The organism is Stenotrophomonas sp. DR822, assembly GCF_019793815.1.
In the GTDB taxonomy this organism is placed as follows: Bacteria; Pseudomonadota; Gammaproteobacteria; order Xanthomonadales; family Xanthomonadaceae; genus Stenotrophomonas; species Stenotrophomonas indicatrix.
Genome location: NZ_CP081826.1, coordinates 2,444,562 through 2,669,122 on the forward strand (window position 1 = coordinate 2,444,562; position 224,561 = coordinate 2,669,122).

208 protein-coding genes, 1 tRNA gene and 2 riboswitches (2 of these 211 cut by a window edge) are annotated in these 224,561 nt (G+C 67.2%); of the genes, 85 read left to right on the plus strand and 124 right to left on the minus strand.

Going from position 1 to position 224,561, the window contains the following annotated elements:
- The 6 genes from K5K93_RS11295 to K5K93_RS11320 all read left to right on the plus strand — a co-directional run.
- Positions 1–255, plus strand: the final stretch of a protein-coding gene (locus K5K93_RS11295; protein WP_222387926.1) for a HEAT repeat domain-containing protein. 681 nt of this gene lie to the left of the window's left edge; 255 of the gene's 936 nt are visible here — the last part of the coding sequence; its start codon lies beyond the left edge, outside the window; it ends in the stop codon at positions 253–255.
- The gene (locus tag K5K93_RS11300; RefSeq protein WP_261311835.1) at positions 237–1,190 is read left to right on the plus strand and encodes a transposase; all 954 of its coding nucleotides are present in this window, start codon (positions 237–239) and stop codon (positions 1,188–1,190) included. The genes K5K93_RS11295 and K5K93_RS11300 overlap by 19 nt, the downstream gene beginning before the upstream one ends.
- Positions 1,177–1,896, plus strand: coding sequence for an ATP-binding cassette domain-containing protein (locus tag K5K93_RS11305; RefSeq protein ID WP_222387927.1), 720 nt, complete (start codon positions 1,177–1,179; stop codon positions 1,894–1,896). Before K5K93_RS11300 ends, K5K93_RS11305 begins: the two co-directional genes overlap by 14 nt.
- Positions 1,897–1,957: 61 nt before the next feature.
- Positions 1,958–3,028: an ABC transporter permease gene (locus K5K93_RS11310; protein WP_261311836.1), complete on the plus strand. Its 1,071-nt coding sequence runs from the start codon at positions 1,958–1,960 to the stop codon at positions 3,026–3,028.
- 222 nt (positions 3,029–3,250) lie between these two features.
- Positions 3,251–4,585: an MFS transporter gene (locus tag K5K93_RS11315; protein ID WP_093820724.1), complete on the plus strand. Its 1,335-nt coding sequence runs from the start codon at positions 3,251–3,253 to the stop codon at positions 4,583–4,585.
- A gap of 37 nt (positions 4,586–4,622) precedes the next feature.
- Positions 4,623–4,952: a hypothetical protein gene (locus K5K93_RS11320; RefSeq protein WP_093820726.1), complete on the plus strand. Its 330-nt coding sequence runs from the start codon at positions 4,623–4,625 to the stop codon at positions 4,950–4,952.
- Between the two features lie 127 nt (positions 4,953–5,079).
- Here the strand turns inward: K5K93_RS11320 and K5K93_RS11325 are convergent, their stop codons facing one another.
- The 4 genes from K5K93_RS11325 to K5K93_RS11340 form a co-directional block, all read right to left on the minus strand.
- Positions 5,080–6,732 (minus strand): M28 family metallopeptidase, encoded by a 1,653-nt coding sequence (locus tag K5K93_RS11325; RefSeq protein ID WP_222391049.1) that lies wholly within the window; start codon positions 6,730–6,732, stop codon positions 5,080–5,082.
- A gap of 149 nt (positions 6,733–6,881) precedes the next feature.
- Positions 6,882–7,814 carry an MBL fold metallo-hydrolase gene (locus tag K5K93_RS11330; protein WP_222387928.1) on the minus strand — a complete coding sequence of 311 codons (933 nt, stop codon included), beginning with the start codon at positions 7,812–7,814 and terminating at the stop codon, positions 6,882–6,884.
- 156 nt (positions 7,815–7,970) lie between these two features.
- Positions 7,971–8,273, minus strand: coding sequence for a hypothetical protein (locus K5K93_RS11335; protein ID WP_222387929.1), 303 nt, complete (start codon positions 8,271–8,273; stop codon positions 7,971–7,973).
- 125 nt (positions 8,274–8,398) lie between these two features.
- Entirely contained in the window at positions 8,399–9,691 is a 1,293-nt protein-coding gene (locus K5K93_RS11340) for a tryptophan--tRNA ligase (RefSeq protein ID WP_222387930.1), read from the minus strand.
- 108 nt (positions 9,692–9,799) lie between these two features.
- Between K5K93_RS11340 and K5K93_RS11345 the strand changes: the two genes are divergently transcribed.
- The gene (locus K5K93_RS11345) at positions 9,800–10,606 is read left to right on the plus strand and encodes a hypothetical protein (RefSeq protein ID WP_140227886.1); all 807 of its coding nucleotides are present in this window, start codon (positions 9,800–9,802) and stop codon (positions 10,604–10,606) included.
- Between the two features lie 78 nt (positions 10,607–10,684).
- Here the strand turns inward: K5K93_RS11345 and K5K93_RS11350 are convergent, their stop codons facing one another.
- The 3 genes from K5K93_RS11350 to rocF form a co-directional block, all read right to left on the minus strand.
- The gene (locus tag K5K93_RS11350; RefSeq protein ID WP_025878332.1) at positions 10,685–10,906 is read right to left on the minus strand and encodes a CsbD family protein; all 222 of its coding nucleotides are present in this window, start codon (positions 10,904–10,906) and stop codon (positions 10,685–10,687) included.
- Positions 10,907–11,117: 211 nt separating this feature from the next.
- Positions 11,118–11,255 (minus strand): entericidin A/B family lipoprotein, encoded by a 138-nt coding sequence (locus K5K93_RS11355; protein WP_019661832.1) that lies wholly within the window; start codon positions 11,253–11,255, stop codon positions 11,118–11,120.
- Positions 11,256–11,422: 167 nt separating this feature from the next.
- Positions 11,423–12,343, minus strand: coding sequence for an arginase (gene rocF, locus K5K93_RS11360; protein WP_080150399.1), 921 nt, complete (start codon positions 12,341–12,343; stop codon positions 11,423–11,425).
- A gap of 130 nt (positions 12,344–12,473) precedes the next feature.
- On the opposite strand from rocF, the gene K5K93_RS11365 reads away from it, so the two are divergent.
- On the plus strand, positions 12,474–12,821 hold the full coding sequence (locus K5K93_RS11365) for a hypothetical protein (RefSeq protein ID WP_093820738.1): 348 nt from the start codon (positions 12,474–12,476) through the stop codon (positions 12,819–12,821).
- An 18-nt stretch (positions 12,822–12,839) separates the two neighbouring features.
- Here K5K93_RS11365 and K5K93_RS11370 read toward each other — a convergent pair whose 3' ends face one another.
- Both K5K93_RS11370 and K5K93_RS11375 read right to left on the minus strand, forming a co-directional pair.
- Positions 12,840–13,784, minus strand: a complete 945-nt coding sequence (locus K5K93_RS11370; protein ID WP_222387931.1) for an ankyrin repeat domain-containing protein — start codon at positions 13,782–13,784, stop codon at positions 12,840–12,842.
- A 58-nt stretch (positions 13,785–13,842) separates the two neighbouring features.
- Positions 13,843–14,619 carry a DUF3011 domain-containing protein gene (locus tag K5K93_RS11375; protein WP_222387932.1) on the minus strand — a complete coding sequence of 259 codons (777 nt, stop codon included), beginning with the start codon at positions 14,617–14,619 and terminating at the stop codon, positions 13,843–13,845.
- 161 nt (positions 14,620–14,780) lie between these two features.
- On the opposite strand from K5K93_RS11375, the gene K5K93_RS11380 reads away from it, so the two are divergent.
- Both K5K93_RS11380 and K5K93_RS11385 read left to right on the plus strand, forming a co-directional pair.
- Positions 14,781–14,948, plus strand: coding sequence for a hypothetical protein (locus tag K5K93_RS11380; protein ID WP_222387933.1), 168 nt, complete (start codon positions 14,781–14,783; stop codon positions 14,946–14,948).
- Between the two features lie 161 nt (positions 14,949–15,109).
- The gene (locus K5K93_RS11385; RefSeq protein WP_261311837.1) at positions 15,110–15,475 is read left to right on the plus strand and encodes a S24 family peptidase; all 366 of its coding nucleotides are present in this window, start codon (positions 15,110–15,112) and stop codon (positions 15,473–15,475) included.
- Between the two features lie 77 nt (positions 15,476–15,552).
- Here K5K93_RS11385 and K5K93_RS11390 read toward each other — a convergent pair whose 3' ends face one another.
- Positions 15,553–16,101: a hypothetical protein gene (locus K5K93_RS11390; protein ID WP_222387934.1), complete on the minus strand. Its 549-nt coding sequence runs from the start codon at positions 16,099–16,101 to the stop codon at positions 15,553–15,555.
- A gap of 3 nt (positions 16,102–16,104) precedes the next feature.
- Positions 16,105–16,737, minus strand: a complete 633-nt coding sequence (locus tag K5K93_RS11395; RefSeq protein ID WP_222387935.1) for a hypothetical protein — start codon at positions 16,735–16,737, stop codon at positions 16,105–16,107.
- A 250-nt stretch (positions 16,738–16,987) separates the two neighbouring features.
- Here K5K93_RS11395 and K5K93_RS11400 point away from each other — a divergent pair, with 250 nt between their 5' ends.
- On the plus strand, positions 16,988–17,290 hold the full coding sequence (locus tag K5K93_RS11400) for a hypothetical protein (RefSeq protein WP_222387936.1): 303 nt from the start codon (positions 16,988–16,990) through the stop codon (positions 17,288–17,290).
- 89 nt (positions 17,291–17,379) lie between these two features.
- On the opposite strand, the gene K5K93_RS11405 is transcribed toward K5K93_RS11400, so the two are convergent.
- The 4 genes from K5K93_RS11405 to birA all read right to left on the minus strand — a co-directional run bounded on the left by K5K93_RS11405 (position 17,380) and on the right by birA (position 20,033).
- Positions 17,380–17,455 (minus strand) — tRNA-Thr (locus tag K5K93_RS11405).
- Positions 17,456–17,496: 41 nt separating this feature from the next.
- Complete coding sequence (locus K5K93_RS11410) at positions 17,497–18,330, minus strand: SPOR domain-containing protein (protein WP_222387937.1); 834 nt, start codon at positions 18,328–18,330, stop codon at positions 17,497–17,499.
- 9 nt (positions 18,331–18,339) lie between these two features.
- A complete protein-coding gene (locus K5K93_RS11415) occupies positions 18,340–19,071 on the minus strand; it encodes a type III pantothenate kinase (protein ID WP_222387938.1) in 732 nt (243 codons plus the stop codon).
- Entirely contained in the window at positions 19,068–20,033 is a 966-nt protein-coding gene (birA, locus tag K5K93_RS11420; RefSeq protein WP_222387939.1) for a bifunctional biotin--[acetyl-CoA-carboxylase] ligase/biotin operon repressor BirA, read from the minus strand. Before birA ends, K5K93_RS11415 begins: the two co-directional genes overlap by 4 nt.
- Positions 20,034–20,176: 143 nt before the next feature.
- Between birA and K5K93_RS11425 the strand changes: the two genes are divergently transcribed.
- Positions 20,177–20,452, plus strand: coding sequence for a hypothetical protein (locus K5K93_RS11425; RefSeq protein ID WP_093820751.1), 276 nt, complete (start codon positions 20,177–20,179; stop codon positions 20,450–20,452).
- Positions 20,419–21,207, plus strand: coding sequence for a M90 family metallopeptidase (locus tag K5K93_RS11430; RefSeq protein ID WP_193600430.1), 789 nt, complete (start codon positions 20,419–20,421; stop codon positions 21,205–21,207). The genes K5K93_RS11425 and K5K93_RS11430 overlap by 34 nt, the downstream gene beginning before the upstream one ends.
- Positions 21,208–21,280: 73 nt before the next feature.
- On the opposite strand, the gene K5K93_RS11435 is transcribed toward K5K93_RS11430, so the two are convergent.
- The 5 genes from K5K93_RS11435 to dusA all read right to left on the minus strand — a co-directional run bounded on the left by K5K93_RS11435 (position 21,281) and on the right by dusA (position 25,096).
- Complete coding sequence (locus tag K5K93_RS11435) at positions 21,281–22,705, minus strand: sensor histidine kinase (RefSeq protein WP_032978238.1); 1,425 nt, start codon at positions 22,703–22,705, stop codon at positions 21,281–21,283.
- Positions 22,706–22,727: 22 nt separating this feature from the next.
- Positions 22,728–23,411 (minus strand): response regulator transcription factor, encoded by a 684-nt coding sequence (locus tag K5K93_RS11440; protein WP_004136763.1) that lies wholly within the window; start codon positions 23,409–23,411, stop codon positions 22,728–22,730.
- A 72-nt stretch (positions 23,412–23,483) separates the two neighbouring features.
- The gene (locus tag K5K93_RS11445) at positions 23,484–23,852 is read right to left on the minus strand and encodes a hypothetical protein (RefSeq protein WP_025878314.1); all 369 of its coding nucleotides are present in this window, start codon (positions 23,850–23,852) and stop codon (positions 23,484–23,486) included.
- Positions 23,853–23,862: 10 nt separating this feature from the next.
- Positions 23,863–24,006: a hypothetical protein gene (locus tag K5K93_RS11450; protein WP_222387940.1), complete on the minus strand. Its 144-nt coding sequence runs from the start codon at positions 24,004–24,006 to the stop codon at positions 23,863–23,865.
- A gap of 58 nt (positions 24,007–24,064) precedes the next feature.
- Complete coding sequence (gene dusA / locus K5K93_RS11455; protein WP_222387941.1) at positions 24,065–25,096, minus strand: tRNA dihydrouridine(20/20a) synthase DusA; 1,032 nt, start codon at positions 25,094–25,096, stop codon at positions 24,065–24,067.
- A 146-nt stretch (positions 25,097–25,242) separates the two neighbouring features.
- Between dusA and K5K93_RS11460 the strand changes: the two genes are divergently transcribed.
- Entirely contained in the window at positions 25,243–25,821 is a 579-nt protein-coding gene (locus tag K5K93_RS11460) for a hypothetical protein (RefSeq protein WP_222387942.1), read from the plus strand.
- A gap of 57 nt (positions 25,822–25,878) precedes the next feature.
- On the opposite strand, the gene K5K93_RS11465 is transcribed toward K5K93_RS11460, so the two are convergent.
- From K5K93_RS11465 to K5K93_RS11490, 6 genes are all read right to left on the minus strand, one after another.
- Positions 25,879–28,281 (minus strand): peptidoglycan-binding protein, encoded by a 2,403-nt coding sequence (locus tag K5K93_RS11465; protein ID WP_222387943.1) that lies wholly within the window; start codon positions 28,279–28,281, stop codon positions 25,879–25,881.
- A gap of 41 nt (positions 28,282–28,322) precedes the next feature.
- The gene (locus K5K93_RS11470; protein ID WP_099844663.1) at positions 28,323–28,913 is read right to left on the minus strand and encodes a lysozyme inhibitor LprI family protein; all 591 of its coding nucleotides are present in this window, start codon (positions 28,911–28,913) and stop codon (positions 28,323–28,325) included.
- A 129-nt stretch (positions 28,914–29,042) separates the two neighbouring features.
- Entirely contained in the window at positions 29,043–29,660 is a 618-nt protein-coding gene (locus K5K93_RS11475; RefSeq protein ID WP_222387944.1) for a lysozyme inhibitor LprI family protein, read from the minus strand.
- A gap of 64 nt (positions 29,661–29,724) precedes the next feature.
- Positions 29,725–29,910 carry a hypothetical protein gene (locus tag K5K93_RS11480; protein WP_222387945.1) on the minus strand — a complete coding sequence of 62 codons (186 nt, stop codon included), beginning with the start codon at positions 29,908–29,910 and terminating at the stop codon, positions 29,725–29,727.
- A 209-nt stretch (positions 29,911–30,119) separates the two neighbouring features.
- On the minus strand, positions 30,120–30,575 hold the full coding sequence (locus tag K5K93_RS11485; protein WP_222387946.1) for a hypothetical protein: 456 nt from the start codon (positions 30,573–30,575) through the stop codon (positions 30,120–30,122).
- 103 nt (positions 30,576–30,678) lie between these two features.
- Positions 30,679–32,139 carry a SulP family inorganic anion transporter gene (locus K5K93_RS11490; protein WP_222387947.1) on the minus strand — a complete coding sequence of 487 codons (1,461 nt, stop codon included), beginning with the start codon at positions 32,137–32,139 and terminating at the stop codon, positions 30,679–30,681.
- A 209-nt stretch (positions 32,140–32,348) separates the two neighbouring features.
- Here K5K93_RS11490 and K5K93_RS11495 point away from each other — a divergent pair, with 209 nt between their 5' ends.
- Positions 32,349–33,329 (plus strand): cation transporter, encoded by a 981-nt coding sequence (locus tag K5K93_RS11495; protein WP_222387948.1) that lies wholly within the window; start codon positions 32,349–32,351, stop codon positions 33,327–33,329.
- A gap of 111 nt (positions 33,330–33,440) precedes the next feature.
- On the plus strand, positions 33,441–33,866 hold the full coding sequence (locus K5K93_RS11500) for an organic hydroperoxide resistance protein (RefSeq protein WP_004153735.1): 426 nt from the start codon (positions 33,441–33,443) through the stop codon (positions 33,864–33,866).
- 268 nt (positions 33,867–34,134) lie between these two features.
- On the opposite strand, the gene mmsB is transcribed toward K5K93_RS11500, so the two are convergent.
- Genes mmsB through K5K93_RS11525 form a run of 5 tightly spaced genes read right to left on the minus strand, consistent with a single transcriptional unit; the run spans position 34,135 to position 39,678 of the window.
- A complete protein-coding gene (gene mmsB / locus K5K93_RS11505; RefSeq protein ID WP_093820763.1) occupies positions 34,135–35,025 on the minus strand; it encodes a 3-hydroxyisobutyrate dehydrogenase in 891 nt (296 codons plus the stop codon).
- A complete protein-coding gene (locus K5K93_RS11510) occupies positions 35,022–36,200 on the minus strand; it encodes an enoyl-CoA hydratase/isomerase family protein (protein ID WP_222387949.1) in 1,179 nt (392 codons plus the stop codon). The genes mmsB and K5K93_RS11510 overlap by 4 nt, the downstream gene beginning before the upstream one ends.
- Positions 36,197–36,994, minus strand: a complete 798-nt coding sequence (locus tag K5K93_RS11515) for an enoyl-CoA hydratase (protein WP_222387950.1) — start codon at positions 36,992–36,994, stop codon at positions 36,197–36,199. Before K5K93_RS11515 ends, K5K93_RS11510 begins: the two co-directional genes overlap by 4 nt.
- Complete coding sequence (locus K5K93_RS11520; protein ID WP_222387951.1) at positions 36,991–38,157, minus strand: acyl-CoA dehydrogenase family protein; 1,167 nt, start codon at positions 38,155–38,157, stop codon at positions 36,991–36,993. The genes K5K93_RS11515 and K5K93_RS11520 overlap by 4 nt, the downstream gene beginning before the upstream one ends.
- Before the next feature lie 15 nt (positions 38,158–38,172).
- Positions 38,173–39,678: a CoA-acylating methylmalonate-semialdehyde dehydrogenase gene (locus K5K93_RS11525; protein WP_025875748.1), complete on the minus strand. Its 1,506-nt coding sequence runs from the start codon at positions 39,676–39,678 to the stop codon at positions 38,173–38,175.
- Positions 39,679–39,765: 87 nt separating this feature from the next.
- On the opposite strand from K5K93_RS11525, the gene K5K93_RS11530 reads away from it, so the two are divergent.
- Together K5K93_RS11530 and K5K93_RS11535 are read left to right on the plus strand one after the other, a co-directional pair.
- Positions 39,766–41,160 (plus strand): short-chain fatty acyl-CoA regulator family protein, encoded by a 1,395-nt coding sequence (locus K5K93_RS11530; protein WP_222387952.1) that lies wholly within the window; start codon positions 39,766–39,768, stop codon positions 41,158–41,160.
- Between the two features lie 276 nt (positions 41,161–41,436).
- Positions 41,437–42,390 carry a DUF1028 domain-containing protein gene (locus K5K93_RS11535; protein ID WP_222387953.1) on the plus strand — a complete coding sequence of 318 codons (954 nt, stop codon included), beginning with the start codon at positions 41,437–41,439 and terminating at the stop codon, positions 42,388–42,390.
- Between the two features lie 49 nt (positions 42,391–42,439).
- Here the strand turns inward: K5K93_RS11535 and K5K93_RS11540 are convergent, their stop codons facing one another.
- Entirely contained in the window at positions 42,440–44,290 is a 1,851-nt protein-coding gene (locus K5K93_RS11540; RefSeq protein WP_222387954.1) for a patatin-like phospholipase family protein, read from the minus strand.
- A gap of 154 nt (positions 44,291–44,444) precedes the next feature.
- Positions 44,445–44,662, plus strand: a riboswitch (cobalamin riboswitch).
- Between the two features lie 141 nt (positions 44,663–44,803).
- Here K5K93_RS11540 and K5K93_RS11545 point away from each other — a divergent pair.
- Complete coding sequence (locus K5K93_RS11545) at positions 44,804–45,475, plus strand: epoxyqueuosine reductase QueH (protein WP_093820775.1); 672 nt, start codon at positions 44,804–44,806, stop codon at positions 45,473–45,475.
- 57 nt (positions 45,476–45,532) lie between these two features.
- On the plus strand, positions 45,533–46,159 hold the full coding sequence (pncA, locus tag K5K93_RS11550) for a bifunctional nicotinamidase/pyrazinamidase (protein WP_093820777.1): 627 nt from the start codon (positions 45,533–45,535) through the stop codon (positions 46,157–46,159).
- A gap of 87 nt (positions 46,160–46,246) precedes the next feature.
- Here the strand turns inward: pncA and purU are convergent, their stop codons facing one another.
- From purU to K5K93_RS11565, 3 genes are read right to left on the minus strand one after another with little or no spacing between them, the layout of a single operon-like run.
- Positions 46,247–47,098: a formyltetrahydrofolate deformylase gene (gene purU, locus K5K93_RS11555; protein WP_222391051.1), complete on the minus strand. Its 852-nt coding sequence runs from the start codon at positions 47,096–47,098 to the stop codon at positions 46,247–46,249.
- Between the two features lie 56 nt (positions 47,099–47,154).
- Entirely contained in the window at positions 47,155–48,027 is an 873-nt protein-coding gene (locus K5K93_RS11560) for a hypothetical protein (protein ID WP_222387955.1), read from the minus strand.
- 6 nt (positions 48,028–48,033) lie between these two features.
- Positions 48,034–48,549 (minus strand): hypothetical protein, encoded by a 516-nt coding sequence (locus K5K93_RS11565; protein ID WP_222387956.1) that lies wholly within the window; start codon positions 48,547–48,549, stop codon positions 48,034–48,036.
- 195 nt (positions 48,550–48,744) lie between these two features.
- Between K5K93_RS11565 and K5K93_RS11570 the strand changes: the two genes are divergently transcribed.
- Positions 48,745–49,656 carry a LysR family transcriptional regulator gene (locus K5K93_RS11570; RefSeq protein ID WP_222387957.1) on the plus strand — a complete coding sequence of 304 codons (912 nt, stop codon included), beginning with the start codon at positions 48,745–48,747 and terminating at the stop codon, positions 49,654–49,656.
- A 3-nt stretch (positions 49,657–49,659) separates the two neighbouring features.
- On the opposite strand, the gene K5K93_RS11575 is transcribed toward K5K93_RS11570, so the two are convergent.
- The 3 genes from K5K93_RS11575 to K5K93_RS11585 all read right to left on the minus strand — a co-directional run bounded on the left by K5K93_RS11575 (position 49,660) and on the right by K5K93_RS11585 (position 52,191).
- On the minus strand, positions 49,660–50,763 hold the full coding sequence (locus tag K5K93_RS11575; RefSeq protein ID WP_105163262.1) for an NADH:flavin oxidoreductase/NADH oxidase: 1,104 nt from the start codon (positions 50,761–50,763) through the stop codon (positions 49,660–49,662).
- 167 nt (positions 50,764–50,930) lie between these two features.
- Positions 50,931–51,737 carry an NAD-dependent protein deacetylase gene (locus K5K93_RS11580; RefSeq protein WP_093820783.1) on the minus strand — a complete coding sequence of 269 codons (807 nt, stop codon included), beginning with the start codon at positions 51,735–51,737 and terminating at the stop codon, positions 50,931–50,933.
- A 43-nt stretch (positions 51,738–51,780) separates the two neighbouring features.
- Positions 51,781–52,191 carry an acyl-CoA thioesterase gene (locus K5K93_RS11585; protein ID WP_025875773.1) on the minus strand — a complete coding sequence of 137 codons (411 nt, stop codon included), beginning with the start codon at positions 52,189–52,191 and terminating at the stop codon, positions 51,781–51,783.
- A gap of 92 nt (positions 52,192–52,283) precedes the next feature.
- Between K5K93_RS11585 and K5K93_RS11590 the strand changes: the two genes are divergently transcribed.
- Positions 52,284–52,919: a LysE family translocator gene (locus tag K5K93_RS11590; RefSeq protein ID WP_222387958.1), complete on the plus strand. Its 636-nt coding sequence runs from the start codon at positions 52,284–52,286 to the stop codon at positions 52,917–52,919.
- 143 nt (positions 52,920–53,062) lie between these two features.
- Here the strand turns inward: K5K93_RS11590 and K5K93_RS11595 are convergent, their stop codons facing one another.
- The 4 genes from K5K93_RS11595 to K5K93_RS11610 form a co-directional block, all read right to left on the minus strand.
- Positions 53,063–54,082, minus strand: coding sequence for a ribonucleotide-diphosphate reductase subunit beta (locus K5K93_RS11595; RefSeq protein ID WP_025875781.1), 1,020 nt, complete (start codon positions 54,080–54,082; stop codon positions 53,063–53,065).
- A 127-nt stretch (positions 54,083–54,209) separates the two neighbouring features.
- Positions 54,210–56,621: a ribonucleoside-diphosphate reductase subunit alpha gene (locus tag K5K93_RS11600; protein ID WP_222387959.1), complete on the minus strand. Its 2,412-nt coding sequence runs from the start codon at positions 56,619–56,621 to the stop codon at positions 54,210–54,212.
- 594 nt (positions 56,622–57,215) lie between these two features.
- A complete protein-coding gene (gene zapE, locus K5K93_RS11605; RefSeq protein ID WP_025875783.1) occupies positions 57,216–58,316 on the minus strand; it encodes a cell division protein ZapE in 1,101 nt (366 codons plus the stop codon).
- On the minus strand, positions 58,313–58,984 hold the full coding sequence (locus K5K93_RS11610; protein ID WP_093820789.1) for a CocE/NonD family hydrolase: 672 nt from the start codon (positions 58,982–58,984) through the stop codon (positions 58,313–58,315). Before K5K93_RS11610 ends, zapE begins: the two co-directional genes overlap by 4 nt.
- Before the next feature lie 43 nt (positions 58,985–59,027).
- On the opposite strand from K5K93_RS11610, the gene K5K93_RS11615 reads away from it, so the two are divergent.
- A complete protein-coding gene (locus tag K5K93_RS11615; protein ID WP_222387960.1) occupies positions 59,028–59,885 on the plus strand; it encodes an EamA/RhaT family transporter in 858 nt (285 codons plus the stop codon).
- A 58-nt stretch (positions 59,886–59,943) separates the two neighbouring features.
- Here the strand turns inward: K5K93_RS11615 and K5K93_RS11620 are convergent, their stop codons facing one another.
- From K5K93_RS11620 to K5K93_RS11630, 3 genes are all read right to left on the minus strand, one after another.
- On the minus strand, positions 59,944–61,383 hold the full coding sequence (locus K5K93_RS11620; protein ID WP_222387961.1) for an ExeM/NucH family extracellular endonuclease: 1,440 nt from the start codon (positions 61,381–61,383) through the stop codon (positions 59,944–59,946).
- A 201-nt stretch (positions 61,384–61,584) separates the two neighbouring features.
- The gene (locus K5K93_RS11625) at positions 61,585–62,103 is read right to left on the minus strand and encodes a c-type cytochrome (RefSeq protein ID WP_025875793.1); all 519 of its coding nucleotides are present in this window, start codon (positions 62,101–62,103) and stop codon (positions 61,585–61,587) included.
- A gap of 205 nt (positions 62,104–62,308) precedes the next feature.
- Complete coding sequence (locus K5K93_RS11630; protein WP_025875794.1) at positions 62,309–62,917, minus strand: TetR/AcrR family transcriptional regulator; 609 nt, start codon at positions 62,915–62,917, stop codon at positions 62,309–62,311.
- 159 nt (positions 62,918–63,076) lie between these two features.
- Here K5K93_RS11630 and K5K93_RS11635 point away from each other — a divergent pair, with 159 nt between their 5' ends.
- The 3 genes from K5K93_RS11635 to K5K93_RS11645 are packed head-to-tail and all read left to right on the plus strand — an operon-like array spanning position 63,077 to position 67,868.
- Positions 63,077–64,240 carry an isovaleryl-CoA dehydrogenase gene (locus K5K93_RS11635; RefSeq protein ID WP_222387962.1) on the plus strand — a complete coding sequence of 388 codons (1,164 nt, stop codon included), beginning with the start codon at positions 63,077–63,079 and terminating at the stop codon, positions 64,238–64,240.
- Between the two features lie 8 nt (positions 64,241–64,248).
- Positions 64,249–65,859, plus strand: a complete 1,611-nt coding sequence (locus K5K93_RS11640) for a carboxyl transferase domain-containing protein (RefSeq protein WP_032978141.1) — start codon at positions 64,249–64,251, stop codon at positions 65,857–65,859.
- Positions 65,860–65,885: 26 nt separating this feature from the next.
- Positions 65,886–67,868 (plus strand): acetyl/propionyl/methylcrotonyl-CoA carboxylase subunit alpha, encoded by a 1,983-nt coding sequence (locus K5K93_RS11645; protein WP_222387963.1) that lies wholly within the window; start codon positions 65,886–65,888, stop codon positions 67,866–67,868.
- A gap of 24 nt (positions 67,869–67,892) precedes the next feature.
- Here the strand turns inward: K5K93_RS11645 and K5K93_RS11650 are convergent, their stop codons facing one another.
- Positions 67,893–69,056 carry a putative peptide maturation dehydrogenase gene (locus tag K5K93_RS11650; RefSeq protein WP_177177080.1) on the minus strand — a complete coding sequence of 388 codons (1,164 nt, stop codon included), beginning with the start codon at positions 69,054–69,056 and terminating at the stop codon, positions 67,893–67,895.
- A gap of 120 nt (positions 69,057–69,176) precedes the next feature.
- On the opposite strand from K5K93_RS11650, the gene K5K93_RS11655 reads away from it, so the two are divergent.
- The gene (locus K5K93_RS11655; RefSeq protein ID WP_093820800.1) at positions 69,177–69,461 is read left to right on the plus strand and encodes an NHLP-related RiPP peptide; all 285 of its coding nucleotides are present in this window, start codon (positions 69,177–69,179) and stop codon (positions 69,459–69,461) included.
- 7 nt (positions 69,462–69,468) lie between these two features.
- Here the strand turns inward: K5K93_RS11655 and K5K93_RS11660 are convergent, their stop codons facing one another.
- The 4 genes from K5K93_RS11660 to aceB form a co-directional block, all read right to left on the minus strand.
- Positions 69,469–71,967, minus strand: coding sequence for a putative peptide modification system cyclase (locus K5K93_RS11660; RefSeq protein WP_222387964.1), 2,499 nt, complete (start codon positions 71,965–71,967; stop codon positions 69,469–69,471).
- Between the two features lie 15 nt (positions 71,968–71,982).
- On the minus strand, positions 71,983–73,023 hold the full coding sequence (locus K5K93_RS11665; protein WP_080150337.1) for a GGDEF domain-containing protein: 1,041 nt from the start codon (positions 73,021–73,023) through the stop codon (positions 71,983–71,985).
- A 365-nt stretch (positions 73,024–73,388) separates the two neighbouring features.
- Positions 73,389–74,690, minus strand: a complete 1,302-nt coding sequence (aceA, locus tag K5K93_RS11670) for an isocitrate lyase (RefSeq protein WP_025875808.1) — start codon at positions 74,688–74,690, stop codon at positions 73,389–73,391.
- A 69-nt stretch (positions 74,691–74,759) separates the two neighbouring features.
- Complete coding sequence (gene aceB, locus K5K93_RS11675; protein WP_117309266.1) at positions 74,760–76,382, minus strand: malate synthase A; 1,623 nt, start codon at positions 76,380–76,382, stop codon at positions 74,760–74,762.
- A 109-nt stretch (positions 76,383–76,491) separates the two neighbouring features.
- On the opposite strand from aceB, the gene K5K93_RS11680 reads away from it, so the two are divergent.
- Both K5K93_RS11680 and K5K93_RS11685 read left to right on the plus strand, forming a co-directional pair.
- Positions 76,492–77,460 (plus strand): LysR substrate-binding domain-containing protein, encoded by a 969-nt coding sequence (locus K5K93_RS11680; RefSeq protein WP_033832747.1) that lies wholly within the window; start codon positions 76,492–76,494, stop codon positions 77,458–77,460.
- Between the two features lie 330 nt (positions 77,461–77,790).
- Positions 77,791–78,699, plus strand: a complete 909-nt coding sequence (locus K5K93_RS11685) for a LysR family transcriptional regulator (protein WP_032978127.1) — start codon at positions 77,791–77,793, stop codon at positions 78,697–78,699.
- Positions 78,700–78,783: 84 nt separating this feature from the next.
- Here the strand turns inward: K5K93_RS11685 and K5K93_RS11690 are convergent, their stop codons facing one another.
- Both K5K93_RS11690 and lepB read right to left on the minus strand, forming a co-directional pair.
- Complete coding sequence (locus K5K93_RS11690; RefSeq protein ID WP_222387965.1) at positions 78,784–80,040, minus strand: MFS transporter; 1,257 nt, start codon at positions 80,038–80,040, stop codon at positions 78,784–78,786.
- Positions 80,041–80,160: 120 nt separating this feature from the next.
- Positions 80,161–80,787, minus strand: a complete 627-nt coding sequence (gene lepB / locus K5K93_RS11695; protein WP_025875818.1) for a signal peptidase I — start codon at positions 80,785–80,787, stop codon at positions 80,161–80,163.
- A gap of 233 nt (positions 80,788–81,020) precedes the next feature.
- On the opposite strand from lepB, the gene K5K93_RS11700 reads away from it, so the two are divergent.
- Both K5K93_RS11700 and K5K93_RS11705 read left to right on the plus strand, forming a co-directional pair.
- Positions 81,021–81,422 carry a hypothetical protein gene (locus K5K93_RS11700; RefSeq protein ID WP_032978120.1) on the plus strand — a complete coding sequence of 134 codons (402 nt, stop codon included), beginning with the start codon at positions 81,021–81,023 and terminating at the stop codon, positions 81,420–81,422.
- Between the two features lie 3 nt (positions 81,423–81,425).
- Positions 81,426–81,872, plus strand: coding sequence for a hypothetical protein (locus K5K93_RS11705; RefSeq protein ID WP_025875822.1), 447 nt, complete (start codon positions 81,426–81,428; stop codon positions 81,870–81,872).
- A gap of 166 nt (positions 81,873–82,038) precedes the next feature.
- Here K5K93_RS11705 and dcp read toward each other — a convergent pair whose 3' ends face one another.
- The 3 genes from dcp to arfB all read right to left on the minus strand — a co-directional run bounded on the left by dcp (position 82,039) and on the right by arfB (position 85,345).
- Positions 82,039–84,195, minus strand: a complete 2,157-nt coding sequence (gene dcp, locus K5K93_RS11710) for a peptidyl-dipeptidase Dcp (RefSeq protein ID WP_222387966.1) — start codon at positions 84,193–84,195, stop codon at positions 82,039–82,041.
- A 111-nt stretch (positions 84,196–84,306) separates the two neighbouring features.
- Positions 84,307–84,909 carry a lysophospholipid acyltransferase family protein gene (locus tag K5K93_RS11715; RefSeq protein ID WP_222387967.1) on the minus strand — a complete coding sequence of 201 codons (603 nt, stop codon included), beginning with the start codon at positions 84,907–84,909 and terminating at the stop codon, positions 84,307–84,309.
- Between the two features lie 4 nt (positions 84,910–84,913).
- Positions 84,914–85,345 carry an alternative ribosome rescue aminoacyl-tRNA hydrolase ArfB gene (gene arfB / locus K5K93_RS11720; RefSeq protein WP_025875829.1) on the minus strand — a complete coding sequence of 144 codons (432 nt, stop codon included), beginning with the start codon at positions 85,343–85,345 and terminating at the stop codon, positions 84,914–84,916.
- Positions 85,346–85,479: 134 nt separating this feature from the next.
- Here arfB and K5K93_RS11725 point away from each other — a divergent pair, with 134 nt between their 5' ends.
- Complete coding sequence (locus tag K5K93_RS11725; RefSeq protein WP_032978115.1) at positions 85,480–85,998, plus strand: DUF2059 domain-containing protein; 519 nt, start codon at positions 85,480–85,482, stop codon at positions 85,996–85,998.
- Between the two features lie 307 nt (positions 85,999–86,305).
- Here the strand turns inward: K5K93_RS11725 and K5K93_RS11730 are convergent, their stop codons facing one another.
- Both K5K93_RS11730 and K5K93_RS11735 read right to left on the minus strand, forming a co-directional pair.
- Positions 86,306–87,043, minus strand: a complete 738-nt coding sequence (locus K5K93_RS11730) for a pseudouridine synthase (RefSeq protein ID WP_093820814.1) — start codon at positions 87,041–87,043, stop codon at positions 86,306–86,308.
- Between the two features lie 146 nt (positions 87,044–87,189).
- On the minus strand, positions 87,190–87,771 hold the full coding sequence (locus tag K5K93_RS11735) for a class I SAM-dependent methyltransferase (RefSeq protein ID WP_222391052.1): 582 nt from the start codon (positions 87,769–87,771) through the stop codon (positions 87,190–87,192).
- A 309-nt stretch (positions 87,772–88,080) separates the two neighbouring features.
- Between K5K93_RS11735 and K5K93_RS11740 the strand changes: the two genes are divergently transcribed.
- The 4 genes from K5K93_RS11740 to K5K93_RS11755 are packed head-to-tail and all read left to right on the plus strand — an operon-like array spanning position 88,081 to position 91,214.
- Positions 88,081–88,692, plus strand: a complete 612-nt coding sequence (locus K5K93_RS11740; RefSeq protein WP_093820905.1) for a PIG-L deacetylase family protein — start codon at positions 88,081–88,083, stop codon at positions 88,690–88,692.
- Positions 88,692–89,831, plus strand: a complete 1,140-nt coding sequence (locus tag K5K93_RS11745) for a glycosyltransferase family 2 protein (RefSeq protein ID WP_093820816.1) — start codon at positions 88,692–88,694, stop codon at positions 89,829–89,831. The genes K5K93_RS11740 and K5K93_RS11745 overlap by 1 nt, the downstream gene beginning before the upstream one ends.
- Positions 89,818–90,423, plus strand: a complete 606-nt coding sequence (locus tag K5K93_RS11750) for an acetyltransferase (RefSeq protein ID WP_222387968.1) — start codon at positions 89,818–89,820, stop codon at positions 90,421–90,423. The genes K5K93_RS11745 and K5K93_RS11750 overlap by 14 nt, the downstream gene beginning before the upstream one ends.
- Positions 90,424–90,428: 5 nt before the next feature.
- Positions 90,429–91,214 (plus strand): YaiO family outer membrane beta-barrel protein, encoded by a 786-nt coding sequence (locus tag K5K93_RS11755; RefSeq protein ID WP_222387969.1) that lies wholly within the window; start codon positions 90,429–90,431, stop codon positions 91,212–91,214.
- A gap of 50 nt (positions 91,215–91,264) precedes the next feature.
- On the opposite strand, the gene ubiB is transcribed toward K5K93_RS11755, so the two are convergent.
- Positions 91,265–92,920: a ubiquinone biosynthesis regulatory protein kinase UbiB gene (gene ubiB, locus K5K93_RS11760; protein ID WP_222387970.1), complete on the minus strand. Its 1,656-nt coding sequence runs from the start codon at positions 92,918–92,920 to the stop codon at positions 91,265–91,267.
- Positions 92,917–93,552 carry an SCP2 sterol-binding domain-containing protein gene (locus K5K93_RS11765; protein WP_025875838.1) on the minus strand — a complete coding sequence of 212 codons (636 nt, stop codon included), beginning with the start codon at positions 93,550–93,552 and terminating at the stop codon, positions 92,917–92,919. The genes ubiB and K5K93_RS11765 overlap by 4 nt, the downstream gene beginning before the upstream one ends.
- Positions 93,553–93,886: 334 nt before the next feature.
- On the opposite strand from K5K93_RS11765, the gene ddlA reads away from it, so the two are divergent.
- Positions 93,887–94,984: a D-alanine--D-alanine ligase gene (ddlA, locus tag K5K93_RS11770; protein ID WP_222387971.1), complete on the plus strand. Its 1,098-nt coding sequence runs from the start codon at positions 93,887–93,889 to the stop codon at positions 94,982–94,984.
- Positions 94,985–95,069: 85 nt separating this feature from the next.
- Here the strand turns inward: ddlA and K5K93_RS11775 are convergent, their stop codons facing one another.
- From K5K93_RS11775 to oleC, 3 genes are all read right to left on the minus strand, one after another.
- On the minus strand, positions 95,070–95,225 hold the full coding sequence (locus K5K93_RS11775) for a DUF1328 domain-containing protein (protein ID WP_025875842.1): 156 nt from the start codon (positions 95,223–95,225) through the stop codon (positions 95,070–95,072).
- 121 nt (positions 95,226–95,346) lie between these two features.
- Positions 95,347–96,333, minus strand: coding sequence for a 2-alkyl-3-oxoalkanoate reductase (oleD, locus tag K5K93_RS11780; RefSeq protein ID WP_025875844.1), 987 nt, complete (start codon positions 96,331–96,333; stop codon positions 95,347–95,349).
- The gene (gene oleC, locus K5K93_RS11785) at positions 96,330–97,988 is read right to left on the minus strand and encodes an olefin beta-lactone synthetase (RefSeq protein ID WP_222387972.1); all 1,659 of its coding nucleotides are present in this window, start codon (positions 97,986–97,988) and stop codon (positions 96,330–96,332) included. The genes oleD and oleC overlap by 4 nt, the downstream gene beginning before the upstream one ends.
- Before the next feature lie 102 nt (positions 97,989–98,090).
- On the opposite strand from oleC, the gene K5K93_RS11790 reads away from it, so the two are divergent.
- Entirely contained in the window at positions 98,091–98,516 is a 426-nt protein-coding gene (locus K5K93_RS11790; RefSeq protein ID WP_025875849.1) for a YkgJ family cysteine cluster protein, read from the plus strand.
- 117 nt (positions 98,517–98,633) lie between these two features.
- Here the strand turns inward: K5K93_RS11790 and K5K93_RS11795 are convergent, their stop codons facing one another.
- From K5K93_RS11795 to K5K93_RS11810, 4 genes are all read right to left on the minus strand, one after another.
- On the minus strand, positions 98,634–99,524 hold the full coding sequence (locus K5K93_RS11795) for an alpha/beta fold hydrolase (RefSeq protein ID WP_222387973.1): 891 nt from the start codon (positions 99,522–99,524) through the stop codon (positions 98,634–98,636).
- A gap of 124 nt (positions 99,525–99,648) precedes the next feature.
- On the minus strand, positions 99,649–100,665 hold the full coding sequence (locus K5K93_RS11800; RefSeq protein ID WP_093820830.1) for a 3-oxoacyl-ACP synthase III: 1,017 nt from the start codon (positions 100,663–100,665) through the stop codon (positions 99,649–99,651).
- Between the two features lie 102 nt (positions 100,666–100,767).
- Complete coding sequence (locus K5K93_RS11805; RefSeq protein WP_025875855.1) at positions 100,768–101,085, minus strand: DUF4156 domain-containing protein; 318 nt, start codon at positions 101,083–101,085, stop codon at positions 100,768–100,770.
- Positions 101,086–101,280: 195 nt separating this feature from the next.
- On the minus strand, positions 101,281–104,130 hold the full coding sequence (locus tag K5K93_RS11810) for a pitrilysin family protein (RefSeq protein ID WP_222391054.1): 2,850 nt from the start codon (positions 104,128–104,130) through the stop codon (positions 101,281–101,283).
- Between the two features lie 405 nt (positions 104,131–104,535).
- Here K5K93_RS11810 and K5K93_RS11815 point away from each other — a divergent pair, with 405 nt between their 5' ends.
- Positions 104,536–105,012 (plus strand): hypothetical protein, encoded by a 477-nt coding sequence (locus K5K93_RS11815; protein ID WP_222387974.1) that lies wholly within the window; start codon positions 104,536–104,538, stop codon positions 105,010–105,012.
- Between the two features lie 70 nt (positions 105,013–105,082).
- Positions 105,083–105,562 carry a tRNA (cytidine(34)-2'-O)-methyltransferase gene (locus K5K93_RS11820; protein ID WP_032978095.1) on the plus strand — a complete coding sequence of 160 codons (480 nt, stop codon included), beginning with the start codon at positions 105,083–105,085 and terminating at the stop codon, positions 105,560–105,562.
- 302 nt (positions 105,563–105,864) lie between these two features.
- Here K5K93_RS11820 and K5K93_RS11825 read toward each other — a convergent pair whose 3' ends face one another.
- A complete protein-coding gene (locus K5K93_RS11825; RefSeq protein WP_093820839.1) occupies positions 105,865–107,028 on the minus strand; it encodes an acyl-CoA dehydrogenase family protein in 1,164 nt (387 codons plus the stop codon).
- Between the two features lie 307 nt (positions 107,029–107,335).
- On the opposite strand from K5K93_RS11825, the gene K5K93_RS11830 reads away from it, so the two are divergent.
- Entirely contained in the window at positions 107,336–109,012 is a 1,677-nt protein-coding gene (locus K5K93_RS11830; protein WP_222387975.1) for an electron transfer flavoprotein-ubiquinone oxidoreductase, read from the plus strand.
- A gap of 66 nt (positions 109,013–109,078) precedes the next feature.
- The gene (locus K5K93_RS11835; RefSeq protein ID WP_033832730.1) at positions 109,079–109,480 is read left to right on the plus strand and encodes a c-type cytochrome; all 402 of its coding nucleotides are present in this window, start codon (positions 109,079–109,081) and stop codon (positions 109,478–109,480) included.
- On the opposite strand, the gene K5K93_RS11840 is transcribed toward K5K93_RS11835, so the two are convergent.
- Complete coding sequence (locus K5K93_RS11840; protein WP_222387976.1) at positions 109,474–113,082, minus strand: transporter substrate-binding domain-containing protein; 3,609 nt, start codon at positions 113,080–113,082, stop codon at positions 109,474–109,476. The two genes, K5K93_RS11835 and K5K93_RS11840, sit on opposite strands and share 7 nt — an antisense overlap.
- Positions 113,083–113,157: 75 nt before the next feature.
- Between K5K93_RS11840 and K5K93_RS11845 the strand changes: the two genes are divergently transcribed.
- The 7 genes from K5K93_RS11845 to pnuC all read left to right on the plus strand — a co-directional run bounded on the left by K5K93_RS11845 (position 113,158) and on the right by pnuC (position 122,055).
- Entirely contained in the window at positions 113,158–113,796 is a 639-nt protein-coding gene (locus tag K5K93_RS11845; protein ID WP_025875871.1) for a response regulator transcription factor, read from the plus strand.
- A 204-nt stretch (positions 113,797–114,000) separates the two neighbouring features.
- Positions 114,001–114,936 carry a hypothetical protein gene (locus K5K93_RS11850; protein WP_261311838.1) on the plus strand — a complete coding sequence of 312 codons (936 nt, stop codon included), beginning with the start codon at positions 114,001–114,003 and terminating at the stop codon, positions 114,934–114,936.
- A gap of 107 nt (positions 114,937–115,043) precedes the next feature.
- The gene (locus K5K93_RS11855; protein WP_222387977.1) at positions 115,044–117,068 is read left to right on the plus strand and encodes a peptidoglycan-binding protein; all 2,025 of its coding nucleotides are present in this window, start codon (positions 115,044–115,046) and stop codon (positions 117,066–117,068) included.
- Between the two features lie 248 nt (positions 117,069–117,316).
- Positions 117,317–117,715: a glycine zipper 2TM domain-containing protein gene (locus tag K5K93_RS11860; protein WP_025875877.1), complete on the plus strand. Its 399-nt coding sequence runs from the start codon at positions 117,317–117,319 to the stop codon at positions 117,713–117,715.
- Positions 117,716–117,844: 129 nt separating this feature from the next.
- On the plus strand, positions 117,845–118,972 hold the full coding sequence (locus K5K93_RS11865; RefSeq protein ID WP_222387978.1) for a phosphotransferase: 1,128 nt from the start codon (positions 117,845–117,847) through the stop codon (positions 118,970–118,972).
- Positions 118,973–119,127: 155 nt separating this feature from the next.
- Positions 119,128–119,223, plus strand: a riboswitch (TPP riboswitch).
- Between the two features lie 70 nt (positions 119,224–119,293).
- Complete coding sequence (locus tag K5K93_RS11870; protein WP_222387979.1) at positions 119,294–121,474, plus strand: TonB-dependent siderophore receptor; 2,181 nt, start codon at positions 119,294–119,296, stop codon at positions 121,472–121,474.
- Positions 121,475–121,530: 56 nt separating this feature from the next.
- The gene (gene pnuC / locus K5K93_RS11875; RefSeq protein ID WP_261311839.1) at positions 121,531–122,055 is read left to right on the plus strand and encodes a nicotinamide riboside transporter PnuC; all 525 of its coding nucleotides are present in this window, start codon (positions 121,531–121,533) and stop codon (positions 122,053–122,055) included.
- Between the two features lie 107 nt (positions 122,056–122,162).
- Here pnuC and K5K93_RS11880 read toward each other — a convergent pair whose 3' ends face one another.
- From K5K93_RS11880 to K5K93_RS11910, 7 genes are all read right to left on the minus strand, one after another.
- A complete protein-coding gene (locus tag K5K93_RS11880; RefSeq protein WP_222387981.1) occupies positions 122,163–122,579 on the minus strand; it encodes a TonB C-terminal domain-containing protein in 417 nt (138 codons plus the stop codon).
- 160 nt (positions 122,580–122,739) lie between these two features.
- The gene (locus tag K5K93_RS11885) at positions 122,740–123,714 is read right to left on the minus strand and encodes a Dyp-type peroxidase (RefSeq protein WP_222387982.1); all 975 of its coding nucleotides are present in this window, start codon (positions 123,712–123,714) and stop codon (positions 122,740–122,742) included.
- 105 nt (positions 123,715–123,819) lie between these two features.
- Positions 123,820–124,083, minus strand: coding sequence for a hypothetical protein (locus K5K93_RS11890; protein WP_222387983.1), 264 nt, complete (start codon positions 124,081–124,083; stop codon positions 123,820–123,822).
- A 13-nt stretch (positions 124,084–124,096) separates the two neighbouring features.
- The gene (locus K5K93_RS11895; protein ID WP_222387984.1) at positions 124,097–124,423 is read right to left on the minus strand and encodes a hypothetical protein; all 327 of its coding nucleotides are present in this window, start codon (positions 124,421–124,423) and stop codon (positions 124,097–124,099) included.
- A 24-nt stretch (positions 124,424–124,447) separates the two neighbouring features.
- Positions 124,448–124,816 carry a VOC family protein gene (locus tag K5K93_RS11900; protein WP_093820857.1) on the minus strand — a complete coding sequence of 123 codons (369 nt, stop codon included), beginning with the start codon at positions 124,814–124,816 and terminating at the stop codon, positions 124,448–124,450.
- Positions 124,817–124,885: 69 nt separating this feature from the next.
- The gene (locus K5K93_RS11905; RefSeq protein WP_222387985.1) at positions 124,886–125,653 is read right to left on the minus strand and encodes a helix-turn-helix domain-containing protein; all 768 of its coding nucleotides are present in this window, start codon (positions 125,651–125,653) and stop codon (positions 124,886–124,888) included.
- Positions 125,654–125,768: 115 nt separating this feature from the next.
- The gene (locus K5K93_RS11910; RefSeq protein ID WP_025875896.1) at positions 125,769–126,341 is read right to left on the minus strand and encodes an Ax21 family protein; all 573 of its coding nucleotides are present in this window, start codon (positions 126,339–126,341) and stop codon (positions 125,769–125,771) included.
- Between the two features lie 525 nt (positions 126,342–126,866).
- On the opposite strand from K5K93_RS11910, the gene K5K93_RS11915 reads away from it, so the two are divergent.
- Both K5K93_RS11915 and K5K93_RS11920 read left to right on the plus strand, forming a co-directional pair.
- Entirely contained in the window at positions 126,867–127,136 is a 270-nt protein-coding gene (locus tag K5K93_RS11915; protein WP_025875897.1) for a hypothetical protein, read from the plus strand.
- Between the two features lie 156 nt (positions 127,137–127,292).
- Complete coding sequence (locus K5K93_RS11920) at positions 127,293–127,991, plus strand: hypothetical protein (RefSeq protein ID WP_222391059.1); 699 nt, start codon at positions 127,293–127,295, stop codon at positions 127,989–127,991.
- 39 nt (positions 127,992–128,030) lie between these two features.
- Here K5K93_RS11920 and K5K93_RS11925 read toward each other — a convergent pair whose 3' ends face one another.
- Positions 128,031–129,227: an ATP-binding protein gene (locus K5K93_RS11925; protein ID WP_222387986.1), complete on the minus strand. Its 1,197-nt coding sequence runs from the start codon at positions 129,225–129,227 to the stop codon at positions 128,031–128,033.
- 261 nt (positions 129,228–129,488) lie between these two features.
- Positions 129,489–130,127, minus strand: a complete 639-nt coding sequence (locus tag K5K93_RS11930) for a hypothetical protein (protein WP_222387987.1) — start codon at positions 130,125–130,127, stop codon at positions 129,489–129,491.
- A 270-nt stretch (positions 130,128–130,397) separates the two neighbouring features.
- On the opposite strand from K5K93_RS11930, the gene K5K93_RS20325 reads away from it, so the two are divergent.
- Both K5K93_RS20325 and K5K93_RS11940 read left to right on the plus strand, forming a co-directional pair.
- Complete coding sequence (locus K5K93_RS20325) at positions 130,398–130,757, plus strand: helix-turn-helix domain-containing protein (protein WP_314819830.1); 360 nt, start codon at positions 130,398–130,400, stop codon at positions 130,755–130,757.
- Positions 130,758–131,224: 467 nt separating this feature from the next.
- The gene (locus tag K5K93_RS11940; RefSeq protein WP_099844613.1) at positions 131,225–131,593 is read left to right on the plus strand and encodes a hypothetical protein; all 369 of its coding nucleotides are present in this window, start codon (positions 131,225–131,227) and stop codon (positions 131,591–131,593) included.
- Positions 131,594–131,623: 30 nt separating this feature from the next.
- Here the strand turns inward: K5K93_RS11940 and K5K93_RS11945 are convergent, their stop codons facing one another.
- Positions 131,624–132,301, minus strand: coding sequence for an Ivy family c-type lysozyme inhibitor (locus tag K5K93_RS11945; RefSeq protein ID WP_222387989.1), 678 nt, complete (start codon positions 132,299–132,301; stop codon positions 131,624–131,626).
- 129 nt (positions 132,302–132,430) lie between these two features.
- On the opposite strand from K5K93_RS11945, the gene K5K93_RS11950 reads away from it, so the two are divergent.
- Positions 132,431–132,886: a nuclear transport factor 2 family protein gene (locus tag K5K93_RS11950; RefSeq protein ID WP_261311841.1), complete on the plus strand. Its 456-nt coding sequence runs from the start codon at positions 132,431–132,433 to the stop codon at positions 132,884–132,886.
- Positions 132,887–132,982: 96 nt separating this feature from the next.
- On the opposite strand, the gene K5K93_RS11955 is transcribed toward K5K93_RS11950, so the two are convergent.
- The 5 genes from K5K93_RS11955 to K5K93_RS11975 form a co-directional block, all read right to left on the minus strand.
- A complete protein-coding gene (locus K5K93_RS11955) occupies positions 132,983–134,008 on the minus strand; it encodes an NAD(P)H-dependent glycerol-3-phosphate dehydrogenase (RefSeq protein ID WP_032978039.1) in 1,026 nt (341 codons plus the stop codon).
- Positions 134,009–134,028: 20 nt separating this feature from the next.
- Complete coding sequence (gene secB, locus K5K93_RS11960) at positions 134,029–134,547, minus strand: protein-export chaperone SecB (protein ID WP_025875931.1); 519 nt, start codon at positions 134,545–134,547, stop codon at positions 134,029–134,031.
- A gap of 99 nt (positions 134,548–134,646) precedes the next feature.
- Positions 134,647–135,084, minus strand: a complete 438-nt coding sequence (locus K5K93_RS11965) for a rhodanese-like domain-containing protein (protein WP_025875933.1) — start codon at positions 135,082–135,084, stop codon at positions 134,647–134,649.
- Between the two features lie 57 nt (positions 135,085–135,141).
- A complete protein-coding gene (locus K5K93_RS11970) occupies positions 135,142–135,573 on the minus strand; it encodes a hypothetical protein (RefSeq protein ID WP_222387991.1) in 432 nt (143 codons plus the stop codon).
- Between the two features lie 32 nt (positions 135,574–135,605).
- Positions 135,606–136,073: a YiiD C-terminal domain-containing protein gene (locus tag K5K93_RS11975; protein ID WP_032951885.1), complete on the minus strand. Its 468-nt coding sequence runs from the start codon at positions 136,071–136,073 to the stop codon at positions 135,606–135,608.
- Positions 136,074–136,106: 33 nt separating this feature from the next.
- On the opposite strand from K5K93_RS11975, the gene K5K93_RS11980 reads away from it, so the two are divergent.
- The 3 genes from K5K93_RS11980 (at position 136,107) to K5K93_RS11990 (ending at position 139,294) form a co-directional block, all read left to right on the plus strand.
- A complete protein-coding gene (locus K5K93_RS11980) occupies positions 136,107–136,895 on the plus strand; it encodes a uroporphyrinogen-III synthase (protein ID WP_222387992.1) in 789 nt (262 codons plus the stop codon).
- Between the two features lie 104 nt (positions 136,896–136,999).
- On the plus strand, positions 137,000–137,980 hold the full coding sequence (locus K5K93_RS11985; RefSeq protein WP_059063155.1) for a uroporphyrinogen-III C-methyltransferase: 981 nt from the start codon (positions 137,000–137,002) through the stop codon (positions 137,978–137,980).
- A 6-nt stretch (positions 137,981–137,986) separates the two neighbouring features.
- Positions 137,987–139,294: a heme biosynthesis HemY N-terminal domain-containing protein gene (locus K5K93_RS11990; RefSeq protein WP_222387993.1), complete on the plus strand. Its 1,308-nt coding sequence runs from the start codon at positions 137,987–137,989 to the stop codon at positions 139,292–139,294.
- 152 nt (positions 139,295–139,446) lie between these two features.
- Here K5K93_RS11990 and K5K93_RS11995 read toward each other — a convergent pair whose 3' ends face one another.
- Positions 139,447–140,742, minus strand: coding sequence for an acetyl-CoA C-acetyltransferase (locus tag K5K93_RS11995; RefSeq protein ID WP_222387994.1), 1,296 nt, complete (start codon positions 140,740–140,742; stop codon positions 139,447–139,449).
- A 93-nt stretch (positions 140,743–140,835) separates the two neighbouring features.
- Between K5K93_RS11995 and K5K93_RS12000 the strand changes: the two genes are divergently transcribed.
- The gene (locus tag K5K93_RS12000) at positions 140,836–141,723 is read left to right on the plus strand and encodes a hypothetical protein (RefSeq protein WP_222387995.1); all 888 of its coding nucleotides are present in this window, start codon (positions 140,836–140,838) and stop codon (positions 141,721–141,723) included.
- A gap of 115 nt (positions 141,724–141,838) precedes the next feature.
- Here the strand turns inward: K5K93_RS12000 and K5K93_RS12005 are convergent, their stop codons facing one another.
- From K5K93_RS12005 to K5K93_RS12040, 8 genes are all read right to left on the minus strand, one after another.
- Positions 141,839–142,471, minus strand: a complete 633-nt coding sequence (locus tag K5K93_RS12005; RefSeq protein WP_208081703.1) for a superoxide dismutase family protein — start codon at positions 142,469–142,471, stop codon at positions 141,839–141,841.
- A gap of 33 nt (positions 142,472–142,504) precedes the next feature.
- Entirely contained in the window at positions 142,505–143,074 is a 570-nt protein-coding gene (locus K5K93_RS12010) for a superoxide dismutase family protein (protein ID WP_025875951.1), read from the minus strand.
- Between the two features lie 93 nt (positions 143,075–143,167).
- On the minus strand, positions 143,168–144,616 hold the full coding sequence (ntrC, locus tag K5K93_RS12015) for a nitrogen regulation protein NR(I) (RefSeq protein WP_222387996.1): 1,449 nt from the start codon (positions 144,614–144,616) through the stop codon (positions 143,168–143,170).
- On the minus strand, positions 144,609–145,670 hold the full coding sequence (locus K5K93_RS12020) for an ATP-binding protein (protein ID WP_033832857.1): 1,062 nt from the start codon (positions 145,668–145,670) through the stop codon (positions 144,609–144,611). Before K5K93_RS12020 ends, ntrC begins: the two co-directional genes overlap by 8 nt.
- 107 nt (positions 145,671–145,777) lie before the next feature.
- Positions 145,778–147,823, minus strand: coding sequence for a TonB-dependent receptor (locus K5K93_RS12025; RefSeq protein ID WP_222387997.1), 2,046 nt, complete (start codon positions 147,821–147,823; stop codon positions 145,778–145,780).
- 80 nt (positions 147,824–147,903) lie between these two features.
- Positions 147,904–148,206, minus strand: a complete 303-nt coding sequence (locus tag K5K93_RS12030; protein ID WP_222387998.1) for a hypothetical protein — start codon at positions 148,204–148,206, stop codon at positions 147,904–147,906.
- Between the two features lie 109 nt (positions 148,207–148,315).
- A complete protein-coding gene (locus K5K93_RS12035; RefSeq protein WP_222387999.1) occupies positions 148,316–149,473 on the minus strand; it encodes an MltA domain-containing protein in 1,158 nt (385 codons plus the stop codon).
- Between the two features lie 67 nt (positions 149,474–149,540).
- The gene (locus tag K5K93_RS12040) at positions 149,541–151,049 is read right to left on the minus strand and encodes an alpha/beta hydrolase (protein WP_222388000.1); all 1,509 of its coding nucleotides are present in this window, start codon (positions 151,047–151,049) and stop codon (positions 149,541–149,543) included.
- 127 nt (positions 151,050–151,176) lie between these two features.
- Between K5K93_RS12040 and K5K93_RS12045 the strand changes: the two genes are divergently transcribed.
- Both K5K93_RS12045 and K5K93_RS12050 read left to right on the plus strand, forming a co-directional pair.
- Positions 151,177–152,886 carry a sensor histidine kinase gene (locus K5K93_RS12045; RefSeq protein ID WP_222388001.1) on the plus strand — a complete coding sequence of 570 codons (1,710 nt, stop codon included), beginning with the start codon at positions 151,177–151,179 and terminating at the stop codon, positions 152,884–152,886.
- On the plus strand, positions 152,874–153,581 hold the full coding sequence (locus K5K93_RS12050; protein WP_093820895.1) for a LytTR family DNA-binding domain-containing protein: 708 nt from the start codon (positions 152,874–152,876) through the stop codon (positions 153,579–153,581). The genes K5K93_RS12045 and K5K93_RS12050 overlap by 13 nt, the downstream gene beginning before the upstream one ends.
- A 70-nt stretch (positions 153,582–153,651) precedes the next feature.
- Here the strand turns inward: K5K93_RS12050 and K5K93_RS12055 are convergent, their stop codons facing one another.
- The 4 genes from K5K93_RS12055 to glnA all read right to left on the minus strand — a co-directional run bounded on the left by K5K93_RS12055 (position 153,652) and on the right by glnA (position 158,494).
- A complete protein-coding gene (locus K5K93_RS12055; protein WP_093820897.1) occupies positions 153,652–154,398 on the minus strand; it encodes an N-acetylmuramoyl-L-alanine amidase in 747 nt (248 codons plus the stop codon).
- A gap of 547 nt (positions 154,399–154,945) precedes the next feature.
- The gene (gene amt, locus K5K93_RS12060; protein ID WP_093820204.1) at positions 154,946–156,376 is read right to left on the minus strand and encodes an ammonium transporter; all 1,431 of its coding nucleotides are present in this window, start codon (positions 156,374–156,376) and stop codon (positions 154,946–154,948) included.
- 22 nt (positions 156,377–156,398) lie between these two features.
- On the minus strand, positions 156,399–156,737 hold the full coding sequence (locus tag K5K93_RS12065) for a P-II family nitrogen regulator (protein WP_004134334.1): 339 nt from the start codon (positions 156,735–156,737) through the stop codon (positions 156,399–156,401).
- A gap of 347 nt (positions 156,738–157,084) precedes the next feature.
- The gene (glnA, locus tag K5K93_RS12070; protein WP_010487206.1) at positions 157,085–158,494 is read right to left on the minus strand and encodes a type I glutamate--ammonia ligase; all 1,410 of its coding nucleotides are present in this window, start codon (positions 158,492–158,494) and stop codon (positions 157,085–157,087) included.
- A 219-nt stretch (positions 158,495–158,713) separates the two neighbouring features.
- On the opposite strand from glnA, the gene K5K93_RS12075 reads away from it, so the two are divergent.
- The 3 genes from K5K93_RS12075 to K5K93_RS12085 all read left to right on the plus strand — a co-directional run bounded on the left by K5K93_RS12075 (position 158,714) and on the right by K5K93_RS12085 (position 161,014).
- A complete protein-coding gene (locus tag K5K93_RS12075) occupies positions 158,714–159,508 on the plus strand; it encodes an undecaprenyl-diphosphate phosphatase (protein WP_032978010.1) in 795 nt (264 codons plus the stop codon).
- 73 nt (positions 159,509–159,581) lie between these two features.
- Complete coding sequence (locus K5K93_RS12080; RefSeq protein ID WP_093820206.1) at positions 159,582–160,409, plus strand: META and DUF4377 domain-containing protein; 828 nt, start codon at positions 159,582–159,584, stop codon at positions 160,407–160,409.
- 140 nt (positions 160,410–160,549) lie between these two features.
- Entirely contained in the window at positions 160,550–161,014 is a 465-nt protein-coding gene (locus K5K93_RS12085; RefSeq protein WP_222388002.1) for an META domain-containing protein, read from the plus strand.
- Between the two features lie 110 nt (positions 161,015–161,124).
- Here the strand turns inward: K5K93_RS12085 and K5K93_RS12090 are convergent, their stop codons facing one another.
- The 9 genes from K5K93_RS12090 to K5K93_RS12130 all read right to left on the minus strand — a co-directional run bounded on the left by K5K93_RS12090 (position 161,125) and on the right by K5K93_RS12130 (position 170,099).
- Complete coding sequence (locus tag K5K93_RS12090) at positions 161,125–161,736, minus strand: YbhB/YbcL family Raf kinase inhibitor-like protein (RefSeq protein WP_222388003.1); 612 nt, start codon at positions 161,734–161,736, stop codon at positions 161,125–161,127.
- Between the two features lie 10 nt (positions 161,737–161,746).
- Positions 161,747–163,825 (minus strand): tetratricopeptide repeat protein, encoded by a 2,079-nt coding sequence (locus tag K5K93_RS12095; protein ID WP_222388004.1) that lies wholly within the window; start codon positions 163,823–163,825, stop codon positions 161,747–161,749.
- A 56-nt stretch (positions 163,826–163,881) separates the two neighbouring features.
- A complete protein-coding gene (locus tag K5K93_RS12100; protein ID WP_025875982.1) occupies positions 163,882–164,916 on the minus strand; it encodes an alpha/beta fold hydrolase in 1,035 nt (344 codons plus the stop codon).
- 7 nt (positions 164,917–164,923) lie between these two features.
- Positions 164,924–165,715: a lysophospholipid acyltransferase family protein gene (locus K5K93_RS12105; RefSeq protein ID WP_093820216.1), complete on the minus strand. Its 792-nt coding sequence runs from the start codon at positions 165,713–165,715 to the stop codon at positions 164,924–164,926.
- Between the two features lie 119 nt (positions 165,716–165,834).
- Positions 165,835–166,269 carry a hotdog fold thioesterase gene (locus K5K93_RS12110; protein WP_222388005.1) on the minus strand — a complete coding sequence of 145 codons (435 nt, stop codon included), beginning with the start codon at positions 166,267–166,269 and terminating at the stop codon, positions 165,835–165,837.
- 10 nt (positions 166,270–166,279) lie between these two features.
- Complete coding sequence (locus K5K93_RS12115; RefSeq protein ID WP_222388006.1) at positions 166,280–168,337, minus strand: phospholipase D family protein; 2,058 nt, start codon at positions 168,335–168,337, stop codon at positions 166,280–166,282.
- Entirely contained in the window at positions 168,334–168,951 is a 618-nt protein-coding gene (locus K5K93_RS12120; RefSeq protein WP_093820220.1) for a YceI family protein, read from the minus strand. The genes K5K93_RS12115 and K5K93_RS12120 overlap by 4 nt, the downstream gene beginning before the upstream one ends.
- 4 nt (positions 168,952–168,955) lie before the next feature.
- Positions 168,956–169,432 (minus strand): histidine phosphatase family protein, encoded by a 477-nt coding sequence (locus tag K5K93_RS12125; protein WP_093820222.1) that lies wholly within the window; start codon positions 169,430–169,432, stop codon positions 168,956–168,958.
- Between the two features lie 37 nt (positions 169,433–169,469).
- Complete coding sequence (locus K5K93_RS12130; RefSeq protein ID WP_025875994.1) at positions 169,470–170,099, minus strand: ParA family protein; 630 nt, start codon at positions 170,097–170,099, stop codon at positions 169,470–169,472.
- A gap of 123 nt (positions 170,100–170,222) precedes the next feature.
- Here K5K93_RS12130 and K5K93_RS12135 point away from each other — a divergent pair, with 123 nt between their 5' ends.
- On the plus strand, positions 170,223–171,707 hold the full coding sequence (locus tag K5K93_RS12135) for an AAA family ATPase (RefSeq protein WP_093820224.1): 1,485 nt from the start codon (positions 170,223–170,225) through the stop codon (positions 171,705–171,707).
- Positions 171,708–171,756: 49 nt separating this feature from the next.
- On the opposite strand, the gene K5K93_RS12140 is transcribed toward K5K93_RS12135, so the two are convergent.
- Positions 171,757–172,743, minus strand: a complete 987-nt coding sequence (locus K5K93_RS12140) for a hypothetical protein (protein WP_222388007.1) — start codon at positions 172,741–172,743, stop codon at positions 171,757–171,759.
- Positions 172,744–172,812: 69 nt separating this feature from the next.
- Positions 172,813–173,448, minus strand: coding sequence for a tetratricopeptide repeat protein (locus tag K5K93_RS12145; protein WP_222388008.1), 636 nt, complete (start codon positions 173,446–173,448; stop codon positions 172,813–172,815).
- A gap of 171 nt (positions 173,449–173,619) precedes the next feature.
- Here K5K93_RS12145 and K5K93_RS12150 point away from each other — a divergent pair, with 171 nt between their 5' ends.
- The gene (locus tag K5K93_RS12150; RefSeq protein ID WP_222388009.1) at positions 173,620–177,306 is read left to right on the plus strand and encodes an indolepyruvate ferredoxin oxidoreductase family protein; all 3,687 of its coding nucleotides are present in this window, start codon (positions 173,620–173,622) and stop codon (positions 177,304–177,306) included.
- 79 nt (positions 177,307–177,385) lie between these two features.
- Here the strand turns inward: K5K93_RS12150 and K5K93_RS12155 are convergent, their stop codons facing one another.
- Positions 177,386–178,000, minus strand: coding sequence for a DUF938 domain-containing protein (locus K5K93_RS12155; RefSeq protein ID WP_117309178.1), 615 nt, complete (start codon positions 177,998–178,000; stop codon positions 177,386–177,388).
- A 695-nt stretch (positions 178,001–178,695) separates the two neighbouring features.
- Here K5K93_RS12155 and K5K93_RS12160 point away from each other — a divergent pair.
- From K5K93_RS12160 to K5K93_RS12200, 9 genes are read left to right on the plus strand one after another with little or no spacing between them, the layout of a single operon-like run.
- Positions 178,696–180,327 carry a TldD/PmbA family protein gene (locus K5K93_RS12160; protein WP_222388010.1) on the plus strand — a complete coding sequence of 544 codons (1,632 nt, stop codon included), beginning with the start codon at positions 178,696–178,698 and terminating at the stop codon, positions 180,325–180,327.
- Positions 180,328–180,354: 27 nt separating this feature from the next.
- Positions 180,355–181,989: a TldD/PmbA family protein gene (locus K5K93_RS12165; RefSeq protein WP_222388011.1), complete on the plus strand. Its 1,635-nt coding sequence runs from the start codon at positions 180,355–180,357 to the stop codon at positions 181,987–181,989.
- Positions 181,990–182,010: 21 nt separating this feature from the next.
- Entirely contained in the window at positions 182,011–183,345 is a 1,335-nt protein-coding gene (locus tag K5K93_RS12170; protein ID WP_033832693.1) for a TldD/PmbA family protein, read from the plus strand.
- Positions 183,345–184,052 (plus strand): DUF4159 domain-containing protein, encoded by a 708-nt coding sequence (locus K5K93_RS12175; protein ID WP_025876014.1) that lies wholly within the window; start codon positions 183,345–183,347, stop codon positions 184,050–184,052. The genes K5K93_RS12170 and K5K93_RS12175 overlap by 1 nt, the downstream gene beginning before the upstream one ends.
- Positions 184,053–184,065: 13 nt before the next feature.
- Positions 184,066–185,049 (plus strand): MoxR family ATPase, encoded by a 984-nt coding sequence (locus K5K93_RS12180; RefSeq protein WP_025876016.1) that lies wholly within the window; start codon positions 184,066–184,068, stop codon positions 185,047–185,049.
- A gap of 7 nt (positions 185,050–185,056) precedes the next feature.
- Entirely contained in the window at positions 185,057–185,953 is an 897-nt protein-coding gene (locus K5K93_RS12185) for a DUF58 domain-containing protein (protein ID WP_222388012.1), read from the plus strand.
- Complete coding sequence (locus tag K5K93_RS12190; RefSeq protein WP_222388013.1) at positions 185,950–187,071, plus strand: BatA domain-containing protein; 1,122 nt, start codon at positions 185,950–185,952, stop codon at positions 187,069–187,071. Before K5K93_RS12185 ends, K5K93_RS12190 begins: the two co-directional genes overlap by 4 nt.
- Positions 187,068–189,233: a DUF4175 domain-containing protein gene (locus K5K93_RS12195; RefSeq protein WP_222388014.1), complete on the plus strand. Its 2,166-nt coding sequence runs from the start codon at positions 187,068–187,070 to the stop codon at positions 189,231–189,233. The genes K5K93_RS12190 and K5K93_RS12195 overlap by 4 nt, the downstream gene beginning before the upstream one ends.
- On the plus strand, positions 189,230–191,035 hold the full coding sequence (locus K5K93_RS12200) for a hypothetical protein (RefSeq protein WP_222388015.1): 1,806 nt from the start codon (positions 189,230–189,232) through the stop codon (positions 191,033–191,035). Before K5K93_RS12195 ends, K5K93_RS12200 begins: the two co-directional genes overlap by 4 nt.
- A 164-nt stretch (positions 191,036–191,199) precedes the next feature.
- On the opposite strand, the gene K5K93_RS12205 is transcribed toward K5K93_RS12200, so the two are convergent.
- Positions 191,200–191,865, minus strand: a complete 666-nt coding sequence (locus tag K5K93_RS12205; RefSeq protein ID WP_222388016.1) for a hypothetical protein — start codon at positions 191,863–191,865, stop codon at positions 191,200–191,202.
- 37 nt (positions 191,866–191,902) lie between these two features.
- A complete protein-coding gene (locus tag K5K93_RS12210; protein ID WP_222388017.1) occupies positions 191,903–192,427 on the minus strand; it encodes a hypothetical protein in 525 nt (174 codons plus the stop codon).
- A gap of 240 nt (positions 192,428–192,667) precedes the next feature.
- Here K5K93_RS12210 and K5K93_RS12215 point away from each other — a divergent pair, with 240 nt between their 5' ends.
- The 4 genes from K5K93_RS12215 (at position 192,668) to K5K93_RS12230 (ending at position 197,777) form a co-directional block, all read left to right on the plus strand.
- Positions 192,668–193,771 (plus strand): hypothetical protein, encoded by a 1,104-nt coding sequence (locus K5K93_RS12215; RefSeq protein WP_222388018.1) that lies wholly within the window; start codon positions 192,668–192,670, stop codon positions 193,769–193,771.
- A gap of 93 nt (positions 193,772–193,864) precedes the next feature.
- On the plus strand, positions 193,865–196,354 hold the full coding sequence (locus tag K5K93_RS12220) for a DEAD/DEAH box helicase (protein ID WP_222388019.1): 2,490 nt from the start codon (positions 193,865–193,867) through the stop codon (positions 196,352–196,354).
- Positions 196,351–197,364: a ribonuclease H-like domain-containing protein gene (locus tag K5K93_RS12225; RefSeq protein WP_222388020.1), complete on the plus strand. Its 1,014-nt coding sequence runs from the start codon at positions 196,351–196,353 to the stop codon at positions 197,362–197,364. The genes K5K93_RS12220 and K5K93_RS12225 overlap by 4 nt, the downstream gene beginning before the upstream one ends.
- An 89-nt stretch (positions 197,365–197,453) precedes the next feature.
- The gene (locus K5K93_RS12230) at positions 197,454–197,777 is read left to right on the plus strand and encodes an I78 family peptidase inhibitor (protein ID WP_222388021.1); all 324 of its coding nucleotides are present in this window, start codon (positions 197,454–197,456) and stop codon (positions 197,775–197,777) included.
- An 85-nt stretch (positions 197,778–197,862) separates the two neighbouring features.
- Here K5K93_RS12230 and K5K93_RS12235 read toward each other — a convergent pair whose 3' ends face one another.
- A complete protein-coding gene (locus tag K5K93_RS12235) occupies positions 197,863–199,797 on the minus strand; it encodes a M56 family metallopeptidase (protein WP_222388022.1) in 1,935 nt (644 codons plus the stop codon).
- 3 nt (positions 199,798–199,800) lie between these two features.
- A complete protein-coding gene (locus tag K5K93_RS12240) occupies positions 199,801–200,187 on the minus strand; it encodes a BlaI/MecI/CopY family transcriptional regulator (protein WP_025876036.1) in 387 nt (128 codons plus the stop codon).
- Positions 200,188–200,416: 229 nt separating this feature from the next.
- On the opposite strand from K5K93_RS12240, the gene K5K93_RS12245 reads away from it, so the two are divergent.
- Positions 200,417–201,496, plus strand: a complete 1,080-nt coding sequence (locus K5K93_RS12245) for a serine hydrolase domain-containing protein (RefSeq protein WP_222388023.1) — start codon at positions 200,417–200,419, stop codon at positions 201,494–201,496.
- Here the strand turns inward: K5K93_RS12245 and K5K93_RS12250 are convergent.
- Positions 201,493–202,608, minus strand: a complete 1,116-nt coding sequence (locus K5K93_RS12250) for an SDR family oxidoreductase (RefSeq protein WP_222388024.1) — start codon at positions 202,606–202,608, stop codon at positions 201,493–201,495. The genes K5K93_RS12245 and K5K93_RS12250 overlap by 4 nt on opposite strands.
- Before the next feature lie 216 nt (positions 202,609–202,824).
- Between K5K93_RS12250 and K5K93_RS12255 the strand changes: the two genes are divergently transcribed.
- Positions 202,825–203,169: a hypothetical protein gene (locus K5K93_RS12255; RefSeq protein WP_222388025.1), complete on the plus strand. Its 345-nt coding sequence runs from the start codon at positions 202,825–202,827 to the stop codon at positions 203,167–203,169.
- On the opposite strand, the gene K5K93_RS12260 is transcribed toward K5K93_RS12255, so the two are convergent.
- A complete protein-coding gene (locus K5K93_RS12260; protein ID WP_222388026.1) occupies positions 203,157–204,218 on the minus strand; it encodes a DNA topoisomerase IB in 1,062 nt (353 codons plus the stop codon). The two genes, K5K93_RS12255 and K5K93_RS12260, sit on opposite strands and share 13 nt — an antisense overlap.
- A gap of 116 nt (positions 204,219–204,334) precedes the next feature.
- Here K5K93_RS12260 and K5K93_RS12265 point away from each other — a divergent pair, with 116 nt between their 5' ends.
- From K5K93_RS12265 to K5K93_RS12275, 3 genes are all read left to right on the plus strand, one after another.
- Positions 204,335–204,724, plus strand: coding sequence for an I78 family peptidase inhibitor (locus K5K93_RS12265; RefSeq protein ID WP_222388027.1), 390 nt, complete (start codon positions 204,335–204,337; stop codon positions 204,722–204,724).
- A gap of 357 nt (positions 204,725–205,081) precedes the next feature.
- Entirely contained in the window at positions 205,082–209,536 is a 4,455-nt protein-coding gene (gene gltB / locus K5K93_RS12270; protein ID WP_222388028.1) for a glutamate synthase large subunit, read from the plus strand.
- A 103-nt stretch (positions 209,537–209,639) separates the two neighbouring features.
- The gene (locus K5K93_RS12275) at positions 209,640–211,085 is read left to right on the plus strand and encodes an FAD-dependent oxidoreductase (RefSeq protein WP_222388029.1); all 1,446 of its coding nucleotides are present in this window, start codon (positions 209,640–209,642) and stop codon (positions 211,083–211,085) included.
- Here K5K93_RS12275 and K5K93_RS12280 read toward each other — a convergent pair.
- Positions 211,071–213,494: a response regulator gene (locus K5K93_RS12280; RefSeq protein ID WP_222388030.1), complete on the minus strand. Its 2,424-nt coding sequence runs from the start codon at positions 213,492–213,494 to the stop codon at positions 211,071–211,073. The genes K5K93_RS12275 and K5K93_RS12280 overlap by 15 nt on opposite strands.
- A 163-nt stretch (positions 213,495–213,657) precedes the next feature.
- On the opposite strand from K5K93_RS12280, the gene K5K93_RS12285 reads away from it, so the two are divergent.
- On the plus strand, positions 213,658–214,527 hold the full coding sequence (locus K5K93_RS12285; RefSeq protein WP_222388031.1) for a methylglyoxal synthase: 870 nt from the start codon (positions 213,658–213,660) through the stop codon (positions 214,525–214,527).
- Between the two features lie 363 nt (positions 214,528–214,890).
- On the opposite strand, the gene K5K93_RS12290 is transcribed toward K5K93_RS12285, so the two are convergent.
- Genes K5K93_RS12290 through ttcA form a run of 3 tightly spaced genes read right to left on the minus strand, consistent with a single transcriptional unit; the run spans position 214,891 to position 217,568 of the window.
- Entirely contained in the window at positions 214,891–215,670 is a 780-nt protein-coding gene (locus K5K93_RS12290; RefSeq protein WP_059063103.1) for a SprT family zinc-dependent metalloprotease, read from the minus strand.
- A 59-nt stretch (positions 215,671–215,729) separates the two neighbouring features.
- Positions 215,730–216,635 (minus strand): recombination-associated protein RdgC, encoded by a 906-nt coding sequence (locus K5K93_RS12295; protein WP_025875418.1) that lies wholly within the window; start codon positions 216,633–216,635, stop codon positions 215,730–215,732.
- A gap of 36 nt (positions 216,636–216,671) precedes the next feature.
- The gene (gene ttcA, locus K5K93_RS12300) at positions 216,672–217,568 is read right to left on the minus strand and encodes a tRNA 2-thiocytidine(32) synthetase TtcA (RefSeq protein ID WP_222388032.1); all 897 of its coding nucleotides are present in this window, start codon (positions 217,566–217,568) and stop codon (positions 216,672–216,674) included.
- A gap of 90 nt (positions 217,569–217,658) precedes the next feature.
- On the opposite strand from ttcA, the gene K5K93_RS12305 reads away from it, so the two are divergent.
- Positions 217,659–217,862, plus strand: a complete 204-nt coding sequence (locus tag K5K93_RS12305; RefSeq protein ID WP_093820272.1) for a DUF465 domain-containing protein — start codon at positions 217,659–217,661, stop codon at positions 217,860–217,862.
- Between the two features lie 140 nt (positions 217,863–218,002).
- On the opposite strand, the gene K5K93_RS12310 is transcribed toward K5K93_RS12305, so the two are convergent.
- From K5K93_RS12310 to K5K93_RS12335, 6 genes are all read right to left on the minus strand, one after another.
- On the minus strand, positions 218,003–218,359 hold the full coding sequence (locus tag K5K93_RS12310) for a hypothetical protein (RefSeq protein WP_222388033.1): 357 nt from the start codon (positions 218,357–218,359) through the stop codon (positions 218,003–218,005).
- The gene (gene plsB / locus K5K93_RS12315) at positions 218,356–220,992 is read right to left on the minus strand and encodes a glycerol-3-phosphate 1-O-acyltransferase PlsB (RefSeq protein WP_222388034.1); all 2,637 of its coding nucleotides are present in this window, start codon (positions 220,990–220,992) and stop codon (positions 218,356–218,358) included. The genes K5K93_RS12310 and plsB overlap by 4 nt, the downstream gene beginning before the upstream one ends.
- Entirely contained in the window at positions 220,992–221,945 is a 954-nt protein-coding gene (locus K5K93_RS12320) for a hypothetical protein (protein WP_222388035.1), read from the minus strand. The genes plsB and K5K93_RS12320 overlap by 1 nt, the downstream gene beginning before the upstream one ends.
- 316 nt (positions 221,946–222,261) lie before the next feature.
- A complete protein-coding gene (locus K5K93_RS12325) occupies positions 222,262–223,086 on the minus strand; it encodes a serine protease (protein WP_222388036.1) in 825 nt (274 codons plus the stop codon).
- Positions 223,087–223,305: 219 nt separating this feature from the next.
- Positions 223,306–224,031, minus strand: coding sequence for an orotidine-5'-phosphate decarboxylase (gene pyrF / locus K5K93_RS12330; RefSeq protein WP_025875430.1), 726 nt, complete (start codon positions 224,029–224,031; stop codon positions 223,306–223,308).
- Positions 224,028–224,561, minus strand: the 3' portion of a protein-coding gene (locus K5K93_RS12335; RefSeq protein WP_025875432.1) for a 5'-nucleotidase, lipoprotein e(P4) family. Its footprint extends 387 nt past the window's final position; 534 of the gene's 921 nt are visible here — the last part of the coding sequence; the start codon falls outside the window, past its right edge; the stop codon is at positions 224,028–224,030. The genes pyrF and K5K93_RS12335 overlap by 4 nt, the downstream gene beginning before the upstream one ends.

Genomic DNA, 224,561 nt, shown 5'->3' on the forward strand with positions numbered 1-224,561 from the left:
CATACGGCAGCCAATGTAGAGGAGTCACGACTTCACCTCCTCGCCAGCGTTCTCGCCGAGATTCCGGGCCAACGGAATGTGCAGATGCTGTTGCACATCTCAACGCATCCGACACCATTCATACGCTGGCATGCGATTCGATCGCTCCACCGGTTGGATCCGGAGGCGGCACGTCGGAGGCTCCACGAAATGTCGAGGTCGGATTCCGACGACGAGATCCGGATGCTTGCCGCGCAATGTACGAACAATGGATGAAATCAACCATGCCCGTTCATATTCAATATGAATCACCTGAAGTCATCGAACTTTCCGACTTGGTCGAACACCTGCGACAGTCTTCGCTCGACCCCCGAGATCATGACTCAATGATCTCTGTCGCCCCTGCACTCAAGCAGCTGGCGAACAATCGCGACTTCCTTTCGGAGATGATCTGTGGGGAGCTCAAAGACAATCAAGACATTCAGGCCGACAATGACTATACGCCTCAGGTGTTCATGCTCCATGCGCCTCAGGTGGCTGGCCAGAGTTATTTCCTGCGGGCCTGCTTCTGGCCGGGGGAGAACGATGAAATCCTGCTCTCCAGCGGAAAGGGAGCCTTCTTCTATGGCGTCCCTCACGATCACAACTTCAATTTCCTCACCGTTGGCTATCAGGGCCCTGGATACAGCAGCGACTACTTTGAGTACGACTACGCCAAAGTGCCTGGCGTTCCTGGCGAGCAGGTCGACCTGAAGTTCATCGAGAGATCCGCTTTGTCAGAGGGAAAGATCCTGCTGTACAGAGCTTTCACGGACATCCATCGACAGATCGCACCAGAGCGATTCTCCGTAAGCATCAACATCATGGAACACTCTCTGCGCAGCGTCACAATGGACCAATACGAATTTCATCCAGAGAACTGGACGATCTCGAATGTGATCAACAGATCCAGCGCACTCCCGATGTTCATGATTGCCGCAGGGTCCGGAAATGGCGAGGCGCAACATGTTCTTCGCGACATCTTCCGCAGCCACGCCGTGGAACGGGTCAGAATGGCTGCACTGGAAGCATTGGTTGCAAGCAGTCCGACACCCGACGCCGCACTTGAGTTGGTCAGGCTTGTCCATTCCAGACACAGCCGTTTCATGAGGGGAAGGGCACTCCAGCTCGCGGCCCGGATCGAGCAGGGGGCCGGTCATGCTGACAATTGATCGCATCTGCAAGCGCTTTGGTGAGAAGGCTGTTCTGCACGAACTCGACCTCGAGGTCTGCGCTGGCGAAATTGTGGGTCTCATTGGCGCGAACGGCGCAGGAAAGACGACGCTCTTCCGCATCATCTGCAATCTCATTCCCGCCGATTCTGGTCATGTAAGTCACTGGGATGGGATGCACTCGTCTCCGCTTTCGCATACAGAAATCGGCTACCTCCCCGAATCCAGGAGTCTCTTTGGAGAAGTTACGGTGGGACGGTCGCTTGAATTCTGGGCTCAGCTCAGAGGCATGAGTGGAGCGCGGACCAAACAGGCGCGACAACACTGGCTTCAGGAAGTGGGTCTCCTCGACCGGGAATCACACCGGGTTTCCAGCCTTTCCAAGGGAAATCTGCAAAAACTGCAGCTGGCATCGTGCATGCTCCATCACCCTAAAGTCCTGATACTGGATGAACCATTTTCCGGCCTTGATCCCCTCAATCAGGTCGCAGCTGCAACTCTCATCACCCGGGCAGCCCAGCAGGGGGCAGCCGTCCTTCTCTCGGCCCATCACCTCGAACTGCTGCAGCGTCTTGCAACGCGGGTACTGGTACTGAAGGAGCGTCGCTTGGTTCCCGCAACAGCGTTTGATCTTTGCCCTGTAACCATGAAGGCGACCAGCGGTGACGGCGCTTCGACCATTCCGGGTTGTCCCTATGGAAAATGAAAGCATGCGGATGAGAAGATTCGCTGTCATATGCGGGTTTGAGTTCCGAAGGCATCTGGATATGAAAGGGGAACTCCTGGGGATGCTTCTGCTAATCGTGATCGCCTTGGTGAAGCTCGCCGGCGATGCCGTTGTCACCCGCGAAGCCGCTTCTGTCGTGTATCTACACGCTGCTGATACGCCAGTGGCGGGTCTGACGCACGATCGCTTCCGGTTTCTGGACACAGGAGAGATCACTGCAAGCGACAGCTATCCCATTCTGAAATCCCGCGAAGACGGCTACTCACTTGAGATCGCACGCTCTCCCAGCTGGGCGGGTGATCTTCAGCAGAGCCTCAACGTGCTGCAACGTCGCCATATTCTGTCTTCCCTTGACGTATCCACTGAGGAACTGCAGAAAGCCGATACCCCGGTCCTGCTGCAGGTCATGGATCAGAACGGCGTGATGATTAGGGGTCAAGCGCCACTGGCTGCCGTCTCCATCGCGATGGTCGTGCTGACAATGCTGTCAATCCTGGGCTGTCTTGGAATGTTGTTCCATGGATTGTTGGCAGAGCGGTTTGCTTCGGCCACTGAGATGATCCTGAGCGCGACGCCGCCAGGCTTCTGGCTTGACTGCAAGGTGAGCGCTGCAATCCTCCATGGCCTCAAGACGGTCACGGTGTATGGCACCTATGCACTGGTTGGATGGGTACTTGTTTCCGGTAGCACGATGGGGCCCATCCACCTTCCAGACAATTCCTGGGCAATCGCATCAAGTCTTTTGGCCTTCTGCCTGTTCGGGCTGCTGCTCTGGAACTGGTTCTTCGCCGCTTGCGCCACAATGATCCGCTCCCCCCATTCAGCATTCCGGAACAGTCTGGCTGCCTTTCCGGTGACCATGATCATGATCGGCTTCGGCGGATTGCGCGCCCCGGATGGCACGTTCATCCAGCTGCTCTCCTGGTTTCCATTTACCTCGATGGCCGCCATGCCGGTGCGCCTGCTGTATGTCGACGTCCCTGCGTGGGAAGTTGCAGCGTCGCTAATGCTTCTGGCCGCCACCGCCGCACTTTGTCGCATTTGGGCCCGAAACAGCTTCAGAACCGCCATTGTGTCCCCGGTCGAAACTTCGCGTCCCCACAAGTCCTGAAGATGTCGCCAGACGCGCGGCTCAGGCATCCGGCCTAGGACGTATTGGTTATGGCCTGACCTTCCGCCCGCTGGCACGCTATAGGGTCACATCCCCCGCCCGCCCGTTCGGCACCCGGCGTTGACGTGGGATGCAGTACCAAGGAGGCTGGCCGGCAGCGCACCGCGCGCCTGGCAGCGCAATTTCCCGCATGGACGCACCGCATCGAGGATCCCCACCCGGATGAGCACCACGTCCCAATCCGCTGTCCCCAGCACCGACGGCGCCGCCCTGCGGCGTTCCATCTCCAACACCCTCAAAGGCTCCGCCGGCAACCTGGTGGAGTGGTACGACGTCTACGTGTACTCGGTGTTTGCCGTGTACTTCGAATCGCAGTTCTTCTCACCGGATGACAAGAACTCCACGATGTATGTGTGGGCGATCTTCGCGGCGACCTTCCTGATGCGCCCGATCGGCGCCTGGTTCTTCGGCCGCTTCGCCGACCGCCATGGCCGTCGGCTGGCGCTGACCGTGTCGGTCACGCTGATGGCGCTCTGCTCGTTCCTCATCGCCATCACCCCCACCGCCGCCAGCATCGGCATCTGGGCGGCGGTCATCCTGCTGCTGGCGCGCCTGCTGCAGGGCTTTGCCACCGGTGGTGAATACGGTGCCAGCGCCACCTACATGTCCGAAGCCGCCATCCCCGGTCGCCGCGGCTTCCTGTCCTCCTTCCATTACGTCACCCTGGTCGGTGGCCACGTGCTGGCGCAGCTGACCCTGCTGCTGATGCTGACCTTCTGGGGCAAGCCGGAAATCTCCGAATGGGGCTGGCGCATCGCGTTCGGCATCGGTGGCATTGCCGCCGTGGTCGTGTTCTGGCTGCGCCGTGGCATGGACGAGTCGCTGTCGGAGTCGTCGATCGAAGCGGCCCGCGAGGGCAAGGACAGGAAGTCCGGCTCGATGTACGAACTGTTCGTGCACCAGTGGCGTCCGCTGCTGCTGTGCTTCCTGATCACCGCCGGTGGCACCGTGGCCTTCTACACATACTCGGTGAACGGCCCGAAGATGATCCAGAGCGCCTTCGCCGGCAACGACCCGATGACTGGCACGCTGATCAATCTGGGCGTGCTGGCGTTCCTGATGGTGCTGCAGCCGGTCGGCGGCTGGCTGTCGGACATCATCGGCCGCAAGACCCTGCTGGTGTTCTTCGGCGTGGGCGGCGTGCTCTACAGCTGGTACCTGATCACCGCATTGCCGCACCAGCATGATGCGACGCTGGCGTTCCTGACCTTGGCACTGGGCTTTGTCATCCTCACCGGCTACACCTCGATCAACGCTGTGGTGAAGGCCGAACTGTTCCCAACCCACGTGCGTGCACTGGGCGTGGGCCTGGGTTATGCATTGGCCAATTCGCTGTTCGGCGGCACCGCACCGCTGCTGTACCAGGGCGCATTGAAGACCGGCCACGTGGACTGGTTCGCCATCTACGTCACCGCAACGATCGCGGTATCGTTGGTGGTCTATGTGTTCTTCCTCACCAACAAGGGCCCCAACTGGCTCGACGGCACCCGCAAGTAAGCGCGCCGTAGCGATCGCGGCCACCGGTGCAGTGCCGGTGGCCGCCGCATCTCCTGCCACGCCGCTGGTGTGGATCGCACTGGGTCTGGGCGCGGCAACCCTGCTGGCATGGCTGATCCTCAGGCCCGGCGCCCAGGCGAGTTGGCCACGCATCGGCTTCGGTATTGCCCTGCTGGCGTTCTGCGCGGCCCTGGTGCTGCAGCTGGCAGCGGATCTGGGCAGCGGTGCCAGCACCCTGCATCTGCGTCTGAGCCGGGGCATCAACCCCGCACCGGTGGCCAGCCTGCGTACGATGGTGGCCTGCTACCTGGCCGCGCTCGCCGCCGCCGGTTGGGGCGCTTGGAAGCTGCTGCGGCCACGCGGCTGAGAAGGGTAGTGCCGGCCGCTGGCCGGCAACTGCACATCCTTTCGGAAGGTTCATGAGGTTGCCGGCCAGCGGCCGGCACTACCATGCGTTTGGAGGTTGCCGGCAAGCGGCCGGCATTGCCGTGCGTTTACCGGCGGGCGGCTTCGCTCTTCTCGCGGGCGCCGTGGAATTCCGATTCCTTCTCCCACTGCGGCCAGCGACGGCTGTTGGCCAGTTCGGCGCCCAGGTCGTAGACCAGCAGGGTGTCGGCCGCGTGGCCCGCCGGATCCCAGCTCGGCGTCCATGCATCGCAGGCTTGGTGGTAGCAGTCGGCGAAGTACTTCTCGCGCAGCGAGCGACCGGCCTGGACGCCGCCCTCAAGCTTGTCCAGCCCCGGGCCGATGGTGATCGCCGGCACGCCCAGGCGGGCGAAGGCGAAGTGGTCGGCACGGTAGAAGAAGCCGGCTTCCAGGTTCGGATCCGGGCTGTAGCTGCGTCCACGGGCCTTGGCCACGCGTTCCAGGTCGCCTTCCAGCGACACCCGGCCCTTGCCCCACGAGGCGATGTCACGGGTGGCACCATCGGGGCTGAACATCTCGATGTTCAGCACCGCAGCCGTCTTGTCCAGCGGCGCCAGCGGGTGCGCGGCGTAGTAGCTGGCGCCCAGCAGGCCCTTCTCTTCGGCGGTCAGGGCGACGAAGTACAGGGTGCGCTGCGGCTGCGGGCCGGCGGCGAACACCCGGCCCAGTTCCAGCACGGTGGCCACGCCGGTGGCGTTGTCAATCGCACCACGGCGGATGCGATCACCCCTGGCGTCGGCCTGGCCGATGCCGAAGGCATCCCAGTGCGCCGAGAAGATCACCGCCTCATCAGCGTGCTCGCCACCGGGCAGCTTGGCCACCACGTTGCGGGTCACCACCTGCTCGCGCTTGAGTGCGAAATCGACGCTCAGCTTCGCGTTGTCCAGCGCAACCGGGCGGAAGTCCGCACTCATCGCCTTGCGCTTCTCGGTGTCGAAATCCAGGCCGGCGTCGGCGAAGATCTGTTCGGCCAGCTCACGCTGCATCCAGCCACGCAGCGGCGTGTGCTGGGCCATCGCCTCGGCCTGGCCGCGCTCGATGTCGAACAGCGGCGAGGTGCCCGAACTCTTCACCGTGGCCCAGCCATAGGCGGCCGGTGCGGTCTCGTGCACGATCAGCACGCCTTCGGCACCCCGGCGCGCGGCTTCCTCGAACTTGTAGGTCCAGCGGCCGTAGTAGGTCACCGCCTTGCCATCGAACGCACCTGGCGCGTCGGCTTCAAAATCGGCATCGTTGATCAATACCACGGCGATCTTGCCGTGCAGGTCCACGTCCTTGTAGTCATTCCAGTGGCGCTCGGGCGCGTCGATGCCGTAGCCGACGAACACCAGCGGCGCCTCCTTGATCTGCACGCGCTTGCGCGGCTGCAGGCTCTGCAGGGTCACGTCCACGCCATTGGCCAGCGCGCGCTTGCCGCCCTTCAGGGCAAGACTGGCCTTGGCCTGGCCGTCCAGCTGCGCGCGCACCAGCGGTACCGGCTGTACCCAGCTGCCGTCCACGCCACCCGGCTGCAGGCCGTAGCTGCGGAACTGCTCGATCAGGTACTGCACGGTGCGTTCTTCGCCTTCGGTGGCCGGTGCACGGCCTTCGAATTCGTCCGAGGCGAGCACACGCACATGACGCGACAGCGCCTGCGGATCGATGCCGCCGCCGGGCAGGTCATTGGCCGCATGGGCCAGGCCACCGACGAACAGGCAGGACGACAGCAGCAATACGCGCATCGGGTTCACGGCAACACCACGGCTAGCTTGAAAGTCACCAGAGTGTAACGTGGTCGTGACATCGCGGCGCGGCCCGGAACCGTGTCATCCACGCATGGCGTGGATCTACCAGGGGCGCAGCGGATCTACGCCGCCAGGGAGTGCGCAGGTCAGCGCGATACACGGTCCAGCCAGCAGGCCAGGCCCTGCGCGTTGAGTTCGATATCCATCGCCAGTACTTCGCTCACTGCAGCCTGGTCCAGCGCGCAGCCATGCTGCTGTGCACGCTCCAGGTACAGCGCCTGCAACGCGGCCAACAGGCAGCGATGACGATCGGGGCGACCGTCGCACTGGCGGCCGATTGCCGCCATCGCGTCAATCTGTTCGAACAGATCCCCAGCCAGCTTTTCGACCTGTTCCACACGACCGTAATGGGTCAGGTACATCGCCTGCGGTGCGTAACCGAGCATGCGCTGGATCGACGCCTTCATCGCTTCCGGGTCGAACTGCACCGGCGATGAGGTGGGGAAGATGAAAGCGCCCTGCGCGCTGTCCAGCTCGCGGTAGGAGATACCGAAGGTATCGCCGGTGAACCAGCTGCGGCTGCGCGCATCCCACACGCAGTAGTGGTGCAGCGCGTGGCCCGGGGTATGCAGCAGCACCAGCTCGCGGCCGGCGAGGTCGATGCGCTGGCCGTCGTCAGCCACCACCACGCGCTGCTCGGGAATCGCTTCGATACGGCCATAGCTGCGGGCGATTTCCTTAGCGCCATAAACGGCCGTGGCACCGGCGATCAGCCGGGTCGGATCGATCATGTGCGGCGCGCCGCGCGGATGCAGCACCGCGCGCGCATTGGGCAACTGCTGCATCAGCAGGCCAGCGCCACCGGCATGATCCAGGTGCACGTGGGTCAGCAGCAGCCAGTCCACCGCCTCCACGCCCAGCCCGTTGTCGGCCAGGGCCTGCAGCATCGCTGGCACCGACAGGCCGGTACCGCAGTCGACGAACGCAGCACGACCGTTTTCGATGATCAGGTAGGCGGCATCGAAGTCAGGCCGTTGGAAACCGGTATCGATGGTGTGGATGCTGGGATCGGCGGTCATCGACGCGCACCTGGCAGGATCGGGAACAGACACCCATGGTAGGCGCGCCGGCATGGCGTGATCGATGCGGCTTTGGTCGGATGGTGCCGGCCGCTGGCCGGCAATCCCGGGTTGGCCAGTTGAATGCAGTTGCCGGCCAGTGGCCGGCACTACCAATCAGCTGCAGCGCAATGCAAACCGCGGCCTCAGCAGCAGCGCCAGTACCAGCACCGCCAGGAACGCGCCATAGGCATACAGCACCGCCAGCACCTGCGGCCAGATCGGCCCGGCGCCCGGCTGTACCAGACCGATGTGGTGACCCCACAGCATCGCCACGATGCTCAGCGACAGCGCCAGTGCCAGCGTGGCGCCATCGAACAGGCGTCGCCGCGCGGTACGCGGCTGGCGCGGAAACAGCCAGTACAGGCTGCCCAGCAGAATGAACCAGGGCAGGAACAGCAGCAGCGACAACCAGGCCATTGCAGACTCCATGTCATCGCGCCGAAGGCGCGCGCACATCATGCCATGGGTGCAATGCCGTGGTAGTGCCGGCCGCTGGCCGGCATCCACCATCCAACAGCGCCGACCAAGGTCGGCACTACCGATCAGTTGGCTCGCAACACGGCCAACGCCGCCAGCACCGCATCCACCTCGGCTTCCAGCTTGAACAGATCGCTCTGTAGCTGGTCACCCTGCTCGGCCTGCTTCAGCACGGCGATCAGCTGTCCGGCATCGCGCGGCGAGTCGAAGCCTTCGCTCTGGATCAGCAGCGTGCCGTCACCGGCGGTGAGCTTGAAGTAGAAACGGCCGTCCTTCTCGCGGTACTGCTTGAACAGCGGCGGAGCGGCGCGGGCTTCACCGGCATCTTCACTGGCGATGTCGCCGGCATCGGACAGATCACGCAGGCCCACCGCGTGGCGCAGTTCTTCCAGCAGCGGTGCTGCCAGCTGCTCACGCAACTGCTGGCCACGGCGCTTGAGCAGTGCTTCGATCTTCTCCGGCTCGGCCATCAGCGCGTTGTAGCGCTCGCGCAGCGGCGACAGTTCGCTGTCGATGCGCTCGAACAGCTGCTGCTTGGCATCGCCCCAGCTGATGCCATCGGCGAAGGCCTTGGCGAAGGCTGCGGTCTGCTCCGGGGTGGCGAACGCCTGGTACATCTGGAACAGCGCCGAACCTTCGGTGTCCTTCGGCTCACCCGGGGCACGCGAGTCGGTCAGGATCGAGAACACCAGCTTCTTCAGCTCCTCGCGCGGCACGAACAGCGGAATGGTGTTGTGGTAGCTCTTGCTCATCTTGCGGCCATCCAGGCCCGCCAGGGTTGCCACCTGCTCGTCGATCACCACGTCCGGCAGCGGGAAATATTCCTTGCCGTACACATGGTTGAAGCGCTGGGCGAAGTCGCGCGCCATCTCGATGTGCTGGATCTGGTCACGGCCCACCGGTACCTGGTTGGCCTTGAAGATCAGGATGTCGGCCGCCATCAGCACCGGGTACATGAACAGGCCGGCGCTGACACCTGCGTCCTCGTCCTGGCCTTCCTCCCGGTTCTTGTCCACCGCCGCCTTGTAGGCATGGGCGCGGTTGAGGATGCCCTTGCTGGCGATGGCGGTCAGGAACCACATCAGCTCGGTGGTCTCGCGGATGTCACTCTGGCGGTAGAACCACACGTGTTCCGGGTCCAGGCCACAGGCCAGCCAGCTGGCAGCGATCTCCAGGGTAGCGCGCTGGGTGCGCTGCGGGTCCTGCGACTTGATCAGGCTGTGCAGATCGGCCAGGAAGAAGAAGCTCTCGATGTCCGGCGCGCGGCTGGCCGCAATGGCCGGGCGGATGGCGCCAACGTAGTTGCCCAGGTGGGGCGTGCCGGAGGGGGTGATGCCGGTAAGGACTCGGGTCGTCATGACTGCGTGCGGAAACCTTCTATGAACGCGGCCAGTTTACCGTGCACACGGTCAACCCCGTCAGGGCCTCCGGCGCGTTCATTCACCCAACCCCGCTGGAGACGCCCGATGAAACGCCTGCTGCCCCTGCTGCTGATCCTGCCCCTGGCCGGCTTCCGCCCGGCTCCGCTGCCCCCGCCGATGCCGCAGGACGGCCCGGTGCGCGTGGCCCTGGTCGACCGCGACCGCGGCACCGAGCTGCGCAGCTACCCGGCCGACGGCCAGCGCTGGGTGGCCGGTGAGCGCGGCCACCGCTATGCCGTGCGCCTGTACAACGACAGCCCGCGACGGGTGCTGGTGGTGCTGTCGGTGGACGGGGTCAACGCCATCTCCGGTGAAGACGCCGATCCCTCGCAGACCGGTTACGTGCTCAACCCTGGCCAGCGCGCCGATATCACCGGCTGGCGCAAGACGCAGGACGAAGTGGCCCAGTTCGTCTTCAGCAGCCCCAGCGGCAGCTATGCCAGCCGCACCGGCCGCCCGGACAACGTCGGCGTGGTCGGCGTGGCGGTGTTCGAGGAAGCGCGTCGCTGGTACCCGCGTCCGCAGCCGATCCTGCGCGGTCGCGCCGGGCCGGCACCGGCGGCGGCCGAAGCCTCGGCGGCGGCCGACGCCAGCGCCAGCCGCATTGAAGGCTATTCGGCCAAGTCGCAGGCACCCGCGCTGGGCACCGGGCATGGTGCGCGGGAAAGTTCTTCGGTGCGCGATACCGATTTCGAACGCGCCACCCGCAGCCCGGCACAGGTGCTGCAGCTGCGCTACGACAGCGCCCGAAACCTGCGTGCACGCGGCATCCTGCTCGATTCGCCCTCGCGCCTGGATCGCCAGCCACAGGCCTTCCCCAACCGCTACGTGCCCGATCCGCCGGCGCGCTGATCTGCGCACAGCACAACGCCCGCACCTTCCGGCGCGGGCGTTGTCGGTGGGGGCATAACGCGGGCGTTCGACGCCCGGTTACTTGTAGTCCGGGTAATCCTTGTGCATCGCTTTCTCGAAATCGCGCACTTCGGTTTCTGCGCGGTCCTTGGCCCAGCCATAGCGCTCCTGCAGGCGGCCCGCCAGATATTCGGCATTGCCCTCGGCCACATCGAAATCGTCATTGGTCAGATCGCCCCACTTCGCCTGGGCCTTGCCCTTGAGCTGGGACCACTTGCCGGAAATGATGTCTTTGTTCATTGCTGAGGCTTCCTTGGAATGCAACGGCGTTGTTACCGTGGCTGCAGCATCGCGCAGTGCACGTTGAATCACGGTCAACCGGCCATGAAAGCCCTGCTCACCTGCTTGAATGGTTCACTACCGGTCGACACGCGGCGTCCACACGCAGCAAGCGCGCATGAAAAAGGCCGGGAAGATCCCGGCCTTTTCCGTAGTGCGCACCACCTCAGGCTCAGTTGCCCTTGGCGGCATCCTCAACCTTTTCACCAGCCTTCTGCACGTCCTTGCCGGCACCGGCAACGGTGTTGCAACCGGCCAGCAGGGCCACCGAGAACATCGACAACAGCATCAGGGCAACTACGCGCTTCATGGGCTTCTCCTTGGGTTTGCCGCTACACCGCTCAATCACGGGGTTCGGTTGTATTGATCGGGGCGGCAGGCTGGCTCGAAGCCAACACTGCCGCGTGAGGTGCAATCTGGCGGCAGGGGCGTGGAGCGCGTGTGAACGGCTCGTCCAACCGTTCAGGCTGGATCCTCTCAGTCGCGCATCAGGGTCGATTTCCCGAACAGGCTTTCGACCAGGTCCACGGCCAGTTCGGCGGTGCTGTTGTGGTTGTCCAGCAGCGGATTGAGTTCGACGATATCCAGTGAGCCCATGCGGCCACTGTCGGCGATCATCTCCATCACCAGCTGCGCTTCGCGGTAATTCACCCCGCCCGGCACGGTGGTGCCCACGCCCGGGGCAATGCTCGGGTCGAGGAAATCGACGTCGAAGCTGACGTGCAGGTGGGTGTTCTCGTCGATGCCGGCCAGCGCCGCTTCCACGGTGCGCTTCATGCCGTTCTCGTCGATGTAACGCATGTCGTAGACATCGACCTTGTGGGTCTTGATCAGGCGCTTTTCTTCCGGGTCCACCGAACGGATGCCGATCTGGTGCACCTGTGAAGGCTTGATTGCCGGCGAAGTGCCGCCCAGCCTGGTCAGCGCATCCGGGCCGAGGCCGCACAGGCAGGCCACCGGCATGCCGTGGATGTTGCCCGACGGGGTCACCTCACTGGTGTTGAAATCCGAATGTGCATCCAGCCACAGCACGCGCAGGTCCTTGCCCTGCTCGCGGCACCAACGCGCGACGGCAGTAATCGAACCGATGCCCAGGCAGTGGTCGCCGCCCAGCATGATCGGCATGCGGCCGGCCTGCAGTTCGGCGTAGCTGGCTTCCATCAGCGCGTGGTTCCACGCCACCACCTCGTCCAGGTGACGGTAGCCCTGCACCGGCGCGGTCCACGGGTTGCGCGGGCCGTCCAGGTTGCCGAGGTCGCGCACGTCCACGCCACGCGCTTCCAGTGCTTCAGGCAGGCCGGCCACGCGCAGCGCTTCCGGCCCCAGCCGGGCGCCGCGATGGCCCGCCCCGATGTCGGTGGGGACGCCGATCAGGGTAACGGCGGGATGATGGGCCATGGGTGCCTCCTGCGAACGAAAAAGAAGCACAGTCTAGCCAGACGCATGTGACACCACTCGCGGCGGTGCAGCAGGGCCATGGCATGGCATGATGCCGCGCGGACCCGACCGCCCCTCATGGAAGATTGCGATGTCGCCCTTCATCAACACCGCCTGGCCGCGCTTTTTCATCGGGGCGCTGCCCATCGCCGTTTTTGCGATTCTGCTGAGCAGCTCGATGGATGCGTCGCCGAATGGCTGGCTGATGCAGGCGACGCTCCTGCTGGTGCCGTTCTCGACCCTGGTATTCCTCGGGTTGGGTTGGCAGCGTCTGCGCAAGGCACACGCCGAATATCCGATCCTGAAGAGCGAGCCGCAGCGGATGCTGGCAGCGTTGATCGGCAACGTGAAGGTGGCGGCGCTGTGGTTTGGCCTGACGTTCGCCGGCATGTTCGCCCTGATGCTGGCGTGGGTAGTGCTGTACAACGCCGCCGGCTGACGGCACTTCGGGCCGTGCTCAGAGAATCGCCGACGACCACGCTTCGGTGCGGAACAGGCGCTTCTTCAGCAGGTCGATCCGCCACTGCCCAGCCACGCGCTTGAGCACGAACAGGCGCTCGTAACGCAGCGCGCGGGATTTCTGTGCATGGTCACGTACCAGGACTTCGGCCTTGGAGGCCGTCGGCTGACCGACCGCGGCCAGCAGGTCCTCCGGCACGTGCACCGGCGGATTGCCCACCGACATGCCCGTGGAATACACCCGCTTCCGGTCGGTACACCAGGCCGCGAGGATGTCCGAGCGCTCCTGTTGGAATGCTGCACTACCGAGCAGGACTCCACCGACCTTGGCATCACGGTAACCACGCGTTTCCCACTCATTGCAGGCCAGCATATAGCCACGCACCACTGATGCCGGTTCCCCCTCTGCGGCCGGTTCAGGCCACGCAAGCGGCGGCGCCTCCTCCAACATCGGTGGCATCTGCGCGCCCGCTGCCTGCAGGCACTGCACCACAGCCGCATGCCCGCGCGCTTCGGCCAGCGACAGCGCATTACGTCCTTCGAAATCCACGCGTGCGACATCAGCACCGCCAGCCAGCAGCAGCTCGACTATCGGCAGATGACCGCCCTGCGCCGCCACCATCAGCGGTGTGCGATGCAGTTCTGGGGAGGCCGCGTCCAGCGAGGCGCCGCGTGCGATCAGCAGGCGTCCGATGTCTGCGTCGTTGCGCTCGGCCGCCCATCCCATTGCGGTAAAGCCCACCGCCGTGCAGGCGTGCTGGATGTTGGCGCCACGGTCCAAAAGCCGCAACACCGAGTCAGTCTTTCCGGCGATCACAGCCGAAAGCAGCGGAGTACGTCCGGTGCCCTTGTGCTGCCACTCGATATCGGCACCCGCATCCAGCAATGCGTCGATTCGGTCAAGATCCTGTTTCTCGGCTGCCTTGGCCAGAAGATGGGACATGGTGGTGCCGCCAGACGGGTGTAAGGGTGGTCACCTTAGGGCTGCAGGCACGATGAGCTCAACCCCCGCGGCGGCGAATCGGCGTCACGCTCTGCACCCGGCCGTCGTTGCGCATCATGCACAGGAAACGGCCATCGGGATAATCGATGATCAGTTCCTGGTAATCGGTGCCGACCGGCACCTGGGTCACCAGCGTGCCCTGTGCGCCTTTGCTTGCGTTGCACGAACCGAGCGCGGTATCGCCCGCTGGCGCGTTGGCTGCAGCCTTGGACATGTTGCGGAACGTCGCGCGGCAGCCGCCGTTGACCCAGACCGAATGCCGCGACAGGCCCCAGTTGCTGCCCTGCTCGCAACGGGTACGGCTGAGCTGGCGCACGATCTCCACATTGCCACGCGTGTCCATGTCACAGGACACCTGGCGCTGGTCGGTGGATTCGCAGGTCACCTCGCGTGGCAGTGCTGCATCGTCATCGCGCTCCTGATCACGATGGTGCCTGCCACCTTCCACGGCAGCCGCCGGCGTGCCGTTGTTGCTGACCTGGCAGATGCCGTTGGCACCGCCGCGTCCGGTGTAGCTGACCTGCGGCGTACCGTCGTCACCGGTGCTGATTGAAAGCGTGGTGCCGCTGTTGGCATCGCGCGCTTCGAAATAGCGATCGTTGAAGCGCTTGAGGGTGGTCTCGCGGCCCTGCACATAGACCGGCCCGCCCTCGTCTGCATGGACATCCAGCCCACCGGGGCAGCTGGCATTGAAGAACGGCACGGCGGCCATCGCCGGTGCGGTGAAGGCGCTGGCGAGCAGCGCGACGGTCAAGGGCAAGCGGTGGCGGCGCATGGTCGGCTTCCTCGTGAGGATTGAGTGGAGGGCGCCAGTATGGGGGCTGCCGGAGTTGCTCGACCGTGAGGAATATCAAGCAACCGATCACGGGCCGCAGACCACCGCCATCAGGCCAGCGCTATCATCGGGCGCATCACACGGACGTCCGGTATGCACACATGACAGCTCCTCCCATCGACCACGCGCAGCAGCAACTGCTGGCGCTGCAGCAACGCATCCATGCCTTCAATCTGGACAGTGCCGCCGAGCATGAGCTGGATATCCAGGACCCGGCCGGCCCGCTGTGGGCAGCGCTGCAGGAACGGGTGACCGTGGCGCCGTTGTAGGGCGGCCTGCACGTGGAGTTCTTCGGCAACCCATGGGAAGAGCCATTCGCACGGACGCTGGCCTGCCTGTCCGATCAGCGCGTGGGCGATGCAGTCATGTCGCTGTCGTTCACTGGCCCGGACGAAGGGGCCAATGGCACGCGTGAGTGGGAGTGGGTGTGGTGAATGAGGAGTTCCCGGAAGTGATCCGGAGCATGGACTATGCAGAGTGGGATACCCGGCAACGCCTTGGATTCCTGCCCCAGCTTGGTCGTCTCAAACTCATCACTGGTCGAGGCCCGTCCATGGCACCCGTCATCAACAATGGTGACGTGGTGATGGTCGATACCGCCGTCGATTACTTCGATGGTGACGCCATCTACGTGATCAACATTGGCGGCGAAACGCAGATCAAGGGCCTGCAGCGCCGGTCCGATGGGGTCTACATCGTCAGCGCCGACCTGCTGTTCCCGCCATATGCTGCCCCCGATGACCTGTTCATTGCCGGCAAGGCTGTTGTTCAGTACAGCGCCCGCCAGATCGCGTAAGGCGTCTGGCTTCAATTCCGCACAAATTGCTTGCGTTAGGCGCCGCCGACGTGCAACTGCCGGCGGCGCGTTTTACCTCAGCGCAGCAGAAGCTGCGCCTTGGCCATTTCAATGGTCTGGACGGTCACACCGATCGCGCAAGGTCCTGGTCCTGGGGCCATTCGGAATGTTGCCAGTGCACCTCCAATGGTGGTGCCGACCAGCGAATTGGCCCGCGGGTCATGCGGAACCTGAAGAACCAGTAGATTGGGATACTGCGACAGAAGAGTTCGCGTCGAAATGCAGCCTCCGCGAAGGTCGAATGAAAGCTCTTCCAGCTTTCCCGCAGGATCGAGCTGTAGCGCAACATTTGTGCCAGTGAGTCGATCACCAATAGCCAGATCAGATACTTCTCCGCCAGGCAGACGGCCGCGCTCCAGCGCTAAAGCACGCTTGACGCTGTCCGCACCGGCCACGGCGGCAAATGAGAGTTGTTCCACCCTCTTCCACAGAGCTTTTTGGTCTTCACGAGAAGCTGGCTCTGAGGCTTTCGGAATGGGTAGATCCGTGCCTGCCCCTCGCACGTGCAAAGGCGCTACATAAAGTATTACCAATGCCGACATGGCGGCGAAAATTTTGGTCTTCATAGTTCAGACCTCCGTGCCATAAAGGGATTGTGGGCCCACGTTCTCGTCGTACCATTTTCCATAGAAGGTGCGATAGTTTTCGCCTGTCAATGAGTTGGTGTTGTTGTCGCAGAAGCTGCTTCCAACCCTTTCGTCAAGCTTCTCGCCGCCGGCCAATATGATTGCCTGTAGCTGTGAGGAATTCGAAGCGATAAGTGGAATTTCTGCCGTCCCCTCTGATGTATCCAAGATCTCTGATCGGGCTTTCCAATTGTTCAGGACAGCACGCCCCTCATCCGTGCACATGCGCTTGACGAATGCATCCTTGGGTCCTGCCAAGGATGCCGGCGCATCAAAAAATGCATGCCCCATCTCATGTGAGACCTGGCCCACGGCTCCATAGAGGCCATGAAGATTTTCCGAAGAACAGGTGTAGTTCATCACGTAAACCACCTTGTTGTCCTTATCGATCCATGAAGAGCTTGAGTATGCAAAGGTGTAGGGAGCCGTGTTCACCTGATTTGTCAATGTGGGCGAAGCGTAGATTATGAAATCTACGCAGTCACCCAATCCTGTCTGCGGGGGCAGCTGCTGCGCTTTTGTTGGCGCGCTTACTACTAAAGCCAATAGCAGTGTCCCAGATATGACCAACTTCATGCATGCTCCTTTGCGAGAAAGTGGTATCCCCCCCTGCAACGCCACAGCGCTGCGGTTCCGATCCTAGTGGGGCATTTCTCAGTAAGCAAAGCGTGACGCACGTTTCATGAGCGCATCCGCGAGCGATGAGAGCGGAGAGGCTGGCCATGGCCTGAAGCATGAGACAAGCGTTTCCCGCGACATCGTCACGAAGTGGACGTAAGAACTGCACGACGCCGTCAGCTGGCTTCAGGCGTACAGGAAAGAGCGGATGGACGCCCATCGCCGGCCCACGCCGATCAACCCGGAACAGCGGCGCCTGATCGTCACAGAGTCGGACCCCCTGAGCAAGTCGGCTCTGGACAGCGCCTGGCAGGGGTTGATCCGACGTGCCATATCCGAGGGAATCATCGACAGGGAGAGCCGCTTCGCGCCTCACAGCCTGAAACATCGGGGCATCACCGACAGCGGGGACAAGGCATCCGGTGGCCACATGACCGAGGCCATGCGACAGCTCTACGACCATTCTGTACCAGTGGTGAGCGCGGCCGTGAAACCAAAAAAGAAGGGCTAATTTTACCGGCGGATGCCAAAAGGCCAGCGCAATGCGCTGACCTTCTTCGTTGAAACGCCTGAATTCAAGGCGCTTCGGCGATTCCTCTGTGGTGCCGCTTATCCGAATCGAACGGATGACCTACTGTTTACAAGACAGTTGCTCTACCAACTGAGCTAAAGCGGCACGGGGTGAAACGCCGACGGCAGCGCCGTGGTTTGGGAATTCTAGCGCAGTCGCGTGCATTCCAGCGACCGTTGCTGCGCGGCACCGCTGCGCTGCTGCGCCTGGGCCGGTTCGCTGCCGGTGGCCAGCTGCCCTTCCAGCCACCATTGGCCGGCATCACCACTGGCCACCAGGCGCGGCTGGAAGCCGGCGGCCTGCACCGCGGCCATGCGCCGTTCGGCGCCCTCGCGGTTGCGGTACTGGCCCAGCGCAATGGCGTTGGCCTCGTCGCCCTGGCTGATGATGTAGTAGTCGCTCAGCCCAGCAGCGACGATGCGCTTGACCGTGGCCTGCGCGTCATCGCGGCTGGCGGCGGCGGGCAACAGCACGCGGTAACGGGCACTGCCGCTGGCGGCGGGCTGCTCGCGCAGGCGCACCTGGCTCAACAGGTTGCCCGCACGGCTCTGCGCAGCGGTGGCAGCGGCGCGGTCGGCGAACGGGCCCAGCGCCAGGCAGCGCGGCGGTACGGCCGGGGCTGCGGGTTTCTCAGCCACCGGTTCGGGCGCTGGCTTGGCGACGGCGGCCATCGGCTCAGGCGCCTTCACTGGTTCGGCGGGCTTGCCGGGTGCTGCAGGTGTCGCCGCTGCCGGTGCGGGGGCAGCGGCCACGGCGGTAGCCGGCGCTGCCTCACGCTCCACCAGTGCTTCAGTGGGTGCCGCGGCCGAGGCCTGCGCGGCCACGGCCGCATCGGTGCCACCGGGCAACCAGCGCAGCTCGGCCACGCCGGTCGGGGGCGGTGGCAACGGCGCGCGCGCGGGTTCATCGCGCAACAGCCACCAGGTGGCAACACCAAGATTGAGGATCGCCAGCACGACGATCAGGGCACGGGTCAGCATGCGCCGATACTAGCCTGCGGGCTGGTGCACCGCCCAGCGGGCGAGGCCATCCAGCACCAGCGAGGGGTGATAGTCGGCGCCGTCCAGCAGCGGCATCAGCGCGGGTGCGCCCCCGCCATGCACCAGCAGCGACGGCATGACGCCCAGCAGCGCCTGTGCCTGGCGGGCGCTGCGTTCAACCAGCGCCACGGCGGCACCATCGCAGCCGGAGGCCAGCGCATCGGCGGTGTCGTTGGCGAATTCGCTGTAGTCACCGCCGCTGGCCGGCAGCTGCACCGCGCGCGCATGCAGCGCCTCGCGCATGGTGGTCGGCGAGGCGGAAATGCGTCCACCGTGGTGCTGGCCGTTGGCATCGAGCAGGTCGATGGTCAACGCGGTGCCGACACCGACCACCAGCACCGGCCGCTGTGCCTTGGCGGCAGCCAGCAGCGCCAGGAAGCGGTCGACACCGAATTTTTCCGGCTTGGCGTAGGCAATGCGTACGCCTGCACACTGGGCACTGGTGCGCACCACATGCACGTGCTCGAAGCGGCGCTGCAGCTGATCCAGCATCGCGCTGGTCAGCGACGGCGCGGCGACGCTGGCCACAAACGCGGTGCCGCCACTGGGCAGGCTGTGCGGCGGTTGCCCGGCCAGGCCTTCGGCGCCATGCGCCCAGGCCTGCACATCACCGGCACGGTCTCCCTGCAACGGCGCGAACTTGAAGCGCGAATTGCCCAGATCGAACAACCAGTCGCTCATGCTTTTCTCACACTGACTTCGCCGGCATGCAGCAGGCGCTCGCGGCCATCGATACGCACGCGCAGCGCGCCATCGTCAGCCAGGCCGAGCGCGGTACCGTGCTGCCATTCGCCATCCAGCTGCACGCGCACTTCGCGCCCGGCCAGCATGTCGAACGCTGCGTAACGCGGCAGGAACGGCGCCAGCCCTTCCCGGTCGAATTCCTCCAGCGCCGGCAGCAGGCGTGCCAGCACCGCGGCCACCACCGTGTTGCGATCCACCGATGCGCCGGCCAGTGTGTCCAGGTCCACCCACGGCTGGTTGATCTGTTCGGCGAAGGCCGGCGGCATGTGCACGTTGATGCCGATGCCGATCACTGCACGCGCCGGGCCGGCGTATTCGCCACCACCCTCGGCCAGCAGGCCCACCAGCTTGCGGCCATCGACCAGCACATCGTTCGGCCACTTCAGCTGCGCCTGCGTGTAGCCCAGGTCGTGCAGGGCTTCGGCCACGGCGACGCCGGCGACCAGGCTCAGCCCGGCCAAGCGGCCGAGGCCACCCTCGAACAGGCGCAGCACCGACAGATACACATGCGCGGCCAGCGGCGACGCCCAGGTGCGCCCTCGACGGCCACGGCCGCCAGTCTGGCGCTCGGCCAACAGGACGCTGACACCGCGCTGGGGCGCGCTGCATCGCAGCAATTCGGCGTTGGTGGAGTCCACCGTCCAGGCCACCTGCAGGTCGTGCAGCAGTGCTGCGGCCTCCTTGGGCAGGCCGGCGCGGATGGCCCCGGCGTCCAGCAGGTCGACCGGCCGGGTCAGCCCGTAGCCCTCGCCTGCGCGCCCTTCAACCTCGACGCCGGCGGCCCTAAGCCCTTGAATTCGCTTCCAAATGGCGGCCCGGGTCTGGCCCAGCTCACGGGCCAGGGCGTCGCCGGACAGGCGACCGGCAGCGAGTTTGGCCAGCAATTGGCGATCGTCCACGGCAGCTTCCACAAGGTCAGGACGGAATTATGCGGGAAACCCGCCAGCGGCGCCCGCCGGCCCCGGTTCCGCCGGGCTTCCAATCTGGCGCCGGGTTCGGGCTAGAATCGGGAACTCACCTTCCCTTAACGTGGATGTCGTCAATGCGCCGTTATGCCCATTGCCTGATCCTGCTGACGATGCCCTTCGCGGCGTCTGCCACAGCAGCGCTTGATGACAACCGTGGCGCCTGCGTCTATTCCGCCAGCGATGCAGCCTCGCAGCGCACACCGACAAACGCGCCGACAGCGACGGCCGCAAAGCCGGCACCGGTACGTCCGGCCGCCGCGACCAGCAGCGGTGGTGGCGGTGACGACGATGTACTGCAGCGCATCCGTGCGCCGAAGTGGCACAGCTACCTGCCGGGTATGTTCCGCTGATCAAGTCGTTGCTGCAGTGGCTGCGGCCCGCGCCGCGGCCGATCGAAGACGCACACTGGAACGATGCCTGCCACCGCGCAGCGTGGTTGCGCGGCCTGGACGACGAACGGCATGCACGCCTGCGCGCGCTGACCACGCGCTTCCTGCATGAGAAGACCATCTCCCCCATCGGCGACCTGCAGCTGCAGCCGGCCGATGGCGTGCTGCTGGCCGCACTGTGCTGCCTGCCGCTGCTGGAGTTCGGCGAGGTGGGGCTGGAAGGCTGGTCGCAGCTGATCGTCTACCCCGATGCGTTCCGCGTGCATCGCAGCCACATGGATGCCGCCGGCGTACTGCACGAGTGGGATGACGAGCTGATCGGCGAGTCGTGGGACAGCGGTCCGTTGATTCTTTCGTGGGCCGATGTGCAGGCCGATTTGGCGGCACCGCATGAGGGTTACTGCGTGGCCGTGCATGAAATGGTGCACAAGCTGGATGCACTCGACGGTGCGATGGACGGCACGCCGCCGTTGCCGCGTGCATGGCAACGCGAGTGGGCTGCCGACTTCCAGAGATCGTACGACGCGTTCTGTGCGCAGGTGGATGCCGGCGTGGAAACACGGATCGATCCGTATGCGGCCGAGGCGCCGGAAGAGTTCTTCGCGGTCGCCAGCGAGTACCACTTCTCTGCGCCGGACCTGCTGGCCGAAGCGTTGCCGGAGGTGGCTGCGCATCTGCGGCGGTTCTATGGTGAGCCGCCGGCAATGGTCGGGTGATTCATCCGTCCGCCGGGCATGGCCCGGCGCTACCCGAGGGTCTACGTCGACCGGATCGGGTTGCAACGGATCGTTACGGCCCCGGCGGCAGCCGCACTTCGAAACGGGCGCCGCCCAGTTCGCTGGAACGGGACACCTGCAGCTCGCCGCGGTAGTCCTTGATCAGGTCCTGCACGATCGACAGGCCGATGCCGTGGCCCTGTACGCGCTCATCGCCGCGCACGCCTCGCTGCAGCACCTTGCCGATGTCCTCCGGAGCAATGCCCGGGCCATCGTCATCCACCGCCAGCAGCAGACCGGCGCGACGCGCATTCGGCGCCGGCAACGGTTGCGCGGTCAGCAGCACGCGGCGCTTGGCCCACTTGAACGCGTTCTCCAGCAGGTTGCCCAGCAGCTCCTGCAGGTCACCTGGTTCGCCGTGGAAGCGCGCGGCCGGGTCGATGTCGAATTCGCACAGCACGCCCTTGGACGCGTAGACCTTCTCCAGGCCGCGCACGATTTCCTCGGCGTTGGATTCGATCGGCAGCGGTGCCGAGAACAGCTTGTGCCCCGACGAGGCCGCGCGTGCCAGCTGGTAGGACACCAGGTTGTTCATGCGCTGCAGCTGCACGTCCAGCTCTTCGCGCAGGGCGCCATCGCCGGCGCCGCTGTCCATCTGCGTACGCAGCACCGCAATCGGCGTCTTCAGGCTGTGCGCCAGGTCGGCCAGGGTGTTGCGCTGGCGTTCCAGGTTCTCACGCTCGCCCTCGATGAAGGCATTGATGCTGTCGGTCAACGGCTCAAGCTCGCGCGGGTGGCGCTCGCTCATGCGCTCGGTCTCGCCGCGCTGGACCTTGGTCAGTTCGGTGATCACCCGCCGCAACGGGCGCAGGCTCCACTGCAGGATGACCGTCTGCAGCAGCAGCAGGATCAGGCCGATGCCGCCCAGGTAGAACCAGACCCGGCTGCGGAACACGCGCAGCTGCGCACCCAGCGCGCGCGAGTCTTCCATCACGTAGATGGTGTATGGGAATTCGGTGGCGGGGTCGGCGTCGGCATCCCACACCAGGCCCAAGCCGTAGCGGTACACCGAGCCCTGGCTGCCGTCGATCTGGATCATCGGCAGCGGGCCTTCGAACACTTCCTGGCGCGGGGCCAGCAGGCCACCGCCGACGGTGGGCAGCATCGGGCCTTCGGCGGACATCGAATTGCCCTTGCCGTCGGGCATGACGACCTGCAGGTACAGGCCGCTGCCGGGCACGTCGAAACGCGGATCCGGCGGCTGCTCGCGGATGTACAGCGAGCGGTCGCGGGTGAAGTCGATGCCGGCCGCATAGGCGGTGGCATAGTTCTTCAGGCGCTCGCGCAGGTTCGCCTTCGCCGTATCGGCGAAGGCGGCATCAAGCGCGTAACCGGCCAGGGCCAGGAACGCGACCAGACCCACGGACGCGGCGAACATCTGGCGCGCCTGCAGAGAGCGCGGCCGCCAGCGTCGGAAGAACCACAGACGGCCGGACATCGTTTATCGCCTGCTGAAGGCCTCAGCCCTCGTTGCGCGGAATCGCGAAACGGTAGCCACGACCGCGCACGGTCTCGATCGGCTTCAGTTCGCCATCCGGGTCCAGCTTCTTGCGCAGGCGGCCGATGAACACTTCCAGCACGTTCGAGTCACGATCGAAGTCCTGCTGGTAGATGTGCTCGGTGAGGTCGGCCTTGGAGACCAGTTCACCGGCATGCATCATCAGGTACTCCAGCACCTTGTACTCGTAGCTGGTGAGGTCGACATTGCTGCCGGCCACGCTGACGGTCTGCGCGGCCAGATCCAAAGCAACCGGACCGCATTCCAGGGTCGGCTTGCTCCAGCCGGCGGCGCGGCGCAGCAGCGCGTTGACGCGGGCCAGCAGCTCTTCCACATGGAACGGCTTGACCAGGTAATCGTCGGCGCCCTGCTTCAGGCCCTCGACCTTGTCCTGCCAGCTCGAACGCGCGGTCAGGATCAGCACCGGGAACTTCTTGCCTTCGTCGCGCAGGGCCTTGATCAGCTCCATGCCCGACATCTTGGGCAGGCCAAGGTCGATGATGCCGACGTCGAACGGCACTTCGCGGCCCATGTACAGGCCTTCTTCGCCGTCCTGCGCTGCATCGACGGCAAAACCTTCGCGCTTGAGCCGGGCTGCCAGGGTCTCACGCAGCGGGGCTTCGTCTTCGACCAGAAGGATACGCATGAACTCTCCCTAGTGTGCTGGGTGCGGCCCGGAGGCCTGTGGGTACGGGTTGATAGCGACAACTATCCCTGTTCAGGGGTTATCGCCGCGTAGTGATGACATATCCGACCGCGGCGTGCGCGGCTGTGAACGTGCCGGGGCGGGGTCGTCCATGTAGCGGACCCGACCGCGGTCGTCCATGTATTTGACCCGGTTGATGTCACGACCATCGAACGGCACACGCTCGGCGCCCAGGATGTGGCCACCGGTGGTGCGCTGCACGCGGCGCACGGCATCGGACAGCGAGCGCTCGTTGCTGGCGCCACGGCCTCCACGCTCCATCATTTCTGCGCGCCCCTGTTCCCGCTGCGGGTCCTGCGCCAGCGCCGAAGACAGCGGGGCAGCCGCCAGGACCACGCAGGTGGCCAGGGCAATACAGCGGTGGAAGGGAGCGGAAGACATCGATGCGATCCTAGCCGAGCACGGCGATTCGTTCAAAAGTCGTAAATCCGGGCACCGGAATGAAACCCGGCGTTTTACAAATCTTTTGCAAATTCTTGGTTTCGGGCAGTGAATCCGGTCTGAACTTTTCCAGATGCTCCAGACCGCTGTTCATCTAAGTGAACATTCGGGACGAAACGGCCGCCCTTGTCAAGTCAGGAATGTGACTGACGTCACGCAGCGGCGCGGTCGGCTTCGCGTTCGGTGACTGCCAGCGCCTGCTCGACCAACATCCAGTCGGCACCGGGGCGATGGGCGCCCTCGCTCAGCACCTGGCGGAATGCGCGGCCGCCGGGCTGGCCGTGGAACAGGCCGAGGATGTGGCGGGTGATGTGCTTGAGGGCCAGGCCCTCGCCCAGGCGGGCTTCGATGTACGGGCGCAGGGCGCGCAGCAGCTCGCCGCGCGGACGCAGCGGCGCGCCGGTCTGCAGCGCTTCCAGCTGATGCAGCAGGTAGGGGTCGTGGTACGCCGCGCGACCGAGCATGACGCCATCGACGTGCGCGGCCTGCGCCTGCACCGCCTCGATGCTGGCCAGGCCACCATTGAGCACCACCGGCAGTGCCGGGCGCTCCTGCTTCAGCCGGTAGGCCCAGTCGTACTTCAACGGCGGAACCTCGCGGTTCTCCTTCGGCGACAGGCCCTTCAGCCAGGCATTGCGGGCGTGCACCACCACCATCGCGGCGCCGGCCTCGACCTGGCGGTCGACGAAACTGGCGAATACCTCGTAGTTGTCGTCCTCGTCCACGCCCAGGCGGCATTTCACCGTCACCGGGATGTCCACTGCCTCGACCATGGCCGACACGCATTCGGCCACCAGCACCGGCTCGCGCATCAGGCAGGCGCCGAAACGCCCGGCCTGCACGCGGTCGGACGGGCAGCCGCAGTTGAGGTTGACCTCGTCGTAGCCCCAGTCGGCGGCGATGCGCGCGGCCTGCGCCAACAGGGCCGGATCGCTGCCACCGAGCTGCAGTGCCAGCGGCTGTTCGCTGGCATCGAAACCGAGCAGGCGCGGGCGATCGCCATGGATGACCGCATTGGCGTGCACCATTTCGGTGTACAGCCGCGCACCCGGCGCCAGCAGGCGGTGGAACACCCGGCAATGGCGGTCGGTCCAGTCCATCATCGGGGCGACGGACAGGCGCAGGGAATCGGCGTAACGGGCGGTGGCGGACGTCATCGGGCGGTTGATCGTGGAGACTGGCATTGCCAGTGAGATCAATAGTTTACACCGGGCGGATGAATGGCGGCGGGCAGCCGGGGATGCAGGCCGGGTTGCCGCTGCCGCCCTTGCGTGGGGATACTCGGTACGCGAGTTCCTGTTGCACCGCATCTGTTGGAAGGGAAGCCACAATGAAACCGACTGCATCCTCGCTGGCGGGCTCTGGCCTCGCCTGCCTCACCCTGCTGACGGTGCTGGCCTTGGGCAGTGGTTGCAGCAGCGTCCGCGACACGCGCCTCGCGGAGATCAAGCTCGGCCCACGATGCGACTTCACCGAAGGCGCCACCTTCGACAACCGGCCGTCCTACCTGTCGGCAGGACAGGAAAATGCGCCCATCGGCGCGCTTTCCAGGCTCTTTGGCGTCTACAACAAGGACATCCACCAGGTCACGATCCGCCAGGAGGCGAGCCGGCTGGTGGCCCGCTTCCATGCCGCCGACGGCACCGGCATCGAGGCTGCAGGCAGCGCTTCCAGCAAGAGCTACAGCGCCGAAGGAGAACAGCTGGTCATCAACCGGTGGTCATCGTGCAAACCGGGCGAGGCCGGCGCCGGCTGCGTCTGGTCGCGCGTGGAACTGTCCTGCACGGTGGAAAACGACCTGGTGGTGAAGCAGGTGGACGGAGGCGCAGTCCTGCTGGCCCTGATCATCCCGATGGGCCAGCGCAGGACCCAGTTCGGGGTGTACCGGCGGGTCGACCCTGCAGAATGAATCGACAGAAGGCCCCGGGGCGTTGGGCCCGGAGACTTCGGCCACAGTGCAGCAGGCTTACAGGCCGCGGTTGCGCACCTGCTCCTGCTGCTGTTCCTGCACGCGTTGGTTGAACTGGACATCCAGTTCCTCGGTCTGGCGGGTGCTGGCCTCGACCGACTGCGACACGGCCTGTCGGCTGTCGACGAAGGTGCGCTGCGCAGCCGGGTCGCCGACATTGCCCTGCACGGCGAACAAGCCGCTGCCATCGGGGCGTGCGACCACATGGTCGATCTGGCGCATGCCGGCGACCTTGCTCTCGTAGGCCAGCTGGCCGGCGGCGCGTTCGGTTTCCTGTGCATTGGCGAACAGCGGGCACAGGCCAGCCTGCACGCGCTGCTGCTGCAGCTCCTGTAGTTTCTCCAGGGCCTGGTTGAAGCGCGGATTCTCGGCATGCGAAGGATCGCGCATGCTGGGCGCTGCCGGTGCGGTCGGTTCGGCGCGTGCCGGGGCGGCGGCGGTCTGCGCGCCGGCTTTCACTGCGGCCGGGTCGTCCAGGCGCGCCAGGGTCTGGCGGCCGGCCTTGCCATCCTGCTCCAGGCCGTTGTTGGCCTGGAATTGCTTGACCGCTGCCAGCGTGTCCTTGCCGAAGATGCCATCGGTACCCAGCGCCTTGCCGTCGGCGGCGGTGTAACCCAGCGCGGCCAGCTTGCCCTGCAGCGCCTTGACCTCATCGCCGCGTTCGCCCTTCACCAGCATGCCGTCGGCCATCGGCGCCTGCTGCGTGGCGCGTGCGGCCTGCGCTGCTTCCGGCCCCTGCGCGAGTACCTTGCCGCCGAGGGTGATGCGGTCGTTGAGCATGTCGCCGAGGTAGCGGCGGAACTGCGCTGGCTCCACTTCGATATGCGCGTGCACCGGTTTGCTGCCGGCGTTCGACTGCTGGATCAGCGGGGCGCCGTACTCGACGAAGTCACCGTTCTTGTAGGGCGACGTGCCGGCGGCGCCGTGCAGCACCTGGCCTACCAGCTCACGGCGCGGATCGCCGGCCGGGTGGCTGTAGAGGCTGATCGAATTGGTCGCGTCCTTGTTGAACTGCGCGTAGCCGGCCACCGGGTTCGGAATCATCACATCGCGACTGCCCAGGCGATCGGTGAGGATCAGGTCCTTGCGCACCAGCGGAATGTCATTCTTGTCCTCACGTGTACGGATGTTCTCCATCTCGCCTTCGACCATGCCCGATTGGCGGTCGGCCTTGCGGGCATCGCCGGTGCGCACGGCTTCGGCATTGGTGTTGGGGTGATGGATCTTCAGTTCGCGATAGGCCGTTTCGCCACTGATGCCGTGGGCCAGCGTGCGGTTGCTGGTGACATTGCCGTAGGGCTCGATCACCGTGATGCGGCCGCCACCGGGGGCGGCCGCCAGCGGCGCACCATCCGTAGAGGGCGCCTTCGGCTCGTGGCGTTCTGGCGAGGGTACCGATGGCGGTGCCGGTGTCTGTGCGGGTGGGCGAACCCCGGCGTTCAGTGCAGACAGCGTGTCACGCCCCGCCTTGCCGTCTTCTTCCAGCCCATGCGCCTTCTGGAACTGACGCACCGCGTGGTAGGTATCGCTGCCGAAATCGCCGTCGGGCTTCAGCACCTTGCCATCCACACCGGTGTAGCCGGCCTGCGCCAGCTTCTGCTGCAGCGCGAGCACTTCATTGCCGCGTTCGCCCTGCACCAGCACACCGTCGGCCATCGGTGCACGTGCCGGGCGCGCGGCGGACTGACGATGCGCCGGCTCGCCGAACGCCTGTTCGTAGGTCTTGCCCCGGTACGGCTGCGGGTCGTGGTTGATTTTGTCGTAGCGCGCCAGCGCAACCCGCTCGGACTTTTCATTGAGCGTGCGCTCGCGCAGCGAATCCCACTGCTTGGGCGAGCTCTCGAAATGGCGCTGGACGTTGGCGTGCTTGTAATCCTGCACGGCCCGGACAATCTGCTCGTCACTCAGATCGGACAGCTTGTAATCATCACCATAGGCTTGTTTCAGGCCATTCTGGAATACACCACGGGTCATGTTGCGATACTGCACCGACGTGCTCCACAGCGCGTCCTGCACGGCAGGGCCGCGACCTTGCAGGTCCACGCCGACCTTCTTCAGGCGATCCATCTGCACGTCGTAATACTGGTGCTGGATGAAATCGTGCTGTTCCTGGGCGAAGCCCTTTTCGTCGCGTGCGGCCACCGCTTTCCAGCGCTCGCTGAAGGCCTCCGTCGCAGGCTTCAGGCCGTGGAACTGGTCCGCATAGCGGGACGACTTCAGGTACTCGTCCACCCCGCCAACGGCGCTGGCGAACTGGTAGCTACCATAGGACACGCCGCCATGGTCACCCTTGCCCGAGGAAATCCAGCCTGGACCACGGTTGTCGGTTTCAAAACGGGCGGAGGTCTGGCCGCGATGCCAGTGTTCCATCGCCTTCCTTGCGTCGGTCACTACATCCATGTCGAAGGACTCCTCTCAGTTGGCAATGCGGTGGATTGAGGTCACTTGCTCCGTGCAGCGGCCTGCAGCTGGTCAACGCGGTTGGCCACGCGGTTGATGCGGCACGACTGCGCGTCCAGCCTCTGGCCCTGGCCATCGGTTTTGGGATCCCAGCGGCAATGGCGATTGGTGTCCGACCACCAGGCAGCCTGCGCATCCATCCAGTCATCCTTGGCCTTGCTGTCGGGACTTGCCACGACACCGGCAACGATCTCGGCCAAGCGGTCTTCCTGGTAACTCAACTCCTCGTCGCCACATGCCTGCAGGCGTGCTGTCACCGCTTCGCTGGCGTCCACGCAACGGGTGTACGCAGGACGCAGGTTGGCCTGGGTGTAGGAGGCATCGGGCAGCGGCGCGGGAAAGTCATCGGCATCCGCGTCGGCATCTGCGGCTGTAGTTGCAGGCGTCGCGCTGGCCGGTGTCGATGTGGCTGCCGGTGTGGGCTCATCTGCGCTGGCGGCAGCGGCAACCGTGGCGCTGTCGGCCGAAGGGGCCTGGCAGGCGCCCAGCAACAGGCACAGCACCAGCGCAATTCCGCGTCGGATTTCAAAGGCGGATCGATCAATGCGCGCAGGCGCGCTCAAGGCTTGCATTGCTTGCTTCTCCCTGGTGAGTCGCCGGGTGGGTCGGCAAAGAGGAGCCGTCCATCGGACCCATCACGGTGAGGATGCTACGCCAGCGAAGAATGCCGATGCCTGACTGAATTCAGGTTTCAGCTGACATCAACGGCGCTCGCGCGCCTGCAGTTCCACCGCGCGGTTGGCGTAGCGGTTGATGAGGCACGACTGCGCGTCCAGCGCCTGGCCCACGCTCTCTGTAGCCGGGCTGCAGCGCTTGTCGGTGTCCTCGGCCCAAGTGGCCTGTTCGTCCATCCAGCGGTCCTTGGCCGGACTGTCGGGGCCGTTCATCAGGCGCGCCACTTCGGCCTGCAGCTGCGTCTGGTGGTAGGCCAGCTCGGTATCGCCGCAGGCCTGGATATGGTCGTTCATGCCACGGGCCTGCTGCACACAGCGGATGAATTCCGGTCGAAGCGTTGCCTGGGTGTAGGAGGTATCGGGCGGGGCGCTCTGCGCCATCAATGCGTCGGCACGGTTGGCCACGCGGAACAGGCGGCACTCCTGTGCCTTCTGCAGGTCATCCACACCGGCATTGGTCGGAGCGGCGCAATGACGGTCGGTATCGCTGCGCCAGGTCACCTGGGTGGCAAGGAACGCCTGCTTCGCAGCAGCGTCGAGCCCGGTAACAGTCTTGCTGGCACCCTCCTGCAGGCGCCCTTCCTGATAGGCCAGTTCATCCTTGCCGCAGGCCTGCAGCTTGCCCGCATCCTCCACGCCATCCACGCACCAGCCATAAGCAGGGCGCAGGCGACCGTCCGTGTAGGACGCATCGGGGTACCCGGAGGAATCACCAGACGCTGGGTTGGGGGTCGCTGCCGGCGCTGCCGCGGCGAGCGGAACCGGCAGCGGCCGCCGCTTCGGCCGATGCCGGGGTAGAAGGCGCCTGGCACGCGGTGAGCGCCAGGCACAGGGCCAGCACCTTCCAGTACCGACGGCCGGAGGCGATCTGTTCATTGCCCCCATGGGCATCCATTGCCTGCATTGCTTGCATCTGCCTTGCGTGTGGCCAGCGGGTGCCGGCCGGGAGGGTCCGTCCATCGGCCCCGATCACGGTGCAGATCCTACGACAGCGGCGGTTTCAGATGGCTGACTGGATTCAGCCTGCGCGGGCGGCGTCGCAAAAGCTTGACGCGACCAACTTTGGCGGGCGGTGGCCTGCTGCGACCGGCCACCACCGCTCCATCACAGTTCGTTGGGCCGATCAGGCTGCACGATCGGCGCGTGCGTTTCGTAATCGGTCTGCTTCCAACCGCCCCCAGCCTCCCCCGCACCCCACTGGAATGTCCAGGTTTCCACGAAGCCACCGGGAAGCTCATTGGTGATGGTGATCTTCTCACCGGCAGCACCCGAGGCCGGAAGCGGAACGGGAGGGGCCACTGCGACAGAGGCCCGCGCATCGGAGGGGAGCCGGCGCTGCTGCACCGTAATCGTGCCCAGCTCCATCGTCCGCCGATCCGCATCCGGGATGCTGTCCAGCCACCGTGCGATCGCCGCCGCCTCAGCGGTTCCTGCGCGGTGGTGGGACACATGTTCGATGATGACGCGGGGCGAGGTCGCAACCGCAATGGGCGATAGCGCCGTCAAGCCAAGCCCCAGTGCGGAGTACAGAAGTGCCGGAAACACACGTACTTCGATCATCTCTCGTCCTTTTCCGATCTGTGCCGAATGCACGAAATCACAGTGCATCCGGTGAAGGCGGGCCTCAATCAGAAAACTTGCAGACGAAAACAGCAAGCGTCCATCAGTGCGCGCTGCTCCTGCCCCCCACCTGTTCGATCAGCGTCTGGCTGGCGGCATTGAGGCCGACAACACTGACCTCGGCACCATGCGCGGCCAGCTTTTCCTGCGCGCGTTGCAGCGCAGCCACGGCAGTCAGGTCCCACAGATGGGCATCACGCAGGTCGATCTGCACTTTCGACGTCACGTGCTGGTAATCGAACGCCGCACCCAGCTGCCCGGCGGAGGCGAAGAATACCTGGCCGCGCACGCGGTAAACCTGCATGTCCATGTCCGCAACGTCTTCGCGTTGCACGTCGAGCATGCGGCCCACCTTGCGGGCGAAGAACAGGGCAGACAACAGCACGCCGCTGAGCACACCCTTGGCCAGATCGTGGGTGGCCACAGTGACGACCACGGTCAACAGCATCACGGCCGACGAGCTGCGCGGATGCGTGCGCAGGTCGCGCAGCGAGCGCCAGCTGAAGGTGCCGATGCTGACCATGATCATCACCGCCACCAGTGCGGCCATCGGGATCTGCCGCACCAGGTCGCTGCCGTATACCACCAGCACCAGCAGCAGCACGCCAGCCACCAGGCAGGACAGGCGGCCTCGCCCACCGGAGGTCACGTTGATCACCGACTGGCCGATCATCGCGCAGCCGGCCATGCCACCGAGGAAACCGGTGACCGTGTTGGCCAGGCCCTGGCCGACGCACTCGCGGTTGCGCTCACTGGGCGTCTCGGTGATGTCCTCGACGATCTGCAGGGTCATCATCGATTCGAGCAGGCCGACCACCGCCAGGGTGGCTGACACCGGCAGCAGGATGCGCAGCGTTTCCCAGGTGAAGGGCACATCGGGGATGAGGAAGTACGGCAGGCTGTCGGGCAGCTGGCCCATGTCGCCCACGCTGCGTACATCGATGCCGAAGCCGATGACCACGGCGGTGAGCACGATGATCGCCACCAGCGGCGAAGGCACTGCGCGGGTGATGCGCGGCAGCAGGTAGATGATCGCCAACGCGGCAGCGCACAGCACGTACACGGTGGGGCCGCGGCCGATCAGCTCGGGCATCTGGGCCAAGAAGATCAGGATCGCCAACGCATTGACGAAGCCGGTGATGACCGAGCGCGAGACGAAGCGCATCAGCGAGCCCAGCTTGAACACGCCGGCCAGCACCTGCAGCAGGCCGGCCAGGATGCTGGCGGCAAACAGGTACTGCAGGCCGTGGTCACGGACCAGGTCGACCATCACCAGCGCCATCGCGCCGGTGGCGGCGGAGATCATGCCGGGGCGGCCGCCTGCCATCGCGGTGATGACGGCAATGGAAAAAGCAGCGTACAGGCCGACCTTGGGGTCGACGCCGGCGATCAACGAGAACGCGATGGCTTCGGGAATCAGCGCCAGGGCGACGACGGTGCCGGACAGCAGATCACCACGAAGGTTGCCGAGCCATTGCTGGCGCAGGGGATAGGACGTTTGCATGGGAAAACTCCGCACACACGCGGGCGAAGCCACGTGGCGCTGCAGTGGAAGGACGCGGGTTCCTGAGCCGGTTGGGCCGGCTGCCAAGGGGCGGCAAGGGTCAGGGTGGCGTGGTCACTGCAGTGCGTCGTCGGGGAGCGTGGAAGGGGCGCAGTCTACGGGAACATCCGCCGCCGGGGTAGCGAGGCGCCTTCTGGAAGCAGCGGAGCATGGCTGCGCTCTACAATCGCGGCATGACCACTGACCGACCGCACTTCTTCAACCCGGCAACCGAGCAGGGTGTGCTGCGGCTGTCCATTGCCGCTTCGCTGCTGCTGGCGGCTGCCGCAGTGGTATTCGGCCTGCTGGCCAATTCATCGCTGATCATCTTCGATGGCATCTACGGCCTGATCGACGTGGTGATGACATGGCTGTCACTGCTGGTCGCGCGGCTGATCGCGCTGTCCACGCAGACCGATGCGTTGCAGTCACGACTCAACCAGCGCTTCACCATGGGCTTCTGGCACCTGGAGCCGATCGTGCTGGGCGTGAGCGGTACGTTGATGATCGGTGCGGCGTTGTACGCACTGGTCAATGCAGTCGATGCGCTGATGTCGGGTGGGCGACAGATCGCGCTTGGCCCGGCAATCATCTTCGCGGCACTGTCGATCGTGGCTGAAAGCGCGCTGGCGTGGTTCGTGCTGCGTGCGAACCGTCGCATCGGTTCGGAGTTCATCGCACTGGATGCGAAGAACTGGGTGATCGCCGCGAGCATGTCGGCCTGCTACCTGGCTGCTTTCCTAGGCGGTGTGCTGGTGCACGACACGTCGTGGGCATGGGTGGGGCCGTACATCGATCCGGCCATCCTCGCCTTCGTCTGCGTGCTGGTGATGATCGCGCCATTGGGCACCGTGCGGCGCGCGCTGGCCGGGATCCTGCTGGTCACTCCGCCCGAACTGCAGGCGCATGTGGATGCGGTGGCGCGGGCAATCGTTGCAAAGCATGGCTTCGTCGAGCACCGCAGCTACGTGGCGCAGGTGGGCCGGGGCGAGCAGATCGAGCTGTTCTTCGTGGTGCGTGAGGATGATCCGCCGCGGCCCCTGCTGGAGTGGGATCACCTGCGTGACGAGATCGGCGATGCGCTGGGCGAATCGTCGCCGGACCGCTGGCTGACCATCATGTTCACTACCGACCGGGAATGGACGATCTAGGCCCGGCGGACGATCCGTCAAGTTTTGCAGACGAACTGTCACCCACCGTCTGCAAAATCCGGGCAAAGTAGGCTCCAACGCACCACCCACCCACTGACCAGGAGCATCCCGATGTCCATCGAAAAGGTTCTGTACACCGCCCAGGCCACCTCCACCGGCGGCCGCGAAGGCCGTTCCGTGTCCTCTGACAACGTGCTGGACATCCAGCTGTCGACCCCGCGCGAGCTGGGCGGCGCTGGCGGCCCGGGCACCAACCCGGAACAGCTGTTTGCGGCCGGCTATTCGGCCTGCTTCCTGGGCGCACTGAAGTTCGTCGCCGGCCAGGCCAAGGTCGCGCTGCCGGCCGACACCACCGTGACCGGCAAGGTGGGTATCGGCCAGATCCCGACCGGTTTCGGCATCGAAGCCGAGCTGACCATCAACGTGCCGGGCGTGCCGCGCGAGCAGGTGGAAGAACTGGTGCAGAAGGCACACATCGTCTGCCCGTACTCCAACGCGACCCGCGGCAACATCGACGTGACGCTGATCGTTGCCTGATGCGCTGATGCCGGCCAGCGGCCGGCACTACCAAGCGGCTGGGCAAAAAAATGGGCGGATGCCGGTCGCAACCGGGCATCCGCCCATCCCACCTCGGGTGGGGCCCCGGCACGTGGCCGGGGACGCATTCGCTTTCTGTAGTGCCGAGCATGGGCTCGGCACTACACGGTCGGCGCGCATCCATCCTTCTGGAGGAGAACCCCCTTGTTGTTCAAGGGGGTGCGCCAACGGCGCGGGGATAAGGTGGAATGCGCGGACCGGCGACCGGTTACCGGTCGCTGGTGATGAGCTGCACGACGCTGGAGAAATCCAGCTTGCCGCGGCCGGCCTGGTGGTTCATCGAGTACAGGTTGCGGGCCATTTCGCCCAGCGGGATCGAGGCGCCGACGCTCATCGCCGCCTCCACCGCCAAGCCCATGTCCTTCAGCATCAGATCGCTGCCGAAGCCGCCGCTGTAACCGCGCGACGCCGGCGCGTTTTCCAGCACGCCCGGCCACGGGTTGCACACTTCGGTGGCCCAGCTGCGGCCGGTGCTGACCGCCATCATCTGCGACAGCACCTTCGGGTCCAGCCCGTGCGCCACGCCCAAGGCGATGGCTTCGCCGGTGACAGCCATGATCACGCCCAGTGCCATGTTGTTGCACAGCTTGGCGACCTGGCCGGCGCCACTGGCACCCACATGGAAGATGTTCTTGCCCATCGCCTGCAGTACCGGGCGGGCGCGTTCAAGCGCGTCCTCTTCGCCACCGACGATGAAGGTCAGCGTGCCGGCCTGTGCGCCGGCAGTGCCACCGGACACCGGCGCGTCGATCATCTGCAGGCCGCGTGCGGCGGCCGCTTCGGATACCTTGCGCGCGCTGGCCGGGGCAATCGTGCTGCAGTCGATGACCAGCGCACCGGCGGGAATCGCGGCAAGGATGCCGTCGTCGCCCAGGTATACGCCTTCGACGTGGCGGCTGGCCGGCAGCATCGAGATCACCACCTCGGCATCGGCCAGGGTCTCGCGTGCCGATGCCGCTGCGCTGGCACCCGCGTCGACCGCCGCCTGCACCGCGGCAGGCACCAGATCGAACACACGTACGGTGTGGCCGTTCTTGACCAGATTGGCGGCCATCGGGCCACCCATGTTGCCCAACCCAATGAATGCAATGCGGCTCATGCCAGGCTCCTTTCAGCGAGAGAGGTACCCAGGTCGGCCAGCGGATGCGCAGCATCGGCCCAGGGAGAAGCGAAGAATGTATCGGCCCATGCGCGGTCGGCATCGGCCAGCGTGGCCGGATTCCACGAGGGATTGCGGTCCTTGTCGATCAGCAGCGCGCGGATGCCCTCAGCAAAATCACCATGCGCGGCGCAATGCAGGGCGGTGATGTATTCCAGCCGGTAAACGCTGGCCAGGTCCTGGCCGGCGCTGCGGCGCTGCAGTTCGAAGGCCAACCGTGCCGAACCCGGTGCACCGGCGGCAAGGGTCTTCTGTGCGGCCTGCAGCCACGCGTCATCGGTCTGCAGGGTACTGATGCGTTCGACGATGGCGGCCAGGTCATCGCCTGCGCACAGCGCATCGACCTGCGCGGCATTGGCCAGCAGCGGGCCGGTAGCCGCATCGCTGGCAAACGACAGCAGCAGCTGTGACAGGCGCTCGTGGTTGCGTGCGGCATCGGCCGACCACGCGACCTGCAGCAGCGCGTCGAACACCGCACTGCGGCGTTCCTCGGCCACATGCACGTCGGCCAGGCCGGCATAGATCGCATCGCCCGGGTTGAGCAGCGCACCGGTCAGGGCCAGGAACAGGCCACCGTTGCCCGGCACGCGCGGCAGCAGCCAGCTGCCACCTACGTCAGGGAACAGGCCCACGGTGATTTCCGGGAAGGCCAGCTTGGAGCGTTCGCTGACCACGCGATGGCTGGCACCGGACATCAGGCCAATGCCGCCGCCCATCACGATGCCGTGGCCCCAGCACAGGATCGGCTTGGCGTAGGTATGGATCAGGTAGTCGACGCGGTACTCGACGTCGAAGAACTCGGCGGCGTAGTCGTTCCCGCGGATATCGCTTTGGCCGGCGTCGCGGTAGGCACGCATGCTCTGGTACAGGCTGTGCAGGTCACCGCCGGCGCAGAACGCCTTCTCACCGGCGCCCTGCAGCACCACCATGGCGATGCCCTCGTCGTCGGCCCAGGCATTCAACTGCTTCAGCAGCAGGTGTGCCATCGGCAGCGAGAAGCCATTGAGCGTGCGCGGTGCGTTCAGCGTGGCGATGCCGATGCGCGTGCCGTTGCCGGCCACGCGCTCTTCGAACAGCACCGGTGCTTCGGCAGCGTTTGTGTCGACCTCGGTCATGCGTTCTTCCACTGCGCGGCGCGCTTTTCAAGGAATGCACTCACGCCCTCGACCTGATCGGCGGTGTCGAACAGATCGACGAAGGCCTCGCGCTCGGCCACCAGCGCCGACGCATGGCTGCCGGTGCGGGTGGACTGCACCAGGGTCTTGCAGGCGGCAATGCTGGTCGGGCTCTGCTTGCCGGCCTTCTTCGCCCATTCCAGTGCCAGCGCCTTGGCTTCGCCCTTGCCGACCTTTTCTTCGGCAAGACCAATCCGCACGGCGGTTTCGGCGTTGATGCGCTCGCCGAGCAGGATCATGCGCTTGGCCCAGCCCTCGCCGACCAGGCGCGGCAGGTTCTGGGTGCCACCGGCGCACGGCAGCAGGCCGACGGTCGCTTCGGGCAATGCCACCTGGGCGTGCTCTTCGATGATGCGCAGGTCGCAGGCCAGCGCGCATTCCAGGCCGCCGCCCATGGCGTAGCCGTTGATTGCAGCAATCGACACGCCACGGAACGCGGACAGCGCCTCGAAGGCTTCGCCGAAACGGCGTGCCGCTTCGCGTGCGGCAGCCTTGTCGCCGGAAGCGAACTGGTTGAGGTCGGCACCCGCGGAGAAGAACTTCTCGCCATCACCGGTGATCACCAGCGCGTAGATGTCGCGGTCTGCATTGAGCGCGCCCACCAGGTCGCGCAGCGCCGACAGGCTGTGCACGGTCCAGGTATGCGCCGGCGGGTTGTTCAGGGTGACCACGGCGGTGTGGCCCTCGGCCTCGACCTTCAGGCCAACGTGCTCCTGGGTACGCCAATCCTTCATCGCAGTTCCTCTTCGGTGTTGAGCAGGTGACGGGCAACGATCACCCGCATGATCTCGTTGGTGCCTTCCAGGATCTGGTGCACGCGCGAATCGCGCAGCAGGCGCTCGATCGGATATTCACGGATGTAGCCGTAGCCTCCGTGGATCTGCAGGGCTTCGTTGCAGATGGTGAAGCCGGCATCGGTGGCGAAACGCTTGGCCATCGCGCACCACACGTTGGCATCGCTGGCGCCGGCATCGAGCTTGCGCGCGGCGGTATGCACCATCTGCCGCGCGGCAACCAGGTCGATGGCCATGTCGGCCAGCTTGAACTGCAGCGCCTGGAATTCGGACAACGCCTTGCCGAACTGGCGGCGCTCGCCCATGTAGCGGCGTGCGGCATCCAGCGCGCCCTGTGCAGCACCCAACGAGCACGCGGCGATGTTGATGCGGCCACCATCGAGCCCCTTCATGGCCAGCTTGAAGCCGCCGCCTTCCTCTCCCAGAAGGTGGCTGACCGGTACGCGGACGTTTTCGAAGGTGATGCCGCGGGTGGGCTGGCTGTTCCAGCCCATCTTCTCTTCCTTGCGGCCATAGCTGATGCCCGGCAGGTCGGCCGGCACCGCGATCGCGCTGACCCCGCCTGCACCGGCACCGCCGGTACGTGCCATCACCACGAGCAGCTCGGTGGCGCCTGCGCCGGAGATGAAGGCCTTGGCGCCATTCAACACGTAGAAATCGCCATCGCGCACGGCGGTGGTCTTCAGCGAGGCCGCGTCCGAACCGGCGCCCGGCTCGGTCAAGCAGTACGAGGCCAGTTTGCTGCCAGAAGACAGGTCATTGCCCCACGCATCGCGCAGCGCCGGCTGGCCCCACGTGGACACCATCCACGAGGCCATGTTGTGGATGCTGATATAGGCCGCAGTCGACGGGTCGACGTTGGCGAGCTCCTCGATGACGACGGCGGCGTCCAGTCGGCTCAGGCCGCTGCCGCCCACTTCCGGGTCCATGTACAGACCGCAGAAGCCCAGTTCACCGGCCTTGGCGATCGCCTCGCGCGGAAAGATGCCCTCCGCATCCCATCGCGCGGCGTGCGGCGCCAGTTCGGCCTGTGCGAAGTCACGCGCCGCTTCGCGGTACGCCTGCTGCGCTTCTTCCTGTTCCGTCGTCATCGAGTGGCTCATGGCTGCTCCCTGCGGTTACTTCAGGCTGATCGTGGTGTTGACGCCGTGGCTCAGCGTCTCGTCGTCGAACCAGCGCGCGGTGACGGTCTTGGTCTGCGTGTAGAACAGCACCACCTGCTTGCCGTACGGACCCAGGTCGCCCAGCTTGGAAGCACGCGAACCGGTGAACGAGAACAGCGGCACCGGCACCGGGATCGGCACGTTGATGCCGACCTGGCCGACGTCGATGTCTTCCTGGAAGCGGCGTGCAGCGGCGCCGGACTGGGTGAACAGCGCGGTGCCATTGCCGTTCGGGTTGCTGTTGACCATGGCGATGGCCTCATCCAGCGTTTCCGCTTCGAGGATGACCAGCACCGGCCCGAAGATTTCTTCCTGGTAGATGCGCATGTCGGTGGTGACACCGGCAAAGATGGTCGGGCCAACGAAATTGCCCTTCTCGAAACCATCGACCTGCGGCTTGCGGCCATCCAGCACCAGCTTGGCACCCTGCTCCACGCCCGAAGCGATCAGGCCTTCGACGCGATCACGGGCGCTGCAGGAAATGACCGGGCCGACGTCGGTGCCGGCGACCGTGCCACCGCTGACCTTCAGGGTCTTGGCCTTTTCGACCAGGTCCTGCACCCAACCGCGTGCTTCACCGACCAGCACCAGGGTGGAGGCGGCCATGCAGCGCTGGCCCGCCGCACCGAAGGCCGCGCCGACCATCGCATTGAGGGTCTGCTCCTTGTTGGCGTCCGGCAGCACCACGGCGTGGTTCTTGGCGCCCATCATGCACTGCACGCGCTTGCCGGCCAGCGAGGCGCGGTTGTACACGTGGGTACCGACGCGGGTGGAACCGACGAACGACACCGCCTTGATGTCCGGGTGGTCGCAGATGGCGTTGACCACTTCCTCGCCACCGTGCACGACGTTCAGCACGCCCTTGGGAATGCCCGCTTCCAGCGCCAGTTCGACCAGGCGCATGGTGACCATCGGGTCCTGCTCGGACGGCTTGAGGATGAAGGTGTTGCCGGTGGCAATGGCCATCGGGAACATCCACAGCGGAATCATCGCCGGGAAGTTGAACGGGGTGATGCCTGCGCACACGCCCAGCGGCTGCATGATCGAGTAGGTGTCCACGCCGTTGGCCACGTTGTTGGCCAGTTCGCCCAGCTGCAGGTTGCCGATGGCGGCCGCGTGCTCGACTACTTCCAGGCCGCGGAACACATCGCCTTCGGCGTCTGGCAGGGTCTTGCCCTGTTCGGCGGTGAGGATGTGCGCCAGCTCGCTCATGTTTTCGCGGATCAGCTGCTGATACTTCAGGAAGATGCGCGCGCGGGTACCGATCGGGGTCTTGCGCCAGGTCTTGAAGGCTTCCTTGGCGGCAGCCACGGCGGCATCGACTTCGCCCGTGGTGGCGAACGGCACCTGGGCCAGCACGTCCTGGGTGGCCGGGTTGATCACGTCCTGCCAGTGGGAGGTGGCCGATTCAACGAACTGGCCATCGATCAGCATGCGGATACGGGGCGCTGCAACAGTCATGACGACAATCCACGAGGTGCGAAAGATGCTTGGCATTATTCACAGGCAACGCCTCGATTTCCGGCCTGAATCCGCTTAATCTGGCCAATGTCCGCCACGATTCCTGTTAATCCTGTGAATTATTCAGCTCCCCAGCGCCAGCTCGGCCTGCGCCTGTTGCGCCTGCGCGAGCAGCGCGGCTACAGCCAGGCCGACCTCGCCCGCGCCCTGGGGCTGTCGGCCAGCTACCTGAACCAGATCGAGCGCAACAAGCGCCCGCTGACGCCTGCGGTGCAGAAGAAGCTGGGCGAGGTGTTGGGCGATGTTTCCGCCCTGTTCGACGACGATGAGCCCGCCGCGCTGCAGGAGTCGCTGGGCGAGACCCTGCGCGATCTGGGCCTGGCCGACGTCAGCGCCACCGAACTGCGCGCGCTGGCCGGCAACCTGCCGCAGGTCAGCCGCGCGCTGCTGGACCTGCATCGCCGCCACCTGGCATTGCGCGAGCATGCCGCCGCGCTGGAGTTCCAGTTGGGCGAGCCGGGCGCGGGCAGCACGTTGCCGGCCGGCGACCAGGTGCGCGAGTTCTTCAACCGCATGCACAACCACATCCCCGAGCTGGACGAACTGGCCGAGCAGTTGTTCGCCGAATGGGGGCTGGCGCCGGGACACGTGGCGCCACGGCTGCGCCAGCTGCTGGCCGACCGTCACGGGGTGCTGGTGGAAGTGGCTGCGCTGCAGGCCGGGCGCGAGAAGCGCCAGTACGATGCCGGCAGCCGTACGCTGTGGCTGCCCGACTACCTGGAGCCGGGGCAGCAGGCGTTCCAGATGGCGGTCGAGCTGGCGCTGCGCGGCTACCTGCCGCAGATCGATGCGGTGATCGCGCGCACCGGCTTCACCGACGAGGCCCGCATCGCACAGGCGCGTATCGGCCTGTCCAACTATTTCGCCGGTGCGCTGGTGATGCCGTACATGCGTTTCCTGCGCGCGGCCGAGGCCAGCGGTTATGACATCGAGCTGCTGGCGCATCAGTTCGGTGTGGGATTCGAGGCGGTCTGCCATCGATTGAGTACGCTGGCACGCCGCAGTGCGCCGGGGCTGCCGTTCTTCTTCATCCGCGTGGACCGCGCCGGCAACGTGTCCAAGCGCCACTCGGCCACCGATTTCCACTTCTCGCAGGTGGGCGGTTCCTGCCCTTTGTGGATCGTCTATGAGGCGTTCAACCAGCCCGGACGCATCCTCACCCAGACCGCGCGCATGCCCGATGGCCGCCGCCATTTCTGGCTGGCACGGCAGGTCAGCAGCGGCCCGGTCGGCCACGGCCAGCCACGCAAGACCTTCGCGGTGGCACTGGGGTGTGACCTGCAGCATGCGGATCGGCTGGTGTATTCACTGGGGCTGGACGTGCAGAGCCCGGGCAACTCGGTGTCGATCGGGCCGGGCTGCCGGGTGTGCCCGCGCGAGGACTGCATGCAGCGCGCGTTTACCCAGTTGCCGGGGCGGTAGGGGGCGGTCCGGCAGGGCTGCGCCCTGCACCTGCTTCAATCCAAGGCAACAGCAAAAGCAACAGCGGGCATTCCGTGGGATGGCGGGGTGGCATGGCCTGCTTTTGGTGGGTGTCGACCTTGGTCGACACGGTAGATCCACGCCATGCGTGGATGCTCTTCGACGAATTGTCGAAATATTCGATTTCGATGGGGATTCATCCACGCATGGCGTGGATCTACTAAACCTTCCGCGCATCCGTTGCATCCCAGTTCAACGCCTTCACCGGAGACGACCATGTTCATGCTGCGCCCCTGCCTGGCCTTGCTGCTCGCTGCTGTCGCTGCGCCGGCATGGGCGACCTTTTCCATTGCCGCCTGCAACGAAGCCGGCGACTGCGGGGTGGCTGTCGCCACCCACAATCTCGCCGTCGGCGGTGTCGGCGTGCCGTGGGCGCAGGCGAAGGTCGGCGCGGTCGCCAGCCAGTTCGAAACCAACCCGACCTACGGCTCGAAGGGGCTGGCGCTGCTGGCCGAAGGTCGCACGCCGGCACAGGTGCTCAAGCAGTTGCTGGATGAGGATGGCGACTTCGATGGCACCACCATCGCCGAGCGCCAGGTCGGGCTGGTCAGTGCGCGAGGCGGCAATGCGCAGTACACCGGCGCCACTGCACAGCGGGCCGATTGGGCCGGTGCCGTTGGCGAGGGCAAGGTGAGCGTGCAAGGCAATGGACTGGCTGGGCCGGACGTGCTGGCGGCGACGCAACGCGCGTTTACGACCACCCACGGTGCGCTTGCCGCGCGCCTGTTGGCAGCGCTGGAAGCGGGACAAGCGGCGGGTGGGCAACGTAGCGGGCAATGGTCGGCGGCACTGTTGGTGCGCACGCCTGGCGGCGACTGGCAGGACACCGACCTGCGCGTGGATGCCGATCCGCGTGCCGTGGCGCGCCTGCGCGAGCTGTACGACATGCGGCTTTCAAATGAAGCGATCATCCGCGCCGAGCAGCAGTGGGAACAGGGCGACGTGGCCGGCGCACGTGCGTCGCTGGCCACCTCGCTGGCGCTGGCGCATGGCTGGGACCGGACGTGGGCACGCGCGGCGCGGCTGGCGATGTCGGAGGGTGAAACCGCATTGGCCCGCGAATTCCTGGCGGGATTGCGCGCGCTCAACCCGGGATGGGTGAAGCAGGAATTGGCCTTGCCGTTGTATGCGCCATTGCGCGGCGATGCGGTGGTCGAGGCGTGGCGATAGCCAACGGTAGGGCCGGACCATGCCCGGCGAGCGCAGCAGCGCACCGCGATCAATAGATCGGCGTCACCTTCATCTGCGGCAACGGCCGTGGCGAGCCGTCGGTAAGGTCCGGGCCAAGGTCATCCCAGCTGCGGCCCTGTTCCACCATCAGCCCCCACAGCTGCTGCGACGCCAGCCGCTTGTCTTCCGAACCCAGCTTGTACGACGGCGGTGGCGGCGTGCCGGTGGCCACCATCGCATAGGCCGCGCGATAGGCCAGCACCTGCTGCGCCGGATCATCGGTGCGCGATATTTCCAGCGTGTAGCGCTGGTAAGCCGAGGCCAGGTTGCGCCAACGGATCCAGTAATGGTTCTCGAACGAGAACGAACAGAAGCGTGCACCGGCGAGGCTGCCCTTGTCGGCGATGCGGGTCAGCACCTCCTGTGGCATGTCCAGGTTCATGCCACCCTCGTCGCCCTGCAGGCTCACATGCACGATGCGGTCGCGATACCCAGGCGCACGCGCCTGCAGCAGGTCGCGCCAGTTCTGCATGGTGGCCACCACCGCGAACAGGAAACGGCCCAGCTCACCGGCCGCCAGCGGCGTGGCGATGGACTGGTAGTGCCGCTGCCATCCATGCCGGTTCTCGGTAGGCAGGAACACCGCGCGTTCCAGCGTCTGTCGGCTGTCGCTCTCGCGCACCACCGGCTCGGGACGTTGCGGATAGACCAGGTTGATGGCGAAGGTCGGCCAGCGCGGCAGTGCGGCATCGAACAGGTGAATCGGGAAGTTGCTGCTGATCCCGCCATCGGAGAACCAGCACACCCGGAACGCGGTGATCACCGGACCGCAGGCCTGGCCCGCGCTGGTCAGCCCTTCCATGCTGTCGGCCACGTTCTGCCCGCCCTCATCTGCCGCCGTCGACGTCGGCTCGCAGCGACGTTCGCGACGCGAGGGCTCATGCAGCGGCACCGCGCTGATCAGCAGCGGGAAGCTGAGGCTCATGCGCGTGGCCACCAGTACCGGCAGCGACGCACCCTGCGGCAGATGGAAGTAGTTGCGGCCTTCAACCTCGCGCGGTGGTCCGGCGCGGTCGACCATCCACTGCACCACACTGGCCGGGAACAGCTGCTCGAACTCCTCGCGCAGGAACCAGAACTGCGCCCCGCCCAACGGCAGCGTGCGTGGTTCGTTGTGCGATACGCAGGTGGTGATCATCTGCAGGGTGATCGCATGCGGGCTGTCCGGTTCGCCTGCATAGCGCGGCGCGTCGTGCAGGTCGGCGAAGGTCAGCGGTGCATCCATCGGCTTGCCCGACAGCTGCTGCAGGTTTTCATGCAGCCACTCGGTCAGCGCCGGCCTGCCTGCACTGCGGCTAAGCCCGCTGCACAGGCCCAGCAGGTTGCGCCGCGCCACCCGGGCCACGCGCAGCGCAGCGGCGGCCACGCCCGCGCCGTAGGCACACAGCAGCGACGGCAGCAGGGTCGCGGCCACGCCGCTCCAGCCACCACCCCACCAGCCCAGGCCGAGCAGCAGTGCCAGCGACACCAGCACTTCCAACGGCGCGATCTGGAACACCGCGATGGCCAGGCACAGCAGCTTGCGTGGCCAGCCGGCGTTGCCGGTCAGCACCACCAGCAGTCGATATGCCGCGCGCGCGCCGGCGGCGGGCTGGAACAGGCTGTAGATGAATCCGCGCCGCGACAGCTGCGCCGACACTGCCGACAGACCGCCATAGCCGGCGTCGCCAGGCAGCTGTTCGCCCCGTTGCTGGCGCCGGTCGCCGTACGCCGCCGCGGCCGCCACGGCTGCGGCGATCGCACCGGCCGAAGTGCCGCCGATGCTCTTGAAACGGTATTCGCGAGCCAATGCGAGCACCGCGTTGGGATACACGATGCCGCTGGTGATGCCGCCTTTCATGACCAGATCGCAGTACTTCGCCGCCACGAGCCACCTCCCGTCTGTCGGTGCCCAGTATGGCAAGAGGCACTCTCACAGCCTGAGAAACGCGCCACAGCCCTGCGTTTTCATCGACCCTTGACCATTGCCGCCAACGCGTCCACCGTGAGCACGTCGAAGGTATCCCTGCCGTGGCATCGATGGCGGCAGGGATTTAAACGGGAATCCGGTGAAGGCGCCTTGCGCGCCCATTCCGGAGCTGCCCCGCAGCGGTGAATGGAGACGAATCCTGCCAACAGCACTGGGCTCGCGCCTGGGAAGCGGCAGGTAGTAGGTGGGCCAGCCGGCCCGTGTCCATCAGCCCGAATACCGGCCCCGGCCGGGGGACACGACCGTCCCCCTGACTCGACCTGGAATCTCCGCGGGGAGGTTGCCGGGGCCGTCGTCGTCCTGCGCGTGCAGGCGATGTGGCCGCGCGCGTCCTGTTCACGGTTTCCGTCCAGACCTGCTGCCAACGCCCAGATGCACCCGACGATGACCGAGCTCCAACGCCCCACCCTGACCCTTCCCGACAACGGCCAGCGCCTGTTGCTGCACTCATGCTGTGCGCCCTGCTCGGGTGAGGTGATGGAGGCGATCACTGCCTCCGGGATCGACTACGCGATCTTCTTCTACAACCCCAACATCCATCCGGTGAAGGAATACGAGCTGCGCAAGCAGGAGAACATTCGCTTCGCCGAACAGCACGGCATCCCCTTCATCGACTGCGACTACGACACCGACAACTGGTTCAGCCGTGCACGTGGCATGGAGAACGAACCCGAGCGTGGCATCCGCTGCACCATGTGCTTCGACATGCGTTTCGAGCGCACCGCGCTGTACGCGCACGAGCATGGCTACGACACCATCAGCTCTTCGCTGGGCATCTCGCGCTGGAAGAACATGGCACAGATCAACGACTGTGGTATTCGCGCCGCCTCGCGCTACGAAGGCCTGCAGTACTGGGACTACAACTGGCGCAAGGGCGGCGGTGCCAGCCGCATGATCGAGATCAGCAAGCGCGAGCAGTTCTACCAGCAGGAATACTGCGGCTGCGTCTACTCGCTGCGCGATGCCAACCGTCATCGTCGCGAGAACGGCCGCGAGCGCATCAGGATCGGTCTGCTGTATTACGGGCAGGACAACGACGACGCCAGCGGCGATTGACGTGCACGCGAGGGGCGGCCACGCTGGTCGCCCCTCCTGCGTTGTACCGGACCTGCCATGACCACCCTGCCCGCTGATGTCGCCCTGCTGGTGATCGACCTGCAGCCGGACTTCATGCCCGGTGGCGCCCTCGCCTGCGAACAGGGCGATGCGCTGGTGGCACCGATCAACGCGCTGTTGGCCGAGCGCCGCTACCGCACCGTGGTGGCCACCCAGGACTGGCACCCGGCCAACCACGCCTCGTTCGCCAGCCAGCACCCGGGCCACCTGCCTTTTGAAGCCATCCTGCTGCATGCACAGCCACAGACCCTGTGGCCGGACCACTGCGTGCAGGGCAGCACCGGCGCCGCCCTGCACCCCGGCGTGGACTGGACCGTGGCCGACCTGATCCTGCGCAAGGGCAGCCGCCAGCAGGTGGATTCCTACAGTGCCTTCCGCGAGAACCACGGCCCCGACGGCACGCGCCCGGCCACCGGGCTGGCCGGCTGGCTGCACGAACGCGGCATCCGCGAGGTGCACCTGTGCGGGCTGGCCCGCGACTACTGCGTGCTGTGGAGCGCGCAGGACGCGGTGAAGTCGGGTTTCCGGGTGAAATTCCTGTGGGAGCTGACCCGGCCGGTGACCGAGGCCAATGACGGCATGGTGCGCGAAGCCCTGGCGAAGGCGAGGATCGCGATCCTCTGACCCGCTTCCGCCGGGCATGGCCCGGCGCTACCCGTCGTCCGATCCTGGTAGCGCCGGGCCATGCCCGGCGAGCGGGCGACGCGGCCGTTACCTGAACACCACCGTGCGGTGCCCGTTGAGCAGGATGCGGTGCTCCACGTGCCGGCGCACCGCCCGCGCCAACACCTGCGATTCGGTATCGCTGCCCAGCCGTACCAGTTCGCGCGGGGTCATCGCGTGGTCCACGCGGGCCACGTCCTGTTCGATGATCGGGCCTTCGTCCAGGTCTTCGGTGACGTAGTGCGCGGTGGCGCCGATGATCTTGACCCCGCGCGCGTGCGCCTGGTGGTACGGCTGCGCGCCCTTGAAGCTGGGCAGGAAACTGTGGTGGATGTTGATCGCCCTGCCCGCCAGCGCACGGCACAGCGTGGGCGAGAGAATCTGCATGTAGCGCGCCAGCACCACCAGGTCGATGCGCTCGCGCTCGACCAGATCGATGATCTGCTGTTCCTGCGCCGCGCGCGTGTCGGCGTTCACCGGCAGGTGGTGGAACGGCACCTGGTAGGACGCTGCCAGTGCTGCGAAGTCGGCATGGTTGGAGGCCACCGCAGCGATGTCCACCTTCAACTGGCCGCTGTGCGCACGGAACAGCAGATCGTTCAGGCAATGGCCCTGCTTGCTGACCAGCACCAGCAGGTGCGGCCGGCGGCGGCCATCATGCAGCTGCCAGTCCATGCCGAAGTCTGCGGCCAGTGCGGCCATCGCGGCGTGCACGGTGTCCAGCGGCAGACCCGCATCGCGGTCGAAGTGCACGCGCAGGAAGAAGCGACCGCTCTCCTCGTCGCCGAACTGCTGGGCGTCGAGGATGTTGCAGCCGTGGTCGAACAACAGGCCCGACACGCGGTAGACGATGCCGGTGCGGTCGGGACAGGAGAGAGTGAGGATGGAATCGGGGCGCATCGCCGGAGTGTAGGGCAGCACCGCTGCGCGGTGCACGATGCTGTCAAATGCAACCATCAATCAGAGGCAAGGCGCAGAGCGCGAATGATTGGGGCAACTTCTTCCCCCGCACCTCGCCAACCGGTTCCAGTTTCAATGACCCGACCCTCGCGAACAAGGTGAAAGACCGGAGTCTGCTGACGGTCGAAATCCGCCCACCTCTTGTCCATGTACATCACGCTCATCGGCAGCTCAGGATGAAGTCCATTCCATTCGGCGATGCTATCGCCGGCCCAGTGCGGGCCATTGGGCACTACCAACACCAGCTTATCGCGGAGCCCCTGGTAGGCAGGTTGGGCGACAATGTTCTGCAGGGCTCTTCGTGAGTGACCACAACGCGGATGAACGATGGCGACAACCTGGTCTCCGCTCAGCCGTATCGAATCACGAACGAGGGAACCGTCAGCCTGGACAGCGTACACGGGCAGGCCGGGCGGGAAGCGGCCCGGAAAAACCCGCGGAAACGCCGGGACATTGCTGAGCCACTGGCGACGCAGCCGTTCTGCTTGGGCAAAATCTCCCCTTGCCACATGTAGCCCTATCAGCCTGCGATGATGCTCAGCGCCGGCGGTGCCGCGCTCGACCAACAGGCCGTACTGTGCCAACGCATTGCGCAGTGGTTCGGCATCCGGTACGTAGTTGGCGAACAGCGAAGCAGCCTTGAACTGGTCCTCGATGACGCGGTCCTTGTTTCTGCAGCCGACCGCACGTGATGCCCTTCGACCCGCAACGTAGATGTGCGACAGCGCCTCGATGCGATCACGTGCAGATGCATTCAGCGTTGTCGCCTCCGCCTTCAACAGCTGTGTGTAGGTATCGGCCTTGCATATGGATACAGGGCTGATACTGGACGCAGCTCCTAGAACAAGCATCCATTCGAGGAGCAGCATGCGCGCTCAGCAACCCGACATGCAGACGAACTCTGTGGACTCTCTGCACGTGGCACGGGCGACACATCGATATCCCATGTGATCCTCCACGAGCTCACCGGATTGGACATACGAGCGGCGGATATCGCGATCAACTTCAGTATCGACACGCAACCCTGGCATCAGCCGAAGTGTGCGTTCGGCACCGAACAGCGACAGCAGCCGGCGGGCTTGACTGTAGCTCAGCTCGCTGGCGATGGCGTCCGTCGAGTAACCAACCAGGCCGTTCTCGTTGAATGACAGCGAGGTCAGGAACTGCTCCAGCCCGTCGGCGGACAGGAGCGTCAGCGGCGAATCCACGGGAATGGCGGCGAGGTAGCTGTCCAGGCGCGCTGCGCTGGATATCTGCGCGTTCTTCTGCGCGACGAGCATCTGCTCACGTAGTGACTCCCGCACACCATCGCCCGTCTGGGCGGCAGCGGAAGCGGAAGCGGAGTAGGCAAGCACCAGTGCAAGCAAAGAGACGCGCGTGCAGTTCTGCATGATGAACTCCTGTATGCGGCGAACGTGCCGTGGTCAGCGTAGTGCGGGGCGTTGCGGCAGGATTGTGCGTCCGGTCTCGCAACGCTTGCATTGCAACAATTCCTATGCCACCGGCCGCCGGGGTTCGCGGGCAAAGCGACTGCTTGGGACAGACCCAAGCGATACTTGGCCTTCCGCATGGCAAGCTGGTCGGTCATGAACCTGTTGCAGCTCATCCGCAGCTTCACCCGCACCGCAGAGACCGGCAGCATTGCCGCTGCGGCGCGCACCCTTGGCATCAGCGCCACCGCCGTGGGCCAGAACATCAACCGGCTGGAAGCCCACCTGGGCGTCCGCCTGCTGAACCGCAGCACGCGTCAGCTGGCGCTGAGCGAAGCCGGCACGGTGTACCTGGCGCAGGTGCGGCATATCGAAGCCGACCTGGCGCGCGCGCAGGCGATGGTGACCGCCGGCGACGTGGAGCCGGCCGGGCCCCTGCGCATCGCCAGCAGCAGCGCGTTCGGCCGGCACGTGCTGGCACCGCTGCTGCCCTCATTGCAGCATCGGTACCCGCAGCTGCAGCTGGAGCTGCGCCTGACCGATCGCGCCGTGCAGCACGGTGCCGAGGCGGTGGATGCCAGCATCCGCATCGGCGCGCAGCTGGAGGACGGGCTGGTGGCACGTCCACTGGCGCGCATCCCGTTCGTGTTCTGCGCCTCGCCGGCGTATCTGCAGGCGCACGGCACGCCGCTGCAACCGGCGCAGCTGGCCGCCCATCGCGGCCTGCTGCATCGCTTTCCCACCGATGGCCGGCCACTGCGCTGGGGCCTGCTTAAGGACGGCGAGCGGGTGGATGCCGCGCTGCCGCCGAGCATGGTCTGCGATGACATCGATGCGCTGGCCGAGCTGGCCGCCGCCGGTGCCGGCATCACCCGGCTGGCGGCGTTCGTGGCCGAGCCCTACCTGCGCGATGGTCGCCTGCAGTGCGTGTTCGGTTGCGGCACCGACTGGCAGCCGGAACCGATGGACATCTACTTCTGCGTGAGCGACCGCCGCGATTTCACCGCCAAGATCCGCGCGCTGTTCGAGCACCTTCAGGCCGGCCTGCCGCCGGCCTGGCAGGTGTAGTGCTCAGCGCGGGCTGAACACGCCGCGTGCGTCGCGCGGTTCGCAGCGCAGGTACTGCGGTGCCGGCACCACGCTGTCGCCCAGTGCAGCAGCGGCGTGCCACGGCCAGCGCGGGTCGTACAGGATGCCCCGGGCCAGCGCGATGGCATCGGCCTGGTTGTGGCGCAGGATCGATTCGGCCTGCTCCGGCTCGGTGATCATGCCCACCGCGATCACCGGCATGCGCACCTTCTTGGCCTTGATCGCCGCCGCGAACGGCACCTGGTAGCCCGGGCCGACACTGATCTTCTGGCGCTCGTGCAGGCCGCCGCTGGACACATGCAGGAAATTGCAGCCGCGCGCGTCCAGCACCTGTGCCAGCGCCTCGCTCTGCACGATGTCCCACCCCCCCTCGACCCAGTCGCTGGCGGAGATGCGTACGCCTACGGCGACCTTGTCCGACACTGCAGCACGCACTGCGTCAAACACTTCCACCAGCATCCGCAGGCGGTTCGGCAGCGAGCCACCGTAGCCATCGGTGCGGCGGTTGCTCAGCGGTGACAGGAACTGATGCAGCAGATAACCGTGCGCGGCGTGGATCTCGATCAGCTCGAAGCCCAGGCGCTCGGCGCGCACCGCACTGGCGGCGAAGGCGGCAACGACTTCGGCGATACCGGCCTCGTCCAGTTCCTGCGGTGCCGGATCGGCGGCATGGAACGGCAGCGGCGAGGGGGCCACGGTCGCCCAGCCGCGGGCATCATCGGCCGGCAGCTGGCCACCGCCGTCCCAGGGACGATTCACCGACGCCTTGCGGCCCGCATGGCCCAGCTGCACGCCCAGCGGCATCGGCGACCAGCGGCGCACGCTGGCCAGCACCTGCGCCAGGGCCGCTTCGGTGCCGTCATCCCACAGGCCCAGATCGGCCCAGCTGATGCGGCCGCGCGCTTCGACCGCGGTGGCCTCCAGGATCAGCAGGCCCGCGCCGGACTGCGCCAGGTTGCCCAGATGCATGGCGTGCCAGTCGCTGGCGCGGCCGTCTTCGGCGGAGTACTGGCACATCGGCGCGACGACGATGCGGTTGGACAGGGTCAGGGGGCCGAAGGAGATCGGCGAAAACAGCTGGCTCACGGCAGTGGGGGGTGTACCAAAGGGGGGGCGTATTGCACCGCTGTGCGGCCGATAGATCAACCGTGTGGGTGGATCGCTGTTTCGTGGGGGCGCGTTGTGGGTAGCGCCGGGCCACGCCCGGCGAGCGCACAGCGCGGCAGCCCGTTTCCGCCGGGCATGGCCCGGCGCTACCCGATGACGAACCCAGCCAGCGCCTCGGCGCAGTCGCGCTCGTCCTTGAACTGCAGCAGGTCGTCGGCACGGGTGCGGCCACGGTTCAGCGCGGCCACCGGCAGGCCAGCCTTTGCCGCCGCCTGCACGAAGCGGAAGCCGGAATAGACCATCAGCGAGGAGCCGACCACCAGCACCGCATCCGCCTGCTGCAGGTGCTCATGCACCGCAGCCACGCGTTCACGCGGCACGTTTTCGCCGAAGAACACCACGTCCGGCTTCAGCAGGCCACCGCAGTGCGGGCAGTCGGGCACCGCAAATGCGGAGAAGTCGGTTTCCAGATCGGCGTCACCGTCGGGCGCGATACCGGCCTGCAGCAGTTCCCAGCCGGGGTTGGCCTGCAGCAGCCGCTGCTGGAACGCCTCACGCTCACTGCGGCGTTCGCAGCCCATGCAGCGCACCAGGTCCAGGCGGCCATGCAGGTCGATCACGTTCTGGCTGCCCGCGCGCTGGTGCAGGCCATCCACGTTCTGGGTCAGCAGCACCTGCAGCTTGCCGCTGTCCTCCAGTGCGGCCAGCGCCTGGTGGGTGCCGTTGGGCCGGGCATGGCCGAAGCGCGGCCAGCCCAGCAGGCTGCGCGCCCAGTAACGCTGGCGGGTGGCGGCCTCGCCCATGAAGGCCTGGTAGGTCACCGGCGGCGTGCGCTTCCACTGGCCATCGGCATCGCGGTAATCGGGGATGCCCGAGGCGGTGCTGCAGCCGGCGCCGGTCAGCACGAACAGGCGCTGGGCGCGGTCGATGAAGTCGGTGAGCGGCGGGGTCATGGCAGCCAGATGGGGGCGCCTGGGCGCCCCCGCAAGCATCGGCTCAGGCCGCCGGCGCGCCGGGCAGCTGCGGCACGGTCACCGGGTGGCCATCGTCGCCCAGGGCGATCATCACGAAGTGGCCGCGGGTGCACAGCTTGCGCTCGCCGCTGTGCAGGTCCTCGGCGATCAGCTCCACCTCGACCTTCATCGAGCTGCGGCCGACCTCGACGATGCGGCCGATCGTTTCCACCATCTGGCCGATGCGGATCGGCAGCTTGAAATCGACCTGGTCGCTGCGCGCGGTCACCACGGTGCGGCGCGAATAGCGGGCGGCGGCGAGGAAGGCGGCCTTGTCCATCCATGCCAGTGCCTGGCCACCGAACAGGGTGCCCATGTGGTTGGTGTGGTTGGGAAAGACGATTTCGGCCATGCGCACTTCGGTCGGCGGCACGGTCTCGGGGATGGGGGTCATCGGGGCGGTTCGGGTGTGGGGTGAGACGGATTTTAAGGCAGGTGGTGTGCAGGCGGCGCTACACTTCGGCACCCCCACTGCGTGAACCCACCATGCCCGCCACGTCCGACCTGCTGGCCTTCGCCCTTGTCTCGCTGGCCATGGTGCTGACGCCCGGGCCGAACATGATCTACGTGATCTCGCGCTCGATCTGCCAGGGCCGCATGGCCGGGCTGATCTCGCTGGGCGGGGTGGCGCTGGGCTTCGTGTTCTACATGCTGTGCGCGGCGCTGGGCATCACCGCGCTGCTGATGACCGTGCCGTTTGCCTACGACGCGCTGCGCATCGGCGGCGCGCTGTACCTGCTGTACCTGGCGTGGCAGGCGCTGAAGCCCGGCGGCCGCTCGCCGTTTGCGGTGCGTGACCTGCCGGTGGACGGCCCACGCAAGCTGTTCGCGATGGGTTTCCTGACCAACGTGCTGAACCCCAAGGTCGCGGTGATGTACCTGTCCCTGCTGCCGCAGTTCCTGCACCCGGACAGCGAGGGCAGCGTGCTGATGCAGTCGCTGGTGCTGGGCTCCACCCAGCTGCTGGTCAGCGTGAGCGTGAACGCGGTGATCGCAATAATGGCCGGCAGCATCGCCGGCTTCCTGGCGGCCCGCCCCACCTGGCAGGCGGTGCAACGGTGGTTGATGGGCACGGTGCTGGCCGGGTTGGCCGTGCGCATGGCGGTGGATGGGCGGCGATAGCGCCGGGCTATGCCCGGCCGATTGCGCACGGCGCCCTGAAAAACTTCCGCGCTGCGCGCTCGCCGGGCGTGGCCCGGCGCTACCGTAAAAACGAAAAACCCCGGCGTTGGCCGGGGTTTTCGCGACAGACCTGATCGGATCGATCAGAAGTTCATGTCGAAGGCGACTTCGCCCTTCACGCCCACCTGGTAGGCCGAGGCGCGGCGTTCGAAGAAGTTGGTCAGTTCCTGCACGTCCTGCAGTTCCATGAAGCTCAGCGGGTTGCGCACGTTGTACTTGCGCTCCATGCCCAGGCGATGGAAATGGTTGTCGGCGCAGTGCTGCAGGTACTGGCGCATGTCACGGGTGGAAATGCCTGCCACGCCACCGGACAGCACGTCCTCGGCGAACTGCACTTCGCACTCGATGGCCTCGGCCAGCATGTCGTAGACATCCTGCTTCATCTTGTCGTCGAACAGGTCCGGCTCTTCCTCGCGGATCACGTCCACGCACTCGAAGGCGAACTCCATGTGCGCGCTTTCGTCGCGGAACACCCAGTTGGTGCCCGAAGCCAGGCCATTGAGCAGGCCGCGCGAACGGAAGTAGTACACGTAGGCGAAGGCGGCGAAGAAGAACAGGCCTTCGATGCACGCCGCGAAGCAGATCTGGTTGAGCAGGAACTGGCGACGCTCTTCGCGGGTCTCGATGCGCTTCAGGTCCTGGATCGAATCGATCCACTTGAAGCAGAAATCGGCCTTCTTCTTGATCGAGTCGATGTTCTCCACCGCGGCGAAGGCTTTGACGCGCTCGTCCGGATCCGGCAGGTAGTTGTCCAGCAGGGTCAGGTAGAACTGCACGTGCAGCGCTTCTTCATACAGCTGGCGCGACAGGTACATGCGCGCTTCGGGCGCGTTCAAGTGCTGGTACAGGTTCAGCACCAGGTTGTTGGACACGATCGAATCGCCGGTGGCGAAGAAGGCGACCAGGCGGTGGATCAGGTGGCGCTCGCCCGGCGACATCTTGCTGTGCAGGTCGCTGATGTCGATCTGGAAGTTGATCTCTTCCACCGTCCAGGTGTTCTTGATCGCATTCCGGTACATGTCATAGAACTGCGGGTAGCGCATCGGGCGCAGGGTCAGTTCAAAACCGGGATCGAGCAGCATCTGCTTGGGCTTGTCGGCCATGGGTGTTTCCTTGTCTTCTCGGGTCAAAACGCCGGGCATGGCCCGGCGCTACCTTGTTGTTTCCGTAGTCGATCAGCAGTGCCGACCAACGGTCGGCACCCACCGCGCGTTAATCCACCGCGCGATGTTACTGGCAGGCTTCGCAGGCTTCCGGGTTCTCCAGCGAGCAGGCGATGGCCTCCTCCGGGCTGAACACCTTTTCCGGCGCAGCGCTGGCCGTGTGGCTGACGGTGGTCTTGGCGATCTTGGTGGCAGGACGCGAACGCAGGTAGTAGGTGGTCTTGATGCCCTGCTTCCAGGCGTACATGTACATGGAGGACATCGCGCCGATGCTCGGGCTTTCCATGAACAGGTTGAGCGAGGCGGACTGGTCGATGAAGGCACCACGGTCGGCGGCCATGTCGATCAGCGAACGCATCGGCAGTTCCCATGCGGTGCGGTAGACGTGGCGCAGCGTTTCCGGAATCTGGGTGATGGCCTGGATCGAACCGTCGGCCAGCTTGATTGCATCGCGCATTTCCGGGGTCCAGTGGCCCAGCTTCTTCAGCTCGTTCACCAGGTAACGGTTCACCTGCAGGAAGTCACCGGACAGGGTCTCGCGCTTGAACAGGTTGGACACCTGCGGTTCCACGCACTCGTAGCAGCCGGCGATGGAGGCGATGGTGGCGGTCGGGGCGATCGCGATCATCAGCGAGTTGCGCAGGCCGTGTTCCTTGATGCGCTCACGCAGGGCATCCCAGCGCGCGGCATCTTCCGGCACCACGTTCCAGGCGTCGAACTGCAGCTCGCCGCTGGCCGCACGGGTGTCGGCGAAGGACGGGTGCTTGCCGCGTTCCTGGGCCAGTTCGACCGAGGTTTCCAGCGCGTGGAAGTAGATGGTCTCGGCAATCTTCTTCGACAGCGCGCGGGCTTCGGCGCTATCGAACGGCAGGCGCTTGCGGAAGAACACGTCCTGCAGGCCCATGCAGCCCAGGCCGACCGGACGCCAGCGCAGGTTGCCGCGGCGCGCCGATTCGATCGGGTAGAAGTTCAGGTCGATCACGCGGTCCAGCTGGCGCACGGCCAGGCGCACGGTGTCGGCCAGCTTGTCGAAATCGAACTCGCCGTTGCCGTCGAAGTGGTTGCCCAGGTTGATCGAACCCAGGTTGCACACCGCGGTTTCTTCAGCCGAGGTGACTTCCAGGATCTCGGTGCACAGGTTGGACAGGTGGATCACGTTGCCGGCGCGCAGGGTCTGGTTGCTGGCGCGGTTGCACTTGTCCTTGAAGGTCATCCAGCCGTTGCCGGTCTCGGCCAGGGTGCGCATCATCCGCGAGTACAGCTTGCGCGCGGAGATGGTGCGGTTGGCCTTGCCCTGTGCTTCGGCCTGCAGGTAGGCGGCCTCGAAGGCTTCGCCGAACAGGTCGGTGAACTCGGGCACCACGCGCGGATCGAACAGCGACCATTCCTGGTCCGACTCGACACGCTTCATGAACAGGTCCGGGATCCAGTTGGCCAGGTTCAGGTTGTGCGCACGGCGCGATTCGTCGCCGGTGTTGTCACGCAGCTCGAGGAAGTCCTCGATGTCGGCGTGCCAGGTTTCCAGGTACACACAGGCCGCGCCCTTGCGCTTGCCCCCCTGGTTCACCGCAGCCACCGACGAATCCATGGTCTTCAGCCACGGCACGATGCCGTTGGAATGGCCGTTGGTCGACTTGATGAGCGAGCCACGCGAACGCACGCGGGTGTAGCTGACGCCGATGCCGCCGGAGAACTTCGACAGCTGGGCGATGTCGCCGTACTTGGAGTAGATCGATTCCAGCGAATCCTGCGGCGAGTCCAGCAGGAAGCACGAGGACAGCTGCTCGTGGGTGGTGCCGGAGTTGAACAGGGTCGGGCTGGACGGCAGGTAGTCCAGGTTGCCCATGCGCTTGTACAGCGCCAGGGTTTCCGGCACATCCTCGCTCAGCGCGCTGGCGATGCGCAGGAAGAACTGCTGCGGGGTCTCGATCACCTTGCGGGTGTGCGGGTGGCGCAGCAGGTAGCGGTCGTACAGGGTACGCAGGCCGAAGTAATCGAAGTTCAGGTCCAGCGAGATGTCGATGGCATCGTTGAGCTTGCGTGCGTTGGTCTGCACGAAGTTCAGCAGGCGGTCGTTGATCAGGCCCACTTCGTGGCCACGACCCACCGACTGCGAGAACGCGTGGATTTCCTGGTTGGACACTTCCTTGGCGATGAAGTTGGCCAGCAGGCGCGCGGCCAGGCGGCCGTATTCGGGTTCTTCGCCGATCAGCAGCGCCGCGGTGCGGATGGACAGTTCGTCCAGCTCCTGGGTGGTGGCGCCGTTGTACAGGCCGGAAATGGTGCGGGTGGCCACGCGCATCGGATCGACGGCGTGCAGGCCCTCGGAGGAACGCTGCACCGCGCGGACGATCTTGTTCAGATCCACCAGCTCGGTCGTGCCATTGCGCTTGGTCACACTCATCGCGTTGGACGTCGGCGGCGACGTCAACAGGAATTCGCTTTCCTTCTCGATGGTGGCGCTGGTCTCGGTGGTCACGGCGTGTGTCCTCTTGGCGTGATGGATGGTGGCTCGGAGCATCGGGTGACGCGGCCCGGGACGTGACAGCCCACGGTGGCAGACCGGTGTCGCAGGAATTGAGACCCTGCGCCTGTGGCTGCCGCTGGCAGTGCTGACCGGTGCCGCTGCGGGCATGGAGGGCGTATCACCGGAGGGTCCGGCGATCCATTCCATGGACCCGGCGGCTTGGGGTCCCCACAACCGACAGCCACAAGATAGTGGGGGTAGTTGGGTCCGTCAACGCCAAATGTAGTGAAATTCGGCAATCCCTTGCGCCGCAAGGATCGTGCCATCGGCGCCCGGTTTGGACGCTTTGGACCTGCTGGAACGGGCTGCGCAGTCAAGCCCGAAACACGTCATCGCGGTGGCAATCAGCGCCCCACCAGCGGAACGATGACAGCTTCACATGACAGGACCACGCAGGCGAGGGACAAGTCTGTGGATAGGTGGTGGGCAGACAGTGGGCAGCCGGTGGACGGGGCGGCATCAGGTAGTGCCGGCCGCTGGCCGGCAGCCGATGACCTGCGGAAGCACCAGGCGGATGCCGGCCAGCGGCCGGCACCGCCCCGGTCGTCACGCCCGGTGCGGGGTACCCAGGTACTCGGCGCTCTGCATTTCGATCAGGCGCGAGGCCGTACGCTCGAACGCGCCCTGCAACCGGGTACCGGTGTACAGCTCGACCGGCGAGGTGCTGGCGGTGCAGACCAGGTTGACGTGGCGGTCGTACAGCTCGTCGATCAGGTTGACGAAGCGGCGCGCGGCATCCTCGTTCAGGCGATCGAAGGCCGGAATGCCCCCCAGCAGCACGGTGTTGAACTCGTGCGCGATCTCGATGTAGTCCGACGGCCCGCGCGGGCCTTCGCACAGGGCGGCGAAGTCGAACCAGGCAATGCTCTTGCCGCGCGCGCGCACCGGAATCTTGCGGCTCTCGATTTCGATGTTGCCCGCCTTGGCCGGCTGGCCACCGCTCAACTCGCCCCAGCGCGTAGCCAGCCAGGTGTCACTGTCGGCGGCCAGCGGCGCGCGGTACACCGGCGAACGGGTCAGCGCGCGCATGCGGTAGTCCTCGGTGCCTTCGGCGTAAAGCTCCACGCAGTAGCGCTGCAGCAGGCCGATGGCCGGCATGAAGCTCTCGCGCTGCAGGCCGTTGAGGTACAGGTTTTCCACCGCCGTGTTGGAGGTGGTGACCAGGGTCACGCCCTCGGCGAACATCCGCTCCAGCAGGCGCGCCAGCAGCATGGCATCGCCGATGTCGGTGACGAAGAATTCGTCCAGCACCAGCACGCGCAGGTTGCTGCGCCATTCCTGGGCGATCTTCGCCAGCGGATCGCTCTGGCCCTGGTGCTCGCGCAGGCGCTCGTGCACGCTGCGCATGAAGCGATGGAAGTGGGTGCGGTACTTCTGCTTGATCGGCAGGCCGTCGTAGAACAGGTCGACCAGGAAGGTCTTGCCGCGGCCGACGCCGCCCCAGAAGTACAGGCCTTTGACCGGCTCGGGTTTCTTCCAGAACGAGGACAGGCGGTCCAGCCAGCCGTCCTCGGCGCTGTCCACCAGGGCCAGGTGGATCCGGTCCAGCTCGGCCAGCGCCGCATGCTGGGCCGGGTCGTTCTGCCAATCGCCGCGTTCCACCCCGGCCGCGTAGCGCTGCGTCGGGGTCAGTTCCACCTCGCTCATGCCGCCGTGCCCAGCCAATGCTTGACGCCGTGGGTGAGCGCGCCGCGCAGGTCGATCAGCTTGCGGTGGAAGAAGTGACTTGTGTCCGGCATGCGCACCAGCTCATGCGGCGCATCGAGAGTGTCCAACCACTGATAGACGGCCTGCGGGTCGACAATTTCATCCTGCTCGCCCTGGATCACCAGCCAGCGGGCCGGCGGCGCAATGCCGCCGAAGTCCCACCGGCCCGCCGGCGGCGCGATCGAGATCAGCGCTTCGGGCTGCAGCTCGGCGGCGGCCTTCAGTGAAACGAACGCACCGAAGCTGAAGCCGGCCAGCCACAGTCGGTCGTCGGGACGCTGCTGGCGGACCCAGGCGGTAACAGCCTTCAAATCCTCCTGCTCACCCACGCCATGGTCGAATTCACCGGCAGAGCCGCCGACGCTGCGGAAGTTGAAGCGCACCGTGGCAATGCCCAGCTCGCGCAGGGTGGTGGCGGTCATGGTGACCACCTTGTTGTGCAGGGTGCCGCCTTCGGTGGACAGCGGATGGCAGATGACGGCCACGATCGGCTGCATCGGCACATCGGCCTTGGGCAGGTCGACGACCACTTCCAGCGGACCAACCGGGCCATCCAGCACCAGGCATGCGGTTTCGCCAGCGGCGACAGGGAACGAGGGCTTGTGCATGGCACCATGATAGCGTCCCCCGCCGCTGCCCTGTGCCCGCCCCATGCTCTACCTGTCCCTGGCCGTGATCTGCAGTGTGCTGGTTTCGGTGTTGCTGAAGCTGGCTGGCCGTCGCCAGCTGGATGTTGCACAGATGGTGACCTGGAACTATCTGGTCGCCGCGACGATGACGGCGGTGGTGTTGCAGCCGCCGCTGGACGCCTTGCGCGCCCCGCATGCGCCGTGGGTTTCGCTGCTGGCACTGGCGGTGGTGCTGCCCTCGATCTTCCTGGTGCTGGGCCGCGCGGTGGCGGTGGCCGGCATCGTCCGCAGTGATGTGGCGCAGCGGTTGTCGCTGCTGCTGTCGCTGGCGGCGGCGTTCCTGTTCTTTGGCCAGAGCGCCAGCACGTGGAAGCTGGTGGGGCTGGGCCTGGGCCTGCTGGCGATGGTGGCCATCAGCCTGCGTCCGCGCGGCCCGGCAGTGGCCGCTTCCGCCGGCGGCTGGGGCTGGCTGCTGGGTGTGTGGGCCGGGTTCGCGGTGGTCGACGTGCTGCTCAAGCAGGTGGCGCTGTCGGGCACGCCGTCGATGGCGGCGGTGCTGGCCAGTTTCAGCGTGGCCTTCATGCTGATGCTGGCGCTGCAGTTGTGGCGGCATTTCAGTGGGCGCAGCCGCCTGGCCTGGCGCAACCTGGGTGCGGGTGCGCTGCTGGGCCTGCTCAACGGCGGCAACATTCTTTTTTATGTGCATGCACACCAGTCGATGCCGGACAGCCCGGCCACCGTGTTTGCCGGCATGAACATCGGCGTGGTGGTGCTGGGTGCGCTGGTGGGTGTGTTCGCCTTCGGCGAGGCCACTACGCGCTGGAACCGGGCCGGTCTGGCGCTGGCGGTGCTGGCGATCGGGTTGATCGCCTGGGGGTAAGTGATGACCGGGGTCAGAGCCCATTCCTACGGGATGGGCTCTGACCCCCGGCGAGGGCTTACTTGTCGAAGCCCAGCAGCAGCGGGTCGTGGTCGGAGCTGCGCCACGGGCCCTGCACGTTGCGGCCCTGGTAACCGCTGGCGTCCTGCTCGTCGGCATTGCTGTGCCACTCGGCGGCGCCGGCGAGGCGCTTGGCCATGGTCGGGCTGAGCAGCGCGTGATCGAGGCGGCCGGTGTAGCCGTTGTAGACGTAGCTGTAGGGCTGTTCGACCTTGGCCACCTTGAAGGCATCCTGCCAGCCCAGGTCGTGCAGGGTGCGGATCGGATCTTCCATGGCGTAGGCGTTGAAGTCGCCCATCAGCACCACGTCCTTCACCTTAAGGCGCGCGGCTTCGGCCTGCACCCAGGAGTTGAGCTGCCTGGCCGATTCCACGCGGGTGGCGTTCCAGCAGCCCTGCCCGTCATTGCGGTCGGCGTCGGCGCCGCTGGCATCGCGGCAGCCCTTGGACTTGAAGTGGTTGGCAACCACCATGAACGGCCCGCCCTTGCCCTGGAAGGCCTGTGCCAGCGGCGCACGGCTGTGTTCGACGAAGGGGCCGTCGAGCTTGGTCAGCGGCGTGCCGAGCGGCTTGAATTCGCTCTTGCGGTAGATGATGCCGACGCGGATCGGATTGCTGCCGGGGCCTTGGCCGGCATCGACGAACGCCCACTGTCTGTCTGCGGCGAGGCCGGCATTGAGCGCATCCACCAGTTCGGCGATGGCCGACTGCGGGCCGTAACCGTCGTTCTCCAGTTCCATCAGCGCGGCGATGTCGGCGCCCAGCGCGTTGACGGTGGCGACCAGCTTGCCGACCTGCGCCTTGTGCTCGTCCAGCGTGCGCGCGCCGCGCAGGGTCGGGAACCCACCGCCCTTGCCGTCACCATTGAAGAAATTCTCCAGGTTGAACGCGGCGATGTGCAGGCGGCCGGGCACGCTCGGCACGGCCGGGCGCTGCAGGTCCGGCAGCTTCAGTACACCGTCCACCTGCAGGCTGGGCCGGCCCTGCGCGTCCACGCGCACGGTACCTTCCACGTTGCGCAGCTGCATGCCGGTACGCAGCACCGGGTTGCCCGGCAGGTAGGCGACGCTGTCCGGATCACGCACATCGCTGCCATCGTCCAGCAGCAGGCGGCGGCGCTGGTTGTCGGCCATCACCTGATCGATCCCGGCACTGCCGGGCGCGGCCACTTCGGTCGGCTGCCACAGGCGGCCATCGAAGGCGACGGTGAGCTGGCCGAAGCGTTCCAGGCCATCGGTGCCGGCCAGGGTGAGCGGCGCGGCGATGCGCACGTGCTGCCCATCCAGTGCACGCCAGTCGGCCGGCGCGGCGGCCAGGGTGACGGTGGCTGGGCTGCGTGGCGCAGGCGCCGAGGTCGGCGCAACCTGTGGCTGGGCCTGGGCGAAAGCGGATGCCGGCATCATCAGGGACAGGGCGAGGGCGAGGGAACGGCGACGCATCGACAGACGACTCCACGGAAGAGGCGCACAGACTAACCCTGAAATGCGAAACCCCGCCTGCGCAGCGGGGGCATAGGGGCGATCAGGCCTCGGTGGGCAAAGCCGGGCAGTGCCGGCCGCTGGCCGGCAACCTCATGACCTTCATGCGATGCATGGCTGCCGGCCAGCGGCCGGCACTACCAGCGGACGCGGCGGCGTCCGCTACTTCAGATTGCCCAGCATCCAGTCCACGGTGGCGTGGATCTGCTCCTCGGTGAGCGCCGGGTTGCCGCCCTTGGGCGGCATGATGCCGCCGTCGGGGCCGGTGTAGCCCTCGATGGCGTGCTTGTAGAGCGTGTCCTTGCCCTGCGCCAGGCGCTTGTCCCAGTGCGAGTGGTCCAGCGTCGGCGCCATGCCCACGCCAGTGGTGTGGCAGGCGGTGCACAGGTTGTCGAAGATCACCTTGCCGTCCTTGGTACCGCCGTAGGCCACCTGCGAGGCGGCCTTGGCCAGCGCGGCGGCCTTGGCCGCGGCCTGCGCGGCGGCGCCGGTGCTGCCGGCGTATACCGCGCCAGTGGGCGAGATGCGCTGTTCAGTACGTTTGGCGGCGGTGGGCGACACCTCGGGCGGAATCCGGGTGTGGATGAACGCGGCCAGCAGGATCAGACCGAGGGTGATGGCCATCAACAGCGCGATCACCATGGAGAAGCGTTTCAGGAACTCCAGATCGTAATTCCGCACTCTTCGTTACCCCTGGCTGATAGTCGTTGGACCACGGCTGAGCGACTGCGTGATGGGCCGAGTATAGAACGCACGCCACGCACGACAACAGGCATCACGGCTGGTGCGGCGCAGCATGCGGCCGTGGCCGCGTGCGGGTGGCGCCGGACCGCGCCCGGCGAGCGCGAAGCGCGGCAGAAGCCGCCCGGCACGCGCAACGGCGGCATCACCCTGCGCCAACAGCCCGCAGGCAGAAACTGCAGATGGCCTCTACAAGTGCGTCCTCGTCGCGGTGCGCTTCGCGGCTGGGTGCGGTCGGGCCCACCATCGCTTCGGTGAAGGCACCCACCAGGCAGGCGGCGGCAGCGTGCGCGTCCTGTGCCGGCAGTTCACCGGCCGCCACGCCCTCTTCCACCAGGCGCAGGAACACGTCACCGAAGGCACGGCGGCCGCGCATGCGCTCGGCTTCCACGTCCGGGTCCACCGGTTCGACGATGAAGGCATGGGCCAGGCCCGGGCCGGCCAGGGCACGGCGGACGAAGGCGGTGATGGCCTGGCGCAGGCGCACGCTGGCCGGCTGCGGCGCACTGGCGATGCGCTCCATGATCGCCACCTCATGGGCCACGGCAGCGTTGAGCACTTCCACGAACAGCTCGGCCTTGGACGGGAAGTGGCGGTAGATCAGGCCGGTGGAGACCCCGGCCTGGGTGGCCACGGCGGTTACCGGCGCGTTGCGCCAGCCGCCGGTGGCGACCAGTTCGCGGGTGGCCAGCAGGATCCGTTCACGGGCCCCGGCCAGGCGTTCTTCCATCAATGCTGAGCGTTTGTAGGCCATGTTCTGAGTCTGGTTTCAATTTTTGAATTTGTATTCACTTCTTACCCGAACCCCGCTACGCTGGGGTCCAATCGCCCGCGCGGGCTGCTGCTGTGAACAGCCGCCCGCTTCCCCTTCCGGGTGCGTCCATTCCCCACCTTCCCTCGTGGAGCCATCGCAATGCACGTGCCATCCCTGAACTTCGACCTCGGCGAAGATATCGACCTGCTGCGCCAGAGCGTGGCCCATTTTGCCGCTGCCGAGATCGCGCCGCTCGCGGCCGAGGCCGATGCGACCAACCAGTTCCCGTTGGCACTATGGCCCAAGTTGGGCGAACAGGGCCTGCTGGGCCTGACCGTGGAAGAAGAATACGGCGGCACCGGCATGGGCTACCTGGCCCACGTGGTGGCGATGGAAGAAATCTCCCGCGCCTCCGGCGGCATCGCCCTGTCCTACGGCGCGCACTCGAACCTGTGCGTGAACCAGCTGCGCAAGAACGGCACCGAAGCGCAGAAGCAGCGCTTCCTGCCGGACCTGTGCAGCGGCGCCAAGGTCGGCGCGCTGGCGATGAGCGAACCGGGTGCGGGTTCGGACGTGGTGTCGATGAAGCTGCGCGCGGACAAGCGCGGCGACCGCTACGTGCTCAACGGCAGCAAGATGTGGATCACCAACGGCCCCGACGCCGACGTGCTGGTGGTGTACGCCAAGACCGATGTCGAAGCCGGCGCCAAGGGCATCACCGCGTTCCTGGTCGAGAAGGGCATGAAGGGTTTCTCCACCGCGCAGAAGCTGGACAAGCTGGGCATGCGCTCCTCGCCCACCTGCGAACTGGTGTTCCAGGACTGCGAGATTCCCGAAGAAAACGTGCTGGGCGCGGTCGGCGGCGGCGTGCGCGTGCTGATGTCCGGCCTGGACTACGAGCGCGTGGTGCTGTCCGGCGGCCCGCTGGGCCTGATGGCTGCAGCCATGGACGTGGTCATGCCGTACGTGCACGAACGCCACCAGTTCGGTGAGCCGATCGGCAGCTTCCAGCTGATCCAGGCCAAGATCGCCGACATGTACGTGGGCCTGGGTGCCTGCCGCGCCTATGTGTATGCCGTGGCGCGCGCCTGCGACCAGGGCCGTACCACCCGCCAGGATGCGGCCGGCGCGATCCTGTACGCCGCCGAGAAGGCCACGTGGCTGACCGGCCAGGCGATCCAGATCCTCGGCGGCAACGGCTACATCAATGAATACCCGACCGGCCGCTTGTGGCGCGACGCCAAGCTGTATGAAATCGGCGCCGGCACCTCGGAGATCCGCCGCATGCTGATCGGCCGCGAACTGTTCCAGCGCACCCTGTAAGGCACCCCATGAGCATCCTAGGCAGCCAGCTGCAACCGGGCAGCGAAACATTTGAAAGCAACCGCGCGGCGATGCAGGCCGTAGTCGACGACCTGCACGCCACCCTCGCCCGCACCGCCTTGGGTGGAAGCGAGGCGGCGCGGGCCAAGCACACCGCACGCGGCAAGCTGCTGGTGCGTGACCGCATCGATGCGCTGCTCGACCCGGGCAGCGCGTTCCTGGAGATCGCACCGCTGGCCGCACACGGCATGTATGACGATGCCGTGCCCGCCGCCGGCGTGGTCGCAGGCATTGGCCGGGTGAGCGGCGTGGAGTGCGTGATCGTGGCCAACGATGCCACGGTCAAGGGCGGCACCTATTACCCGGTGACAGTGAAGAAACACCTGCGCGCGCAGGAGATCGCCGAGCAGAACCACCTGCCGTGCATCTACCTGGTCGATTCCGGTGGCGCCTTCCTGCCGCTGCAGGACGAGGTGTTCCCGGACCGCGACCATTTCGGCCGCATCTTCTACAACCAAGCCAATCTCTCCGCGCAGGGCATCCCGCAGATCGCCTGCGTGATGGGCAGCTGCACCGCCGGTGGTGCCTACGTGCCGGCGATGAGCGACGAGACGGTGATCGTGCGCGAGCAGGGCACCATCTTCCTCGGCGGCCCGCCGCTGGTGAAGGCGGCCACCGGTGAAGTGGTGACGGCCGAAGAACTGGGCGGTGCCGACGTGCACACGCGCATTTCCGGCGTGGCCGACCACATGGCCGACAACGACCTGCAGGCGTTGGCACGGGTGCGCGCGATCATCGCCCAGCTCAACTGGCGCAAGCCCGAAGCGGCGATGGCGCTGCAGCCGGTGGAAGAACCGCTGCTGCCGGCACACGAACTGTACGGGGTGATCCCGGCTGATACGCGCAAGCCCTATGACGTGCGCGAAGTGATCGCGCGACTGGTCGACGGCTCGCGCTTTGACGAGTTCAAGCCGCGCTATGGCGCAACGCTGGTCACCGGCTTCGCCCATCTGCACGGCTATCCGATCGGCATCATCGCCAACAACGGCATCCTGTTCTCCGAGTCCGCGCTGAAGGGCGCGCACTTCATCGAGCTGTGCACCCAGCGCAACATTCCGCTGGTGTTCCTGCAGAACATCACCGGCTTCATGGTCGGCCGCAAATACGAACAGGGTGGCATCGCCAAGGACGGGGCCAAGCTGGTGATGGCGGTGGCCTGCGCCAAGGTACCCAAGTTCACCGTGGTGATCGGTGGTTCGTTCGGTGCCGGCAACTACGGCATGTGCGGCCGCGCGTACTCGCCCAATTTCCTGTGGATGTGGCCCAACGCACGCATCGGCGTGATGGGCGGAGAACAGGCCGCCAGCGTGCTGGCCACGGTCAAGCGTGATGGCATCGAAGCCAAGGGCGGGCAGTGGCCGGGCGAGGAAGAGGATGCGTTCAAGGCGCCGATCCGCGACCAGTTCGAGCAGCAGGGCCACCCGTACTACGCCAGTGCGCGCCTGTGGGACGACGGCGTGATCGATCCGGTCGATACCCGCCGGGTACTGGCCCTGGCCCTGTCGGCCAGCCTCAACGCTCCCCCGCAGCAGACGCGCTTCGGCGTGTTCCGCATGTGACCTGTGCCATGACCGAGTCTGTTGCCATGTTCAGCAAAGTCCTGATCGCCAACCGCGGCGAGATCGCCTGCCGCGTCATCGCCACCTGCCGCCGCCTCGGCATCGCCACCGTGGCGGTGTATTCCGATGCCGACCGCAATGCGCGCCACGTGCGGCTGGCCGACGAAGCCGTCCACATCGGCCCGGCGGCCGCACGCGAGAGCTACCTGCGCAGCGATGCCATCCTCGACGCCGCACGCCGCAGCGGCGCGCAGGCCATCCATCCCGGCTACGGCTTCCTGTCCGAGAACGCCGACTTCGCCGACGCCTGCGTGGCGGCCGGCATCGCCTTCATCGGTCCGCCGGCCAGTGCGATCCGCGCGATGGGCGACAAGAGTGCAGCCAAGGCCCTGATGGCCAAGGCTGGCGTGCCGTTGACGCCGGGCTACCACGGCGACCAGCAGGCGCCGGAGTTCCTGCGCGCCCAGGCCGACGGCATCGGCTATCCGGTGCTGATCAAGGCCAGCGCCGGCGGCGGCGGCAAGGGCATGCGCAAGGTCGAGCGCAGCGAGGACTTCGTCGATGCGCTGGCCAGCTGCCAGCGCGAGGCGGCCTCGGCGTTCGGCAACGACCACGTGCTGGTCGAGAAGTATGTCGAGCGCCCGCGCCATATCGAAATCCAGGTATTCGGCGGTGGCCAGGGCGAGGCGGTGTATCTGTTCGAGCGCGACTGCTCGGTGCAGCGCCGCCACCAGAAGGTGCTGGAAGAAGCGCCGGCCCCGGGCATGAGCGCCGACCGCCGCGCCGCGATGGGCAAGGCCGCCGTCGATGCCGCGCGCGCTGTGGGCTACGTCGGTGCCGGCACGGTGGAGTTCATCGCCGGCCCGGACGGCGATTTCTACTTCATGGAAATGAACACCCGCCTGCAGGTCGAACACCCGGTCACCGAGTTCATCACCGGCACCGACCTGGTGGAGTGGCAGCTGCGCGTGGCCGCTGGCCAGCCGCTGCCCAAGCGCCAGGACGAACTGGCCATCCACGGCCATGCCCTCGAAGCGCGCCTGTATGCCGAAGATGCCGACCGCGGCTTCCTGCCCTCCACCGGCACCCTGCGCCGCCTGCGCCTGCCGACCCCGTCGGCCAACGTGCGGGTGGACACTGGTGTGGAAGAAGGCGACAGCATCACCCCGTACTACGACCCGATGATCGCCAAGCTGATCGTCTGGGACGTGGACCGCGACGCCGCGCTGCGGCGCATGCGCCAGGCCCTGGCCGACTGCCAGGTGGTGGGCGTAACCACCAATGCCGGTTTCCTGCGGCGCCTGGTGCAGACCGACTCGTTCGCCAACGCCAAGCTGGATACCGCGCTGATCGAGCGCGAGCAGGCCGCACTGGCGGTCACCGGTGACGGTGAGCAGGCGCTGTGGGAACTGGCGGCGATCGCCGCCGTAGCAAGCACACCTGCCGCTGCCGCCGATGCACGCGACCCGCATTCACCGTGGCAGGCACAGGATGGCTGGCGGCTGGGCGTGCCTGCCGCGCGCTCGGTGCCGCTGCAGCAGGCAGAGCGGGCACACACGCTGAAGGTGTGGACCACTGCCGATGGCTGGCGCGTGCAGTGCGGTGACGCAGCGCCGAAACAGGTGGTCGGCCATGCCGATGGCCAGACCCTGTCGGTGCAGATGGACGAGCGTCGTTGGCGGCTGCAGCTGCAGCGCGACGGCGATCAGCTGTACCTGTTCGCCAGCGATGGCCAGCACCGCTTCACCCTGCACGACCCGGTGGGCGAATCCGAGCAGGCCAGCGCCGATGCCGGCAGCCTGCTGGCACCGATGCCCGGCAGGATCGTCGCAACGCTGGTGGCGGCGGGCACGCAGGTCAAGCGCGGCACGCCGCTGGTGGTGCTGGAAGCGATGAAGATGGAGCACACCCTGCAGGCACCGGCCGATGGCACGGTGAAGGGCTATCGGGCCAAGGCCGGCGACCAGGTGGGCGACGGAGCGGTGCTGGTGGATTTCGAAGCAGCGTGATGGGGGTGGGCCGCGCGTTGTCGATCAACGCGCGGCCGGCCACACCTGGCCAAGCGGATCAAGTTCGGCCGTCACCCGCTCGGCTGCACGCCAGCCAAAGCCACAGACCGCCAGTACGCCTTCGGCCATCGGCTGCAGACCCAGTGCCCGCTCGGCCTCGGCCTCGTTGATCGCTGCGGTGACGAATGCGCCCAACCCCTGCGCGGTTGCCGCGCTGTAGATCGCTTGCGATACATGGCCGGCATCCAGGGTGATCGCGCGGTAGGCCTTGGCGTGGCCGCGATACTTCCAGAACATGCGCTCGAAGCGGCACGCCAGGATCAGCTGCACCGGTGCGTTGGCGAACCAATGCTGCCCGGCCAGCAGGCGCTGGCAGAAGCTGTCCAGGTCGCCGGGCTGCACTGGCATGGGGCCCAGTTCGTGTGCGGTGGCATGGTAGTGGTAGAGGCCCGACGGCAATCCCTCCACATTGCGCGCCACCACATACGCTTCCACTGGATGCAGACTGCCGGCAGACGGAATGTTCTTCTTCAGGAAGCGCACACCGGGTTCGGTTTCCACCTGCGCCTGTGCCATCAGCACCTGCTGCAGCAGCCGGGCCAGCGTCGGCAACGGCACGGCGCGTGCAGCGTCGAAATTGCGGCAAGTTGCACGTGCCTGCAGCTGCGCCTGCATCGGGTCCTCGTCATAGCGTGGCAAGGACCGTGCGCCGGGCCGGCGGACCGGTGCTTCGGCGGGCGGCGGGCCGAAGCTGCGCACCAGGTCCTGCGCGGTCATCAGCTGGCTGCGTTCCATGTCGCCGACACTGTCCACACCGTCCCAGCGCGAGTGCTGGTAGTGCAACGCCGACAGCGGCCACCACTGGCTGTCTCGTACCTGCTGTTCGACTGCTGCTGCCTCGGCATGCACCGGATCGTCGCTGACCAGCAGCCCCTGCTCCAGCAGCGCCAGCACGCGTTGCCGTGCCTTCGGCTCTGCCGGTAGCGGCTGCCACTGCTCCGCGCTGCACTGGAGCAGCCACAGGCAGCTGACCGCATCAATCGTGCGCGGCGTCGGCAGATGCGCTGCCCGCACCTGCAGGGATCGTTCGAAGCCCACGCCACTGCCGCCGGCAAGCAGCGCATCCAGGTCGAAATGCGCCCGCTCCAGCGGTTCGACGATCATCGTCCTGCAGCGACGGAAGTTCATTCGATGCGCATCCGGGAGCATGGTAGGCCGGCGATCATAGCGTGGTGCCGGATACTCACCATCAATTCCCCCTGCGCGCAGCCGATACTGTTTTTTTCCCCTCCCTGCCGGTAGTGAACCATGTCCCGTTCTCCTCTCTCCCCCGAAGTGATCCAGACCCTGCTCAAGCAGCTGTCCAGCGACGATGCCTTCCGCAGCGCCTTCGCTGCCGACCCGGCCAAGGCACTGATTGCGCTGGGCGCAGATGCTGACAGCGTGGGTGCGTGCAACACGCCGCTGGACTCGCTGGGCGGCAAGGAAGAGTTTGCCCGGGCGGCGACGCTGTTGAGCGAGCGCCTGGCCGTGACCGGACCGTTCAAGGTGCCTTTCATGTTCGAAAGCGGCCTGAAGGGGCTGCAGGACTGACCCGCCCTCAGGGTATTCCTGCCTGCTGCGCGCTGGCCGCATCGGCCAGCCGGCGCGCATCGGCCACATTCAATGGCAGCAGGACCAGAGCACCGGCGTCTTCGGCGAAGGCCAGGCCGGTGCGCTGGCGCAACCAGCGTTCCCGGCGCTGCACCGCCTGATCGCGGCCGAGGGCGCGATCGATATCCAGCTGCAGCACATGCCACTGGTACAGCGTGCCGTTGGCCAGGGGCTTCAGCAGTGCCGAAGCGGCCTCCGCATTCCCGGCATCCAGCTCGCCGCGCGCGCGAAGCAGCAACCACAGTTCCTGCAGTCGCGGGTCGGTACTGCGTTCAACCAACGCCTGCAGTGCCGGCCGGCGCGAGCGCAGCTCGGCGTCCAGCCCGGCGCGCTGCAGGTGGTAGGCCACCGACAGCGCAATGAAAGCGCGATGACGCGGCGCAGCGCCGACACCCTCATCGACCGCCGCCAAGGTGCGGTCCAGCAACCGTGCGTACTGCAGCCGGGACCCGCTGCCGCCGGCTTGTGCAGTCCATGCCAGCGACTGCAGGGCCAGGATGTCGCACAGCTCCGGCACTTCGCCACACTGCGCTACGGCCTGGGTCATCTCAGCGGCCGCATCGTTGGCCCGACCCTGCAGGGCGAGCAGGCCGCTGTACTCCATCCGCGCGCCGAGCCCGCGCGAGGTGATGGCTTCACTGCGCTCGTGCGCCTTCTGTGCCTCGCCATCCAGCAGCAGCGCGACCGCCTCCAGCATGTCGCCGTGCCAGTTCGGCAGCGCGCCTGCTTCCTTGAACGCAGCGACGGCGGCCTTGACCTCGCCACGCGCAAGCTGGGTGCGGCCAACAAAGGACAGCACCAGCGCACGGTGTGTCTGGTGGCGTTCCAGCAGCGGCATCATGTCGGCAAGCGCGCCGTCATAGTCGCCATAGGCAAACAGGGCCATGGCGTGATTCATCCAGCCGGCCGGATCATCTGGATACAGCTGGGTCAGCATCCGCCACTTTTCCGCACTGCGCTGCGGGGGAGCGCCACTGAAGTCTGCCCCCCAGGCGTCCAGATACAGCTGGTCGCGCGCACTCAACCGCGTGCGCCCCGACACCGCCTGGCGGTACAGTTCGCCGGCCGCCGACACGTTGCCCATGGCGTACTGCAGCCGCATCTGCCCGATGTAGGCAAAGGTGAACTGGGGATCCAGGCGGGTCGCCTGCTGGAAGAACAGCAGCGCTTCATCGAAACGCTCCTGCGCCAGCGCATCGCTGCCTTTGGCGTAGGCATGCAACGCATCGAGATTGGCGGTAGCCACCGTGGGCAGGGGTTTCTGCTCGCGGCTGACATCGTGCAGCGCCTCACCCAGGTCGCTGCGCAGCGCCTTCACCACGGTGTCGGTGGAGGCCAGGATCGAATCCAGGCCATTGCCATCGGCGAAATGCGTGTACACCGTCTGCCCAGTGCGTGGGTCCACGACCTCCACGCCCACCCGTACCTTGCCGTTGAGCTCAAGCACGGTGGGCATCAGCACCGCACGCGCGCCATCGCGCAGCGCAACCTCGATCGCCAGTGCGCGGTCCAGCCGTGCATTGGCCGGGCGCTGCATCAGCTGCAGGGTGTCACGCACCTTCAGTTCACTGAGGATGTTGACGAAGCGCGACTGGCCCAGGCTGATGTAGAGCGCCTGTTCCAGGCTGGAATCCAGCTGCGGGTAGCCCGTGCTGTTGCTGACCGCCGCCAGGATCACCCAGTCGCGCTCGGCGAACGCGATCGCCGGCGCAGGCCGCAACAGCGTCCACATCACCACGGCCAGCACCACCGCCAGTGTCGCCTCGGTGAACAACGCGGCGGGGCGACGCCACAGCGGCAGATCACGCCAGGCCTTGTCCCCCGAACGCGGCCGGCGCAGCGGCGCGCGGCCGCGGATGCCGACTTCGAACACCTGCTGGCGTTCGCCGATGCCCTTGAATCGCCAGAGCCCATGGTCCTTCCAACGCAGTTCGTCCGCAGTCCAGGGCAGCTCGCTGCCGGCCCGCCGCGCCATCTGTTCGGCCGCTGAGGACAGCAGCACCTGCCCAGGCCACGCCAGCTGCATCAAACGCGCGGCCATCGGCTTGGCCAGACCCTCGACCTCCACCGGCTTTGCGCCGTGGGCAACGGCCTCGGCACTGTTGTCCCACAACAGCACGTCGCCCACGTGCAGGCCGGCGCGCGCACGCAGCACGATGCCGCGCTCGTGGCCCATCGCGTCGACCGCGTTCTGGTAGGAAATGGCGAAACCGATGCCATCGATGGGGCGCTCGAACAGAACGAACAATCCATCGGACCGGTCGATCAGCTGGCCGTTCCAGTGCTGCTGCAGCCCCAGCACCAGGCGGTCATGCTGCTGGAAGAATTCGGCTGCGGCGACATCGCCGATACGCTCCACCAGTTGCAGCGAATCACACAGGTCGGTGAACAGCAGCGCCCGCAGCTGGGCGTTATGCGGGGCCGACGTTCCGTTGTCGCCATTCATCGCCAGGATCTCCGCTCAGTGTCCATCCGGACCATCGGTCCACCGCAGGCAGTTGCCGCCTGCGCGCTTGGCTTGGTACAGCGCACGATCGGCGCGAGCGTACCACTCGCTCCAGTCCGCGTCAGGGGCCAGCAGGCTGGCACCGATGCTGGCCAGGCTGACGTGCGGGGTGCCATGGCTGCGCTCCAGCAGGCCGTGCACCGCGCTGAGGATGAATTCAGCGGCGTGCTGCACGATCTCGACATTGGCCCGGCGCAGGATCAGGCAGAACTCGTCGCCGCCCAGGCGGCAGGCCAGGTCATGTTCGCCGGCCATCGAGCGCAGGATGTTGCCCATGCTCTGCAGCACCCGGTCGCCGGCCTGGTGGCCGTGGCGGTCGTTGATCTGCTTGAAGCGGTCGCAATCGATCAGCAGCAGCGCCTGCGGCGGCCCCTCTTCCTGCGTGCGGCATTCCTGCAGGAACAGGGCCAGGCCACGGCGGTTGTGCAGGCCGGTCAGTTCGTCGGTGCGCACCAGCTCACGCGTGTGGGTCAGCTGGTGGGTGGTGATGTACAGGTTGTCCAGCGCGGCTTCCAGGTCATGGTTGCGCCGCCGCAGCTGGCTGATCAGGGCCTGCTCGTTGGTCAGCACACGCAGGATCGTGCGCCGCAGGAAGTAGGCCACCAGCCCCGGGTCGGACTCGACCAGGCGATGGAAATCAGCCGGTCCCAGCTCCAGCACGTGGCAGTCGGCCATCACCCGCGCGCTGGCGCTGCGCGGATGGTCGCCCATCAACAGGCCGAGCTCACCGAAGAACTCATGCCGGCCGAGTGTCTTGAGCACCAGGTCCTCGCCGAAATCCAGCTCGATCAGGCCTTCCAGGATGATGTACATGCACTCGCCGCGATGGCCGCGGTGGAACAGCCACTGGCCCGCCTGCAGCCGGCAGGGCTGGGCAAACCGGGCAAACAGGGCGACCTCTTCGTCGGAAAGCAGCGCATGCACGATCTCGGCCATCGCCACCTTGGCGATACCGGTTGTCGTGTCGATGTTCTCGGCCGCACCCCTGCCGGTCATTCCCTGCACCCGCCGCCAGCGTCCCCTGGTGAGCCGCGGAGCATATCAGTGAATCAAACTGTGCGCCGCTTCTCAGTTTTGTGAAGATGCGTTGCCCCGCCCTGCATGACTCATCCGTGCCCATTCACACGCGTTGGGCGCAGGAAGAAAGAAAGCCATATCAATAGCTTGCAGTGACCGCGACGCCGATTGTCGCAGCAGCCGCAGATACAACAACGCCGGCAGATCCCCCGATCTGCCGGCGTCGTCTGGCCCTTCCCTGGCCACCCTGATCAGCCCGAGCCCTGGTCGCGCCGGCCGCTGGCCGACAGCATCAAGGACGGCGGGAACACAAAGGGGTGCCGGCCAGCGGCCGGCACACCGGATCACGCAGCCCGTTCGCTGCGCTCGCCATGGAACTGCTCTTCCTCGGTCGAACCGGTCAGCGCCGTGGTCGAGGACTGCCCCTGCTGGATCGCCTGGGTCACCGCATCGAAGTAGCCGGTGCCGACTTCGCGCTGGTGCTTGACCGCGGTGAAGCCGCGCTCGGCCGCTTCGAACTCGGCTTCCTGCAGCTCCACGAAGGCGCTCATCTGCCGGCGCGCATAGCCGTGGGCCAGATTGAACATGCCGTAGTTCAGCGCGTGGAAACCGGCCAGGGTGATGAACTGGAACTTGTAGCCGTAGCTGCCCAGTTCCTTCTGGAACCTGGCAATGGTGGCGTCGTCCAGGTTCTTCTTCCAGTTGAAGCTGGGCGAGCAGTTGTAGGCCAGCAGCTTGCCGGGGAACTTCGCATGGATCGCCTCGGCGAACTTCCGCGCGAATTCCAGGTCCGGCTTGCCGGTCTCGCACCACACCAGGTCGGCATACGGTGCGTAGGCCAGGCCGCGGCTGATGGCTTGGTCCAGGCCGTTGCGGGTCTTGTAGAAGCCCTCCACGGTGCGCTCGCCGGTGGCGAACGGCTTGTCGTTGCCATCGATGTCGCTGGTCAGCAGATCAGCCGCCTCGGCGTCGGTACGCGCCACCAGCAGGGTCGGCACGCCCAGCACGTCGGCGGCCAGGCGCGCGGCGTTGAGCTTCTCGATCGCCTCGCGGGTCGGCACCAGCACCTTGCCCCCCATGTGCCCGCACTTCTTCACCGAGGCCAGCTGGTCTTCGAAGTGCACGCCGGCAGCACCGGCTTCGATCATCGCCTTCATCAGCTCGAAGGCGTTGAGCACGCCGCCGAAACCGGCTTCGGCGTCGGCCACGATCGGCTGCAGGAAGTCGATGTCATCCTTGCCTTCGGCGTGGTGCAGCTGGTCGGCACGCAGCAGCGTGTTGTTGATGCGCTTGACCACCGCTGGCACCGAATCGGCCGGGTACAACGACTGGTCCGGGTACATCTGCCCGGCCAGGTTGGCATCGGCCGCCACCTGCCAGCCGGACAGGTAGATCGCCTTCAGCCCGGCCTTCACCTGCTGCATGGCCTGGTTGCCGGTCAGCGCGCCGAGCGCGTTGACGAAGTCGCGCTCATGCAGCGACTTCCACAGCTTTTCCGCGCCCAGCCGGGCCAGCGAATGCTCGATATGGACGGTGCCGCGCAGGCGCACCACGTCGGCGGCGCTGTAGTTGCGCTGGATGCCTTCCCAGCGCGGATTGGTGTCCCAGTCGTGCTGGATCTGTTCGGCAGTGGGCAGCGTGCTCATGTCTATCTCCAGTTCGGTTCGTGCGGATGCAGCGGGGAAGGAAGCGGCGGGAAAACCGGCATGCAGCGGTCAGTCGATGCGCGCGTACGCCGGCAGGGTCAGGAAGTCGGTCAGTTCGTTGCTGCGGCTCAACTCGGCCAGCAGGGTGATGGCTTCTTCGATGCGGCCGCCACCGGGCAGCGCCGAGGTGTCGCCGAGGCGCGCCGGCAGCTGCGCCAGGGTGGTATCGAGCAGCGCCAGATCGATGGCAGTGCCGTCGTCCAGCTGCTGGCCCGGGGTATGCAGCCACTGCCACAGCTGGCTGCGACTGATCTCGGCGGTGGCCGCGTCCTCCATCAGGTGGTGGATCGGCACGCAGCCGTTGCCATCCAGCCATGCGGCCAGGTAGCGCACGCAGACTTCGACATTGCCTTCGAAGCCAGCGCGGGTGATCGTGCCCGGCGGCCGCGCGATCAGTTCATCGCGACCCACGCGCACATCCTGGCGCAGCACGTGGTGCTGGTTGGGCGTGGGCATGTGCTCGTCGAAGATCGCCATCGCCACCGGAATCAGCGCCGGATGGGCGACCCACGTGCCATCGTGGCCAGCGCTCACTTCGCGCAGCTTGTCGGCACGCACCCGCGCCATCGCCTGCTCGTTGGCGGCGGCATCATTGTTGATCGGAATCTGCGCGGCCATGCCGCCCATCGCATGTGCGCCGCGGCGATGGCAGGTCTGGATCAGCAGTTCCGAATACGCCTTCAGGAACGGCTGGGTCATGGTCACCTGGCCACGCTCGGGCAGCACGCGGTCAGCGTGGCGGCGGAAGGTCTTCAGGTACGAGAAGATGTAATCCCAACGCCCGCAGTTGAGGCCGACGATGCGATCGCGCAGGGCGTGCAGGATCTCATCCATCTCGAACACGGCCGGCAGCGTCTCGATCAGCACGGTCACCTTGATCTGTCCGTGCGGCAGGCCGAGCATGCCTTCGATGTGCGACAGCGCGGTTTCCCACAGCGCCGCCTCTTCCATGCTCTGCAGCTTGGGCAGGTAGAAATACGGACCACGGTCCCTGGACTGCAGCGCGCGCGCATTGTGGAAGGCAAACACCGCCGCATCGAACAGGCCGCCGGCGAGGAACTGGCCATCCACGCGCACGTGCTTTTCGTCCAGGTGCCAGCCGCGCGGACGCACGATCAGCACCGCCTGCTCATCGTAGGGGCGCAGTGCGTAATGCTTGCCATTGGGTGCGGTGTACTGCAGGTCGCCGCGCACCGCAGCGGCCAGCGACTGCTGACCGGCCAGCAGGTTGCGCCAGGTCGGCGAGGTCGAATCCTCGAAGTCGGCCATGAACACCTTGGCGCCGGAGTTCAGCGCGTTGATGACCATCTTCGGGTCGGTCGGGCCGGTGATCTCGACGCGACGGTCCTGCAGCGCGGCCGGCAGCGGCGCCACGGTCCAGTCACCGCTGCGGATCGCGGTGGTGTCCTGGCGGAAGTCCGGCAGGCCGCCCTGGTCGAAGAACGCCTGGCGCTCGCGACGGGCCTGCAGCCGCGCCTGCCGGCCGGGTTCCACTGCCCGGTGCAGGGACACCAGCAGGGCCAGCAACGGCGCCGGCAGCACGGTGGCCTGGCCCGCCACCTGGGTCGCCAGGGCGATGCCCGGCGTGGCCTTGGCAGCGGTGGAGGGAACAGCGGAAGCGACGGCGGACATGGCAGAACTCCAGCGTGGGGGAACGACTCCACCGTGCGGCCGCAACCCCGTATTTGGCAAAACAGTTTTTGCAATGCTTTACATAATTTGTGCTAATACTTGTAACGCCATGACCACACGCACCCCGCCAAGTCCGCGTTTTTCCTACAAATCCGATCGGCTGAAGCCGCTGCGCGCGTTCTGCCAGACGGTGCGTCTGGGCTCAGTCTCACGGGCAGCTGAGGCACTTTTCGTCAGCCAACCGGCCATCAGCCTGCAGTTGCAGGCGCTGGAGCGTGAGCTGGGGGTACCGCTGTTCGAGCGCAGCGGCCGGCGCCTGGTACCCAGCCGCGAGGGCCAGCTGCTGTATGAAATGGCGCAGCCGCTGGTGGAGAGCCTGGACGGCCTGGAAGCGCGCTTCCGCGACAAGGTGCGCGGGCTGGACGCGGGCGAACTGAACATCGCTGCCAACAGCTCGACCATCCTGTACCTGCTGCCGAAGATCGTCGAACGCTTCCGCCAGCATTACCCCGACGTACGCCTGACCCTGCACAACGCCATCAGCGCCGACGGCACCGACCTGCTGCGCGAGGATGCCGCCGACCTGGCGATCGGCTCGATGACCGATGTGCCGGCCGACCTCAGCTATGCGCCGGCCTACCGTTTCGAACAGGTGCTGATCGCCCCGCATGACCATCCGCTGGCCAGCGGTGGCGAGCTGGAACTGGCCGACATCGCCCGTTACCCGCTGGTGCTGCCGCCAAAACGGCAGATCACCTACCGGCTGGTGGACCAGGTGTTCCAGCGCCACCGCATCGCCTACACCGTTGCGCTGGAAGTGGGCGGCTGGGAGGTGATCAAGCAGTACGTGGCGATGGGCATGGGCATTTCCATCGTGCCGGCGCTGTGCCTGAACGATGCTGACCGCGAACGGTTGGCCGCACGGTCGATGAAGCGCTGGTTCCCGGAGCGGAGTTACGGGGTGATCGTGCGGCGTGGCAAGGCGCTGTCGGCGCAGGCGCGGGCGTTCATCGAGCTGATCCAGCCAGAGTTGTTCAGCCCGCGCGATTACGACCAGAGCGGGCATTCGGAGCGGTGAGGGGTTGTCGGCAGGGCTGCGCCCTGCACCTGCCGAATCGACGGCAACGTCAAAGGCAACGGCAACGTCAAAGGCAACAGCGGGATTCCGTGGGATGGCGGGGCGGTGTGGGTGGGCAGGACACGCCCTAAACCCGTCCTTGGGGGCTCGATGGCGCCATCCATGGCGCCAACGGTCCTGCCCACCCACAACGCCCCACCTCTGACAGATTTCCGCGATCCGTCGGAACGGCATGGCCTGCTCTTGGTGGGTGTCGACCTTGGTCGACACGGTTGATCCACGCCATGCGTGGATGACGATTCCCGGCGTCGGGCTGGATAGACTGCATCCATGTCCATCGAACTTCGCCACCTGCGCTACTTCCTTGCCGTTGCCGATACCCTGCACTTCGGCCAGGCGGCCGAGCGGTTGGGGATGTCGCAGCCGCCGCTCAGCCAGCAGATCCGGCAGCTGGAGGAACTGATCGGTGCGCGCCTGTTCGTGCGCAGCCATCGCCGTGTGCAGCTGACCGCTGCAGGGGAACTGCTGCAGGAACGTGCGCGCAGCATCGTGCAGCAGGTGGAATCGGCGGTGGATGAAGTGCAGCGCGCGCAGCGTGGCGAGCAGGGTGAGCTGCGTATCGGCCTGACCCGGGCCACGCCGCTGTCACCGCAGATTCCGCGTTCGATCCTGCAGTACCGCCAGCAGTATCCGCAGGTGCGACTGCAGCTGAGCGAGATGAACACCCTGCAGCAGATCGATGCGCTGCTCGATGGCAGCCTGGATGTGGGCATCATCCGCAAGCGCACGCTGCCGGCCGAGCTGGTGGCGCACAGCCTGTTCGTCGACCCGCTGGCGTTGATCGTGCATGCCGACCACCCTGCCCTGCGTCGACTGTCCAAAGGCGGCACGCTGGCGTTGCGTGATCTGGCGCAGGAACCGTTCGTGGCGTTCCGCCGCAGCGCCGGAGCAGGCATCCATGACCACATGATCGCGCTGTGCGCGGCAGCGGGTTTCACCCCGCGCATCGTGCAGGAAGCCGGTGAGGCTTCGACGCTGATCAGCCTGGCCGCTGCGGGACTGGGTGCCGCGATCCTGCCTTCGTCGTGCGACCACATCCGGGTGGAAGGGGCGCGCTTCGTGCCGCTGGCCGATGCCGGCGCGCATTCGGAAGTGCAGTTGGCGTGGCGCCGCGAGGGGGTGACACCGTTGATCCGCAATTTCGCCGGGCTGCTGCGCGAGGCGTTTGCCGAAGCGTGAAGTGCCGCGCTGCGCGCTCGCCGGGCACGGCCCGGCGCTACCGCTGGCCCACCCAGGTAGCGCCGGGACCATGCCCGGCGGGCGTCAGGCGGTCACCGGCTGCGGCGCGCGCTGCTGCAGCGCCCACACGATGCCACCACCGATGAGGGTCAGCAGCGCGGCGAACGCGCACACGCCCAGCCAGTCCCATGCGGCATAGGCCAGCCCCCCCACGCCGCCCAGCACGCTCGAGCCCAGGTAGTAGGCAAACAGGTACAGCGCCGACGCTTCCGCACGCATCGAACCAGCACGGCTGCCGACCCAGCTGCTGGCCACCGAATGGCCACCGAAGAAACCGAAGGTCACCAGCGCGATGCCCACTGCCATCGCCGGCAGCCACGGCATCGCCAGCAGCACGATGCCGGCGGCGATCAGGCCGAAGGAGATCGCCAGGATGCGACCGCGTCCATGGCGCGTGGCCTGCTGGCCCATCCACGCCGAACTGAAGGTGCCGACCAGATACACGCTGAAGATCAACCCGACCACGGTCTGGCTGAGGTGGTACGGCGGCGCCAACAGGTGGTAACCGAGGTAGTTGTAAAGGGTGACGAACACACCCATCAGCACGAACGAGGTGGCGAACAGCCACGGCAGGCCGGGATCGGCGAACAGCGTGCGCCAGCGCGCGGGCAGCTGGCGCAGGCCACTGCGACTGGCCTGGAAGTGGCGCGAAGGCGGCAGCTGCAGCCACAGCAGCACGGTGCTGGCCATGGCGATGATCGAGACCACGCCGATGCCCCAGCGCCAGCCCCAGTGGTCGGCGATGATGCCGGCCAGCAGGCGCCCGCTCATGCCACCGATGGCGTTGCCGCCGATGTACAGGCCCATCGCCAGGCCCAGCGCGCGGCTGTCCATCTCTTCAACCAGGTAGGTCATCGCCACCGCCGGCACGCCGCTCAATGCCAGCCCCAACAGGGTGCGCAGCACCAGCAGGGTGGCCCAGTCGTCGACCAGTGCGGTGCACAGCGACAGCGTGGCCGAGGCCAGCAACGCAACGATCATCAGCGGGCGCCGGCCGACCGCATCGGACAGCAGGCCCGCCAGCAGCATGGCCACGGCCAGGGTGCCGGTGGTCAGCGACAGCGACATCGCGCTGCCGGCAGCAGACACACCGAAGTGGCGACTGAACTCGGGCAGCAGTGGCTGCACCGTGTACAGCAGGCCAAAGGTCGAAAAGCCAGCCAGGAACAGCGCCAGCGCGGTGCGGCGGAAGGCCGGCGTCGCCTGCTGGATGCGGGTGTCGACGGGAGCGTGGTCAGTACGGGGACGGTCGGCGAGGGCCGCCGGGGTATCGCCAGTCATGGGAGCGGTGGGCCGTGGGGGCGGCCGGATTGGAGGGGACGGGCCCCAGACTAGGCCCGTCCATCCAGTCGATCCATAACCTGATAGGTCATGATTGATACTTCTGGCATATCGATAAGCTTACAGCCGCTGCCACTCGAAGCCGTCGCCACGGCGGTAGTACACCGCCACTGCGCGACCATAGATCTTGTCCGCATCGACAAAGCCGAAGAAGCGACCGTCGAAGCTGTTGCCACGATGGTCGCCCAGCACCAGCACCTTGCCGGCGGGCACCTGTAGGTCCGCGATGTCCGGGCCACCGCCGCTGTCCAGATCGAGGCTGGCGCGGCGCTCACCGAAAGCTTCGGTGTCGGCCAGGTCGGCGATCTGCAGCGGCTGGCCGTTGATGCTCAGGTGGCCATCGCGCAGCTGCACGTGGTCGCCGGCCACGGCGGCGACGCGCTTGATCAGGCGGGTGCCGTCGGCCGGTGAATCGAACACGGCCACCTCACCCCGCTGCGGCGTGCCGGTAGCCAGCAGTTCCTGGCTGGTGAACGGCAGGCGCAGGCCGTAGGCGCGCATGTCCACCACCACCCGGTCACCCGGTTGCAGCGTCGGCTGCATCGAACCGCTGGGCACGACGTAGTGGTTGGCGAGGGTGTCGCGGGCGGCAGCGAGCAGGCCCAGCATCACCAGCAGCGGCAGTGCCTCCTTCTTCAGCCAGGTGAGCGCGCGCTCTGGGAACGGCGGACGGGCTACAGCATCCATGTCAGGCTCCGGGTGGTGGGTGGGCGTCAGACCGCAAGGGCAGGCGTGAGGTTCCCGCGCATCATGCCGGTCTCCATGCCCGTGCCGATCAACGGTCGGCAGCCACCGGGTGCATTCCGGCCCGACGTTATGAAGGTTTTACGCCCGGGCCGGGAACTGGGCATCGCACCTTTACGGCCCCCACGCGCATCGTGTGCCTACCGCGCCGCAGGGCGCTTTGCGCAAGGTGTTGTATGACCCTCCTGGTGATCCGGCATGCGTCGCCGTCGGTGCCGCGTCCGCTGCTGCCGGCCGAGTTGTCCGGCCATCCGGTGCTGTGCACCGACTGCGCCAGCCTGGCCGATGTGCGCCAGTGCCTGTGCCAGCCGCAGGCGCGCACCGCGGACTGGGTGCTGCTTGATGTCGGCGTCGCCGACGAGGCGCAATGGTGTGCCGAGGGCGGTGCGCTGCAGGCGGCGCTGGACGGTCTGCCGGCGGAGTACATCGAACTGCAGTCGCCACACCAGCCCGGCCTGGAAGCGCGCCTGCGCCTGCAGCACGGCCCGGCCGCCGTGGTGGTCGACCAGCGCAGCCAGCAGGCGGGTTATCCGCTGTCATTGGCCATCGTCAGCCGTCGCCTGGCACGGGAGGGCTGAGCCATGTCGATCTTCATCATCCGTGGCCCGGAAGCGGCTGGCGCGTTGATCCGCACCGCCGCGCCGCTGCCGGCGCCGGTACTGAAATCACTGGTGCACCGTGCGATCGATGCGGGCACCAGCGTGGCGATCCGCGCCTGCGGTTCGGAGCAGGAACTGCTGGACGCGCTGCGCGTGGCCGACCACAGCCGTGGCGAGGTGACGCTGCTGGATCCGGGCGCATGTGCCGACAGCCTGCGCCTGCAGCGGCTGCTGCCCTACCTGCACAACGCGTACGTGGAAGTGCATGACGATGGCGCGGTGGCCGAGCCGTGCCTGCCGGCCGGCGTGGGCCAGCGCCTGGGGATCGCAGCCGGCTATGGCGCGCAGAGCTATGTGCTGGCGCTGGATATCGCGCTGGATCACCTGGGGTTGGCCGAGCAGGCGAACCGGGTGCATGTAGGGACGTGATGGCCGGGCTGCGCCCGGCACCCGGGGGTAGTGCCGGCCGCTGGCCGGCAACCTCAACAACAGCAACAGCGGAGGCGGGCATTGCGTGGGATGGCGTGGATGAGCGACACAATGAAAAACGGCGGGGTTGCCCCCGCCGTTTTGTTTTTCGTACTTCAGGCCGCGCTTACTTCAGGCCGCGGAACTTCAGCAGCGGCTCCACCGACGGATCCTTGCCGCGGAAATCGCGGTACAGGGTCGACAGCTCCACGCTGTTGCCGCGCGAGAGGATCTTGTCGCGGAATTCCTGGCCGTTGGCGGCGGTCAGGCCACCGTGTTCGGTGAACCACTGGTAGGCGTCATGGTCCAGCACTTCCGCCCAGAAGTAGGCGTAGTAGCCGGCCGAGTAACCGCCACCCCAGATGTGGTCGAAGTAGGTGGTGCGGTAACGCGGCGGCACCTGCGGCAGGTCGACCTTGAACTTCTTCAGCGCGCTCGCTTCGAAGGCGCCCACATCCTGCAGCGGGGCATCGGCCTTCTGCGTGTGCCAGGCCAGGTCGAGCAGTGCCGCCGACAGGTACTCGGTGGTCGCATAGCCCTGGTTGAAGCTGCGCGCCTTGAGGATCTTGTCGACCAGCTCCTGCGGCATCGCTTCGCCGGTCTTGTAGTGCTTGGCGTAGTTGGCGAACACCTTCGGGTCCAGCGCCCAGTGTTCGTTGAACTGCGACGGGAACTCGACGAAATCGCGCGAGGTGGCGGTACCGGCGATCGACGGGTACTTCACGTTCGAGAACATGCCGTGCAGTGCATGGCCGAACTCATGGAACATCGTGGTGACGTCGTCGAAGCTGATCAGCGCAGGCTGGCCAGCGGCCGGCTTGGTGAAGTTGCAGACGTTGTAGACCACCGGCTTGGCACCGGTCAGGCCGTCCTGTTCGACGAACACGTCCATCCAGGCGCCACCGGACTTGCTGTCACGCTTGAAGTAGTCGGTGTAGAACAGGGCCAGCGAGGTGCCGTCCTTGTCGAACACTTCGTACACCTTCATGTCCGGGTTGTAGGTCGGAATGTCGGTGCGCGGCTTGAAGGTGATGCCGTACAGCTGGGTGGCGGCGTAGAAGACGCCGTTCTGCAGCACGTTGTCCAGCTCGAAGTACGGCTTGATCTGCGACTCGTCCAGATCGTACTTGGCCTTGCGCACCTGCTCGGCGTAGAAATCCCAATCCGAGGCGGCCACCTGGAAACCACCCTTCTGGGCGTCGATCACCTTCTGGATCTCACCGGCTTCGGCACGCGCCTTGGCGGTGGCGGCAGGCACGGTGTCGGTCAGCAGCTTCAGTGCGGCCGCCGGGGTCTTGGCCATCTGGTCGCCCAGCTGGTAGTCGGCGAAGGTGTCAAAGCCGAGCAGCTTGGCCTTCTGCGCACGCAGCTGGGCCAGGCGCTGCACGGTCTGCCGGGTGTCGTTGGCATCGCCACGCTCGGCACGGGTTTCCGAAGCCTTCAGCACGGCGGCGCGCTGGTCGCGGTCGGTCAGCGAACCGAGTACCGGCTGCTGGGTGGTGTTCTGCAGCGGCAGCAGGTACTTGCCCTCCAGCTTGCGGTCCTTGGCGGCGGCGGCGGCATTGTTGACCGCGCCCTCGTCCAGGCCGGCCAGCTTGGCCTTGTCGTCCACCACGACCGCAGCAGCGGCGGTTGCAGCCACCAAGCGGGTGTGGAACTGGGTGGACAGCGTGGTTTCTTCCACGTTGAGCTTGCGCAGGCTCGCCTTGTCGGCGTCGGACAGCTGCGCGCCGGCGCGCACCAGGCCGTCGTAGTAATGCTCGACCAGGCGCTTCTGCACCGGATCCAGGCCCAGCGTCTCGCGCTGGTCGTACAGCGACTTCACGCGCGCGAACAGCTTCGGATCGAGGTTGATCTCGTCCTGGTGCGCGGCCAGCTTCGGCGCCACTTCTTCCTGGATCTTCTGGCGGGCATCGTTGGTGTCGGCCTGGACCAGGCCGAAGAAGATGCGCGACACGCGGGTCAGGGTCTCGCCGCTGCGCTCCATCGCCACGATGGTGTTGTCGAAGGTGGCCAGCTCGGCGCTGTCGGCGATCTTGCGCACGTCGGCCAGATGCTGGCGCATGCCTTCTTCGAAGGCCGGCAGGTAATCGCTGTCCTTGATCTTGTCGAACGGCGGTGCCTGGAACGGCAGGCTGCTGGCGGTCAGCAGCGGATTGGTGGAGGCTTCGGCCGGCTGCTGGGCCGGTGCATTCTGGGCTTCGGACACGGGGGTGGACTCCTTGCCGGAACAAGCCGCCAGCGCCAGGCTGATGGCGGCGGCCAGGACTACGGTACGCGACATGTAAAACGCTCCTTGGGCAGACGGTACGGGATGGCAGCCGTCCACCCTACTCCTGTCACGGGCGCCCGGCATGTGCCGGACGTGGCGTCTACGCTGCCGGCGGCGGCTGGCTCAGACCGTGCCGCGGGTCTTGCCGATCCAGGGCCGGTAGAACTCGCGGATGGTCGCCATGTCTGCGGCGTCATCGCCGGTCGGCGTGAACAGCGGGCCGATGCCGATGATCTTTTCCGGGTAGTGGAAATACGCGGCCAGGATCGGCACGTCGGCCATCCTCGCAATCTTCAGGAAGCCGGCCTTCCAGTCCTTCACCGCCTTGCGGGTGCCCTCGGGGGTGATGGCGAACCACATCTTCTCGTTGTTGCGCAGCAGGTCCACGGCCTGGCCGACAGTGCCCTGCGGCGAACTGCGATCCAGCGGGATCACGCCCAGCTTGTGCAGCAGCGGGCCCAGTGGCCACCAGAACAGCGAGGCCTTGCCCAGCACCTTCACTTTCATGCCCAGTGCGATCTTGGCGGCCATGCCCCACAGCCCGTCCCAGTTGGACGAATGCGGGGCGATGATGAAGACCAGCCTGGGAACGTTCGGCAGCGTACCGGTCACTTTCCAGCCGCCCATGCGCAGCGTGCAGCGCGCCAGCCAGCGCAGGAATCGGTTGGGCTTGACCTGCGGCATGTTCGGCGGAATGGCCGGCAGCAACGGCGTCGGGTTGTTCAAGCAATCACTCCCAGTCACGTGATGAGCGCCCGCGCTTGATCTGCGCACGCCCGCGTTTGGCGTCCAGACGACGCAGTTTCGACCCGAAGGTCGGCTTGGTGGCCTTGCGTGGTTTGGGCACGCTCAGCCCGGCCTGGATGAAGGCCGCCAGCCGCTCGCGCGCATCCTCGCGATTGCGATCCTGGGTGCGGAAACGTTGCGCGTCGATGACCAGCACGCCTTCGCCGGTCATGCGCCGGTCACGCCGCGCCAACAGGCGCTCGCGCAGCGGCTCGGGCAACGAGGGCGAGCCGGCCACGTCGAAACGCAGTTCCACCGCGGTGGAGACCTTGTTGACGTTCTGGCCGCCGGCACCACTGGCACGCACGAAACGCTCGACGATCTCGCCGTCGGGGATTTCAAGCTGCGCGCTGATGATGACCGGTCCACTGCCCATCCGCGCATTGTAGCGGCAGCCGCGTTGCCGTGGCTGCCATCACGCCCCGTATGCCGCCGATCAGGCACCGAACACGCCGCCTTCGCCTTTGCCGGGGGTATGCTTGCCATCCCGTGTACTGCAGGACGCTCCGCATGATCCGCTTCGTTCCCTCCCTGCTGCGCCGCGCGACCCTGCTGCTGGTGCTGGCCGCAGCAAGCGCGCCGGTGCTGGCCGCAGCCCCCACCGATGGCGACATCAACCGCCTGCTGTCGGCCTCGCGTGCGCAGAGCATGATCGACACCATGTTGCCGCAGATCGAAGCGATGCAGCAGCAGCAGTTCCAGCAGGTCGCCGCACAGCGCAAGCTCAACGCCCAGCAGCAGGAACAGCTGCAGCGCATCCAGGCCCGTACCAGCCAGACCCTGCGCCAGGCACTGTCGTGGCAGCAGCTGCGGCCGATGTACGTGGACCTGTACAAGAAGACCTTCAGCAAGGAAGACGTGCTGGCCATGGCCGAGTTCTACGAGAGCCCGGCCGGCCAGAGCCTGCTCGACAAGACCCCGGCGCTGATGCAGAACGTGATGGTGGCGATCCAGACGCGCATGCAGCCGCTGTTCGCCGATCTGCAGAAGGATCTGGAAGCGATCGTCAACGAGCCGGAAAAGAAGTAAGGCGGTAGCGCCGGGCCATGCCCGGCGAGCGCGAAGCGCGGCCGTTTCATCGCCGAAGCCGCCGGGCATGGCCCGGCGCTACCGCTACGGGACCTGCCAGCCGAACAGGTCCAGCGCCTTGATGCAGAATGTGATGGTGGCGATCCAGACGCGCATGCAGCCGCTGTTCGCCGATCTGCAGAAGGATCTGGAAGCGATCGTCAACGAGCCGGAAAAGAAGTGAGGCGGTAGCGCCGGGCCATGCCCGGCGAGCGCGAAGCGCGGCCGTTTCATCGCAGAAGCCGCCGGGCAGGGCCCGGCGCTACCGCTACGGCACCTGCCAACCGAACAGATCCAGCGCCTTCTGGAATTCACCGTCGACCGGCGCGCGCACGTCCACCGTGCCGCCATCCGGATGCGGAAAGCGCAGGCGCTCGGCGTGCAGCAGCATGCGGTGCACACCCTGCATGCGGAAGTTGCGGTTGTGCCGGCCATCACCATGGCTGGTATCGCCGATCAGGTGATGTGACAGGTGCTTGAGATGGCGACGGATCTGCCGGAAGCGCCCGGTCAGCGGCTGGCAACGCAGCAGCGCATAGCGCGAGCTGGTGAACTCGCCCACCGGTACCGACAGTTCGCCGGTAGCCAGGCGCTGGAAGTCGGTGACCGCCGGCTTCTTCACCGGCTTGCCGGGACCACCGTCCAGATCGTGGTCGACCTGCCAGGCCTCCTCGGCCGGCCAGCCACGGCAGATGGCCAGGTAATCCTTGCTCACCTCGCCGCCCATCAACGACTTGCCCAGCGCACTGGCCGCATCACGGTCGAAGGCCAGCAACAGGCAGCCGCTGGTGGCGCGATCCAGGCGGTGGACCAGGAAGATCGGCCGGCCCAGCTGCTCGCGCAGGCGATCGGCGAGGAAATCATCTTCGCCACGGGCCAGCTTGCTGTCATGGACCATCAGCCCGGCCGGCTTGTTGACCACGGCCAGCCGTTCATCCAGGTGCAGCAGCTGCAGGGGCGCGGTTTCAGTCTCGACCGCAGCGAGGGTGTCAGGTTCGGTACTCACCGCGCGATTATCCGGATGACGCGCTGAACAGGGTAGTGCCGGCCGCTGGCCGGCAACGTCGAGGTCGCCCGATGACTGCGGTTGCCGGCCAGCGGCAGGCACTACCGCACCAGGCCAGCGACCCGCGCTACCGGGATGGCGCCCGGTCAGGTATTGCGCAGCGCCAGCAGTTCGCCATTGCCCACCGGCACCAGGCTGGTGGTGAACGCCGCGTCGGCGGCCAGCAGGGCGCGCAGCGGCGCCATCTCATCGGCATGCGTGGTGGCGTTGTCGACCACCAGCAGGCCGCCGGGGCGCAGTACCCGACGCAGCTGCGGCCACCAGCCCGCGTACTGCCCGCGATCCGAATCCAGGAACAGCAGGTCGATGCAGCCCTGCGCGGCCTGCGCCAGCCACTGCCCGGCATCACCGTGGACCAGGTTGATGCGCTCGCCCAATCCACTGCGGGCGAAATTCGCGCGGGCCATCGCCACCTTGTCGGCAGCGAACTCCAGCGTGGTCACCTGGCCATCGATCGCGGCCGCTGCTTCGGCCAGCCACAGCGTGGAATAACCGTTGGACGTACCGATCTCCAGCACGCGGCGGGCGTTGCCGAAACGCACCAGCACCGACAGCAGTTCACCGGTGTCGGCGGTGATGTTGAGCATGCGCCGGCCGCGCTCGGTTTCGTTCGCATCGTTGTGGGCGCCGAAGCGGGCCAGTTCATCCTTCAGTGCATCCAGGTCCATCGGCTCGCTCTCCGCGCTGTGGGCAAACACCGGATGGCGATGCACCAGCACCATTCTCGCTGCTTCCACGGCGCGCGTCCGCATCGACGTACTGACGTCATCGGCCTGCCCGGACGCCTTCGCCAATCAACGGCGGCCAATCCCGCTGCCCGCCACGTTGTTGCGCGGCAAGGCCTGCGCCGCGCGTCGGCCGGTTTTCGTAATGTTCCTAGGCCCTGTTCCATCTGGCCATTGCGATAGTCCGCGCCCGCAGCAGTGCGTTCAACACCTCTGCCGCGCTCCCCCTGGATTTCCCGCAAGGACATGGCCATGGCCCACGACATCCTGGCAATCGGCGCCCACCCTGATGACATCGAACTGGGCTGTGGCGGCAGCCTGGCCAAGCTCGCCTTCGCCGGCGCCCGCATCCATGCCCTGGTGCTGAGCCGGGGTGGCCGCGGCTGCCACGATGGTGCCGACCGCAGCGACGAATCACATCGCGCGCTGCGGCAGCTTGGTGTCCGGCAGGTGCTGCAGCACGATTTCCCGGACACCTGTTTTCCCTCCTGCCGCAACGCCATCATCGGTTCGCTGGAGCAGGCGTGCGCGGCCATTCGGCCACAGCGCGTCTACACGATGTGCGGCGAAGACCATCATCAGGACCATCGCACCGTCCATGAAGCTTCGATCGTCGCCTGTCGCAGCGTCCCGCAGATCCTGTGCTACGAAAGCCCGAGCACGCTGCCGCAGTTCGCGCCCCAGGTGTTTGAAGACATCAGCGTGCAGCTGGAACTGAAGATCCGTGCGCTGCGCGAACACGCCAGCCAGGGTGATCGCCATTACATGCAGGAAAGCCATCTGCGCTGCCATGCCCAGTTCCGCGGCCAACAGGTGGGCATCGGCCCCAGCGAGGGCTTCCTGCCCCATCGGCTGGTGCTGTGATGAAGACCCTGCTGTTCCTGGCGATGTGTGCCTTCATCGTCGTGCGCCTGCTGGTCCACGCAACGCGCAGGCCCAGCGGGCAGCTGCGCAGCATCGATGCGATCGTGCCGGCCTACAACGAAGCACCGTGCCTGCAGCGTTCGCTCACCGATCTGCTGCACAACCCGTACATCGCACGGGTTATCTGCGTGAACGATGGTTCCACCGATTCCACCGCGCAGGTACTGGACACGCTGCAGCTGCAGTGGCCAGGCCGCCTGCTTGCCGTGCACCAGGCCAACACCGGCAAGGGCGGGGCGCTGATGCACGGGCTGCAGCATGTGACCACCGCCCAGGTGTTCCTGACCGATGCTGACACCCGCGTCGATCCACGCAGTACCGGCCTGGGGCACCTGCTGGCGGAAATCGAACGGGGCGCCGACGCAGTGGGTGGCGTGCCATCGTCCTGCCTGCAGGGCGCCGGCTTTCTTCCACACGTGCGGGCCAGCCTGAAGCTGCCGATGATCGTCATCAAGCGCAGCTTCCAGCAGTGGCTGGGCGGAGCGCCGTTCATCGTCTCCGGTTCCTGTGGGCTGTTCCGCACCAGCGTGCTGCGGAAGGTGGGTTTTTCCGACCGCACCCGCGTCGAAGACCTGGACATGTCCTGGTCTCTGGTGGCCCAGGGCTACCGGGTACGGCAAAGCATCCGCTGCGTGGTGTACCCGCAGGAATGCAGCACGTTGGTGGAGGAATGGCGCCGCTGGCGGCGCTGGATCGTCGGCTACGCGGTGTGCATGCGCCTGCATCGGCGGTTGCTGCTGACCCGCTTCGGGCTCTTCAGCATCCTGCCGATGATCCTGCTGGCGCTGGTGGGGATCGCCGCTGGGCTGCAGGTGGGATTTGGCGCCGCCAGGGTGCACGGCCCGGCTGGCCTGGTGGTGGCGGTGGTGCCGCTGGTGTGGATCTGCATCGTGATGGCGCTGGGGCTGGTCAGTGCCGTGCACCACCGACGTCCCTGGCTGGTACCGGCCGCAGCGTTCTCGGTGCTGTATGTGCTGCTGGCCTATGCGGTCTGGCTGGTCCATGGACTGAAGGGACTGTTCACCGGCCGCGAGCCCGCGCGCGACAAGCCGACGAGGTATCCGCATGTGGTGGAATGACCTGGAGGCAATGGCGGGCGCACTGGCACTGCTGCAACCCGACCTCGATCCGCGCGCGGACATCTCACCACGGGCCACGATGCGTGGCGCGGTGCATGTCGGCGCCGGCAGCCGCATCTGTGATGGCGCCCATATCCAGGGTCCGGTGTCGATCGGGCGCGACTGCCTGATCGGCAACCACGTGCTGCTGCGCGGCCCGCTGTGCATCGGTGACGACACCCGTATCGGCTTCTGCAGCGAGCTCAAGAATACCGTGGTCGGCCGTCGGGTCAGCATCGGTCCGCAGTGCTTCATCGGCGACAGCCGCATCGACGACGACGCCTATCTTGGCGCCCTCGTGCGCACCAGCAACCACCGCCTCGACGGTGCTTCGATCGACGTGCATGTCGACGGCCAGGTCATCAACAGCCAGCGCGACAAGCTTGGCGCGTGGATCGGCGCAGGTGCGGCGCTGGGTGTCGGCGTGATCATCCTGCCCGGTCGCATCATCGCGCCGGGCAGCCAGTTCGGTCCGCGGATCACCGTGGAACGGAATCTGCCCGCAGGCCGCTATCGCCTGCTGCAACACCTGCATTCCCAACCCCTGGAGTAATCACCATGCGATTCATCACCCATGGCGCACTACCGTGCGTCCTGCTGCTGGCCGCCGCCAGCGCCCACGCCGGCGTCGACCGCGTTTCCCTGCAGCTGGACCACACCGAATACAACGAAGGCTTCGGCAAGCGCGACGTGCAGACGATGGATGTAGCCGGTCGCGCGGGCACCAGTCGCTGGCACCTGGGCCTGGCCCACGGCGAGCGCGACTACGGCACCGCCCGCTACAGCGGAAACCGCGCACAGGGTTCACTGCACCACGACTGGTCGGCCTCCTTCGCCACCCGTACATCGCTGATGGCTTCCAACGACGATCCGGTCTTCGTCAACCGCCAGATCAAGCAGGACATTCTGTGGACGGTGGCCAGCAGGACGGTGCTGAGCGTGGGCGGCAAGTACGCCGAATACCACGGCAGCAGTTACGTCAGCGGTTGGTCGATCGGTGCTTCCCACTACTTCCCGCGAGTGACGGCATCGGTCAAGCATGAGCGCCATCGCCAATCCAATGGTCCTGATGGCCACGGCAGCACCATCTCACTTCGCCTGAAGGACAGCCATGGCCATGGCTCGACCCAGCTGTGGCTGGGCACCGGCACCTCGGGCTACACCGCCGAGGCCGACCCGCTGCTGCTGCGCGAGCACGATGCCAAGCGCGTGTTCCTGCGCCGCAGCCAGCCGCTGGGAGAGCACCTGGTGCTCGACGTCGGGCTGGGCAAGACCTGGCACAAGACGCGCCTGGATCGTTTCCAGAGCCTGCATTCGCAGGTGGGGCTGGGCTACCGCTGGTAAGCCGGTCGGCGACGACGGTCCGCTGTCGTCGCTGCTTCAGCAGGTGGCCGTCATCGCCACCACGCACGCGCCAATGCGAACGCTCCGACCGCACCGGACACCCAGCTCCACGCCGGCAGGTCGCCCCAGTACCAGCCCGGCGGCTGCAGCACGTACATCAACGCGGCGATCGCCAGCAGGCCGACGCCGGTGATCGCACCGACCGCATGCTTCTGCAGGCGCTGCACGCTGGCGTCCAGCGCAACCAGATCGCGCGAGCGCATCGCCAGTTCATGGCGACCTTCCACCTGCTGGGTCAGCCAGGCGTGCACCAGGCGCGGCATGTCCGGCGCATGGGTCATGATTTCCGGCAGGCGCTTGCCGATCTCGCGCACTACGCGGCGCGGGCTGTAGCGCTCGCGCAGGATCTTCGCCAGCACCGGCTTGGCCACGGCCCAGATGTCGATCTGCGGGTCCAGCTGGCGGCCGACGCCTTCGATGTTGAGCAGGGTCTTCTGCAGCAGGATCAACTGCGGCTGCAGGGTCAGCTGGTAGCGCTGGGCCACGCGGAACAGCTTCATCAGCACTTCGGCCAGCGAGATCTGCGACAGCGGGCGGGTGAAGTACGGCTCGCACACCGAACGCACCGCCGCTTCCAGATCATCAATGCGCACGTTGTCGGGCATCCAGCGCGCCTGCACGTGCAGTTCGGCGATGCGGCGGTAGTCGCGGTTGAAGATGGCCATGAAGTTCTCGGCCAGGTAGTACTGATCTTCCTGCGAGAGCTGGCCCATGATGCCGAAGTCCAGCGCGATGAAACGCGGGTTGTCGCGGCGCATCGGATCGATGTCGACCCAGATGTTGCCGGCGTGCGCGTCGGCATGGAAGAAGTTGTCGCGGAACACCTGGGTGTAGAACACCCGCACGCCCTTGGCGGCCAGCGCCTTGCGGTCGATGCCGGCCTTGTCCAGCGCGGCGATGTCGTCGGAAGGAATGCCCCATACCCGCTCCAGGGTCAGCGCGCGTTCGGCGGTATGGCTCCAGATCACTTCCGGTACGTACAGGTCGTCGGAGTTCTCCCAGAAACGGCGCAGCACGCTGGCATTGGCGCCTTCGCGCTGCAGGTCCAGCTCGGCCGCCAGGGTGTTCTCCACCTCGGCCACCACTTCGCGCGGGCGGATCTTGTCGGCGCGCGGATGGGTGCGCTCGACCAGCGTCGCCAGCGAGTTGAGCAGGGCGATGTCGGCGTCGATCTGCTTTTCGATGCCCGGGCGCAGCACCTTGACCACCACCTGGCGGCCGTCGGCCAGGGTGGCCGCGTGCACCTGTGCGATCGACGCCGAGGCCAGTGGCTCGGTATCGAAACTGGCGAAGGCTTCGCTGACCGGCAGGCCCAGCGCTTCCTCGACGATGCGGCGTGCGGTCTCGCCGTCGAAGGGCTTGACCCGGTCCTGCAGCAGGGTCAGCTCATTGGCCACGTCCGGCGGCACCAGGTCGCGGCGGGTGGACAGGATCTGCCCGAACTTGACGAAGATCGGCCCCAGGTCCTGCAGCGCCAGGCGCAGGCGTGCACCCCGCGACTGTGCCGCGATGGCGGCCGATGCGCGCGGAACGAACGGCTTGGCCAGGCGCAGCCAGCGCTCGGCCGGGGTGCCCTGCAGCAGGTCGTCGAGGCGGTAACGCAGGATCACCCGGCCGATGCGGCTGGCCCGCAGCAGCGCCTTCATGCGGCACCCCGCAGGCGCTGCACGCGTGCGCCGAGGCGCTCGACATCGTCGCGCAGCACGTCCACGTCATCGTGGAAGGCATCCAGTTCGGCACGTGGTACCACGTCGCGCGATTCCTCGGTGATGAATTCAGCGGCGCTGTGGGCGAGGTCGATCGCGCCCTGGCGGGCATGCTGCAGGGCGCTGCGCAGGGTGTTGGCCACCTGCACGCCCAGCACGTCGCCGAACACGCTGACGAACGGCTGCTGCCAGTCCGGATCGAAGCCCTTGGCCAGCTGCTGCAGGCGCCGCGCCAGCTCGGCATCGCCGGCCACGCGCACGCGGCCCTTGCCGTTGTCAGCGCCCTGGCGGGCACGCGCCAGCAGCGGCAGCTGTGCCAGCACGCCGGCCAGGCTGCTGCGCACGGCCAGGTCGGCTTCCTGCGCATCCACCGGGCCGACACGCAACTGGTCGCCGTCGACGCTGATGCGCATTGCCAGCGGTGGCGCGTCCAGGGTCAGGTCGATATGGCGACCGTCGAGGCTGGCCAGGGCGTGGCGGGTATCCGGATCCAGCGCCAGCGCGCGGTTCAGGGCGATCTGCAGGGCACGGCCAGCGACCGGCTTGAGGGACTTGAGCAGGGAAAGAGCCATGTGCGCATTCTACCTGCGTGGGTGGGGGGCTTGGGCCGGGCTGCCGCCCGGCACCCGCAGAAGCAACGGCAACATCAAAAGCCGGAGCAACAGCAACAGCGGGCATTCCGTGGGGAGGCGGGGTGGGTCCGGTAGCCATGGTGCTTGCGGTAGTGCCGGCCGCTGGCCGGCAACCTCAGTCGGTTGGTAGGTGTCGACCTTGGTCGACACGGTAGATCAGGGGCATGCGCAATTGACGCGTGCGAAGGGATTCCTGGTTCATCTGTGCCTCACGCGGAAGGCCGATGAAGGTTCATGCTATGGAGCCACGCAACGCACAGGACATCGCATTTCCATGGCACGGACACGGGTTGGCATCATCTTCGGTGGCAGGTCTTCCGAACACGAAGTTTCGCTGCAGTCGGCGAAGAACATTCTCGACGCACTCGACCGCGAGCGCTTCGAACCGGTGTTGATCGGCATCGACAAGCAGGGCCAGTGGCACCTGAGCCAGCCGGACACCTTCCTGCTCAATGCCGAGGACCCGGCGCGCATCGCCCTGCATCCCTCCGGCACCGCGCTGGCGGTTCTGCCCGGCACCGAGCAGGCTCAGCTGCAGCCGACCGATGCGGGCAGCGCGCTGGGGCAGATCGATGTGGTGCTGCCCATCGTGCACGGCCCGCTGGGCGAGGACGGTGCGCTGCAGGGCCTGCTGCGCATGGCCAACCTGCCCTTCGTCGGCTCGCCGATACTGGGTTCGGCGGTAGCCATGGACAAGGATGTAACCAAGCGCCTGCTGCGCGATGCCGGCCTGCAGGTGGCGCCGTGGGTCTGCATCCGCCGCCATGAAGCCGATACGATCGATGTCGATGCCCTGATCGCGGCACTCGGCCTGCCGCTGTTCGTGAAGCCGGCCAACCAGGGCTCATCGGTGGGCGTGAGCAAGGTCAAGGACGCCGACGGTTTCGCCGAGGCATTGCAGACTGCGCTGCGCTACGACCACAAGGTTCTGGTGGAATCGGCCGTGGTCGGCCGCGAGATCGAATGCGCGGTGCTCGGCAACGAGCGGCCGCAGGCCAGCATCTGTGGCGAGGTGGTGCTGCACGACGAGTTCTACGCCTACGACACCAAGTACATCAACGAAGATGGCGCCGACGTGGTGGTGCCGGCCGCGATCGACGCGGCGACGCAGGCGCGTATCCAGGACATCGCGCTTCAGGCGTATCAGGTGCTGGAATGCGCCGGCATGGCGCGCGTGGATGTGTTCCTGACCGCGGATGGCCGGATCGTCATCAACGAGGTCAACACGCTGCCCGGCTTCACCCGCATCAGCATGTATCCGAAGCTGTGGGGCGCCAGTGGCGTGGACTACACGGCGCTGATCACGCGCCTGATCGAACTGGCGATGGAACGGCACGACGCCGATCGCCGATTGCACAGCGCGGTGCGCTGACCGCGCTTCGGCAGTACCGGCCGCCGGTCGGCAACCCCGGGTAATCGAGGTTGCCGGCCAGCGGCCGGCACGACTGTTCAAGCGGTCATGTGCGCTTGCGGAACATCGAGATCACAGCCAGCACCAGGAACACCACGAACAGGATCCAGGCGATGTTGCTGGCGGCACCGGCGATGCCGGAGAAACCGAGCACGGCGGCGATGATGGCGATGACAAAGAAGATGACGGCGTAATGCAGCATGGTGCTCCTCGCAGGTGGTCGGCCGTGGGTGGCGTTGTGTCCATCCTGCGCATCTGCCGGTGTGCAACCGGTGATGGCGATCTCTGCGCGTAATGAAGGCTTCAGCGCGGTGATGCCGCCGTCATGATGCGGCCTTCAGTCGTCGCAGCCCTTCTTCGATGCTGACCTGCGGCACGTAGCCGAAATCGCGGCGCGCCGGCTCCATGCTGTACCAGTGCGGCGTGCACAGCTGCTCGGCCAGGAAGCGCGTCAGCGGCGGCTCGCCACGCAGGCGCAGCAGCGGCCACAGCCGCTCGCAGATCGCGCCGATCCGATACGCCGTCTTGAAGCTGATCGCCTTGTCCACGGTTGGAGCGCCAACCGCCTGCAGCAGCTTGTTGACCAGCTCGCGCATCGGCAGCGGCTCGCCATTGGAAATGAAGTACGCCTTGCCGGCGCACGCAGCGCCCGGTGCCAGCGCCTCGAAGGCGAGGAAATGGGCCAGCGCGGCGTTGTCGATGTACGTGGTATCGACCTTGTTGTTGCCGTCGCCCACCAGGCGCAAACGGCCAGCGCGTGCACGATCGGCCAGGCGTGGCACCAGCTGCTGGTCGCCCGGGCCCCAGATCAACCGCGGACGCAACGCCACGGTTGCCAGGGTCGCGTCATTGGCCGCCAGCACGCGCTGTTCGGCAATCGCCTTGGTCGCCGCGTACGGCGCCTGGAAATCCTCGCCATACGGCACTTCGTCCGCACCCAGGCCTTCCACCGGGTGCGTGGCGCGGTGGGTCACGCTGGGCGTGGAGGTGTAGACCAGCCTGCCGATGCCATGCGCGCGGCAGGCGGCGATGACGTTGTCGGTGCCGACCACGTTGGCCTGGTGGTAGCTGTCATAGCTGCCCCACGCGCCCGCCTTGGCACCGTTGTGGAACACCGCATCGACGCCGGCCACCGCATGCAGCACCGCCTGCGGATCAGCCAGGTCACCGCGGATCTGGCCCACGCCCAGCGCCTGCAGTTGCGGGTAGTGGCTGCGGTTGAATGCCAGCACCTGGTGGCCACGTTCGACCAGGCCACGGCACAGCGCCTGGCCAAGGAAACCACCACCACCGGTGACCAGGATCTTCATGCGCGCTTCTCCAGTTCGGCGCGGGCCCAGACGGCGAGCTTCTCGCGGCCGATCTTGGCGTTGTGACGGATATCGACGGGGAACGCCGGATGCATCAGCACGTGGTCCAGCTTCATCTCGGGCAGACGCGCAGCGGCCGTGGCATGCAGCGCCTCGCGCAGAGCAGGGCTGTCGGACTGGCCACGCTGCAGCTCCACGCACAGCACCGGCACCTGCGCACCGGCCGCGCCGACGCCCACCAGCGCCGTGCGTGCCACGCCGGGTACGGTGTTGAACACCGGCTCGACCTGTTCGGTGTACAGCGGTCCGTGGGCGGTTTCCACGCGATGGGTCTTGCGGCCACAGAACCACAGCCGTCCCTGCGCATCGAAGTAGCCGACATCGCCCATGCGATGCACGATGCGGACGCTGCCATCGGACAGGGTTTCGCTGATCTTCGCCGCCGCCGTCGCCTGCGGACGGTTGAAATAACTGTCGGTGGCGGTCGGTCCGGCCACGGTGATCTCACCGATCTCGCCCACGGCCAGTACGCGCGCCTGCGACCAGTCCGGCAGCGGCGCATCATCGATGGCGATGATGCGCACCTCGTTCGGTGCAACCACGCTGCCGACGCAGGTGCCAGCACCGGCCTCGGTGGCCGCGCGCGTACGCTCCAGCTCGCGACCCTCGACCACCGCCACCGGCAGGCACTCGGTGGCGCCATACGGTGTCCAGAACTGGGCATCGGCCGGCAGCAGGCTGCGGATGGTAGCGACAACGTCCGGCGGCACCGGCGCACCGGCCGAGGTCACCCGGGTCACCGTCGGCAACGGCCGCCCGTGCCGCGCCAGCACCCGCATCAGCGCGGGCGAGCCGAACAGCTGGGTCACGCCAAAACGCTGGATGGCGTCATGCAGGCGCGCCGGGTCGGCCTGGGCCGGCCGGGTCGGGTCCATGTCCGGAATCACCGAGGTCAGGCCCAGTGCCGGATCGAACAGCGCAAACGGCGGGAAGGTCGGCAGGTCCACCCCACCCGCCTCCATGCCGAAGGCGCTGCCCAGCAGCTCGATCTGGCCGACGAAGTGGCGGTGGCGGTAGACCACGCCCTTGGGCACGCCGGTGGAGCCGCTGGTGAACAGGATCGCCGCCGTGTCCTCGCCATCGGTGTCGGCCAGCATCGGGCCGCTGTTGGCGCCGGCAAGCTCCAGCGCGGCCAGCGTGGTACCACCCCAGCCCAGGCGGCGGCCGACCGTGACCAGACGGGTCGCCGAAGGCGCCCAGCGCAGCGCCAGCCGCGCCACGTGGGCCAGCGGGATGCCGATGAAGGCCTGTGGCCGTGCCTCGTCCAGGCATTGTTTCAGCGCGCGCTTGTCGATGCCCGGATCGACCAGCACCGGCACCGCGCCCAGCTTGAACAGGGCGAACATCAACAGGAAGAACTCCGGCGACGGCCGCACCATCACCACCGTGCGCACCCCGCGGCCGATGCCGTAACCGGCCAGGCCGGCCGCCATCGCATCGCTGCGGGCGTCCAGCTGACGGTAGTCCAGGGTCACGTCGTAGGCGGCCATGCCGTTGCCGGCGCCGCGGCGCCCGGGGCAGCGGATGGCGATCTGGTCGGGGCGTTCACGCGCCAGCTCGGGCAGCCGCGCGGCGATGTTGCAGGATCGGTTCATCCGTTCATTGTCGCCGCTTACGGAATTTCTTGCGCGGCGGCCGCCAGCGTGGAAAATCCGCATCCTCGTCCCTTTCCCGATGCCGCCCGAGGCGGCTTGCCCATGCAACATCCCTGCATGACCTGCGGCGCCTGCTGCACCCAGTACCGCGTGGCCTTCCACTGGATGGAATCGGACGAGGTCACCCCCGGCGGCGTGCCACACCAGCTCACCGAGGTGCTCGACCCGCACCGCCTGTGCATGCGCGGCACCCATTCCAAGCCGGTGCGCTGCGTGGCTCTGGACGCGCAGATCGGCGTCTATTCGCGCTGCACGATCCACCCCAACCGCCCCAGCGTGTGCCGCGAGGTGGATGCATCGTGGGAATACGGCAAGGCCAGCCCGCAGTGCGACAAGGCCCGCATCGCCTATGGGCTGGATCCGCTGACCCTGGCCGACTGGCGCTGGCGCGACGGTGCGGACAACGACGACGACCACCCGGACGACAACGGCAACAGCCCCTCGCCACAGGCGCCGATCGCGGCATGACATGCGTGCCGACCAACGGTCGGCACCCACCCATCCCTTCCCCGGGCGTGCCGACCAACGGTCGGCACCCACCCGTTCACTCTCCCGGTGGGTGCCGACCGTTGGTCGGCACACTCTTCAGATCGGGTTCTTGTCCAGGAACGCCCGGATCTCCGGCACCAGCACTTCATGCTTGTCTTCCAGCACGTAGTGGCCGGCATCCTCGAAGGCATGCACCTGCGCCTTCGGCAACGCTGCCTGGAAGCCCTTCAGGAAGTGGTGGTCGAACACGAAATCACGCAGGCCCCAGCCGAGGAAGGCCGGACGATCGGCGAACGACGGCAGCGCCTTGCCGGCGCGCTCCAGCAATGACCACGCCTTGTCGGCCGGCGACAGCGGAATATCCTGCATGAAGCGGATGGTGCTGATGCGGTTGGCGTAGCTGTTGTACGGCGACACGTAGGCGCGGCGCACATCGGCCGGCATCTTCCGCTCCACGCCCAGCCACGACGCACCGGAGGAGAACGCATTGAAGGTGCGGATGATCCACTCGCCGATCTTCCAGTGCCGGCCCAGCGCGATCTGCCACGGCATCTTCTTGGCCGCCGGCATCGGGAACGCGGCGGTGTTGAGCACCACCAGGCGCTTGACCTGGTCGTGGTGCGACAGCGCCCAGCCGAAGCCGATCATGCCGCCCCAGTCGTGCACGGCCAGCGTCACCGGGCCGGTGATGCCCAGATGCTTCAGCAGCGCATCCAGATCATCCACCCGCGACTGCAGCGTGTACGCGTAGCGGCTGTCGTCGGGCTTGTCCGACAGGCCCATGCCGATATGGTCGGGCACGATGCAGCGGTACCTGTCCGACAGGCCGGCCACCAGCGTGCGCCAGTAATAGCTCCACGACGGGTTGCCGTGCACCATCACCACCACTTCGCCGTCGCGCGGGCCTTCGTCGAGATAGTTCATCGACAGGCCGGGGCGGACCTCGAAACGCTGCGGGTGGGTGGGGTAACCGGGAAGCTGGGACATCGGATCGCACCTGAAGAAAGGGCCGGTAGAACCGGCCCTTGGACACTTGGAAACATCATCGCTGTCCGTCGCGAGCGGTTGGCTGGCAGGTGCGGACGGCGCGCAGCAGGTCAACGGTGACTTTTTACCAGACCACTTCGGCCATCGAGCAGTTCAGGCCCGAGCCGATGCCCAGAAGCGCGATGCGGTCGCCCTTCTTCAGCTTGCCCAGCTGCTTGAGCTTGCTCAGCACGATCGGCACCGAGGCCGGACCGATGTTGCCGTGCTCGCCGAAGATGGTCATGACCTTCTTCGGGTCGATGCCGAAATTCTTGATGAACGCCGCGGTGTGCGGCTGGCTGACCTGGTGGATGACGAACTGGTCCAGCTCTTCCACGGCCCAGCCCAGCGCGATCTTGGCGGCGGTGAAGGTCTTCTGGGCCAGCTTGATGCCCTCGATCAGCAGCATGCGGGTGTCGGTGACCATGCGGTCCAGGTTGCCCAGGCACAGCTGGTTCCACTCGGTGGCCGAGCGGGTCACACCACCCTTGTAGCGCGGCGCGTCGGGCACCAGCTCCGAACGGGCCATCACCATCGCGGCTGCACCGGAACCGGTGGTCAGCGCCGCCAGTTCGTTGCGGAAGTCGTCGGCGGTGACGTCCGGCGCGGTCATCCGCTCCAGGGTCTTTTCGTACACCAGGTTGGCGGTCTCGCCATCCACCACCAGCGCATAGTCGATCTCTCCGCGCTCAAGCATGCGCGCAGCGATGTCCATGCCGTTGATGAAGGCCAGGCAGGCATTGGCGACGTCGAAGGTCATGCACTCGTCGCTGACACCGAGGTTGCCGGACACGATGGAAGCGGTGGACGGCTCCAGGTAGTCACGGCTGACCGAGGTGTTGACCAGCAGGCCCACCTGCGTCGCATCGATGCCTGCGTCTTCCAGCGCCTTGCGGCCAGCCATGGTGGCCGCATCGGACGCCAGGACACCGTTGTCCCACAGGCGGCGCGCGTGGATGCCGGCGATGTCGCCGAGGACGTCGGTACGGATACCAAGGCGATCCAGGGTCGGCTGCAGGCGTTCGTTGATTTCCTTGGTCGTCAGCGTGTGCGGCGCATCAACGTGAGCCAGGCCGGCAATCGAGACATTCTTGAAGAGCATCGAGGTTAGCGCCAAGGCTCAGGCAAAGGGGGCGCTATTCTATAACCCCCCGGGCCTTCACCGCATCTTTACGAATTCAGCCTTGGCCGTATGGTGAAGGATTCAGCGCGGCGGGCACTGGAAGGCGGCGAAGCGCTGGCTGCCATCGGCAGGGGCCGCAGCAGCCTGCACGGCATTGGCGCCGGTGGTCGGGGCCTCGTTGCGGGCCAGGGTTTCCAGCTCTTCCTGCACGCGCAGCGGGTTGCGGTTGTAGAAGCCGACCTTGCTCTTCACGGTCACCACCACTTCGCCCTTGGAGATGCAGCCGGCCGGTACCGGGCCTGCCGGCAGCACGCGGGTCGCCTTGCCGGCCGGTTCGATCGGCACCCAGGTGCAGGCGGTGACGGTGAGCAACAGGGACGACAGCAGCAGAACGCGCATGGGCAGGATCCTGGAAGGGAATGTCAGGAGTGTGCCTGAACCGTCTGAATCAGGGATAGCCGAAGAAGGCTGCGGTGGCGCCGGGCCATGTCCAGCGGTTCTTCGAAGGCGTCCAGATGCCGCGCTGCGCGCTCGCCGGGCACGGCCCGGCGCTACCGGCAGGTGCCTGCCCGCCGGAGCGGGCAGGCACATCCCTTACTTCTTGACCGGGTTGCCTTCGGCATCGATCACGGTCACTTCGCCCAGGTTCAAGGCGCGCACGGCCGCTTCGGTCTGCTTGAGGTCACCCACCACCACCCAGGTCAGCGCCTGCGGCTTGATCTCCGCAGCCGCCTGCTGCACCTGTGCCGGGGTCATCGCTTCGATCTCGGCCTTGCGGCGCAGCACGTAGTCGTCCGGACGCTTGAACTGCACGATCGTGCCGATGGTCGAGGCCACCGCGCTGGCGGTCTCGTAGGCGCCGGGCAGGCTCAGCGTCTGGATGTTGCGGATGCGCGCCACTTCCGCGTCGGTCGCCGGCTTGCTGCCGTTGGCGAACTCGGCGATCTCCTTGCGCATTTCCGCCATGGCCGGGCCGGTCTTGTCGATCTGCACCGGTGCCATCGCCATCCACGGGCGCTGGCCCACGGTGTTGCTGGCGCTGGTGCGGGCGCCGTAGGACCAGTGCTTGTCCTCGCGCAGGTTCATGTTCAGGCGCGAAGTGAAGTCACCACCGATCACGCCGTTGGCGATGTCGAAGCGGGTCGAGCTGGCGTCGCTGGACGGCGGCACGACCTGGCCGGCGAACAGGTTGGCCTGCACCGCGCCCGGCTGGTCGATCAGGAACACGCGCGGGCTCTTCGGCAGCGCCACCGCAGTGGTGGCCTTGATCGTCGGCGCATCACCGGTGGCCTTCCAGTCGCCCAGCTGCTTGTCCAGCAGCGGCACGATCTCGGCCAGGGTGGTATCGCCAACCACGATCAGGGTGCCGTCCTGCGGGCGCAGCCAGTCGCGGTGGAAGTCGACCAGGTCCTCGCGGCCCAGGGTGCGGATCGCCGCCTCGTCACCGCTGCCGGTGAACGGGATCGCGTACGGGTGGCCCTTGCCGTACAGCAGCGGCGGCAGCACGCGCATGGCCACTGCGTTCGGGTTGACCTTCTCCTGCTGGATGCCTGCGATCCAGGTCGCCTTGACCCGGTCGATCTCGCTCTGCTCGAAGCGCGGCTCGCGCAGCAGATCGCGGTACAGGGCCAGCGATGGCACCAGGTTCTCCTTCAGGGCCGACATGTCGACGGTCACCGAATCCAGGCCGGCACCGGCGTCCAGGCTGGCACCCAGCGCATCGGCTGCATCGGCGAAGGCCAGCGAGCCGAGCTTGCCGGCGCCTTCGGTCATCAGGTTCATGGTGAAGTTGGCGGTGCCCGGCTTACGGCCCTGGTCGGCGGTGAAGCCACCCGGGAACTGGTAGCTGAACTGCACCACCGGAATCTCGTGGCGCTCGGCCAGCACCACCTGGGTGCCGTTCTTCAGCGTGGCGCGCTGCAGGGCCGGGAACTTCAGCTGCGGGAACTCGCGGGTCTGCGGCACGCCTGCCTTGCGGTCCACCTGCTCGGGCAGGGTGCTGTACCGGCTGTCGACCGCCGGCACGGTGAACGGCTTCGGCGCCTGCGTGGGATCTTCCTTCAGCGCCACGCGTTCACCCGGCTCGACCACCAGGGTGTGGCTGCCCTTGTCCAGCCACTGCGCGCCCAGGCGCTTGAGGTCGGCAGCGGTGGCCTTGTCGATGTTGGCCAGCGAGGTGCGGAAGCAGCCCGGGTCGCCGGTGTAGACCGTGCACTCGGCCAGCGCATCGGCCTTGCCACCGAAGCCACCGATGCGCTCGATGCCGCGGATGAACGCCGCGCGCGAGCCGGTCTTGGCGCGTGCCAGTTCTTCGGCGGTCGGGCCCTCCTTGAGCAGGCGCTCGATTTCCTCATCGATGATCTTTTCGACCTTGGCCGGATCCTGGCCCTGCTTCACCGTGGCCATCACCATGAAGTTGGAACCCAGCTGCGAGGCGTAGGCGCCGGCGCTGATGTTGTCCACCAGCTTGTCCTGGTGCTGCAGGCGCTGGCTCAGGCGCGAAGACTTGGCGCCGCCGAGCACATAGGCCAGCAGCTGCAGCTGGTCGACGTCGGTGGTGCCGACCTGCGCCACGTTCCAGGCGCGGTAGATGCGTGCCTGCGGCACCTTGTCGGTCATCACCTCGCGGGTGTCGGCCGGCCGCTTGGCCACGTCCACCTTCGGCTGCGCCATGGTCGGGCCGGCCGGGATGCTGCCGAAGTACCTGGCGGCTTTTTCCTTGGCGGTGGCCAGATCAATGTCACCGGCCAGCACCAGTACCGCGTTGTTCGGGCCGTACCAGGTGCGGAACCAGGTCTTGACGTCGTCCAGCGAGGCGGCGTTGAGATCGTTCATCGAGCCGATCACGCTGTGGTGGTACGGGTGGCCCACCGGATACAGCGCGCGGTTGAGCTGTTCCCACACCTGGCCATAGGGCTGGTTTTCGCCCTGGCGCTTCTCGTTCTGCACCACGCCACGCTGTTCGTCGAGCGCAGCCTGGTCGATCGCACCCACCAGATGGCCCATGCGGTCCGATTCCATCCACAAGGCCATGTCCAGCGCGGTGGTCGGCACGTTCTCGAAATAGTTGGTGCGGTCGGTATTGGTGGTGCCGTTCTGGCCGGTCGCACCCACCTGCTTGAAGGGTTCGAAGTACTCGCCGTCGTGGTTCTCGCTGCTCTGGAACATCAGGTGTTCAAACAGATGCGCGAAGCCGGTGCGACCGGCGGGCTCGTCCTTGCTGCCGACGTGGTACCAGATGTTGACCGCAACGATCGGTGCCTTGCGATCGGTATGCACCACCACGCGAAGGCCGTTGGGCAGGGTGAACTGCTCGAACGGGATATCGACCTTGCTGGTCGCGGCCGGCTTGGCCGCCAGCGCGTAGGTCGGCGCGAGCGTGCCGAGGGCAGTACTGAGGGCAACAGCGAGCAGCGCGGCGCGCGGGCGCAGGGTGAGCGACATATCCAGGTCCTTGGTCACGAAGGTGAATCCCGATCCTAGCGCGGGCGTGCAGCCACCGGTATCGGCCACCAGTCACTGGGGGTGATCGGCCCCCTCGGCCTTCGTGATTGGCCGTTCCCGGGTCACGAACGGCGCTGATTCACGTCCGGACAGTGTCCGCAGCCCCCCGAATGGACAGGTGTCCGCCCTGCGGACACTTTCGGAGAGCCATAAAACCCTTATAGATCAACGACTAAAAGTTGGCACGGGGATTGCTTTGTACTTCCTGCGCCAGGAAGGGCTTCAGACAAAAGCTGACTGAAGACTGAACAACAGCAGGAAATCGAAAATTCTGCTTGCATCCCCAGAACTGGTGTTCTACCTTACTACCACACCACTGCTCACCAACACTAAACAGGCCCCGTCATGAACGCCAAGACCATTGCCATCGCCATCGCCCTGATCGCCGGCACCGCGGTTGTTTCGTCGGTGCAGGCCTCCGAATCCATCAAGACCCTGTCCACCGTGCAGGTCCGCCCGGCCGCCGACCAGCTGGTCCAGCAGGCCTGGGAACAGGCCAGCGGCATCCCGACCCTGGCCACTGTCGAAGTGCGCCCCAGCGTCGACCAGCTGGCCGAGCGCGACGGCTTCGTCGCCAGCCCGGTCGCCGCCGCGCTGCCGATCACCACCCTGGCCTCGGTTGAAGTGCGCCCGAGCCTGGAGCAGCGTGTCGCCCTGGCTGCCGAGCAGGAAGCCCAGCGCTACGCCGCCACCCTGGCAGCGGCCGCCACCAGCGTCGCCAACCAGGTGATCGTCAACCTGCCGGCCCTGCAGGTGCGTCCGAGCGCCGCCCAGCTGCAGGCCTTCGCTGCCGAAACCGCCCAGGTCCTGCTGCGCCCGTAAGCGACGTCCGCCCTGCCCCGCGCGGGGCGTGCGTCGTAAAGGCGGCCGCCGTCGCAGGTACACTGCGCCGATGAATGCCGCGCCCCAGTTCCACGTGATCCTGTTCCAACCGGAAATCCCGCCCAACACCGGCAATGTGATCCGGCTCTGCGCCAACACCGGCGCGCAGCTGCACCTGGTCGAGCCGCTCGGCTTCGCACTGGAAGACAAGCAGCTCAAGCGCGCCGGCCTGGACTACCACGAGTACTCGCGCCTGCAGGTGCATCCGGACCTGGACACTGCGCTGGCGCGGATCGCACCGAAGCGGTTGTTCGCCCTGAGTACGCGTGCCAGCGTCCGCTATGACAGCGTGGCGTTCGACGACGGTGATGCATTCCTGTTCGGCCCGGAAAGTCGTGGCCTGCCGCAGGACGTACTGGATGCCCTGCCCGATGGTCGCCGGCTGCGCCTGCCGATGCGGCCGGACAACCGTAGCCTCAACCTGTCCAACACCGTTGCGGTGGTGATGTACGAGGCGTGGCGCCAGCATGGGTTTGCCGGCGGGGCGTAACGCCACGCGTCTCTCTTCCGCCTGATTGCTGTGGCGGGCGCATGCGTTCATGGGCGTTACTTTTCTTTCCGCGCGGAAAGAAAAGTAACCAAAAGAAACGCGCCGCCATCCGCGAGCCGGTGCTGCGCACCGGTACCCTGCGCTCCTCGGCCCGCCGGGGGACGGCGCGGAACTCGCTGCGCTCAGACACCCGCGCCTCTTCGCCCCCGCCGGACCTGCGGTCCTCGGCTCGCTTCAAGACGGACCCAACAGCCGCTCAGTAGATCCACGCCATGCGTGGATGGCTGTGTTCCCCGCCCCGCTCAGAACGCGTTGATGCCGGTCAGTTCGCGGCCGATCACCAGCTGGTGCACGGTCTCGGTGCCTTCATAGGTGATCACCGATTCCAGGTTCAGCGCATGGCGGATCGCCACGTGCTCGGTGGTGATACCGGCCCCACCCAGCAGATCGCGACACTCGCGGGCGATGTCGATGGCCATGCGGCAGTTGTTCCACTTGGCCAGGCTGACCTGCTGCGGTTGCACCTGCCCGGCTTCCTTCAGTCGGCCCAGCTGCAACGCCAGCAGCTGCGCCATGGTGATGCGCCGGGCCATGTCGGCCAGCTTGATCTGCGCGCTCTGCGTGGCCGCCAGCGGACGGCCGAACAGCACGCGCTCCTTGGCATAGCCCAGCGCTTCATCCAGGCAGGCGATGGCCGAGCCGATCGGGCCCCAGCTGATGCCGAAACGCGCCTGGGTCAGGCAGCCCAGCGGCCCCTTCAGCCCCTTCACGTTCGGCAGGCGGTGGCTGTCGGGCACGCGTACGTCGTCGAAGAACAGCGCGCCGGTCAGCGACGCGCGCAGGCTCATCTTGTGCTTGATCTCCTGCGTGGTGAAGCCGGGCATGCCCTTCTCCAGCACGAAGCCCTGGATGCCGTCTTCGGTCTGTGCCCAGACGATGGCCAGGTCGGCCACCGGTCCGCTGGTGATCCACATCTTGCTGCCGTTGATGCGCCAGTCGCTGCCATCGCGCACCGCGCGGGTCTTCATGCTGGCCGGGTCGGAACCGCCATGTGCCTCGGTCAGGCCAAAGCAGCCGATCAATTCGCCGCGGGCCATCGCCGGCAGCCATTGCCGCCGCTGTTCTTCGCTGCCGTAGGCAAAGATCGGGTACATGCACAGCGAGCTCTGCACCGACACGAAGCTGCGCAGGCCCGAATCGCCGCGCTCCAGCTCCTGGCAGATCAGCCCGTAACTGACCGCGCCAAGGTCGCCGCCGCCGTACTCGGCCGGCAGCGTGGCGCCGAGCAGCCCAAGCGCGGCGATCTCCGGCACCAGTTCCGACGGGAACCGTGCCTGGTCGAAGGCATCACCGATGATCGGCAGCACGCGCTCGTTGGTGAAGCGGGCCACGCTCTCCTGTACCGCGCGCTCTTCCTCGCTGAGCAGGGAACGGACATCGAACAGGTCGTACGGATCCAAAGCCATGGCACTCACACGCAGTCGGGACTGCCGCCATTGTCGGCCATCCGGGCGGCGTTGGTGTGCGGGTAGAGGCCGACCCTGGTCGGCGCTGGTGTTTCCGCTCACGCCAACCAAGCTTGGCACCTGCCAGACCACGCGCATTACGCTGCATTGCAGCAATTGCGATGTGAACATCGGCGATCTAGCTCGATCACGCCCGTCCCGGTACCCTGACACATTCAAACAACCGTTTCGCCCGTGGCTGCACGCGCGATTCCCAGGCAACCGCCGGTGGCCCCGATGCCGGCACTACCCACGAGTCATGCAATCGATGAGTGCTGAAGCCAACGCCCTGCCCCCGCGTGAAGTCATGGAATTCGACGTGGTCGTCGTCGGTGCCGGCCCGGCCGGCCTGGCCACCGCGATCCGCCTGCGCCAACGTGCGATCGACGCCGGCCGCGAACTGTCGGTATGCGTGCTGGAGAAGGGCTCCGAACCCGGCGCGCACGTGCTGTCCGGCGCGGTGATGGACCCGCGCGCGCTGACCGAACTGTTCCCGGACTGGGCCGAGCGCGGCGCACCGCTGAAGCAGAAGGTCACCCGCGACGAGTTCCTGTTCCTCAGCGAGACCGGCGCGCGCACCACCCCGCACGCGCTGTTGCCCGAGTGCTTCCACAACGAAGGCAACTACATCATCAGCCTGGGCGAAGTCACCCGCTGGCTGGCGCAGCAGGCCGAGGCGCTGGAAGTGGCGATCTTCCCCGGCTTCGCCGCCGCCGAAGTGCTGTACGGCGATGACGGCGCGGTGATCGGCGTGGCTACCGGCGACATGGGCATCGAAAAGGACGGCACGATCGGTCCGGCCTTCGAACGCGGCATGGCCCTGCATGCGAAGTACACGGTGTTCGCCGAAGGCGCGCGCGGCCACCTCGGCCGCCAGCTGATCAGCCGTTTCAAGCTGGACGAAGGCAAGGATCCGCAGGCCTACGGCATCGGCATCAAGGAACTGTGGCAGATCGACCCGGCCAAGCATGAGCCGGGCCTGGTGGTGCACGCCGCCGGCTGGCCGCTGGATACCGACACCTACGGCGGTGCCTTCCTGTACCACGCCGACGGCGGCAAGGTCGCCATCGGCTACGTGGTCGGCCTGGACTACAAGAACCCCTGGCTGAGCCCGTTCGAGGAATTCCAGCGCTTCAAGACCCATCCGTCGATCCGCAGGCATCTGGAAGGCGGCACCCGCATCGGCTACGGCGCGCGTGCGATCACTGCAGGCGGCCTGATGTCGCTGCCCAGGACCGTGTTCCCCGGCGGTGCACTGGTCGGCTGCGAAGCCGGCTACCTCAACGTCAGCCGCATCAAGGGCAGCCACGCCGCGATCAAGACCGGCATGCTGTGCGCCGATGCCGCCTTCGACGCGCTGGTGGCCGATCGCCAGCACGATGAGCTCAGCGCCTACCCGGCCGCCTTTGAAACCAGCTGGCTGCACGACGAACTGAAGCTGTCCAAGAACTTCAAGCAGTGGTTCAAGAAGGGCCAGACCGTGGCCACGCTGATGACCGGCATCGAGCAGTGGCTGCTGCCGAAGCTGGGCGTGCGCAACCCGCCGTGGACCCTGCGCCACAGCATCCCGGACCACGCCTGCCTGGAGCCGGCATCCAAGCACGCGCGCATTGCCTATCCCAAGCCCGATGGCGTGCTGACCTTCGACCGCCTCAGCTCGGTGTTCCTCAGCAGCACCAACCACGACGAGAACCAGCCCAGCCACCTGACGCTGAAGGATGCGAGCATCCCGGTGAAGGTGAACCTGGCCGAGTACGCCGGTCCGGAAGCGCGCTACTGCCCGGCGGGCGTGTACGAGTTCGTCGGCGACGGCAACGATGCGCGGCTGCAGATCAACGCGCAGAACTGCGTGCACTGCAAGACCTGCGACATCAAGGATCCGACCCAGAACATCGTCTGGGTGACCCCGCAGGGCGGCGGCGGACCGAACTACTCCGGCATGTGACCGGCCATGGGGCTGCGACGGCCGGTCGCAGCCCCACGGCGCGTGCGCCCGTTATCCTGCTCGCCCATGCGTGCCCTTCGCCTGCTTCCCGCTGTTGCCACGATCCTGGTCGCCAGTGCGTGCCAACGACCGCCCGCTGCGCCCAGCACGCCCGAACAGGCGCGCCAGCAGGCGATGCAGCGCGCGTTCGAACTGTGCGCGGGCTGTCATACCGTCAATGCAGGCGGCATCCACCGCTTCGGTCCCAACCTGCATGGGGTGATCGGCCGTCGTGCGGGCAGCCTGCCCGACTACGGCTACTCGCAGGGCATGCGCCGCGCCGACTTCGTGTGGAGTGCGCAGACCCTGGACACCTTCCTGCAGTCGCCCACCCATCTGGTACCCGGCACGCGCATGTACAACGCCTTCCCGAGCGCCGAGCGTCGCGCGCTGGTGATCGCTTACCTGCAGGAGCACGCGGCTCAGTGAGCCAGGCGCTGCAGCTGGTGCTGCAGATGCGCCACGAACTGCCCGGCGTCGGCAACCGCCGATGCGACCTCTGCATCGCCCGCGGCCTGCAACCGTTCCACCAGCGCGTTGGCGCGATCGGCCAGGCCGCGTGCCCCCACCGCCCCCAGCGCACCGGCCTGCCGATGCAGGTGCAGCGCGGCCGTCACCCGGTCGCCTTCGTGCAGCGCGCGCTGCAGGGCCGCGATGTCCTCGTTGCTGGCCTTCACCAGGCTGTCGTGCAGCTGCCGGGCGATCTCGCGCGAACCGAAGCGCCGTTGCAGGGTCGCCAGGTCGGGTAGCCCCTCGTCGCCCTCGGGCTCATCGTCGCTGTCCACCGCGGCCTGGTCATCTTCAGCACCCTCGGCGCGCGGCAACCAGCGCAGCAGTGCCTGCCGCAGCGTCGCCAGCGACAACGGCTTGGCCAGCACGTCGTCCATGCCGGCTTCGCGGCAGCGGCGTGCGTCATCGTCAAGCACGCTGGCGGTCAGCGCCAGCACCGGCATCCGCGGCTGGCCGTTGCGCCCCTCGCGCTCGCGCAGCAGGCGGGTGAAACCAAATCCATCCAGCACCGGCATGCGGCAGTCGGTAATGACCAGATCGAAGGATTCCTCCGCCAGCCGGTCCAGTGCCTGCTGCCCGTCATCGACCAGCACATGCGGCACGCCCAGCTGCTGCAGGCGCCAGGCCATCATCGCCTGGTTGGTGGGATGGTCTTCAATGATCATCACCCGGGCCTGGCGCAGATCTGGGGGCAGCAGCGCGATCTGCTGGTGCTCGGCCTGCAGCGCGATCACATCCTCGCTGCGCGCTTCCACCAGCGACAGCAGCACCTCCACCCGCGTCCCTTCGCCCAGCGTGCTTTCCAGCTTCAGTTCGCCGTCCATCTTCTGCACCAGGCGCCGGCAGATGCTCAGGCCCAGCCCGGTGCCCCCATGGTCGCGCTGGATGTAAGCACCGGCCTGGGTGAAGGGTTCGAACAGGGTCGGCAGCTGCTCCGGCGCGATGCCGATGCCGGTGTCGGTGACGCTCAGGCGCAGCGGCTGGCTGCCATCCTCGGCAGTAGGGCCCAACACTTCCAGCTGCAGCCGCACCGAGCCCTTCACGGTGAACTTGATGGCATTGCTGAGCAGGTTGAACACGATCTGGCGCAGGCGCACGCCATCCACTTCATGGGCCTGTGCCAGCTGTTCGTCGATGTCCAGCTGCAGGTCCAGGCCCCGCGCCGTGGCCTGCGGCAACAACAATCGATGCACACCCTCCAGCAGTGGCCGCACCGGCAGCGGCACCGGCTCCAGGCGCAGCGCACCCGCTTCCATCCGCGAATAGTCGAGGATGTCGTCCAGGATCTGCCGCAGCATCTGCGCCGAGTCTTCGATCACGCCGAGGATGCGTTGCTGTTCAGCGTCCAGCGGCGAATGCGCCAGCACTTCCAGCATGCCCAGCACACCGCTCATCGGCGTGCGGATTTCATGGCTCATGGTGGCCAGGAAGCGCGATTTCGCTGCTGCAGCCTGCTCGGCTTCGACCATCGCCGCGGCCAGCGCGTCGGCCTGCGCACGCGCCTGGCTCACGTCCACCCAGTAACCACTCCAGGTTACCGCGCCGGCTTCGGTTGAGTACGGGTGCGCCTGGCTGCGCACCCAGCAGGGCGCACTTCCGTCGCGATGGATACGGAACTCGAAGGACAGCGGGGCGAAATTGCGCGCCGCCAGCTCCATCGCACGCAGCACCTTTGCGCGGTCGTCGGCATCGATGCATGCCAGCAGCGCCTGCCCGTCCGACTCCGCCTGCTGCCGGCTGATGCCGAACATCGACTGCACATCGCCGGCAATGAAGGGGAAGCTCAAGGTGCCGTCCGCTTCGCGGCGGGCCTGGTAGACGATGGCAGGCAGGTTGTCGGTCACCTCGGCCAGACGCTGCTCCAGCTCGCGACGGCCGGCCACTTCGCGGCGCAACCGCCAGTGCCCCAGCCCATGCACTGCCACAGCAGTGGTCAGCACCAGCATCAGCGGAAGGCCCCAGCGCAGCAGGGTGCGCCAGTCCACCCCATCGTGGTATTCCACCGACAGCCAATCGCCGCGCAGGGCCTCGCGCCGCCGCGGCCCCATCTGCAGCAGCAGGCGGTCGAAGGTGGTGGCCAATGCCGCATGGCGGCGCTCCACCGCCAGCGCCAGCTGGTCGTTGAACCCGGCAGGCGCGGCCAGTTGCAGGCGCCCAGGGAAACGGTTGCGCAGCAGCTGGTCGACCAGCGCCAGGTTGCCCACGTAGGCATCGGCCTCGCCATCAGCCAGGCGTTGCAGGGCCTGCTCGGCGCTGCGCGCGGCGACGATCTTCGCCGACGGTGCCTGATGCTGCACGTAGCCACGGATGCGCTCCGGATCGGACAACAGCACGCGCTTGCCGTCCAGGTCCGACAGCCCCAGCATCGACGGGCTGTCAGTGCGGGTGACGATCACGTTGGGCACGGTGATGAAGGGTTGGCTGAACACCCATTCCGGCCCGAGATAGCTCGAATCGGCAGGAATGCCGATCACCGCCTGCAGTTCCCCACGACGCGCCTTCTCGCGCACCTCGTACCAGTCATGGCTGTTTTCCACCTGCAGGTTGGCGCCGGCCTGCAGCAGGCGCTGCAGGTACTCGTTGGTCAGGCCACTGGGCTTGCCATTCCTGTCGGCGAACGACAGGGGAGCCGCGTTGGGCGCAAAGCCGATCTTCAATGGCTGCTGCAGCACCCGTTTCTCTGCCTGGCTCAGCGCCAACTGCGCCGATGCCGACCATTGCGGCGCCCGCAGCCAGCGCTGCACGAGGGCGTCGCGCTGGGTCTCGTTGACAGCGGCAAGCGCCAGATCCAGTGCTTCGGACAACGGCTGTTTGCTGTTGGGCACACCGAAATGCAACTGCTCCGGCGGCAGATCGCTGGGCCGCAGCAACGCCACACCCTTCAACCCGTTGGCGGCGATCAGTTCCGTTGCCACGTAGGCATTGCCGATGAAAATGTCGGCTTTGTCGTCTCTGACCATACGCAAGGCCGTCAGCGTGTTGTCTGCGACAAGTTGTCGTGCCCGGGGGAACCGCGCACGCACCTGCGGTCCGGTCATGAAGTCCTGTTCGACGACCACGCGCAGCCCGTCCAGGTCAGGTGCCTCCGAGGCACGCAGGTCCTGTGGACGCCCGACCAGGGCCAATGGTGCTTCGGCATAGGCAGCGGTGTAGACCATGCAACGGGTACGCTCGGCGCTGAGGGCGATGTTCATCACCACGTCAATCTCGCCACGACATGCCGCATCCAGCACAGAGGGCCAGTCCGCAAAACGGCGCGTTTCCACCTTCAGGCCCAGCTGCCGGGCCAGAAGCGTCAGGTAGTCCGGGCCGAGCCCCATCTGCTTCCCGTCCTGGATCGACTCAAAAGGAGGCCAGCCACTGTCATACTGTCCAACAACGACAACAGGATGTGCGGCCAGGTACTCGCGCTGTGGCGGGCTGAGCGGCAACGGTCCCGGCGTGGACGTCGGCTGGGCCAGCGCCGGCAGCGCCAGCAAGGCGGTCAACAGGATCAGTCCACGAGCCGCCCAGCTGCGCATCTGCAACGATCTCCTGGAAGTCCTGCCAGGGACCGCGACGGTCGCGGTCCGGCGTGCCAGTGGCCATACTAGAGCATGACCTTGCGCATCATCATCGCAGACGATCACCCCGTGGTCCGCATCGGTACCCGCGCCGTCATCGAGTCCAGCGGCGTTGGCCGAGTCGTTGGCGAGGCCGACAACGCCCAGGCCCTGATGACCCTGCTGACCACCCAACCCTGTGACCTGCTGGTCACCGACTATTCGATGCCCGGCAGTCCCCAGGCCGATGGCTTCGCCATGATCGGCATGATCCGCCGCCGCCATCCCGACCTGCCGGTACTCATGCTCAGTGTCTCCAACAACCTGGCGATCCTGCGCATGGTGCTCGACAGCGGCGTGCTCGGCCTGGTCGACAAGAGTTCGTCGATGGATGAACTGCCGCAGGCCATCCAGGCGGTCTATCGCGGCCAGTCCTACATCAGCCGCAGCCTGCGCGAGCGGGTGGAGGAAGCGGGCAGCTGGCGCATGCGCGAGGGTGACGGCAAGCCGTTGTCGCCGCGCGAAGTGGAGGTGCTGCGGCTGCTCGGCACCGGCATGACGGTCAAGGAAATATCGCTGCAGCTGCACAAGAGCGTCAGCACCATCAGCCGCCAGAAGGGTGACGCCATGCTCAAACTCGGGCTGAAGGGCGACGCGGAGCTGTTCGACTACCTGCGCGACGGCAGGATCTGAGACACCGTTCGTAGTTCCCTGGCGGGAGGCGACTCCCTGCCCCCTGTGATCGCCGTCGCAACTGTGCCATCATCCGCGTCGATGGGTTCTCCTATGCGAGGTCGAAGGAATCGACCGGCTCATCACGACGTTCCCCCTCCTCGAGGGCGGGGCGTGTTCTGCGTTGGCCTTCCTGCCCGACGCCCGCAAACCATGGAGAGGTGCATGAAGATCCTTCCGGAATCCCGCTTGGCCCGTGTCCGCCCACGCCTGTGTGCGACGTTCGCCGGCCTGCTCGTTGCGCTGCTTGCCGGCGCCTGCACCCCCTCGCCTTCGACCGCGTCACCACAGGGCGCCACCGCGCCACGACAGGATGTTGCCCCGATGCAGAGCTCCGCCACACCCGCCACCACGGCCACCGCCACGCCCCCCGATGCCGGCAGCGTGCTGTATTTCATCTACGACGTCGACGGCGATGGCGCCGTTTCGTATGAAGTAGCCAATGGCAGTGTCGCCACCTTCTGGTTCGGCCATGCCTTCGAACTGGCCGGCACCCGCTATTACACCGGCTTTGCCTGGAACACACCGCAGAAGTACGGCAAGCCCGGCGAAGACGAAGCCGGTCCGGACAGCCAGGTCACCCTGACCGAGGCCACCTTCACCCTGACCGGCGACAAGCCGGATCGCCCCTGGGTGTTCAAGGGCGCCGAACCGTGGGTCGGCACCGTCGGCGCCTATGGCACCGCGCCGGACATCGACAGCAAGCGCAAGCCGCTGGAGTACCGCACTCCGGCCGGCAAGCTGGTGCTGGCGGTGCCGACCAGCACCTTCGCCACCGGTACCAGCATCGAAGGCTACACCGTGCTGGTATTCAACCCGGACTACGAGAAGTCCGAGGACGGCCAGGTCTGGGCCAGCGCGGGCACGGTGATCACCGGCGAAGACAATTCGGCCGCCTGCGACGAGGGCCAGGTGATGCCGTGCGTCAGCAACCGGGGCGTACTGGCCTTCAGCGCCGTCGCCGGCAGCGACCTGCCCACCATCACCGTCACAGCCACCGGCACCACCATTTCCGGCCCGGGCCAGACCCGTGCGCTGGGTGCGGCCGATGCACGCCAGTACCACTACGACGCCGCCCGCAAGGCCTACGTAGAGAAGTAAGACGCACCACCCCGCAGCACCTGTTGACCGACATGTTGAAGACTCACGGATGAGTCCGGTTGGCGTATCGCGGCAAAGGCCGCTCCATCAACCCCAGAGGAAGTGTCATGGCACAACGTGACTACAGCAAAAAGGAAGTTCTCGACATCATCGAGCAGGTGGCACAGCGCAAGGGCATCGCCAGCGAGGACTTCCTGCGCTTTGCCCACATCGAGACCGGTGGCCGCTTCAACGAGCGCGCGCACAACGACAAGACCGATGCCAAGGGCCTGTTCCAGTTCCTGCCATCGTCGGCCAGGCAGTACGGCCTGACCGGCCACGAGTACGACCCGACCCGCAACACCGAAGCGGCAGCGGAGATGTTCAAGCGCAACCTGGTGGACATGGAAAAGCGCCATGAGCGCACCGGCCATCCCTACCTGTCCGGTGATGACAAGCCGAGCGGCCTTGACCTGTATCTGGCACACCAGCAGGGTGCGGCCGGCTACGGTTCGATCCAGACCGCGATCGCCACCGGCACGTTCGGCGTGGTGCGCGACGGCCACGGCGATCCGATCAACATGCGCCCGCGCATCATGGGCCAGATCGGCAGTGACGTGGAAGCGCTGACCGGGCATACGCGCGCCGAGATGCGCACGATGAATGATCGTGACCTGGCCAGCACCTTCGCCCAGTACTACGACCGCAAGTACGACGCGATCAGCATCCCGGAAAAGAACATCGCGCCGATCACCGAGGCCCAGGCGCGTCCGGCACCGGTGCAGGCCGCACCGGCACAGACCGTGGCCCCCGCCGCGCAGGCCGCTGCCGCCGCCGGTGCCGCAACCATCGCCGCTACCGCCACGGCTGCTGCCGCCAAGCCCGATGCACCCGGCATTTCGCTGGATGCGGCCTACAACGCCGGCGTGAAGTACGACCACGTCAAGTACGCGATCAACATCGAAGGGCATCGCCTGCAGGTTCCCGGCGTGTCCGGCAAGAACGTCGCCCAGGGTTACATCGACTGCTCGGGCTGGGTGGGCACGCTGCTCAACAAGACCCAGGATGAGATCAACCAGAAGGCCGGCCACGCGGTGTTCGCCGATGCCGACAAGATCAAGCTGGGCTTCGCCGGTTCGGGCAGCATCGTGGAGCAGGCCTACAAGTACTCGGGCGTGCTGCTCAAGCGCGACGACATCCTCAAGCCGGGTGCGCTGAAGGAAGGCATGGTGATCGGCCTGGACACGGCCAATACCAAGCACGAGTACTGGAAAGGCATCGACCACATCGTGATGGTGGTGCGTGACCCGAACACCGACAAGCTGCTGATCAGCCAGTCCACCGGCAAGCTGGGCGTGCATACCATGCCGGTGGAGGATTACCTCAAGCAGGTAAAGGACCACCCGAACTGGAAGCTGTTCGCCTCCGATCCGCTGCACCAGGCACGCGATCTGCTGGAAAACCGCAGCCAGGCGCACGAGCAGGCGCAGGCCAAGGGCGCCGCCGAACCGAAGCCGTCCCCGCAGGAAAAGCCGCAGGCCAGCAACGAACTGCATAAACAGGGTGCGCACGGCGAGGATGTGCGCAGGGCGCAGGAACAGCTGGGCCACCTGGGGTATGTGGGTGCCGACGGCAAGCCGCTGGTCGAGGATGGAAAGTTCGGTCGCAACACCGAGGCTGCCGTGCGCCAGCTGCAGAAGGACAACGGTCTGGCAGTGGACGGCATCATCGGCCCGAAGACGCTGGATGCGATCAAGGACGCGCGCGAGCGCCCACTGCTCAATGACGAGCGCCATCCGCAGAACCCGATGTACAACCAGGCCGTGAAGGGCATGGAAGGCCTGCCGGCAGGCACCTTCAAGGACCGCCATGCACTGGAGGCCGCCGCCGCTGCGCTGACCAAGGAAGCACAGGCCAGCGGCATGCAGCGCATCGATTCGGTGGTGCCCAGCACCAACGGCGAGCGCATGTTTGCCGTACAGGGCACCGCCGGTGACCCGGCTGCCTGCCGCGCGGCGGTGGACACCCGTGCGGCCAGCGAGCAGAGCATGGCACTCAGCAGTGGTGCGGTGCACGGTGCACCGAATGTCCTGCAGCAGCAGGACGCCCAGCAGGAGCAGGTGAAGCAGGCCCAGCGCGCCATGGGCCACTGAGCCAGGCCAGGCAGGGGAAGCCAGGGGAAGGGCCGCGTACTGCGGCCCTTTTCCTTTCTGGCAGCTGAGCGGCCGCCGCGCTTTCAGCCTCGCTTCATGCCGCCTGACGCTAGATGAATGCGCAAGCCGCACGGGGATCGCGCGCAATGTTCCGGCAATGTCCGGGCACCAGCGTGGTCCCTACGGCAGCCGGGGCGCCCAGCGCCCTCCCTGCCCACCGTGGCATGCACCTCACAGGAGAACCCAACATGCTCAGCACTTCCGCACTCAGCTTCCGTGGTCTGGCGATGGCCCTGGCACTTCTTGCCGGCGTGGCCGTGGTCAGTGATGCCAGCGCGATGTCGAGGAAGGACAAGCGCACCGTGGTCGGTGCCGTCGTCGGCGGCGTGGCGGGTCACCTGATCTCCAACGGCGACCCGGCTGCCACCGTCGGCGGCGCGGTTGCCGGCGGCGCCATCGGCAACCTGACCACCTCCGACCGCCATGATCGACGCTACGACGGGCGCTATGACCGTCGCTACGATCGCCGTTATGACCGGGGCTACAACCGCGGTTATGGCTACGACCGCCGCGATGACCGTCGCTGGCAGCGTGAGCGCCATGACAACCGTTACTACCACGACCGCGGCCGCCATCGCGGCTGGTAAGCGCGCCGGCCACAGGCCGCACGTGGCGTCCCTGACGGGCGGGTCGATGACCCGCCTGTTTGCGTCTGTGGCGTCCATGGCATTGAATGCGCAGCCTTGGATGTTCCATTACTCACCAGCGGCCGTGGCATGACTTCTTCTCCCCATCGCGTGCAGGGCCTCAACAACGACGAGGTCGCCGCCGACTGGCCGGTGATCGACGCGCAGGAGATCACTTGGCTGCGTGGCCACTATCCGCAGCTGGGCGCGGACAGCACGCTGCGCTGGCACAGCCCGCGTCCATTGTCGGCCGCGGCCATCGTCGACGGCACCGGCGGTCCGGTCTTCATCAAGCGCCACCACCACAGTGTGCGCAGCGCTGGAAGCCTGGAAGAAGAACACCGTTTCATCGCGCATCTGGCAACTGCCGGCATGCCGGTGGTGCAGGTGCTGGCCAGCAACGACGGCCGCACCGCACTCGAACACGGCCCGTGGACCTACGAACTGCATGCGGTGGGCGCGGGCAAGGACCTGTATCGCGAGCTGCCGTCATGGTCACCACTGACCGACATCGCCCAGGCCCACCAGGCAGGAAGAATGCTGGCCACGCTGCACCGCGCGGCCACCAGCTACCACGCCCCGCAGCGCGGCACCCATCTGCTGGTGGCACGCGACGACCTGATCCGCGCCGATGACCCGATCGCCGCGCTGAAGGCCGACCTCGGCAATCGCCCCGGGTTGGCCCGCTACCTGGCGCGCATTCCCTGGGAAGAACAGCTGCGCCGCGATGTGCTGCCGTGGCACCACGGCCTGGCCGCGCGCCTGCAGGACGAACCGCGGCTGTGGGCGCACAACGACTGGCACGTTTCCAACCTGCTGTGGAACGACGACGGCACGATTGCCACGGTGCTCGATTTCGGCCTGGCCTCGCCCACCAGCGCGCTGTTCGACCTGGCCACCGCGATCGAACGCAACGCGGTGGCCTGGCTGCAACTGGAGCGCGGCACCGATGCTGCTCGCATCGACATCGCCCTGGCCCTGCTGGACGGCTATCGGCAGGAGCTGCCGCTGTCGCCCACGCGCGTGCACCTGCTGGCCGACCTGCTGCCGATGGTGCATTTCGACTTCGCTCTGTCCGAAGTGGAGTATTTCGAGGGCGTCACCGGATCGACCGCGAACGCCGATGTGGCCTGGCAGCCGTTCATGCTCGGGCATCCGGCGTGGTTCGCCACGGCCCCCGGCCAGGCCCTGCTGGCGGCCCTGCACGCCGCCGCGTGAGCCGCGAGCCACCAAACACCCGGGGGGCTCAGTAGATCGACGCCATGCGTCGATGATGCGCTCGGCCGGGGTCAGATCCCTTTCCGCTGGAAAGGGATCTGACCCCGGCTGAAGGGCGGTAGCTCGCAAATCCGTACCATTTGTAGTGAAATGGTCACCTGAAGCGGGGGTGCCTGGATCTGCCAGGCTGAGAGAGTCCCTTGGAACCTGATCCGGTTTGCACCGGCGTAGGGAGCTTTGAGCCGCAGCCACACCCCCGTCATGGGCCGGTGCACCTGCGCGCCGTCGCTTCGTCTCCCTTGTTGTCTGAAGACGAATCGAATGAACCGCTGCCTGCGCCCCACCCTGCTCGCCCTTGCCCTCTGCGCCGCCCTGCCGCTGTACGCCAGCGAGGCAGGCACCGACGCCGTCGATGCTCCGCCGTCCTCTCCTACCGAGCTGGCGGCAGTACGCGTGCAGGCCGGCAAACCGAAGGCCGACACCTCGCGCGTCAACGCCTTCGGCGGCGGCTCGTGGAAGGACACCCCCGCCTCGGTGAATGTGCTGGAGCGCGACTACCTCGACCGCCGCCAGGTGCGTTCGCTGTCCGAGCTGGCCAGCAATGATGCCTCGCTGGGCGATGCCTATGCGCCGGTGGGCTACTACCAGAACATCGCCATCCGCGGCTTCGCGCTGGATGCGGCCACCGGCTACCGCTTCAACGGCATGTCCATCGCCGGCGAGCAGCGCCTGGCGCTGGAGAACATCCAGGAAGTGCAGATCCTCAAGGGCGAAGCCGGCCTGGCGGCTGGCGTGATGGCACCCGGCGGCATCATCAACTACGTGGGCAAGCGCCCGGCGGAAGTGCGCACGGTCACCCTGGGCACCGATTCGGAAGGCTCGCGCTATGCCGCCGTGGATGTCGGCCACTGGCTGACCCCGCGCTTCGGCGTGCGCCTGAACGCCGCCTGGGATGCCAGTGATTCCTACGTCGAGCATGCCGACGGTCGCCGCAACTTCTATTCGCTGGCCACCGACTGGCTGATCGGCGAACACGGCAAGCTGGAAGTGGATGCCAACTACCAGACCAGCGCGCAGCGCTCGGTGTCCGGCTTCCAGCTGCTGGGCGCGCGCGAGCTGCCGCGCGGCGTCGACCGCGAACGGCTGCTCGGCTACCAGCCGTGGCAGCGGCCGGTGGACATTGCCAGCACCAACATCACCGCGCTGCACACCTATGACTTCAACGATGCGTGGCAGTCGCGCGTCTCGGTCGGCCACAGCCGCTCGGTGATCGATGACAACGTCGCCTTCGCCTACGGCTGCTACTACACCGCAGGGTGTGCAGACGGCAGCGTGCCGGGCAACTACTTCGCCCCCAACGGCGACTACGACATCTACGACTACCGCAGCCCGGATGACACCCGCCGCAACCAGCAGGCCCGTGCCGAACTGCGCGGCAGTTTCGAGACCGGCAGCGTCGGCCACCAGCTGAGCATCGGCGCCGACTACTTCCGCCGCACCATCGACAAGCGCCCGAGCGTCAACGAGTACGTCGGCACCAGCAACATCCACGACGTGCAGGTGCCGGTGTTCGAGCGCTCGCCGAAGATGCCGGGTGCATCGGCACGGCGCCTGGACAGCCGGCAGACCGCGTTCTTCGCGCTGGACCGGATGAGCTTCGGCGATGACTGGCAGTGGCTGGCCGGCGGCCGCTTCGTGCGCCTGGACGAGCGCGCCTACGACAAGCGCGGCACGCCGCAGCGCCACAGCCGCCTCTCGCGCTTCCTGCCGCAGACCGCGCTGGTGTGGAAGGCCAGCGACCAGCTCAACGCCTACGCCAGCTACGTGCGCGGCATTTCGCTGGGCCAGGAAGCACCGTTCTGGACGTCCAACGCCGATGCCTTCCTGCCGTCGATGCAATCGCGGCAGCTGGAAGTGGGCGTGAAGTACGTGCCGGTGGACGCCCTCACCCTGGGCGCGGCCGTGTTCCGCACCTCCCAGCCCTACCAGTACGCAAAGCCCGACGGCAGCGACGTCGGCTACACCTTCGTCGAAGAAGGCCAGCAGACCCATACCGGCCTGGAACTGACCGCCAACGGCCAGCTGACCGACGCGCTGCAGATCGTCGCCAGCGCCAGCGTGCTGCAGGCGCGCGCACGCGACACCGGCACCCCGGCCTATGAAGGCCATCAGCTGGTGAACGTGCCCAAGGTGCGCGCCAGCGTGCACCTGGCCTACGCGCTGCCGTTCGTTGAAGGCCTGGATGTGACCGGTGGCTGGCGCTATGCCTCCTCCAACGTGGCCCGCGCCGACGGCGGTGTGCGCGCACCGGACTACTCGGTGTTCGACGCCGGCCTGCGCTTCCAGCACCGCCTGCACGACCGTGCGGTCAGCTGGAACCTGTCGGTGGACAACCTGTTCAATCGCTTCTACTGGCGCGACACCGGCAGCAGCGGCGGTGACTACTACCTGTTCCCGGGTGCGCCGCGACAGGCGCGCCTGTCGGTGACGTTCGCGCTGTGAGCGGCGTCGCGCTCGAGTGGACTGCCGCGCTCTTCAGCATCCTCGGGGTGTGGCTGATGGCAAAGCGACGGTTGGCCGCGTGGCCGGTCGGCCTGCTGTCGGTCGCGCTGTACGGCGCGGTGTTCGCCGAAGCCAAGCTGTACTCGGACACGCTGCTGCAGGTCGCCTTTGGTGGATTCCTGGTCTACGGCTGGATCAACTGGCGCCAGCACGCCGCCGATGAAGGCAGCATCCGCATCGTGCCGCTGGCGCGCGGCACGCTGCTGCGCGACCTGGCCATCGGCCTGTGTGGCGGCGTGGCGCTTGGCGCCGGCATGCACACCTTCACCGATGCAGCGTTGCCGTGGCTGGACGCGATGCTGACCGCACTGAGCCTGGTCGGGCAATGGTGGCAGGCGCGCCGGCACACGGCCTGCTGGTGGGTGTGGATCGTGGTGGACGTGGTCTACGTGGGCGCCTATCTGTTCAAATCGCTGCACGTGACTGCTGCGTTGTACGTGTTCTTCCTGGGCCTGGCACTGTTCGGGCTGCGGGCGTGGCGCGCCGCCGCGCGCGAGCCGCAGGCAGTACCTGCGCAGTAGAGCCACGCCATGCGTGGCTGCGTTGGTAGATGCCGACCTTGCTCGGCAGGTGAGCGCCAACCAAGGTTGGCGTCTACCGATGCCCGGCAGCCAGGCATGGCGTGGCTCTACTGGGTAAGGGTCAGCCCCAATCGCAGTGGCTGTCGCATGTCCTTCGGCGGCGCCGCCGGCAACGGCGTGGCCTGCAGCGCCGCACGCAGATCGGCATCGACCTGTGCATCACCCAGGCTGTCGAATTCCAGTTTCGAGATGGCGCCATCGCCGGCGATCCACACACTCACCACCAACGGCGCCGGCGCTTCGGGATGCTCCTGCAGCCAAGCCAGCAGGCGCTGCGCGTGCGGATCCTGCTCCTGCTGCAGACGCTGCTGCAACTCGCCGCTGACGGAGGCGGCATAGGCCATCCAATGCGCAGGTGCGTCCTGTGCGGACACGCTGGCGCTGCCCAGCGCCAACAGGCCCAGCAACCATGCCAACGGGCGCCAGCCACGGCGCGAGGTGCGCTTGTTTCCTGCAGAAGCCATCACCCACGTCTCCACGTCCATCCCAACGCGCCATGGTCGGCGCCGTAGATGACAGGCAGATGGCGGCGCAGTAGAGCCACGCCATGCGTGGCTGTTCCGGGCAACCGGTTGATCCATCCACGCATGGCGTGGATCCACCTGGCTGCCCCACCCGGCGTGATCAGTCGCCCAGGTCGGCCAGCACTTTGCGCGAGGGCGCAAAGAAGGTGACGCCGGTGGTCGCGGTGGAGAAATCGAGGATGCGGTCATGCAGCGGCGCGGGGTTGCCGATGAACATCCGCTCCAGCATCTTCTCGATCACCCACAGCCGGCGCGTGTAGCCGATGAAGTAGGTGCCGTACTCGCCACGCCCCGGATTGGCGAAGGGCATGTTGTCGCGCAGGATCTCGTGCTCGCCGTCGGCATCCTCGATGGTGCACAGCGTCTTGTGCGACTTCTGCGCGTCGGCCGGTGCGTCGTCCAGCTCGATGTTGTCGTGCTTGGTGCGGCCGATGATCGCCTCCTGCGCCTCGGTCTTCTGCGCACGCCAGGCATCGAGGTTGTGCAGGTACTTCTGCACCACCACGTAGCTGCCACCGGCATGGTCGGGGTCCTCGTCGCCGACGATGGTCGCCTCCGGCAGTGACAGGCCTTCGGGGTTGGCCGTGCCGTCGACGAAATCGAGCAGGTCGCGGCCGTCGAAGTAGCGGAAACCGGCCACATCATCCGCCGCGTCCACCGCATCGCCGAAGGCCATCATCAGGTTGCGCTCGAAGGCCACGATCAGATCCATCGTGCGTGCACGGACGTGGTACAGCAGGTCGCCCGGCGTGGAGACCGCCGTGTGGGTCGCACCCTTCACTTCCTGGAACGGCTTCAACTCGCGCGGCGGCGTACTGCCCACCAGCGGCTCCCACACGCGGTGGCCGATGGCCACGTTGCAGGTGAAGGTGCGCTCGATCTCGCGGATGGCGGTGTTCTTGATCAGGTCATCGGTGCTGGCCAGCACCTCGCGCACTTTCGCCAGCGACGCCGCATCGTCCTTCACCGTCAGCACCAGGAACGCGGCCGAATGGGTCAGCGGCGCGGTGATCTGCTGCGGCTCGTTGTCGAGCGTGTGGTTGAGGGCGGTGATGGGTGCGGGCTGGGCGTTCACGATGGTTCCTGCTGGCTTGAGGCGGGCACATCGCCTGCGGCAATGTGCGGGCGATCATAGCGGAACGACCTTGCCGGCGACGGAGCGGTTCTCAGTTCGCGGAGGTCAGCCGGCCGGCGCCAGCCACTCATCGGCAAGCACCTGTGCCTGCAGCCCGCTGTCGGTGATCGAGTGCTGCGGCTGTTGCACCCACCACTCCCCGTGCCACTGCGGCCGCATGTGTCCGCGCAGGAACCGCTCGACGCGAAAGCGCTGCCCGACACGAAGGATGCAGGCCAGCCGCGTGCCGTCCTGCGAGACCACGGACGCCTGCAGCTGCCAGCCGTCCGCAGCATCGCGCAGCAGATTCGCTCCATCGATCTCGATCATGTCCATGCTGTGGCTACGCCGTGGTCACAGTGAACTGCCGAGGCGTGCGCCACGCAACCCGCAGGTAGGGTCCCTCCAGCACACCGCCCTCGCGGAGATGCTCGAACACGTCGGCCGGACACCACTCCCTGCCCGCCGAGAAGGCAACGCCGAGATCACGCAGGCGGAGGAAGACGGCGGCCTTCGCTGCATCGTCGGGGACCGGCAGGGTGAGGGTGTTCTCATCGCCAGCACTGAAGCCCAGCGCCTGCAGCGAGGCCCGCGAGCGGCCATTGAACAGCATCACCTTGATGCAGTTGCCGTCGGCCTGCCTCACATAGGCATCGATGTGCGTTTCCATTGGCGGATTGTAGAGGCAGACGGATCAGCTGGCGTCGCTCCACACCGCCAGCACGTAGCCGTCCAGATCGCGGAAATGGAAGCGACGGCCGCCGGGAAAGGCAAACACCGCCTGCACGATCTCGCCGCCAGCGGCGAGGATGCGCTGCTGCGCGTCGGCAAGGTCCACGCAGTACACGATGACCAGCGCGCCGCCTGAGGACGTCACCGCCTCGTCGGCGACAAATCCACCTTTGAGGCGGCCGTCATCGAACTCGGTATAGGCCGGGCCGTAGTCGGTGAAGGACCAGCCGAAGACCTGCCCATAGAACTGCTTGCTGCGGGCGATGTCGGCGACGTTGAATTCGATGTTGTCGATGCGGCGTTCGGCAGCGGTGGTGTCTGCGTGGCTCATGGTGCGGCTCCGTGGTTGGAGCGGCCAGCATCGGTCAGGGTCGGGCCCGGGTCTTGAACGAAACGGCCATCAACGTCCCCACTGCTGGCGCAGCGCACTGGCGGTCAGGCCGGCAAGCTCGCGGGCGTCGCGGCTGAGGTGGGCCTGGTCGGCATAGCCGGCCTCCACGGCCAGCATCGCCAGACTGTGCGCGGGTTGGGTCTGGCTGCAGCGCAGGAACCGCTGCAGGCGCAGGATCCGCTCCAGCGACTTTGCCCCGTAACCGAACTGCGTCTGGCTGAAGCGACGCAGGGTGCGCGGGCTCATGGCCAGTTGTGCGGCGAGTGCGTCGATGCTGGCATCGCCTCTGGCAGCGTGCGCGAACAGCGCATGCGCGCGGCGTGTGTGTTCGTCCAGCACGGCCGCCGGCATGTTCCGCTGCAGGCTGTCAGCCAGGCGCTGCAGGCGCTGGTCGGGCGCGGCGTCACCAATCCAGGCCGCAGCCTGAGCCGCCCAGCGGGCATTGAATTCGATCAGGGGCACGGCTTGGCCGACGATGCCGGACAAGTCGATGCCGAGCGCAGCCGATGCTTGGCCGGGCCGGAACCGCGCGCCCAGCACCTGTGCACCGGGGGCCAGTTGCCGGTGTGCGGCGGTACGGTCCGGCCCCACCACGAACAGCGCACCATCACGCCAGAGAATGTCCACGCAGCCATCGGGCAGCACGGTGATGCTGCCACTGGCGTCGGCAGGCAACTGGCTCTGCCAGAGCTGGCCGAACTGGCCACGCAGCGGCGCAGGCGCCAGGTGTTCCTGATAGGCCGAGCCGGTGCCAGCGGGAGTGGAGGGATCGCCCATGCCCCATTGTGGCAAAGCGATGCCGGAAAAAGAGAAGCCCGGCACGAGGCCGGGCTTCGCTGGCGTGTGGGAGAGAGATCACACGCCAGTTACACGCACTAACGACAGGCGTTTGTTACCAGCTGAAGCGCGGGCCCACGAACCACTCGCGGTCGCCGGCCTTGGCCAGCTTCACTTCACCACTCAGGCCCCAGTTCTGGTTGAACTTGGCGGTGGCGCCGACGCGGCCGTAGAACTCGCCGTCCGGGTTGATGCCGTGCTTCTTGCTGTAATCCTCGTAACCGGCCAGCGCATAGCCTTCCAGGTACGGGTTGAACGCGGTGCGCACGCCCACTTCAGTGGAGTAGCCGTTGAAGTCCAGGCCGTGCTTCATGTCGAACTTCTGGTATGCAACACGAGCCACCAGGTCGGTGTTCGGTGCGATGCCGTAGTTGTAGCCGGCACCGATGCGCCACTGGTCGACATCGTTCTTGAAGGTGTCGGTTTCCTGCTTGCTGTAATCACCGAAGATGTGGAAGTTCGGGTGCACGGCAACCGAGCCCTTCACGCCCCAGCCATCAGCGTCGCCGCCCTTGGCATCGGTGTTCACGTAGCCGCCTTCAACGTAGTTGTACGACAGGCCATCGGCAGCCGATGCGGCGAACGGCAGCGCGGCCAACAGACCCAGGGCAAGCAGCGAATTCTTGATCATCGGGATACACCTTTCATTATTTTGGTTTCGTCGAACGCCCCTCGGGAGGGGAGGGAGGAGAGGCGTTCGACAGGTGTGAATTATCCGTTTGTTGATGAAATCGGCCCTGAATATTGAACTGACCGGTACATGAATGAGGTTGCTGTTCAGGGAACTCTCGATGCGCCGTGTAGTAGCTCGCTGGATGCACGCCGCCCTGCCAAGCCGCTTCGGTCATTGATCGCACGGGAGGACTGCACTCACGGAAGCGCGGTGCGTGCGTCGATGGTGTGCGCCCCGCCCATCTGCGCCCATTGAGAGGAACAGCATGAGTCGGCTTCAGGCTGATGAATTGGAGAGATCGAAGTGGCACAACGACATCAACCGATGCAGCAGAGCTCGCTTGTTCCCGCTTGTTAAGGATTGCTGATTGCGCGACCTTCACAGGCCATCCACGTCTTCCAACTGCAGCTGAAAGCACTTCGCAGCGGCGGGAACAAACGCCGCTATATTCCAGACTCCCCAGACGAAGGAGGGAGTGGAATGTTCCTGACCAAGCAGCAAATCAACGCGGCACGTGCCGTCACCGTAGCCATCGTTGCTACCGTAAGCCTCGGGGCTTGCGCCACCTACAAAGACGAATTTGCAACGATCAACTCGCGTCTCGACCAGCTCGACGTGAAGGTGCAGGGCGCGGCGCAGAGCGCCGAATCGGCCAACCAGTCTGCACAGCAGGCCAACCAGCGTCTGGATCAGATCGAAGGCCGCGTGCAGCAGCTCGAAAGGGTCCCCGGCCGCAAGCCGCGCGGGTAACCGCTCTCCCACCCACTTTGATGAACGCTTGAACCAGACACCAGTGGCCTTCACCGGCCACTGGTGTCTTTCAGCCTCTCGGTCGTCATCCGAAGGAGCCGTCCCATTCGTACGTACTCACTCCCTGCACGCCGGGCCGTATCGGCCACGCTGGCCATCGCGCTGGCACTGGCAGGAACCGGCGCAGCCAGCGCCAGGAACGCCAAGGAAGCCAAGGACGCGCCCACGGAAACGGCGACCGCCGCCGATGAACTTCCGCAGGGCCAGGAAGTGTCCGATACGGTGATTGAACTGGCCGGCTGGGTCGTGGCCAGCAAGGACAACCAGGGCTATCCGTTCGCGATCATGGACAAGGCGGCTGCGCAGGTCCTGGTCTTCGGCGGTGACGGCAAGCTGCGCGGCGCAGCGCCAGCGCTGTTTGGTTCGGCCATCGGCGATCACTCGGCACCCGGCGTCGCCAAGCTCGCATTGAGCGCGATTCCCGGCCACGACCGCACCACCCCGGCGGGTCGTTTCATTGGCGCCTATGGCCCGTCCGAGGACGCCGGACGCGTGCTGTGGGTGGACTACGATTCCGCCGTTTCAATGCACCCGCTTCCCCCGGGCACCCCGAAAGAGAAGCGCAGCGAACGACTGGCATCGGCCACGCCGGACGACAACCGTGTCACCCACGGCTGCATCAATGTCTCGCCCGGGTTCTACGAGCAGATCGTGCATCCCACGTTCGAGAAAGGCGGCGTGTTCTACGTGCTGCCGGACAAGGATTCGATCGAAGAAACGTTCCCGGAGTTCGCGCGCAGTCGTGCGGCTGCGAAGGACGTGGATGAAAAAGACGCGCGACACGCCCGCAAATGAAACCCGGTTGAAGGCTGCGGACGTGGTCGCGGCAGACCGCTACGGAAGCTCCAGCCTGCGCATCCTGAACGTGAACAAGGTGCCGGCGGCCGCACTGGACTCCACCTCCAACGTGCCGCCATGGGACCGCGCGATCTCCGACGCAATGTAGATGCCGAGGCCGAGACCCGGCCGCGGACGCTCACTCTTCTCACGTGAGAATGGGCTGAAAATCGCGTCCAACCTCGCTGATGGAATGTGTCCCTCGTTGTGTACGTCGAGCGCGAGCATTTCCGGCCCAGAGTGAACGGTCAGCGTAATCGGGGACGAGCGCTCTCCGTGTACCGCTGCATTGGTGAGCAGATTGGCCAGGAGCTGCGCCAATCTGCTCGGGTCGCAGACCACGCCGCCTTCTACCATTATATGGACCTTGATGTCCTGGCGGCCGGTGGCGATTGCCACCTCCTCCACAACCCGCTTCAGGTCTTCTTCCAGCGTGCCTGTCAGCTGCAGCGCGATGGGAATGCCGCCGCCCAGACGCCCCCTGGCGAAATCAAGCACGTCGTTGATCAGTCCGTCCATTCTGGCAACGCCGGAAGTGATGTGCGCGAGCATCCGTTGCTGACGCTCAGTGCCCGCCTCACCTGCCAGCGAATCTGCGGCGATGCTGATGGCCTGCAGCGGACTGCGCAGGTCATGACCCAGCACGGCAATGAACTGGTCGCGCAGGTCGGCGACACGATGCGCGTCGGAGAGCGCCGTTTCCGCTCGCTCAAGGCGATCTTCCTTGTCGAGGTAACTTCCTACCAGGTCGGCCAGCAGCTCCATGGAGCGTTGGACGTGGGCTACGTCGAAATTGGCCGGTGTCGAATCAATCGCGCAGAGCGTGCCGAAGAAGCTGCCGTCTGGCCGATGGATGGGAACGGACGCGTAGCTCTCAAGCCCGTAGATCCGTGGCGTGTGATGCCGGGAGTAGACCGGGTGCTCGCTTGCATGCGCAAATACAACTGACGTCGCCGACTGCCTGATCTCGTCACAGATGGTGGTCTCAAGCACCAGTTGGCCACCGGGAACCAGCCCGAACCCCAGGGTGTCGAATGTGGCGCACGCGGTCCAGGTTGTCTGGGTCACGCGGGCAATAGCCGTGAATCGTGAGCCCGTGATGTGGGCGACGGTCTCCAGGATTCGCGGCACGGCCTGGATTCGACCAATCTCGGCGATATCGTCCAGCAGATTGGGGTCCGTCAGCTTCTGCATGGTCGGTCGTCCGGTGGGCACCGCATCATCCCATGGAACCGCTGTTTAGGTTGATGCGAGGGAAGCGGGCACTTCGGGCTGGGCAGATCGGCCAGCAGTGTTTACAGCTCGCTTTCGACCCGAGGCGGAACTTGGCAGAAGCAGATATGGATCTATTTCCAAGGGTTGAAGAGTGTTTCGATCTCGACGGCCATGGGCCCCGTCGTCGGCGTCGGCGCCAACTGGAAGGCGGGCATCAGGCACGCCTGCCGCGCCCGGGTCCTATTTTCTACACCTCATCCGCTCAATCTCATTCAGGACTTGCTTGTCTAATGAACCGAAGTCGCCCGGAATTTCCTGCTCTGTGAAGAAGGAATAAGTGACACCAAAGTCTTCCCCATGGAGCACACGACTGCAGGAAACACTGCCCAACGTGTCGCAGGATGCCATTAGCTCATCGTCATCCATGGGGCGTGTGGCGCCACGTGCGCTCGAGCGCCATACGAAAATGTGGCTCTTGTCGCCACCGTCGGGAACGGCAAGCAATCCCTTCTCCAGCATCCTCGCTTCTTGCCAGCCTTCAATAGCGCTCGTACGCAGATGGGATCCTTGGGGAAGATCGCCAAACCTTCTCCCGGGAAAGTACGATTTGGCTACCACCGCTACCGAGATCAAGCTATCGGGGCCGATACAAGCCTCGCTGTGGGTGGAGTAACAGCCATGCAGCGCAAAGCCGCCAGCCACAGGTTCCTGATGACCCCGCCGGGAAGGCGTCGCATCTAGATCGCCAGGAATGCAAAAGTCGGTCTTCGCACCATCGACACGATATGAAGTGGGCGAATCCATACACCCGGACCCAAGAGCTGCCACGACACATACAAAGAATCTAGTTTCTGCAACTCGGTTGAGGGCAATAGTCATATACGCCTCGCGTCGTTGAGCCAAGAACGTTGATTACAGTCTCCAGAGCATCCGTCTTGTATCCACCAAACGCCCTTGAGCCAGCTCCATTTTTCTCAAAGTCTGGCTCGTGGAACGCTCCGATGATACTTGCTGGATTCTTCTCCGTTGCGGCCGCCCGGTCCAGCACCTGCACACAGACCTCCAGGCGCGCCATCCATGCGCCGTTTGTTCAATCCAACGCGTGCTCGGCCAGACATGATCTATCGGTCCCAATGCAATCCCGCACCGATGACAGATTCCGATACGTGCCGTTCGCCAGTCCAAAGTACCTTCCGACGTTGTGTCATCGGCGGAGAACGAAAGGACAGATCGGCACCGCCGCAGGTTGCGGAGGGGGCGATAGCCTTCTCCACCCTGTCTTCCCTGGCCGCAGTATTGAGCGATGAGAACCGCCGGCTGTTGCGACTGCTGCGCGAACTTCAACCCAGGTCGCTCACCGAACTGTCCGAGCACTGCGGGCGCAAGGTTCCAAGCCTTTCTCGTACCCTTCGGATGATGGAAGGCTATGGGCTGGTTGAACTGAGGCGGGTCGGGGCGTCTGTGGTGCCATCTGCCATGGCCACGCGCTTTCTCATAGAGCTCGACTAGCACCACGTTGTATCGCCGCATCGCGGAGTTCTGTCGTTATTGCCTCGTTGACGTGTCAGCCCACTACGCTGGCAATCACGACCCATGTCGCATATTCCTCTATCGCTGAGGGCCCTTGCGCCATCGGCGTCTGGGGTGGCTTAACAGCGTGGGAGAATGCCGAAAGCGTCTTGCATCAAGCGTTGAATGCAATTTGTCTGATTGGCGTTGCGCAGCCATAGAGGTACAGATGACGGGCCATCGAAAAAGGATGGCCGGGCCTCGAAGACCCGTGCGCTTGTTTGATTACGCTTGCCAGCCGGCGTCACCCCGCGTGACGCCGGCTGGCAATCCGTCTGCCGGCTATGGCGGGCGGAGCGTGGAGGCCCTGTGCCTGCCGGCTTCAACAAGCGCCCGGTTTTCGAGCCACGTCTCCGCCCGCCACCTTTGTGTGGCGGCTACCGTCTGTCCTGCACGGAGCCCCAGCCATGACTGCACCGGAATTCCCCCGTCCCCATCCCTATCGCGCAGCTGGCGATGCGTCATCAGAGCAAGCATCTGCGATCGATCCCAGAGCTTTCATCGCCACGCTGACGCGTATCGGCAACGGCGCAGCCGCCGACGGCCAGCCGTGGCCGGAGCGTCATCAGATGCCCGGCCGCCGCATGGCGCTGGCCGATGCGGACTGCGCACTGGCGGGCCTGCGCATCGCGCTGGAAATGCTGCTGGCGGCCGAGCGCGTCCGCCAGAACGGACCGGACGACGAATACGTGGGCGATCGGGTGATGGAGGGTTTGATGATGGCGTGCCTGGCGCTGACCGCGCAGGTCAGCGCGCGGATGCGGCCTGAGGCGTAACGCCGGAGAATCTTCCGGCGTTACCGCCCATCATTCGCAGGAATCGCCTTCTTCCTTCAGCATCGCTTCGTCCACCGGCCGCTCGCGCTCGATCAGCGCACGCTGCTCTGCGTTCGGCTCGCCCAGCCACCACACGTTGCAGCGGGTGGTAAGGCGGCCGACCATCTTCGAGTGCGTCGGCGAATACAGCATCGCCAGCGCGGTGGTCGAGCACTGGTGCGCCTGACAGGCGGTGTAGAGCCACCACGGCTCGCCCTGCAGCACCATCAGTTCGCCAGGCCCGCTGGGACCGCTCAGCAGGCGTTCGCGCAGCGAGGGGATGTTCTTGTCGGGCGATTCGGCCGCTGCAGTGTTCTTCAGCAGGGCGTCGAACGCGGCCAGCACCTTCGGGTCCTTGCGGCCGCAGTCGTCCACGGTGTTGCCGCCGACCAGGGTGAAGAAATAAGTCGCCAGCGGATTGTCCGCGCAGGTGAGTTCGGCGCCGGGGGTCTCACCTTCCGGCTCGCCTTCGTTGTCCCACACCGACGGGTCCACGCCGTCTTCGACGGAAGGCGCGTTCTCGACCACCGTGGCCGTGGCGGCTGGGGCTTCCGTCGGCGCAGCAGTAGCGGCGGGTGCAGCTGCGGTGCCTGCTTCCTGTGCCGGTGCCTGCGTGCACGCGGCCAGCAACGCGACCAGCCCTGCCATTCCCATCATTCGAGACGTCATTCCCTGTCCTGTGTCCATTCGCCCAGCCGGCGACCGCGTGATTCTACCCGCCAGCCAAGGTGGATACTCTGGCAATCACGCCTCCCATCACCGCCAGGATGCAGACGTATGTGCCATTCAAGACTTGCCGTGATTCTTCTCAGTGGCCTGTTGCTGACCGGGCCTGTTGTTGCGCAGGAGCCCGCCGCACCCTCGCCCGCCGCACGCCTTGCCGATGTGGCCCTGCCCGCCGCGCTGGATCGCGTGCTGCGCGATTACGAACAGGCGTGGCGCACCGGTGATGCGAAGGCGTTGGCGGGATTGTTCGCCGAGGATGGTTTCATCCTGCAGAGCAACCAGCCGCCCGTGCGCGGGCGCGCGGCGATCGAGGCGGCGTATGCCGGCCAGGGAAGCAGCCCGTTGCGGCTGCGTGCGCTGGCCTATGCCGCAGAGGAATCCACCGGTTACATCATTGGTGCCTACACCTACGGCAACAACGCAGGCGATACCGGGAAGTTCACGCTGACGTTGAAGCGCGTGGCGGGTGGGCCATGGATGATTTTTTCGGACATGGACAACACCAACACGCCGCCGCAGTCGCGGTGATGGGCGGTACGGGTTCCACGGTAGATCCACGCCATGCGTGGATGGGTTTCGCGCATGCACAAAAAAAACCCCGGCGCTGGGCCGGGGTTTTTCGGTTCACTTGAACAGCGTGTCCGGATATTCCGGCTTCTGTTCGCGTGCCAACAGCGCACGCAATCCTTCTTCCGGGGTCTGCTCGCCATGCAGCACGGCGCGCACGCGGTCGGAGATGGGCAGGTCGATGCCATGACGGCGCGCCTGTCGCATCACTTCGTCGGCGGTCTGCACCGACTCGACCACCTGGCCGATTTCGCGGATGGCGTCCTGCAGCGTCTGCCCGCGGCCCAGGGCCAGGCCCAGGCGGCGGTTGCGCGACAGGTCACCGGTGCAGGTCAGCACCAGGTCGCCCAGCCCCGCCAGGCCCATCAGCGTTTCCGGCTTGGCGCCGATCGCTGCCGCCAGGCGCAGCATCTCGTTGAGGCCACGGGTGATCAGGCCGGCACGGGCGTTCAGGCCCAGCTGCATGCCATCGGCCACGCCGGTGGCCACGGCCAGCACGTTCTTCATCGCACCGCCCAGCTCGGCACCGACCATGTCGTCGCCGGTGTAGGCGCGGAACGCCGGACCGTGCATCGCCTCGGCCACCGTCTGCGCGAACTCGGGCACGTCGCCGTGCACGGTGATCGCGGTCGGCAGGCCCAGGGTGACTTCCTTGGCGAACGACGGCCCGGTGACAACGGCCAGCGGCACGTCCTCGCCCAGCACTTCGCGCGCCACTTCATGCAGGAAGCGGCCAGAGCCGGGCTCGAAGCCCTTGGTGGCCCAGGCCACACCGGCACCGGCCGGACGCAGCGGTGCCAGCGCGCGCACGGTTTCACCGAATGCATGCGACGGGGTCACCACCAGGATCCAGGCGGCACCTTCCACCGCCGACGCGAGGTCGGTGGTGGCGCGCAGCGATTCCGGCAACGGAATGCCCGGCAGGTAACGCGGATTCTCGTGGCGCTGGTCGATGGCCTCGACCACGGCGGCATCGCGCCCCCACAGCACGGTCTGGCGACCGTGGCGGGCGAGCAGCGTCGCCAGCGCGGTTCCCCAGGAACCGGCGCCGAGTACGGCAACCTTGTCAGCGGTAGTGCTCATCCGTGACGTCGCGGCCGGGATCAGGCGTTGCCGGCCGGCTCGGAGTCAGCCAGCGACGGTGCGTCGCCCTGCTCCTGGCGCTGGCGCAGGGTTTCTGCGTACAGGCCTTCGAAGTTGATCGGCTGCAGGAAGAACGGCGGGAAGCCGCCGGCCTGGATCAGGTCGCTGACCAGCTGGCGCACGTACGGGAACAGGATGTTCGGGCACTGGGTGCCGAGCAGCACGTCGATCGACTGCGGGTCCAGGCCGACCAGGCCGAACACGCCCGCCTGCTTCACTTCGGCCACGTACGCGGTGCGCTCGCCGGCCTGGCAGGTCAGGGTCACGGCCAGCACGACTTCAAAGGCATTCTCGCCCAGACGCTGGACCTGCTGGTTCAGGTTGAGCTGCAGTTCCGGCTGCACCTGGTCGTTGAAGATCGACGGGGCATTCGGCGACTCGAAGGAAACGTCCTTGACGTAGATCTTCTCGACGGTGAACGCGGGGCCGGTGGCGGCATCGACCGGCGCGACAGCGCCGTTGGTGGTCTCTTCGGACATTTCCAGTAACTCCAGTGAATGCAATGAAAACGATGGTCGAATTACTGCGATGGGGGCGGCGGAGGGCGCAAACAAGGCCACATCCGCCACCGCCTGCTATCAGTTGCGGCCCTTGACCAGCGGCAGTTCTGCCTGCTGCCACGCGGGGATGCCGCCGTCGAGCACGAAGACCTTCTCGAAGCCGGCCTTCTTCAGCGCCTTGGCGGCGGTCTCGGACGCGTTGCCGCTGCGGCACACCAGCACCACCGGGGCCTGCTTGGCGTTGGCCACCAGCTTGTGCTCGGGGCCGAACGCGCTGGCCTGGGCACTGCGGCTGCCGGCGATGTGGCCCTTTTCGAAATCAGCGCTGGGCGACAGATCAACCACCACCGTGCCGCCGGCGTTGATCAGCTGGGTCAGTTCGGCGGGCTTGATGCCCTTGAAGCCCCGGAACAGGCGGCGGATTTCGGTGACGATGAGGGCCACGGTCAGGCCGACCAGGGCCGCGGACAGCATCGGGTTTCGGCCTGCGAAGGCCAGCAACTCTTCGTAATTCACTCAGGTCACGGGTCGATTAAGCGGGCGCCGATTGTCGCACAAGCCGGACGCGCCCCGTCACTGCCCCTGCCAGAGGTCCGGCAGGCCCGCACTCTGCCACCAGCGCTTGGCTTCCGGATCCCAGCGCCAGCGCTCGGTCACCACCACGGTGCGCTCGGCCTGGGTGTTCTGGTTGATCACCCCGATTTCGACCCGGCGCTCGACCTGGCCGCCGTCCAGCGATGCGCTGCTGCGCTCGCGGTAGGACGACACGCGCAGCTGCGCATAGCGGTTGAGCTCGAACTCGGTCGGCGGCTTGGACTTGCGCAGCCGCGGGTCCAGATAGGCGATGGCGTCGTCCATGCTGCCCCAGCGGATGGTGGCACCGTAGGCGATCTGGGTCTCTTCCAGCAGCTTGCGCTGCTTGCGGCTGAGGTCGTCGGCAGCGGCGCCGGCGGCGGCGCTGAGCAGCAGCAGGGAACACAGGAGGATCTGGATGAGGCGGCGCATCGGTGGGTTCCGCAGGGCGTCAGCCTGCCATCCTACCCTTTGGCGAAGGCAACGAAGCGACCGCTGAATTCAGCCGCGGCCTTGCCGTCGGCACCGGGCTGGGTGGCGACAATGCTGATGCGGGCCTTGCCGCGCTGGCGGAAGGTGGCCAGGAAGGTCTCCCAGGCGCCGCTTCCGGCCGCTTCGGCATGGGCGTGCAGGTCTTCATAGACCGGTGCCAGGTAGCGCAGGTTGCTGTCGGCCACGTAGACCTCGGCGTCGTGGCCAGCCAGGCGCAGGCGCAGGCTGACCAGCGCCCAGCCGGACAGGGTCAGCACCGAGGCCAGGCTGCCACCGAACGCATTGCCCTTGTCGTTTACGTTGGCCACCAGCGGCGCGGTGATGCGCAGCACGCCGTCGGCATAGCCATCCAGGCGGATCTGCATCGCGCGGACCGCCGGCATGCAGTCCAGCACGTCCTGCAGGGCAGCCAGCGAAGAGGTCAGGGCATCAACAGCCATCAGCAGCAACCACGACAACGAAGGGCCCGCATAATGACGGTAATGGCCAACCATACGATACCCACTGGCTGGACCCTGATCTCGCTGCGCCCGCAGGGCCAGCAGGCGGCGCTGCGCCACGCCGCAGCAGGGCTGGGAGGCCGTACCGTCGCGCTTTCGCCCTGGCGGCTGCAGCGTCTGCAGGGCAGCGCCGCGCGCCAGCAACTGCAACGGGCGCTGACCAGCGATCGGGTGGTGTTCACCAGCCCGGCAGCCGTGGCCGCAGCGGCCAGCCTGCTACCGCTGGCGACGGCGCAGCGCACTCCGTGGCTGACGGTGGGCGAAGGCACCGCGCGTGCCCTGCTGGCCCATGGCGTCGCTGACGTCCATGCGCCCCAGCGGATGGACAGCGAGGGCCTGCTGGCGATGCCGGTGCTGGGCGATGTGCGTGGCATGCAGATCGGGCTGGTGACCGCACCGGGAGGCCGGGGCCTGATTGCCGCTGAGTTGCAGGCAGCGGGCGCACAGATCACCCGCGCCGATGTCTACCGACGGCTGCCGCTGCGCTTGTCACGGCGCATGCTGGCGCGTTTGGCCCGTTCTCCGACGCCTTGGCTGCTGGCCATCAGCAGTGGCGAGGCATTGCAGCGTTTCTGGCAGCAGCTGCCTGGGCACTGGCAGCAGCGGCTGCGGGCAAACGCGATCGCGCTGGTGGCCAGCGATCGGCTGGGCGCACAGGCGCAGGCCCTGGGGCTGACCCGGGTGGTGCGCAGCGAGGGCCCTACCAGCGTTCAGTTGATGGCCGCTGCACACACTGCGCTCACCGGCCCGGCAGCGACCTGAACAGGCACCCGGCAGCGGCTTGCCGGTGTCGTCGGCAACAGTGATGCTGTGCACAACGCTGCCTGCCGGATCTGTTCCGGCATTGCCGCCGACAAGGAAGCCCGATGAACGACACTCTGCCGCCCGCCCCATCGCCCCATCGCCCCATGCGCTGGCTGCTGCCGCTTGCCGTGCTGGCGGTGCTGGGCGCGGGCGGCTATGCCGGCTACCACTATTGGCAGAAGCAGCAGAGCGACCAGCTGGCGCAGGCGCAGACCACCGCCGTGCAGCTGAAGGGGCTGGAGGCTACGGTCGAGGCCCTGCGCCGCGACCAGCGTGCTGCCAGCCAGCGCTTGCAGGATGCGGCCACCACCAACCGGGTGCTGCGCGACGAAGTGCTGGGCCTGTCGCAACGCAGTGCCCTGCTGGAAGAAAACCTGGCCAAGCTGGCCGACAGCGCCAACCAGGGCCGCCAGGCCGTGCAGCGCGATGAGGCCGAACTGCTGCTGACCCAGGCCGCACAGCGGCTGGCCTTTGCCGATGACGTGGAAGGCTCACGCCGACTGTATGCGCTGGCCGCCACCGCATTGGCCGATCTGCCCGACAGCGACGGCCTGAACCTGCGCCAGGCACTGGTGCAGGAACGCAACGCGCTGGATGCGCTGGGCGCTGGCCCGCGCGTGCTGTCACTGCAACGCCTGGACGCGCTGGGCAAGGCCCTGCAGGGCCTGCCTTCGCAGATCGCGCAGACGCCGGCCAACAACACCGCAAAACCGTGGTGGCAGGCCGCGCTGGCGCCCTTCGTGGATATCACCCCGAGCCGCCTGAACGGCCCGCTGACGTCGGCCGAGCGCGCCACCATCGATACGGCGCTGCAGCTGGAACTGACCCTGGCCCGTGCAGCGATCGAGCGGGGCGACGGCAAAGGCCGCGATGCCGCGCTGAACAGAATCGATCTCTGGGCGCAGCGGCGCTGGCCGGATTCACCGGACCTGCGCGCGCAACGTGCTGAACTCCATGCCCTGCGCTCGCTGCCATTGCAGGCCGATGACACCGTGCTTGGCAGCACCCTGCAACAACTGCGTACCCAGACCGACCGGAGGTAAGCCCGTATGAAACCCCTGCAATCACTGGTCGTGCTGTTGCTGGCAGTGGCCATTGGCGTCGTTGCCGCGCAATGGCTCGGCACCGATGACCTGAACCGCTACGGCGAAGTGACCCTGCGCTATGGCGGCTACGACTACCACAGCAACCTGCCGAAGGTAGCGCTGCTGTCGGTGATCGGCGTGCTGGTGCTGTGGCTGCTGTGGAGCCTGATCGCCGCGCCGTTCCGTGCCTGGGGCCGCTACCGCCGCAAGCAGGGCCGAGTGCGTCTGATCGATGGTCTGCTGGCCTATGAGCATGGCCAGTGGCAGCGCGCCGAGAAGCTGCTGGATGGCGCCGCCAAGGATCCGGAAGTTAGTGGGGTTGCCCTGGCCAATGCCGTGCGCAGCGCGCAGGTGCGGGCCGATGCCCCCGCTGCCGAGGCGCTGCTGCAGCGCTTGGGCGAAAGCGATGCGACCTTGCAGGCACTGCTGCGTGCCGAGCAGCTGTTGGCCAACGATCTGCCGGTGGATGCGATCAAAGCATTGGATGTGGCAGCGATCCAGCCGCTGCCGCCGCGTGGCCTGTGGCTGCGTACCGAAGCGCTGGCACGTGCTGGCCGCGCGCACGAGGCTTACGGCCAGCTGGGCGCGCTGCGTCAGACCAAGGTGCTGCCGGCCGAGGCCAGCAGCGAGCTGGAAGCACGCCTGGCCGCGCAGGCACTGCTGGAAGCGGGCGACGTCAACGCCCTGGCTGCGCAGTGGGAAGCCACGCCGAAGGCGCTGCGACCGACCCCGGACGTGGTTGCCGCCTACGCCACCCGTGCAGTTGCACTGGACTGGGACGAACCGGCACTGCTGGCGCTTGAGCAGGCGCTGGACCACCGCTGGGATGACGAACTGGTGGCCGTGTATGGCCGTCTGCCGGCCGAACGTCTGGCCACGCGCCAGGCCAACCTGCAGCGCTGGCGCAACGTGCATGACGACTCGGCGGCCCTGCGCCTGGCCCAGGGCCGCATCGCGCTGGCGCAGCAACAGTGGGACGCGGCCGATGCGTTCCTGCATGAAGCCATCGCCGCGGGTGCCGGTGCCCCTGCGTGGGAAGCGCTGGGCGAAGCCTTCGCGCAACGTGGCGAACACGTGCTGGCCGCGCAGTGCCTGGCCAACGCGCTGCGCCTGCAGCGTGGCGAAGACAGCGTGGCGCTGGTGCGTGCACCGGCAGCGGTGGTTGACCCGCCGCTGCATGCGACCGTCGAGGAGCAGTCGATTGCACCGCTGCCGCCGGTGTACGACGCCAATGAAGAGCGCGACGCGTTCGGCAACCCGCGGATGCCGTGACCCTGGCTGAAGGTGTGCCGACCAACGGTCGGCACCCACCTGAGGATGCAATTTCGGTACCCACCGGAGGATGCAATCAACGAAAACGCCGCCCATCGGGCGGCGTTTTCAATTCCAACGCTGCCGGCCAGCGGCCGGCACTACCGTGGCGTTCAACGTTCGACGATCGCCACCACGCCCATGCCGCCGGCGGTGCAGATCGACACCAGCGCACGGCCACCGCCGCGCTCGGCCAGCTGCTTGGCCGCCGTGGCGATCACGCGTGCACCGGTGGCGGCGAACGGGTGGCCGGTGGCCAGCGACGAACCCAGCAGGTTGATCTTGTCCGGGTCGATGCGGCCCATCGGCGCATCCAGGCCGAGGCGGTTGCGGCAGTAATCCTCGCTCTCCCACGCACGCAGGGTGCACAGCACCTGTGCGGCGAAGGCTTCGTGGATCTCGTAGATATCGAAGTCCTGCAGGGTCAGGCCGTTGCGCTTGAGCATCTCCGGCACGGCCACGGTCGGTGCCATCAACAGGCCTTCGCCGTGCACGAAATCGACGGCCGACACGTGTGCGTCGCGCAGGTAGGCCTGCGGCTCGTGGCCATGCGCGCGTGCCCACTCTTCGCTGGCCAGCAGCACGGCGGCGGCGCCATCGGTCAGCGGGGTGGAATTGGCTGCGGTCAGGGTGCCACGGCCGGATACCTTGTCGAAGGCCGGCTTCAGCGTGGCCAGCTTCTCCAGCGAGGTGTCGGCACGCAGGATGTTGTCGCGCTCGACGCCGCGGAACGGTGCGATCAGGTCATTGAAGAAGCCGCGCTCATAGGCTGCGGCCAGCTTCTTGTGCGAGGACACCGCCCACGCGTCCTGCGAGTCGCGCGAGATGTTCCACTCCTTGGCCATGTCCTCGCAGTGGTCGCCCATGCTCTTGCCGGTACGTGGCTCGGCCACGCCGGGAAACTCCGGCTTGAGCTCGGCCAACTTGAAGCCGGAGGTCAGTGCGCGGATCTTGTCGCCGGTGCTCTTGGCACGGTTGGCCGCCAGCAGACGCGCACGCAGCTTCTTGCCGTACACGATCGGCACGTCGGAGGTGGTGTCCGAACCACCGCCGATACCGGACTCGATCTGGCCCAGGGCGATCTTGTTGGCAACGGTGATGATGCTGTCCAGCGAGGTGCCGCAGGCGCGCTGCAGGGTGATGCCGGGGGTCAACGGCGACAGGCCCGAGGACAGCGTGGCTTCGCGGCCCAGGTTCCAGTCGCTGGAGTGCTTGATGACCGCACCCATCGCCACTTCGCCCAGCTGCTGGCCGTGCAGGCCGAAGCGCTCGACCAGCGCTCCCAGCGTACGCACCGACATGCCGAGGTTGCCGACATCCGAATACGCGGTGTTCTGCCGGCAGAACGGAATGCGGACGCCACCGAGGATGGCGACGGGACGAGCGTTGGGCATGGAGATACCTGGCATGGATGAGGGTGTCTGCAACATGGCCTGCACGACAGAGCAGGCATAATGGGGCCAAGTGTAGCTGCCGCCCTGTGATGGGCCAACCGTGGAACCATGAGCAAACCCGACCCTGCGATGAATGCCCTTGGCGTGCTGGCCCTGGAACTGGCCGGCGGCGAAATCCCCCGCCAGGCGGTGCTCAGCGCTGAACAGGCCGGTGAACTGGCCGAACGCGTCGGCCGTGACCTGTCCAAGCTGGTGCCACAGGTGGCCGAGCTGGACCTGGTGTTCGCCGCCGCCCATTTCGATCCGGCCGAAGTGCTTCGCCCCGGCTGGCCGGTCCATCGCCGCCTGGAAGAACTGCAGATGCGCGCGCCCGGTAGCAACCAGGGCCCGCGCGTGCTGGCCTTCGGCGCCGATGCCAGCGGTGATGTGCCGCTGCCTTTCCAGGCCGACGCAAGCCTGGTTGGCGGTGGCCTGCGGGTGGTGCCGTTCCTGCTGACCGGTACCGACGTGGCCACCACGACAGCCGTGGCCGATGCGCTGGAAGAGGTGCTGCTGGCCAATGGCATGGCCCATGCCGATACCGCGCTGATGGCGCAGAACACGTTCGGTGCGCGCGTGGAGCACGCACGCTATTTCACCGTGAACGACCTGGCCGCGATGATGTCGATGCAGTACGACAACCAGGGCCTGGCCGCGCTGTGGCCGCTGATTGAAACCGCGATCATGGCCCCGGGCCAGGACGAGTGGCTGAGTGACGCGCCCGAGCCGCTGCTGCGCTATACGCAGGGCGAAGCGCGCATGGCGCTGTTCGACCCGGCCGGCTGGTGCGCGCATTACAACCACGGCAAGGGCGACTGCGAGCGCCTGCAGGGCATCTACGAGCAGTTCCTGATGCGCCAGCGGCAGATGGCCGCGGTGCTGGAAGCGCACGGTGTGCCGGTGCTGTTCGTGCATTGCGAAGCCGGCCAGGACGCACGCGAGCTGCTGGCGCGCTGACGTCCAGGTAATGCCGCCGGGCATGGCCCGGCGCTACCCACGCAATACGGTAGCGCCGGGCCATGCCCGGCGGCGCAACCGAAAAACGCCGGCTTGCGCCGGCGTTTTCGTTTTCTTACGGGGCCTTCTTGATTACCGCGCACGCCAGTCGCGCACCGGCGTTGCCGGTCGGCTGGGTCTTGTAGTCGTCCGCGTCGGCGTGGACGATCAGGCCGCGGCCGATGATGTCGAAATCATCACCCTTGCCGATGTTGACGTTGCTCGACACCGGGCCGTCGATGGTGGCTACGCCCTTGTCGTCGGCCTTGATGTTGGGCATGTCGCCACCGTGGTGCGGATCGGTGGCCACGTTGCCGTGGTCCTGCTTGCCCGGATTGAAGTGGCCGCCGGCGCTCATGCCGTCGGGCGCGCTGCAGTCACCCTTCTCGTGGATGTGGAAGCCGTGCTCGCTGCCCGGCTTCAGGCCACTGATCTGGCCGGACGCGTGCACCTTGCCGTCGACCAGCTTGAAGGTGATCGAGCCCTTGGTTTCATTGCCCTGGGTCGGTGCCAGTTCGGCAGTGGCCGAGGCATCGGCTGCCGGGGCCGCTGCGGTAGCCGGTGCAGTGGCCGGATCGGCCGGTGCTGCAGAGCCTTCGGCCGGGGTGGTGGCCGGGGCTTCAGCTGCCGGTGCTGCCGGCTGCTGGTTGCAGGCGGCAAGGCCCAGTGCAGCGATGGCCGCGAACAGCGAGGTGTGGATCAGACGCATGGAAACTCTCCTTGGGTAATGCCGGTGGTGTGATCAGCGGGTTACCCGGATCACGCCGCAGGCGATGCGGACGCCGGCATTGCCGGCGGGCTGGCTGCGATAGTCGTCGGCCCGGGCATGCACGACCAGTGCACGCCCGGCGATATCCGTGGCGGCGCCTCCGCCCAGGGTAACGCCCTTCAGATGCACATCGATGTTGGCACGGCCCTGCGCGTCGGCCTGCAGGTTGTCGATGTCACCGAGGTGGTGCTTGCCGCTGCCGGCACGACCGTGCGCGACACCGGCGGGATTGAAGTGGTTGCCGGCGCTGCTGGCGTCCACCGCGCTGCAGTCGCCGCGCTCGTGGATGTGGAAGCCGGCCTGCTGCATCGGCTGCAGGCCGCCGACCAGGCCGGTCAAGTGCACCCCGCCGCTTTCGGTCTTCAGCACCAGGCGGCCGCTGACGATGCTGGCCGAGGCTGGCGCCAGGTTGGCTTCGGCCAGCTGGGCCACGGGCGTGGTGACCACCGGCGGCGGTGTGGGCTGCGGCTTCTTCGGTGCGCTGCCACAGGCAGACAGGAGCACGGCAGCGGACAGCGGCAGAAGGGCGAAGGACAAACGCATCGAGGACTCCTTGCAGGTAACACTACGGACGGCATCGTCCATGGAGGATCAACAGTTCGGCAAGCGGGTGCGAGGATCGCGTGCAGGCATCGTTCAATGGCCGCCGCGGCGGCGACCGGCGCCCAGCTTGCGGGTAAGCGTATTGCGGCCGAGGCCCAAGCGCGCGGCGGCTTCGGCGCGACGACCGTGGGTGATCTGCAGGGCGGCCTCCAACAGGGCGTGGTCGACCCGTTCGCGCACCTGCGCGTGCAGGCCCTCGGTGCCCTCGGCCAGCTGCCGGCGTGCCCATTCGGACAGCAGCGCTTCCCATTGGCCCGGGTCACCGGCGGCCGTGCTGCTGCGCCGGCTGCGGGCGCGGTTGAGCGCGGTATCGACATCGGCCACGCCAATGGTATCGGCGGCAGCCAGTGCGGCCATGCGCCAGCATACGTTTTCCAGTTCGCGGACATTGCCCGGCCAGTCGTGCTCGCGCAGCGCCTGCAGGGCGGCGGCAGTCAGCCGCTTGGGCGGCGTATCGAGCCTGCGCGCGGCAGCGGCCAGGAAGGTGGTGGCCAGTTGCGCGATGTCCTCGCGGCGCTCGCGCAGCGGCGGCAGCTGCAAGCGCACCACGTCCAGGCGGTGCAGCAGGTCGGCTCGGAATTTTCCCTGCGCGACCAGCCCTTCCAGATCCTGGTGGGTGGCGGCGACCACGCGCACGTCGACGCGGATCAGTTCGCGTCCACCCACGCGGAAGAATTCGCCCTGGGCGAGCACGCGCAGCAGGCGCGTCTGCAACGGCAACGGCATGTCGCCGATTTCATCGAGGAACAGGGTGCCGCCGTTGGCCTGCTCGAAGCGGCCGATGTGGCGCCGCTGCGCGCCGGTGAACGCACCCGCTTCATGACCGAACAGCTCGCTTTCCAGCAGCTCGGCGGGAATGGCGGCGGTGTTCAGCGCGACGAACGGATGCTGCGCACGCGGTGATTCGCGGTGCAGCGCATTGGCCACCAGCTCCTTGCCGGTACCGGTTTCGCCGATGATCAGCACCGCCAATGGCGCCTGCGCGAGGCGGCCGATGGCGCGGAACAGCGCGCGCATCGGTGGCGTATCGCCCACCAGTTGCGGCGGCTGGTCGCTGGCGGCTTCTGCGGCGGGCGTCGGCGCGGCCATGGCCGGCGGCACCGCAGGCAGTACGCGCTGGGCCAGTGCCACCGCGTCGTCCAGATCGAACGGCTTGGACAGGAACTCGTGCGCACCGCCGCGGAACGCACCGGCGGTACTGGCGACGTCGGTGTAGGCCGACATCACCACCACCGGCAGCTGCGGCAGCGCGGCCTTCAGCTTGTCCAGCAGCACCAGGCCATCGTCGCCGGGCATGCGCACGTCGGTGAACAGCAGCGCAGGCGGCGGGCTGTCAGCCAGCGCCTGCAGTGCGGGGGCGGCGCTGTCGAAGTCGACCACCTGGTAGCCGGCCTCGCGCAGCGCGGTACACAGCACGAAGCGCACGGCGCGGTCATCGTCGACCACCCAGATGCATGGCGGGGACGCGGAAGACTCAGACATCGCGCGGGGCCTCCTCGGCGGCGGCGGTGCCGTTGCCGATCGGCAGCAGCAGGGTGAATACGGTATGGCCCGGACGCGACCGGTAGGTCAGCGTGCCGCGATGCTCGCGCGCGACCTGCTGGGCCAGCGCCAGGCCCAGGCCGGTGCCTTCGGCGCGACCACTGACCAGGGGCAGGAACAGGTGTTCGGCCAGTTCTTCGGGCACGCCGCGGCCGTCGTCGGCGATTTCCAGCCGCAACGCCAGGGTGTGCAGCTGCTCGGCGATGCGCACGCCGTGTTCAACGCGGGTGCGCAGGGTGATGTTGCCGGCACCGGCCTGGATGGCATTGCGCACCAGGTTCCATACCGCCTGGGTGAGGCGGTCGGCGTCGCCATCGAATTCGGGGATGCTGGGGTCGTAGTCGCGCTGCAGGCGCACCGCCCAGCCGGCCTCGTTCTCGGCCAGGCGCAGCACCCGCTCCAAGGCGGCGTGGATGTTCAGCGCCGCATGTGGCGCGGCGGGTGCCGGCGACAGCAGCTGCTCCAGCAGGCCATTGAGCCGCTCGATCTCCGAGCCGATCAGGTCGATCAGTTCGCGTTCGCTGGCATCGCGCTGCGCCGCGCGGCGGGCCAGCAGCTGTGCGGCGCCCTTCAACCCGGCCAGCGGATTGCGCAGTTCGTGCGCCAGGCCCTTCAGCGCTGCGCTGAGCGCGCTGGGCAGGGCCTGGGTCGGGTCGAGCCCGGGGAACTCATCGACCGGATGCGCCTCCAGCAGCCAGCCGCCATCGTCGCGGCGGCTCATCCAGCCTTCGGCAAACCGCGCGGCTTCGCCCGGCAGCGCCAACGCCAGCCGGTTCAGGCGCAGGCTGTCGCGCTCATCGCGGGCCAGGAAATGGGCCAGCGCCTCGCCCTGCACTTCCAGCGCGGCCAACGGCTGGCCGAGCAGGCGCCGGCCGCTGACGCCCAGCCAGCGCGCGAAGGCCGGGTTGCAGCCGGCGATGCGGCCATCGGGCCCGGCCCAGGCCAGCGGCGTGCCGAGGGCATCGAGGGACGGCGGGGGCGCGGGGTCGGACATTGCACCAATGTAGTGCAAAACGTGGGTGTGGGGTCAGAGCCCTTTCCTCGCGGAAAGGGCTCTGACCCCTGCAGGTCGAGCAAGCTCGACCACTACCGGCTTTGCGGTTACAGCTTCATGTTGAGCCCAACGAAGACCGCGCGGCCCGGGGCGGGCGAGAACATCGGGCGGGCGCTGTCCCAGAAGAAGCTGTCGTACCACGCGTAGGCATACTCGCGGCCGGTCACGTTCTTCAGCTGCAGGTCCACGCTCCAGGCCGGGGTGATCTGGTACTTCGCGCTGAGGTCGAGCACGGCGAAGCCGCCGAACGTGCCGGTGACGTTGCGCTCTTCCAGGTAGTAATCGCCCTGCGCGCGTGCCTGCAGGCCCAGCTGCAGGGCATCGCTGGCCTGGTAGTCCAGGCCGAGGTTGCTGATGTGACGCGGGGTGGCGGCCACTTCGCGTCCCTGCAGGGTCACGCCGGCGGCGCGGTCGTCGCGGGTGATCTTCGCCTCCTGATAGGCATGCGAAGCCCACAGCGTCCACGCGTCACCGAGCTGCGCGCTGATCTGCGCATCCACGCCGCGGCGGCGGGTCTTGCCCAGCGTGACCGTGGTGCCGGTGGCCGGCATGTTGGACACTTCGTTTTCCGCGTCCTGCTGCCATACCGCCAGCCGGGCCTGGCTGCCGGCGAAGGGCTGGAATTTCAGGCCCAGCTCCATGCCGGTGTTGGTGGAAGGCTGCATCGGTGCCTGCCCCGGGATGAGGTAGGCCGGCGCGGTGGAACCGGTCAGCACCTGGAAGGTACGGCCCCAGTTGGCGTAGACGTGGGTGTGCTCACCCAGACTGTGGATGACACTCAGCTTGGGCTGGCCGATGCTGCCGTAGTCCTGCAGGCGGCCGGTGGCGCCGCTCATCAGCCGGGTGTGGCCGCTGAAACGGTCCACGCGGTAGGCCGGCACGATCTTCCATGCGTCTGCTGGCTGGTAGATCGCCTGCACGTAAGCGCCCCAGTTGTCGAAGCTGTGGCGGTCGTTGTTCTGCATGCGTGCCGGTGCCTGGCTGAAATCGGTGGGCTCGGCGTAGGCGTAGCGCTCGCGACGGTAGCCGTTGTCCTGCTGCTCGTAGTTCAGCCCGCCTTCCACGGTAAGCATGGGGCTGGCCTGCCAGGTGAGCGTGCCGAGCAGGCCCGTCTGGCGCTCGTCCCAGACACGACGCTGGCGCGGCAGGTTACCGCTGGGCAGGTCACTGAAGGTCACCCGGCGGTCGTCTTCATAGCGGTTGTAGTACAGCCGCGTGCCGAAGGTCACCGCGTCGGACAGCTTCATGTCCAGGTGCGCGGCGAACTGGCGCATGTCGCGGTCATCGCCGTCATTGGCGTTGCGCAGGTCGCTGCGGCGGCGGCCCGCATCCAGCTCTTCCGCGGTCATGAAACCGGGTTCGTCGGCTTCATGGTGATAAGCGCGCGCCGTCAGGCCTACGCGCATCCCTTCGTCCAGCGAGCCGAAGAACCACTTGCCGCCCAGCGCGTATTTCTTCGAGGTGTCGTGGTCGCGGTAACCATCGCTGGCCTGGGTACCGACGAAGTAGTTCTGCGCGAAGCCGTCGGCTTCGCGGCCCACCGCCAGCTGCACATCGCGGGTGTTGTAGCTGCCATAGGCCAGTCGCCCGTCGGTGTAGGTGCCGCCTTGGCGCGTGCCGAAGTTCACGTTGCCGCCGATGTTGTGCAGGCCGTAGCGCGGATCGTTGGTACCGCGCACCACTTCGATGTAGCTGATTTCCAGCGGGAACAGCATGTCGATGAAGCGCTGGTTGCCGCTGTTGACGTTGCTGGGGATGCCGTCGATCAGCGTCTTGATGGCATTGAGGTAGCCCTCGCCGTTGAAGGCGCGGAAGCTGACCTTGCCCGACTCGGCGCCCTGCCGGGTTTCGGTCAGCTGGATGCCGGGCATCTGCCCGAGCAGTTCCCAGCTGTGCGACACGTTGCGGTTTTCGATCTGGTCCGCGCCCAGCACGTCCACCGAGGTCAGCACCTGGTGTGCGCTCAGCTGCCCCTCGCTGTGCTGGTGCACATCGACCTTGCCCAGGGTGAGCGCGGCGTCGGCGGACTGGGCGAATGCTTCAGGGGCGAACGGGGCGGCCGCGAGCGCGGCCACCAGCGTGGGAGTCTTCATCGGGAGGCCAGGGGGATGGAAATGAAACTTTATAACATTTCGATTCCGCCAGCCATCCGATGACTGCAGCTCCCTCGACCTTAGACGGGGTAGCCGGTGGCTTCCCGGGCCTTCTTCCAGGCAATTTCGAACTCGCGCGCGCTGATCTCGTCGTCTTCGTCGAAATCCATGAACGACAGCGGCTGGTCGGCCAGCACGAAGCGGTCATCGCTCTGGCCGGTTTCATCGGCCCACACGACCTTGGTCCCGTAGATTTCCACCTGGCGCACGATCTTCTCGCCACGGGCTTCCATCAGCACGTTGCCCTTGCCCAGGCCCGATTCGGCCCAGTGCTTGTAGTACTTCTTCGTGTTGGATTTTGCGTTGTTCTTTGCGTATTTCATTGCATGGGTCCTGGCCGCATGCGCGACCGGAAAGTTCGGAATGGCGCCATTATCAGGCATATGGGGGTCAGATCCCTGTCCTGCGGAGGGGGATCTGACCCCTGCTCACCTACTGCGGCAACGCCACACCCTTCGGCCACAGCAGCCACAGGTTGCCCTGCTGCTTCATGTCGCCGGCCAGCTTGCCGGCGGCATCGCCGCTGCCCCAGTACAGATCGGCACGTACCTCGCCGGCAATGGCGCCACCGGTGTCCTGCGCGGCCACCGGGCGTACCACCGGCGTGCCGTCCGGGCGCGTGGTGGACAGCCACAGCAGGCTGCCCAGCGGCACCACGGTGCGATCCACCGCCACGCTGTAGCCGGCGGTCAGCGGCACGTTCAACGAACCGCGCGGACCTTCCGGGCTGTCTGGGCTGCGCACGAAGAACACGTAGCTGGGATTGCTGCGCAGCAGTTCCGGTACGCGTGCCGGATGTGCCTTCGCCCACGCGCGGATCGCGTCCATGGTGACGTCTTCCTTCTTCAGCTCGCCCTGCTCCACCAGCCAGCGGCCGATCGCGCGATAGGGGTGGCCGTTCTGTTCGGCATAGGCCAACCGCACCTGCTTGCCATCGGCCAAGCGCACGCGGCCCGAGCCCTGGATCTGCAGCAGCTGCAGGTCCATCGGATCGGTCAGCCAGGCCAGCACCGGCGCCTTGGCCCCCTTGCTGGCGATGCTGCCGGCATCGTCGTAGGGCTTGAGCACCTTGCCCTCCACGCGACCGCGCAGGCGCTTGCCCTTCAGTTCGGGATAGACGCTGTCCAGCTGCACCACCACCAGATCATCGGGGGTGCCGTACACCGGCACGGTGGCGGTGTCGGTACGGGTGAGGCTGCCCGGATAGATGGGTTCGTAGTAGCCGGTGATCAGGCCGTCGGCGCGATGGCCGCCGGCGCGCAGGGAATAGACATCGAGATCGCGCTGCAGGAATGCGCGGATCGCGCTGGCGTCCTTGTCGGACACGGTGCTGGCGGTCGCGCAGGGCTTGGCCCAGGTCGCATCGTTCTTCAGGCGGGTGCAGCTGCTGCGCCAAGCGGCGAAGCCGGCCTGCAGGTCGGTATCCGTCACGGCCGGGAGAGCCTTCCAGTCGACCTTGGCGTAGGTGGCGGCAGGCGTTGCTGCGGCAGGCGCTTGCGGACGGGTGCCGGTGCTGGAACAGCCAGCAAGCACGGCAAGCGCGAGAAGGCTCCAGCACGTGCGGTTGAAGGGGGCGATGAGGTCAGTCATGACCCCAATGTAGTGCAATCGGGCGTGGCGCAGGACCGGAGGCGCGTCCTGCACCACAGGATGCGCCTTATCGCCTGCCGCCCAGCAGCTCACTGCTGCGGGTGGCGAACACCGGCGGCGGCACGTCCAGCACGGTATCGCTCACGACGCGGCCGGCGAGGAAGTCGATGATGTTGCGGGCGATGGCCGGGTTGCCTGTCCACAACTCGTTGTGATGGCTGGCATTGCGCACCAGCAGCGAGTGACCGTTGCTGAAGCCCGGCCGCAGCGCATCGGCATTGGCCGGGGGCGTACGCCCATCCAGCGTGCCGCTGATGAACAGAACCGGCACTTCACTGTGCAGCGGGCCGCGGAAGCCCTCACCCAGATCGGCCAGGCCGAGGCCCTCGCCGATGGCCGGGAACGGGAAGTTCAGCCCGTCGCCGAACAGGCTCTGGCGTGCCTGGGCTTCGGCCAGCGCCCGGCGCTGCGGGCTCTGCCCGGAGGCGACGTCCATTGCCAGGCCCATGGCCGGGAACTGTGCGAACTGGGCGCGCCCGATCAGCACCAGATCGGCCAGCGGGTCGTAGTTGCCCCTATCGGCCTCGCGCAGCACCAACGGCAGCCACTGCTGGGTGATGCGCTGCCCCAGCATGTTGGCGATGACGATCTGCGCGTCGTACAGGCCGATGGTGACCTGGCGACCCTCGTGCATGTGGCTGTGGCCTTGTCGCGGCTGCTCACGCAGTGCCTGCAGCACGCGGGTGACCGATCCGGCGAGATCGTCGAAGCCGTCTTTGCGCGCAAGCACCGCCAGCTCCTGCAGCAGCGCGTCGCTGCTCAGGGGCAGTTTCAGCGTATCGTCGGGACCTTCGGATCCCATCAGCACCACGCGATCAATACCGGCACCGTGCAGGCGCACCGTGGCCAAGGCCAGATGGGTGCCATAGCTCATGCCCCACAGGCTGATCTTCGGCACGTCCAGCGCGCGCCGCAGGTCGTCAAGGTCGCCGGCACTCTCGGCCGTGGTGTAAGCGCCGAGATCGACACCAGCCTGGCGCCAGAACGCTACACACTTCGCCGCCGTGGCCTGCACTGCGGCCAGGGCCGTATCGCGCTGCAGCGGTTGGGCGTCGTCGAAACGTGTTTCATGCGGACATTCCGGCGGCGGCTCGGACAAGCCGGCGCCGCGCTGGTCGAGCAGGAGCACGTCGGATTCGCGCCGCACCTGGTCGAACACCGGCCAGCGCGGACCACGTGCGGTATCGATGCCAGAACCACCCGGACCACCGGCCAGGTAGACCACCGGTGCGCCGCGGCCAGTGCCGGCCGTCGCACGCAGGCGCACCACCTTCAGGTGCAGGCGCGGACCATCCGGCTCGCTGTGCCGGCGCGGGACCTCCAGCGTGGCGATCTCGGCGGCAATATCGCCATGGTTCCTGGTCTGCAGCGTGTAGGGTTCGAAGGCCAGCGCTGCCGGACCGGCCTGCGCGGGAAGGGCGGTGGCGAGGGCCAGGCAGAGCGCGGCGAGGGTGACGGCCACGACAGGGCGACGAGCCTGGAAACTGCCGGAAGACGTACAGGGGCTGCGGGTCATGTTGAACTCCGATGGAAGGATGTGCGCCGCCAGCATCTGCTCCCTCGCAGTGCTGCGGACGCGTCCATCCGCCGAACGTCTCCAGACGCCGGTCCAATGTCTCCACACAACCGATACGATGGCCGCCATGCAGATCACACGAACCCTGGCTGTCCTTGCTGCGCTGCTTGCGGCAGTGGCTGCGTGGCTGATCGTGTCGATGCCGCCGCCGGAAATGAGGGTTGTGCAGGGTGCGCAGATGGCACCTGCGATTGCCGGTGCATCCGGCGGCCTGCCAACGCACCCACCGCAGAACCTGGCGTGGCGGCCGCTGGACCAGCAACAGCTGGCGCAGTGGCGTGGCCCCTACTGGCTGCGCTGGCAGGTGCCAGCGCCGGAAAGCGGCGCCGATCATGGACGTACAGTAAGGCTGTCGTTGCGCGCTGCCAGCCAGTTGTACTGGAACGGGATGCCATGGATCAGCAATGGCGTTGTCGGTCGCACGCCGGAAGAGGAGACGCCGGGGCGCGTAGACCTCGTGCGCGTGCTGCCACCGGCGTCGGGCAACGCCACCGATGAGCTGCTGGTGCTTGCATCCAGCCAGCAGCAGCGCTTCACCCTGCATGGCGCCGATGCGATGGTGCTGATCGCGCCGGCCCCCGTGCTTTACGGCCAGATCATCCTGCCATGGCTGATCGCGGCCTTCGCCACCGGTGCGCTGGCAGCCGCCTGTCTGTATTTCCTGGCGGTGCTGCGTGGGCAGACACGCACGCCCGGCGCGCGCCTGCTGCTGGCACTGGGTGTGGTGGGGCTGGCACTGCCCGCGGTCGAGGCGTGGCGATCATTGCTGGGCTACTCCTATCCCTGGCATGGCGTTCGCCTGGTCGCGCTGCTGGCCCTGCATGTGATCGCGGCGCTGCTGCTGCCGGCCTATCTTGCGCGTCGCTTCGAGGTAGCCGTGCCCAGAGCCGGTTGTTTCAGCTATCTGGCGCTGATCGCGGTCGCCACCATCGCGCTGCCCGGTTTCGACACCCGCTCTGCGGCGGTGCTGCTGTTGAGCCTGCTCGCTTCGACCTGGGTGCTGTTGCGGGCGCCTGCCGACCAGGAAGACCGATGGCCGATCCTGGCGTTGCTGTCTGCAGGCCTGCTGGCGCTGCTGGTCGCACGCGGTGCCTTCCTGGATGGCCCCTACTTCCTGCTGCTGGCGGTGCTGATGGTGTTCCTGCTGCTGCGCCACGCCGCCCAGTTGCAGGCGCTGGACCGGCACAACGGCTGGCTGCGCGAAGAACGCGCGCGACTTTCGTTGCAGTTGCTGCAACGGGGCATCCAGCCGCACTGGCTGATGAACACGCTGACCTGCCTGCAGGAGCTGATCGAGCAGTCGCCGATGCGCGCCAGCCGCCTGGTGGAGTCGCTGGCCGATCAGTTCGACCGCCTGCGCGACAGCAGCAGCCGCCAGAGCGTTCCCCTGCAGGATGAGTTGGCCTTGTGCCGTAGCCACCTGGATATCGTCGGCCTTGCCCTGGACCAGCGCATGGTGCTGGAGGTCGATGGCGAGGATGCGGCGATTTCGCTGCCGCCCGGCATCCTGCATGCGCAGGTGGAGAACGCGTTGACCCATGCCGGCGCTGTTGCCTGCGCACGGCACCCTTTCCGCCTGCACGTGCAGCGCGACAACGCGCGCTGGATACTGGAACTGCGCAGTGCGCGAGGCTCGGCCCCGCACCGCGGCCGTGGCACGGGTACCCGTTACATCGAGGCCAGCCTGGCGGCGGCCAGCCCCGCCGGCTGGAGCTTCGTGCAGGGCATCGACGGCGACTGCTGGTGCGGCCGGATCGAGCTGACATGCGCATCCTGATCGTCGAGGACGAGCCCCTGGTGCGACAGCGCCTGCTGCGCATGTGCGGCGAGTTGGCCGGCGCACGGGCGCGTTTGGATGCGGTGGCCGATCTGGAAGCGGCCGGAGACCGGTTGCAGCGCAGTGTCTACGACGGCCTGCTGCTGGACCTCAACCTTGGCGGCGACGATGGCTTCGAACTGCTGCGCCGCGCGGTGGCCGGGCGCTACCAGTGCGTGGTGGTGTCGGCACACCGCGAGCGCGCATTGCAGGCATTCGAACACGGCGTACTCGACTTCGTGCCCAAGCCCTTCTCACGCGAGCGCCTCGCCCAGGCGCTGGAACGGCTGCTCGACACCGGGGGTGTCCGCGCCGGTCGCGCGCGTTATCTGGGTATCTGGCGCGCGCAGGGCACAGCGACCGTCGAACTGGCGGACGTGCTCTGGATCCGCGCCGACGGCGACTACAGCCAGGTGCGTCTGCGCGATGGCCGCAGTGAACTGCATGACAAATCCCTGGCCGCGCTGGCCAGCGTGCTGCCGGCGGATTTCGTCCGCTGCCACCGTTCCTACCTGGTCAACCTGCGCCAGGTCCGCACGCTGCATGCGGCCTCGGGCAGTCGCTACTGGCTGGTGTTGAGTGACGGCAGCGAGCTGCCGGTTGGGCGCGCGCATGTGGCCACGCTTCGCGAAGCGCTGGGCATGGAAGGCGGGTAGCGCCGGACCATGCCCGGCGAGAAGCGGATCCCGCGCGGTGCGCTCGCCGGGCATGGCCCGGCGCTACCGGCTACGGGGTCTGCAGCAACAGCGAATGCAGGATGCGCGCGTCTTCGGCGTCGAGGGCTTTCGGCAGGGTGTCGCTGCCACGGAAACGGCGGTGGAACGCGGCGACGGCGGCCTCGCGGTTGTCCAGCGGATAACCAAAGCGCGCCAGCGCGGCCCATGCATCGAAGCCTTCCGGCGCAGCCCCATCGGCAGCGCGCGGCCACACGCCGAAACCGGCCTGCGCCAGCTGCTGCCACGGGAAGAAGCGGCTGGGATCTTCCTTGCGCGTCGGTGCCAGGTCGGCGTGGCCGATCACCTGCCGCGGCGGAATGTTCAGCCTTTCAGTGAGGTCGCGCAGCAGCACGACCAGCGATTCGATCTGCGCGGGGCTGAAAGGCGTACGGCCGTCGTTGTCCAGTTCGATGCCGATGGACGCAGAGTTGAGGTCGGTGATGGTGCCCCAGCGCCCGGAACCGGCATGCCAGGCGCGGCGTTCATCGGCCACCAGCTGGTAGCGATGGCCATCGGCGCCGATCAGATAATGCGCACTGACCGGCCCGCCGCTGTTGGCGGTACGCAGCGTGTGCAGGCTCTGCTGCACCGATTTCTGCTCGGTGTGGTGGATGACGATGATGACCGGCGTGCGCGCGTTCTGGTTCGGCGACGGCACCCAGGTGGCAAGCGGGTTGCGGGTTTCCTGCGGCGTGGAGGCACAGGCGGCCAGCAGCAGGCAGGCCGAGAGCATCAGGGAAGTGCGGATCGGGTGCATGGCCCGATTGTGCGCGATAAGCCCGGACGATGCAGTAGCGCCACGCCATGCGTGGCTGTGCCACCGACCGTGCCGACCAACGGTCGGCACCCACCAGAGCAGGAGTAGAGCCACGCCATGCATGGCTGGGCCACCGACCATGCCGACCAACGGTCGGCACCCACCAGAGCAGGAGTAGAGCCACGCCATGCGTGGCTGGGCCACCGACCATGCCGACCAACGGTCGGCACCCACCAGAGCAGGAGTAGAGCCACGCCATGCGTGGCTGGGCCACCGACCATGCCGACCAACGGTCGGCACCCACCAGAGCAGGAGTAGAGCCACGCCATGCGTGGTTGGGCCACCGGCCGTGCCGACCAACGGTCGGCACCCACCAGAGCGGGAGTAGAGCCACGCCATGCGTGGCTGGGCCACCGACCGTGCCGACCAACGGTCGGCACCCACCAGAGCAGGAGCAGTCCAGCGCAGGAGCAGTGCCAAGCAAGCTTGGCAACTACCAGAGCAGGTGCAGTGCCGACCAACGGTCGGCACCCACCATGTAGATGCATCAGGCCTCGTAGGCCGATTCACCATGCGAGGTCACATCCAGGCCGGTACGCTCGGCCTCCTCGGTCACCCGCAGGCCGACCACCACCTTGACCAGCAGCAGGATGGCTGCGGTCACCACGGCCGACCACAGCACGGTGAGGCCGACGCTGACCACCTGCACCCACACCTGGTGGCCGATATCCAGATCGGCCTTGGTGCCGCCCAGCGACTGCGCGCTGAACACACCGGTGAGGATCGCGCCGACGATGCCACCCACGCCATGCACACCGAACACGTCGGCGGTGTCGTCCACCTTCAGCAGGCGCTTGAGGCCGGTCACGCCCCACACGCAGACCACGCCGGCCACCAGGCCGATGACGATCGCGCCGAGCGGGCCGACGGTGCCGCATGCCGGGGTGATGCCGACCAGGCCTGCCACCGCGCCCGAGGCCGCGCCCAGTGCGGACGGCTTGCCCTTGCTGATCGCTTCCACCAGGGTCCAGCCCAGCACCGCAGCAGCGGTGGCCAGCACGGTGTTGAGGAAGGCCAGCGAGGCGACCGTGTCGGCGGCAGCGGCGGAACCGGCATTGAAGCCGAACCAGCCGACCCACAGCAGCATCGCGCCGATATAGGTGAACGGCACGTTGTGCGGCTTCAACGCGGTCTGCCCGTAGCCCAGCCGCTTGCCGACGAACCATGCAGCCACCAGACCGGCCACGCCGGCGTTGATGTGCACCACGGTGCCACCGGCGAAATCGATCGCGCCCAGTTCGCCGAGGTAGCCGCCGCCCCAGACGATGTGCGCCATCGGGATGTAGCTGAGGGTGAACCACAGCGCCGAGAACAGCAGCACCGCGCGGAACTTGATGCGCTCGGCGAAGGCACCGACGATCAGCGCGGTGGTGATGCCGGCGAAGGTCGACTGGAAGGCGACGAACAGGTAGTCCGGCAGGCCCTTGATCGGCGTGTTGCCCACCGACTCCGGGGTGAAGCCCTTGAGGAAGGCGAATTCGGTGAACGAGCCGAAGAACGGATTGCCGGCGCTGAACACTGCGCTATAGCCATAGGCCACCCACAGCAGCAGCACCAGCGAGAACACCACCAGGATCTGGCTGAGCACCGACAGCACGTTCTTCGAACGCACCAGGCCGCCGTAGAACAGGGCCAGGCCCGGTACCACCATCAGCAGCACCAGCAGGGTGGAGGTGAGCATCCAGGCGACGTCGCCATGGTCATAGGCGGGCGCGGCCACCGCTTCGGCAGCCGCCGGCGCAGCGGCGGTCGGGTCCTGCAAGGGCTCGACGGCCACGGCCTCGCTCTGCAGCGGCGTGACCTGGGCCTGGGCATGTGCACTGCCTGGCCAGGCACCGGCGGCCAGCGCACTGAACAGCATCAGCAGGCACACCAGATGGAACCGGGCTTGCCACCCGGTGAGAAGGCGCATCTTCATGGGGGAGTCTCCGGAAGGGGGCTTACAGCGCGTCGGCGCCGATTTCGCCGGTGCGGATGCGGATGACCTGCTCGACAGCGGTCACGAAGATCTTGCCGTCGCCGATCTTGCCGGTGCCTGCAGACGACTGGATCGCTTCGATCACAGCGTCGGCACGTTCGTCGGTGACCACGGTTTCGATCTTGATCTTGGGCAGGAAGTCGACAACGTACTCGGCACCGCGATACAGCTCGGTGTGACCCTTCTGGCGGCCGAAGCCTTTCACTTCGGTCACGGTGATGCCCGACACGCCGGCATCGGACAGGGCCTCGCGGACCTCGTCGAGCTTGAACGGTCGGATGATGGCGGAGATCAGTTTCATGCGCATGTCCCGATGGTGGATGGGGCCAGCACGCGAACGCGCGATGGCATCAGGCAACCACGGGCCATCGTGGTGATGGCCGTGGCTGTTGCACCGGACACGAAACGGGCCGGGACAGCCGTGCCTCTCTCCTTGCACGGCCGACGCGGGAGGGAGGGCGGCCCATGTCGCGTGTCCGGTCTCTCTCTTGCCCCTGGATCTGCGGGCCAAGGACCCGCGTTTCCAATGCAGCGGACCAACGGTCCGCTCTACCACGGCGGGCCGGAGCCCGCCCTGCGGCTCCCCAGCCGCAAAGACGGATGCGATGGCGGCGGGTGGGAGGGGTTACCCACCGCCATCGCAGCCGGTCAGCTGGCGTAGTACAGCTGGTATTCCAGCGGGTGGGTCGCCGCGCGGAACTTGGTCACTTCCTGCATCTTCAGCGCGATGTAGCCGTCGATGAAGTCATCGCTCATCACGCCACCGGCCTTGAGGAACTCGCGGTCCTTGTCCAGCGCTTCCAGCGCCTGGTCCAGCGAGGAGCAGACCTGCGGGATCAGCTTCTCTTCTTCCGGCGGCAGGTCGTACAGATCCTTGTCGCTCGGTGCGCCCGGGTCGATCTGGTTCTTGATGCCGTCCAGGCCGGCCATCATCAGCGCGGTGAAGGTCAGGTAGCCCGACTGGATCGGATCGGGGAAGCGCATTTCGATGCGGCGCGCCTTCGGGTTGGACACCCACGGAATGCGGCACGAGGCCGAACGGTTGCGCGCCGAGTAGGCCAGCATCACCGGGGCTTCGAAGCCCGGCACCAGGCGCTTGTAGCTGTTGGTGCCCGAGTTGGCGAAGGCGTTGATCGCCTTGGCATGCTTGAAGATGCCGCCGATGTACCACAGCGCCAGCTGGCTCAGGCCGCCGTAGCCGTCACCGGAGAACAGGTTGGTGCCGCCCTTGGACAGCGACTGGTGCACGTGCATGCCGCTGCCGTTGTCGCCGACGATCGGCTTGGGCATGAAGGTGACGGTCTTGCCGTTGCGGTGGGCGACGTTCTTGATGACGTACTTCATCCGCAGCAGTTCGTCGGCCTTCTGCACCAGGGTGCTGAACTTTGTGCCGATCTCGCACTGGCCGGCGGTGGCCACTTCGTGGTGCTGCACTTCCACTTCGATGCCGACCTGTTCCAGGGTCTTGCACATCTCCGCACGCAGGTCGTGCAGGGTGTCGGTCGGCGGCACGGGGAAGTAACCGCCCTTCACGCCCGGACGGTAGCCGCTGTTGGCGCCGTCGTACTTGGCGCCGCTGTTCCAGGCCGCTTCTTCCGAATCGACCTTGAAGAAGGTGTTGCCCATTTCATTGGCGAAACGGACCGAATCGAAGATGAAGAATTCCGGCTCCGGGCCGAAGAACGCGGTTTCGGCGATGCCCGAGGACTTCAGGTAGGCCTCGGCGCGCTTGGCGATGCCGCGCGGGCAGCGGCCGTACGGCTGCATGGTGGCCGGGTCGAGGATGTCGCAGCTGATCACGATGGTCGGATCGGCATAGAACGGGTCGACGTAGGCGCTGGCGGTATCGGGCAGCAGCACCATGTCCGACTCGTTGATGCCCTTCCAGCCGGCGATCGAGCTGCCATCGAACATCTTGCCTTCTTCGAACAGCGACGGCTCGATGATGCTGACCGGGAAGGTGACGTGCTGCTCGACGCCACGCATGTCGACGAAACGCAGATCGACGAACTCGATCTGGTTGTCCTTGATCAGCTTCTCAACGTTTTCCACGGACATCGGTACGACCTCGGATGGGAATGAATGCCTGCTGAGGTACAGCAACGACCGTGCCAACTTCTCGGCCTTCACAAGTTGTTGATTTCAAAGCACCTGCCCCAGCGCGGTGCGGAAGGACATGCACCAAATGGGTGCGCGGATTACCGCACGCACCCGTTTGGTGCGGCATGGATCGTCTATTCTCTCGGGCTTCTTCCGCCGCCAGCGCCCGCACCGTCCATGTCCGACCTGCTCTCCGCCCTGCTGCTGGGCATCCTCGAAGGCTTGACCGAATTCCTGCCGATCTCCAGCACCGGCCACCTGCTGATCGCCCAGCACTGGCTGGGCGCGCGATCGGACTTCTTCAACATCATCATCCAGGCCGGTGCGATCCTGGCCGTGGTGCTGGTGTTCCGCCAGCGCCTGCTGCAGCTGGCCACCGGCTTCGGCCAGCGCGAGAACCGCGAGTACGTGTTCAAGCTCGGCGCGGCCTTTCTGGTAACCGCAGTAGTCGGCCTGGTGGTGCGCAAGGCCGGCTGGTCGCTGCCGGAAACCGTCAGCCCGGTGGCTTGGGCGTTGATCATCGGCGGCATCTGGATGCTGCTGGTGGAGGCCTATACCGCGCGCCTGCCCGATCGCGACCAGGTGACCTGGACGGTGGCCATCGGTGTTGGCCTGGCGCAGGTGGTGGCCGGCGTGTTCCCCGGTACCTCGCGCTCAGCCTCGGCGATCTTCCTGGCCATGCTGCTGGGCCTGAGCCGCCGCGCGGCCGCTGCCGAGTTCGTGTTCCTGGTCGGCATTCCCACCATGTTCGCCGCCAGCGCCTACACCTTCCTGGAGCTGGCCAAGGAAGGGAACCTGGGCAGCGAGAACTGGACCGACGTTGGCGTCGCCTTCCTTGCCGCAGCCATCACCGGCTTCGTCGTAGTGAAGTGGTTGATGGGCTACATCAAGTCGCATCGCTTCACGGCGTTCGCGATTTACCGCATCGCCCTGGGCGCTGCATTGCTGCTGTGGTTGCCATCCGGCAGCTGAACAGCGCCGGGGCACGGCAACCCCGTTGCCGGTCCCGGTCCGTTTCCCCCTCGGTTCCCCAAGGAGAATCACCATGAACCGCAAGCTCACCCTGCTCCTCCCGCTGGCCCTGCTGGCCGCCTGCAGCCAGACCCCTGCCCCGGCCGGTACCGGCGGTGACGACCTGGCCCCGGCTGCGGCCAAGGCCGGCGACCAGAAGGCGCTGGCACACCTGGATGCGCAGCGCCTGCAGAGCCAGCACTGGCTGCTGCAGCAGGCCACCGCGGCCGATGGCAAGCGCATCGATGCGCTGTTCGCCCGCGAAGACAAGCCGGTCACCCTGGACTTCGTTGATGGCCGCCTGTCGGTCAGCAACACCTGCAACCGCATGGGCGGCGGTTACACCCTGGCCGATGGCAAGCTGAGCGTGAGCGCGATGGCCTCGACCATGATGGCCTGCACCGACAAGGCGCTGATGGCGCTGGACGAAGCCGTCTCCAGCCGTCTGCAGGGCGAACTGAAGGCCGAACAGGACGCCAACGGCGTGCTGACCCTGACCACCGCCAAGGGCGAGGTGCTGGTGTTCAACCCGGAACCGACCGCTGAAACGCGCTATGGCGGCGCCGGCGAAACCGTGTTCCTGGAAGTGGCTGCGAAGACCGAGAAGTGCTCGCACCCGCTGATCCCGGATTACCAGTGCCTGCAGGTGCGCGAAGTGAAGTTCGACGACAAGGGCCTGAAGCAGGGCGAGCCGGGCAAGTTCGAGAACTTCTACGGCAACATCGAGGGTTACACCCACGAAGACGGCGTGCGCAACGTGGTGCGCGTGAAGCGCTACGAAGTGAAGAACCCGCCGGCCGATGCGCCGTCGCAGGCGTACGTGCTGGACATGGTGGTCGAGTCGGCCATCGAGAAGAAGTAATGCAGAAGGGCGACCGCGAGGTCGCCCTTCTTCGTTGTGGGTAGGGCCGGCCGCTGGCCGGCGGCTGCACACAGCTCAGGCGACCTGCGGAACATGCCGGCCAGCGGCCGGCACTACCCACATGCATCAGGGAGATCGGCATGAAACGGACGTACATGCTCACACTGGCCTGGCTGGCCATCAGCATTGGCAGCACGGCATCTGCCGCCAGCACACCCACCACCGACCAGCTTGAAGCCCATCCGTGGCAGCTCACGCGCGCCACCGACGCGCAGGGCAAGCGTATCGACGCGTTGTTCGTCAGGGGCCGGGCGCCGTACACGCTGCGCTTCCAGCCCGGCTACATGAGCGAGTTGAACCTGTGCAACCAGGCCAGCAGTCATTACCACCTGCAGGACGACCGGCTGATCCTGGAGAGCGGCATCCGGACCACCGCGCTGTGCATCAATCCCAAGGCGGATGCGCAGGAACGGCGAGCCGAAACGCTGTTTTACGGTCGCGATACCGCACCCACCCTCGCGTTGGACGACACCGGTGCATTGGTCGTGCGCAATGCCAAGGGCGAAGTGCTGGTGTTCAAACCCGCGCCGCTGCCAGCGAAATGAAGAGGGCGGCCACTGGCCGCCCTTCTTCGCTGGTGGGTAGAGCCGGCCGCTGGCCGGCTGCCACGTACAGCGGATGCCGGCCAGCGGCCGGCACTACCCGAAGGCTGCTATCAGGCCAACGCCGGGTTCAGCGTGTAGGTGCCGTGCAGCGCCGCTTCGGCCAGTACGTGGCCGTGCATGGCACGGTACGCATCGGCGGCGGTGAAGCGTTCCGGCAACGACAGCGTGGCCACATCCAGCGCAAACACGCGGAAGAAATAGCGATGCACGCGCTCGTCGTTGAACGGCGGGTACGGGCCGTCGTAGCCGAGGTAATCACCGGCCATGTCCGGATTGCCGGCGAACCAGCCGGTGAAATCATTCAGGCCCTGGCGGCTGCCGGCCGGGCCGGCCGGCGCGGTCTTGCCCTTCACCACGAAGCCATCGCTGCAGCTGCCGGCGGCGATCTCCTGCACCGAGGCCGGAATGTCGGCCATCACCCAGTGCACGAAATCGCAGCGCGGCTGATCGCGCGGCACGCTCATGTCATCGCGGCCGACCGTTTCCGGCACCGTTGGCACGTCCGGGTCCACGCACACCAGCAGGAACGAGCGGGTGCCATCGGGCACGCCGCTCCAGGCCAGGTGCGGGTTGCGGTCGGCGGCGAAGCCGGCGGCATCGCCGGCGGCGAACTCACGGTCGATCGGCGCACCGTTGACCAGGCTGTGACTGCTCAGTTGCATCAGATGCTCCTCACTCTTCCGGGTAACCCAAGCGCACCGCGACCGGGGTGAGCTGGGCGAACGCGGCGCCCATCACGTCGCGATACCTGCGCCAGTGGCCGGCAGGCAGGCGCGGTGCACCCAGCTGTGCAGCCGGCGGCATCGGACGCCCGAACACGCGGCCCAGCAGGTCGGCCATCGCATGCGCATCGTTGCCGATGTCGTCAATGCGCAGCAGCACGTGCGGATACAGGTCTTCCTCGTGCAGCGCGGCGATCTGGGTCAGCGAACGCACCAGCCACTGGCTGGCTTCGGCCATCGAGGTCATCGCCAGCGGAGCGGCGGCACCATAGGCGATCCAGTCCAGCAGCATGTCGCGCGGATCGCGCAGCACCAGCAGCAGGCGGCCCTGCGGCAGCTGCGGACGCAATGCCCACAACAGCGCGTTGTCCCACCACAGCAGCCAGTCGATCACGGTGTCACTTTCCAGGCCGCGGGCGGGCAGGTGCTCGCGCCAACGCTCGACCAGCCGTTCCGGGCTCAGCACGCCCGACGCCAGGTCCTGCAGCGTGTTGTAGTTCTGGAAGGCATCGTCCGGTGGCGTGGCGGTGTAGCGATCACTGCGCAGCACCGGGCTGGCAGCGGCCAGGCCGGTTGCCACCCGTTCCACGCCCGAACCCGGGGCGCCCCACAGGAAGATCGGCGCCGAGCCGCTGTCGCGCGTCGCTTCGTCGATGCTGGCCATCTCCGGCCAGCTCGGCGGTGCCTTGGCCTGCGGCGGCAACGGCAGCCGCTGCGAAGCCTGGTCGGTCTGCAGCGCCATCCACGTGCGCAGCGCTTCTTCCGGCAGTCCGGCGCGATCCTGGATCTCGCCCAGCCAGGTCCGCAGATCAGCGCGATGCCCCTCCGGTGCCTGTGCAATCAGGGCCTGCACGCGCTCCACGGCGGCGGCCGGGTCACGCTGCAGCAGCCCCTCGACGCGACGGCTTTCACCGCTGACGCGGCCCGGTTCCAGGGTGGTGATGCGCTCGGCGATGGCTTCGCCCTGCTCATGCTCGCCGGCCATGTCATGCAGGCGCATGCGCGCTTCCAGCGCCGGCAGGTGGCCGGGCATCGCTGCCATCCAGCGCTCCACGACGGCTACGGCGCCGGCACTGCCGACCTCTTCCACGGCCAGTCGTGCCAGCCACAGGTCATGCAGCTGGTCATTGCTTTCCAGAGCGTCATCCAGGCGTGTGCGGGCTTCATCTTCGCGGCCCAGGCGCTGCCAGGACATCAGCAGCAGCTGCAGCACCTGGCGATCACCCTGCAGCGATTGCAGCAGCGGCAGCAGGTGCTCCAGCGCCTGCAGCGGCTGGCCACTGCGCAGTGCCAGTTCGCCGGCCAGGCGGCGCATCGGCGGCACGTCCAGCTCCGGCTCCTGCAGCGCCTGCTGCATTGCCTCGGCGGCGGCCTCCACGTTGCCCTGGCGCAAGGCCAGCTGCACCACCATGCCGTGCAGCGAGGACATCTTCGGGTTCAACGCCAGCACGCGACGGAACGCCTGCTCGGCAAACGCCAGCATGTCCTTGCCCAGATAGGCAAAGCCCAGTGCGTACAGCACGCGGGTATCGTCCGGCAGCGCCTGGCTGGCCGCCGACAGCAGGGCCAGCGCACGGTCGGCGTCGCCGCGGCGCAGCGCGACCATGCCATCGATGGTCAGCAGTTCCGGATGGTCCGGCTCCAGCCGCGAGGCCAGGGTCGACAGCCGCTGGGCCTCGTCGAAATCATTGCGGCCCACCGCCAGGTGCGCCTGCATCAGGTAAGCCGGGAAGGCGTTGGGGTCCAGCCCGGTGGTGCGCAACAGGGCTTCATCGGCACCGTCGAACTGGCGCAGTGCCAGCAGCAGGCCGGCGTGCTGCAGGTGCAGCTGCGCATCATCGGGGGCCAGCTGCAGCGCCTGCTGCAACGCCTCCATCGCGGCCTCGGCCTGGCCCTGCTGCTGCAGCGCAAGCGCCAGCCAGCGGTGGGCCTCGGCCTTGCCGGGTTCGTCACGGGTCCACGCCTGGGCCAGCTGCACGGCCTGGCCGGCATCGTTCTGGCGCAACGCTTGGAGGATCTGGTCTTGCATGGCCGTCCGGTTCAAGGTCAAACCCGCATTGTAGCGGGCCGCGCGCCGGTGCCGGTTCAGCCCGGCAGGACCCGCCGCAGGCGCTGTGCGACCCAGCGCTCGGAGAACCCATCGCCGCGCCAGTTTTCCAGGAAGCCGCAGTGGCCACCCCAGCAGGCGGTTTCCAGCCGCGCCTGCTGCGGCAGCTGCCAGTCGCGGAAGGTCGCGTAGGGGATCACCGGATCGTCCTGCGCCATCAGGATGTCAGCAGGTACCTGCAGCGTGGACAGGCGGTCGCCGGCGATGGAGTAACCATCGAAATAGGCCTGCAACGAACCGAACGTGGTGTGCCGCTCGACCAGCCAGGCGGTCAGCGAACGGATGTCCATGTTCAGCACACGGTCGTCGCAGTCGCTCAGTTCGGGGAACAGATCGCGCTTGCGCCGCAGCGAGCCGGCCCACTTGCGGCGGAAATACCAGTCGTACATCGCCGGGCCGTTCTCGATGTTCTCCATGGTCAGCCCGGGGTCGAGCACCGGGCAGACCGCGGCCACGTGCTGCAGCGGTACACCGGCGGCCGGCGCGCGCAGGGCCAGCCGCAGCACGAAGTTGCCACCCAGCGAATAGCCGGCTGCAACCAGCGGCAGATCGGGCCAGCGCTGGGCGACATCGCCTGCAGCATGCACCACTTCGTCGATGAGGTTGGAGTGGAAGATGCCGGGATTGAGGTGATGGGTGTTGCCGTGGTCGCGGAAATTCAGCCGCACCACGTCGAACCCCTGCTCCAGCATGCGGGCAGCGGCCATGCGCATGTAGCTGGATTCGGCGCTGCCTTCCCAGCCGTGCAGCAGCAGGGCGATGCCGCGCGGTTCGCGCCCTTCGACATGGCTGTGCCAACCCTGCAGCCGCACACCTTCGCCACCATCGAGGATCAGCTCCTCGCTGACCGCGCCTGTGGCGGCCAGCAGCAGCAGGCCGCGCTGCAGGCGCATGCGGCTGGAGCTGAGCATCGACTGCAGGTGCGGATTGCGCAGCCAGCGCGGCGGCTGATAGTCGGACGCGGTGAGCATCGGCGCATCAGCGTCGAGGGTCGGTGGCGGAGACACGGCCACCCTCGCCTCAATCCCCGCTCATGGCCGCCACGATGCGCGCGCGAGAAGTTTCCGCGATGCGCCGACGGCCTTCCAGGTCCTGGGTGCCGATCGGCTCCAGGAAATGCACTTCGGTATGCCGCGCCGGCTCACCGAGCAGGCGCAGGAAATTGGCGAAGAAACTCTCGCCCGGGCCGAAGGCCACGATGGTCTGTGCATCCCCGCGCACGCCGTAGATCAGCGCCACCGGCTGCACCGGCACGCCGGTCTCGACGGCGGCCTGGAAGATGCGCGCATGGAACGGGCCAACGTCGTGGCCGCCGCGGGTACGCCCTTCCGGGAACACGCCCACCGCCTTGCCGGCGCGCAGGCGGTCGGCCATCACCTGCATCACCCCACCGAGCGATTCGGTGTTGCCACGCTGGTGGAAAATGGTCTGGCCGCGCGCGGCAAGCCAACCGACCACCGGCCAGCTGGCGATCTCGCGCTTGGCGACAAAGCCCATCATGCGCTGGCTGTGCAGGATGGAGATATCGACCCAGCTGACATGGTTGGCCACGAACAGCACTGCGCCCGGCAGCGGCTGGCCGACGCGCGACAGGCGGAAGCCGAAGATCCACATCAAGCCGCCCTGCCACCAGTTCACTACCTTGGCGCCGAAGGTAGCGTCGCCCACGCGCAGCTCGCCCCATGGCGGAAGCATGCCGATCAGGATCAGCGGCAGGAACACGGTGATGTGGACCAACAGCAGCGGTACGCGGTACAGGTAACGGCACACACGCGCCACGCCGCCGCGGGGGGCCGGAGTGGGGGAAGTCATCCGCGCACGATACCGGAGGGCTGCCATCGCTGCCAGCCGAATTCGGCCATAAGTCTCATTGACGGCGGCCATCGGCGGGGAACGCTGGGTTCCGCCGCCGTCACCCATGCCGCGACGGCTCAACCGTGCCCGGCCGCCACCACGGCCAGGGTCAGCCGCGAGATGCAGACCAGTCGGCCCTGCTCGTCCTCGATGCGGATTTCCCACAGCTGGGTGCTGCGGCCCACGTGCACCGCGCGCGCGGTGCCGGTGACCGTACCCGAACGCACGGGGCGGACGTGGTTGGCGTTGATCTCCAGGCCCACGCAGACCTGCTTGGCAGTATCCACGCAGAGGTTGCCGGCGCTGCTGCCCAGGGTTTCGGCCAGCACCACCGAGGCGCCACCGTGCAGGATGCCGTACGGCTGGCGGGTGCGCTCATCCACCGGCATGGTCGCCTGCAGCCAGTCCTCGCCAGCGGCGCTGAAGACGATGCCGAGGGTATCGATGGCGGTATTGCGGCTGAGTGCGTTGAGCTGCTCGATGGAAACGGCTTCGCGGAATACCTGGGTCATGCGGCTACCTTCAGAGGATGGGAACGAGGCCGGCGCCGAATGCGGTCAGCATGCGCACCAGCAGCCACTTCGGCCCGACATTGACCTCGGGGAAGTCGCCCACCGCGACATAGCAGCGGTGGAAATCGGCGCTCTGCCGCGGCAGTGGCTGCGGGCAGTCCGGGCCGGGCGTGAACTCGTAGTCGGTGGCGTAGCGCCACGGCCAGAAGTCGAGGATCGGCAGCGCCTCGGAGGCCTTGCCGACGCTGTAGTTCAGGCCGGACAGGACCGGCGGCTTGGCACGCGGCGCCACCGTCCAGGAGTTCTGCGGGTGGGTATCGCGCAGGATGCTCTGGGCCAGCTGCTCGGCGAAGGCCGGATCGTCGATGATCACCGCGCCTTCGGTGTTGTAGTTCTCGCTGCGTGGATCGAAGTTGTGGGTGCCGACCACGCCGATGCGGCGGTCGACCACCAGCGACTTGGCATGCAGGCCCATGCGCGCGCCCTTGCGGGTGACCGGCAGCGGCTTGTTGACCGCCTTGCTGCCCAGGAACGAGGGGCGCGTTTCGGTACGCAGCAGGCGGGTCTCGACTTCGCTGCCGGCAGCACGCCGGCGCGCACGGGCATTCTCATAGGCGCTGCCGGTACGCGGATGGATCACCCGCGCCGGCCGGTCGTCCGCATCCGCAGCGGCCACCCCATCACCACCACTACCGCCACCGGCATTGCTGCCCGCCGCGCTGCCACCGAGCAGCGGGTTGCGGCCGGTGTCGCTGCCCGGCGCTGCGATCGGGTCGGGCAGCAGGTTGCGGTAATCGACTGGCGCATCCAGCGGGAACGGCTTGAATTCGAAGATGTTGAAGCCCAGCTCGCGCATGTTGCGCCGCTTGTACTTGTAGGACAGCGCATACACGATCGGGTTGTCGGTGGCGGCCAGGCTGTTGCTGGATACCACCACGCGCGGCGGCTGCGGGCGCTTGCGCAGCTCGCGGAACAGTTTCTGTGCTGGCTTGGACAGCACCAGGTAGGGCGTCTGCAGGATCACTTCGTGCTGCGCACTGGAAATCAGTGCGTCCAGCTGCGGCTCGGTGACGTGCTGCCCGGCCAGCGGCGCATCGGCGCGCTCACGCCGGTGCTTGCGCGGCAGATCGGCCACATAGCGCACCGAGGCGACCGGCAGGGCGGTGTCCACGAACGAACGGGTGACGAAGGCAACGTCGTTGGCTTCCTCGCTGACCCGCTCCACCCGCTCGGGCCTGCGGAACTGCGCCGGTGGCAGCACCGGCACGCCCTGCTTGAGCAGGGTACGGCCGACATCGTTCAGGCGTTCGGCCGGCACGCTGCGCTGCGCGCGCCAGAAGGCATCGAAGTTGGCTGCCATCGCGCGTGCTTCGGGGCCAGCAATCAGCACGTCACGGTCGCGGAAGTTGTATTCGCGGTCCCAGTCGTAATAGTCGTCCTGGTAGTTGCGCCCACCGACCACGCCGATCGCATCGTCAACCACCAGCAGCTTGTTGTGCATGCGCTGGTTGAAGCGGCGGAAGCAGCACAGCACGCTGCCGGCATAGTCGAAGTAGTTCAGACGGGCCTTGCCGAAGGTCGGGTTGTAGACCCGCAGCTGGAAGTTCTCGTGGGCACCGGCCAGTGCGCCGAGGATCTGCAGGTCGGAGATCGCCGAAAGCTGGTCGATCAGCAGCCGCACCTTCACCCCGCGCCGCGATGCCGCCAGCAGCTCGTCGATGACCAGGCGGGCGCTGTCGTCCTTGTCGAAGATGTAGGTCTGCAGGTCGATGCTGCGGGTGGCGCTGCGCAGCAGGTTCAAGCGCGCGACCAGCGCACCTTCGCCCTCGTCCAGCAGGGTGGCGTAGTGCCGCGGCTGGTCCGGGGTCGATTCGCTGAACGCCCGGCCGGCCAGTGCCCGCAGGGGCGAATCCAGCGCGCAGCGGTCGGCCTGCTGGCAATCGACCTGGGTCGAGCGCGCCTGCACGGCGATCGCCTCGGCGCGATCACGCTGGGCATGCGACAGCGACGCGCAGCCGCTGCCCAGCAACACGGTTGCCAGCGCCAATACACGCAGCAGGGGATTCACGGTTTCGGCGCCTCGCTGAGGCGCGCACGCAATACGAAAGTCACTCGGTCACTCAAGGCAAGCTGCCAGCTGTCCATGCCATACCGACCTCGTTGCACGGTACCGCGGCTGACGACGTCGCAATCATAGCCGGGTCGGGCACATTCCGCCTTCTCGACCTTGAGCGTCTCCGGATGGCTGACCCCGCGCAGGGTCAACCGGCCGTCGATACCGCCGCCCTCGGCGACCGTCTCCGGCCAGTACGGCAGCGAGTCGAACTCCACCAACGGGTAACGGCCGGCGTCGAAGAACTCGGGGCCGCGCATCCAGCCGGTATAGCGGTCCTTGCCGGGAATCTCCACGGTGCGGGTGAACATCTTCAGGTGGACCTGGTGGCGGCCATCGGACAGCACCTCGATACGCCCCTCGAAACGGGGGAACACGCCCTCGATGCGCTGGCCGAAGCGGGTGCGGACTTCGAAACCGATCTGCGAGCGCACCACATCCAGCTGCAGCGTACGCAGCGGTTCGGCCACGACCGCCGGCAGCGCGGTCGGTGGCGGTGTGGCGGCCCAGGCCGGGCCGATCGCCAGAAGGACTGGCAGCAGACAGCGGCCCGGCAAAGCCAACCTCATCGGCTCACGGCCACCAGAAGGCGTTCAGGCTGGCCACGCCCGGCTCGATCGTCGCCTCGCGGGCGAAACCGAGCACGGCCACGCCGCCCGGCGGCATGCCACGGTAATCACTGCTGGTGCCATCGGTCATCAGCGCCACCAGCTGCTCCAGCCCGGGGTTGTGGCCGACGATCAGCACCCGGTCCAGATCACGGCGCTCGTCCACCAGCGCGGCCAGGGTGCCGGGGGTGGCCTCGTAGATGCGGTCTTCCAGGCGCTTTTCGACATAGCCGATGGCTGCCATCACCGCTTCCAGGGTTTCGCGGGTCCGCCGCGACGGGGAACACAGCACGCAGTCCGGCAGCAGGTTGTTCTCCTTCAGCCACTTGCCGGCGGCTTCGGCTTCAGCGAGCCCCACCGGCGACAACGGCCGGTCGAGGTCGGCCTGGCCGGAGGTGGCCGGTTCGGCGTGGGCGTGGCGGAGCAGGATCAGTTCGCGCATTGCGGGATTCCAATGAAGGGATGGAGACCTACGGCTGTTACAGCTTCAGCCAGGACAACAGGGGTTCCCAGTCGGCCTGGTGCTCGCGCACCTGGGCGGAGCGGTAATCGAAAAGACTGCGGCCCAGGCCGGTCATGACCACATAGCTCTGGCTGTCGCGCAGCTGGGCGACCACCGGATAGGGCCAGTCCGCCAGCATCTGCAGGGCCTGCTGCGAGGTCTGGGTCCAGGGCTTGGTGCGGTTCAGCACCAGCCCGACCGGCAGCTTGCGGCTGTGCACGCGCGGTACCTGCGCCAGGCTGTTGAGGAAGCCGACGATGGCTTCGATGTCCAGCGCCGAGGGCAGCACCGGCACCACCACGGCATCGGCAGCGTCGAGGAAATGCGGGATATCGTCGGCCAGCGCACCGGCCGGTGCATCGATCACCACGGTATCGGTACCGTCGGGCAGCTTCTGCGCCCATTGCTTCTTGCGGTACACGTCGATCGGCAGCACCGCGCTTTCCAGCCCCGCCCGGCGCTGTGCCCAGCGGGTGCTGGAGCCCTGCGGGTCGGCATCGGCGATCACCGTGGCCTTGCCTTGCAATGCCGCGTACGCGGCCAGGTGGGTGGCGATGGTGGTCTTGCCCACCCCGCCCTTGGAACCGGCCACCAGGATCGTCTTCATGCCAGCCTCGCTTCCGGGTACGTGCCCCGAGCGTACACCGCCGATGGTGACGGAAGGTAGAGCCGTGCTGAACCCGTGCCCCCGGCCTTTGCTATCGTGGCGCCCCCGAAGGATCGAACCGCCATGAGCGAACTGCAGGACCTGAGCGCACTGATCCGCGCCAACACGCCGTTGATCGTGGTCGAGACCCAGGATGAGGGTCGCATCGTCGAGCTGTTCCGGCAGACGCTGATGCATGTCTGGCGGGCCCTGCACCGCTGGTCGATCACCGAAGGCCTGCGCCGCATCGACCTGGAGCGCGAGGACGAGCCGGTCGGCCCGCCCGATGCCAGCGCCGCATTGCAGATGATCCGCCAGGCCGACCAGCGCGGCGTGTACCTGCTGCTCGATTTCCACCCCTACCTGGGCTACGCCAGCCACCAGCGTGCCCTGCGCGACCTGATCCAGCGCCGCCACAGTGAACCGCACGTGCTGGTGCTGATCGGCGCCAAGGTGGAGCTGCCGGCCGAACTGGAAGCGCTGGCGGTGCGCTTCAACCCGCGCCTGCCCGACGCCAATGCACTGTTGAAGATGCTGCGCGAGGAAGCCGACGCCTATGCACGCGAACACGGCGGGCGCCGGGTGGAAGTGGACAGCGAGGCGGTCAAGAAGATCCTGAAGAACCTGCAGGGCCTGAGCCTGGTCGATGCGCGGCGCATCGCGCGGCAGCTGATCTATGCCGATGGCGCGCTGCGCGACGACGACCTGCCACAGTTGGCACGGCTGAAGTTCGAGCTGCTCAACCGCAGCGGCCACCTGTTCTTCGAGCATGACAGCGCGCGCTTCGGCGATGTGGCCGGCGCCAACCGGCTCAAGCGCTGGATCAACCAGCGTCGCGTCGCCTTCATTGCCGGCTCGGCACCGGCCGGGCTGGACCCGCCGCGCGGCATGCTGCTGCTGGGCGTGCAGGGCTGCGGCAAGTCGATGCTGGCCAAGGCCACCGCCGCCGGCTTCGGCGTGCCGCTGCTGCGCCTGGACGTGGGCGCGCTGTACAACAAGTACCACGGCGAGACCGAAGCCAACCTGCGCCAGGCGCTGGCCTCGGCCGAGCAGCTGGCGCCGTGCGTGCTGTGGATGGATGAGATCGAAAAAGGCCTGGCTACCGGCACCGAGGATGGCGGCGTGTCGCGCCGCGTGCTCGGCTACCTGCTGACCTGGATGGCCGAGCGCAGGGCGCCGGTGTTCATCGTGGCCACCGCCAACCAGGTGCACGAGCTGCCGGCCGAGCTGCTGCGCAAGGGCCGCTTCGACGAGATCTTCTTCGTCGACCTGCCCTCGGCCGATGTGCGCGTGGAACTGCTGCGGCTGCACCTGGGACGGCGCCAGCTCAATGCCGACGACTTCGCGCTGCCGGCACTGGCCGCAGCGGCCAACGGGTTTTCCGGTGCGGAAATCGAGCAGGCGATCGTGGCCGGGCTGTATTCGGCGCATGCCGAAGGCCGGCCATTGGACACCGAGCTGCTGATGGGCGAGATCCGCACGACACGACCGTTGTCGGTGCTGATGGCCGAGCAGGTCGCGGCGTTGCGGGAGTGGGCGTCGGGGCGCACGGTGTCTGCGGACGACTAAGGGTCGCCGCTACCGCGTCCATCCACGCAGGGCGTGGATTCCCTGTCGGTCAGGGTGCGGTGTCTGGGCTCCAGTCAGCGGGCGGGGTCAGCGGCAGACCGTTTTCCTGCAACAGGCGGCTGATGGCTGCCGTCGTGCCTTCGCGCGCGGCGCGCTGCAGGTAGCCGGCGGGCAGCCCCCGCCGCCGCGCACTCAGCTGTTGCCACTGCAGCCAGTCAAGTGCGCGCTGGGCATCAGGATCGGCGGGCGCCAGCCGCAGCGCCAGTTCCTGCAGGCCCAGATCGCCACTGGCTGTCATCTGCGTGGCCAGACTCCTGCACGTTGCGCTGTGCTGTGCCTGCCCGCACAGCGCAATGCCGGCGAAGTCCCACAAGGTGCGTTCCTCCAGCGACCCCAGCAGGGCGTCTTCGACGATCTGCCGCGGGCTGCGGCCCGCCTCCTCCAGCGGCGTGTCGGACAACGACACCCCTGCCAGCGCCTGCAGCTGCATCGCCAGCAGCCGCCGCGTCCCATCACCGAACGGTTGCCGTGCCGAGGCGGCCCGCAGCTGCTGTGTCGCCATGCCGACTTCTTCCAACCGCCAGGCCACCTGCACCGCCTGCCACGCGCCCTCGCCGTTGTCCTGATCGTCCGCACGCTGCGCCTCCAGCAGTGCCGGCAACAGCCCGGCACCTGTGGGCGCAGCCGTGGGCAAGCCAAGATTGCGACCGACGGGGTCACCGCAGGTGAGCGTGCCCTGGCACAGCCGCAACAGGCGGTGGCGGTGGAAGCGGTGGGCTGGCGCGGCCTGCCAGGCGTCCAGGAAAACCGGCGTGAGTGCATCGGCATCGGTCAGACGCTGGCCGTCGGCCTGTACGCCCAATGCCAGCGACAACTCGGCCCCCTGCCAGCGCTCGGCCGGGACATCGCTGGCCTGCAGGGCGGCGATGCGGGTGACGACCGGCTGCAGCCAGTCCGGCACGGACCGGTCCTGAGCATTCAGTCCCCCTGGCAGCAGCAGCGACAGGAACAACAGCAAGGTAGCGCGTTGGCGCATCCGGAGCTCATGGCAGCGAAGGGCCAACCATTGTAGGCCCCCTTGCACGCCGCCAGCGGCCGGCCGCTGTCAGGGCCAGGCTGGAGGTGCGGCCGCCCAGGCCTGCTGTACTTCGGCCAAGGTCGCGCGTTCGTCATCGCGCCATTGCGGCAACAGCTGCGCGTAATGACTGCTGTCGCGCCATTGCCCCGGCTCGGTCCGTACGGCGGCGGCATACCACTTCACCGCCTCCTGCTGCTGGCCGGCCCGCCACAGCGCCAACGCATAGCTCGGCGGTACCCAGCCCGGATTGCTGCGCAGGGTGCTGGCAGCGGCCTGCCACTGTTCCAGCGCGGCCAGCGCCTGGCCCTGCCGCAACAGGTCCCAGCCATAGTTCCAGCGTACGCTGCGGCCAAGCGCGCTCTGCACCGGCGCCTCGGCCAGTGCCTCGCGATAGAGCTTGTCGCCCAGTTCCGCGCGCCCCTGCGCGATGGCCACCGACGCCAGCTGCGCCGTGGCTTCCAGCCCCTTGCGGCCACGCTCACGATGCTTCAGCAGCTGTGCCACCAGGTCTTCGCCTTCACCCTGCACCACCGTGATCGGCGCGGCAGCGGCGTCGCTGTCGAAATAGAACTCCTGCGGTGCCGGCAATGCCGGCGCGGCCCACACAGTGGCCGCTCCCGAAACCAGCAACATGCCGGCCAGGAACTGTCCTGCAACTGACATCCCAATTCCCCCAAGGTTGAAACACCAACCCTCCCTCTCTCTCCCCGATCCTAACCCCAGCACGGCCCCGGCGCGAGTGCCGGGGGCCCTGGCCCCCCACTGTTACAATTTGCGCCTTTCCCGCCGCGTGCACCTGCGCGGCCGGTGCAAGCCGATCCTGACAGGCCAGCCATGACCAGTACCGCGCAACTCACCTCGCCCGCTTCCGCCGACCAGCTCGACCGTGATTACACGCTCGACCACAAGTACACCCGCAACGAAGGGCGGATCTACCTGAGTGGCGTGCAGGCGCTGGTGCGGCTGCCGCTGATGCAGCGCCTGCGCGACGAGGCTGCGGGCATCGACAGCGCTGGCTTCATCAGCGGCTATCGCGGCAGCCCGCTGGGCGGCTTCGACCTGGAACTGTGGCGCGCGCGCAAGCACCTGGAAACGGCCAAGGTGAAGTTCACCCCGGGCCTCAATGAGGACCTGGGCGCCACCATGGTGTGGGGTACCCAGCAGACCAACCTGTTCCCCGGTGCCAACGTGCAGGGCGTGTTCGGCATGTGGTACGGCAAGGGCCCGGGCGTGGACCGCTGCGGCGACGTGTTCAAGCACGCCAACGCCGCCGGCACGTCGCGCCATGGCGGTGTGCTGGCACTGGCTGCCGATGACCATGCCTGCCGCAGCTCGACGCTGCCGCATGGCAGCGAGGACGAATTCGTCAGCGCGATGATGCCGGTGCTGAACCCGGCCGGCGTGCAGGACATCCTCGACATGGGCCTGCTCGGCTGGGCGATGAGCCGTTACACCGGGCGTTGGGTCGGCTTCAAGACGATCGCCGAGACGGTGGAATCGTCGGCCTCGGTCGAGGTTGATCCGCTGGCCCGGCGCATCGTGCTGCCGGAGGACTTCGACATGCCCGCCGGCGGCCTCAACATCCGCTGGCCCGATCCGCCGCTGGACCAGGAGATGCGCCTGCACCGCTATGCGGTGAAAGCCGCGCAGGCCTTCGCCCGTGCCAACCGCATCGACAAGGTGGTGATGGACGCGCCGCGTGCGCGGCTGGGCATCGTCACCACCGGCAAGAGCTACCTGGACGTGCTGCAGGCCCTGGAATACCTGGGCCTGGACGAGCAGGCCTGCGTCGACATCGGCATCCGCGTGTACAAGGTCGGCATGACCTGGCCGCTGGAACCGGAAGGCATCGCGCGCTTTGCGCAGGGCCTGGAAGACATCATCGTGGTGGAGGAGAAGCGAGCCTTCATCGAGCGCCAGATGAAGGAGCAGTTCTTCAACTGGCCGGCCAGCTGGGGCCAGCGACCGTCCATCGTCGGCAAGTACGATGAGGCCGGCGAGTGGATCCTGCCGTCCACCGGCGAACTGACCCCGGCCACCATCGCCGGCGTGATCGGTCGCCGCATCCAGAAGTTCTTCAACAACGACTCCATCGAGCAGCGCCTGCAGTGGATGCAGGAGAAGGAAGCCGAGCTTGCCCTGCCGCGCGCCAGCTTCCCGCGCGTGCCGCACTATTGCTCCGGCTGCCCGCACAACACCTCCACCACCGTGCCGGACGGTTCGCGTGCGCTGGCCGGCATCGGTTGCCATTACATGGTGACCTGGATGGACCGCAGCACCGACACCTTCACCCACATGGGTGGCGAAGGCGTGACGTGGGCCGGGCAGGCCGCCTTCACCGACACCCAGCATGTGTTCCAGAACCTGGGCGACGGCACCTATTTCCATAGCGGTTCGCTGGCCATCCGCCAGGCGATCGCCGCCGGCGTCAACATCACCTACAAGATCCTCTACAACGACGCGGTGGCGATGACCGGCGGGCAGCCGGTGGACGGCCCGTTGAGCGTGCCGGACATCGCAAAGCAGATGCGTGCCGAGGGCATCCACACCATCATGGTGTTGTCGGACAACATCGCCAAGTGGACGCGCCAGCGCGAGCATTTCCCCAGCGACGTAGAGTTCCACGACCGCAGCGAGCTGGATGCGGTGCAGAAGCGCCTGCGCGAAGTGAAGGGTGTTTCGATCCTGATCTACGAACAGACCTGCGCCACCGAGAAGCGCCGCCGCCGCAAGCGCGGCAAGCTGGAAGACCCGGCCAAGCGGGTGATGATCAATTCGCTGGTCTGCGAAGGCTGCGGCGACTGCGGCAAGAAGAGTTTCTGCGTGTCGGTGCTGCCGAAGGAGACCGAGTTCGGTCGCAAGCGCGACATCGACCAGTCCAACTGCAACAAGGACTATTCCTGCGTCAACGGCTTCTGCCCGAGCTTCGTCACCGTGCACGGTGGGCAACCGCGCAAGGGCAGCAAGCGCGATGCCTCCACGCTGCTGGACAACCTGCCGGCACCGGTGGTGCGCGGCACCCTGGAGCAACCCTGGAACATCCTGATCACCGGCGTTGGCGGTACCGGCGTGGTGACCATCGGCGCCCTGCTGGGCATGGCCGGTCACCTTGAAGGCAAGGGCGCCTCGGTGCTCGACCAGACCGGCCTGGCGCAGAAGGGTGGCGCGGTGACCACGCACATCCGCATCGCCCGCCGCCCGGACGATATCCATGCGGTGCGCATCGCCGCGGGTGAAGCCGATCTGGTGCTGGGCTGCGACATGGTGGTGGTCAACGACTACTGGGCGCTGTCGAAGGTGCGCGCCGGCCGTTCGCAGGTGGTGCTCAATACCTACGAAGCGATGCCAGGCACCTTCACCACCCGCCCGGACATGCAGTTCCCCGCCGCCGACATCATCGCCGGCGTGCGCGTGGCCCTGGGTGGCGAGGAGCCGCTGCTGCTGGACGCAACCCAGCTGGCCACCGCCCTGCTCGGCGATGCGATCGCCGCCAACCTGTTCATCCTCGGCTACGCCTGGCAGCAGGGCCTGGTGCCGCTGTCGTTCGAGTCGCTGATGCGCGCCATCGAACTCAACGGCGCGGCCGTGGCGATGAACCAGCAGGCCTTCGCCTGGGGCCGCCTGGCCGCAGTCGATCCGCAGGCCGTGCAGCAGGCCGCCGGCTTGGTGCGCAACCGCCACACCGACACCGAGAACACGCCGGGCCCGCTGCATGCGCTGCCGCCGGGCGAATGGGAAGGCAACGAGTGGGGCGCTACCACCGCACCGCGCAACACCGGTGACGAGCGCGAGCTGCGCGGGCTGCCGACGCACGGTGGCGATGTCGCCTTCCTGCCGCTGGACGATGCGCGCCTGTCGCGCTCGCTGGACGAGATGATCGAGCGCCGCTCGGCCTTCCTGACCGACTACCAGGATGCCGCCTACGCCAACCGCTACCGCACGCTGGTCGAGCGCGTACGCGCGGCCGAAGCCGAGCGCATCGGCGGCTCCACCGCGTTGACCGAAACCGTGGCCCGCTACCTGTTCAAGCTGATGGCGTACAAGGACGAGTACGAAGTGGCGCGCCTGTACACCAGCGGCGACTTCCAGCGGCGCCTGCAGCAGCAGTTCGAGGGCGCCTACCAGCTGCGTTTCCATCTGGCCCCGCCACTGTTCGCGAAGAAGGACGAGCAGGGCCGGCTGCTTAAAAAGGAATACGGCCCTTGGATGTTCAAGGCATTCGGCCTGCTGGCCAAGTTGAAGTTCCTGCGTGGTGGTCGCCTGGATGTGTTCGGCCGCACCGAAGAGCGTCGCATGGAGCGCCAGCTGATCACCGATTACGAAGCGACCGTGCAGCAGCTGATCGACGGTCTGGATGACGACCGCCTGGCACTGGCGGTGGAGATTGCCAGCGTGCCCGAGCACATCCGCGGCTTCGGCCACGTCAAGGAAGCGCACTTCGAGAAGGCCAAGGCCCGCGAAGCGGTGCTGCTGGCGCAGTGGCGGAATCCGAAGGCGCTGCATATCGTGCAGGTGGCGTAATCGGTAGTGCCGGCCGATGGCCGGCATCTGCCCTTCCCGGACAATGTGTTGCCGGCCAGCGGCCGGCACTACCGATGCTTCAGCCCAGCCGCCACAGCAGCAAGCGGTTGTTGGCCGGCATTGCCACATCCCCCAGGCGGGTAAAGCCGTGGTCGGCGGCCAGCGCCTGCACCGCTTCGCTATCGCGGATGCCGCTGCGCGGATCGCGCGCCTTCAGCCACGCATCGAACTGCGCATTGCTGTCGCTGGTGTAGCGACCTCCGTAATTGAACGGTCCATACACCGCCAGCAGCGCGCCATGACGCAGCACCGGTGGCAGCGCGGTGAACAGCGCCTGCACGTACTCCCAGCCCATGATGTGCAGCGTGTTGGCGCTGAATGCGGCGTCGAACAGGCTGCCCTGCGGCAGGCTCAGGCCGGGCGCTGGCGGCAGTTCCACCTGCAGCGCCACCGGCGGCAGCAGGTTCAGCAGTGCCGCCTCCGCGCGCCAGGCCTCGATGCCGGGCAGATGATCCGGATGGTCGCTGGGCTGCCAGCGCAGCCATGGCCAGCGCTCGGCGAAGAAAGCGGCATGCTGGCCGGTGCCGCTACCGATCTCCAGCACCCGGTGGCGATCACCCATCCACGGGTCGAGCGCAGCGGCGATCGGTTCGCGGTTGCGTTCGCAGGCTTCTGAATACGGCTTGCTCGACATCGAGACGGCGTCCAGGCGGGGTCGGCTTCATTGTGCACGAGGGGGGTGTTGCTCGGCAGGGCTGCGCCCTGCACCTGCAGAGGCCGGAGCCAGAGCAACGTCAAAAGGCGGCATTCCGTGGGTCGGCGGGGTGGATCCGGTTGCGGGGGACGCCGTGAATCCGTCCATGGAGGCTCGGTCGCGCCATCCATGGCGCTCACGCCCCCGCAACCGGATCCACCCCGCCTTCGACAGTTTTCCGCGATCTGCTGGAACGGCTCTTGGGGTCAGATCCGTTTTCCTGCGGAAAACGGATCTGACCCCAGATTTATTTCGATACCTGACAGATGTGTCGACCAAGGTCGACACCTACCAACAGCCGCGGAGATCTGTCAGAGGTGGGGCGGTGTGGGGTGGCAGGACCGTTGGCGCCATGGATGGCGCCATCGAGCCCCCATGGACGGGTTTACGGCGTGTCCTGCCACCCCACACCGCCCCGCCCCCCACGGATAGCCCGCTGTTGCTGTTGACGTTGCTGCTGAGGTTGCCGGCCAGCGGCCGGCACTACAGCAGGTGCAGGGCTGCAAGCCCTGCCGAAACCCTCCCCGACCATGACTGCAGTCACTTGCCCGAATGCCCGCCGCTGGCGAAAGTCGGGGAGTTGACGTGATCGGATCGGTCCTTTGCCGGCCGCACGGAAGTGAGAGAGAGACGCTGTGCAACGACGTGAGTTCCTGGCATTTTCCGCTCTGGGCCTGGCGGGCCTGGCCCTGCCGCATTCGCGGCTGATCGCCGCCGAGCAGTTGCTGGCCCCGGTCGACCCGGCCAAGCGTCGGCGCCTGGCCGAGGTCGCCCTCGCTGCCGCGCGTTCGGCCAAGGCCAGCTACTGCGACGTGCGCATCGGGCGCTACCTCAACCAGTCGGTGATCACCCGCGAGCACCAGGTCGGCAACGTGACCAACCGCGAATCCTCCGGTGTGGGCGTGCGGGTGATCGTCAACGGTGCGTGGGGTTTCGCCGCCACCCACCAGCAGACCGACGCGGCGGTGCGCACCGCCGTCGAACAGGCCACCGCCATCGCCCGCGCCAATGCCCGCATCCAGTCCCGCCCGGTGCAGCTGGCGCCCACCCCGGCGGTCGGCGAGGTGCGTTGGCAGACACCCATCCGCCGCAATGCGATGGAAGTGCCGATCCAGGACAAGGTCGAGCTGCTGCTGGCGCTCAATGCGGCCGCACTGAATGCGGGTGCCGACTACATCAATTCCACCCTGTTCCTGGTCAACGAACAGAAGTACTTCGCCTCCAGCGACGGTTCTTTCATCGACCAGGACATTCATCGCATCTGGCTGCCCTTCACCGCCACTGCCATCGACAAGGCCAGCGGCAAGTTCCGCACCCGTGCCGGCCTGTCCTCGCCGATGGGCATGGGCTACGAGTTCCTTGATGGCGATGCACGCGGCAAGGTGCAGCTGCCCGGTGGCATCACTGCGTACCGTGATTCCTATGACCCGGTCGAGGACGCCATCGCCGCCGCCCGCCAGGCGCGCGAGAAGCTGAAGGCGCCCTCGGTGAAGCCCGGCAAGTACGACCTGGTGCTGGATCCGTCCAACCTGTTCCTCACCATCCACGAGAACGTCGGCCACCCGCTGGAACTGGACCGCGTGCTCGGCTACGAGGCCAACTACGCCGGCACCAGCTTCGCCACGCTGGACAAGCGCGATGCCGGTTTCCGCTGGGGCAGCGACATCGTCACCTTCTTCGCCGACAAGACCCAGCCGGGCAGCCTCGGCGCGGTCGGCTACGACGACGAAGGGGTGAAGACCCAGCGCTGGGACCTGGTGCGCGACGGCATCCTGGTCGACTACCAGGCGACGCGCGATGAGGCGCACATTCTCGGCCGCGATGCCTCGCATGGCTGCAGCTATGCCGACTCGTGGTCCAGCGTGCAGTTCCAGCGCATGGCCAACGTCTCGCTGGCGCCGGGCAGGACGCCGCTCAGCGTGGAGGACATGATCAAGGACGTGGAGAACGGCATCTACATCCACGGCCGTGGCTCCTATTCCATCGACCAGCAGCGCTACAACGCGCAGTTCGGCGGCCAGCTGTACTACCAGATCAGGAACGGAAAGATCACCGGCATGGTCGAGGATGCGGCCTACCAGATCCGCACGCCGGAGTTCTGGAACGCCTGCACCGCCATCTGCGATGAACGCGACTTCCGCCTCGGCGGCTCGTTCTTCGACGGCAAGGGCCAGCCCGGCCAGGTGTCGGCGGTCTCGCACGGTTCGTCCACCACCCGTTTCAACGGCATCAACATCATCAACACTGCGCGCAGTCTCGGCGCTTGAGCCACCCGTCCTTCATGGAGAGCAGCCTTGCACAGACGTGACTTCCTGGCCCTGACCGGGCTTACCGCTGGCGGCCTGATCGTGCCGTCGTTCTTCGGCAAGGCGATCGCCGCCGAGCAACTGCAGTCCAGCCTCGACCCTGCGCTGAAGAAGCGCCTGGCCGATGCTGCCCTGCAGGCTGCGCGCAGCGCCGGCGCCACCTACTGCGACGTGCGCATCGGCCGCTACCTGCGGCAGTTCGTGATCACCCGCGAAGACAAGGTGCAGAACGTGGTCAACACCGAGTCCACCGGTGTGGGCATCCGCGTGATCGTCAACGGCGCCTGGGGCTTTGCCGCCACCAATGCGCTCAGCACCGCCGACGTGGCCCGTGCCGCGCAGCAGGCCGCAGCGATCGCCAAAGCCAACGCGGGCGTGCAGACCGCGCCGGTGCAGCTGGCCAAGGCGCCGGGCGTGGGCGAGGTCAGCTGGAAGACGCCGATCCGCAAGAACGCGATGGAGGTGCCGATCAAAGAGAAGGTCGACCTGCTGCTGGACGTCAACGCCGCGGCGATGGGCGCCGGTGCCAGCTTCGTCAACTCGATGCTGTTCCTGGTGAACGAGCAGAAGTACTTCGCCTCCACCGACGGTTCCTACATCGACCAGGACGTGCACCGCATCTGGGCACCGATGACGATCACCGCCATCGACAAGGCCAGCGGCAAGTTCCGCACCCGCGAAGGCCTGTCCGCACCGATGGGCCTGGGCTACGAGTACCTCGATGGCGCAGCTGCCGGCAAGGTGCTCACGCCCAATGGCGTGGTCAACTACGGCTCATCCTACGACATGAAGGAAGATGCCATCGCGGCGGCCAAGCAGGCGCAGGAGAAGCTGAAGGCGCCGTCGGTGAAGCCCGGCAAGTACGACCTGATCCTGGATCCGTCGCACACCTGGCTGACCATCCACGAGTCGATCGGCCACCCGCTGGAACTGGACCGCGTGCTCGGCTACGAAGCCAACTACGCCGGCACCAGCTTCGCCACCCTGGACAAGCGCGAGCAGCATTTCCAGTACGGCAGCGACAAGGTCAACATCTTCGCCGACAAGACCCAACCGGGCAGCCTCGGCGCCGTGGCGTACGACGATGAAGGCGTGAAGTGCAAGCGCTGGGACCTGATCAGCAACGGCAGGCTGGTCGACTACCAGACCATCCGCGACCAGGCCCACATCCTCGGCAAGACCGAATCCGATGGCTGCTGCTATGCCGACTCGTGGTCCAGCGTGCAGTTCCAGCGCATGGCCAATGTGTCGATGGCGCCGGGCAAGTCGCCGCTGAGCGTGTCGGACATGATCAAGGACGTGGAGAACGGCATCTACATCATCGGGGATGGTTCGTTCTCGATCGACCAGCAGCGCTACAACGCGCAGTTCGGCGGCCAGCTGTTCTACGAGATCAAGAACGGAAAGATCACCCGCATGCTCGAAGACGTGGCCTACCAGATCCGCACGCCGGAATTCTGGAATGCCTGCAGCGCCGTGGCCGATGAACGCGACTACCGCCTGGGCGGTTCGTTCTTCGATGGCAAGGGCCAGCCCGGCCAGGTCTCGGCGGTCTCGCACGGTTCGTCCACCGCGCGCTTCAACGGCATCAACGTCATCAACACCGCACGCAGCCTCGGCTGACCGGTCAGGAGCCCTTACACCATGAGTATCTTCACCGAAGCCCAGGCCAAGGCCATCCTCGACAAGGTCATCGCCCTGTCCAAGGCCGATGAGTGCACGGCCGTACTGGCCGGTTCCATCAACGGCAACATCCGTTTCGCCCTGAACAACGTGTCCACCAGCGGCATCGTCGACAACACCGAACTGGCCGTCACCGTGGCCTTCGGCAAGCGCGTGGGTACCGCCTCGATCAACGAGTTCGACGACGCGGCGCTGCAGCGCGTGGTGCGTCGCGCCGAAGACCTGGCCCGCCTGGCTCCGGAAAACCCGGAGTTCATGCCGGCCATCGGCAAGCAGACCTACCGCCCCAGCCCGACCTTCAGCGAATCCACCGCCGCCATCGATCCGGCCTTCCGCGCCAAGGTCGCCGCCGATTCGATCGCGCCGTGCCGTGGCAACGGGCTGATCGCTGCCGGCTTCCTCGAAGACGGCCAGGGGTTCTACGCCACCGCCAACAGCAACGGCAACTTCGGCTACCAGCGCACCACCAACTTCGATTACACCTGCACCGTGCGCACCGAAGACGGCCGTGGTTCGGGCTGGGTGGGTCGCAACCTGAAGGACGCTGCCGACTTCAAGGCCGACCAGGACATCCGCATCGCCATGCGCAAGGCGACCGAGTCGCAGGAAGCCAAGGCACTGGAACCCGGCAAGTACACGGTGATCCTGGAGCCGGCAGCAGCCGCCGGGCTCATCAGCTTCATGATGAACTTCTTCAGCGCACGCTCGGCCGATGAAGGGCGCAGCTTCCTGTCGAAGAAGGGCGGTGGCAACAAGCTGGGCGAGCAGGTCTACGATCCGCGCGTGAACATGCATGCCGACCCGTGGCACCCGGACGCGCCGGTGCTGCCGTGGGACAACGAGGGCATGCCGCGTGAGCGCATCGCCATCATCGAGAACGGCAAGGTCGCCAACCTCGACTACTCGCGCTTCTGGGCACAGAAGCAGGGCAAGACCGCCAAGGCCACGCCCGGCAACCTGCTGATGAGCGGTGGCGAGAAGAGCACCGCCGAACTGGTGCGCGGCACCCAGAAGGGCATCCTGGTCACCCGTACCTGGTACATCCGCATGGTCGATCCGCAGACCGTGCTGCTGACCGGCCTGACCCGCGATGGCACCTTCTACATCGAGAACGGGCAGATCAAGTACCCGGTGAAGAACTTCCGCTTCAACGAATCGCCGGTGATCATGCTCAACAACATCGAAGAGCTGGGCAAGCCGGTGCGCGTGGCCGGTGACGAATCCAGCTTCGTGATGATGATTCCGCCGATGAAGCTGCGCGATTTCACCTTTACCTCGTTGTCCGACGCGGTCTGATGGACCGGCGGGCCTGCCTGCGCTGGTTGGCCGCTGCCGCTTCGGCGGCGGCGCTGCCGGCATGGGCGCAGGCAGGCCCGCGCAGTTCGCGCTACGACTTCTGGTTCACCCGCCTGCAGTACGACTCCGGCGACTGGGACGTGGACGCGCGCATGCCGTCCAACCTGATCACCTCGCTGATCGACTACACCTCCCTGCGGGTGGACCCGCAGGAACGCGTGGTGGCGTTGGCCGACCCGCGCATGCTGGAAGCGCCGTTCTGCTACCTGGCCGGGCACACCCTGGTCGAGTTCAACGCGGCCGAACGGCAGAACTTCGTGCGCTACGTGCGCAATGGTGGCTTCGTCTTCGTCGACGACTGCAACCACGATATCGACGGCCTGTTCGCCACCTCGTTCGAAGCGCAGATGGGCCGGCTGTTCGGGCCGAAGGCGCTGCAGAAACTGCCCAACAGCCACGCGCTGTACCGCAGCTTCTTCCGCTTCCCCGACGGCCCGCCTGCGACCAGCTTCGAGCTCAACGGCTGGGGCGATGACCTGGTGCACGACTACCTGAAAGGCATCGAGGTCGATGGCCGGCTGGGTCTGCTCTACAGCAACAAGGACTACGGCTGCGAGTGGGACTACGACTGGCGCAACAAGCGTTTCCTGGCCGAAGACAACACCCGCTTCGGCGTCAACATCGTGATGTACGCATTGAACAATTGAACGGACCACGCCCATGACCTCCCCCGACCTCGATTCCCTGCTGCCGCGCCTGCACGCGCTGCGCAGCGCCCTGGCCCACGCCGTGGTCGGCCAGCACACCGTGGTCGAGCAGCTGCTGATCGGCCTGCTGGCCGGTGGCCACTGCCTGCTGGAAGGTGCGCCGGGGCTGGGCAAGACCCTGCTGGTGCGCTCGCTGGGGCAGGCACTGGAACTGCAGTTCCGGCGCGTGCAGTTCACCCCGGACCTGATGCCCAGCGACATCCTGGGCACCGAACTGCTGGAAGAAGACCACGGCACCGGTCATCGCCATTTCCGCTTCCAGCAGGGCCCGATCTTCACCAACCTGCTGCTGGCCGACGAGCTCAACCGCACCCCGCCCAAGACCCAGGCGGCGCTGCTGGAAGCGATGCAGGAGCGTACGGTCAGCTACGCCGGCACGACCTACACGTTGCCGGCGCCGTTCTTCGTGCTGGCCACGCAGAATCCGATCGAACAGGCCGGTACCTACCCCTTGCCCGAAGCACAGCTGGACCGCTTCCTGCTGCATGTGCTGGTTGATTACCCCAGCGAGGAAGAAGAGCGGCAGATCCTCGAACAGACCACCGGCGGTGCCACGGAAAGCGTGCCGAAGGTGATGGATGCCGAAGCGGTGATCGCGCTGCAGGCGGCGGTGCGCCAGGTGCATGTCAGCCCCGATGTGCTGGCCTGGATCACCCGCCTGGTCCGCGCCAGCCGCCCCGGCGATGGCGCACCGGCAGCGATCAACCAGTGGGTGAAATGGGGCGCAGGTCCGCGTGCCGGGCAGTCGCTGGTGCTGGCCGCCAAGGCGCGCGCCCTGCTGCAGGGACGCTTTGCCGCCACGCGCGAGGATGTGCAGGCGCTGGCCGCACCGGTGATGCGCCATCGCCTGCTGCTGTCCTTTGCCGCCGAAGCCGAGCAGAAGCGGGCCGACGATGTGGTCGCCGCACTGCTGCAGGCCGTTCCCTTCCCGGGTTGATCCGCTGGTGACCGCAGGCACGCCGCTGCTGCTGCCACCCGACCTGCGTGCGCGCCTGCGTGCGCTGCGCCTGCGGCCACGCCTGGCCAGCGGTGCGAGCGGCATCGGCCAGCATGCCAGCCGCAGCCGCGGCGCCGGCCTGGAATTCGCCCAGTACCGCGCCTACGAGCCCGGTGACGAACTGCGCCAGATCGACTGGAAGCTGTATGCGCGCTCGGACCGCTTCTTCGTGCGCGAATCCGAGCGCGAAAGCCCGATCACCGCCTGGCTGCTGCTCGATGCCACGGCCTCGGCGGGCCAGTCCGACCGTACAGCGCCCGGACGCAGCCGGCTGGATCACATGCGGCAGCTGGCTGCCTGCGTGGTCGAGCTGGCGCTGCAGCAGGGTGATCGCTTCGGCCTGCTGGCGATCAACGGCGACGGCCTGCAGCTGGTGCCGGCCGCGCATGGTGCGCGCCAGCGCGACCGCGTGCATCTGCAGCTGCATGCCCTGCAGGCGCGCGGCGCATGGCCGGCCGCAGAGCGGCTGCGACCGCTGTGGGAGCGCGTGCGCCCCGGCGATCTGCTGCTGGCCATCGGCGATGGCTTCGACGACGCGGGCATCGTGCTGCTGGAGCAGTTGGCCAGCGCCCGCCGCGAGGTGATGCTGCTGCAGGTGCTGACGGCCGACGAGCGCGATTTCCCCTTCGACGCAGGCCATCGTTTCCGCGATCCGGAAACGGGCGATGAACTTCTCGGCGATGGCGCCGCGATCCGCGCCGACTACCTGCAGCGCTTCGCCCTGGCGCGCGCCGCGCTGCAGTCGCGCCTGCAGGCCAGTGGCATCGCCTGCGCGACCGGTTGGCTGGATCAGCCGCTGGACCAGCCGCTGCAGGCGCTGTTCGGCCGCAGGGGCGGCGCATGAGCCTGCTGTTCCCGCTGGGCCTGGCGGCGCTGGCCGCATGGCTGCTGCCACTGCTGATCCACCTCGCCCGCCGTCATCCCTACACGCCACTGGATTTCGCTGCGCTGCGCTGGCTGCGCGCGCAGGTGCGACCGCGCCAGCGCATCCGCTTCGATGATTGGCCGCTGTTGCTGGTGCGCTTGCTGTTGCTGGCCGCACTGGCCCTGCTGCTGGCGCGCCCGGCGCTGACCGGTCCTGCGCCCGTGCCAGCAGCGTGGACGGTGGTGGCACCGGGCCTGGATGCGACCGCGCTGCGCGGCAGCACCGATGCGCGCAACTGGCATTGGCTGGCGCCGGGCTTCCCCACCATCGACCAGCCCGCGCCGGCAGACGCTGCTGTCCTGCCCAGCCTGCTGCGCGAGCTGGACGCGCAGTTGCCGGCCGGCACCGCGCTGACCGTGCACGTATCCGATCCTTTGCCCGGCCTTGATGGTGCCCGCCTGCAGCTGTCGCGCGAGGTGCAGTGGCAGCCACACGCGCTGGCCGTCACCGCGCCGCCACACGCTTCCCCGGCACCACGCCTGCGTACGCGCAGCGATGCACCGGCCGCTGCGCTGCAATGGCTGGGCGCGTTGCAGCGCGCGTGGAGCACGCAGCCATTGGCGGCCCCCCTGGCCGACGACGCCTTGCCTGCCCGCGGCGAGATCGGCGTCTGGACCGCCACCGATGCGCTGCCTGGCACCTGGCAGCGCTGGCTGCAGCAGGGCGGCACGGTGCTGACCGCTGCGAAACCGCCAGCGGGTGCACCCGTACTGCTACGCGATGCAGACAATGCACCGCTGCTGTGGCAGCAGCGCATCGGCCAGGGCCGCCTGCTGCATCTGCCCGGCGAATGGAACGTGGCCCGCAACAGTGCATTGCGCGATGAAGGCCTGCCGCGCGACCTGCTGCAGGCCCTGCAACCGCCATCAACGCCGCAGCTGGGTGATGCGCAGGATCAGGCACCACGCCAGGCGGCCCTGCCCGCCGCAACGCCGCCCCTGCGCGAACCCACCGCGTGGCTGCTGCTGGTGATCGTGCTGCTGTTCGCGCTTGAGCGCTGGATGGCGAGCAGCGCGCGACGCAGGGCTGCACCATGAAGGCGCTGCAACAGGCATGGCAGCGCGCACGTCGGCGCCGCGCGGCGATCACCCTGCTGCTGGGCCTGCCGTGGGCACTGGCGTCAGCGGCACTCGCGCTGCGCGTGTCCGGTTTCGATATCGCCTGCGTCGTGGCGACCGTGGCCCTGCTGATCATTGTGGCCGCCGCGACGATGCGCGCCCGGCAGCTGGACCGACGCTGGGTGCAGCGCAGGCTCGATGCCAGTGGCGCCAGCGAAGACAGCGCCGATCTGCTGTTTGCCGATGGCGCTGCGCTCAACCCATTGCAGCAGCGCCAGCGCACGCACGTGCTGGCTGCGCTTGAAGGCAACCTCCCCGAGCTGCGACCACGCTGGCCACGCAGGGCAGTGGCGCTGTGCTGGATCGGCGGTATCGCCGTCGCTGTGCTGGCACTGGGCTGGCCGCACCGCGGCGCACCGCGCCCCACGGCGCCTGCCTCGCCGCAAAGCAGCACCAAGGCCGGTCCATTGCGCCTGCAGTCCACTCGACTGCGCATCGACGCACCGGCCTACACCGGCCAACCCACGCGTACGCAGAACGCACTCGACGCCAAGGTCGCCGCCGACAGTCGCCTGTCCTGGTCACTGCGCTTCGACCGCGCACCCAGCAACGCCTGGCTGCAGTTCCACGATGGTCGACGCCTGCGGTTGCGCGAGCGCAATGGTGAATGGCAGGCGCAGGACGTGGCGCGTACCCCGCTGCTGTATCGCGTGGTCAGCGAGCCGGCGCTGGCCGAAACCCGCCTGCATCGGCTCGACGTGGTCGCCGACCGTGCGCCGACGGTACGCGTGATCGAGCCTGCCACCAGCCTGGTGCTGGGCACCCCCGGGCAACGGCAGTGGACGCTGCGCTTCGAGGCCAGCGACGATCATGGCGTCTCCGCGCAGGCGACGCTGTCGATCACCATCACCCAGGGCAGCGGCGAGAACATCACCTTCGTACGCCGCAGCGTGCCGCTCAGCGGCAGCGGCGAGGCGAAAGCACGGCGCTTTGCCCACACCCTTGATCTGGCCGCGCTGGGCGCACAGCCCGGCAACGATGTGATCGCCCAGCTGGAAGTGCGCGACAACCACGCGCCGGCAGCACAGGTCGGCCGCAGCAGCAGCGTGATCCTGCGCCTGCCCAGCGCCGAGGCCGTGCTCGGTGCCGAGCTGGAAGGCCGCATCAAGAAGACCCTGCCCGCGTACTTCCGCAGCCAGCGGCAGATCATCATCGACGCCGAGGCGTTGATCCGCGAACGCCGGAGCGTAGCCGCCGATACCTTCTTCAAGCGCAGCGACGCGATCGGCGTCGACCAGCGCATCCTGCGCCTGCGCTACGGCCAGTTCCTGGGCGAAGAAAGCGAGGGTGCGCCGAAGCCGCCGCCGACCAGCGACCTGCCCACCAGCGATACGCCCACGGTGGACGCACACGATGACGAGCATGACCACGATCACGAGGCGCAGGCAGGCGCACACGACGAGCACGGCCATGACCACGGTGGCGCCGCCAGCGGCAATGACACGCCCCCGGTGTTCGGCAGCGCCACCGACGTGCTGTCCGAGTACGGGCATACCCACGACCACGCCGAGGCGGCGACGCTGCTTGACCCGCAGACACGCGCCACCCTGAAGGCCGCGCTGGACCAGATGTGGTCGGCCGAAGGCGAGCTGCGCCAGGGCCGCCCCGAGCAGGCCCTGCCGTTTGCCTACAAAGCGCTGGCGTTCATCAAGCAGGTGCAGCAGGCCGAGCGCATCTACCTGGCCCGCGTCGGCCCGGAGCTGCCGCCGATCGACGAGAGCCGGCGCCTGAGCGGCGACCGTGCCGGGCTGGCCAGCCGCGACCTGCCGCTGGCCGCGCGCACGCCGCCCGATCCGGCCGTCGTCGAGGCCTGGCAGCGATTGGGCGACGAGGACGGCACGCCCGATCTGGACATGCTCGCCACCTGGCAGCAGCGCAACAACGCCTTCCTGCCCGATGCACTGGACCTGGCTGCGGCCATCGAACAACTACGCATCGACCCCGGCTGCACCGAGTGCCGGCAGCGCCTGCGCGCGCAGCTGTGGCGCGCACTGCAGCGGCCACTGCCGCAGGTGATGCGACGCCGTGCGGCCGATGCCATGGGGCAGCGCTACCGCGACGCGCTGGAAGCACAGCCATGAGCACATCGGCATTGCACGTGTGGATCGCAGTGGCGCTGGCGCTGATCGTGCTCGTCGCCGGTGCGCGCCAGCTGCGTTCGCCCACGCAGAGGCGCGGCCATCTGATCGCCGTACTCACGCTGCAGGTTGCCGCCGCTGCGCTGCTGTACGCCTGCCTGCTGCCGCCCCCACAGCGCGCTTCCCTGGCCGGCCTGGTGGTGATCGGCGCCGAGGCCGAAAAGACCGGTGCACTGCCGACCGGCGGCACCCGGGTACTGCTGCCGGAAGCAACCGATATGGCCGGTGCAGCGCGCGTGCCGGACCTGGCCACCGCACTGCGCCGCTATCGGTCCTCCACGGTGACACTGGTCGGTGCCGGCCTGGCCGCGCGTGACCGCGATGCCGTGCTGCCCGCCGACACGCGCTGGCAGGCACCCCCTGCAGCCAATGGGTGGATCGCCCTGCAGCCGCCCGTGGACACCGCTCCCGGTGCGCGCTTCGACGTACACGCACAGGCACGCGGCGTAGACCGCGCGCAGGCCGAACTGCTGGACCCGGCCGGTGCGGTGGTTGATCGTGCACCGCTGGCGGCGGACGGCCGTGTACAGCTCAGCGGCATCGCCCGCGCCGAAGGCCGCAGCGTGTTCCAGCTGCGCCTGCTGGATGCGCAGGGCCATGTGGCCGACAGCGTGCCGGTGCCGCAGCAGACACTGGCCGCCGCTCCGCTGCGCGTGCTGGTGCGCTCGGCTGCCCCCGGCGCCGAACTGAAGTACCTGCGCCGCTGGGCCACCGATGCCGGCATCCGCATGCAGGTGCAGGCCGAGACCGGCGCAGGCCTCAGCCTGGGCGACGGCAACGTGGCGTTGGACGCGTCCACGCTGGCGCGCAGCGATCTGCTGCTGCTCGACGAACGCAGCCTGGCCGCGCTCGGTGCCGCTCAGCTGGCGACCGTGCGTCAGGCCCTGCGCGATGGCCTGGGCCTGCTGGTGCGCAGTACCGGCGCGCCATCAGCCAGCGCACGGCAACGCCTGCGCGATCTCGGCCTGCCCGTGCAGGGCGATGCCGGCAGCCAGGTTGCGGCGATGCCCGGCGAGGGTAACGCAACGATGCTGCAGGCACGTCGGGGGCCGCTTGCCGCCGGCACCCTGCCCACCGCCGATGGCGAAGACGCCGACCGCGCCTCGCACGCCGCGGCGCTGCCGGCGCTGGAATACCTGGCGCTGCAGGCAGCCGACAGCCGCCCCCTGCTGCAGGATCGCGACGGCAAGCCCATCGGTGGGTGGCGCGCCGTGGGCAAGGGGCGCATCGGGCTGCTGCCGATCACGGACAGCTGGCGCTGGGTACTGGCCGGTCGCGAGGATCGCCACGGCGAGTTGTGGAGCACGGTGTTCGCCGCCCTCGCGCGCGCGCAGGCCGGGTCCGAAGGTCCATGGTCGACACAGGCACTGGCCTGGGCCGGCGAACGGCAGTCACTGTGCGGCGTGCAGGCACCGCTGCGGGCCTTCGACGGACGCGGCGATGGCGTGCCGCTGATCGTCGACAGCACCACCGGCACAACACGATGCGCGGGCTGGTGGCCGCGCCTGGCCGGTTGGCAGCGCCTGCAGCACGGCGACCGCACCCAGTGGCGTTACGTGTTCGATCCGAAGCAGGCCCCTGCCCTGCACCGGCAGGCGATGACTGATGCGACCGCGCAGCGGCTGGCCACTGCGGCGCCGGCAACCGCGCAGGCGAGCGAGCGTGTGCCGGGGCCGCGCTGGCCGTGGTGGCTGGCGTTCGTGCTGTGCGCATCGCTGCTGTGGTGGCTGGAGCGCCGACGCTGATCCCGGGGTCGGATCCCTTTCGCGTGCGAAAGGGCTCTGTCCCCACCGATTGGCTCGCGAACACGATCCACGCATGGCGTGGATCTACTGACGCCGTGCAGGGTAGATGCCCACCTTGGTTGGCGCCGGGCCGTCCGCGCGTTTCATCCACGCATGGCGTGGATCTACTTGCGCCGATACACACCGTTGAAGCGCACGTTCATGCCGCCGCACTCGCTGTTGTCGGCCACGATCAGCACGTCGCCCAGCAGCTGCGCGCGTACCGTGCAGGTATCCTCCACGAAGTCGACCTGAGCACCACGCGGCACCGCCTGCGCGCTTACCGCGCCGATGTTCGGGCCGCCCGGGCGCTCTGCCGGCGTCGGGTTGGCCGAGGGCCAGTAGGCATCGCCTTCCACGTGCAGCTGGCCGTCACGCACGCGGATGCGCAGGCCGTTGTCACTGTCCTTCCAGTCTCCGGACCAGGCCTGCAGCGTCGGCGCGGGTACCGGCAACGCCTGCAGCTTGCTGCGATCCACCCAGCCTGCGCTGCCCCCCACCTTGTTCGGGAAGAACGCGCAGCGGTAGCGGCCAAGATCACGCCCGGTCACCACCGTGTCGCCACTCACCACGTAGCTGCGCTGGCGACAGGCGGGTTCGCCCTTGGCCGGGCAGCCGTCCATGTCGCCCAGCAGGTACAGGCGCGGCGTGCCCACCACCTTGGCCAGGGCAAAGCCCGATTGTTCCGAAGGGAACGCGCCATTGCGGCACGAACCGCCATCGGTCAGGTCGCTGGCGGACGCGGCAAGCGGGCTCAGCGTTGCAAGCAGGAACAGGGTACGCAGCAGCATCCAGGCAGCCTCGAAGGGAAGGCCCGCAGGATACCGCCTACTTCTCCGGCGGCGCGCCGCAACCGTCCTGCTGCGCGCAGAACTGCAGCGCGCGCCGTTGCTGCTCGGCGCTCAGTTCCGGTGGCGGCCGGGCGATGGCCGACTGGATCTGGTCCGGGCCGCCGGTGATCTTGTTCAGGCCCTTGGCTGCGGCCATCACGCCCTTGACCACGCCCATCATGATGTAACCACCGCCCATGCTGACCTGCTCGGGCGACGGCGGCTCACTCCAGTCGCGGCTGAAGCGGTTGTTCTCCGCGCGCATCGGGTTCTTGAAGCGGTACAGGTCCAGCGGCTGGTCGTCTTCGGGCTTGAGCGCGCGCACTTCGCCCAGCGTGGTGACGTTCCCCTGCGCAGGCGGGGTGACCACGGGCGTGTCATCAACGGCGGGCGGCACGGCGGGCGCCGGTACGGGACCAGGCGTGGGCACGGCCGCCGGCGTCGTCTGCTGCGCGTGCGCGATGCCCGCCAGCAGCATGCCGGCCAGAAGTGCTCCATGCGTTGCCCGTTTTGCCACAGCCATCCACCGTGTTGGTTGCGTCCAGCAACCAAGGATACGGATCCAGGCTTCAGATTTCGTTGGAAACGGCGAGGGCGTTCAGGGAGTGTGCCGCATCACCGATGCGCGGCCAGGGCGCCGGAGTTTGCAACGAACTTCATTCCCCCCGCCAGGGCGGGGCCTGCATCCTGAGTCATTCCGTGTACGGCAGCCAGCCATGACAGCTTCCTCCACAGTCCCACCGCTGCAGCCGGTTGCCTGATGATGTCACGCGCAGCCGTGCTGATCGGTCTGGCAGTCCTGTTGGTGATGGTCCTCGCGGCCGTTGCCGAATGGGCATCACGCGTCCGCACAGGCTTGGCCTCGCTGCGCCGGAGCAGCACCCTGCGGACGCTCGATGCTCAAGAACATTCCGCACTGGCACCGCTGCGCGCGCTGACCGGTTGTGTCCACGACGACCAGGTGAAGCGGCTGCACGGGGCGTTCACCGGGGGGGCGTGCTGGAACAACTTCCCGGTTGGCGATGGCCTGCTGGGTGGAGTTCGCGTGCTGGTTCCAAGGCGGGCATGGCCATACCTCTCGGAAGACAACCAAGCCGACGTGGTGCTGGACGAACGCGTGGCGGTGGTGGTGCGTCTCAATGGCTTCAATATCGCTGCTGCACGGCCGGATGCAGCCACCAGCCGGGTCTGTGGCGAGCGCATGGAGACACCGGAAGAAGTTTCGATGCGACGGGGTCCCGGCCTGCGCCCTTCCGCGCTGGTGATTGCCGCACTGGCGCTATGGGCCGCCGCCGGCGTCCCGGGCCTGCTCGCCACGCCATTGCTTGCCATCGCCGGTCTTGCGGCCTGGCTGGGCCGCCCACGCCGCAACGGCCCTGCGACCGCGCAGCGCGTACTGCGGGTCCGCGGCCGTCTACTCGTGTACCGGCGCACTGCCCAGGCATCACAGGTGTGGCTCTTGGGCAATGACCGGCGCGTGCAGCTTCCGGAGGAATGGGAGCACGCCGAGGCATTCTCCCGCGGGCGCTCGATGTTGCTGGATGTGCGCACCTGCGATGGGGGGGTGCTGGGCGCGGGCACGGCATGGTGCCTGGCCAGCGACCGACGACGCTATCCGCCAACGGGAGGGTTCTGGCATCTGGCTTGGCTGGGCCTGCTGCTGTGCGTGCTGATGTTCGGCGCCGCCTGGATGCCGTTGTCACAGCGCCTGGACCTGGGCTGGCCGGTTGCATCTGCCTGGCAGCCGCTGGCAGTGCTGGCGGTGGGCTGGCACACGGTACGGCTTGTGGTCTGCATCGTGCAGTCCGTCCGCCGCAGCAAGGCGCTCGGCGCGGAAATCGCGCGGCGTCCCGACCCGTGGCAATGAACGGTTCACGCCCTTCGCGCGCGATGTCTCACATCCTGAGACGTGGATGTGGTGCCATGTGATCCCTCGAAAAACGTCCCGGCTCCATCTTCCATGGCCTACGAACTCGCCAAGCGCACCGCCGATGCGGAGCAGCAGCTCGCCACCCGCGATGGCCTGCCCGCGCGCGATGGCGCGCTGCTCAGTGCACGCCTGCAGCGCCGCTACCAGGATCGCATCACCGGCAGCTTCGCCATTCCCGGCCGCGAAGGCCGCTATGCGCCGATTCCCGCGTCGGTGCCACCGGCGCTGGCCGCCGCGCTGAAGGCACGCGGCATCGAGCAGCTCTACAGCCACCAGGCCAAGGCATGGGAGGCCAGCCAGCGTGGCGACCACGTCGCCATCGTTACCCCCACCGCCAGCGGCAAGTCGCTGTGCTACACCCTGCCGGTGGTCAGCGCCGCCATGCAGGACAAGGCCAAGGCGCTGTACCTGTTCCCCACCAAGGCACTGGCACAGGACCAGGTGGCCGAACTGCTGGAGCTCAACCGCGCCGGCGACCTCGGGGTGAAGGCCTTCACCTTCGACGGCGACACCCCCGGCGACGCGCGGCAGGCGATCCGCCTGCATGGCGACATCGTGGTCTCCAACCCGGACATGCTGCACCAGGCGATCCTGCCGCATCACACCAAGTGGGCGCAGTTCTTCGAGAACCTGCGCTACATCGTCATCGACGAAGTACACACCTATCGCGGCGTGTTCGGCAGCCATGTCACCAACGTGCTGCGCCGGCTCAAGCGCATCTGCGCGTTCTACGGGGTGCAACCGCAGTTCATCCTGTGCTCGGCCACCATCGGCAACCCGCAGGCGCATGCCGAGGCGCTGATCGAAGCACCGGTCACCGCCATCACCGAATCCGGTGCACCCAGCGGGCCCAAGCAGGTGCTGCTGTGGAATCCGCCGGTGATCAACCCCGACCTGGGCCTGCGTGCCTCGGCGCGCTCGCAGAGCAACCGCATCGCCCGCATCGCGATCAAGTCCGGCCTGAAGACGCTGGTGTTCGCGCAGACCCGGCTGATGGTGGAGGTGCTGACCAAGTACCTGAAGGACATCTTCGATCACGATCCGCGCAAGCCACCGCGCATCCGCGCGTACCGTGGTGGCTACCTGCCCACCGAGCGCCGCGAGACCGAGCGTGCGATGCGTGCCGGCAACATCGACGGCATCGTCAGCACCTCGGCGTTGGAACTGGGCGTGGATATCGGCAGCCTGGACGTGGTGATCCTCAACGGTTACCCCGGCAGCGTGGCTGCCACCTGGCAGCGCTTCGGCCGCGCCGGACGCCGCCAGCAGCCCGCACTCGGGGTGATGGTGGCCAGTTCGCAGCCGCTGGACCAGTACGTGGTGCGCCATCCGGACTTCTTCGCCGAGGCGTCGCCGGAACACGCACGCATCGCACCCGACCAGCCGTTGATCCTGTTCGATCACATCCGCTGCGCGGCGTTCGAACTGCCGTTCCGGGTCGGCGATGGCTTCGGCCCGATCGATCCTGAAGTGTTCCTGGAAGCACTGGCCGAAACCGAGGTCATCCACCGCGAAGGCGAACGCTGGGAGTGGATCGCCGACAGCTATCCGGCCAACGCGGTCAGCCTGCGCGCGGTGGCCGACGGCAACTTCGTGGTGGTCGACCGCAGCGATGGCCGCCAGCAGATCATCGCCGAAGTGGACTACTCCGCTGCCGCGCTGACCCTGTACGAGGGCGCCATCCACATGGTGCAGTCCACGCCCTACCAGGTGGAAACGCTGGACTGGGAAGGCCGCAAGGCCTACGTCACCCGCACCCACGTGGACTACTACACCGACAGCATCGACTTCACCAAGCTCAAGGTGCTGGACCGTTTCGATGGTGGCGTGGCCGGCCGCGGTGATTCGCACCATGGCGAAGTGCACGTGGTGCGCCGCGTGGCCGGTTACAAGAAGATCCGCTACTACACCCACGAGAACATCGGCTACGGCCCGGTCAACCTGCCCGACCAGGAACTGCACACCACCGCGGTGTGGTGGCAGCTGCCGCAGGTGCTGCTGCTGCGCGCCTTCGCCAGCAAGCAGGATGCGCTGGATGGGTTCCTCGGCGCCGCCTATGCACTGCACATCGTAGCCACGGTGGCGGTGATGGCCGATGCGCGCGACCTGCAGAAGTCGGTGGGCAACGGCGATGGCACCTGGATCGCGATTGCCGACCAGAGCGGGCGCGGCCAGCTGCGGGGCAGCGATGGCGAGCCTGGCGCGGTGGAACTGCTGCAGGAATTCGTGCCGACCGTATACCTGTACGACAACTTCCCCGGTGGCGTCGGCCTGAGCGAGCCGCTGTGGCAGCGCCAGGCCGAGCTGGTGCAGCGCGCGCGCGAACTGGTACAGCGCTGCGACTGCAAGGCGGGTTGCCCGGCCTGCGTCGGCCCGGTGCTGGCCGCGCAGGAACAGGATGAAACCTCGCCGCGTGCGCTGGCGCTGCGCGTGCTCGACCTGTTCGATGCGCAGGCCTGCCAGCAGGTAGCCGATGTGGTGGTGAGCACGCGCGACCCGATGGAGCTGATCGCCCCGTGAGCCTGAGCCTGGACAAGCTGCGGCTGCTTCGCAAGCAGGCGGGTGACCCGAAAGCAGCCACGCCTGCCGCGCCGGCGCAGCAGACGCCGCCGGCACTGATGGCTGCCAACGATGCGCGGCAGCCACCGGCCGAGCGTTCGGTGTTTGCCTGGGTGGAACAGGAGATCCGCCACAAGCCGACCGGCATGGCCACGCCTGCGCCGGCGACACTGCGACGGCCCGAGGTCGGCAGCCTGCACCGCCTGCTCGGCATGCGCTCGCGGGGTGGCCCTGCGCCGGCACGCGCCAGCGCGCAGGATCGTCAACTGCCCGGCAACGAGATTGCGCCCGGCCTGTTCCTGATCGAGTCACTGCTGCCGCAGCCGATTCCCGTCATGCCGCTGTCGCTGGCCTTCGCCAAGCGCGAGGGTGAGCACGTGGCTGCGCGCGACCTGCTGTTCTTCGATACCGAGACCACTGGCCTGGCCGGCGGCACCGGCACCCGCGCCTTCATGATCGGTGCCGCCGACTGGCATGTGTGCCCGCAGCGTGGCGAAGGCCTGCGCATCCGCCAGCTGCTGATGTCGACGATGGCTGCCGAGGAAACGATGCTGGCCGCTTTCGCCAGCTGGCTGCAGCCGCATACCGTGTTCTGCAGCTACAACGGCCGCAGCTACGACGCCCCTCTGCTGAAGACGCGCTATCGGCTGGCCCGCCAGGCCGATCCCATCACCGCGCTGGACCATGTCGACCTGCTGTATCCCACCCGCCGCCGTTACCGCGGTACGTGGGAGAACTGCAAGCTGTCCACCATCGAGCGGCAACTGCTGCGCGTGGTGCGCGAAGATGACCTGCCCGGCTCGGAAGCCCCCGCCGCATGGCTGCGTTACCTGCGTGGCGGTGATGCGGTGAATCTGCGCCGGGTGGCCGACCACAACCACCAGGACGTGGTGACCCTGGCCCTGCTGCTGCAGCGGCTGGTGCGGGAAGAGCAGCGCGAACGGGAGACCCTGGCGCTGGTAAGCGGATGAACGGAGAGGGCGGATCCAGGCCGCGTTGACATCACTGACACAGCGCTCGGCGACACTGCCGCTACTGAACACCCCCCAGGAGTACTGCCATGCGTCGATCCCCCCTGTTGCTGCTTGCAGCCGTCCTGCCGCTGGCCGCCTGCAGCCATGCCGGTGGCAACGCCTCTGCCGATGCCGGCAGCCTGCCAGCCAAGGTGTCCGATGGTCCGCAGGAGTGCCGCCCCGAGGCGCTGGACGCATTCACCGGCAAGACCGCCGACGAAGCGACGATCAAGAAGCTGGTGGCCGACAGTGGCGCGCGCAACGCACGCGTGGTCAAACCGGGGATGGCGGTGACCATGGACTTCCGCCAGGACCGGGTGACCGTGCAGGTGGACGCACAGAACCGTATCGAGCGCGCCAGCTGCGGCTGATGGGGTAGCGCCGGGCCCTGCCCGGCGGATTCCATTCGCATACGCGCCGCTGCGGGCGCCGGGCATGGCCCGGCGCTCCGCTCTGTCAGAGCCGCTCGGCCTTGCCGCTGGCCAGCGCACGCGCGATGACCTGCTGCGCCTGCTTCGCTGCCTGCGCCTGCAGCCGCGCCTGGCGTTCACCCAATGCCGCCTGTTGGCTGCCCAGCACGGCCTGCTGGCTTCCCAGCGCAGCCTGCTGGCTGGCGAGACGGCTCATCTCGCGGCTGCGTTCGGACTGCAGCGCCTGGTTGCGGGCCACCTGTGACGCGCGCTGTGCTTCGGCCGCAGCCTTGCGTGCAATCGCCGCATCATCCACCGCGCTGCGTGTGGCCCGCGCCGCTTCGGCTGCCGCTTCGCGGTTGATGTCGCGATCGTTGATCGCACTGCGTGCGGCCCGTGCGGCGGCGAGAGCGATCTCACGCGCCTCTTCACTCTGCAGCCTGCCCAGCTCACCCTGTTCACGACCGAGCTGCCCCTGCTGCCGCCCCAGCACGCTCTGCTGGCGCCCCAGTTCACTCTGCTGGCGGCTCAGGTCGACGGCGCCGGCATAGGCACGCTGCAACGACTGGATCAGCATCGGATCGCGCACCACGTAGCGCTTGTCGCCCTGGCGGAACCACAGTGCCGGGCCGTCACCAAGCCGGCTGCGCGCCTGCATCACATCGTCCATGCCGGCATTGGCGAACGCCTGGCCGTGATCGACGAGGACGAAGGCCTGCTGTGGCGGCGTACCCAGATCCAGCTGGCCATGGGTGACGATGGTGGTCTGCGAGTGCGCATGGGTGCCTGCGTCCTGCTCCTCGTCTTCATTGACGTCGGCAGGCTCCTCAGGCTCTGCCGGCTCGGCCCAGTCGGCCGGCTCTGCCGGTACCGCTGCGGCAGGCGGCGCTGCCGGTGCCGGGGGTGCTGCGGGCGGCGGCGGCGGCGCGGGCACAGCGCGCGGCGGTGCCGGCGGTGCAGGCGGGACCGGCGCGGCCACCAGCCGCATCGGCGCCACACCCACGGCCAATACAACCAGGGTCAAGCCAACGGCCAGCAGGCGTGGGCACGCCCGGTGCGACTGCAGCGACAGCAGGCGGCGCTTGAGGCTGGTGGTGCTGGGCGCTGCGCTGGCCACGCCGAGGTGTGGCTGCGGCGCCACACCCAGCTGCAGCAGCAACCGTCCATAGGCATGGCGGCTGGCACCGTGCTGGCCGACCACCGCCGCATCCACGGCTTCCTCGCGGGCCTGGGCGTATTCGCGCACGGCCAGGCGCAGCAGCGGATGGAAGAAGAACAGGTGCTGGGCCAGGGCAGGCAGCAGCCCCCACTGCAGGTCACGACGCTGCAGGTGTTGCAGCTCGTGGGTCAGTGCCAGGTCCAGCGCATCGCCCTGCAGCGCGTTCATGCCCGCCGGCAGCAGCAGCACCGGACGGAACGGCCCGACCAGCTGCGGCGCGTCCACCTGGTCGCTCATCCACAGGCGTGGCGCGCGGCGCAGGCCATGCGCATCCGAAGCCAGCTGCAGTGCCTGCACCAGCGCCTGGTCCTCGCACGGATACGACGCGGCCAGCAGCGCACGGCACCGGCGCCATTCGCCAAAGGTCCGCAGCGCCATCAGCAGTACGCCGGACATCCACAGCGCGGCCAGGGTCACTGCCCACCAGGCCACCTGCGCGCTGCCGGCATCGCTCATCGGCACGTTCGCCAGCAGTTGCGCGGCGGCCTCCGGTGCCAGCGGATACACCGCATCCGCAGCAAGATCCACGGTCGTCATGGCCACCGCATCGGGTGCGGGCAACCAGGCCAGCTGCAGCGGTTGGCTCCACAACAGACCGACCACCGCCTGCAGCGACACCAGCCACCACAACCGGCAGCGGGTGGCCGCCGACAGTGCTGGCAGCGTGCGGCACAGCAGGTACACCAGTGCCACCAGCAGCACGGTCTGCAGGCTCGTCCAGCCCAGCCGTTCCAGCATCGGAATCAACATCGAGGTATCCATGGCTCAGTCCTCCTGGCGACGCGATTGCAGTTCGGCCACCAGCGCTTCCAGTTCGGCCAGTTCGTTGTCGCTGACCTTCTGCCGCTGCGACAGGTACGCCACGAATGGCGACACCGAGCCCTGCAGCGTGTTGTCGACGAACTGGGCAACGGCGCCCTGCAGCACGCTCTCCGGGCCACGGGTGGGCTGGTAACGGTAGACACCCTGCTGCTGCCTGCGCTGCAGGTAACCCTTGGCGCGCAGGCGCTCCATCATCGTCAACACGGTGGACCGGGCCAGTCCGCGCGGTTCGCCATAGCCGCTGGCGACCTCGCCGACGCTGGCCGGTGCCTGCTCATCCACATACTGCAGCAGGGCCAGTTCCTGGTCCCCGATGGTCTTGCCACGCATGACAACACTCCCTTGACTACACGTGTCGCTACTGTTGCCATGACGACACCTGTAGTCAACCCCCCGGAAGTCATGGGCCGACGAACGGTAGGGCGCGCAGCCGGCTTAAACCTTTTCCGCCGGGCGCGCATCCGACCCATGGCCTGTCGCCTGCGGCAGCCGTCATCGCCGCCGATCTTTCCGACCTCCGGGAACCCGCATGCCTCGCCAGTCGCTACGAACCCTGCTCATGATCATCAGCCTGCTGCCCTTCGCCGCCGTCTCCGCCAACCAGGACCAGGCCAACGACCAGACCCGTCGTTTCATCCGCCAGACCATGCAGGAACAGCGCATCCCGGGCCTGCAGGTCGCGGTGGTCAAGGATGGTCAGGTGGTGCTGTCGGAGACCTATGGGCTGGCCAACGTCGAGAACGGCGTGGTCGCCACCCGCAACACCCGGTTCCCGCTCAACTCGGCCACCAAATCCTTCACCGGCGTCGCTCTGGCGCAGCTGGCACAGGACGGGCGGGTGGATCTGGACGCGCCCATCGCGCGCTATCTCGACGACCTGCCCGAAAGCTGGCGGGCAGTGCGGGTGCGCCAGCTGCTCGCCCACACCTCCGGCCTGCCCGACATCCTCGATGCAGAGGGATTGCTGGGTGGGGGTTCGGAACAGGACGCATGGCAGGCGGTCCGCGCGCTGCCGGCAGAGGCCAGGGCCGGCGAGCGTTTCCAGTACAACCAGACCAACTACCTGCTGCTGGCGCGGATCATCGCGCGGCAATCCGGCATGCCCTACGAACGCTTCCTGGCCACCAGCCAGTTCTCCACCGCGCGCATGGCACGCACCACGTTCGGCGACAGCTACGACCTGATCCCGGATGCGGCGACGATGTACAGCTACCTGCCACGCGCCACCGATGCAAAGGATGCGACGCCACGCCTGTCGCACTGGTTCTACGACATGCCGCCCAGCCTGTGGGCCGGCGGCGGCATCCTCACCACGGCCGATGACACCGCGCGCTGGTTGGCTGCGTTGCAGGAGGGACGCCTGCTGGAGCAGCGTGCGGTGCAGCAGATGTGGACGGCCGAGCGCCTCAACGACGGCAGCGCCGGTGACTGGGCCGCAGGCTGGCCGGTGTTCAACACCGCACCCGACCTGCAGGTGGGCGGCATGGGCGGTGCGCGCTCGGCCTTCATCGTCTATCCCGAGCGCGGCCTCGCCGTTGTCGTGCTGACCAACCTGGTCGGCGCCAATCCGCAGCAGTTCATACCGCGCATCGCCGGCTTCTACTCCGCCGCGCCCAAGGGCGTTGCCGCCGCGCGCTAGCCGCGCGGCCCGCCCATCACCGGCAGGATCACCCCGCTGATGTAGCTGGCGCAGGCCGGCGAGGCCAGGAACACATAGGCCGGCGACAGTTCTTCGGGCTGTGCCGGCCGGCCCATGTCACTGTCCTTGCCGAACTCGGCCACGTCCTTGGCCTGCTTGTCGGCCGGATTCAACGGCGTCCACACCGGGCCCGGCGCCACGCAGTTGACCCGGATGCCGCGCGGCAGCAACTGGCTGGCCAGCGCCTTGGTGAACGCATGGATCGCGCCCTTGGTGGCCGAGTAATCGATCAGTGCCTTGCTGCCGAACAGGCCGGTTTCCGAGCCGGTGTTGATGATGCTGGCGCCTTCGCCCAGGTGTGGCAGCACTGCGCGTGCCATCTGGATATAGCCGCCGATGTTGGTCTGCAGGGTTTCCTGCAGGTGCGCATCTTCCAGGTCTTCCAGGCGCTCGCAGTGCAACTGGAACGCCGCATTGTTGACCAGGATGTCGATGCCACCAAACGCCTTGGCCACCTGCTTGACGGCCTTGTCGCAGAAGCGCGGGTCGCGCACGTTGCCGGCGATCACCACGCAGCGGCCGCCCTCTTTTTCCACGTGCTGACGCGTCATCTCGGCGTCCTTGGCTTCATCCAGATGCAGCACGGCAACGTCGGCGCCTTCGCGGGCGAACAGCACCGCCACCGCACGGCCGATGCCGGAATCACCACCGGTGACGATGGCCCGCATGCCCTGCAGCTTGCCGCTGCCGACGTAATCCGGCGCGAGGAAGCGCGGGGCCAGCTCCAGTGCATGCTCATGGCCGGGCTTGGCCAGATGTTGCGCCGGCATCTTCTCCGGCTGACGGCGTGGGCCAGCCTGGGTGGCGGTCTTCTTTGTCGCCTTCTTTGCCGCGCGTACATCCTTCGCTTTTTCCTGGTCCTGCAGCCGTCGCTGCCGCGCGGCGACGCGCGCCGCGCGCGGATCAGCGGCGGCGGCCTTGCGGGTGGCGGTCTTCACCACGCGCGGGCGATCGGACGTGGTGGCTTCGGCGGCGGCGGGCGCTGCCTGGGTGCCTTTGCGTACCTTCGGCGATGCCTTGCGGCGGGCGGGGGTCTTCTTGGTGGTGGCCATGCAGGTCTCCTCGGGAGGATGGGGGTTGCCGGCCAGCGGCCGGCACTACCGGGGCGCGTGCGCCGCAGTACCGGGGGCGGCGTGCGCCGCTCGTGCAGTGTCTCCACGCAGGCTGTTGGCGGCAGTGAGCGCATTGTGTCCATCGCGTGCACGGCATTCATTCCGCCACCACGCGCGTCATCGCACCCTGCATGCATCGACACCGGGAGTTCCACCATGAAACACGCCATTGCCACCGCCGCACTCACCCTCGCCCTCGCCGCCTGCAGCAGCAGCCCGGTCGCCCAGGTCCAGCCGATCGATGGGGTGATTTCAGGCCAGTGCCACACCGACAAGGTGCGCGGCGCGGTCGGCCTCGCCGCTTCGGGCATGACCATCGAACGTGCGCGCGTGGACAGCGACAGCCTGCACGTGCAGGTAACCCGCGGCAGCCGCGAGCGCAGCGGCAACACCGCCAGCGGTGCTGCCGATCCGGCCGCCGGCGCAGCCACGGAAGGCGGGGATCGCCTGACCATCGAAACTGGCCGCACCAACAACATCACCGCCATCTACTGCGGCTGACCTGCCTTGCGGCTGAGCCGCCGGGCCCGGCGCAGCACCTTCAGTGTCGCCTGTTCCCACTGCCGCGGGCCGCGCAGGCCCGCCAGTGCGGTCAGCTCGCCGCGTTCCCAACCGGCAAACACGCAGGGATCGATGTAGGCCTTGCGGCATACCGCTGGCGTATTGCCCAAGCGCGCAGCCACCTGGCACACCACCTCGCGTTGCGCCTTGGCCAACGCGCGTTGGCTGGCCGGCTCGGGCAGCTCGGTGGCGGCGAAGGCCTGCACCGCCGCCATCGTGCCGCCCCAGGTGCGGAAGTCCTTGGCGGTGAAGTCCTCGCCCATCACCTCGCGCAGGTAGTCGTTCACCGCGCCCGAATCCACCGGCTGCACCTCGCCCGCGTCGTCGCGGTACTGGAACAGGGCCTGACCCGGCAGCTGCTGCACGCTGCGCACCAGCGCGCCCAGCCGGCGGTCACCGACCACCACCTCCTGCAACTGCCCGGACTTGCCGCGGAAGCGCATGCGCACCCGGCCTCCCCGAAGCAGGTCCAAGTGACGGTTGCGCAACGTTGTCAGGCCGTACGACTTGTTCTCCTGCGCATAGGTCTCGTTGCCCACCCGCACCAGCGTGTCGGCCAGCAGCGCGACCACGACCGCCAGCACCTTCTCGCGCGGGAAACCGCTGCGCTTGAGGTCGCGGCTGAGTCGTCGCCGCAGCGCCGGCAGCGCCTGGCCGAAGGCGATGGTGCGGTCGAACTTGCCGGCGTCGCGAACGGCCGCCCAGTCGGCGTGATAGCGGTACTGCTTGCGCCCGCGCGCGTCGCGGCCGGTGGCCTGCAGGTGGCCATCGGCGTGGGCACAGATCCACACGGCGGTATAGGCCGGTGGAATGGCCAGCGCGCGGATGCGCTGCAGGGTGGCGGCATCGCGCACGGCATGGCCATCGGCATCGCGATAGGCAAAGCCCTTGCCTGCGCGTCGCCGGCTGATGCCAGGCTGGGTGTCATCGACGTAGCGCAGGCCGGCGGCGCGCGCGGCCTGGCGTTCGGGTGTGGGGGTCGCTGGCATGCCTGCAGTCTGCCGATCGGCGCGGCGTGGCCACGTCAATAACGCAAGACAAACACGTGAGGGCGGGTTCGCCGCTATGCTCGGCCTTTCACCGTCCCTTCCATTACGGAGTCATGATGTCGTTCCCGATCCGCGCCCGTTCCCTCTCCGCCCTGCTGCTGCCGGCCGTGCTGGCCCTGACCGCCTGCCAGGCGCCGTCGCTGGATGAGCAGGATTCGGCCACCGCCCACGCACAGCAGGCCGCCGAGGCCGCCAAGGCGCCGGCCGACGAAGCCGGCAAGGCCACCGAAGCACCGCCGGTCGGCAACTGCGACGCCAGCCAGGTGCAGAGCCTGGTCGGCCAGCCCTATACCGAAACGCTCGGCAAGCAGGCCCAGGATGATGCCGCAGCCAAGCAGCTGCGCGTGCTGCACCCCAATGACGTCACCACGATGGAGTTCCTGGGCGACCGCCTGAACATCGAAGTGGACGCAAAGGACGTGGTAAGCGGCGTCCGCTGCGGCTGAGCAAGCCTGCGCCGGCAAGCGTTTGCCGGCGCTTTGGTTGCGCCTGCAACCGTGTATTGCGGCGTTGCAGCAACCTGTGATCTAGTCGAGGCATCCGGTGGCCTCATGATGCGCTCCAGGAAGAGCACGGCGTGTGCGTCAAGGTGAGTGTGAAGACACTTGGCGTGCGGCCAGACAAGGCGCGCGCCGCCGCGCAGGCGAGTGCCTGCGCAAGGTGAGCAACGCCGCATGGGCGTGCGCCAAGCGGCTTCCCGACGGGCCGCGCCATGCGCGGCACACTCCACCATGACGTACAGGGCGTGCTCTACAGAGCGGGCAGGAGTGTCCCCGTTCATTTCAATCTGCATCGAGGTAGAGATGGCCCCCCGCAACCGCCAAGGGCTTTACGACCCGCGCTCCGAGCGCGATGCCTGTGGATTTGGCATGGTCGCCCAGCTCGACGACCAGCCTTCGCGCCTGCTGGTGGATACCGCCATCGCTGCGCTCTCGCGCATGACCCACCGTGGTGGTGTCGCCGCCGATGGGCTCACCGGCGATGGCTGTGGCCTGCTGCTGCGCCGCCCCGATGCCTTCCTGAAACTGCTGGCCAGTGAAGCCGGCATCGCCGTCGGCGCGCGCTTCACTGCGGGCCTGGTGTTCCTGCCGCACGATGCCGACGCCGCACAGACCTGCCGCACGCAGCTGCAGCAACAGATCGAAGCGGTGGGCTGCAAGGTGGCCGGCTGGCGCGAGGTACCGACCGACGACAGCGTCTGTGGCCAACTGGCACGCGACACCCTGCCGCGCATCGAGCAGGTGTTCGTCGATGCCGGCGTCGGCCAGGATGACGCCGGCTTCGGCCTGGCCCTGTTCCTGGCCCGCCGCCGCAGCGAGCAGCAGCTGCGCGCGCACGCCGACTACTACGTCACCACGCTCAGCCCCAACGCCATCAGCTACAAGGGCATGGTGCTGCCGGACAAGCTCAGCCGCTTCTTCCCGGACCTGCAGCGGCGCGAACTGGCCTCCAGCGCCATCGTGTTCCACCAGCGCTTCTCCACCAATACGCTGCCGCGCTGGCCGCTGGCGCACCCGTTCCGGATGCTCGCCCACAACGGCGAGATCAACACCATCGAAGGCAACCGGCGCTGGGCGCAGGCGCGCAGCAAGGTGTGGAAGACGCCCCGTTTCGACATCGGCGAGTTCGACCCGGTCATCTCCATGCACGGCTCCGATTCGCAGAGCCTGGACAACATGCTGGAACTGATGGTGTCCGCCGGCATGGAGCTGATCCAGGCGCTGCGCATCCTGGTGCCGCCGGCAACGCAGTCGCTGGAATTCAAGGACCCGGACCTGGCGGCGTTCTACGAGTTCCACGGCCTCAACAGCGAACCGTGGGACGGCCCGGCCGGCATCGTCGCCTGCGACAGCCGCTACGCGGTGTGCACCCTCGACCGCAACGGCCTGCGCCCGGCGCGCTGGATGCTGACCGCCGATCGCCACTTCCTGGTCGCCTCCGAAGCAGGCGTCTGGGAAGTACCGACCGAGCGCGTGGTGCGCAAGGGCAAGCTCGGCCCCGGCGAGATGATCGCCATCGACCTCAAGCGCGGTGACCTGCTCGATTCGGAGGCCATCGACCGCATCAACCGCGGCCGTGCACCGTACAAGCAGTGGCTGCAGCAGGGCGTCACCTACCTGCAGACCGAACTGATCGATCCGTCGCTGGTGGAAGAGCCGTTCGACGAAGGCACGCTGCGCAGCTACCACAAGCTGTACCAGCTCAGCAGCGAGGAAGTGGAACAGGTGCTGCGGCCGCTGGCCGAGACCGAGCAGGAAGCCACCGGCTCGATGGGCGATGACACGCCGATGGCCGTACTCAGCCAGCGCAGCCGTCCGCTGTACGACTATTTCCGCCAGGCCTTCGCGCAGGTCACCAACCCGCCGATCGACCCGCTGCGCGAAGACTGCGCGATGTCCCTGTCCACCCAGCTCGGCAAGGAGACCAACATCTTCCATGCCGGCCCGGAGACCGTGAACCACGTCATCCTCAACTCGCCGGTGCTGAGCCAACGCAAGCTGCGCCAGCTGCTGAAGATGGACCAGTACGTGCAGGCCAACCGCCTGCTCGACCTGTCCTACAGCGAAGAGGAGGGCCTGCGTGCGGGCATCGAACGCATCTGCGTCGAAGCCGAACAGGCTGCGCGCGACGGCATGGTGATGCTGCTGCTGTCCGACCGCTACCCGGTGGCCGGGCGGCCGATGGTGCATGCGCTGCTGGCCACCAGCGCCATCCACCACCACCTGTCACGGCTGGGCCTGCGCTGCGACGTCAACCTGATCGTCGAGACCGGCACCGCGCGCGACGCGCACCACATGGCCTGCCTGCTAGGCTTCGGTGCCACGGCGGTGTACCCGTACCTGGCCTACCAGACCCTGTTCGATCTGGGCCGTCGCGGCATCCTCAAGCTCAGCAAGGGCGGCGAGCAATCGCAGATCGGCCGCCGCTACCGCAAGGGCATCTACAAGGGCCTGTCCAAGATCATCTCGAAGATGGGCATCTGTACCGTGGCCAGCTACCGCGGTGCGCAGCTGTTCGAGATCATCGGCCTGGAGCCGGAGGTGGTGGACCTGTGCTTCCCCGATACCGCCTCGCGCATCGGTGGCGCCGGCTTCGCGCGCCTGGATGCCGACGCGCGCGAACTGTGCGCGCAGGCCTGGGACGCGCAGCAGGGCGTGGATGTCGGCGGCCTGCTGAAGTACGTGCACGGCGGCGAGTACCACATGTACAACCCGGACGTGGTGACCACCCTGCAGCGCGCGGCGCGCAGCGGTGACCCGCGTGCGTGGCAGCAGTACTGCGATGCCGTGCATGCGCGCCCGCCGTCGGCGCTGCGCGATCTGCTGCAGCTGGTGCCGGCGGCAACGCCGACGCCGCTGGACGAAGTGGCACCGGCCAGCGATCTGTTCCCGCGTTTCGATACCGCCGCGATCAGCCTTGGTGCGCTCTCGCCCGAGGCGCATGAAGCGCTGGCCATTGCGATGAACCGCCTCGGCGGCCGCAGCAATTCCGGCGAAGGTGGCGAAGACCCGGCGCGCTATGGCACCGACAAGCGCAGCAAGATCAAGCAGGTGGCCTCGGGCCGCTTCGGCGTCACCGCCGAATACCTGGTCAATGCCGAAGTGCTGCAGATCAAGGTTGCCCAGGGCGCCAAGCCCGGCGAAGGCGGCCAGCTGCCCGGGCACAAGGTCAATGAACTGATCGCACGCCTGCGCTATGCCAGGCCGGGCATCGGCCTGATCTCGCCGCCGCCGCACCACGACATCTACTCCATCGAAGACCTGGCGCAGCTGATCTACGACCTCAAGCAGGTCAACCCGACCGCGCTGGTGTCGGTGAAGCTGGTCAGCCATGCCGGCGTCGGCACGATTGCGGCGGGCGTGGTCAAGGCCGGTGCTGACCTGATCACCATTTCCGGCCATGACGGCGGTACCGGTGCTTCGCCGGTCAGCTCGATCCGCTACGCCGGCGTGCCGTGGGAACTGGGCATCGCCGAGGCGCACCAGGCGCTGGTGGCCAACGACCTGCGCGGGCGCACCCTGCTGCAGACCGATGGCGGCCTGAAGACCGGCCTGGACGTGGTCAAGGCAGCGCTGCTGGGTGCGGACAGCTTCGGCTTCGGCACCGCGCCGATGATCGTGCTGGGCTGCAAGTACCTGCGCATCTGCCACCTCAACAACTGCGCCACCGGCGTGGCCACCCAGGACGAACGCCTGCGCGAGAACCACTTCACCGGCCAGCCCGAGCGCGTGGAGAACTTCTTCCGCCTGCTGGCCGAGGAAGTACGCGGCTGGCTGTCGGTGCTGGGCGCACGTTCGCTGCAGGAAATCGTCGGCCGCACCGACCTGCTGCGCCAGCTTCAGGTGTCACCGCGCGAGGACGTGCGCGTGGACCTGTCGCGGCTGCTGGCCGACGCCAGTTACCCGGGCAGCCACTGTGCCGCACAGCGCCTGTATGAATCACCTGACAGCCTGGCCACGCAGATGGACGGCCTGCTGGCCGAGGCCATCGAACACAAGCGCGGTGGCGAGCATCGCTTCCTGATCCACAACACCGACCGCAGCATCGGCACCCGCCTGGCCGGCGCCGTGGCGCGCGCGCACGGCAACCAGGGCATGGCCGAATCGCCGCTGGAACTGCGCTTCCGCGGCAGCGCCGGGCAGAGCTTCGGCGCCTTCAACGTCGGCGGCCTGCACCTGGAAGTGGAGGGTGAAGCCAACGACTACGTCGGCAAGGGCATGGCCGGTGGCCGTCTGGTGGTGCGCCCGCCGCGTGGCGCACGCTTCGAGGCACGCAGCACCGCCATCATCGGCAACACCTGCCTGTATGGCGCAACCGGTGGCGAGCTGTTCGCCGCCGGCCGTGCCGGTGAACGATTCGCCGTGCGCAACTCCGGCGCACTGGCGGTAGTGGAAGGCGCGGGCGATCACTGCTGTGAGTACATGACCGACGGCGTGGTGCTGGTGCTGGGCAAGGTCGGCCTCAACTTCGGTGCCGGCTTCACCGGTGGCCTGGCCTACGTGCTGGACGTGGACCGCGATTTCGTCGACCGCTACAACCACGAGCTGATCGACATCCATCGCGTCTCCGCCGAAGGGTTCGAGAACTACCGCCAGCATCTGCACCGCCTGATCGGCCGTCATCGCGAACTGACCGGCAGCATCTGGGCGCAGCAGATCATGGACGAGTTCCGCGATTACATCGGCAAGTTCTGGCTGGTCAAACCCAAGGCCGCCAGCATCGAGTCGCTGACCGAAACCCTGCGCCGCGCGGCGTGACACACCGCACGTGAGCGATGCGCCGCATGCACTGGGCGCACCGGCTTCCCCACCGCTGTAGTGCCGGCCGCTGGCCGGCATCCGGAAACCCACAGAGTCCGCCATGAGCCGCAAGCACGCCTTCCAGTTCCTCGACCTGCCCCGGACCATGCCGCAGCGCATCCCGGTTGAACTGCGCACCTCCGGTGACTGGGGCGAGCTGTACGGAAAATTCGGCAAGGAGGATGCGCAGTACCAGGCCGGCCGTTGCCTGGACTGCGGCAACCCGTACTGCAGCTGGAAGTGCCCGGTGCACAACGCCATTCCGCAATGGCTGCAGCTGGTGCAGGAAAACCGCATCCATGAAGCGGCCACGCTGTGCCACAGCACCAACCCGTTGCCGGAAGTGTGCGGCCGGGTGTGCCCGCAGGATCGCCTGTGCGAGGGCAGCTGCACGCTGGAAGAGTTTGGTGCGGTCACCATCGGTGCAGTGGAGAAGTACATCGTCGATACCGCGCTGGCCACCGGCTGGCGGCCGGACATGGCCGCCGTGCAGCCCACCGGCCACACGGTGGCGGTGATCGGTGCCGGCCCCGCGGGGCTGGCCTGTGCCGACCGCCTGGCGCATGCCGGCATCACCGCAGTGGTCTACGACCGCTACGAACAGGTCGGTGGCCTGCTGCAGTTCGGCATCCCCAGTTTCAAGCTGGACAAGGACGTGATCCGTCGGCGTCGCGACGTGCTCGAAGGCATGGGCGTGCAGTTCCGCCTCGGCGTGGAGATCGGCCGCGACATCAGCCTGCAGCAGCTGCTGGACATCCACGATGCGGTGTTCGTCGGTACCGGCGCGTATCGCTACACCGACGGTGGCCTCGATGGCCAGGACCTGAAGGGCGTGCTGCCGGCACTGCCGTTCCTGGTGCAGAACAGCCGCATCGTCGGCGGCGATGATCCGAAGGGCCGGCCGATCGCCGGCTGGGAAGACCAGATCGCCCTGCCCGACCTCAATGGCAAGCGCGTGGTGGTCCTCGGCGGTGGCGACACCGGCATGGACTGCGTGCGCAGCGCGGTGCGACTGGGCGCGGCCAAGGTCACCTGTGCCTACCGCCGCGACGAAGCCAACATGCCGGGCAGCGCGCGCGAAGTGGCCAACGCGCGCGAGGAAGGCGTGCGCTTTCTGTTCAACCGCCAGCCGCTGTCGATCGAAGCCGGCGCCGATGACGAAGTGATCGGAGTGACGGTGGTCGAAACGCGGTTGGGCGAGCCCGATGCCAATGGCCGCCAGAACGCGGTACAGATCGAGGGCAGCGAGTCGCTGCTGGAAGCGGACGTGGTGATCATCGCGTTCGGCTTCTCGCCCAGCGTGCCCTCGTGGCTGGCCGAGCACGGTGTGGAAGGCCAGGCCAATGGCCGCATCCTCGCCGGCGGCAAGGGCAGGCTGCCCTTCCAGACCGCCCATCCGCGCCTGTTCGCCGGGGGTGACGCGGTGCGCGGTGCCGACCTGGTGGTGACCGCCGTGGCCGAAGGCCGCGACGCCGCCGCCAGCATCGCCGGGCTACTGGCGCACTGACGGGCCGAGCGGCACCAGCACTGCGGCCAGAGCGGCATGCAGTGCGTGGCGGTCGACCGGCTTGGCGATGAAGTGATCGATGCCAGCGTCGTGGCAGGCCTGGCGGGTACTGTCGAGCACGCTGGCAGTCAACGCGATGATCGGCACCTTTGCCGCGTCGGCACGGGGATCGGCGCGGATCGCGCGGGCCAGGGCAAAGCCGTCCATGCCCGGCATGTGGCAGTCGGTGATGACCAGCGCGAACCGTTGCGTCTGCCACGCCTGCCAGGCCTGCTCGCCATTGGCTGCGGCATGCACCTTCATGCCCAGATCCCGCAGCTGCCGCACCAGCAGCTGCAGGTTGGTGGGATGGTCTTCGGCAACCAGGACCCGCACCGGCGGCAATTCGTGCAGGCCAGCCGCATCATCACGATGTTCCACCGATGGCGCCTCGCAGGCCGGCAGGTACAGGTCCAGCCACACCGTGGTACCCACGCCCGGCGTACTGCACAGGTGCAGTTGCCCGCCCATCGATGCCGCCAGCTCCCGGCAGATCGCCAGGCCCAGGCCGCTGCCACCGAAGCGCCGGGTGGTGGAGGCGTCGGCCTGGGTAAAGGCTGCAAATACCGCCCGCTGGCGCTCCCGGCTGATGCCCACGCCGGTATCGGTCACCTGCAGCCGCAGTTGCTGGCCGTGCGCGCGCTGCTGCAGCACACGTACCTGCAGGTCCACCCCACCGTGCAGGGTGAACTTCAGCGCATTGCCTGCCAGGTTGAACAGGATCTGGCGCAGGCGCAGCGTATCGGCCAACGATCCACGCTGCAGCGCAGGATCCACCTCGCAGCGCAGATGCAGCCCCTTGCTGGCCGCCACCGGCACCAGCAGGCGCTGCACCGCCCGCAGCAGCCCGGCCAGGTCGGTGGGCAGGCACTGCGGTGGCTGTGGGCCGGACTGCAGGCGTTGGCTGTGCAGCACGTCATCAAGGATCTGTCGCAGCATCTGCGCGGCATCATCGATGGTCGCCAGTACCTGGCGCTGGCGCGCATCCAGCGCGCCGCTGCCGAAGCGCTCCAGCATTCCCAGCATGGTGCTCATCGGCGTGCGGATCTCGTGGCTCATGGTGGCCAGGAAATGGCTCTTGGCGGCGGCATCCTGCTCGGCGTTGCGCCGGGCATCGTTCAGCGCCTGCGTGCGCGCGCGCGCTTCGGTGACATCCATCCAGTATCCGCTCCATTCCACGCCGCTGTCGCTGCAGGCAATCGGTCGCCCATGCGAACGTACCCAGCGCCAGCCGTTCGGGCCGCGCGTACGGAAGGTGATGTCGATGGGTCCACGCACCAGCGCGGCCGCGTCAACGCAGGCCAGCACCGAGCGGCGGTCCTGCGGGTGGACCGCCGCCAGCAGGCTGCCATGGTCCACCCGCGCGGTATCCACGCTGATCCCGAACAGGGCATGCACATCGCCGGCAATATGGGGAACGCTGTATTGGCCGGTATTGCTGCGTCGCGCCTGGTACACCACCGCCGGCAGGTTGGCGGTGACCTCCTGCAGGCGCTGCTCCAGCGCCAGCCTGCGCAGGCCCTCGCGATGCAGTCGCCAGTAACCGAAGGCATGCACCAGGCCCATTGTCAGCAGCATCAGCAGCACCGCGATCAAGCCGCGCACGGGCGACACCGGCGGCACGTGACCGCGCCGAGGGGATGTCGACACCCAGTGCGCCCGCAGTGCCTGGCGCTGCTCCTCCGTCATGCCTGCCTGCAGTCGGTTGAAGCGATCCACCAGGTGCGCGCACGCCGGTAGCGCAGCCAGTACCAGTGCGTCGCTGAAGCCGGCCGGCGCCGCCACGTCCAGCGCGCCGCCAGGCTGATCGCGCAGCGCCGCTTCCACTTCCACCAGGTTGCCCACCACTGCATCGATCTGGCCGCTGATCAGCAGCTGCAGCGCCTTGTCCAGCGCCGCCACCTGCAGCAGCGGTACATGCGCGCTCGACTCTTCCAGCACGGCAGCGAGTGGCACGATGTCCGGGCTGGCCACGCCGTGGCCGTGCAACCCCTCCAGGCCGATGATCGGCCGCGCATCGGGGCGTCGCACGATCACCTGCGGCACCTGCAGGTAGGGCACGCTGGCCACCCAGCCTTCCGGCGTCTGCGCGCGTGGCCAGCCAAGCACGGCGTGGGTCCCGGCAGGCAGCGCGGCAGCGGCCAGCGCCGTCGCTGCGACCGGTGTGGCGCGCAGCGTGGGCACCTGTTCCTGCAACAGGTCCAGGTAGGCGGCCGCCAGCCCCTGTGGCGTGCCGTCCAGACTGGACGACAACGGCGCACGGTCAGCGGGATAGGCAAGCAGGATGGGGCCTTCGCACTGCCCGGCCCAGGCCGGCGCCGACAGCAGCGACAACGCGACGATGCGGGCCAGGCGGCCAGCGACATTCATGGTGGACATCCTCATGTCGCGGGCGGGGGCATGGCCACATCCCGGTATGACCTCCTGCCACGCTAGCGACGCGCTTCCCAGCAACAATGAGGAAATTTGTAAAACCCTCCGAAACCGCCAATAGCGACATACACTGCCGCTTCTACCGATCCCGGAGCTTTCGATGCGCATCGGCCTGGCCGCCAACCGTCTCCATCACCACGACGCGCGCGCGGCACTGTTCCGCTGGCTGCGCGCCAGCGAACCCGGGCTGCGCGAACTGAGCGTGACACTGTGTGCGGTTGGCCGCACCCACGACGCGATCCAGCGCAACGGGTTCCTTGCCGGTTACGACGGCCTGCAGCGCTATCCCTACGGTCGCGAAGGCGGCCTGATGAAACTGGTGGCCGAAGTGGTGGGCATGGGCGCCGAGCGTACGCTGGACGGTGCGGTCTATCTGATGGATCCGGTCGACCCTTCCTCGGTATTCCCCGAGGCGACCGCGCTCAAGCGCCAGTGCGTGATCCACGGCAAGCCGTTCATTTCCACCGTGGCCACCGCCCGCGACTGGATCGAGGTGGAGCGCATCCATGCGGGCTTGGCCGCCGATGCCGGCACCGACGACCTGCATGCGTTCGAGGAGCAGACGCTGGCGTTGATCGCGCACGATGCGATGAAGCCGGCGATGCTCGCCTTCGCCGATGAACACTTCGACGTACTGGCGCGCTTCGGCGAACGCGTCGCCACCGGTACCACCGGCCAGCGCTTGAACGAGCTGGCCTGGAGCCGCGGCTGGCCAGCGGATACGGCGTGGGTGACGCGCTACCAGAGCGGCCCGATGGGCGGCGATGCGCAGATTGCCGACCGCGTGCTGGAAGGCCGTTGCCAGCGCGCGATCTTCTTCGAGGATCCGCACGTGGCGCGCCAGCACGAGGCGGACATCCAGCTGCTGGAGCGGGCGGTGACCACGGTGACCGATCAGGCGGTGTGCATCACTGCGCCGCGCGTGGCGGCGCGGTGGGCGGAGGCGGCGGCCTTGCGCGCGGGTCGATGAGGTCTGCGGCCGACGGCTGAGCCCCTCGTGGCGGCCGTGCAGATCAAAAGCCGCGCTTGGCCGGGCGGGGTGGATTGCGCAGGGGTCGCTGCAAGTACGTCCATGTAAGCTCGGTCGCCGCATCCATGCGGCTCACGCCCCTGCGCAACCCACCCCGCCCGGCTACGGATGGTTTCCGTGCTGACCACGGAAGAGAAAAGGAAAAGCAGGAGCAAAGCGGGTCGCGCGCTGTGCGCGCTTCAGTAGAGCCGATTTTGCTCGACTGCGCCGCCGCCTCTCTGGAGTGGAGCCCCTTCTGTTGAAGGGGCGCGCCGAAGGCGGGGGTAGAGGAGGAATGCGGGGGCAGCTGCTGTAGCGCCAGCGCTACAGCAGCTGCCGAAGCATTGCTTTCAATCTGCGCCCTTCCAGCTGGAAGTAGTCGCGCTGCTCGCGCCAGTCGGGGAAGCGTTGTTCCACTTCGTGCCAGAACGCGGGCGAGTGGTTGGCCTGGATCAGGTGGCAGAGTTCGTGCACCAGCACGTACTCGAAGGCGGCGGGACGGCCCAGTACCAGTGCCAGATCCAGCGCCATGCTGCCATCGGGAGCCAGCGAGCCCCATTGCGAGGACATCACCTTCAACCGCAGGCGGCTGGGCGCGCGCGGCAGGCCGGGCAGGTACTTCGGCAACCAGCGGCCGACATCGGCGCGGGTCTGCGCTTCATAGAATTCGCGCAGCAGGCGGCGCAGGGTCGCATCGCCGCCCCGGCTTGGCCATTGCACGCAGGCGCCGTGTCCGTCGATTTCCAGACGCGCATAGCGGCCTTCCTGCCAGCGCAGTGGCAACAACTCGCCGCGCAGCGGCAGCACCCCTTCAACACCGGGCTGCAACGCGGCGGGCAGACCATGCCCCTGGTAGTGGCGCAGCTGCAGCCCCAGCCATTCGCGATGCAGTTCGAGGAAGCGCTCGCCCATCACCAGGCTGGCACGCGGCGGCAACGTCAGTCGTGCGCCGCGCTCATCGACGCTGAGCTTGATCCGGCGCGCGCGCGGATCACGCACGCGCAGTATCTCGATCTCGACATCCTCCAGGCGCAGGCGAACGGTATCGCGCTGCACGGTGGCGGGTGGGACCGGCGAGATCAGGCGGCGCAGCAGACGGCTCATGGTCCCAGCATAGCGCCGTGCGAGGCCGCCGGATGACCGGCGGCCGACGGCCTGCCTGTTCAGTCAGCCTTGCTGAGCTTGAAGGCTTCTTCAAGCAGCAGGAACAAGCGACGGATCTCCGCACTCTGCAGGGCGAAGCGGGCGTCGAACTCGGCACGGCGGCCATCTTCGTCGGCATGTTCCAGCTGGTCCAGCGCGCCGTCCAGGAACTTCAGCTTGCGCACGATCAGGTCGTCGCCCAGCACGAAGGACAGGTTGTCCTCGAACACCAGGGCCAGCTTGGTCACCTGCTTGCCGGCATCCAGATGCTTGTCGATCTCGTCGCAGCGCAGTTCCTGGTGCTGGCACTTGACCACCGCGCCGCCTTCCACCGGATCCTTCATCTCGCACTCCTCGCCCAGGCTGAAGCCGGTGGGCAGGGGCTCGCCGGCGATCCAGCCGGTCAGGATCGAACGCGGCGCGACTTCGGCGTTCAGCGGCATCGCCGGGAAGCTGCCAAGCAGGCCGCGGATGTCGGACATGAAGTATTCGCCGGTCTTGCGGCTGGAGGTGTCCACCGCCACATAGCCGTGCAGCTGGTCGATGAAGGCATCGTTGCGCGAGGACTTCACGAAGGCGCGCGGCAGCAGTTCATGCAGCAGGTCGTCCTTCATGCGCTTGCGCTCGCGGCCACCGGGGCGGCGGCCTTCCTTCTCTTCGATCTCCTCCAGCTTGCGCTCGAGCAGGTCGTTGACCACCGCGCCGGGCAGGATCTTGTCCTCGCCACCGACGGTCAGCCACAGGTGTTCGGCAATGCGGTGCGAGAGCACTTCCTTCTCTTCGCGGCCGAATGGCGAGATGAAACCACGCGAGTTCATTTCCAGTGCGCCCACCGGCTTGAGCAGGGCGTGCGGCAGCAGGGTGTCGACTTCGGAAAAATCAGTGGCAGTCGGGAAGCGGAAGAACGTCAGGTTGCGAAAGAACATGGAATTCCGGTGTCTGAAGAAGAAGGGCGCCCGACCTTAAACGGCAGGCGTCTCGGGAACTGCGTCGGCCGGCCAGGCATCGGCATGCGCCGCATCGCCACGGCGGCCCAGGGCCATGAAATCGAACAGGGCGGCATCGGCCAGCTGCGCAGGCCGCACGTCGGCCATTGCACGTGCGATCTGTTCAATGCGCCCCGGATGGTCCTGGTCCCACTGCTTGAGCATCAGGCCGACCTGCCGACGCTGCAGGTTTTCCTGGCTGCCACACAGGGTGCAGGGAATGATCGGGAAACGGCGCGCCTGCGCGTACTGGGCGATGTCGTGCTCGCGCACGTACGCCAACGGGCGGATCACCACGTGCTGGCCATCATCGCTGAGCAGCTTCGGTGGCATGGCGGCCAGCTTGGCATGGTGGAACAGGTTCAGGAAGAACGTGGCCACCACGTCATCGCAATGGTGGCCCAGTGCGATCTTGCTGAAGCCGTGCGCCTTGGCATGGTGGTACAGCGCGCCACGGCGCAGGCGCGAGCACAGCGAACACATCGTGCGGCCCTCCGGGATGACCCGGCTGACCACCGAATACGTGTCCTGCTCGATGATCTGGTACGGCACGCCCAGCCCGGCCAGGTACTCCGGCAGGACGTGCGCGGGGAACCCGGGCTGTTTCTGGTCCAGGTTCACCGCTACCAGTTCGAACGGCACCGGCGCCTTTTTCTGCAGCTGCAGCAGCAGGTCCAGCAGGGTGTAGCTGTCCTTGCCGCCGGACAGGCAGACCATGACCTTGTCGCCCGCTTCGATCATGCCGAAGTCGGCGATGGCCTGGCCGACCTGGCGGCGCAGGCGCTTGCCCAGCTTGTCCGCCCCGAGCCCGTCCACGCGCGGGTCGCGCGGAACGCGCTGCGGGGGATCGGGCAGGGAGATCACGGCGGACATGGCGCCATTCTACCGGCTTGTGGCAGCCCGGACCCGGGGTCGGGATTCCCCTCTCCCGGCAGTCATCGTCGCTGTGTATGCTCGGAGACCGTGGACACCTACAACCCCGCCGAAATCGTCGAACGCCTCGTCGCCCTCCGCGCCGAACACCGGTCGCTGGATGAACAGATCGCGCGCATGGCCGCCAACGGCGAAGATGAGCTGGAGTTCAAGCGCCTGAAGCGGCGCAAGCTGCAGCTGAAGGACTGCATCACCAAGCTGGAAAGCCTGCAGATTCCGGACGAACCGGCGTAACCGGTGGCCCATCCACGCATGGCGTGGATCTACTGGCCCACGCCGCCCCGAACGCCGATGGCACAGCCCGGCAACCTTTGGATCCACGCCATGCCGGAAAGTCCCGGTAGATCCACGCCATGCGTGGATGGGGCCCCGCATCAACGCGGCAGCGCCAGCTCCGCACTCCAGGCCGCCTCACCGTCCACGGTCAGGTCGCAGCGGCGCACGTTGTCGGCACCGGAACAGCGCAGACCCAGCGGGTGCCCGTACCAGTCACCGGCAAGACCCTGGCGAGCGGCGGATTCGTCACCGCTGATGCGCACCTCGCCGGCCAACCACAGGCGGTAGTGCGCTGGTTGCCCGGTCTCTGCCTGCAGGCACAGGCGCACCGGCGCATCGGCCAGGCGCCCGGGCAGGGTGTCGTCCACGCAGGCTTCTGCAGCCTGCACCGAAGTAGCCGCAAGGCCTCCGACCGCGATCAACGTGGCCAGGCCCGACAGGCGCCGCAGGTTCAATCCTGCGGTGCCGGTTCGTCCGGGCGCGCCGCTTCCGGGCTGACCCGTTCGATGGTGTGGCGCAGTTCGCGGCCGAGGATGAACTTGGCATCCTTGGCCCAGGCGTCCAGGCGCTCGTCGAACAGCAGCTTGCTGTTCTCGTCCGGCCACACCAGGCGCAGCTCGCGCAGCTTCTGGATGAAGCCGCGGAACAGCGACTTGTCGAAGAACTCCGGCGCGGCCGGTGCATAGAGCAGGCTCAGGCGCTGTGCGGCCTGCTGGCACAGGCTTTCCAGCTCGGCGGCGCCGAGCGTGCCCGGGCCGTTCTTCACCAGCACCGAAATGGCGATGTAGTAGCGCTCGAATGCCTGCTGCAGCGAGTGGCCGATCGCACGCAGGCGGAATACTTCGTCGGTCTGCCCGGTGTTGCGGGCGAGGATGCCGCCGTCGTCTTCGTTGACGTTCTGCAGCAGGCCCTCACGCACGAACACGTCGATGGTCTGGTCGATGCGCTGGGCGAACTCGTCCTCGGTCCACGGCAGGAACAGTTCGGCCTGCAGGAACGGGTACACCGTGCGGCCCAGCTGCACCAGGCCGGTGCGGCTCATGCGGCGGTTGTTCTGGAAGCAGCAGGCCACCCACGACGATGCGGTGAACAGGTGCACCACGTTGTTGCGGAAGTAGCTCAGCAGCACCGCGGTATCGCCGCTGACGCTGAGCACGTCGCCCAGCGGGTGCTTGATGCGGGTGAGGACGTTGATCTCTTCGGCGTGGGCGATGATCCGCTCCGGCGAGTGCGGAGTCACCGTCACCCGGCCCGAATACGGCATCTCCACCAGCAGGGTCTTGCACAGCTCGATCTGCGCGATCAGGTCGGCCTCGCCCATCGCATGCTTGGGCGTGGACAGCAGCGCCAGCGCCAGCAGGTTGATCGGATTGACGTCGGCCGCGCCGTTGATGCGCACCTGGATGCGCTCGGCCAGGGTGTCGACGGTGGTCGACAGCCACGAGGGCTTCTCGTCCTCGGACACCGCCTCGCCCCCCCACTCCGGAGCCTTCTCGGCCAGCACATCGTTCAGCGCGATGGGTTCGCCGAAGTTCACCACCACCTGGCCGTAGTTCTGCTTGAGCACCTTGGGGATGCCCCACAGCAGCTGCCAGATCGATTCCTTCTCCTTGGGCCGTCCGGACAGTTCATCCAGGTAGCTGCCGCCCTCCATCAGCTTCTCGTAGCCGATGTAGATGGGCTGGAACAGCACCGGCTTGCGCGGCTGGCGCAGGAACGCGCGCAGGGTCATCGAGATCATGCCGCCCTTGGGCTGCAGCAACCGGCCGGTACGCGAGCGCCCGCCCTCGACGAAGTACTCGATGGAATAGCCGCCGGCGACCAGCTGCGCCACGTACTCGCTCAGCACCGCCGAATACAGCGCGTTGCCGCGGATCGAGCGACGGATGAAGAACGCACCGCCCTTGCGCAGCAGGGTGCCCACCACCGGCAGGTTCAGGTTGATGCCGGCCACGATGTGCGGCGGCACGATGCCGCGGTCGTACAGCAGGTAGGACAGCAGCAGGTAGTCCATGTGGCTGCGGTGGCTGGGCACGTAGACCACTTCGTGGCCTGGCGCTGCGGCCTTGAACTTGTCCAGGTGGTGCACCAGCACGCCGGCGTAGATGCGGTTCCACACATGGCTGAGCATGAAGCTGGCCGAGCGCACCACCGGGCTGGAATAGTCCGCGGCGATTTCCCAGGCGTAGGCGTGCGCCTTCTTCCAGGCATCGCTGGTTTTGCTGTTGTCACGCTTGGCCTGCGAGGCGATCGCCTCGCGCACCGTCTCGGCGGCCAGCACCTGGTCCACCAGCAGGCGCCGGGTCGACAGGTCAGGACCGATCACCGACTCGCGGATGCGGCGGAAATGGGTACGCAGCACGCGCTGCAGCTTGCGCACGGTACGCTCGGGCTCCAGGCCCTCGTCGACGGTGCTACGCAGCGAGATCGGCGGTGCGAAGCGGACGATGGTGTTGCGGCCGTTCAGCAGCAGGCCGAGCAGGCGGCGGAAGCGGCCGACCAGCGCCCAGTTTTCCGAGAACAGCACGGCGAACCAGCCGCTCTGCTTGTCCGGGGCGCGGCCGACGAAGATCGACACCGGCACCAGGTGCACATCCAGGTCGTCGCGCACGCGATGGGCCTGCAGGACCTTGGCCAGCGAATCGGAATGGGTCTTGGCGCCGCGCTGCTCGGGAATCAGCGAGTTGCTGGAGCTGCGCCGCGACAGGGCCAGGTAGGCGCGCTTGCGGCCGGTGGGGTCACCGGCCAGCGGTACCAGCGGCGAGGGCAGGCCAGCCTGGCGGCAGGCCTTGTCCAGGATCAGCGCGTTGGACAGGCCGTAGTCTTCCAGCACGTACATGACCGGACGGCCATCGTTGTACTGGCCCGGGTCTTCCGGCTCGATCTTCAGCGACAGCCAGGGTTCCACCAGGCGCCCGAGCAGTCGCGCCCACAGCGGGCGGCGGCCGGCAGGACGCGCGTGCACAGGCGTCGCCGCCGGCGTCGTGCCGGCGTCGGTCGAGGGGGACGCCAGCGCCGTGTCGGCGGGCGTCGGCTGGGATTCTTCGCCGGGGAACGGCAGCGGGTTCTGTTTCGACATCGACGTCATTATGGCTTAGCCGATGGCGTTGCCGCTTCCCCATCGGTTGTCGGGGCAGGCACAGGGTCCGGAGCAGCGGCGGCGCGCGCCGCATCGGCCTGCCGCAACAGGGCATCGGTATCGGCCAGGGTTCGGGTCAGGTACCAGTGGCCCTCGCGCCGGCTCAGCGGCACCTGCACGGTCATCGCGCGGCCGGCGAGTTCGTACTGCAGGCGCACCAGGGCGTTGTCGCCCTCCACCGACAGCAGCTCACCGCGCACGCTGCGCAGCGCCTCGTCCACGCCAAGGCCATAGCTGGCCAGCACCGCCTTCAGCGTGTGGATGAACGGCGCCAGCTGCTGCAGGCTGCCTTCCATGCCTGTGGCCTGCAGACCGGCATCGTCCTGGAAACCCACCTGGGCGGCGGCGCCGACGAGGGCGGCGATGCTGCTGCGGGCTCTGGCGCGGTCGCTGATCGGGGCATCCTGCGCCCAGGCGGCCAGGGTCTGCACCAGCTGGATGTAGTGCGCCTGCTGGCCGGGCGTATAGCCCTTCTGGTGCCGCAGGTACTGCACACCGAAGTTGCCCATCGACTGCGCGGCCTGGCGCACGGCGCTGGCCTGGCCGGCCAGCTGGCGGTCGAAACTGCGCTGCAGCTGCACGTTGGCGCCGGGCTCACGCAGCGCCGCCAGCATGGGCAGCAGCTGGTCGCCCAGCGGCAATCCGGTCAGCGGCCACTGGCTGCGGCCGTCGGCCCAGGCCTGCTGCAGGCGCTGGTACTGGCTGGGAGGCACCGACAGCTTTGCATAGCCGACCAGGTCGTCCTCGGCCAGCCGTTGCGCCATCGCCTGTACTGCAGCGACAGGTTCGGCCGGCGCGGCGGCCGGATCACTGCCGGATTCACGGCACGCGGCGATGGCCAGCAGCAGCATGGCCGCCAGCCCCCATCCCCGCGCAGACCTTCCTCGCATTACCACGCTCATGCAATCGGACTCCCCGGACCGGTCCGCATCTTGCGGCCTGCGACGTGACAGCGGCAAGCCGGGGCGTCACGGTTTCTGCCATGGCACGCACTACGCGGCGCATCCACGCCCCGCGCCGATGGACTCTTGCCGCACCCGGCGGACAAAAAAAGAGCCCGGACCACAGGGATCGCAGGCTCTTCAAACCGGCGCAAGGCCGGTGGACAGTGTTGTGGCGCATGTCCGGCCCGAAGACCGGATGGCGGCGATCCTACGCTGCCCGTAAAGTTAACGCAACACATGATGAAATGTCATTCAAATCATTGATTTTATTGGATCAATCGCGTTGCCAGACTGCTTCAATGAAATCTACGGCATGTTTTTCGGCGATTCGGGCATAAATGCCGGGGTAGCCGGCCAACGCGCAGCCTTCGCCCCAGCTGACGACACCGAACTGGGTCCAGCCCTCGCGCAGACGCAGCAGCAGCGGACCACCGGAATCCCCCTGGCAGCTGTCGATCCCTTCGCGGCCGGCGCAGATGACCTTGCCGCGCGACAGCGCACCCGCATACGCCTGCTGGCACTCGGCGAAGGGCACGAACGGGGTCTGCACCGTCTGCAGCTGGGTGGGATAGAGCCGTCCGTCACTGATGTCGGTGTCGCCCCAGCCGATCACCGTGAACTCCCGGCCTGGCTTGAGATAGCTGGCATCGGGCCGCAGCCGCAGCGCGACCGGCTGCGCGTCAGCCAACGGTGCGCTGAGCTGGATCAGGGCAACATCATGCTCCAGCGAGTTGCCGCTGTTGAACGCCGGATGCATGTGGATGGCCTTGATGTTGGAGGACCGCGCCGACGGCTCGGTGGACAGCACGGTGGCGCCCCCCAGCACGGCCAGATCATCCGGGCGATCACCTTCGACGCAGTGCGAGGCGGTCAGCACCCAGGAGGGCGAAATCAGCGTGGCGCCACACCAGTGGCGACCGTGGTCACTGTCACCGTAGGACAGGCGCTGGATGCTGACCATGAACGGGTAGTCGCCCGGCTTGGCATCCTCGCCGCCAATGATGCGCGGTGCTTCGCGGGGTTGGGGTGCAGCCGTGGCGGGAAAGACGATGGCAGCCGCCAACAGGCCGCCGAACAACAAAGAGGTGCTGCGATACATATCCGTGTATTCCTCTATCGATGGTTGGAACCGGCACGGCCGCGGTCCGTGCTGGTGCATCGATTGATAGAGGGCGCTCCACGCGTACAGCGCGATGCGGCGCACAGTTTTCCCGGCTGGGGTCGGGTGCGTCAGAGCAACAGGCACAAATGCGAACGCCATCCCGCATTCGACGGGATGGCGTTCGTGGTGCCGGCGTGACCGCCGTCGGGGCGGGGCTCAGCGCGCGGCCAGAGCCGTCGCGATTTCCTGCTGGATCGCCCGTGCTGCAGCCTGCGGATCGGACGCATGGCGGATCGGACGACCGACCACGATGGCATCGGCACCATCGGCGAACGCCTGCGCCACACCCACGGTGCGCTTCTGGTCATCGCCGACCGGACCGCCGGGGCGGATGCCCGGGCAGACGATCGAGAAACCGGCCCCGGTCGCGGCGCGGATCGGACCGGCTTCCTGGCCAGAGGCGATCACGCCGTCGATGCCAGCAGCCTGTGCGGCCAGCGCGCGTTCGACGACGACCTCCACCGGCTCGCGGTCGATGCCCATCTGCGCCAGGTCCGGGCGGCCCATCGAGGTCAGCACGGTCACCGCCAGCAGGCGCATGTCGCCGCTGTTGGCGGCCGCGCAGGCCTCCATCATCGCCGGGTGCCAGCCGTGGATGGTCGCGTAGCTGACCGGCCACTGCGCCAGGCGCTTGATCACCGCCGCGGCGGTGGCCGGGATGTCGAAGAACTTCAGGTCGACGAACACGCGCTTGTCGCGGCGGGCCAGTTCGTCCAGCACCTGGAAGTACTCACCGGAGGCTAGCAGTTCCATGCCGATCTTGTAGAACGCCACGCTGTCGCCAAGGCGGTCGACCCATGCCAGCGCCTGCACCCGGTCAGGCACGTCCAGCGCGAAGATCAGGCGCTCGTCGTCACGCAGCGGCAGCGGGGCGCGGCTCACGGCGCGTAGTCCAGCGCGGCACGCTTGGCGTCATGACGGGCCTGCCGCGACTGCGCGTAATCGTTGTTGAACTGCGCCGGCTCGAAGCCGCCGTAGGTCGGGTTCGGCAGCATCCACCAGCGCTCGCCGAACCAGTCGTGATACTGCTGCAGCAGCGCGTCGCGGCCATCGTTGGTGTTGGCGGTCACTTCCACGAAGTCACCCAGCTGGTCGCCGAACTGCATCAGCACGCGGTACTTCTGCCCGGCCAGGCGGCGGCGGCAGTTCTTCTCGCTGCCGGCCTGCTCGCACCCTTCAACCACGGTGCCCAGGCCGAGGAACACGCTGTCATCGGCGACCGGCAGGCCCTGCTCGCGCAGGTTGGCCAGGGTCGCGTCCTTCAGGTGCACGGCGCGGTTGGAGATGTACAGCAGGGTCACGCCCTTGGCATTGGCAGCCTTGGCGAAATCGACCACGCCGGGAATGGCCTTGGCCTTCTTTTCGGCGACCCACTGATCCCAGCTGAGTTCGTCGTATTCCTTGCCATCACG

What these genes read in the sequence shown, in the direction of transcription:
- K5K93_RS11300 (WP_261311835.1), top strand. Translation starts at nt 237, where the DNA reads ATGTACGAACAATGGATGAAATCAACCATGCCCGTTCATATTCAATAT.
- K5K93_RS11305 (WP_222387927.1), top strand. Translation starts at nt 1,177, where the DNA reads ATGCTGACAATTGATCGCATCTGCAAGCGCTTTGGTGAGAAGGCTGTT.
- K5K93_RS11310 (WP_261311836.1), top strand. Translation starts at nt 1,958, where the DNA reads ATGAAAGGGGAACTCCTGGGGATGCTTCTGCTAATCGTGATCGCCTTG.
- K5K93_RS11315 (WP_093820724.1), top strand. Translation starts at nt 3,251, where the DNA reads ATGAGCACCACGTCCCAATCCGCTGTCCCCAGCACCGACGGCGCCGCC.
- K5K93_RS11325 (WP_222391049.1), bottom strand. Translation starts at nt 6,732, where the DNA reads ATGCGCGTATTGCTGCTGTCGTCCTGCCTGTTCGTCGGTGGCCTGGCC.
- K5K93_RS11330 (WP_222387928.1), bottom strand. Translation starts at nt 7,814, where the DNA reads ATGACCGCCGATCCCAGCATCCACACCATCGATACCGGTTTCCAACGG.
- K5K93_RS11335 (WP_222387929.1), bottom strand. Translation starts at nt 8,273, where the DNA reads ATGGCCTGGTTGTCGCTGCTGCTGTTCCTGCCCTGGTTCATTCTGCTG.
- K5K93_RS11340 (WP_222387930.1), bottom strand. Translation starts at nt 9,691, where the DNA reads ATGACGACCCGAGTCCTTACCGGCATCACCCCCTCCGGCACGCCCCAC.
- K5K93_RS11345 (WP_140227886.1), top strand. Translation starts at nt 9,800, where the DNA reads ATGAAACGCCTGCTGCCCCTGCTGCTGATCCTGCCCCTGGCCGGCTTC.
- K5K93_RS11350 (WP_025878332.1), bottom strand. Translation starts at nt 10,906, where the DNA reads ATGAACAAAGACATCATTTCCGGCAAGTGGTCCCAGCTCAAGGGCAAG.
- K5K93_RS11355 (WP_019661832.1), bottom strand. Translation starts at nt 11,255, where the DNA reads ATGAAGCGCGTAGTTGCCCTGATGCTGTTGTCGATGTTCTCGGTGGCC.
- rocF (WP_080150399.1), bottom strand. Translation starts at nt 12,343, where the DNA reads ATGGCCCATCATCCCGCCGTTACCCTGATCGGCGTCCCCACCGACATC.
- K5K93_RS11365 (WP_093820738.1), top strand. Translation starts at nt 12,474, where the DNA reads ATGTCGCCCTTCATCAACACCGCCTGGCCGCGCTTTTTCATCGGGGCG.
- K5K93_RS11370 (WP_222387931.1), bottom strand. Translation starts at nt 13,784, where the DNA reads ATGTCCCATCTTCTGGCCAAGGCAGCCGAGAAACAGGATCTTGACCGA.
- K5K93_RS11375 (WP_222387932.1), bottom strand. Translation starts at nt 14,619, where the DNA reads ATGCGCCGCCACCGCTTGCCCTTGACCGTCGCGCTGCTCGCCAGCGCC.
- K5K93_RS11380 (WP_222387933.1), top strand. Translation starts at nt 14,781, where the DNA reads ATGACAGCTCCTCCCATCGACCACGCGCAGCAGCAACTGCTGGCGCTG.
- K5K93_RS11390 (WP_222387934.1), bottom strand. Translation starts at nt 16,101, where the DNA reads ATGAAGACCAAAATTTTCGCCGCCATGTCGGCATTGGTAATACTTTAT.
- K5K93_RS11395 (WP_222387935.1), bottom strand. Translation starts at nt 16,737, where the DNA reads ATGAAGTTGGTCATATCTGGGACACTGCTATTGGCTTTAGTAGTAAGC.
- K5K93_RS11400 (WP_222387936.1), top strand. Translation starts at nt 16,988, where the DNA reads ATGGACGCCCATCGCCGGCCCACGCCGATCAACCCGGAACAGCGGCGC.
- K5K93_RS11410 (WP_222387937.1), bottom strand. Translation starts at nt 18,330, where the DNA reads ATGCTGACCCGTGCCCTGATCGTCGTGCTGGCGATCCTCAATCTTGGT.
- K5K93_RS11415 (WP_222387938.1), bottom strand. Translation starts at nt 19,071, where the DNA reads ATGAGCGACTGGTTGTTCGATCTGGGCAATTCGCGCTTCAAGTTCGCG.
- K5K93_RS11425 (WP_093820751.1), top strand. Translation starts at nt 20,177, where the DNA reads ATGCGCCGTTATGCCCATTGCCTGATCCTGCTGACGATGCCCTTCGCG.
- K5K93_RS11435 (WP_032978238.1), bottom strand. Translation starts at nt 22,705, where the DNA reads ATGTCCGGCCGTCTGTGGTTCTTCCGACGCTGGCGGCCGCGCTCTCTG.
- K5K93_RS11440 (WP_004136763.1), bottom strand. Translation starts at nt 23,411, where the DNA reads ATGCGTATCCTTCTGGTCGAAGACGAAGCCCCGCTGCGTGAGACCCTG.
- K5K93_RS11445 (WP_025878314.1), bottom strand. Translation starts at nt 23,852, where the DNA reads ATGTCTTCCGCTCCCTTCCACCGCTGTATTGCCCTGGCCACCTGCGTG.
- K5K93_RS11450 (WP_222387940.1), bottom strand. Translation starts at nt 24,006, where the DNA reads ATGAACAGCGGTCTGGAGCATCTGGAAAAGTTCAGACCGGATTCACTG.
- dusA (WP_222387941.1), bottom strand. Translation starts at nt 25,096, where the DNA reads ATGCCAGTCTCCACGATCAACCGCCCGATGACGTCCGCCACCGCCCGT.
- K5K93_RS11460 (WP_222387942.1), top strand. Translation starts at nt 25,243, where the DNA reads ATGAAACCGACTGCATCCTCGCTGGCGGGCTCTGGCCTCGCCTGCCTC.
- K5K93_RS11465 (WP_222387943.1), bottom strand. Translation starts at nt 28,281, where the DNA reads ATGGATGTAGTGACCGACGCAAGGAAGGCGATGGAACACTGGCATCGC.
- K5K93_RS11470 (WP_099844663.1), bottom strand. Translation starts at nt 28,913, where the DNA reads ATGCAAGCCTTGAGCGCGCCTGCGCGCATTGATCGATCCGCCTTTGAA.
- K5K93_RS11480 (WP_222387945.1), bottom strand. Translation starts at nt 29,910, where the DNA reads ATGGATGCCCATGGGGGCAATGAACAGATCGCCTCCGGCCGTCGGTAC.
- K5K93_RS11485 (WP_222387946.1), bottom strand. Translation starts at nt 30,575, where the DNA reads ATGATCGAAGTACGTGTGTTTCCGGCACTTCTGTACTCCGCACTGGGG.
- K5K93_RS11490 (WP_222387947.1), bottom strand. Translation starts at nt 32,139, where the DNA reads ATGCAAACGTCCTATCCCCTGCGCCAGCAATGGCTCGGCAACCTTCGT.
- K5K93_RS11495 (WP_222387948.1), top strand. Translation starts at nt 32,349, where the DNA reads ATGGCTGCGCTCTACAATCGCGGCATGACCACTGACCGACCGCACTTC.
- K5K93_RS11500 (WP_004153735.1), top strand. Translation starts at nt 33,441, where the DNA reads ATGTCCATCGAAAAGGTTCTGTACACCGCCCAGGCCACCTCCACCGGC.
- mmsB (WP_093820763.1), bottom strand. Translation starts at nt 35,025, where the DNA reads ATGAGCCGCATTGCATTCATTGGGTTGGGCAACATGGGTGGCCCGATG.
- K5K93_RS11510 (WP_222387949.1), bottom strand. Translation starts at nt 36,200, where the DNA reads ATGACCGAGGTCGACACAAACGCTGCCGAAGCACCGGTGCTGTTCGAA.
- K5K93_RS11515 (WP_222387950.1), bottom strand. Translation starts at nt 36,994, where the DNA reads ATGAAGGATTGGCGTACCCAGGAGCACGTTGGCCTGAAGGTCGAGGCC.
- K5K93_RS11520 (WP_222387951.1), bottom strand. Translation starts at nt 38,157, where the DNA reads ATGAGCCACTCGATGACGACGGAACAGGAAGAAGCGCAGCAGGCGTAC.
- K5K93_RS11525 (WP_025875748.1), bottom strand. Translation starts at nt 39,678, where the DNA reads ATGACTGTTGCAGCGCCCCGTATCCGCATGCTGATCGATGGCCAGTTC.
- K5K93_RS11530 (WP_222387952.1), top strand. Translation starts at nt 39,766, where the DNA reads ATGTCCGCCACGATTCCTGTTAATCCTGTGAATTATTCAGCTCCCCAG.
- K5K93_RS11535 (WP_222387953.1), top strand. Translation starts at nt 41,437, where the DNA reads ATGTTCATGCTGCGCCCCTGCCTGGCCTTGCTGCTCGCTGCTGTCGCT.
- K5K93_RS11540 (WP_222387954.1), bottom strand. Translation starts at nt 44,290, where the DNA reads ATGAAAGGCGGCATCACCAGCGGCATCGTGTATCCCAACGCGGTGCTC.
- K5K93_RS11545 (WP_093820775.1), top strand. Translation starts at nt 44,804, where the DNA reads ATGACCGAGCTCCAACGCCCCACCCTGACCCTTCCCGACAACGGCCAG.
- pncA (WP_093820777.1), top strand. Translation starts at nt 45,533, where the DNA reads ATGACCACCCTGCCCGCTGATGTCGCCCTGCTGGTGATCGACCTGCAG.
- purU (WP_222391051.1), bottom strand. Translation starts at nt 47,098, where the DNA reads ATGCGCCCCGATTCCATCCTCACTCTCTCCTGTCCCGACCGCACCGGC.
- K5K93_RS11560 (WP_222387955.1), bottom strand. Translation starts at nt 48,027, where the DNA reads ATGCTGCTCCTCGAATGGATGCTTGTTCTAGGAGCTGCGTCCAGTATC.
- K5K93_RS11565 (WP_222387956.1), bottom strand. Translation starts at nt 48,549, where the DNA reads ATGCAGAACTGCACGCGCGTCTCTTTGCTTGCACTGGTGCTTGCCTAC.
- K5K93_RS11570 (WP_222387957.1), top strand. Translation starts at nt 48,745, where the DNA reads ATGAACCTGTTGCAGCTCATCCGCAGCTTCACCCGCACCGCAGAGACC.
- K5K93_RS11580 (WP_093820783.1), bottom strand. Translation starts at nt 51,737, where the DNA reads ATGACCCCGCCGCTCACCGACTTCATCGACCGCGCCCAGCGCCTGTTC.
- K5K93_RS11585 (WP_025875773.1), bottom strand. Translation starts at nt 52,191, where the DNA reads ATGACCCCCATCCCCGAGACCGTGCCGCCGACCGAAGTGCGCATGGCC.
- K5K93_RS11590 (WP_222387958.1), top strand. Translation starts at nt 52,284, where the DNA reads ATGCCCGCCACGTCCGACCTGCTGGCCTTCGCCCTTGTCTCGCTGGCC.
- K5K93_RS11595 (WP_025875781.1), bottom strand. Translation starts at nt 54,082, where the DNA reads ATGGCCGACAAGCCCAAGCAGATGCTGCTCGATCCCGGTTTTGAACTG.
- zapE (WP_025875783.1), bottom strand. Translation starts at nt 58,316, where the DNA reads ATGAGCGAGGTGGAACTGACCCCGACGCAGCGCTACGCGGCCGGGGTG.
- K5K93_RS11610 (WP_093820789.1), bottom strand. Translation starts at nt 58,984, where the DNA reads ATGCACAAGCCCTCGTTCCCTGTCGCCGCTGGCGAAACCGCATGCCTG.
- K5K93_RS11615 (WP_222387960.1), top strand. Translation starts at nt 59,028, where the DNA reads ATGCTCTACCTGTCCCTGGCCGTGATCTGCAGTGTGCTGGTTTCGGTG.
- K5K93_RS11620 (WP_222387961.1), bottom strand. Translation starts at nt 61,383, where the DNA reads ATGCGTCGCCGTTCCCTCGCCCTCGCCCTGTCCCTGATGATGCCGGCA.
- K5K93_RS11630 (WP_025875794.1), bottom strand. Translation starts at nt 62,917, where the DNA reads ATGGCCTACAAACGCTCAGCATTGATGGAAGAACGCCTGGCCGGGGCC.
- K5K93_RS11635 (WP_222387962.1), top strand. Translation starts at nt 63,077, where the DNA reads ATGCACGTGCCATCCCTGAACTTCGACCTCGGCGAAGATATCGACCTG.
- K5K93_RS11640 (WP_032978141.1), top strand. Translation starts at nt 64,249, where the DNA reads ATGAGCATCCTAGGCAGCCAGCTGCAACCGGGCAGCGAAACATTTGAA.
- K5K93_RS11645 (WP_222387963.1), top strand. Translation starts at nt 65,886, where the DNA reads ATGTTCAGCAAAGTCCTGATCGCCAACCGCGGCGAGATCGCCTGCCGC.
- K5K93_RS11650 (WP_177177080.1), bottom strand. Translation starts at nt 69,056, where the DNA reads ATGAACTTCCGTCGCTGCAGGACGATGATCGTCGAACCGCTGGAGCGG.
- K5K93_RS11655 (WP_093820800.1), top strand. Translation starts at nt 69,177, where the DNA reads ATGTCCCGTTCTCCTCTCTCCCCCGAAGTGATCCAGACCCTGCTCAAG.
- K5K93_RS11660 (WP_222387964.1), bottom strand. Translation starts at nt 71,967, where the DNA reads ATGAATGGCGACAACGGAACGTCGGCCCCGCATAACGCCCAGCTGCGG.
- K5K93_RS11665 (WP_080150337.1), bottom strand. Translation starts at nt 73,023, where the DNA reads ATGACCGGCAGGGGTGCGGCCGAGAACATCGACACGACAACCGGTATC.
- aceA (WP_025875808.1), bottom strand. Translation starts at nt 74,690, where the DNA reads ATGAGCACGCTGCCCACTGCCGAACAGATCCAGCACGACTGGGACACC.
- aceB (WP_117309266.1), bottom strand. Translation starts at nt 76,382, where the DNA reads ATGTCCGCCGTCGCTTCCGCTGTTCCCTCCACCGCTGCCAAGGCCACG.
- K5K93_RS11680 (WP_033832747.1), top strand. Translation starts at nt 76,492, where the DNA reads ATGACCACACGCACCCCGCCAAGTCCGCGTTTTTCCTACAAATCCGAT.
- K5K93_RS11685 (WP_032978127.1), top strand. Translation starts at nt 77,791, where the DNA reads ATGTCCATCGAACTTCGCCACCTGCGCTACTTCCTTGCCGTTGCCGAT.
- K5K93_RS11690 (WP_222387965.1), bottom strand. Translation starts at nt 80,040, where the DNA reads ATGACTGGCGATACCCCGGCGGCCCTCGCCGACCGTCCCCGTACTGAC.
- lepB (WP_025875818.1), bottom strand. Translation starts at nt 80,787, where the DNA reads ATGGATGCTGTAGCCCGTCCGCCGTTCCCAGAGCGCGCGCTCACCTGG.
- K5K93_RS11700 (WP_032978120.1), top strand. Translation starts at nt 81,021, where the DNA reads ATGACCCTCCTGGTGATCCGGCATGCGTCGCCGTCGGTGCCGCGTCCG.
- K5K93_RS11705 (WP_025875822.1), top strand. Translation starts at nt 81,426, where the DNA reads ATGTCGATCTTCATCATCCGTGGCCCGGAAGCGGCTGGCGCGTTGATC.
- dcp (WP_222387966.1), bottom strand. Translation starts at nt 84,195, where the DNA reads ATGTCGCGTACCGTAGTCCTGGCCGCCGCCATCAGCCTGGCGCTGGCG.
- arfB (WP_025875829.1), bottom strand. Translation starts at nt 85,345, where the DNA reads ATGGGCAGTGGACCGGTCATCATCAGCGCGCAGCTTGAAATCCCCGAC.
- K5K93_RS11725 (WP_032978115.1), top strand. Translation starts at nt 85,480, where the DNA reads ATGATCCGCTTCGTTCCCTCCCTGCTGCGCCGCGCGACCCTGCTGCTG.
- K5K93_RS11735 (WP_222391052.1), bottom strand. Translation starts at nt 87,771, where the DNA reads ATGGACCTGGATGCACTGAAGGATGAACTGGCCCGCTTCGGCGCCCAC.
- K5K93_RS11740 (WP_093820905.1), top strand. Translation starts at nt 88,081, where the DNA reads ATGGCCCACGACATCCTGGCAATCGGCGCCCACCCTGATGACATCGAA.
- K5K93_RS11745 (WP_093820816.1), top strand. Translation starts at nt 88,692, where the DNA reads ATGAAGACCCTGCTGTTCCTGGCGATGTGTGCCTTCATCGTCGTGCGC.
- K5K93_RS11750 (WP_222387968.1), top strand. Translation starts at nt 89,818, where the DNA reads ATGTGGTGGAATGACCTGGAGGCAATGGCGGGCGCACTGGCACTGCTG.
- K5K93_RS11755 (WP_222387969.1), top strand. Translation starts at nt 90,429, where the DNA reads ATGCGATTCATCACCCATGGCGCACTACCGTGCGTCCTGCTGCTGGCC.
- ubiB (WP_222387970.1), bottom strand. Translation starts at nt 92,920, where the DNA reads ATGAAGGCGCTGCTGCGGGCCAGCCGCATCGGCCGGGTGATCCTGCGT.
- K5K93_RS11765 (WP_025875838.1), bottom strand. Translation starts at nt 93,552, where the DNA reads ATGGCTCTTTCCCTGCTCAAGTCCCTCAAGCCGGTCGCTGGCCGTGCC.
- ddlA (WP_222387971.1), top strand. Translation starts at nt 93,887, where the DNA reads ATGGCACGGACACGGGTTGGCATCATCTTCGGTGGCAGGTCTTCCGAA.
- K5K93_RS11775 (WP_025875842.1), bottom strand. Translation starts at nt 95,225, where the DNA reads ATGCTGCATTACGCCGTCATCTTCTTTGTCATCGCCATCATCGCCGCC.
- oleD (WP_025875844.1), bottom strand. Translation starts at nt 96,333, where the DNA reads ATGAAGATCCTGGTCACCGGTGGTGGTGGTTTCCTTGGCCAGGCGCTG.
- oleC (WP_222387972.1), bottom strand. Translation starts at nt 97,988, where the DNA reads ATGAACCGATCCTGCAACATCGCCGCGCGGCTGCCCGAGCTGGCGCGT.
- K5K93_RS11790 (WP_025875849.1), top strand. Translation starts at nt 98,091, where the DNA reads ATGCAACATCCCTGCATGACCTGCGGCGCCTGCTGCACCCAGTACCGC.
- K5K93_RS11795 (WP_222387973.1), bottom strand. Translation starts at nt 99,524, where the DNA reads ATGTCCCAGCTTCCCGGTTACCCCACCCACCCGCAGCGTTTCGAGGTC.
- K5K93_RS11800 (WP_093820830.1), bottom strand. Translation starts at nt 100,665, where the DNA reads ATGCTCTTCAAGAATGTCTCGATTGCCGGCCTGGCTCACGTTGATGCG.
- K5K93_RS11805 (WP_025875855.1), bottom strand. Translation starts at nt 101,085, where the DNA reads ATGCGCGTTCTGCTGCTGTCGTCCCTGTTGCTCACCGTCACCGCCTGC.
- K5K93_RS11810 (WP_222391054.1), bottom strand. Translation starts at nt 104,130, where the DNA reads ATGTCGCTCACCCTGCGCCCGCGCGCCGCGCTGCTCGCTGTTGCCCTC.
- K5K93_RS11815 (WP_222387974.1), top strand. Translation starts at nt 104,536, where the DNA reads ATGAACGCCAAGACCATTGCCATCGCCATCGCCCTGATCGCCGGCACC.
- K5K93_RS11820 (WP_032978095.1), top strand. Translation starts at nt 105,083, where the DNA reads ATGAATGCCGCGCCCCAGTTCCACGTGATCCTGTTCCAACCGGAAATC.
- K5K93_RS11825 (WP_093820839.1), bottom strand. Translation starts at nt 107,028, where the DNA reads ATGGCTTTGGATCCGTACGACCTGTTCGATGTCCGTTCCCTGCTCAGC.
- K5K93_RS11830 (WP_222387975.1), top strand. Translation starts at nt 107,336, where the DNA reads ATGAGTGCTGAAGCCAACGCCCTGCCCCCGCGTGAAGTCATGGAATTC.
- K5K93_RS11835 (WP_033832730.1), top strand. Translation starts at nt 109,079, where the DNA reads ATGCGTGCCCTTCGCCTGCTTCCCGCTGTTGCCACGATCCTGGTCGCC.
- K5K93_RS11840 (WP_222387976.1), bottom strand. Translation starts at nt 113,082, where the DNA reads ATGCGCAGCTGGGCGGCTCGTGGACTGATCCTGTTGACCGCCTTGCTG.
- K5K93_RS11845 (WP_025875871.1), top strand. Translation starts at nt 113,158, where the DNA reads ATGACCTTGCGCATCATCATCGCAGACGATCACCCCGTGGTCCGCATC.
- K5K93_RS11850 (WP_261311838.1), top strand. Translation starts at nt 114,001, where the DNA reads ATGAAGATCCTTCCGGAATCCCGCTTGGCCCGTGTCCGCCCACGCCTG.
- K5K93_RS11855 (WP_222387977.1), top strand. Translation starts at nt 115,044, where the DNA reads ATGGCACAACGTGACTACAGCAAAAAGGAAGTTCTCGACATCATCGAG.
- K5K93_RS11860 (WP_025875877.1), top strand. Translation starts at nt 117,317, where the DNA reads ATGCTCAGCACTTCCGCACTCAGCTTCCGTGGTCTGGCGATGGCCCTG.
- K5K93_RS11865 (WP_222387978.1), top strand. Translation starts at nt 117,845, where the DNA reads ATGACTTCTTCTCCCCATCGCGTGCAGGGCCTCAACAACGACGAGGTC.
- K5K93_RS11870 (WP_222387979.1), top strand. Translation starts at nt 119,294, where the DNA reads ATGAACCGCTGCCTGCGCCCCACCCTGCTCGCCCTTGCCCTCTGCGCC.
- pnuC (WP_261311839.1), top strand. Translation starts at nt 121,531, where the DNA reads ATGGCAAAGCGACGGTTGGCCGCGTGGCCGGTCGGCCTGCTGTCGGTC.
- K5K93_RS11880 (WP_222387981.1), bottom strand. Translation starts at nt 122,579, where the DNA reads ATGGCTTCTGCAGGAAACAAGCGCACCTCGCGCCGTGGCTGGCGCCCG.
- K5K93_RS11890 (WP_222387983.1), bottom strand. Translation starts at nt 124,083, where the DNA reads ATGATCGAGATCGATGGAGCGAATCTGCTGCGCGATGCTGCGGACGGC.
- K5K93_RS11895 (WP_222387984.1), bottom strand. Translation starts at nt 124,423, where the DNA reads ATGGAAACGCACATCGATGCCTATGTGAGGCAGGCCGACGGCAACTGC.
- K5K93_RS11900 (WP_093820857.1), bottom strand. Translation starts at nt 124,816, where the DNA reads ATGAGCCACGCAGACACCACCGCTGCCGAACGCCGCATCGACAACATC.
- K5K93_RS11905 (WP_222387985.1), bottom strand. Translation starts at nt 125,653, where the DNA reads ATGGGCGATCCCTCCACTCCCGCTGGCACCGGCTCGGCCTATCAGGAA.
- K5K93_RS11915 (WP_025875897.1), top strand. Translation starts at nt 126,867, where the DNA reads ATGTTCCTGACCAAGCAGCAAATCAACGCGGCACGTGCCGTCACCGTA.
- K5K93_RS11925 (WP_222387986.1), bottom strand. Translation starts at nt 129,227, where the DNA reads ATGCAGAAGCTGACGGACCCCAATCTGCTGGACGATATCGCCGAGATT.
- K5K93_RS11930 (WP_222387987.1), bottom strand. Translation starts at nt 130,127, where the DNA reads ATGACTATTGCCCTCAACCGAGTTGCAGAAACTAGATTCTTTGTATGT.
- K5K93_RS20325 (WP_314819830.1), top strand. Translation starts at nt 130,398, where the DNA reads ATGACAGATTCCGATACGTGCCGTTCGCCAGTCCAAAGTACCTTCCGA.
- K5K93_RS11940 (WP_099844613.1), top strand. Translation starts at nt 131,225, where the DNA reads ATGACTGCACCGGAATTCCCCCGTCCCCATCCCTATCGCGCAGCTGGC.
- K5K93_RS11945 (WP_222387989.1), bottom strand. Translation starts at nt 132,301, where the DNA reads ATGACGTCTCGAATGATGGGAATGGCAGGGCTGGTCGCGTTGCTGGCC.
- K5K93_RS11955 (WP_032978039.1), bottom strand. Translation starts at nt 134,008, where the DNA reads ATGAGCACTACCGCTGACAAGGTTGCCGTACTCGGCGCCGGTTCCTGG.
- secB (WP_025875931.1), bottom strand. Translation starts at nt 134,547, where the DNA reads ATGTCCGAAGAGACCACCAACGGCGCTGTCGCGCCGGTCGATGCCGCC.
- K5K93_RS11970 (WP_222387991.1), bottom strand. Translation starts at nt 135,573, where the DNA reads ATGCGCCGCCTCATCCAGATCCTCCTGTGTTCCCTGCTGCTGCTCAGC.
- K5K93_RS11975 (WP_032951885.1), bottom strand. Translation starts at nt 136,073, where the DNA reads ATGGCTGTTGATGCCCTGACCTCTTCGCTGGCTGCCCTGCAGGACGTG.
- K5K93_RS11980 (WP_222387992.1), top strand. Translation starts at nt 136,107, where the DNA reads ATGACGGTAATGGCCAACCATACGATACCCACTGGCTGGACCCTGATC.
- K5K93_RS11985 (WP_059063155.1), top strand. Translation starts at nt 137,000, where the DNA reads ATGAACGACACTCTGCCGCCCGCCCCATCGCCCCATCGCCCCATGCGC.
- K5K93_RS11990 (WP_222387993.1), top strand. Translation starts at nt 137,987, where the DNA reads ATGAAACCCCTGCAATCACTGGTCGTGCTGTTGCTGGCAGTGGCCATT.
- K5K93_RS11995 (WP_222387994.1), bottom strand. Translation starts at nt 140,742, where the DNA reads ATGCCAGGTATCTCCATGCCCAACGCTCGTCCCGTCGCCATCCTCGGT.
- K5K93_RS12000 (WP_222387995.1), top strand. Translation starts at nt 140,836, where the DNA reads ATGAGCAAACCCGACCCTGCGATGAATGCCCTTGGCGTGCTGGCCCTG.
- K5K93_RS12005 (WP_208081703.1), bottom strand. Translation starts at nt 142,471, where the DNA reads ATGCGTCTGATCCACACCTCGCTGTTCGCGGCCATCGCTGCACTGGGC.
- K5K93_RS12010 (WP_025875951.1), bottom strand. Translation starts at nt 143,074, where the DNA reads ATGCGTTTGTCCTTCGCCCTTCTGCCGCTGTCCGCTGCCGTGCTCCTG.
- ntrC (WP_222387996.1), bottom strand. Translation starts at nt 144,616, where the DNA reads ATGTCTGAGTCTTCCGCGTCCCCGCCATGCATCTGGGTGGTCGACGAT.
- K5K93_RS12020 (WP_033832857.1), bottom strand. Translation starts at nt 145,670, where the DNA reads ATGTCCGACCCCGCGCCCCCGCCGTCCCTCGATGCCCTCGGCACGCCG.
- K5K93_RS12025 (WP_222387997.1), bottom strand. Translation starts at nt 147,823, where the DNA reads ATGAAGACTCCCACGCTGGTGGCCGCGCTCGCGGCCGCCCCGTTCGCC.
- K5K93_RS12030 (WP_222387998.1), bottom strand. Translation starts at nt 148,206, where the DNA reads ATGAAATACGCAAAGAACAACGCAAAATCCAACACGAAGAAGTACTAC.
- K5K93_RS12035 (WP_222387999.1), bottom strand. Translation starts at nt 149,473, where the DNA reads ATGACTGACCTCATCGCCCCCTTCAACCGCACGTGCTGGAGCCTTCTC.
- K5K93_RS12040 (WP_222388000.1), bottom strand. Translation starts at nt 151,049, where the DNA reads ATGACCCGCAGCCCCTGTACGTCTTCCGGCAGTTTCCAGGCTCGTCGC.
- K5K93_RS12045 (WP_222388001.1), top strand. Translation starts at nt 151,177, where the DNA reads ATGCAGATCACACGAACCCTGGCTGTCCTTGCTGCGCTGCTTGCGGCA.
- K5K93_RS12050 (WP_093820895.1), top strand. Translation starts at nt 152,874, where the DNA reads ATGCGCATCCTGATCGTCGAGGACGAGCCCCTGGTGCGACAGCGCCTG.
- K5K93_RS12055 (WP_093820897.1), bottom strand. Translation starts at nt 154,398, where the DNA reads ATGCACCCGATCCGCACTTCCCTGATGCTCTCGGCCTGCCTGCTGCTG.
- amt (WP_093820204.1), bottom strand. Translation starts at nt 156,376, where the DNA reads ATGAAGATGCGCCTTCTCACCGGGTGGCAAGCCCGGTTCCATCTGGTG.
- K5K93_RS12065 (WP_004134334.1), bottom strand. Translation starts at nt 156,737, where the DNA reads ATGAAACTGATCTCCGCCATCATCCGACCGTTCAAGCTCGACGAGGTC.
- glnA (WP_010487206.1), bottom strand. Translation starts at nt 158,494, where the DNA reads ATGTCCGTGGAAAACGTTGAGAAGCTGATCAAGGACAACCAGATCGAG.
- K5K93_RS12075 (WP_032978010.1), top strand. Translation starts at nt 158,714, where the DNA reads ATGTCCGACCTGCTCTCCGCCCTGCTGCTGGGCATCCTCGAAGGCTTG.
- K5K93_RS12080 (WP_093820206.1), top strand. Translation starts at nt 159,582, where the DNA reads ATGAACCGCAAGCTCACCCTGCTCCTCCCGCTGGCCCTGCTGGCCGCC.
- K5K93_RS12085 (WP_222388002.1), top strand. Translation starts at nt 160,550, where the DNA reads ATGAAACGGACGTACATGCTCACACTGGCCTGGCTGGCCATCAGCATT.
- K5K93_RS12090 (WP_222388003.1), bottom strand. Translation starts at nt 161,736, where the DNA reads ATGCAACTGAGCAGTCACAGCCTGGTCAACGGTGCGCCGATCGACCGT.
- K5K93_RS12095 (WP_222388004.1), bottom strand. Translation starts at nt 163,825, where the DNA reads ATGCAAGACCAGATCCTCCAAGCGTTGCGCCAGAACGATGCCGGCCAG.
- K5K93_RS12105 (WP_093820216.1), bottom strand. Translation starts at nt 165,715, where the DNA reads ATGACTTCCCCCACTCCGGCCCCCCGCGGCGGCGTGGCGCGTGTGTGC.
- K5K93_RS12110 (WP_222388005.1), bottom strand. Translation starts at nt 166,269, where the DNA reads ATGACCCAGGTATTCCGCGAAGCCGTTTCCATCGAGCAGCTCAACGCA.
- K5K93_RS12120 (WP_093820220.1), bottom strand. Translation starts at nt 168,951, where the DNA reads ATGAGGTTGGCTTTGCCGGGCCGCTGTCTGCTGCCAGTCCTTCTGGCG.
- K5K93_RS12125 (WP_093820222.1), bottom strand. Translation starts at nt 169,432, where the DNA reads ATGCGCGAACTGATCCTGCTCCGCCACGCCCACGCCGAACCGGCCACC.
- K5K93_RS12130 (WP_025875994.1), bottom strand. Translation starts at nt 170,099, where the DNA reads ATGAAGACGATCCTGGTGGCCGGTTCCAAGGGCGGGGTGGGCAAGACC.
- K5K93_RS12135 (WP_093820224.1), top strand. Translation starts at nt 170,223, where the DNA reads ATGAGCGAACTGCAGGACCTGAGCGCACTGATCCGCGCCAACACGCCG.
- K5K93_RS12140 (WP_222388007.1), bottom strand. Translation starts at nt 172,743, where the DNA reads ATGCGCCAACGCGCTACCTTGCTGTTGTTCCTGTCGCTGCTGCTGCCA.
- K5K93_RS12145 (WP_222388008.1), bottom strand. Translation starts at nt 173,448, where the DNA reads ATGTCAGTTGCAGGACAGTTCCTGGCCGGCATGTTGCTGGTTTCGGGA.
- K5K93_RS12150 (WP_222388009.1), top strand. Translation starts at nt 173,620, where the DNA reads ATGACCAGTACCGCGCAACTCACCTCGCCCGCTTCCGCCGACCAGCTC.
- K5K93_RS12155 (WP_117309178.1), bottom strand. Translation starts at nt 178,000, where the DNA reads ATGTCGAGCAAGCCGTATTCAGAAGCCTGCGAACGCAACCGCGAACCG.
- K5K93_RS12170 (WP_033832693.1), top strand. Translation starts at nt 182,011, where the DNA reads ATGAGTATCTTCACCGAAGCCCAGGCCAAGGCCATCCTCGACAAGGTC.
- K5K93_RS12175 (WP_025876014.1), top strand. Translation starts at nt 183,345, where the DNA reads ATGGACCGGCGGGCCTGCCTGCGCTGGTTGGCCGCTGCCGCTTCGGCG.
- K5K93_RS12180 (WP_025876016.1), top strand. Translation starts at nt 184,066, where the DNA reads ATGACCTCCCCCGACCTCGATTCCCTGCTGCCGCGCCTGCACGCGCTG.
- K5K93_RS12190 (WP_222388013.1), top strand. Translation starts at nt 185,950, where the DNA reads ATGAGCCTGCTGTTCCCGCTGGGCCTGGCGGCGCTGGCCGCATGGCTG.
- K5K93_RS12195 (WP_222388014.1), top strand. Translation starts at nt 187,068, where the DNA reads ATGAAGGCGCTGCAACAGGCATGGCAGCGCGCACGTCGGCGCCGCGCG.
- K5K93_RS12200 (WP_222388015.1), top strand. Translation starts at nt 189,230, where the DNA reads ATGAGCACATCGGCATTGCACGTGTGGATCGCAGTGGCGCTGGCGCTG.
- K5K93_RS12205 (WP_222388016.1), bottom strand. Translation starts at nt 191,865, where the DNA reads ATGCTGCTGCGTACCCTGTTCCTGCTTGCAACGCTGAGCCCGCTTGCC.
- K5K93_RS12210 (WP_222388017.1), bottom strand. Translation starts at nt 192,427, where the DNA reads ATGGCTGTGGCAAAACGGGCAACGCATGGAGCACTTCTGGCCGGCATG.
- K5K93_RS12215 (WP_222388018.1), top strand. Translation starts at nt 192,668, where the DNA reads ATGTCACGCGCAGCCGTGCTGATCGGTCTGGCAGTCCTGTTGGTGATG.
- K5K93_RS12220 (WP_222388019.1), top strand. Translation starts at nt 193,865, where the DNA reads ATGGCCTACGAACTCGCCAAGCGCACCGCCGATGCGGAGCAGCAGCTC.
- K5K93_RS12230 (WP_222388021.1), top strand. Translation starts at nt 197,454, where the DNA reads ATGCGTCGATCCCCCCTGTTGCTGCTTGCAGCCGTCCTGCCGCTGGCC.
- K5K93_RS12235 (WP_222388022.1), bottom strand. Translation starts at nt 199,797, where the DNA reads ATGGATACCTCGATGTTGATTCCGATGCTGGAACGGCTGGGCTGGACG.
- K5K93_RS12240 (WP_025876036.1), bottom strand. Translation starts at nt 200,187, where the DNA reads ATGCGTGGCAAGACCATCGGGGACCAGGAACTGGCCCTGCTGCAGTAT.
- K5K93_RS12245 (WP_222388023.1), top strand. Translation starts at nt 200,417, where the DNA reads ATGATCATCAGCCTGCTGCCCTTCGCCGCCGTCTCCGCCAACCAGGAC.
- K5K93_RS12250 (WP_222388024.1), bottom strand. Translation starts at nt 202,608, where the DNA reads ATGGCCACCACCAAGAAGACCCCCGCCCGCCGCAAGGCATCGCCGAAG.
- K5K93_RS12255 (WP_222388025.1), top strand. Translation starts at nt 202,825, where the DNA reads ATGAAACACGCCATTGCCACCGCCGCACTCACCCTCGCCCTCGCCGCC.
- K5K93_RS12260 (WP_222388026.1), bottom strand. Translation starts at nt 204,218, where the DNA reads ATGCCAGCGACCCCCACACCCGAACGCCAGGCCGCGCGCGCCGCCGGC.
- K5K93_RS12265 (WP_222388027.1), top strand. Translation starts at nt 204,335, where the DNA reads ATGTCGTTCCCGATCCGCGCCCGTTCCCTCTCCGCCCTGCTGCTGCCG.
- gltB (WP_222388028.1), top strand. Translation starts at nt 205,082, where the DNA reads ATGGCCCCCCGCAACCGCCAAGGGCTTTACGACCCGCGCTCCGAGCGC.
- K5K93_RS12275 (WP_222388029.1), top strand. Translation starts at nt 209,640, where the DNA reads ATGAGCCGCAAGCACGCCTTCCAGTTCCTCGACCTGCCCCGGACCATG.
- K5K93_RS12280 (WP_222388030.1), bottom strand. Translation starts at nt 213,494, where the DNA reads ATGAATGTCGCTGGCCGCCTGGCCCGCATCGTCGCGTTGTCGCTGCTG.
- K5K93_RS12285 (WP_222388031.1), top strand. Translation starts at nt 213,658, where the DNA reads ATGCGCATCGGCCTGGCCGCCAACCGTCTCCATCACCACGACGCGCGC.
- K5K93_RS12290 (WP_059063103.1), bottom strand. Translation starts at nt 215,670, where the DNA reads ATGAGCCGTCTGCTGCGCCGCCTGATCTCGCCGGTCCCACCCGCCACC.
- K5K93_RS12295 (WP_025875418.1), bottom strand. Translation starts at nt 216,635, where the DNA reads ATGTTCTTTCGCAACCTGACGTTCTTCCGCTTCCCGACTGCCACTGAT.
- ttcA (WP_222388032.1), bottom strand. Translation starts at nt 217,568, where the DNA reads ATGTCCGCCGTGATCTCCCTGCCCGATCCCCCGCAGCGCGTTCCGCGC.
- plsB (WP_222388034.1), bottom strand. Translation starts at nt 220,992, where the DNA reads ATGACGTCGATGTCGAAACAGAACCCGCTGCCGTTCCCCGGCGAAGAA.
- K5K93_RS12320 (WP_222388035.1), bottom strand. Translation starts at nt 221,945, where the DNA reads ATGAGCGTGGTAATGCGAGGAAGGTCTGCGCGGGGATGGGGGCTGGCG.
- K5K93_RS12325 (WP_222388036.1), bottom strand. Translation starts at nt 223,086, where the DNA reads ATGTATCGCAGCACCTCTTTGTTGTTCGGCGGCCTGTTGGCGGCTGCC.